We start from the raw sequence: 228160 nt of genomic DNA, 5'->3' as shown, positions 1-228160 counted from the left end.
AGTGCCCGTGAATAGGCTGGCGGATACCAGTGGCTCGCATCAGCGCTAACAGTTCGTGATGACGCGGGGCGCGTTTGCTCGACAAGGCCACCACATGCCACTCATCCACTTGCGCTGCCATGATTTCCAACACGCCGACAATATCCTTATCTGCAAGTATAGAAAAAATTGCGAATGTTTTGCCGTTTACTGGATTTTTTTTCAGCCATGCTGCCAATTGCGTGGCGGCATGGGGGTTGTGCGCCACATCAAGGATGACTTCTGGCGCGGCTAATATGCGCTGCATCCGCCCCATGAGGCGCACGCTGGCTAAGCCTTCGGCAATAACGGCGGGGGTAACGGGTAGTTTTTCTGCCAATTGTTGCAAAGCAGTGACCACAACGGCGGCATTTTGGCGTTGCACCTCGCCCACTAACGCGGGTTGCGGCACATTATCTGCGCTAAAATCCCGCCCGTATTGCCACAACTGCGCTCCGATGCGGGCGGCTTCGCTGGCAATGCTGGCGGGAGGTTGCGGGTCGCCGCAGATTACTGGCTTGCCTGCTCGCATAATCCCGGATTTTTCATAACCGATGGCTTCACGGTTGTCGCCCAGCCATTCCACATGATCAATGCCGATACTGGTAATCATCGCGACATCCGCGTCCCACAGATTGCACGCATCCAAACGCCCGCCTAAGCCGACTTCCAATACCATGACATCGACCTTGGCTCGCAAAAAACACCACACCGCCGCCAACGTCCCAAATTCAAAGTAAGTCAAATCAATGTCATCACGCGCCAGATCAATCGCGGCGAACGCGGCACAAATATCCGCATTGCGCACCGGCACGCCATTCAATGCAATGCGTTCATTATAACGCAACAAATGCGGGGAAGTGTAAGTGCCAACGCTATAACCTTGCAGTGACAAAATCCGGGTCAGCATCGCGCAAGTAGAGCCTTTGCCATTCGTACCGCCCACTGTCAACACCGGCACGGGCAAGTGCAGCAAGCCCATGCGCTCAGCCACGCAACGAATTCGTTCCAGCCCCAGCTTGATTTCGGTCAGAAATTGCGTTTCCTGCCAACGCAGCCAATCATCGAGTGTTTTTGTCTTCAAACCGCGTCCAACACCGTGGTATTAATCGGGCAAGGCTTGTGCTGCATAAGGGATACCAAATCAGCAACCGTGGCGCGCATATCCCGCCGGTGCACAATCATATCAATCGCGCCTTTTTCTTGCAGAAACTCGCTGCGCTGGAAACCTTCCGGCAGTTTTTCACGCACCGTCTGTTCGATCACGCGCGGCCCGGCAAATCCGATCAAGGCTTTCGGCTCACCAATGTGAATATCGCCCAACATCGCAAAACTTGCCGATACCCCGCCCATTGTCGGATCAGTCAGCACCGAAATAAATGGCACGCCTTTATCGCTCAAGCGTGTCAATACCGCACTGGTTTTGGACATTTGCATCAATGAAAACAACGCTTCCTGCATTCGCGCCCCGCCACTCGCCGCAAAGCAAATGTAGGGAATCTTGTGCGCCATTGCCGCTTCCGCGCCACGCACAAAACGTTCACCCACCACTGACCCCATTGACCCGCCCATGAAACGGAAATCAAATGCCGCAGCGATCAGCGGCACATTCAAAACAGTGCCTTTCATGACAATCAACGCGTCTTTTTCGCCGGTTTCTTTCTGCGCTGCCAGCAAACGGTCTTTGTACTTTTTGGTATCACGGAATTTCAACATGTCAATGGGCGCGACATTGATAGCAATTTCCTCACGCCCGTGCGGGTCGAGAAACACCTCTAAACGCCGCCGCCCTGAGAGGCGCATGTGGTGATTGCACTTGGGGCAAACGTCCAAGTTGCGTTCCAGTTCCGCCCGGTACAATACCGCTTGGCAGGATGGGCATTGATGCCACAGCCCTTCAGGAATGGACTTCTTTTCAGTATTGGTCGCATCGGTACGGATGCGTGATGGCAGCCGCAGTTTTTCAAACCAGCTCATGTATTCTGTTTACCCCTAGGTTCAAGCATCCAGCGCCGTGCGCATGGAAACCAGCAAATCACTGATATTGTCCATAATAGCAGCATGGTCATGCGGTGTCGCTTCGATCAATTTGATGACCGCACTGCCGACCACCACGGCGTCGGCGGTCTTTGCGACGGCGGCGGCGGTGGCAGCGTCTTTGATGCCAAAACCCACGCCCAGTGGCAAATCGGTGTGTTGACGGATTTTAGCGATGTGGGCGACGACTTGCCCCACATCCAACGTGCTGGCACCCGTCACACCTTTCAGCGACACGTAGTAAATGAAACCGCCACCGGCTTGCGCCACGGTTGCAATGCGGCGTTCTGGCGTGGTCGGCGACAATAGGAAAATCGGGTCAATGCCGTGTTCACGGAACAACGGCAATACGCCCATGCCCTCTTCCGGCGGTAAATCCACCGTCAGCGCACCGTCCACACCCGCTGCTTCGGCGGCTTTGGCAAATTCGGCGTAACCCATGATTTCAATCGGGTTCAAATAGCCCATTAGCACCACGGGCGTAGTTGAGTCAGTTTGGCGGAATTCTGCCACCATGCCGAGGATGTCGTGCAAACTGGTGTTGTGCAATAAAGCGCGTTCGTGCGCTTGCTGGATCGTGGGGCCATCCGCCATTGGGTCGGAAAACGGCACACCGAGTTCGATGATATTGGCACCGGCAGCCACCATGCGGTGCATCAACGGCACGGTGATCGACGGGTGCGGATCGCCTGCCGTCACGTAAGGAATCAATGCGGTTTTGCCCTGCGCTTTGAGGGCGGCGAAACAAGCGGCGATGCGACTCATAGCGTAATGCCCTCCAGCCGTGCAATGGTGTTGATGTCTTTGTCGCCACGCCCGGAGAGGTTGACGATAATGCTTTGATCTTTGGACATGGTAGGCGCCAGTTTCATCGCATAGGCCAGCGCGTGACTGGTTTCTAGCGCCGGAATAATGCCTTCGATGCGGGTTAAGGCGTGGAAACCTTGCATGGCTTCCGCATCCGTCACCGACACGTAGTTGGCACGACCGATGTCTTTCAACCAAGCGTGTTCGGGGCCGACACCGGGGTAGTCCAATCCGGCGGAAATCGAATGCGTTTCAATGATTTGCCCGTTGTTGTCTTCCATTAAATAGGTGCGGTTGCCGTGCAATACGCCCGGTTTGCCTGCGCATAATGGCGCGGCGTGCTTGCCGGTTTCGATGCCGTCACCGCCTGCTTCCACGCCGTAAATGGCGACGGATTCATCCGCGAGGAAGGGGTGGAACAAGCCGATGGCATTAGAACCGCCACCGACGCAGGCGAGTAACGCATCCGGCAAACGCCCTTCCTGTTCCAGAATCTGTTGACGCGCTTCACGCCCGATCACGGATTGGAAATCGCGTACCATTGCGGGGTATGGGTGCGGGCCTGCGACCGTGCCAATGATATAGAAGGTATCATCGACGTTCGTTACCCAATCGCGCATCGCTTCGTTGAGCGCGTCCTTGAGAGTTTTTGAGCCGGAGGTGACAGGGACGACGGTTGCGCCGAGCAATTTCATGCGGAATACGTTGGGGGCTTGGCGTTGCACGTCTTCTGCGCCCATGTAGACGATGCATTCCAACCCTAAACGTGCAGCAATGGTGGCGGAGGCTACGCCGTGCTGACCTGCGCCGGTTTCAGCGATAATGCGCGTCTTGCCCATGAATTTGGCGAGCAAGGCTTGACCGATGGTGTTGTTAATCTTGTGTGCGCCGGTATGGTTCAGATCTTCGCGCTTGAGGTAAATTTTTGCGCCGCCGAGTTCGCGTGACCAGCGTTCTGCCAAGTACAGCGGGCTAGGGCGACCGACATAATATTTGAGGTCGCGATCGAATTCGGCTTGAAAAGCGGGGTCGTTTTTGAGCTTTTCGTAGGCTTGTTCGAGTTCGTAGATGGGTTCCATCAACGTTTCTGCGACGAAACGTCCGCCGTATGCGCCAAAATGCCCGGCTTTATCCGGCATGGCGTTCCAGTTGTATTCGCTGAATTTCACGTTACCGCGCTCCTACGTAGAAGATCGTAAAAACGGGGTAAGTTAGCATAAGTGGTAAAACCTAGCTATGTTGCGGTTGGGTTATCAACGCACAATCGCTTTGGCAATCACTTGAATTGGCAGGAACATCGGCAATGGCTCAGGTCTGCTACCCAATTCACCGCCAACACAGGCTAATGGTTCAAACCCCAGTTTGGTATAGTTGCGCGGCACATTCGGCGATGTAGCTAGAACCAACGTAATGCCGGAACTGATTTTGCCCTGCGAACCGCTGGAAAAAACGATCCAATTCAATGTCGCCACTGCAAAAGTGGGAACGTTCATCGTGGCTTTCCAGCCGCCGAACTTGCACGACTAAGGCGTCTGGCATCTCACTCCCCAGCCATCAACGCACGTAACGCTGGGGTTGGTTCTTCAGCAGATTCCAGCCGATCTGCCAGTCGTAACATACTCGCTTCGGTGATGATGAGACGGGCGGGAATGATTACATCCTCCGGTATTTCACGCAGGGCTTGCAGAAAATGTTGCAGGGCGCTCTCAATCATGAACGCTTTGGTTACACCTCGGCGTTTGACGTAGGACTCGATTTGCCCTTTAGTCTCTTCGGAAATGTAGGCGGAAATTTGAGTGGTGGCTGTCGCTGTCATGGTTTCATCCTCTACAGATTTGTAGAAATCTCGTGAGGATTCTAGTCTTAAACGGGGGTTTCTACAATCTAACGGAGAAGATGTACAGCCTAAAGCCTGCAATCACGCGGCTTGTTTCACGGGCGTGATGTGCATATCAACGTGAATATCGGCAAAGGGGCATTGCAACGCGCCTTTATCGGTACGTTCCAGCAAACCTAGCTCTACCAAGGCTTGTGCATCTTCGTGTACCCGTTTCACATCGCGCCCCACGTAGCGGGCAAGTTCACGCACACCCATTGAGCCTGCTTGTTGCAAGGCGTTTACGATGTCCCAACGGCGTTCAGTCAGGCGGGAAAAGAATGCCGCAGGGGTTTGGAAATTGAGGGTTTCGCCCTGATAGCGGGTGTGTTGCGCGAGTTTTCCGGCGGCGCGTAAGGCAGCTTTCCAATCGGCTTGTAATGTGATGGTCAGTTTGCGCTTTTCCATTTTTCTACCTCTGCCAGAAAATCTTCGATCAATGGGTCGATGCCGGTAAATGTGTAGGGATATTCAGCGTCATTTAGATGGAAATGATCACCTTTGCCGCGTTCGTTATCGAAACCCACTACACGCTTGCCATCGACGATATAAACCAGACGATATTTGTAGCCGTGCGTGGTCGGAGGTACAGGTTCTGGCACACGCCAAACCACTAACTCAATGCCATCGCCGGTGGGCGATATGTCGCGGAAACGGGTAATTAACTCGGCTTTCATGTTGGCAATATAGCCAACAATCTAAATGGCTGTCAACAGATGACACTTGAACAGTGCAGGTCATCACACCTGATTCTTCACAATCCAACGAGCGAATAATTCCACTGCCAAGCGGTAACTGCCCTCTGTACCCTCCACAATTTCCTTGCGGATGAGGCTTTGGATAGCGGGCAGAAAAGCAGCATCTGCCAACACTGATTCCGTTTTGCCCGTCGCTAATGCCCGCATCACTTGCTGTTCTGTTGCGGAATTATCCTTGCGCCATGTATCCGAGAAGTAGGCGGAGGCTGAAACCAGCGTTTTTTCCAGTGCGGTGTTGAGGTCGTCCGGGGTGGCGGTGGTTTGTTGTTTGCTGTTGAGGTAGTTGACGAGTTCGGAGGCTACCGCTTGCAACAGGTAAGGCTGGCAATGGGTGATACGGATGATGTCATCCACCACGCCCGCTGCGTAGTGCAGTTCTGGCACGGGTTTGGTCAGGAGTTCGCGGGCAGATTCGGCATCCAAATAGCTGAGTTCGAGGGTGCGGGTATTGATCAGGTAATTCGCCCAGTTCAGGCGGGTTAGCTCTTCAAAACGGTGGCTACCAGACACGAGTACAACAATGGATTTGCTGTGCTGGATCAGGTTACGCAGCTTGCCCAGCACCTTTTCGGAAATATCGCCGTTGATGATGGAGTTTTCCAGCTCTTCGTATTCGTCGAAAGCCAGCAGAATGCGCTTGCCGCGCTGTTCAGCGATTTTCTGTGCTTGCGTTAAGAACTGGTCAAGTTGGGTGAAGGCGTTTTTATCAAACTGTTCGATTTGCGGTTGACGCAACCCGCGTACTGAATCACTTTGATACAGCACATTAAAAAGATCATGGGCGAGGTTGTAGCAAAAGGCTTGGTCGCTTTCGTGCCATTTCGCATCCTGACAGTCGATGTAGACAGGTTCGAAGCGGCTGCGCGGCAAATTTAGCAAGGTCGAGGATTTACCCGTGCGACGACGACCATACAACAATAATGACGGACTTTGCTCTGTATTCAAGATGTACTTTTCGATTGCCAATAGAATGTCACGCCGCCCAACAAACATGGTATTGTCGCGCTCCTGTAAAGGGCTTCCCGCCACATAAGGGTTTGATAATTCTTGAAGGGAGAATTGTTTATACAGACTTTCTTGCTCTGCTTTAATTATATTCAACCATTTTGTAGCCAATGTTTCAAAGGCTGTACCGACAGGTGCTGCTGTTAGCCTCATTATTGTTCGGAACTTAGTCATTTCTATAACTAGTTCATTTAACACATTCAACTGCCCAACATGGGTTTGACGGTTCTGATAGTCCATCGCTATATTAGCAATGTTATTAAGCTGTTTACGTGTATCCTGCAAGCCTGTTGGCAAGGCTTTATCATCACTTGGGAAAACAGCAAGTACATCATTAAGTATAGCCAATCTAGAAATTGAGTTAATTTCCTGTAAATCCCAGCCAACTACGACAACAAGTGCTTTGAATGCAGCTTTGCGTTGAAGTGGTCGCTCACGAATGATAAAGAAAATTTCATCCAAACCTTGCTGGTATTCTTTTTTTACTATACCTATTAACCACTCTTCAAGAAATGGCAATGGCATCCGAATCATTTTATCCCAATAAACTGGTGAGTTCTTGATAAGTACCAACGAACTACTTTCATAAGTATAATGCCAGTATTGCCACAAGTGTGGAATCAAATAAAAAGGTCTAAAGTATAAAAAAGAGAAGCCAAACAAAAACGCCAAAAAATAATAATTAATAGGCAACACATTAAAAGAATTTTCCAAACCCCAACCTAGTAATACCGCTATTAATGAAAATGGTATTTTTCCAGATAATCCTGATATTGCTCCAAAAAACAACCCAAGAAATAGCCATGAAGCTATTGAAACAAACAACCCTACAAACCCACCTAATAACAACCCAATAAACAAGCCAATCACAAACCCTGCATAGAACCCAAAAAATAAGCAAAATAATACACCTATACAAAGCCCTATAATTAAAAAAACTATAAATATCTTATAGCCACGAAAACTATCATTCAAAAAATTTATATTAAATAATAAATTAACACACTCTCCTCCCTCTATAGTTAAAAAAAATATTAATAAGGCAACCATAGTGGCTACTGAGTAAGTTTTCAAGAAAAAAATTATAGACTTTTTTTTAGGGAATTTTTTTGTTTCTTCATCTAATAGTAAAGGATCAAAGAAAGCCAAGTATAAATAACGAAACTCTTTATGGATAAATTTCAGCATGGTTATTGTCCTGTAGCCAGATCGCGGACGGCTTTGATGAGGGCTAACTTCTCACCAATACTTTCGACCGAAAAGAAGCTTTTCGTTCTGCTTAATTTACGCCAATCATGTTCACCGCCCAGAAACTGTTTGTACACTTTCGCGGTTTTATCCAGCATTTCGTCATTACTCCATGCAAACCCATTTTCACGCCATTGCAGCAACATATCGCAAAAGATTTGGACTTTGAGCGGGTGCGCCTCTACATACCGATTAATGAAATGCAACTCTTGGGGGGTAAATTGTGCAATGACTTGGTAATGTGCAATAAACTGCTCAACGTCTGGCGGCGTAAAATCCCCCAATTCAGCAATGGAAAAAATATTGAAAAACGGCGAAGTGAGCTTTTTTTCGAGTGAATAGACTTCCAACGGCAAGCGTGATGCCGTCACCACAGCCAAACGCTGATGATTGCACATGGTACGGAATTGATTGAAAAACTTATCTGAAAATTCTGATGGATTATCAAACAAACCCTCAAACTCATCCAGACACAGAACGACTTTCACGCCTTGGGCGACCAGCGTTTTAATGGCGTTATCAAAAGTGATTAAATTGCGGATGAGTGTGTTGTCATCCTTGATGCCATCAGTCGGCAAATCCAAGGCTTGCAATACAGTTTGCAGAAAATCGACCACCGTTTGCGCACAAGCATCGGTCAGTTCGATATACACAAAGCGGAAACGGCTGTCATCCAAGCGGTCATTGCCCGTCTGAAACAAATGGTACAGCAGGGATGACTTGCCAATACGCCGCTCACCCACCACCGAACAACTTTGCATCGTCTTGAGGCGCGTCACAATGTGCAGCAACTCCGCTTTGCGCCCGATAAAGTCACTGGGATTCTGGATTGTGCCACGCACAGTGAATGGATTTTCCAACACAAACCCTCCAATTTTTCAGCAAGTATAGGTGACAGGTAGAAAGGCAACAATGCCGATTTTGCCAAGCCCCCTGAAACGGTCTACTATCCCCAAAGACACACGACGGAGCATTAATTAACATGCCAGCACTCGCCGCAAAATGAAAATTACCCCAGAACAATACCTTGCCGCAGAAATGGACGCGCCCACCCGCAGCGAATACGTCCAAGGCGAAATCTACGCAATGGCAGGCGCAAGCGACGGGCATGTAACCGTAAACGCAAACTTGATCACCCTGATCAAACCCCACCTACGCGGCTCTGGCTGCAAGCCCTACATCAACGACATGAAAGTGCGCATCGGCACGGATGATGCCTACTACTACCCCGACCTGCTGGTTTCCTGCGACCCTGCCGACCACAAACGCAACTACATCAAACAGTCCCCACTGTTAATCGTCGAGATTCTGTCATCCAGCACCGAAGCCTACGACCGAGGCGGCAAGTTTGCCTTTTACCGCCAATTGACCAGCTTGCAAGAATACGTACTGATTGATCCGCGCACCTACGGCGTCGACGTATTCCGCCGCACCCCACAAAACCGCTGGGAACTGTTCAATTTTGAAGGTGCTGATGCTGAAGTCGAATTTGCCAGCATCAATTTCCACTGCCCAATGCAAGCCGTTTACGAAGACGTGGATTTTGAACTGGTTTAGCAAACATCACTTAAACGGATTTTGAATCACAAGCTGTTCAATCTCCCGCCCATCCTGCATGTCTTCGCTAAACAATATTTGGCAATTCGCCTGCAACGCCGCTTCCACAATTAGGCTATCCCAAAAGGAAAAGGCTTTGCTCTGATGACGTTTCATGGCAGACGCGATAATCATCTTATCCACTTGCACCAAAGGATATTCCGCAAAATCATTAACGATTTCTTCAACCTCTTCGGCTGGAAGTGCCTGCTTACCCATTTTGCTCAATGTGACATACAGCTCTTGTAGCACTTGGGTACTCACGATCAATTGCCCATCACCACCAAACTGACCGATCAAACGTTTGGCAATCGCTTGTTTTTCTGGCTCATTTTTATCGAACGCATACACCAACACATTCGTATCGAAGAATGCCTTAGCGCTCATAAAGCGCTTCCCGTGTCCACTTACGCCCTGCACTACTGAAAGTCGATGCTTCAGCTTTTTTCAAAATACGATCCGTGGTTTGCTGATAACGCTGGTTGCGGCTAATGAACTCCTTGATGAAATTGCGGATGATGGCATTCAACGACGTACCTTGTTGAACCGCTGCGATGCGTGCTTGCTTGAGATCTTCATCATCAAGCGTAATGGTAAAATTAGTCATAAAACAATACCCGTGAAGTCGTGTAACACGGGTTCAGTGTAACACGACATTTTAACACCGTCAGTACATCCATTTTACACAATCCCCGTTAACCTGCTAAAGTTCTACTTAAACGTAGCACTTGAGGATTTCCCTATGCAAACCATCGGTATCAAAGAGCTGAAAACCAACCCCGCTGTCTTAACCAAAGCAATGGAAGCCAAAGAACACCTGCTGATTTCCAAACGCGGCAAACCTTTTGCGCTCGCCACGGCGCTGGATGACCCTTTGTTTGATTTAGGCTTAAAAACATGGCTGCTCACCCGCGCCTATGCGGACGGCGGTTTATCCATGGGGCAACTGGCTCGCGCACTGGATAAATCCTATACCGACATCGCCAAGTTACTGAATCTGCTCAATATTCCGGTATTGGATTACGATCTCGCCGATGAACTGGACACGTTGGAAAGCCTCGGATGAGCCACGCCATTATCAGTGACAGCAGCAGCCTGATCATGGTAACGAAACTCGAACGGCTGGATTTGCTTACCAACCTATTCCTGCAAATCTACATTCCCCAACGGGTCGCCGAAGAAATCACGGCCAAGGAAGATCGTGTCGCCCGCGCCGTTTTAAATCACCCCGCCTTTACCGTCATCGCCAGCACTGACCATAGCCTGCTCGCCTTACTGGATGGCACGCTCGACTATGGCGAAGCCGAAGCCATCACTCTAGCGCAAGAAAAACAGTTACTACTGCTAATCGACGAGAAAAAAGGGCGAAAAATTGCCAAGAACATGGGGCTAAAAATCATCGGACTGCTCGGCGTATTGCTAATAAACCAACGACGCGGGCATCTCCTCGTTACGGAAGTATTGGACTTGCTGGCACAAATCAAGCGGATGAATTTCCGCCTGTCCGCCCAACTGGAAAGCGATTTTCTGCAACAACTGCAACGCTGAAAATATCAGCCCGTTTTAATGCCCCGCCTCATACGGCAACGACGAATGGTGCAAGAAAATCACCAGCCGCCCATCCCCCGCCCGCCGATACGCAAACGTAAACTCCACCTTGGTTTCCGCCCTCGTTTTTGCATCGGTAAAATAGTAATTGCCCATCGCCCCCGCCGAATCCACATCCAAAAACACACTGTTATTCTCAAAACGCACCGCCGCCCACGGATGCAGCGCAAACCCATGATCTTCGTGAGAATCACCGCCCACAAAATACGAAATCGCCTGCTCAAACGTTTCGCGGAACTGGTCATGCGCCGCTTTGGTCGGCTTGAACAACACCTTGCCCTCGCCGTAATTGTATAAACGCCGCACCAATGCTTCCGCCGCCGCTTTCGCCGCCGTTGGTTGCGCCGCCAATTTGCCAATCGCCACTAAACCATCCGCCCACGTTTGCTGCGCTTGCAACACTTCCGCCTCGGTAATCGCGGGGTGAATTGCCAGATAATTTGCCAGCCGCACCCCCGTCATAAACGCTTGCACCTTCGCCACATCCTTCACACCGGGCGCGGATTCCACCCCGCTGCTCACATCCACCGCATACACGCGGCTGGTGCGAATTGCTTCCGCCACATTCTCCGCCGTCAACCCGCCCGCCAAAATGATCGGCTTAGGATAATCTTGCGGCACTTGCGTCCAATCAAAGGTTTCGCCCGTGCCACCCGCCGCGCCCGGTGCATGGCTATCCACCAAAAAGCCTTGCGCATCGGGGAAACGCGCCGCATACGCCGCAAAGCCACCCGCCTCCTCCAGCCCTTTCATGCCCACTGCTTTCATATACGGGCGTGAAAATTGGCGGCAATACTCCGGCGTTTCCGAACCGTGGAATTGCAAAATATCCAACGGCACGGCTGCCAATACTTCGCGCACAAAATCCGCCTCCGCATCCAAAAACAAGCCCCCCACGGTCACGAAGGGCGGCATAGCGCGGCAAATCTCCACCGCTTGCGCGATGCTCAAGTTGCGCTTGCTCTTGGGGTAAAACACCAAACCCACTGCATCCACGCCGCTTGCGCCGACCATTGCCGCATCCGTGACTGACGTGATTCCGCAAACTTTTACCCGACAACGCATAGCCATGATTCCTGAGCAATAAAAACCGCAAAGTTACCACAGACAGCTTGTCAGCCAAACAGGAAAGCGCGATGGCATTGCTTTACGATAAGCGCATGTACGCAACATTACCCGACTACAACAGCGCCCTCCCCTTGCCCCGCATGGTCAACATTCCACCGGGACGTTTCCTCATGGGCGGGCTGGATGAACGCGACGACGTGGAAGGCGGTTGCACCCTCAACGAACGCCCGCCGCGTTACGTGTACATTGCCGCCTTTGCATTGGGGCGCTACCCCGTCACCTTTGAAGAATACGATGCGTTTTGCGAGGCAAACCGATTCCCACTCCCCGACGACCAAGGCTGGGGGCGCGGCAAGCATCCGGTGATTAATGTCAGTTGGGACGATGCGCAAGCCTATTGCCGCTGGCTCAGCGCCTTGAACGGCGGGCATTACCGCTTACCTTCCGAAGCCGAATGGGAATACGCCACCCGTGGCGGTACAAACGCCGCATACCCGTGGGGAATGCAGGCAACCGCGCAACACGCCAACCACGCGATGCAGCACGGCATGACCACGCCCGTCGGCACGTACCCCGCGAATGCGTTCGGCTTGCACGACGTGTGCGGCAATGTGTGGGAATGGGTGCAAGATTGCTGGCACGATTCCTACCAGGGCGCCCCCGTCAACGCACAAGCATGGGAAGAAGCAGGCAACCACCACGAGCGCGTGCTGCGTGGCGGTTCGTGGAACGATAGACCGCGCTATTTACGCGCCGCCTACCGGGTCAAGGATTATGCCAGTGGTCGCCAATGTTTTCGTGGCTTCCGCGTGGCGCGTTCGCTTTGATGCGAATTTGAGCTTATTTGAAGATTTCGTTGAAAAACGCCTGCATTCCTGCCCAAGAACGCTGATCCGCTTTTTCATCGTATTTCAGGTTTTCAATGCCGTACTTGCCTGCATTCGGATTGGTGAAACCGTGGCGTACACCGCTGCCATACGCGACAAACTGCCAATCCGCGCCGGTTTTTTCCATCTGTTCCGTAAACTTATTCACCGTCGCAGGCGGCACCATACCATCCGCATTGCCGTGGAACGCCAGCACTTTGGTTTTGATTTCCGTGCCATCCGGTGCAGACGGTAATGAACCGTGGAAACTCACTACGCCGTCAATGTCCGTACCGCTGTAAGCCATTTGCAGGATCGTACCGCCGCCGAAGCAGTAACCAATCGCCGCGAGTTTTGCCGCGTCTACTTTGGCGCTTTTCTTGAGCTGTTCCAAACCCGCGTTGGCGGTGGCACGCCATGCGTCAACGTCGGAGGTTACTTCCGTCATCCATTCCTTGGCTTGCTCTGGCTTATCGGTGGATTTGCCTTCGCCGTACATATCCGCCGCAAACGCGACGTAACCCAGTTTAGCTAAGGCTTCGGCACGGTTTTTGGCGTGATCGTTTAATCCCCACCATTCGTGGATGACTAATACGCCGGGGCGTTTTTCGGTGACGGCATCGTCGTAATACATCTGACCGACGAATTTTGTGCCGTCGTGTTCATATTGCACGGCTTCGCTTTTGACGGCTGCCATGACGTTGCTTGCCAGCAGGGATAAGCCAGCGATTGCCAGCATTGATAGTTTTTTCATGTAACGTTCTCCTTTGGGGTCATCCATACGTTTTTTGCACGTAAGTCTCGACCAATGCCTGAAACTCTTGTGCAATATTGTCGCCTTTCAGCGTAACGGTTTTGTGTCCGTCTTCATAAACGGGGGCAACGGGCACTTCGCCGCTGCCCGGTAAACTGATACCAATGTTAGCGTGTTTGCTTTCGCCCGGCCCATTAACCACACAGCCCATCACCGCGACCGACATGCTTTCCACGCCCGCGTATTGATCTTTCCACACCGGCATTTGCTCGCGCAGCCAGTTTTGAATGTCTTCGGCGAGGTGTTGGAAATAGTCGCTGGAGGTACGCCCACAACCGGGGCAAGCCACCACTTGCGGCGTGAACGAGCGCAAGCCGAGTGCCTGCAAAATTTCCTGTCCAACGATCACTTCTTTTTCACGTTTGGCGTGCGGTTCAGGTGTCAGGGAAATTCGGATGGTGTCGCCAATGCCTTCTTGCAACAAAATCGAAAGCGCGGCGGTGGAATACACAATGCCCTTGCTACCCATACCCGCTTCAGTCAAACCAAGGTGCAACGGGTAATCGCAACGGCTCGCCAAATCGCGGTAAGCCCTTACCAAACCCTGCACTTCGCTCAGTTTGCACGACAAAATAATGTGGTCGTGCGGCAAACCGTATTCTTCGGCTTTGGCAGCACTGGTGAGCGCAGATTCAATCAGCGCGGCGTGCATCACGTCATACAATTCCAGCGGTTGCGCCAGTTTGGAATTGTCATCCAGATTGCGTGCCAGCAATTCCTGATCGAGCGACCCCCAATTCACGCCAATGCGCACCGGCTTGTCGTAACGGCAGGCGAATTCGATCATTTGCGCAAATTGTTCGTCACGCTTTTTGCCACGCCCAACATTGCCGGGGTTAATGCGGTATTTGGCGAGGGCTTGCGCACATTCGGGAACGGCGGTGAGCAGCTTGTGCCCGTTGAAATGGAAATCGCCAATCAGTGGTACATCACAACCCATTTTATCGAGGCGTTCGCGCACTTCGGGGACGGCTTGCGCGGCTTCCAGCGAATTCACGGTAATGCGTACCAACTCCGAGCCAGCGCGGAATAATTCGGCACATTGCGCCGCTGTACGCACCGCATCCGCCGTATCGGTGTTGGTCATGGATTGCACCACGACGGGGAATTCGCCGCCGACGGTGACATTGCCCACCTTCACAGGAACAGTGCGGTGGCGTGGAATAAGGTGATTGTTTGCCATGTTGTTTTCAGTGTGTTGCAAGATTGCAGACATTATGCCCTATCGTGCGATAATTGGCAGTGACAGGATTATTTTGGCGGGACTATGCGAACACTTTTTTCTTTGATCGAATCACCGATGCACCCCAACTTCAGTGTGTTGTATCAGCAACTTGGCATCGCGGAACAACGTTTCACTGCCGCTCGCAAGCTGCACAAAGCGCTGCAACAACAGCCGCCGGATTTTCTGGTCGGCGAATTTATCTACGGCTTTGGCAACAACTACGCGGGCGCGAATGTGTGCAATTTGGATGTCACCCTACGCGCCTTGCAGCGTTTTTCACCGCATACCAACGTGATTGTTTTAGTCCCTCCGAATGAAGCGCCATACGTGGAGAAGTTGTTGGAATTATTTCCCATTCACGCTGTGCTTACCTACCCCGTCAACCCGCAAGCCATGCAGGATGCCTTACAAATCCTTTTGTAAATCCGCCACCAATGCCGCAATCACCTCACCCAACGCCTGATTCAAGGCTTCGACAATTTTGCCTGTGCTGACTGGCACAGCGTCTTTGCGGACAGCATAGCGGTGCTGACCCAGCAAATGCTGATCCGTCACCCGTACCAGAGAAGCGTCCATCACGACTTCCACCGCTGCATCGTCCTTAGCATCCTTGGGGTATTCCGCCTGAAAATCAGCAACCCGCAGCAGCAATTTGTAATTGCCCTCCTGACCCAACATTTGCTCGGAAACGGCTTGAAAACCGTCACTACGCGCCAAAGCGTCCAGTATCACCGCGTGCAAATAAACCGACAAATCATCCGGCCAACGGCTCTGCGCAATAAAATCCTGCTGCAAGGGCGATTTGATCAACACAATCCGCTCACTATCCAATGCAGGGCTGACCATCACTTTCGGCACATACAGATTAACGGCAAGCCGCTGCGATGCCGTAGCAACCGACGGCGCTAAACGGTAAGTTTGCTCAACCGGCAAATCACTTTTCAACGGCACAGAACACGCGGACAACAACACCAATAACAACACAAACACCCAATGATTCATCGTGGCAACTCCGTTCCCTGTGGCACAGGCTGATAAATAAGCTGCGAAGGATTTTGCTCCAACGCATCGCTCAACTGGCGCACCGACACCGCTGTCCGGCGTGATTCTTCCAGTAATTGCTTGAGGTTTTCACCCCCTTCGCCCAACAACTCATTCAAGCGTCCTTCGTTATTCACCACCACGCGATCGAGGTCTTTTGCCAAGGTATCCACCCGCTGCGAAGTTTGCGCAAGCGATGTCAGGGTGGTCTGCAACGCCTGCATATTGCCTGCCAAACCCTTTTCTGACTGCTTGACTGCACTCTCCACGCTCGTGACCAACGCACCAAGTTCGTGGCTGACTTGATTCAAGTTCGCGATCAGTTCGGGAATCTTGGTGGTGGCCGCATCCAAGTTGGTAAGTACGCCAGCAAAATGTTGACGGTTATCAGCACTTAAAACTTCATTCGCGGCACTCAGCAACACCGACAAATTCTTTTCCAAATCCGGCAATTTTTGCACCAAAGCATCCAGTTCCGTCGGTTTGGTCGGAATCACGGGGAATTCCTGCCCAGCATCCAACGTTAAGGTGTTGGCGGGCACAACATCATCCTGCGCCAGATTCACAAACGGCACCCCCGTCAAACCTTGTTGGCGCAAGGTGGCAACGGTTGCCGCATTCACTGGCGTGCGGGTTTCCAGCTTCACACGCACGGCCACACGCGCAGAATTATCAGGCAACAAAAACACGTCGGATACTTCGCCCATTTTTATTCCCATGTAACGCACTTCACTGCCACGCTGCAAACCTTCCACCGGCGTATCAAAATGAATGTCATACGTCACAGTCACCTCGGCAGGCTTATCGTAGAACAAGCCTGCGAAAAGAAACCCTGCAACGGCGATCACCAGCGTGAATAAGCCAACCAACAAATAATGCGCATCACGTTCCATCACGGTTTCCTCATCAGGGTTTGCGCACGCACGCCGCTGAAATATTGCTGTATCTGCGGGTGGGGATTAGCCAAAATTTCCGGCAAAGTTCCCACCACCACGTGTTTATCCACCAGCATAGCGATGCGCTCACAGGTTGAGAATAAACTGTTCAGATCATGCGTCACCATGACAACCGTCAGCTTGAGGTGCCGGTGCAAGGTGCTAATGAGCGCATCGAATTCATCGGCAGATACCGGGTCAAGCCCAGAAGTCGGCTCATCCAGAAACAGTACCACCGGGTCTAACACCAAGGCACGCGCCAAAGCCACGCGCTTCACCATACCACCGGATAATTCAGCGGGAAATTTGTGCACCACCGTCGCATCCAACCCCACCATTTGCAGCCGCACTAACATCAACGCATGGCACTCTTGCGCTGTCAAACTGGAAAATTCGCGCAACGGAAACTGGATATTATCCCCCACGCTTAATGATGAAAATAACGCACCCCGCTGAAACATCACCCCCCATTGCTGGTTCAAACGCACCAACTCATGGGGCGGCAAGCGAGTTAAATCCTGATCATTAAAATAAATTTCCCCGCTGTGAGGCGGGTTCAACCCTAGAATCGTGCGCAACAATACCGACTTGCCCGACCCTGAGCCACCGACAATCCCCAACACTTCGCCTTGGGCAATATCAAGGTTCAAATCGTCGTGCACGCGCTGCGTACCGAATTGATTGACGAGCTTGCGAATGCTAATTAACGTTTTCACGCCTAAAACCCCAAGCGATAAAACAATACCGAAAATAGTGCATCCAACAGTAATACCACAAAAATCGCATCCACCACCGCTTTAGTGGTGTGTTCCCCCAAACTAGCCGAGGAACCCGTGACGCGCATTCCCTGCCAACACGCAATCAAGGCAATCACCAACGCAAAAAACGGGGCTTTGATCAAACCTGCCGCCAAGGTACGAAAATCCACGTTTTCCGATACCCGCACAAAAAATTGCACAAACGAAATATCCAAGATCACCGATGAAATCAATGCCGCCGCCGCTAACGCCATGATATTTGCCAACACCGTCAACAAAGGCAAGGCAATCACCAACGCCACCAAGCGCGGCACGACCAGAATCACGAACGGGTCTTTGCCCATCACCTGCAAGGCATCCACCTCCTGATTGGTTTTCATCAAGCCAATTTCTGCCGCGAACGCACTGCCTGACCGCCCTGCCACCATGATCGCCGTCAGTAATACGCCGAGTTCGCGCAGCACGGAAATCGCTACCATATCCACCGTGTAGATTTCCGCCCCCAAATCGCGCAATTGCCCGCCGCCTTGGTAAGTGATCACAATGCTGATCAGGCAAGCAATCAACGCCACGATGGGAATCGCACTCACGCCGGTGGTAAAGACGTGATGGAACATTGAGCGGATGCGGAATAAGTGCGGGGAGAATAAACACGTGAAGAGCGCGACGAGGCTGTGCCCGAAGAAAGTGACAAAGGAACGCAGGGTAGTAAGCGTATGAGAAAGCGATAAAGAAGGCGAATGGTATACGCTCCCTTCCTTCCCTTTACTCTCAAAATACCCTAAATATTCGGAGGGGAAATGCTCGAAACGGACGCTGTAACCTTGCCGCATCCAGCGTTGCGCCTGCTGATAAACAAACCAAGCAGCGGTTACATCCAGCCGCGCCACCGCTAGTGCATCCACCACCAGCGGCGTACCCGCAACCGGCTGAACCTGTTGCAAGGTTATTTTAATCGCAGCAACTTGCGCAAACGTCCACTCACCCTGCAAATGCAGGTTTAACGCTCCCGCTTGTGTTTCCTGCTGTAGTTTAATCATTGTTATACTGAAATTCCTCGCGAGTGGTTAACCACTCTTGTCCACACAATAGCAGTGAGAAACCCGAATGGGAATGCGTAATAACAAATTGGATCAATGGCTACAAGCCGGACTCATCACCCCCGCGCAACACGCCAACATTCTCAACTTTGAAGCCAAGCAACGCCCACCTACCAACGGCTGGCTGTACAGCTTCATGGTGCTAGGTGCAGCAATTATCGGGCTGGGCATCCTCTCCCTGATCGCTGCAAATTGGACGCATATCCCCGATAGCTTCAAATTAGGGGTGGATTTCGCCCTGCTGGGTTTGTTAGCCATCGGTATTTACACGCAATACCCGCAGCGGCAACACGGCGTATGGTTCGAGGTCTTGCTGGCAGGTTTTCTGGTGCTGTGTTTAGCCAGTATCGGGCTGATTGCGGACATTTTTGAGGTCAGCGGCAAGTGGTATCACGCGCTGCTGTTCTGGGCATTCAGCACGTTTTTACTGATTTTGTTTGCGCGGCACTTATGGACTCGGCTGTTTTGGGTAACGTTATTTGTGCAAGGCATGTGCTGGAGTTTGGTGACTGCCAGCAGTGTGGAAAGCGGGCAATGGCTGGAAAAACTGCCAGCGGTGTTCTTACTCGCGCCCTTGCTAAGCGCGGTGCTGTATTACGCAGCCACGCACCTGAAAGCGTTGTATAGCTTGCGCAGTAGCCTGTTTTTTTGGTTTCAACTCAGTGCCATCTGTGCGTTAGCGTTTGCGGATATTGCGCGTTCGGGCGGGGAATTGGCGGATTATCCGCTGGCATGGTTTCTGCCCGCTTACGTGATGGCAGGGCTATTGGCACTCGGCATTGTGTTGCACACGGAATACCGTTGGCTCAATCGCGGGTTATTGCTGGGTGCATTGGGCTTGTTATTGCTGTATTACCACCCGGATTTAGTGTTCAGCGGGCAAAGCCGTTACACCTTATTTGGCTCTGAAGCACAGGAAGCGGTGAGTTTTTGGCAAGCCGATGATTTACGAGCGCCCTTGCTGACGCTGGCGATTCTGTTTTTGTATGCCCTGCACGCCGGGAATAGCGGGCATCAACGCACCTTTAATGTGGTGACATTTTTGATCGGGTTACGCTTTGTGATTCTGTATTTTCAGGCAATGGGCGGATTAGCGGCAACTGGCGTGGGACTGATTTTGTCGGGCAGTTTGATCATTGGCATTACGTGGTTGTGGTATCGCGGGCGCGACCGTCTGCACGCTTGGGCAAAGGGGTTACGCGCATGAAACGCCAACATTGGTTACTAATCGCTTTGCTGTTACCGATTTTAGCACTGGGGGTTTATGCTTATTGGGCTTCCCACGGTTCCCCGTCTGTGCCCATTTCCGGCACATCCAGCACCAAGTCGGTGGTGGGATAACCCACACAGAATAGACCCATGCCAGCCGCCGCGTCTTCTTCAAACAGCGCCAGCGGCTCGCCGTCGGGGTAATGCATTGCCCCTGACACGATTTTACCCAGACACACGCCACATACCCCGCCACCACACCCCCACGGCACGGGAATGTCTTGCCGTAAAGCGGCTTGCAATACCGTTTCCCCTGCCCTGACGTCGAATTGAAACGGGGTTTGCAAAATGGTGACGCGGTATTTCATGGGCGGCTTACTTGGGGAATTTGTAGTAGGTTTCGTTCAGGAAGGCGGTCACATTATCCAAATCTTCATCGAACAGTTTTGTGCCCAAGTTGGCATCACAGCGGCGCACTTGCCCTGCCAACATCGTCAAATCCGTCATCTTGCGGTCAGCACGGGTATAGACGCCGGAATCGTGGCAACCGATGCAATTAGCATCGTGAATCGCCTGACCGGGGTGTCCACCAGCGGCAACCACGGGTGCCGTTGCGGGAGCAGGTGCAGTCGATGCGCTTGCCTGCGTGGTTTGTGCGGCGGGTTTAGCGGCTTCGGTTGCGGGCGCACTCGCTTTTTCGCCGCAAGCACTGAGGGTAAAAACTAACGCTAATAGCGGTAACATGAGGATTTTTTTCATGGGAATTCTCCATTCCATTTATAATAAACGCCCTGTAGTATGCCGCAAATCTTGGTTGAAACGAAATCCTGTATCCGTGACACGTGTTTTCTACACTTTGGCTCTTTATCTGTTGGTGCCGGTAATGGTGCTGCGTTTGTTATGGCGTAGTCGCCAGCAATCTGCGTACCGGCAACGGCTGGCGGAACGTTTCGGCTACGTCGCCGCACGTACCGACATCACGCGACCGTGCATCTGGATACACAGCGTCTCGGTGGGTGAAACCATTGCGGCACGTCCGCTGGTCGAACACTTGCTACGCACCCACCCCACCCATCAGTTGTGGATCACCACCACCACTCCTACTGGCTCAGACACGGTGAAACGGCTGTATGGCACGCGGGTATTGCACAGTTATTTCCCCTACGATTTGCCCGGTGCGTTGCAACGCACGTTGCAACGGATACAGCCGCAACTGGTGCTGATCATGGAAACCGAAATCTGGCCGAATCTGTATCACGCTTGCCAGCGACAGCAGATTCCCTTGCTGCTGCTGAATGCGCGGTTGTCGCAACGCTCATTCCAACGTTACCGCAAACTTCAGGCGTTGACCCGCCCTACCCTTGGCACTATTCGCTGGATTGGCGCAAGAAGCACGCAAGATGCAGACTATTTCCAACAACTTGGGGCGGATGCGGCGCGGATAGGTGTCTGTGGCAATCTGAAGTTTGCCCTGCAAATTCCCGCCGATCTACGGAAAAACGCGCAAGCACTCAAACAAACCTGGGGAACACGCCCGGTAATCGTGGCAGGTAGCACCCATGCCGGTGAAGATGAACCACTGTTGCGCGTGTTTGCCCGCTTGTGTGAAGTAGTTATCCCGAATGCATTACTGGTGCTCGTGCCGCGTCACCCCGAACGGTTTGAGGCCGTGTATCAGCACTGTGTCGCGGCACAATTTAACACCGTGCGCCGCAGCGCCGGTACACCGCTCAGTAGCACTACCCAAATTTTGCTAGGTGATAGCATGGGCGAATTGCTGCTGTGGTATGCGCTGGCAGATATAGCCTTCATCGGCGGCAGTTTAATACCGCGTGGCGGGCATAATCCGCTGGAAGCCGCCGCGTTTGGCGTACCGCTGCTCAGTGGGCAATACACGCACAATTTCACCGACTTATTTCCCCCCTTGTACGCCAATGGCGGCGCAATCGAAGTAGCGGATGAAACCGCGCTATACACCCAATGCCTGAACTGGTTACAAGACAACGCCAGCCGCCAGCAAGCCGGAGCACAAGCCGCTAACTTTTTCGCCCAACACCAAGGCGTGGTGGAATGCCTCATGCAACACCTCAGTCCCTATTTGGCAGAGACACGCTAAAATGTCGACCCCGAAGCGCATTCTGGTCATTATTCGGCGTTCCAATGGCGATGTGCTGTTAGCCTCCCCACTGCTGCAACATCTGGCAGCGCATTATCCGGGTGCCAGCATCGAACTGTTGGTCAACGACGATACCCTCGGCATTGCCAAAGCCTTGCAGCCGGTGCAACGCATCCATGTGTATTCGTACCAATGGAAAAAGCTACCGCTTAGGCAACGTTTGCGCCAGCAAATCGCCTTGCTCCGCCAATTATGGCAACGCTACGATCTGGCAATTTCCCTAACCACCACCGATAGCAGCGTGTTGTATGCCCGCTTATTCGGGCGGCAAGCCATTAGTGCGGTAGATGCCAAACCGCGCAAAAGCGGGTGGAAAAAGCAACTACTGACCGGCTATTACACCCTAGACCCACACCAGCACGTCGTCCTCAATAATCTGCAAGCTTTACGCCCGTTAGGAATCCCCCTTAGCACAGTGGAATGCCAAGTGCATTATTCCCCGCAAGCCAAAGCAGCCATGCTGGAAAAACTCCGCGCACACGGCATTGAACGCTTTATTATTTTTCACCCTTCCGCCCAGTACGGTTACAAGATTTACCCGGAAAACCTGCGCCATCAATTGTTAGCGCACCTGCACCGCTTGGGCATTGCCATTGTGGTCACGGGCGCAAGCACCGCGCTGGATCAGCACATCAAAGCCGCGTTACCGACGCTAGAGCGTGTGTACGATTTCATCGGCGCAACCAGTCTGGATGAATACATCGCCCTCAGCGATCTCGCCCTCGCTTACGTCGGCGGTGACACCCTGAATATGCACATTGCGGCTGCCCAAAACAAACGCATTTTTGCGATTTTTGGCCCCACCTTGCTGCCGCTGTGGTCGCCTTGGAGCAATGCCTTGCAGCGTGCCGCGACAGTCAGCCAAGCGGCGCAAACTTACGGCAATATCACCGTATTTCAAGCCGCTCTCCCCTGCGTACCTTGCGGGCAAGCCGGTTGCAATAATCAACACGGTGTCAGCGAATGCCTGACACACATTGACCCCGGCAGGATTGCTGCCGCCGTGCGTGACTGGCTCACCCTAACCCAACCGGATCGCCCCCATGACCAAGATTAGCGGACTCGTGATTACGTATAACGAGGAACGGCATATTCGCGCCTGCCTCGAATCACTGTGGCCAGTTTGCGATGAAATCATCGTCGTCGATTCACTCAGCACCGATGCAACCGTAGCGATTGCCACCGAAATGGGCGCAACTGTCTACCCACAAGCATTTTTAGGTTACGGCCCCCAAAAAAACCACGGGCTAAGCCACTGCCATCATGCATGGGTATTGAGTTTGGATGCGGATGAACGCTTGGATACCGATGCCGTCAACCCCATCCAACAGCTTGACCTCGCCAAACACCCTGATGCAGCGTACAGCTTGCGCCGCAAAAACCTGTTTCATGGCAAATGGATACGCTGTACTTCATGGTATCCCGACCAAGTGGTGCGTTTATTTAACCGCGAACACGCCCAGTTTTCCGCCGCACAATGCCATGAAAAAGTCGAAACCAACCGCCACACCGCCTTGGATGCGCACATCATCCATTACTCCTACACCGACTACCACGACATGCTCCACAAGCTAAATAAATATTCCACTCAGTATGCGCTCGATCAGGCAGGCAAGAAAAAAGTCAGCGTGTTCGCGCCCCCCTTGCACGGGCTGTTTGCGTTTCTCAAAAATTACCTGCTGAAAGGCGGTATCGGCTGCGGCTTTGATGGCTTGACGATTTCATTACTGAATGCACTGGGGTCTTACCTCAAATACGCCAAACTGTTAGAACAACAACGTTACGGCGGGGGTAAACCGTGAAAGTCAGCGGGTGTACATTTATTCGCAACGGGCAAATTCTGGGGTACCCGTTTATCGCCTCCATCCAATCCGTGCTGCCGATTGTGGATGAATTCGTCATTGTGGTCGGGCAAAGCGAAGACGATACCTTGCAAATTCTCCGCGACCTCCACGAACCCAAAATCCGCATTATCGAAACGGTGTGGAATGACCACATGCGTGTCAAAGGTTACGTCTACGGGCAACAAAAAATGATCGCGCAATTTGCCTGCACTGGCGACTGGATTTTCTACCTGGAAGCGGATGAAGTGGTGCATGAAAACGACTTGCCGCGCATTCAAGCCAGTATGCAACAACACCTGCACGATGAGCGCGTCGAAGCCCTAACCTTTGATTACCTGCACTTTTACGGCAATGCCAACACCTATTTGTGGTCGCCGGGCTGGTATCGCCGCGCCCCAAGCATCATTAAAGCCTCGGTCAGAAGTTACGCCCCCGACGGTTTGTTTTGGCTGGTCTTAGCCTCCAACAAACACGGGCGTTACCCCAACGCCGCGCACACTGGCGCAACCATCTACCACTACGGCTGGATCAGAAGCGAAGCGCAAATGAACCTCAAAGCCAGTTGGGTGGAAAAATATTGGAACAAACGCAATGCCGCAATTGATTACCGCGAGATGGATGCCCGCATTTTGCGCGAATTCAACGGCACTCACCCGGCTGTGGTACAAGATTGGCTCCCCGCCGCCGCTGGTTTATTTCAAACCAACCCCGCGTATCGCCCCACTCGCAAACAACAAAAACACGGGTGGATGCTGCATCTGGAACGCTGGTTTGGGCTAGAACTCAGCAAAAAACACTACCGCCTCATTCATTCAGTAAAGCGGTAGCGATTGCCACATTGTCCCGCAGGTGCTTGGGATTCAACGTCCCCAGCACCACACTGGTGACACCTTGCTGGGCAAAAATAAACGCCAATGCTTGTTCCACTGGATTGCCGCTGCTTGCGCCGAGCTTATCCAAATGCCCGCTGGCAAAGGCTTTTTTCACCAGCACCGCTTTGTGTTGCGCCGCCGCTGCTTCCAGCACGGGCAATTCATCGGTATACACCGGATTGTAAGCCGCCATCACCACATCACAGCCGAGTTCATACGCCAGCAATGCGCCTTCCACCGTTTTGGAGGAAATGCCCACCGTGCGAATCCAGCCTTGCTGCTGCATGGCTAACAGCGTATCCAGCACCGCTTCCTCGCGCAAAATCCGCACATCATCACCGTCCGAATGAATCAGCACCATGTCGAGGTAATCGGTTTTCAGCAAACGTAGGCTGTTTTCCACGCTCTGGCGCGTCCCTGCGGCGCTGAAATCAAAGTGGGATTCGCCATCGGCAAACCGTTCCCCCACTTTGGTTTCGATCACCCATTCGTGACGGGCATTCGGCAATAACTTGCCAATACGTGCTTCACTCAAGCCGTAAGCAGGCGCGGTATCCAGCAAGTTAATCCCAAGATCGAACGCCAGCGCGAGCAATTCCCGCACCTCGCGATCCGTGGGCAATTCAAAGCCTTGCGGGTATTTCACCCCCTGATTGCGCCCGAACTTCACCGTTCCCAAGCCCAGAGGACTCACCGCAATGCCCGTATTCGCTACCAGACGCTTTTCCATCATCCAAAAATATCCTTGTAGCTGGCATACACCGCACCCATCATGACTGGAATCAGCACAATAAACCCTAACATGAGTGGAATCGCCGCTAAAAATGTCAAACCTAGATAAATCAACGCGAATATCACGAATGGTAAAGCGTTAGCCCATGCGCCTTGAAAGCTGGCTTTGACCGCAGCCACCGCCGTCATGCCTTCAAAAACAACCAGTGCAGGTGCGTAGGCAAATAACATCCCCGTGCCCAAACTAATCATCAGTAGGAAAATCAACTTGCTGCTATTGATATTCAACGTGGAAAACCCAGTAATGTCATCCATCATAATCATGTCGCCCACCAACAGCTTGCCCAGCAAGGTAGCAACAAAGCTCGCTCCAATCATGAGTACGCCCACTGTCAACAACTGATTACGGATAGGCTCATTTTTCAACACATTGAGTGCATCGTCTATTTTAACCGTTTTGCCGGTGTACGCTTGCTTGACCGCCAACAACATTCCACCAACCAATAGAGGCATAACCAAATTTATTAACAAACTACCGATGAAGGGTAACAAGCGTCCCAACACGATGATGCCGAACAACAAACCCATCAGCGCCCAAGTTGCCGGGTTTGACATAAACACCTGCCAACCCTGCTTAAACCATTGAATCGCTTGCAATGGGTCAACACTTCTGACTTTCAGCATCGGGAAACTCCCTTGAGGAATAATAAATTAAATAACGCTTAGCGCCACTTGCCGCGCTGTTCCAAAATCGGTTTTGCCACTGCCCAGTTTGGGAATCTCTGCCAGACTGCGAATCGTCGCCGGAATCATCAGCGGATTCATGCCGCCACCCAACAACTGCCGTTTCACCGCCGCCTCGTCATACGCGCCCGCCATCAGCAACACGATCTTTTCGCCTTTTTTATCATCGGGCAAATTGACCGCGACCAATTCCAGTTCCGCATCACCCAAAATTTGCCGCACTTGCTGTTCCACCGCCGTCAGGCTCACCATTTCCCCGCCCAATTTGGCGAAGCGCGAATAGCGGTCAACGATGGTGAGGAAGCCGTCTTCATCCATATGCCCTTTATCGCCGGTTTTATACCAGCGTTGCCCGTCAAGTTCGGCAATCGCTTGCGCGGTTTTTTCCGGCGCATTCAAATAGCCTTTCATGACTTGCGGACCACCGATGAGGATTAAGCCATCCGCACCCGTTGGTAAAGTTTCCAGCGTATTCGGATCGACAATGCGGAAACTCGTCCCCGGCAATGGCAAACCCACCGTGCCTTCGCGGTTCGCCGCCTGCACTTTCCAGTAACGGGTATCAAGCTGATCGGGCAAGTTGACGGCAGCAACGGGTGAGGTTTCGGTTGCGCCATAACCTTCCAGCAATTTCTTGCCGAATTTGTCAAGGAACAGGCGGCGCACTTCCGGTGCCAATTTTTCTGCCCCCGCCACCACGTAGCGCAACGATTGGAACATCAGCGGCTGTACGCGGGAATTTTTCGCATACAAACGCAGGAACGTCCCCGTCCCAAACAGCAAGGTCGCCTCGTAACGCGCCACGCCCTTGGCGATATTCACCGCATCGGTCGGGTCAGGGTGGCACACAATCGGAATGCCTTCCGACAACGGCATCAGGGTACTCGCCAGCAAACCAAAGGCGTGGAACGTCGGCAATGTCCCCATGATCACGTCGTTATCCAACGTATTCAGCGCATCCGCCACCTGCCGCGCATTCACCGCCAGATTGCGATGGGAAAGCTCGATGCCCTTGGGCGCACCTTCGCTGCCACTGGAAAACAGAATCGCCGCCGTCGCATCCAAATCAATTTTCGGAATATACAGCCACTGCAACAAGCGGGTCGGCAATAACATCACCATCAACAGCGTCGTCAGCAATTGGTGTTTGGGGATTTTCGCTTTCAAATCTTCCAAAAACGTCAGCGGGGTGTCGGGCAAAATCGCCGGAATATCAATCCCACGCTCTTTCAACTTATCCAGAAAACGTTTGGAGGTGTAAACCCGCTGCAAGCTTGCCTGTTGCACCGCGCTGTGGATCGACTCGCCACTGGCGGTGTAATTCAGATTCACAATGGTTTTGCCCAGCGTCAGCACCGCCATATTCGCAATTGCCCCGCCCGCACTGGTCGGTAATAACAAGCCAATATTTTGTTCCGGGCTAAGCTTTTTAATCAGCACCGCAAAGCGGAATACTGCCGTCATAAAACGGTGATGGCTCAAGGGTTCACCGATCACATCCGCCGCCGCCATGCGGAAACTCATGCGCTTTGCAGCCCTTAACCAATTCACCGGAATCGGGTCGATCAAGTGTGAATACGCTTCCCACGACGCAAACGATAAATCAAACACCTTCTGCTTCAATTCATGTGCGGGAATGCTTTCTGGCAAGGCTTTGCCAAACGACACCACAATGTCACGCTTGAAACCGGACTGGCGATTTTCGCGCAAAAACCCGCTGGAACGTGAAAACCGGCTGCCCCACAAACCGTGCAAGTAAAACGGCACGATCACCGCGCCCGTGCCTTTCACCGCTTTTTCATAACCGCGCTTGAATTCGGACAACTGCCCGGTGCGGCTAATCGTACCTTCCGGGAATAAACACACCACTTCACCTGCTTTGAGCATTTCCGTGACTTTTTCCAGCGAATCCGCACTCGCCCCGCTGCTGATTGGGATGACCCCGAACCCGTTGAGGAAACCTTTTAAATACCAACGTTCGTAATAGCCTTTTTCGATCACAAAGTGCAGTTGACGCGGGTTCGCCATTTGCACCAATGCCCAGTCGATGAAGCTGATGTGATTGCCCAGCAGCAACACGCCGCCGGATGCGGGCAAATGTTCAAACCCCAACACTTTCAAGCGGTAACGCGCCCGAAACAAACGGCTAAACACGAAACGCAACAACGATTGCGGCATGTGATACAGCGTATACAATGCCCCCGCTGCGGTGATCACGGTGAGGATGGTCATTAACAGCGCATCCCCCAAGCCTTGCCAAGCCAACAATGCCGCCACGCCGACGAAAGCCAGCATCACCACACTTTGCACCAGATGATCAATCACCGTCGCTTTCGGCTGTTGCGCCACCGGCACGTGATAACGCAGCAAAGCGTGCAAAGGTGCGACAAAAATTCCGCCCATCACCCCCAAAAACAGCAATAACGCGGCAAGCAAAGGCGGCGAGAGTTGCCACCCCAATACAATCATACTGCCCATAATCCCCAGCGCACCGACCGGAATCAGCCCGGTTTCAATGTGCGTTGCTGACAGATTCCGCGCAATTTGCACTCCGATCAACAATCCGATCACGGTTAACCCTAGCCACGCCCAATGCGCCGGATAAATTGCCAACAATGCCAGCAAAATCCCCCAGAACACCGCCTTGCCCATAAGCGTCAGCCACAAATCATCGTGGTAGCGCACCGCAACCCAATCCGCCCGCGTACAGCCCGCTCGTCGGAACGTCACCGCGCTCAACAGCACAAACGGCAACACCAACAAAAGCACGGCAACGGGTCGAGCGACCCAGTGTTGCAATACCGGGCTAAGCAATAAACTGACGATCACAACGATCAACCCGTAAAGGTGGGTGGTTGGCTGCATGGGTAGGCTCTCCTCTGTTCTCTATCGTTATTAATATGCCTGCACGTTACCGTTTAATGGCTTGATCATGCAAGCCGAATCAGATCTTTCCCCATGACAATCTGTTGTTGCTTATACAGCAAACCGATAGCCCGCTTGAAATGCGCCTTGCTCACCTGAAATTCACGGTAAATGTCTTCCGGCGAACTTTTATCGGTAAACGTCGAACTGCCGCCACGCGCCTGCAAATGATCGAGAATTTTCTGCGCCAAGGCATCCTGCACCACCGGGCTGGGCAATTGCAGGATCAAATCAATTTTCTGATCGGGGCGAATCGCTTTAATAAACCCCGACACCCGCTGCCCAATGTGCAAGGGCTGAAACACCTCATTCGCATACAATAAGCCGAGATGCGTGGCGTCAATCACCGCTTTGAAACCCAGTTCAGTGCGCTCATAAATCATTAATTCCACCGGCTGACGCGGTTGAAACGACCCACCGAATTCGTTGAGAAACAAATCCAACCGCGATGAGGCCACAATGGTTTCGGTTTTCTCATCGAGGTACACGCACACCACGTAAGCTTGCCCTTGCTGCATTAAATGCGCCTGTTCCTGACGCGGCACTAGCAAATCTTTGGGCAAGCCCCAATCCAAAAACGCCCCCACGCGATTCACATCCACCACGGTTAAGCACGCCACCTCGCCCACCGCCGCCAGCGGCTTATCGGTGGTGGCAATCAAACGGTCTTCCGAATCCAGATAAATGAACACGTCGAGCCAACTGTCCACTTCGCAATCTTGCGGCACATAACGCTTGGGCAAGAGGATTTCGCCGTAACTGCCGCCATCCAGATACACCCCAAAGCCGGTGAGTTTGGTAACGCGCAGTTGATTGTACTTACCGATTTTTAACATAAACATTGCTCCACAAAGACAGGAATAATCGAATCAGCCGTTTACAGGATGGGATAAACGCGCTCGACGATGATGCGTTCGCCATTGGTTAGAATCAGCCAAGCGCTCAACTTGGGTAACGCGGCAACCGTTGGCAACTGCCAATAGCCTTGCACTTGCGTCAAACCCTCTTGGCGCTTGGCTTCCCAGCCTTTGTCTTTGTCACCTTTTTTGCTGTATTTGAGTTCAATCAAATGTTGGTGGTTGACTTGGTAAGGGCTACGTTCCAACAGCAAAATATCAGGGTAACGCCGATTCATTTCCCGCTCGCTTTGGATAAAATACGCAGGCGATTGATACAGCAAGGTCAGCAGGATGGTTTTAATGTGTTCTTCGTCTAGCCACAGGGAATCACGGTTGGAGAGCAATGCCAACACCCGTGCTAATTCCGCCATCAAGGGCTGCATATCATTGCGCAACGCCAAGGTTTCTACCGCGACCCTAATCGCATGGTTGGGGATGCTGATCTGGTTGCGGCGTTCCAATTCCACCTTGAAATAGTGGAAGTACAGCTCCAGCATGACGTGGTTGGGAATGCTGAAGACTTCGCCCGTCAAGTTTTCCCCTTGCAAGGAAGCGAAACCCATGTAACCGAGCAGGCTGATGAAATCATCCCGATCAAAGCCTTTTTCAAAGTCGAATTTGCGGCGTTGTTGCGCGGTCACAGTGCCGGTGTTGATGAGTTCATCCAGTACCGCGAAGTTGTCGTCGCGGTTGCCAATGCTGAACATGCCCATGATTTTGCCGTAGTCGGAGGCAATATTTTCATCCAACATTTGTTTCGGGTAACTGCACCGCTTGACGTTAAAATTATCCAGAAAATACAGCACCATATTGGCGTTAAATACGGTTTCAGTCGCTTGGCTGTGGAAACGGTAGCCGTTGTACCAGCGGGTAACATCATTCATCAGCGCATCCGCATCCAACGAACACGCTTCCACCAACGGCTGGAGCAGGTGTTGTACTTCGGTTTTGGTGAAACCCATTGCGGTGTTGAAGTCTTCGTGCAAGGACAAGTTTTTGCCGATATTGAAGCCGCTGGTCATGCTATCGAGCATAATCGGGGTAACACCCGTGATGAATAAGCGGTCAAGTGTGCCGCGCTGGGTGGCGGTCTTGAGGGTTTCATAGAAGCTGCGCACAAAGCCGCCTTTGCCCACAATGCTTTGGAACAGCGGGATGTCTTCGGCAAGGATGGTGTTGGCAAAGTGATCGTATTCGTCGATCAAGAGCAGGATTTTTTGCCCATCCACTGCCTCAAAAAAGGCTTCCATTTTTTCATGCGGTGAGGCGCGACGGCTAATATCGGCTGTCGTTGCAGCGGGGTAGTGATAGCGTTCTAGGCAACGGCGCAGGGCTAATTCTATTTTGGTATTAAACGTGCGGTAAATGTCTTCGGACGTTTGTGTGCTAATGCCGCTGAATTCCATGAACAGCACTTGGTAGCTGCTTTTCAGCTCAGTGGGGTGCTGCCCGATGTAGAGATCGCCGAACAGCGTCTCGAAATCGTCTTTGTAGCCGATGTCGTAATAATATTCGAGTGCTGATAGCAGCAGGCTTTTTCCGAAACGGCGCGGGCGCAGCAGAATATGGTACTTGCCATTGTCTTCCAGCCGCTCGATGTACGCGGTTTTGTCCACGTAGAGGTAGCCTTGCGTGCGCACATCTTTGAAATTGCTTAGACCGTAGGGGATTTTTAAGCGCATGGTACTATTCCCAGTAAATCCAGAAAATTCGCAGGTTTGATGGCTTGGGTTACGCCATACGGTGAGTCTGGAAAATCCTGCATATTGCCAGTAATAAGGTAGTCCGCTTGTGTAGCCAGCGCCAAGTTGATATAGGGTTGATCTTTGGGATCTGGGGAAAGTACGCGGGATTCAGGTACATGCGCTACTAATGTACCGCCTGAGTAAACCGCAAGCAGGATTTTCTGCATATTTTCCTGTTGTGCTGCAAATTTTTTCCGTGCCAGCACATCCTGATATTCGCTCAAAATGGCGATACTGAACACGACCTGTGTTTCCCGTAGGGCGTAGCGTAACACTGCATTGCACACCCGACTTTTCAAACCGGCTGAGACTAAAATATTGCAATCAAGGATGACTTTCATCATTTGCTTTGCCGATGCGCATGGGTTTCGGCGATGGCTATTTGCATGATGTCATCTTCTTGTTGCGCGATCGTACCCGCTGATTCCTTGATCATGTTGTCAAAGAAAGCATCGCGCCCAGCGGCGGTTGCCAGTGTTGGGTAGGCGGTTTGCAGTTGTGCCATTTTTTGCAACACTTTTTCCGTTTCGGAAAGCTGCTGCTTTTCGAGTGCTTCACGGATTAGGGTGCGTACATAGTCGCTGGCGTTGGAAAAACCGCGCAACTCTACTTGATGTTGCACGAAATCCTTCAATGCGTCGGAAAGTGAAATGTGTAAGGTTGCCATGATTTGCCTCTGTTGTGCGTTTTCCTAATCATAGCTTGATGTAAATCTTTGTCAAAGTTTTACATCTTTCCGTTCAAACTTCCTTCCAACAACGCCACTTCCCCCGCATCCAACCCGAACAGCGCATAAACCTCCCGATTCAACGCCTGTTCTTGCACGGCAAGCTGGTAACTCAAATCCTGAAGCACCGCCTTATCTTTATCAAACCGAGCACTCCATTTGTCCACATCGTCAAAAGGAATGTCCTGCTTAAACAGCTTTTTCACCTCGTCACGGAAAGCGGCGAAATCGAGCAGCCACCAGGCTTGCAGCTTTTGCGAGAGCTTCGGGTCACGGTCTTTGGGGCAGAGGTCGGGGATACGGCGGCGGAAAGCGTTTTCGAGAACGTAGCGTTGTTCCGCGAGGGCTTGGCAGTTTTCCGCCAGCGTTGCAATTGCCGTTTTCTGCTCCGTTGTTGCATCAGGAATCGGCAATGTGTCAATAAAATAGGTTCTAACTTCGTAGAATCCACCGCGAACGGCTGGACACATTGCCGTTATCAAAAACCAATGAATAGGTGAGTTCAATAGCCCCAATAGGAAATAATCAGCATTGGGCAAAATGTAGGATTTATCGTTAGAGTAAATCCCCGTTTTGTCAAAACCAAACAAAGGAGTGGGTGAAAAATGCCCGTAATTGATCTTTGGTTTTTCAAATTCAGCAAAATAATCAACGCTATCTTGTATCTCGAACCATTTGTAACTTCCTGCTTTCCTGCCCTTCCAATCATCACCTAACCAGTCTTTTGGTTTTGGTTCTAAAATCTCACGGTATTGTTCAAGATGTTCTTTGATTGCTGGATATTTTTCAATGTCCACGCCCCGTCGAGTAAAAATCAAGTAAATATCCCGTGATTCTGCTCGCCATTGTTTCAAGTCCTTACCTTCCAAAAATGGTTTGATCAGCTCTAGCGATAACGGGTCGGCGGCAATCAACTTGTTACGGGTTGCATTATCAATCACAAAAGCTTCATTTCGTCCCGTGAGGATTCCGCGATAGGGCGAGCCGTAGGCTTCTTTGAGGGTGCGTTTGCCTTTGGTGAGTTTGGCGCGGAGGGCTTGCAAGCGTTCGTCTTCGAGCCGCCAGCCGTCGGTGCTCAGTTTGTTTTGCGGCATTTCAGCAAACGCGCCATCTTTGAGTTCCCCTGCCAATGCGTTGACATGACGCGCTTGCACTTTGAGAAAACGGAAGGCTTGTTCTGGCGGATTTTTGCGCGAACGGCTCGGCTTTTCCATGATCAAAATCGCGGGGTAGGTCGTCACGCCTTCAAATACCTGCAAGTCGCCAAAATCCACCACGCTTTTCAGATTCGCTTCGACCTGCAAAAACTGCCGCAGATTTTCGCCGCTGCCGGTGCGGAAAAACGTCGCCGAACTGATAAATCCCAACATCCCGCCCTTTTTCAGCAGCCGCAACCCCAACTCAAAAAAGTAGGTGTAAAGATCAGCCACGCCATGATACGCGCGGTAATTCGCCTCCAAATACGGCTTGATCGGGGTCAAACGTTCCTGCCGCACATACGGCGGATTGCCCAGAATCACGTCAAATTCCTTGAAACGCCCAAACCAGTTAAAAGCGCGTTTATCCACGGTTTTATCCTCCACCACGCTATTGCCTTGACGGATATTCTCGCGCAACGAAGTCAACGGCTTGCCCTTTTCCGCCGTCGCCAAATGCAGCGAAAGCCGCGCAATTTCCACCGATTCAGGGTTAATATCCACCCCAAACAGGTTGTTATTGAGGATGTCGTGATTCAATTCCCGCCCAAACAAATCGCCCTTGTCGCCCAATTCCAGCAAGCGTTGATTGACCAACGTGTATTCCAGCTTCAAATATTGCCAAGCCGCCACCAAAAACGCGCCACTCCCACACGCCGGATCAAGGATGCGCGTGGTTGCCAGCGTTTGCCGATACGCCGACCACCACGCCAGCGAATCCGCCTCCGCCGCAATCGCCAATTTGCACTTACTGAGGTACGCGCCCAGCGTGTGTTCCACGATCCACGCGGTAATGAAATCCGGCGTATACACCACGCCATCCTGCTTGCGCTTGCCGCTCGTGCCGTGCTTTTGCTGGGTCAATTCAAGGTCGGTTTGCTCATCCAGCGACTCGTAAATCTGGTCAAGATCAGCGATGGATTGCTCGAAAATATGCCCCAAAATCGTCACATTGACATCAGAATCAAAGTCATACACCCACAGCCGTTGCAACTCGTGCAGCAAACCATCGCTGATGTTTAACGCCTCCAACTCCGCATCGGGTTTAAACAAATCGCCGTTGTAACGCGGAATATCACGCCCGTTACCCTCGTTGACGTATTTGAACAGTAATTTCAGCCGTTCCCACCCGCTCATTAAACTGTCTTTTGCCAGAATATACGTCGCCAAGATATTCGCAGGCAGCAAGCCGCGATCTTCCGCAAACGCAATAAACAGCACCCGATCCAGCAGCGTTTGCGCCCGTGCCACCATGCTTTGACGGCTGAAACGCCCATTTTCACGCTTCATGCCATTGATCAGCTTCACGCGAATCTCGCGGTAATCGGCGTACAGCGCGTTGGTAATGTCCTTTTCCGCCTGCTGACTTTGCGTGAACAGTGCTTCGGTTGCGCCCGACAGCAAGTTTTTTGCACCCAACAACAACACGAACCGCGCATATTCTTCCTGCTGAATCAGGTCAGCAATCTGCCAGCTTTCGTAAATGTAGTTGGAGTGCGGGAATTTGTAGAGGCGGATTTCGAGGCAGTTAGACACCAAATACCAACGCGCTTCGCCCTTGCTGTTTTCGGCATATTGCGCGGCTTGGGCAACGGTGGAAAGCGTCCGCCCCATCGGAATATCCATGTTGCTGGTGCGCGGATCTTTCAATTCAAACGGCGCAAGCCGCTGTTTGCTTTTTTCCGAAAATGTCCCGAAGCAAAAATCCGCAAACCCTCTGCCACTGCTTTCCTCCGCCCCGAATGTCCACTGTCCGGTTTTCTTATCTTTCTGGCTGAAGCTTTTGTAGCCCAACACCACCCCGCATAAGTCACGAAAAAATTCCGGTTGGAGCTTTTTCTCGTTCTGTTTTTTGATCGAACCGTCGGTAATCATCGCGTGCCATTCTTCCAGCACTTTCCGCGCGGCGACAGGAATCTGCCCATCCTTCAGCGGGTTGTTGGCAGCCAGTGCTTTGCTGAGTGAGCGCGGGTGAAATAAGCGTTGCGTGTTCGACATGGGGAAGGATTAGCCTCTGATCAGGAGCGCTAATCCTAGCACCTCATACCCAAGAATACCCAGCTTGTGTGCTACAATCCGCGCATGAAAACGAAACTCCCCTACGGTCTGAGCAACTTCAAAGATGTCATCCTCGGTGGCTACACCTACGTGGATAAAACCGCGTATATTGCCCAATTAGAAGACAGCGGCAAATATAATATTCTGCTGCGCCCACGCCGTTTTGGAAAAAGCCTGCTGCTCTCGGCGATGGAATATTATTACGACAGCCAGTACGCGGCGGATTTCGACAGCCTGTTTGCCGACTTACACATTGGCAAACACCCCACCCCGATGAAAAGCGGCTACAGCGTGCTGTTCATGGAGTTCAGCGGCATTTCCACCGAAAGCTACGAAGCGGTTTATCGCGCCTTTAACACCAAAGTGCGTTTGGCTTTGGAGCGTTATTTGGAGCGCTACCAATATCCGCCAGCAATAGTGGCTGAAATTGCCCTAGAAACGTCGCCGCATGAAAAAATGGAAGCCTTTTTCAAAATTGTCGAAGGGCAAAAAATCCTTTTCCTGATCGACGAATACGACCATTTCGCCAACAGTATCCTTGCCGATGATTTGCAGCAGTTTCAACACATTGTCGGCAAAGGCGGCTTTGTGCGCAGTTTCTACGAAACCCTCAAAACCGCCACTCAACGCGGCATTGTTGACAGGCTCTTCATCACGGGTGTCACTCCGATCATGCTCGACAGCATGACCAGCGGTTTTAATATCGGTGAAAATGTTTCCCTGACGGAAGAATTTAATGAGGCAATGGGCTTTACCCGTGCCGAAGTGGTCAGCCTATTACAGCCTTTGGTGGAAAGCTGCGGTTTGGACAGTAATCAATTAATGGCAGATGTTACCGATTGGTACAACGGCTACCGCTTTCATATTAATGCGGCTGAAACCGTCTACAACGCCAATATGGTGCTGTATTTCATCAAGAATTTTGACTACAAACGCTGCGCCTATCCCCGCAAAATGTTGGATGCCAATATCGCTTCCGACTACGGAAAATTATTGGGCTTATTCAGTATCGGCAATCGCGATGAGAATTTCGCGGTGCTGGATGAGTTACTCACCACTGGTCAAGTGGTGGCGCAACAAGCAGAAAAATTTGATTTCGACAAAGGCTTTGGGCGGGATGATTTCATCAGCCTGCTGGCTTACATGGGCTTCGCTTCGCTGCACGGGGCAACGTTGTCAGGCGAGGTGTTTGTTATCCCTAACCACGTCATGCGTGAGCATTGTCGGCGTATTTCATCCAGAGTGAGCGGGAAATGAATCGGCGTTACCCCGACATTTTGCTACTGGAACGCAGCCCCTTTAAGGTCAATTACCAGCATTTGATCGAGCTGAAATACAGCAAAAAAGGCGACAAAGACAAAGGCTGGGAAGCCAAACGGCTGGAGGGCATTGAGCAAGTGCAAGGTTATTTGCGACTGCCCGCGATTGCCGCGCTCCCCAAGCTCAGTGCGTGGATGGTGTTGACGGATGGAGAGCGCATAGTAGTGGAAAGTGTTGTGTGATAAGCCTGAATGCAACCGTATTGTCATAATTTTCTGGCAACCTACCGCCTTCATACAAACGTAAAAATTTGAGGGTATGCATGGAAATTATTATCGGAATTGTACTGGGTTTGCTCGCGCTGAATCTGCTGAGTTATCGCGTTTTAAAACCACGCTTGATTAAGCAACAACAATGGGATTTGAATATTTGCTGCGGTAACACGTCTGTCGGACGCGTGAATGCCGATATTGTGGCGCAACCGGGCGTGGACAATTTCATGCTGACCCCCAATATTTACCAGTTACCGTTCCAAGACGGTGAATTTGAAACGGTATTGTGTTCCCACACCATCGAACATGTGGAAGACCCACAAGCGTTTTGGGACGAATTGAATCGCGTGGGCAAACGCGTCACGCTGATTCTACCGCCGTTGTGGGATGTCGCTGCGGTATTGAATATTTTTGAACACCGCTGGATATTTTTGACGTTTAGAAAAGCACACACCACACTGCCGCCTTATATCCGCTTTTCGTTTGCACATTATTATCAGGAACGTTTTGGGCATGTGGTCGCCAATAGCATTTGGCAACGCTTGCTGAAGTCGGGGAGTAACGCTTAGGTGTAACGAGATGGCTTGTCCGCGTCGTGGGTGTATTCGTGCACTTTGAAAGCGATGTTAGCTTTTTTGGCGAGGTTGATGGCTGCGATCATTGCACTTGTTCCCCAACCTTGATCACCACGCCATTCCCCGTGGTCAACGTAGCATTCTGCCCAAAATACGCGCCTGCTTGCGGAAAAGGATTCATTGCCGTCAAGGTGCGCAACGGTTCTTTCGGATTGGCAATCAGCCCGGTGCGCTGGTCTACCGTGGTAGTTTTGCAGCGCTGACACGGCTTACGCAGTGCGAAACGGTAGCTGGCATCGGCGGCGGTCAGCGTTTTACAGTCATTTTCCCCGAACGCGCTCATGCCGCTGACCACAATGTTGGGGCGGAAACGTGCCATCGGCACCGCCGCCGCGCCATTGGCAAGCAATTGCACATTCAGCGCCGCCAGCGAAGCCTCGGATACAATCAGAAACGGGTAGCCATCGGAAAATGCCGTATCCGCGCTATCGCCATCCAGATACGCGGGGTCAACCGGGCGCACGCCTTCCGGGGCAAAGCGCACCAAACGCAAGTCGCTGCCCTGCCACTGTCCCACCGCTTGTGTCAACCAGCGCGAAGCCACCTCACCCTCGTCGCAGCCGCTACAGGTATCGCGCCACACCGTTACCTCGCAGCGTTTTTCAGGAATCGGCGCTAACGGAATCGACAGTGGCGACAATCCGGCGTGTTCCAGCACCAAACTGTCGGCGGTCAAACGCACGCTGATGCTCGCCAGCAAGGGAATTTGCCGCTGGGTCACGAACTTCCCGGCGGCATCGACCAACATCCACTGACGGTCAAACGCCAATCCTTGCGTGGTCAAACGCGCTTCGATCAAATCAATGCCTTGTAGCGATTTGACTGGGTAAGTGTGCAGGCTGCTGATGGTAAGCATGGCAACTCCAAGGGTAAAATCACCATTTTCGCTGTTATTGCAGCGTTTGCAAGTGCTCTCCTTCCCCATCGCACTTTTGCTTGTAAATCGACTGGTACGGATGAATTTCGCCCTTCTCCAACGACAGCAAAATATTGGCAATATCAAAAAGTGTCTGGCGCGTACCGCTATACCCAATCCACTGCCGCTGATACCCACCCAGCAAATCGTATTGCGGAAAACCCGCCCGTAACAACGGAATACCCAGCCGCAACGCGGTTTCCTGCCCGTGCGAATTGCAAATCAGCACTTCGGCTTCATTCGCTTCCGCCGCTTTTTCCAAATCTTCCAAATCGCCGATATGTACCTTGTCGGCGGCGATGTGCTTGAGAATCGGTGCATTCGCCGGAGCAACCGCCGCCACCGTATACGCGCCGTTTTCCGCCAGCAATTGCGAAAAGGCATTGAGCAAATCCGGGTCAGCGGCGATGGCGAAGCGCGACAAACCGAGCATGAAGTGCGTATCCAGCATCGCATCCTGCAATTGCGCCCGCTGACGTTGCAACTTGGGCGGCACAGGTTCGGCGGAAAGCGTGTGCAGGGTGTGGACAAACTGGTCGTTCACCGCCAGCCCCATCAAATGGTCGAAACGGTAATCCGGCACACCCGTTTTCTGGTGCAAAGTATCCGCTGCCGCAGTCAGCGACGCACCAATCACCAGCGTTGCCAGCGAATCGCCCAGCGTTGCCATTTCCGACACCAGCGTACCGCCGATGGTCAACGGGCTGAAATCTTCGTCCGGCAAATGCCCATCGAGCGAATCCGACAAATCGGGGATCACCACCGGACGCAAACCGAACAGCTCGATGGTGTCTTTCAAGGCTTCCAAATCGCCGGGAGTCAGCGAGGCATTGACCAGCACATTGACCTGACGCGGACGTTTACCGGGTTGCGTGCCTGCGGTGGCAGCATCGGGAACCAGCGTGGCAATAATCGCTTCCACCGCTTTAGCAAAGCCGCTTTCCAGACAGCCACTGAAATCGGGGGTGGACAAAGCGACCACCGGAATGTGAGCGTATTCGGGGTGTTTTTTGCGGAATTCGCCCGCCGCCATCGTCACATCACTGCCTTGGGTTTCTGCCAAGCCGGTGGTAGGCACGCCGACCAATGACGGGCTGTTTTTGCTGCAAATCGCTTTCAAGCCTTCGACCACGTTGTCTTCTGAACCCATTACCGCCGAGATTTGATCCATCGCGCTGGTTTGCAGCGGAATCGGTTCGCGGAAATGGCGCACGAAAAACACTTTGCCGAAGGCTGTGCAACCTTGCGCCCCGTGCAACATCGGAATGGCACGGTGAAAGCCGAGGAAAGCGAGTGCCGCACCAAGGGTTTGACTGGCTTTCAAAGGGCTGACGGACAGGGCTTTATTGCGTTTGGTAATCTCAGCCATGAGCTACCTCCTTGGCTATTGCCCACGGCGCGGGCTTGCGCACGGCTTGCCAGATCGGGCTTTCGACGGTGAGGGCGAGTTGTTTGGCGAGTTCCAGCATCCCTTCGTAGCCTGCGTAACCGAATTCGCGCTCCTGATTGATGTCGAGGAACGGGATACGGGCTTTGAGCGCGGTGTACATATTGCGTCCACCCGCGATGAGGATGTCCACGTTGTATTCACGCACGATATTGATCAGGGAACGCGGGCTGCCGTCTTCGACCATTTTGGTGTCTGCACCCATGATTTCACGGATGCGGGCTTTGTCTTCTTCGGTGGATTTGTTCGTGCCCGTCGCCACCACGGTCATGCCCAAATCTTGCAGGGCGGAAACGATTGACCAGGATTTTACCCCGCCGGTATACAGCAACACGCGCTTGCCCTTGAGACGTTGCCGCCAGGGTTCTAAGGCTTTGTTAATGCGGGCTTCTTCGCTGGCAATCAGGGCTTCGGTGCGTTCAGTGAGGTAAGGGTCGTCGATCAGGCGGGCGAAATCGCGCAAGGCATTGTTCATGTCTTGCACCCCGTAGAAGCTGCCTTCAAACCATTTCGTGCCGAATGCGTCTTCGAGTTTACGCGCCACGTTGAGCATGGCTTTGGAACATACCATCATGTTCACTTTGGCGCGGTGCATGGTTTGGACCTCGTGGAAACGTGCATCGCCGGAAAGGGTGCAAAGGATGCGGATGCCGAGGTGGTCAAGCAGTGGCAAGACGTGCCAGAGTTCGCCTGCGATATTGTATTCGCCGACCAGATTCACATCGTGGACTTTGAAAGTGTCGCTTTCCGCGCCGCTGGGCAGTGCATCGGGTTCGCGTGTGCCGCAGACGTGTTTCACCATCGCGTCACCGGCAATGCGGTTGCCGAGGTTTTTCGTGCCGTAAAATCCAGCGCAATCAACCGGCACGACGGGCGTTCCCCAGCGTTCTTGCGCGGATTTGCAAATGGCTTCGATGTCGTCGCCGATCAGTGCGGGGATGCAGGTGTTGTAAACAAATACAGCGGCGGGGCTGTAGCTGTCAATCGCTTGTTTGATGGAATGGAACAGGCGTTTTTCGCCGCGCCCCATGATCACATCCTGCTCGGTCAGGTCGGTGGTCATGCCGATTTTGAACAGGCGCGAACCGCTGGAACGGGTTCCCCGGTTGTCCCACGAACTGCCTGCACAGGCAATGCTACCGTGGACAATGTGCGCCACGTCTGCAATCGGGAGCAGCGCGATTTGTGCGCCGTCGAACGCGCAACCACCCGCCGATGCGCCGGGTTTGGGGCGGGCGCAGCCGGACTTTTCCTTTTTGTTGTGGGTACAGGCTGGTTCGTCCAGCAAAGCAGCAATGTCTTTGGACTTCATCATGGGGCGTTACCTCGGTCAGTCGTTGGGTGGGACATTGCAAGGGGTGTGCCAGATAGCTAACTGATTGTTTAATAATGCCATCGGTGTATTTTTGCATTGTTAGGAATACGACAAGCCTAAGCGTTTCAGAGGCGTTTACGACAAACACCTGCCAGCACTTAATCCCTAACATGATGATAAATAAAAGGCTTACGAAGATGGCACGTTTCCTGCTCTACCACTGGCATTTGCTCATCTGACAGGAGATTCCCCCCATGTTGCTGGATACCTACAAAGCCAACGAACTCATTTGGCTCACCACCATCAACGGCAAAACCAAAAACGGCCTGAATGCGTTTCGTGGCGATTTGATCATCAAGATCGGTGACTTCAACGAAGTTGCCAACAAACGCAACCCACCCGAAGCCGCCATCAAAGAAGCCGTGATCCTCGCCGACGACACTAGCCTGTTAATGGTCGTTGGCAACTTCAGCAACATCCTCGAATTACCGGAATTCATCAGCCGTTTCACCGCCGATCTTGCCGCTGAGTGCAAACCGATTTTCTTCATCGACAACCTCACAGAAAGCGTTGTGGTGGATGTGGACGGGCGGCAATACACCCTCATCTCATTGCCTGCCGGGATGATTTGGAATGAATTGCTGGATCTGTGCTACCTCGACAAGCACGACCTCAAAGGGCAATCCACCGAAGACAAAGTTGTCACCGTTTATAACGCTCTGAAAAGCTATAAACCCAAATTCAAGGCTTCCACCCTCGATGAAGCCATCGCCAACCGTAACAGCATCAAACGTCAAGTTTGGGGCGCAGTTTAAGGAACACACCATGAGCAGCAACAAAACCCTCGACAAAATCCAGCAACAAATCACTGAAAACCCAGTGATGATCTACATGAAAGGCACGCCCGACGCGCCCGAATGCGGCTTTTCCGGCAAAGCGGTCGGCTACCTGAAAAAGACCGGCGTGGAATTTGCCTACGTCAACGTGCTGAAATCGCCCTTCATTTACGAATACCTGCCACGCTTTTCGCAATTCCCGACCTTCCCGCAAGTTTTCGTGGGCGGCGAATTGGTCGGTGGCAGCGACATCGTGGAGGAAATGTACAACAGCGGTGAACTGCAAACCCAGCTCGCGGCACTGGTAAAACAAGGGAAACTGCCAGAACCCAGCGTTTCCGCTACCATGAGCAGTGAACCGGCAATCGCCGACAATCTGGTACAACTCACCCTGTAATGGATACCACACAAACGGTACGTGCCTACCACGAACGCACCAAACACCGGCTGGACGCTTACGCCAAAGGCCCGGCGTTTCTGGACTGGGATCAGCAGCCGAACCCGTTCCGGCGATTTGCGGGTGCTGAGGTGGTGGAGCTGTCGTTGGAAGAAAACGAGGGAATTGCCGCCCTGCTGCAACTTTCCTTCGGCTTATCCGCGTGGAAACAATACGGCCCCGACCGCTGGGCATTGCGCTGCAACCCCTCCAGCGGCAACCTGCACCCTACCGAAGGCTACGTCATCGCCAACGGTATCGACGGCTTGAGCGATGGCGTTTACCACTACGCCCCCCACGAACACGCGCTGGAATTACGCGGCAAACTGGCTGACAGCGATTCCCCGCCACAACTCCTGCTCGGCCTGAGCAGCATCGCATGGCGCGAAGCATGGAAATACGGCGAACGCGCCTTCCGCTACGTACAACTCGATGCCGGTCACGCCCTCGGCGCAATCCGCTATGCCGCTGCCGCCCTCGGCTTGCAGGTAGAACTACTCCCCGTCACCGATACAGAAATTTCCACATTGTTAGGGTTAGATCGGGCAGACGATTTCACAGATGCCGAAGCCGAACACCCCGACATGCTACTCCGCATTCACACAGGTTCTGCCGCCCCCTTCCACCTCCCAAACGTCACACAATGGCACGGCAAAGCCAACCCATTAGGCGGTCTCCCCCAACACAACTGGTCAATCATCGAAGAAATAACCACCGCCACCCACAACACCCGTAGGGGCGTATTGCATACGCCCTCTTCAGGCGTTCATGAACCACAACCCGACCTCATCCCCCTAATCCGCCAACGCCGCAGCGCCCAAGCCTTCAGCGGCAAAACCAGCACAATGTCACGCGATACGTTCTACGCGATGCTGTCCGCCTTACTGCCTGCCAGCAATCCCATGCCGTGGGATGTGTGGATATTGCCCATTCGTCTGCATCCGGTCTTGTTCGTGCATCGCGTCGAAGGCTTACCCGCTGGTCTATACGCCCTACCCCGCCACGCCGCCGCCGAAACAGCTTTACGCTCTGCGATGAACCCCGATTTCGGCTGGCAAACACCGGAAGACTGCCCCGCACATCTACCGCTGTTTCACCTACTAGAAGCCGATGCCCGCAAAGCCGCACGCACGCTTTCTTGCCACCAAGACATCGCCTCCACCAGCAGTTTCAGCCTCGGCATGTTGGCGGAATTCGACGCAGGCTTGGCGGAAGGCGCACCCGTTTACCGCCACCTCTACTGGGAAGCCGGTTTAATCGGGCAAGTCCTCTACCTACAAGCGGAAGCCGCCGGAGTACGCGGCACAGGCATCGGCTGCTTCTTCGACGACAGCGTACACGAGGTATTAGGGTTGCAAGATACCCAATTCCAAAGCCTCTACCACTTTACCGTCGGCAACCCCGCCATCGACACCCGACTGGAAATGCTGCCCCCTTATTCCCACCTACCCAAAGAACGCCAGCCATGACCGCAGCCGAAGAACTCGCCGACCTGAAAGCCCGCATCGCCGCAGTATTCGCCCAACGCGAAAGCCTCAAACAAGCGCTGGGTGAAGGCAAAATGCCACCTCGCCAAGGCTTCCAAGCACTGGAAAGCGTGGATGCGGAACTTTCCGCGCTGGATTTACGCTTCAAACAATTGTGGGATGCACAACAACAGCGGTAACACACCATGAAAGTACTAGTCCTAGGCGGCGGCGTGATTGGGGTCAGCACAGCCTATTACCTTGCCAAGGCAGGGCATGAGGTGCAGCTTGTGGAACGCCAGTCCGGTGTGGCATTCGAGACTAGCCACGCCAATGCAGGGCAAATTTCCCCCGGTTATTCCGCGCCTTGGGCTGCTCCCGGCGTTACGCTCAAAGCCTTGCACTGGATGTTGATGGAACACAGCCCGCTGCATGTTTACCCACATCTGGATTGGGCGATGTGGCGTTGGTTAAGCGCTTTCTTAAGGAATTGCACCCTGCCCCGTTACCAGCTCAACAAAGCCCGCATGGTACGGCTGGCAGAATACAGCCGCGATTGCCTGCGCGAATTGCGGGCGGAAACCGGCATTCATTACGACGAACGCAGCCTCGGCACGCTTCAGTTATTCCGCACCCAGCAACAATTGGACGGTATCCACAACGATGCCGCCATCCTGCAAGCGCAAGGTGTGCCGTTCAGCATCCTCGACCGAGACGGCGTAATCCGCCACGAACCAGCACTGGCGCAGATGCAACACAAATATGTCGGTGGCCTGCATTTGCCGGATGATGAAACCGGCGATTGTTTCCGCTTCACCCAAACCTTAGCGGGGATGGCGGAACAGATGGGCGTGGTGTTCCACTGCAACACCACCGTTCAAGGCTTGGTCGCCAGCGGGCAAACCTTAAGCGGCGTACAAACCAGCAAGGGCTTGATGCAGGCTGATGCGTATGTGCTGGCGTTGGGCAGCCATTCCCCGTTGCTGCTCAAGCCTTTGGGTATCCACTTACCGATTTATCCGGTGAAAGGCTATTCCCTCACCGTACCGATTACCCACCCGGAACACGCCCCCGAATCCACCGTGATGGATGAAACCCACAAGGTTGCCATTACCCGTTTGGGGGAGCGCATCCGGCTGGGGGGAACGGCGGAACTGAACGGTTTTAACCTGAGCCTGCCTGCCAAACGCCTTGCCACGCTGCAATACGTGCTATCTGACCTGTTTCCCAACGGCAGCGACCCCGGCAAAGCCAGTTTCTGGGCAGGATTGCGCCCCATGACACCCGATGGCACACCCATCCTTGGCAAAACGCCGTATTCCGGCTTATTTCTCAACACCGGGCATGGCACGCTGGGCTGGACAATGGCAGCAGGCAGCGGGCGGATACTGGCAGCCATGCTCAGCGGTCAAGCAGCGGACATCGCACTGGAAGGGCTGGGTATGGAACGTTACGGGTAATGTCGGTTTCCACACAGTTCCCACCCGCCTGCGTGTGTCACAGACTCGACAAAACCAATGAAAAACCCACTATTATTTACATAAAAACAATAACTTAATAACGATGGCACAAGTCTTGCTGAGATCAAGCAAAGATCATCAGCAAGGCGAACACCATGCACCACAGCAACCGTTTCATCACCATCAACGACACCACCCTGCGTGACGGCGAACAATCCGCTGGCGTGGCGTTTTCCCTCACGGAAAAGCTGGCGATTGCACGCGGGCTGGATGCGCTGGGCGTACCCGAACTCGAAGTTGGCATCCCCGCGATGGGCGAGGAAGAACGTGACTCCATCCGCGCCGTTGCGAGCCTTGGTCTGAATGCACGGCTGATGGTGTGGAGCCGGATGCGCCGCGACGACATCCTGCTGTGCCGCGATTTGGGGGTGGACATGATCGACATTTCCATCTCGGTTTCCGACCAGCAAATTTTCCACAAGCTCAAACGTGACCGCGCATGGGTATTGCAACAAATCTGGGCGCATGTGCAAATCGCCAAAGACTTGGGTGTTGGCGTGTGCGTCGGCGGGGAAGACGCTTCCCGCGCTGACCGCGATTTCCTGCTGCAAGTGCTGGCAACGGCACAAGCGGCGGGCGCACAACGCTTCCGCTTCGCCGACACCGTGGGTATCCTCGAACCGTTTGCTACCCACGACTGGATGACCTCGCTGCGGGCGCATACCGACATGGAAATCGAAATGCACGCCCACGACGACCTCGGTCTTGCCACCGCCAATTCCCTCGCCGCCGCCCGCGCAGGCGCTACCCACGTCAATACCACCGTCCACGGCCTCGGCGAACGTGCTGGCAATGCGCCGCTGGAAGAAGTCGCCTTGGGACTGGGGCGTTTGTACGGGCTGGATTGTGGCGTTAACTTGAAACGCTTCCCCAAACTCTCCTTGCTGGTGGAAAAAGCCTCCGGTCGTCCGGTCGGCTGGCAAAAGAGTCTGGTCGGCGAAGGCGTGTTCACCCACGAATCCGGCATCCACGTCGATGGTCTGCTGAAAGATTCGCGCAATTACCAAGGCGTAGACCCGGCGGACATGGGGCGGCATCACCAACTGGTGCTGGGCAAACATTCCGGCAGCCACGGGGTGCAACGTGCCTACGCCCTGCTCGGCGTACCGCTGGAGCATGAACAGGCGGAAGCGATTCTCGCGTTGGTGCGGCGCTTTTCCACCCAATACAAACGCCCACCGACGGCGGACGATTTGCAGCAATTTTTGCAACAAACTTGTGTGGCGGAGGTAGCTGTATGTCATTAGAACTGGCACTGACAGCGGAAACATCCGATACCCCATCTCTTTGGCAATTAATCACCGAAGACATCACCTGCGTGTTCCAGCGTGACCCCGCCGCCCGTTCGCGCTGGGAAGTTGCCACGCTCTACCCCGGCATCCACGCGGTGATGTTGCAGCGCATCGCCCACAGCTTGTGGAAACGCGACTGGCGCTATTTCCCGCGTTTCATTTCGTACTTTGCCCGCTTCTGGACGAATATTGACATCCACCCCGGTGCGAAAATCGGGCGACGCTTTTTCATCGACCACGGGGCTTGCGTGGTGATAGGCGAAACCGCCGAGATCGGTGACGACGTAACCCTCTACCACGGCGTGACCCTCGGCGGCGTATCTTGGAACAAAGGCAAACGCCACCCTACTCTCGGCAATCGCGTAGTCGTCGGCGCAGGCGCAAAAATCCTCGGCCCGATTGAGCTGGGCAACGACGTGCGGGTTGGTTCCAATTCCGTGGTAGTCAAAAACATTCCGGCGGGCAAAACCGTGGTGGGCATCCCCGGCAAAATCGTGCAAAACAAAGTCGCCCGCAACGACAACCCCGAAGGCATCGACCTCAACCACCACCTGATTCCCGACCCGGTGGCAGGCGCGATCCAGTGCCTGCTCGACCGCATCCGTTTACTCGAAGAAGCCGCAGGCACACGCGGCTGCTTGCCTGAACAAGAAGACGACAGCGCGGAATGCAACCATTGCGATGCCCGCGATCTGTGCGACGACGAATTACCTAACACACCCATCACCGAACATCCGATTCACTTTAAAAAATCAGGGGACTAACATCATGGATTTGCAGGATTTTGAAGCCGAAGACCTTTATTTCAACGCCGCCATCGACCCGGAGGTTGCCGTGCTTCTGGAAGAAGCCGCCAGCCTTTACCCAGAACCAGAGGCCGAAACCCTGCTACTTCGCGCTTATTTCCTCGCCCCCGAAGATTTGAACGTGCTGGTCGCGCTGTACCGCTATTTCTACTACCAGCACCGCCTGCGGGATGCGCTGGTGGTGGCGCACAAAGCCATTGCCGTCAGCGGCAAACGTTTGCATCTGCCGGAAGATTGGCGGCATCTGACCCGCTTGCATCTGGGGCAAGGCGTACTGGTTTCCATGACTCTGACGCGCTTCTACCTGATGGCGCACAAGGGCGCGGGCTATCTGGAAATGCGGCTAGGGGAACTGGCGGATGCGGTCGGGCGGCTGCAAACGCTGGTGGACATCGACAGCAATGACCGGCTGGGCGCGAAGGCGTTGCTGCTGCTGGCGCAGGAGCATTTGTATGAGCAGCAAGGGGTGGCGGTGTTGCGCAGGGCGGCGGGATAGGGTTTGATAAAAGGCAGGTAAAATTCTGCTATAGTTGAGCCAGTCACCTAAGCATGAGGATACCTCCATGAATGCCGTCGCCCATGAATTTAAAATCAAAACACCGCCGTATTTCGCGCTGGCAGTTAGCCTGACGGATGCCGAACTGGAACAACAAATCTTGCTCATGGCTGCACTCAAAATGTTCGAGCTAGGCAAGATTTCCTCTGGCAAAGCAGCGGAACTGGCGGGTATGTCGCGCATCGACTTTTTGATGAAATGCGGGCAATACAAAGTCAGCATCTTCAACTACGACGCTGACGAACTGGCGCAAGAACTGGACGCTGACGTGGCGACACTGGAGAAGCTCGGTCTATGATCGTGATCAGCAATACCGGGCCGTTAGTTGCACTTGCCAAGCTCGACCGGCTAGATTTGTTGAACCAGCTTGTGCCTGATGGTGTATTCATCCCACCCATTATTCAGCGCGAATTATGGGCGAAAAGCAGCTTTGAATCGGCTGCACTGGAAGCGGCATTGGATGGTTTTATTCATGTGCGCAACAAACCAGACACAGTACCTGCCGCCGTTGAATTAGCCACCATGTATCTGGATGAGGGCGAAAAGCAGGTTGTTCGCTTGGCTGCTTCGTTGGATGAACCGTTGTTTGTCCTGCTGGATGACAATGCAGGGCGAAAGGCTGCCCAAAAATTGAATCTGGCAGTAACGGGTACTGCCGGATTACTCGTGAGTGCGAAAAAGCAAGGTTTGATTCCCGCCGTCATACCCTTGTTGGAAGCCTTACGCACGCACGGCTATTGGTTGTCGGATGAGCTAGTTGAGCATGTGCGGCGTTTAGTCAAAGAATAGGTCAGCCGGAACTAACGCAATTCCGCCAGAATCACCCGCTGTGTATCCAGCATGGAATCGGCGATGAAATCCAGAAACGGCTCAATATCACCCTTATCTGCCACTGCCAAGGCTTGCAGGTAAATCCGCCGTTTGGTGGTGCGCACAATCACGGGAGTATAGCCTTGTATCAGCAGGATCAGGTTCATCAATATCCGCGCCCCCCGCCCATTGCCGTCGTCGAAGGGGTGAATCCGCACCATGTTGTAATGGGCAATTCCTGCCACTGTGACCGCATGAAGCTGGTTCAGATTTGAGTTCACCCAGTCGCACAATTGCTGCATTTCCAGCGGGACTTGTAACGGCTCGATGTAATGGTGGATTGAACCGTCCTGTTGCAACACATGGTTCGGCTGCGATTTGTATTGCCCCGGCGTGGCGGGCTTTTGTACCCGTTGCCCTTGGGAGTTCAGTGCAGGGGTGGATTGCACGCCAGCCAGTAGTAAGGCGTTGAGTTCCTTGATCAGCCCTTCGCTGATGGCGCGTTTTTGCGCTACCACATCAAACAGCAGGTCGATGGCTTCGGCATGGTTGCGGGCATCGAGAAAGTCTTTGAACGGTTTACCCTCGACCGTCAGTCCTTCCTGCAAAAAGAAGATGGTTTCACCGAGCGTTAGGGTGCTGCCTTCGATGGCGTTGCTGTCATACGTCCATTCGGCGCGGAGTTTTTGCTGGATGGGCTGCCAGCGGTCAGGTTGTTGCGCACGCAAACGCTGGATGTCGGCTTGCGCGGCATCAATGGCGGCCAGTTTGCTGGTCAACTGGGCGGGGGTTTGGAACTGGTAGGAAGGGTTTTGCATACGTCATACTTTTAGCATATTTACCAACAACACCGTTAGTTTAGGAAAGCAAAGCCGCTGCCGCCGTCACTGCTGTCCCAATCGCCGCCTGATGTTCAACAACGAACCCGCCGACATCGGTCATGTCTTTGGCAACGTTGGTGAGTTCACGGATACCACCCCAGAGTTTGCCTAACACCGATTGGCTTTTCTCTGTTGGCTGCTTTTCGTCAGCCTTGACCGCTTTGCGCACATCGTAAACAGCTTCCAGCACATCGTCCGATAGGTTGGCTTTGTGGCGCAGCATTTCATCCAGCACGGAACTGATGATTTGGCGTTGGTCGGCTGTCACTGTGATGGTTGATTTATTAACGTTGGTCGTTTGGGTGAAGTTTTGACTTTTCGGCGCAAAATTAGAACCATCGCCTCCGTCCATATTGAATGTATCGCCGTGATGGTGATGTACTTCTTTGCCTGCCATTTTTCTTACCTCTTGGAAAAGTTGGTCGTAACTGTTGATCTGTGCCAGCACTTTAACCAAGCCCTCCCCGGAATGCACCGAAAATGATTGCTGGTTGAACAATACCGATGGGTGAATCTGTTCCGGTCGGATACCGTTCGGACTCACCAGCACCGCTTTCAGATGCGTGTAGAACTCGCGTAACAGTGCAGAAAATGCCTTCAAATCTCCGGTCAGCACCATTTCGATGACATTTTTTCGCAGTAGATAATGTACGACCGCCTGACTTGTTGTACCCGCCCGCAGAATGAAACCTTGCCGCCAAATATCTTGCGGGTCATGAATACCCACTTCGCTATGCGGTACAAACAGCTTATGCACCAGCCTCGCATGGAAACCCAGTGGCAGGTAAGGCACATCGAAACGCAGTGTTAGTTTGTTCTGTTGGTTCAGTAATTCGCTGACAGATAGCGGCTCATCCGCCCGTGTTGCATCGGGAAAGAAATACTTGCCGTTATCCTGTAAACGAATGCACAGAGAACGTTCATTGAGAAAGCTGACTAGATATTCCACATGGTCTTCATCTACCTTGCCTGCAAATACTTGTTCCAACTCGGTCAAGTTCAGAATGCCGTTGGCTTGGCGCAGTATGGGGGAATAAAGCAGTTGGTAGGCGTTGTCCACAGCCCATGCGGGTTTGAGGCAGTAGCGGCTATTGCCCTTTTCAACCCGAACCAAAAAACCAAGTTGTTGCAACTGATTTAGGGTGCTATCGGTATTTTTTGCATCTTGAATATTAGCCGCAATCAGTTCGCGCAATTTGCTTTCACGCACAAAAACCGTGTCGCCATCCTTGTATTGCTCATCTAATGCCCGCTGCACGTCTAGTGTTTCTTTCAACACCATTTTCTGGCTGTCGAGACTGGCTTTTACCAAGGATTGTACGAAGCGTTTGAAATCCGGCGCATCTTTGTCGATGCAGGAGAAGTAGAAGAAGCTATCCGCCGTCAACAAGTCCGGGAACTCGCGTAGCAAACGGGTTTTATTCTGGTAAGTTTCGCATTGTTCATACCAATTGGTGACAAGCAACACTTTAGCTTGTGAGCCTGCCAAATGGCGAATTTGTTGTAGCCATTCGTCCGGCGCTTGTTCGTGACGGCTATCCACTACCAACACGTAGACACAGTTTTCGTGGAGAAATGCGCTGTGAAGCCCGTAGAAAATAGTTTGTCCACCAAAGTCCCACAAGAATAAATCCAGATCTTTTCCATCAAGCTCAAACTTTGGGAAAGACTCTTGCAAGTTAAGTGCCCGATGTTGAAGATAATCAACACCAACCGTCACCCCTTTTGTTATTTCAACAGGATTTCCTTGTAAACGATCTTTCAATGAGCTTTTGCCTGCACCGCCCTCTCCCAATAACAATGCTCGCGCTGCATAAATTTTCTGGCTTGCTTGCGATGATAGTTCGTCAATCCTTGTGAGAATGCGATGAGAATCGAACTCAGTTCGAGAATACGCGGATATAACTCCACATGCAGATATAAGCGACTGCCAATCACGATGACCACTAAAATCTAATACCTGAATATGGCGTACCCACCGGGGCAGGCTTATCTTTTCTGCTAAAACAGGAATTACTGGAATCCCACTATCTTCAGCAAAATTAAATTCGGCATGTATCCATTCTGATGTGCGTGACCTCTCCGACAGCACCAAGACAACCAAATCGCTTGATTTTAACTCATACTTCAGCTTTTCTTGCCAACGATCACCGGGGCGTAACCCAATAATATCAATGAAAGTATCAAATCCATGCTCAAGTAGTCTCTGCTGAACTTCGACTGCTAGGTTTTCACCGTGACTACCATCACGAGCATAACTGATAAAAATTTTAGGCATGTAACCACTTTTTGACGGAAAGTGAAAATGTGGGCATTTTGGCACGGATAGGGAAAGAATTCAGCAACTTAAACACGCTGTCCGTTACGTCAGATTACGCAAATCCTCAAGGTCTTTCGGTCTGCCACTCGCCGCCTTATTTTTCTTGAAATCTTCAAGACTGATGACGTGAACAGTCAAACCACCATATTCAACATCCAAACGCTGGGAGTAGCTGCTGGAGAAATCCACGCCTTCCGGTTGGGTAAGCAGATCAATACGCAAAGGCGGATAACCAAGCTGGATGACATTACCCAATTTGGTGAAATCATCGGTACTCAAATCAAGTTCGCCGAAGCCAAACGCCTCCAACACTGCCATGACTTTTTCGGCGTTAACCTGCTCAGGTTTTACCCAAATATCCATGTCGCCGGTATAGCGCGGATAGCCGTGAATACCCAGTGCATAGCCGCCAACCAACAGGTATTCAACCCCGTGATTGTTCAGTAACTCGATAAACTCTTTGAAGTCGCGGTGGAACATCTTGACGGAAACTCAAATAAGATTGGCGGAGCATTTCAATGGCATCAATGCGTTCTGCAATCGGGCGCGTGACCCAATACTGGTAGTCAGACGGTTGGTCTTTATTGGTGGTGATGCATACCACTTTCCTAATCATGCGCGGAGCGGGTGCGGCTTGTTCCATACTGATCCCGGTTGCCTGTGAACTGAACGTTGATTATAGCATTGGCATTCCCCAGCAGTTTGCTATTAATGCGGCAATGTCCCCTTTCCCACAATCCCCCACCTCCCATCCCTGTACCAAACCCGACATACCCCACACCAATAACACCCAAGCTACTGAATAACAAACAATTACCCCACATGGCACGCCCTTTGCTTGATCTTCCTCATTTGGCACAAGGAGCACGACATGACCGATACCGACCTCACCCTCGACCTCGAAGAACTGGTCAGCGCGGAAGACTTCCTCAACTACTTCGACATCGCGTTTGACCAGACCGTGGTGCATGTCAACCGCCTGCACATCCTGCAACGCTTCCACAACTACCTGACGAAAGAGCCGCCCGCCAGCGACGACGACACCTTGCGCGAGCAATACACCCGCCTGCTAACCAAGGCATATACCGACTTCGTGGGTTCTGATGCCAAGACCGAAAAAGTGCTGAAAATCTACCGTATGAACGAGCCGCAAACCGCTTTCGTCCCGCTGGAAAGCCTGTTCGGGAAGGGGTAACGCCATGCCCCAATACGAATACGGCGCAAAAGTGCGCGTGATCCGCAACGTGCGTGACGACGGCACGTTTTACGGCGCAACCATCGGCAATATGCTGGTAAAGCGTGGCAGTGTCGGCTACGTGCGCGATGTCGGCACGTTCCTGCAAGACCAGATCATCTACTCGGTGCATTTCCTCGACGAACAAAAAACCGTCGGTTGCCGCGAAGAAGAACTGATCGACGGCGACGACCCGTGGGAACCCAGCCTCTACCAATTCCGCGACAAAGTGACCACCAAAGTCACCCTCGCCATTGAGGGCGAAGTCATCGCCAACCCCGGCGATGTCGGCGAAATCCTCAAAGTGATCAGTGGCTTACCCACGGGTTTCGCCTACCACGTACGCTTCCCCGGCAGGACACTGCAAGTCCCCGAAAAGCTGCTGGAGGAAGTCCCCGATGCCTAACTTAAGTTTCGCCATCATGGGCAAGCCGCCCGCCTACCGCTACCACCTGCTGCGCAATGCACTGGAAGCCTTCCAGAAAAACCTGCCGCATCTGGACGAAAAGGAATTCAACCGCGTCTGCCAACGCGCCGACCGCAGTTTTCACCTCGAATCGCTAGCCTTACAAAGCCCCGAAGCCAGCCAACTCCTCATCCAGCCCGAACGGGTCGATATGGCACTGCAAGAAATCGCCGACCGCTACCCCAACGACGAAGATTTCACCATCGACCTCAGCCAGAACGGGCTAACCCCCGACACCCTGCGCCAAGCCCTGCAACGCGAACTGCTGTTCGACGGCATCCTGCAAAAAATCGCTGCCCGCAGCATCACCGTCGGCGACATCGACGTGCAGCTCTACTACGAGATGAACCGCGAGCGTTTCATGCAGCCGGAAACACGGCTGGTGCGGCAAATCCTCATCACCGTCAATAACGACTACGCCGAAAACCAGTACGACACCGTGCTGCAACGCATCCGCAGCATCGCCGCACAAGCCACAGGCAACGCCAAACAATTCGGCAAGCTGGCACGCCAATATTCCGAATGCCCAACCGCAATGGAAGGCGGCAAACTCGGCAACCTGCCCTACGGCAAACTCTACCCGCAACTCGATGCCGCGCTGTTCGCCCTGAATGCGGGGCAAGTCAGCGCCCCCATCGAAACCGAACTCGGTTTCCACCTATTGCTGTGCGAACACATCTACCCCGCGCAACAAGTTTCCCTGACCAAAGCCAAAGCGCAAATCCGTACCCAGTTGCAAGAACGTGCCCAACGCAACTGCCAGAAAGAATGGTTAAAGCAATTGCAAGCCACCACCCCGGAGGTATCCTCATGAGCGATAAAACAGCCGCCTGTTCCTTCTGCGGACAAGAGCAAACCGCGCACATCCCGCTGATTGCCGGGATGAACGGACACATTTGCGAAGCCTGCGTGCGCCTTGCCCACCAAGTCATCAGCACCTGGAGCCGCAAGCGCAGCATGAGCGAACCGCTCAAAACCCCACCGAAACCGCTGCAAATCAAGGCGATCCTCGATGGCTACGTGATCGGGCAAGACACCGCCAAAGAAACCCTCGCCGTCGCGGTTTACAACCATTTCAAACGCCTGAATCTGGAAACCGACAAGCCGCGCATTTGCACCCGCACCGACAAATCGGTAGTGGAACTCGACAAATCCAACATCCTGTTGCTGGGGTCATCCGGCACGGGCAAAACCCTGCTGGCAAGCACCTTGGCGCGGATCGTCGGCGTACCGTTCGTGATTGCCGACGCCACCACCCTGACGCAAGCGGGTTACGTGGGTGAAGATGTGGAAAGCATCATTGCCCGCCTGCTCGACAGTGCCGACGGCAACAAGGAACTGGCGGAATGGGGCATCGTTTACATCGACGAAATCGACAAACTCGCCCGCAGCGGTGAAAACTCGCACGGCACACGCGACGTGGGCGGCGAAGGCGTGCAACAAGCCCTGCTCAAACTGGTCGAAGGCACCACCGTCAAAGTCCCCGCCAAAGGCCGCAAAGACCAAGCTCCGGTCATGCTCGACACGCGCAATATCCTGTTCATCGTCGGCGGCGCATTCTCCGGCTTGGAAAAGCTGCTGGAAAAACGCCTGAAACCGGGCGCAAAAGGCATCGGTTTCCACTCCACGCATACGCCGGATGACCCCAAAGCCGACAAGCTGCGCCTGTTCAGCGAAGTGCAACCGGAAGACTTGCGCCATTTTGGGCTGATCCCCGAATTCATCGGACGTTTCCCGGTCATCACCGCGCTGCACGAACTCGACGAAGACGCACTGGTACGCATCCTCACCGAACCGCAAAACGCCCTCACCAAGCAATATCAGCAACTGTTCGCGCTGGATAATGCGGAATTGGAATTCACCAACGATGCGTTGCGGGCGATTGCGCAAAAGGCGATTGCCCACGGCACGGGCGCACGGGGTTTGCGCGGGGTGTTGGAAACGCTGTTGCGCAAGCTGATGTTTACGCTGCCATCCGAGGAGAACGTGGCGCGGTGCGTGGTGACAGAAGATGTGGTGAATAATGAGGCAGATATTGTGCTGGAATACCATGAGCCTGAAGCAACCACCAGCGGGGGGACACAAAACCTTGCCTCTCTACAATCGACAGCATAGTGTGTGAAGTGTCATGCCATAAAAAAAGGGTTACATAATATGTAACCCTTTCCTAATTTGGTGCCGGCACCACGAATCGAACGCGGGACCTACTGATTACAAGTCAGCAGTATTTCAAATTTCAATGACTTACATTGGTCAACATTGAACAAGCAGAATCAAGCAAGAATGCGGGTTACAGAGGGTTTAGAGAAAAATCACTGTTCATTTTTGCTCAATATGCATCAGTCCTAGCCAGCAAATCACTGGACTCCGTGGTGGACTCCGAACTAACATCATTGGACAAATTCACCCGGAGTCCAGTGACGTGGCAAAACTGACAGTTAATTTCATCAAATCACTAAAAGCTACTGGTACGGCATACCGCAAGATGGATGATGGTTACGCGGGCTTTGGGGTGAAAGTCTCACCATCGGGAAAAATCAGCTTCATATTCCGTTACAAAGCCACAGACGGGCGCGACGTGCCAATGGTGCTAGGCTATCACCCTCAAACCACACTCGCGCAAGCAAGGGAACTATGGTCACACTGGCGGGCTATTTACGATTCAGGGCGTGACCCGAAAACAGTTCAAGCGGAACAATTAGAGCGAGAAGAGGAAAACCGCAAAGCAACCGCATTGCAACGCAAACATGAAGCCATGCAAGGCAGTGTCAGGCAATTGCTTGAAGCCTACACCAATGATCTAAAAACCAACGGTAAGCGCTCATGGTCTGAAACTGAACGGGTATTTGAAACGAACGTCTATCAACACATTCCGGCAACCACCAAAGCAAAAGACGTGCTACCCGATGACATCCGCGCAGTGTTAGCGGAAATCATTCAGCGTGATGCGCTAGTAATGGCAAACAGGGTACGTGCTTATTTATCGGCTGCTTTCGCGTTTGGCATTTCATGGGACAATGATTCTCGGCGGCATTTTGAGTCATTACGTTTCGGCATTAAGACAAACCCTGTTCGTGATGTGCCAAAACCTCTGAAATCAGAAAAACCCCGTGATCGGGCATTGTCAGAATTTGAGGTGAAGCAGGTATGGGAGGCATTAGGCGACTCAGATTTTCACCCGAAAACCATTGGGGCGATACGCTTGCTTTTCGCGCTCGGTGGTCAACGTGTCGAAGATGTATTGTTCCTCACCGAGGATGATGTGGATTTTGTGAATAGGCTAGTAACATTCCGTGATACGAAAAACGGTACTACCCATGTAATCCCATTTGGTGATGTGGCAGAACCCTTACTGAAAGAACGAATGCTCGATACCAATGCAGGCGGGGAACTGTTTGGTAAGATTAAAAGCAAACGTGAGGAACCTATCGACTCGACTACGCTTTCTCATGCAATCACCAAGCTATGTCGGCGAATCAACCTAGAACATTTCCAGCCTAAGGACATACGGCGCACTGCAAAAACGTTGATGGGCTTTGCAGGTATCAGCAAAGAAGCGCGTGACCGCTTCCAGAATCACGCATTAACCGACGTATCCAGCAAGCACTATGACCGCTACAACTACCTTGCCGAACACCGACAAACCAGCGCGGTATGGGATGCGTATTTGCAAAACATCCTTGCAGGTTCACCACAAGCAAACGTGGTGCAGTTGCGGGTAGTCGGTGAATGAGTAATACTTTCAAAACATGCCAAATTTTATATAATGGATTTGTCAATGAAAATACTTCAATGGATAGGCAGTAGCTACGGTGATTTATGCGACTTCCCAGAGGATGCGATGCACGAAGCGGGGTATCAGCTTCATAGGCTGCAAACAGGGCAAATGCCCTTAGATTGGAAGCCCATGCAAGCCATAGGACAGGGAGTGCAGGAAATTCGCATCAAGGAAGATTCTGATGCTTTCCGCGTGATCTACGTGGCGAAATTTGAAGAGGCTGTTTATGTGCTTCATGCCTTTCAGAAAAAGACACAGAAAACGGCGCAACATGATGTTGAACTGGCACGGGAACGTTTCAAAGAAATGATTAGGAGGCGTACACAATGAACGAAGGACACACTACCCCAGCAGGGCAAAGCGTTTTTTATGACCTATTTCCGGCTGCACAAGCGGCAAACCTGCTTATCCGTGCGCAATTGCTGGATGAACTGATTAAAGTTTTGCAGTCACGTTTCAGCACACAAACAGAGGCGGCGGCGGCTTTGGATGTGACACAAGCGCGAATCAGTGACCTATACCGTGGGAAAATCCAGCGGTTCACTGTGGATATGCTGATTAACCTACTGGCGCGTGTTGGGCGGTCTGTTGAAGTTAGCATGAAGGCGGCGGCATGACAGACGAAACGCGCTATGTGATGCAAAATAAAGATCGACCTATGACCAGCATCATGCTGAATGCAGCAGACTGGGAGGCATTCATAGGGGTGTTAGAGAATCCTCCTGAACCAAGTGCAGAACTGAAAAAGGCATGGTGTGCATACCATGCTGAAAAGGACGCTGACACGAAGTCATAAAGTTTCTTCCAGCATCTAGCTCGACGGGGCGAAAAGCGGATACCTTCAACCGCCGATGCTGGATTTCATTTGAAGGATGCACGGTGAAGGTGTGTAATGCTTGTTGGTGAGATCGAACGGCGCAAGCTGATATGGCGTAAAGTTGGCGATTGGATGGATACGGCTAATTCAGAGGATGCACTTCCAGAATTTTCCGACTTTGGCTATTCAACTTCGGAAAAGAAGCTGATTGCAGCGATATTACAGGCAACATCTGAAAAGCGACTAGCACTTATAAAACTTGAAATGCGTGTTATTGAATCATTCCATCCTGATTATCGGTGGAGTGACCTTATTGCATATCCAGATGTTCAAAAATCCATAAAAGAATCAGTCGGTTTTAGTGAAGAGACTTGGATAAGTGGTGTGTTGCCTCTGCTGTTAAGGCTGCGTCCTAGTAGCGTAGCAATCCGCTCACTTCAAAGCATGGAAATGATTAAGAAGTCTTCCAATGAAGGTTTTATAAAAATAGGGCTTGAAACAATGAAAATCTGCCGCGTTTCAGAGCAGCAGCCAAAAATTGAAGGCGGAAAAAAAGGAAGGTATGACGATATTAAGCCAGAAATACGCGAAAATTATTTGAAATGGAAAAAGATAAAAAAAGACGACCACCATGTATATGATTGGGCGCGAAAAATTCAACGTGATTATTTAAACGCGAACGGGGCGAAGCGATTTACCAGATTGCAAACACTTACTGATTGGGCTCGCGTATGGGATAAAGAGAAAGACCAACAGTAAGTAGTTGCTGTTGATGCGCGGCGTAAAAAAATGGGGATAATGCCTAGTCATGTTCAATTAAATCCAAATGGTGACACATGACAGCAAATCAATTACCTGATTATCGGCTCGATACCCGCGCATTAATGCAGGTGTACGGATACTTGTCCCGCACAACATTTATTAAGCATGAGCGTGACGGCAAAATCCCAAAGCGTCGCAAATATCCAGACGGGCAATTGGGCACGATGTGGAGCGAGGTAAAGGCGTGGATTGATTCCGCAGAGGTGGAGGGCGCAACTGATGGACAATAAGACAGCCGCTCCCGCCACAGGAGCGACCTTACAAAATACACACGCCGATAATAGCACAAATCAATACCACATAACATCAGCCAAAGAGCTAGATGTTATTGACGCGATTGCCAAACAAATGACACCGTATTTTTTTGCGGCGGATGATTTGCAGCGACTCAATATTACCGGGACTGACGCAATAAGGGACATGACACGTCAAAAAAACCCATTGCAGCGCGTATGCAGATTGCGCAAAGTCAATGGTATGGACTGCATTACTACGGTAAGCGTGCCTGATGCGCGTGACGGCACGTATGGCAATGCACCGGGCTATTACATGCTTGACGCTACGCAAATGCAGCGATGGGCGGCGGCAATAAGCCGCAAGGCGGGCAACTAATGGTTAGCTATCTCGCGCACGACAAGAGCAGCGGGATGACCCAAGATGGCGGGCTTAATGCCTGCCTGCAATGGGCATTTAACCGCATTGCAAAAAGTCCTGCATCAGTAATTGCCATCATCAAAGCTCGACCCGCAGAGGACGGGCGAATCATTGCGGAAGTCGATAAAGCTGGTGGTCGTTGGGTTTTCGGTGGTCGCCATGTGCCTAAGCGTGAGGTAACAAAACTCACAAAGAGGGCGGCACATGGCAGCTAAACAAGCATCTAAAGAGCATCACCTACGCTTGTATGACTCGCTTCTCGATAGTCCTGCATATCTTGACCTAAAGCCACCTGCACGGGCTTTGCTGATCGAATTTTTGAGGATATACCGACCATCCAGAAACGGGCGTTTGTCCATCTCAACCCGTGATGCAGTAACGCGCCTAAATGTGTCAGAACCAACGGCAATAAAAGCCTTTGAGGAATTGGCAACACATGGCTTTATCCGCTTGAAGAATCATGAAAACTGGATGGAACGTAAAGCGCGTGAATGGGAATTAACCATGCTGCAAGTCAACAACCACGAGCCGCGCAATGATTGGATGCAATGGGAACAGGGCGCGAATCTTTGCCCATTGCCGACGAAGCAAAAAAAATCCTCGACTAAAAAAACAGGGGCAGTGTTGCCCATGAATTTTGAGCAGAGGAGGGTTTCAGTAGGCTAATCACTGGATTCTCTGCTAAAAAAACAAGGGCAGAAAATAGCTAAGTGATTGATTCCATCCTATGCAGCGTATGTGCCTCTGCTAAAAAAACAGGGGTACATATAGTTACCAACGGATACGGCTATAAAATCCCAGTGTTAAAGCAATTATTTAAGGGTAAAACCGTAATCGCGCCAAAAAAAACACTTAACCCGTCAAGTCCGAAGTGAAAGCGAAGCGGAAAAAGCGTTAGCTTTTTTTCACGTAGCCGAAGGGAAGACTTGCTACCACGATAGTTCCCGCGAACGAAGGGAGCGCATGACGGTATTTAATACGGCTGCTGAAAAAGACAAGCTATCGGCATGGGTGCAGCTAAACGAAGTGGCTGCAACCCTTGCCATGTGGCGAACATCCGCGAAGCGTCGCCGAAGGCATTAAAACCTACTGTAAAACCGCAGGTTTTTAGCATTGGTTTTTTATGTTTTTTACGGAAACCTCACCCAAAACACCAAAGCACCTAATTTAATATTATGGAAATTGCTTAACAGGATTATTGGATATGACCGAAACACGAAAAGCAGGTAGACCATTGGGAGCTAAAAACAAGCATCCACAGTTTTTACGAATTGACATTAAATTACCAGACGCAAAAGGAACAAAACCCATGCAGCAAATGACTATCAACGAACTCGGAAAGCAGATTGAAAAATCACACAATGCACTTGTGAAGCTCGAAGGCTGTATTTCTGCACTGAAGCAAGTTGCAGAAATTAGCGATTCAATGCCGGATATTGTGCGTGTGGTTGATTCCCTGAAACACTCGAAACAAAGCTACCTTGACGAATATCAAAAGCGCATTGCTTTTAAAAAGAAATTTGAAAAGGTTTGCTTTGACGTGGCTATCAAATTTGCGTCTAAGCCGGAAAATATCGCGTTGATGCTAGAGCGCGGTAAGCAGGATGTTTTAGATCGTCGCATTAAATTCCAGCAAGCGGGAATGAGTGAGGCGGATTCAGTCGCATTTGTGCCTGATTTTGACGCTACCGAACGACTGGCAGAAATTGAGAAACGCCGCGCTATTCATGATGCGTGGCGCAAGTTTTCAGAAACCGGATTACCAGAGCATTTGCCAGAAAACGCGGTTGAAATGCTAGAGCTTTTTGGTAGCTATCAGGAATATGTTCCCCGTGGTTGTAGCGTAGTCGGTCGCCCGATTAGCGCGATGGAAGGGTGAGGGGTATATAGCGCAAGAGGTTGATTCTATGGCGATAACCAAGAATAAGAAGGCACGGCGCGAAAGTTTGCGGGAAGAATTAAAATCCCGCGAATATTTGCGGCGCATCCATGATTTATTGGAAAGCGAATGGTTGCCCGAAGATGTGACAGTGAACAATTCCAAGCTAAACGGTTTTTTCAAATTGTTGGCAAAGAGTTTGCCTGATGCGCGTGAATCACCAATAAGCCTGACCATTCCGAAAGATGAAACACGCCTACTAGAACGCGCCAGAATCGTTTGTGACGCGATGTTAGCGGGAGACATTACGGCAAGTCAGGCACAAGCCGCTATTGCCGTGCTGGAAAGCGTAGCGCGAATTTCAACGATAGGCGATTTAGAACAGCGCATAAGCGCGTTAGAGGCACAACCGCAAGGATACTTAACCAATGACGATTAAATCTATTACAGAGCGTTTAAACGCGATTGAACAGGCAAGACAGCCACCAGCACCACCATTTTATTCGGATTATGACGCGGGATGGCGGCGGCATAGACGATACGAGAAAATTTTCGACCTGCTTTTCAAAAATGAGGGTATCGAAGGCTTTGAACGTCGCCATGCCGAATCCTTGTCAGAAGGGAAGCATGTTCGTACTGGTAAACGGCGCGAAAATGGCGAACGACACACCGTCTATTCCGATTACCTAATCAAAATCACGATGGGCATTGAAGCTGAAAAAGTTGCTGAATCACTGCGAGGAAGAGGCGAACGGATTTGGCAGCAAATTTTAGACGAACGGGCGGCTAGGGGCGCGTTTCAGAAAACGACACCCTAGAATATTAGCGTTTGCTTATGCAATTCCTGGACTAAATGTGAGCCTCCCTCACAAATAGCAGTAGCGGCTAACCATAAATTCTCACCAAAGCGGGTAAAAAAGCGGGTAGGAAATCCCATAAATTCACACAAGCCTAGATGTGATGCGGCTTTCAGCGTATTTATCGAGTCCCTTAATAGAATCCTACTGGGAATCCCGCAAGGAATCCCACTGGGATAACAGTCAGGCAATGTCCCGTGGGACATCCGTAGGACATCCGCATCTTGTCACTGTGACAGGTGTGTGACTGGTGCGTAACAGGTAAGGCGACAACTTAGGCTTTGCGTCGCTGCATTGGGATGGAAAAACCCGTTTCGTGTTCTGGTGCATCTGGCACTAATCCCGCTTTGCTCAATTCATCCCGTATCAATTCCCGCATACGCGACTCGCTGAAACAACAAGAGGGCGAACCCTCTGCAAAGGTAATTTCCAGACGTGCGGTTATCTCTGCATTCAGCGTCCGATTGTTCGCTTTAGCAGCTTCATCAATTCGGGCTTTCAAATCGGGAGAAAGCCGGATTTTCATTTGAGGGTAATCATGTACTTTGACCATTTTCAGATTATGAACCATTGGGGTGTTTACAACAATGCACCCGTATGGTTCAATATGGTTAAACCCTTGGGGTTCATTATTTGAGGTGTAAATGAAAGACAACAAGCGTTTCAGTATCGGCTTATCTGCAAGCCTATACGCATGGTTGAAGAAGCAAGCAGACAAAAACCACCGTTCTATGAGCGGTCAAGTAAATGATTTATTGGAAAAAATGAAGGAGGTAGAGGAAAAGCAAAAGCCAGCATAAGCCAGAAAGTAAGAAGCCCCTAGGTGTACCACCACCCAGAGGCTTAGTGACTAATAGGTGTACCACCACCAATCAGTCGATTTACTGAAAACCGATACAATTCAATAACTCAGGAGTTCCAGTAATGGACGATATTAACACAAACCAAACTGTAGATTACAGTCAAGCCCGCGTCATTGAGTTGATGCGCTCAATGAACATCGAGAACAAGCGTATTTTGCTGAAATTCGTTGATACGATGATTGGCACACAGCCTGAAATCTCACCATACGCACAACTCACCGCGCAAGAGCGCATTCAAGAGCTTTTCGGCATCACAACCCGCATGAAAAGCCATGCCGCCATTTTGGGGCAATTCTTCGTTAGACCTACGACAAAGAAAACCGCACTCGAAGGCATGGATACAGAAATATCCAACATGCTGGTTCTTTGGGAATTGGTGAAAGCTGATTTAGAGGTGCAATCATGATGCACGTCGCCCAAACTAACCCCGCTTTCGCCAGCTTCAACCCCGCTTTCATCAAAGACATTGAAGCCGAATGGCAACACCACCATGCTGAATCCGCTACTGGTGAAAACTATTTGCACCAGCAACAAGCCATTGCCAGCCGTTCACCTGCCAGCGACAAAGACGAAGACGGCTTACGCTTTTCTGCGATGTTGGCAGCGTCAAAATGCAAACAGCTTGCCCCTGAAGGAACGCCACTAAAACGCGCATTCGACTACCTGAAAAGCCGTGGTATCGCCCCGCCAATCGTTTCTAAGCAGACAGTCAGACACGATGGTACAACGGGAGAGAAAGCCGTTACCGAAGGCATTAGAGCGCGTCTCTGTTCAGAAAAATGGTGGTTGCGTAAATTGCGCAATCAACAGGCGCAACAACAGGAACTACAGGCTATCCGCTTAGGCTTTGTGAATGCTGGAAAGCAAGTTTATATCAGCAATCACTCACTAAGCCGCGCTTTGATGCGTCAAGAGCGCAATCGTGAATGGCTAGAATCCTGCGATCTAATTGACGTGGATACCGGCGAAGTCATGCCCATGATGCAAGCCGTTGACGCTGGCATATCCGATCCTAACAACCGTCGCAATGAAATGATGTTACGCATCAGTGACGGCGAAAAGTTCTTTGCTGCACAAGGCAAAATCGCCCTATTCCTTACCCTGACTGCACCATCAAAGTTCCATCAATTCACCCGTAAAGCGGGTTACATCAAAACCGATTCAATGGGCGTTAAGCACAAGATCGGCGGTCAAATTGTCCAGAATCCGAAGTATCAAGAGGTGATTGAATGGCGGCGTGGTCGGGGCAAATCCGCCACCATTGAAAGCCGCATCAATACCCCGCGTTTGGGGCATGAATGGTTGTCGGTGAGTTGGGCAAGGTTACGCGCTGCACTCAAACACAAGGCGATTCAGTGCGATTTTATGCGCGTTACCGAACCTCACCATGATGGTGCTACACATTGGCATTGCATCGCCTTTGTCGCTGAATCCAACGTGCCAGCTTTCACCAAACTGCTATGGTCAAAATGGTTGCGTGAAGATGCAGACGAAGCGGGTGCAAAGAAATACCGTGTTGACATCGTGCGAATTGACCCGAAAAAAGGACGGGCGGCTTCTTACATTGCAAAATACATTTCAAAGAACATCGACGGCGCATCTGTTACCGAAGACTTTGAAAGTGGGCTTGATGCTGCTGAATCATCAGTGCGGGTTCATGCGTGGCGTACAACGCATATTATCCGTGCATTTCAATTCTCCCGTGGATTCGGTCAAGTGGGTATCTGGCGCGAACTACGGCGCATTAAAGACGGTCAAGACGGCATTGTGGAATTAGCGCGTGTTGCTGCTGACCATTCCGACTATCTGGCATTCCTCACAATCCAATCACAAAAGGCATTACAGCCACTTTCCACAATCAGGGTAGACAACCCTAAGCCTAACCTTTACGGAGAAATCACAAGCCGCGTAATCGGTTTGGAATACACACCTGATTCTATCGAAGTCATCACGCACAACCATAAATGGGAAGTTGTTAGACGTGTTGAAGAATCAGAGAGTGATGATGTTGACCGCTTTGAATTTCTGGCAATCGCTGAAAATTCGCCCCTTGGAGTTCTGGAAAATAATTGTAGATATGAGGTGGCAGCATGAGCACTCAATACACCATCGAAAGCCGCTTTGATCGGCTGGTAGTGATTCGTTCGACTCCCGGAGCAGGCTTATCCATCGTGGTGGGTGATTTGTTCAAGGCTCACCAGTTCAGCACCCTACAAAGCGCCAGACTTGCATTTAGTGCGTTGCAGTTTAAGCACAACAACCTGCATAGCGGTTTTAAAATTCATGAGGTGAAGTCATGAGCAAGCCACTACTGACACCCGCTGAGCAAACGCACCTCGACACCGGGCGCAACCATCAGCACTTCCCTGATGACTTTGACCGCACCCCGATCAACTGGGAACGCCTCCACGCACTCATTCCGTGGATGGCCTTTCTATTTGCCGTGGCTGTTTGGGCAATGTTCCTGCTGATTCCGACGGCATTCGGCCTGCATTACGCGGGCATGTTCCCCGCTGCAAACAATTGGCTATACGTGCTAATGGGCTTGACGCTCTGCATGGCCTGTTTCGTCGCTGCACAAGTCAAACACGGCGCACGGGCTATCCTGTTCGCATTTGCCGTTTTGTTGCTTAGTTACTGGTTTTAAGGAGATTTCAAATGAAAATGATAGGTACAGCCGCAATGCAACGTCTTGACGGCAAAAAAGAGCAAGTCGCAATTCTACAGCGGTACAAAAACGGCAGCATGATGATTGTGCGCAGGGATGGAAAACACGAAATCGTCGCAGGCTTTGTTTTATCTAACTTTCAATGGGTGGTCTAATCATGAAAAATGCTAACGAAAACTTTAACGCGGGTTTGGCTTACAGCGATTACAAAACCCGCAAACTGTTCTACATGCTGGCGGCCTTTGTCGCTTTTGCCATGAGTTCCTACTTTGTGGTCGGCTACCTTGCCGGGCATTTGCGCGTATTAGAATGGGATGGCTCGCAGTGGATGAATGGCTTAGTTGCTATCGGCATTACGGCGGTTATGACCGGCTACCAATTTATCCTTTACGGCGCGGGCAACGTCGCAGGCGGCAAAAAAGCGACCATTCTAGCTGTCGTGGTGGCGGTGTCCTTCTCAATGCTCTCTGAGGTCGGGCAAGGCATGGAACGTGACAACATTCGCATGGAAACCAAAAGCCAAGAATCCCCGACCTACAAGGCCATTGTGGGCGCGATTGGTGGCAGTGCCAGTGCATCGCCCTACTCTGCCGACCTGCAAAATGCAGAAATGAAGCTGGCAACATGCATTCAGAATCGGGATGCAGGTAAAGGCGGAATATGGGCAGATTGCACGAAATCCGCAGCGCGTGTGGAGGCCGTCAATAAGATGATAGCCAACCATGCAACGGCAAGCCAATCACAAGCCCTAGCCCTCGCTGCAACCGCAAAAACCATGGAAAAAGACGAAAGCAATTACCATCCCCTAGTGAACCTGTTACGCGAAACCTTCGGCGCATCCGGTACAGTTGGTTCGTTTCTGGTTTCCCTCACCCTGATAGCCTTTTTCGAGTACGCATTTCACTATCTGGGTGGGCAGTTCGCGGCGGCGCGTGAATACCTCATGGCACATGGCTATGACGTTACCCGCAACCTACGCCAACCACCGCGCAAATTTGATGGCAGCATCAGCACCTACTCCGATAAATCCGAATCCGCACCCATGGCAGCGCTTAACGGAGCCGCGAACTCTGCCAAACAAACCGTGGGCGAATACGCAGCGAAAATTGAGGAAGGTTTAAAGGCATCCCCTGAAATCATCGCAACGGAATATGCGCGTGCGCAACATGCCCGCGAACAATCAGCCGCAATGGTGGGCGACAAATTGCAGGCCGTTGGGAACAAGATAGACGAATCATTGGCTAAAAAACCTGAAGTTGCTGAGCGTCATCACCTGTATTGCACGCTGGCAAATGGGCGAAAAATGGATAAAGTTTTTAAAGCACACGAAGCCGATGCAGCGCTTAAAGAATGGCAGCGTTTAAATAAAACTGGCATTGGTGAAGATGGCAACCCCATCACCATGCTGGGATTGCATCAAACCTATTTTGAAACCGAAAAGGAGGCTGAAGCGTTTGAAAAAAAGATCGAAGCCGAGAATCTAAAATGGCAATCCGACGCGCCAGTGATTAAATCGGTAACAGGCTTTAAACAATCAGCCGATCAAGCCGCGAATGTCAGCCGATTGTATCAGGCAGAAACGGCAAAGCATGAAGCGGGCGAAGTGTTTAACCAATCCCCTACCCCGGCAATCAAGCGCCAATCCGTGGCGGAAACTATCCATGCGTTAGTGGATGCGGTTAAAAAGTCAGGCGCAACAACTGAGGCCGATATTCAGGCGGCGGTATTCGATGGTTATTCAAAGCTATTTAATCCGGCTGACTTGGATGATGGCGACTTGCTGAAAGTTGTTGGCAAAATTGCCAAGGCAACACCCGCAACCAATGAACGCGCTCATTCCGCGAATGAACAGATCATTGATGCACGCAATGAACGTGGTGCTAATCAACACGCTCATTCCCCTACGTTCATTCCAACCAATGAACGCGCTCATTCGGGCAATGAACGTACTGCAAGCAATGAACCTGTTCATTCAACCAATGAACGCGCTCATTCGTATGATGCGGAAAAAGAGCTACTGGAAGCCATGAAGGACGCACAAGGCAAGATCGAAGCCGACATTCTGAAAGAGGGCTACGGGTTGTATGAACAATGGAAAGCCGCGATTCTGTCAGGTGAAACAAAACTGACTACCAGAGACGGACGTTCATTCGTGAACGCTCATTTGTGCCAAGGCAAAAAACGCACGATTACACCCGAAGGAATGAACGCGCTCATTGTCATCTGGCAAGCGAGGGCAGCGAAAGAGGGCGTGTTGCTGCTGAATCCTCGATACACCGGCAAACCGCCATTTACTAAATACCTGTTAGCGTAACCCGCGATTCATTCACCAAGAGCCGGACTAGTTCCGGCTTTTTGCATTTGTGGCATGATGCACGGTTTCAATGCAAACGTAAGGTGATGCAATGTATCAAGACTGGAAGCAATGGGCGCGTGCAGGATTCGCACTGCTAACCATATTATTGGTGAGTTGGCTAATCGACGCAAAGCAGCTTGTTCAATTCGCCAACTGGCAATTCATGAACGATCTTCCTGAATGGCTGGGCTGGTTGCAAGTATCGCTCTTTGCCATTGCAGCGGGTTTGATATTCCCAAAAGCGAAACACTTTGAAGAATTGAGTAGTGACTGGCAGCAATTCATGATCGGTGGGTTCGTGTGGGGTATCGCCTTGTTTATGTCACTGTGGCGATAGGGGAAAGAGGGTTGTTCAATCCTAGCCATGCAATCACTGGACTCCCTAGTGGACTCCGAAACGGCAAAAAATAGCAGAAACAAAAAAGGGCTGCATCTTAATCGGTGCAACCCTTTGTTTTGTTTGGTGCCGGCACCACGAATCGAACGCGGGACCTACTGATTACAAGTCAGTTGCTCTACCAACTGAGCTACGCCGGCTTTGAAGACGCGAATAATACAGAACCGTTTCAGACGATGCAACTATTTTTTTGTGCACTTACTGCCCTAATCTATCGGCGTTCTCGTAACACCGACCAACGGTATTCTTACTGCACATTCACCTTAATCAACTCCTCGCCATCCGGGTCAGTCACATGCACCGCACACGCAATGCACGGGTCGAAACTGTGGATGGTACGCAAAATCTCCACCGGCTGTTTCGGGTCATGCAACACATGCCCCTTCAGCGACGCTTCATACGCCCCCGCCTGATTCTGCACATCACGCGGCCCCGCATTCCACGTACTCGGCACGACAGCCTGATAGTTGGCTATCTTCTGATCCTTGATTACGATCCAATGCGCCAGTGCGCCACGCGGGGCTTCCATGTAACCCACGCCTTGCGCTTTGGAAGGCCAGCTTGACGGCTCCCACAAAGTTTCGTTGAAGGTTTTGGTGTCACCCGCCTTAATATTGGCAATCAAATGATCGAACCAAGTCTGCATTTTGTCAGCAATGATCTTGGTTTCCAACGTGCGGGCAGCCGTGCGCCCCAAGGTGGAATACAAGGCTTCAATCGGCGCATCCAAGTATTTCAGGGTGTAATCGACTAGCGATTTGGTCTGTTCATGCCCGGTGGCATACAACATCAACACACGCGCCAATGGCCCCACTTCGACCGCCTGCCCTTTCCAGCGCGGTGATTTCATCCACGAATACGACTGATCGACTTCCAGTTGCTTGTACGGCGGTTTAGGGCCGGTGTAATTCAGCTCGGTTTCGCCTGCGTAAGGATGCAAACCTTTGTCCTTACCCTCGCTGTAGTCGTACCACGAGTGCGCCACGAATTCCTGAATCTGGTCTTCCGCATTCAAATCCACCGGATGGATTTTCGACAAATCGCGGTTAAGAATTACGCCGGAAGGAATCAGGAACGACGCTGGGTCATCCATGCCTTTTTCAGGAAAGTCGCCGTAGGTCATGAAATTGCCCAAGCCTTCGCCCTGCTTGAACCAATCCTTGTAGAAACTGGCAATCGCCAGCGTATCCGGCACGTAAACCTGATCGACGAATACCTGCATTTTCTTAATGATGTCCTGCACTTGCGACAGGCGTTTCATATTGAGCGCGGAATCGGAATTCAGGTCAATCGGGCAAGGCACACCACCAACGAGGAAGTTAGGGTGCGGATTCTTGCCGCCAAAAATAGCGTGCAGTTTCACCACATCGCGTTGCCATGCAAGGGCTTCAAGGTAATGCGATACTGCCATCAAGTTGGCTTCGGGCGGCAGTTTGTAAGCCGGATGTCCCCAATACGCCTTGGCGAAAATACCCAACTGCCCCGCTTCGACAAACTTTTTCAGCTTGGCTTGCTGGTCAGCGAAATAACCGGCAGAAGAATTCGGCCAGCTTGGGGAAATCTTTTGTGCCAACTCAGACGTGGCTTTCGGATCGGCACTAAGTGCAGATACCACATCCACCCAGTCGAGCGCGTGCAAATGGTAGAAGTGCATTACGTGGTCATGCACGTATTGCGCCGCGATCATCAGGTTGCGGATCAGTTGCGCATTCGGCGGAATGCTGTAATTCAGCGCGTTTTCCACCGAACGCACTGAGGCAATACCATGCACCAGCGTACACACGCCGCAGATGCGTTGCGCATACGCCCAAGCATCACGCGGATCGCGTCCGCGCAGGATGATTTCGATACCGCGTACCATTGTCCCGGCGGAATACGCCTGTTCGATGGTGTTGCCGTTCATTTGCGCTTCGATACGTAAGTGGCCTTCGATGCGGGTGATGGGGTCTACAACGACACGTTCAGTCATTTTAGTATCCTCAAATGTCGTTCAGGAATTGCTCAAGGAGACGATACTGTGCTTCGCTTTCCTCGTGCATGGATTCGTCGGAGGCATCAATGTGCCCACAAGTGCGTGCCATTCGCGCATTGACGGCGGCTTCCCACGCGGTGGCTTTAGCCTGCTTGTCGGGGGCAACTAACGCGGTAGCGGCGCGGGCGACGAAATAGCCTGCTTGTGCTTGCCAATCGCTGTCAGAACCGCAGCGGGTATGGCTGTCGAGTGCGGCAGCTTTGGCTTGCTTGAATGCCACAGCGAGTTCATCAGCCGTGGCATCTTCGTTGGCAGCAGCATCCACCACTTTGGTTACAGCGGGGTTGAGTGCCAACACATTGCGCACGAAAGCTGCACCAACACGGCGTTGCTGCGCCAGCCCCAACTTATCGAGTGCCTGTTTGAAATCGGTATCTTGGGTGATCATGCTGCACCTCCCTTACGTTCCACCAAGTGTTCGGCAATCATTTCGGTCAAGCCCAACACCGGGATGTCCATTTGGTTGACTTCCATGCCCTCTTCCAACTGGATGCGGCAGTTAGCGCACGCCGTTACCAGCGTATCCACATGCAATTCGTCCAGTTGCTTTTTCTTGCGCTGGAAGGCTTTCATTTTCACTTCTTCAGCATCTTCGTTGGCACTCACGCCACCGCCTGCGCCGCAACACCAGTTAAGCGTGCCATGATCCGCCATTTCCACGAAGTTTTTCGCCACCATATTGAGCAGATTGCGCGGCTGTTCGACCACACCGCCACGGCGTACCAATTGGCACGGGTCGTGGAAAGTGAGTTTGGATTCCTCGAAGCCTTCGGTTTGCAGCAAGCCTTCGGCACGTAATTCGTCCAGCACTTCGACGATGTGTTTGGCGGCAAAAGTGTAAGGTCGCCCAATCAGGTTAGGCCCTTCCCAACGCAATGCGGTGTAAGCGTGACCACATTCGGGGCTGATCACGGTTTTCACTTTGAGCTTTTCGGCAGCAGCGACGACACGGCTTACCAGTTCCCTCGCAATGTCGGATGAGCCGATTTGGATGCCGGAATTGGTGGCTTCAAAGCATTCGCTACTCAGCGTCCACGTTTTGCCTGCATTGGTGAGGATTTTGGCAACTGCCCCCAAGTATTCGGGGTAGTTCATGATTTCCATCGACGACAGCATCAGCAGGTATTCCGCACCTTCCTTGTCGAATGGCACTTCCAGACCGCTGGATTTTTCCAGATGGCGGACTTGGGCTTGCAAGGCAGGGAGTTTGACCCCCATCGGGCTGCCGATTTGCACCGCACGGGTGGATGCGCCAATCAAGCCTTCGGGTGCGTGACCCGAAGCCACCATGCCTTCGCGCATCCGGCGGATCATGTAGGTAATGTCATTGCCGACCGGACAAATCAGGGTACAACGTCCGCACAAGGAGCAGTTGTTGTAAACCAGTTCCTGCCATTCGGCGAGTTCCGCATCGGTGACAGGTTTGCTCAGACCCAGCTTGGCTTTGAGCTTGCCGATCAGGGTGTATTCCTGTTCCCACACGCGCCGCAACGGTTCGAGCTTGTAGATTGGCGTGAAGCGCGGCTCAGGGTTTTCGGTGTAGAACAGACAAGCATCGGCACACATCCCGCACGACACGCAGGAGCTGAAGAAACTGGCCATGGGCGCATCAATTTGCGCTTTGAAGGCATTAATGCCGCGTTCGAGTGTTAATGCGCTCATGATTTCACCCCCCGCAAGCCCATCGAAGCCCCGTTATACCAGCGCGACAGGAACACCGTGAACGTGTGCATCAGCTTGGTGAACGGGAACACGATCAGCAGAACTTCCACGCTCAAAATATGCAGCCCCAACATCATCTGTGGCGACAGCAACAAATGGTGGTAAGCCATATAACCGGTCAGTAACGGCACAAATGTCACTGCCCACGCCACATAATCGCCGGGGGTGGAGAGGAAGCGTTTCACCGGATGCTGCAAGCGATGAATCAACACCACCACCAACGCAATCATGGTGACAACCGCAAATGCATCCACCACGGGCGTGGACAAGTTAGGCCAACCAAAGCCGATCACGCTTTTGAACACTTCCACATGCGCTGCCAGCAAAAAGATCACCACGAACAAGCCGATGTGGAACACATAACCCGCGACAATGGTAATCATCGAACGCTGAAACGTTGCTTTGTCCGTCCCGAAGCGGCGGAAAATCTCACGCAACCCGCCTTGCATCGGGTCGCCTTTCGGCACGGCGTAATTCACTTTCCTGCCCAATGACAGGATTTCAAACAGGCGTAGCACTAGCCCCGCCACAAAGATAAACAGAGCAATGTTGAAGGCCGAGCCTTTGACCCATAGCAGGAAATCAACTTCGTTCATGATCCTGACTCCTGATTCAATTCCTCAACGGTGACGGTTTGGTGTGAACTTGCCGCCTCCGTCTTGGATTTTTTGTTCATCGCACCGATGGCAACCCCAGCAGCAATACCCGCTGCGGCGGCATACACCACGTTCTGCCCCGATACGCCCGTCGGAATGGACAGCGCCTTGTAAAAACCGCCGAAATCCCAGAAATTGGGTTCGGAACAGCCGATACAACCATGCCCCGATTCAATCGGGAAGCTCGTGCCATCGTTCCATTTGGTGGTGGCGCAAGCGTTGTAGGTCACAGGGCCTTTGCAACCGAGTTTGTACAAACACCAGCCTGCTTTCGCCCCTTCGTCGTCAAAGGTTTCAGCAAACAAACCGCGCTCGTAAAACGGACGGCGGTAGCAACGGTCGTGGATGCTTTGCCCGTAAAAAGCCTTCGGACGACCCAAGCTATCCAGTTCGGGAAGCCCGAAGGTTAGGAAATGGGCAATCACGCCGGTAATCACCACCGGAATCGGCGGGCAACCGGGGACGTTGATGATGGGTTTGTCTTTGATAATGTCGGATACGGACACCGCGCCCGTCGGGTTCGGATCAGCTTTTGGCAAACCACCGTAGGCAGCGCATGTGCCGACTGCCACAATCGCGGCTGCACCGGCAGCGGCTTCTTTGAGCATATCCAGATTGCTGATGCCTGCAATGGTGGAATAGCCAGGGTTATCCAGTGGAATCGAGCCATCCACCACCAACACATACTTGCCGTAATGCTCTTTCATCGCCTCTTCACGCGCGTGTTCAGCAGCGTCGCCCGAAGCGGCTTGCAGGGTATGGTGGTAATCCAGCGAAATCGCGTCAAAGATCAGCCCTTCGAGACTGGGGCTGTGCGAACGTGTCAGGGATTCGGTGCAACCCGTGCATTCTTGGAAAGAAAGCCAGATCACCGAGGGGCGTTTGGCTTGTTCCAACGCCTCGGCGATTTTCGGGATCATGCTAGGGGCAAGCGCCATGCTGGAAGCCAGCAGACCGCAAAACTTCAGGAAACTCCGCCGCGAAATGCCCTGCGAGCGCAGGTGTTCGCCTAGGGTTTGATCATAAGGACTAGGTGTTTGCATCCTCATTATTGTCTTCCTCCATCGCCAGAATTGTGGTCATTGCCGCCAAGCCTTCCTTAATGTCGTCGCATTGGGAACGCAGGATTTCCGGCACATGCCCTATTTCGATGAAATAACCGATACGTTTGTCGTTGCCGTCAAAGTGTTCAATGCGCCAGATGCCCGCGTAACCGCTTTCGCGTAGGCGGGTTTTGCCCAGCACATTCAGGGTAAGATCAACTTCGCCCTCCCCTAAAAATGCGTCGAGTTCTGTGTATTCCTGTGGGGAGAACGGCAAGCTATACAAGTCGATCATGCCGTGTGTGCCGTGCGCGATGAACTCGCCAAGCGCATGGCGAATTTCGTGCAATACAGGGCGCAGGTTTCCAGTCACAGGGCTGGTGGAACGAATAGGAATGCCGTTTAAATTCATGACGCGCTCCCCACAAGTGTAGCGAGCGGAAGGCCGCAGGGCGGATGGGCAGCGAACTCCCACTTCTGTAAAACATTGGCGGCAAGACGACCGGCCAGTGGAATATTGTGTTTGACTTTGGCGGTAGGTTGCTCGCCCCACCCGAACGTTTGGTATTGAATGCCAATCAAAGCGCGGTGGTGTGGCAGATGCTCGGTTAGGCGGGCAATATCCATCAAATCCAATAAACCGACCTCGTGCGCACTGCGTTTGCTTGTGCCTAGAAAATGATCCATCGCCTCATTTTCATAGCAACACAACGTACCGGGCTTGGCGTGTAGTTCTACCGCATCCAACACCAACAAGTGATCGTGCTCCTCAATCTCACTGGCTAAGGTAAAGCTTAACGTTCCACCATCCAGGTACGTGACATCCGGGAATGCCGAAAAATGCTTCTGCATAAAACGCAGCAGGTGAATTCCAATGCCTTCGTCTTGCAGCAGACTGTTGCCAATGCCTAATACCAACATAATTAACCACTTATTATTCCGTTGCCATCATCACTATTGTGCAGACTTTGAATAAACCAAGTTTGACATTAATCAATACAAATCAGTATCCGGCCAAGCAGCAGACCAAACCTTGACTTTAATTAGGAAAGTGACGATTTCCGGTAGCGAATCGCATGACCAAATAAATAAATACACACCGGCAAGCCCAAGATCAGCCCCCAAATGTGGAATAATTTACCGCCCACCGTAAGAATAATCAGCACAATCACCGGATTCACCCGCAACCGCGCCCCGTAAATCAACGGATTCAGCACGTACCCTTCAATCAAATGAATAATGGTGATCATCGCTACACTCAACAACATTAAGTTCACGCCCCCCATATTCAAAGCAATCAAACAGATGGGAACTGAACTAATGAATACACCCGCCACCGGCACAAAACTAAACAAGAACACCAACACCGACAAAAACGCCATGTGTTCGCCCATGCCCAACACGTACAAACCAATCGCCGTCAACACCGTATTCACGCACGCAATGTAAAACTGTGCCTGCATCGCGTGACCAAGCACCTTGCCAAATTGGTAGATATTGTCAGCAACCTCTACATAAATGAAACGCAGACGGGTATTTTCCAAATCGCGCACACTCGCCACCAAATGTGGCAGATCCAACACAATCAAAAACGCAAACAGCAAAGCCAGCAGAAACGTTGTCAAAATCGCCAAGGCTTGGCGGCTGATATTGGTCAACTGATCCAGCGCCACCTTCACCGCTTCGCGGCTATCCACTGACTTTTCCTTACCCGTCAGTAATCCCACTAGTAAACCTGTCGGTGAATCCACAAACGTCCGCTGGGCAAGCGGCGGCTCTAACGTACCAGTGGCTGCCACCCCATTTTGCAGCGGTGGCACTGGCGGTATTGGCGCAGCCCATTCGGGAGCGGCACTCGCACTCGGTTGCCCCAAAGCAGGTGGGCGACGCAGTTCCGGGATAGCCTCTTGCAATAGCGGGTAGCGGTCTGCCAGATTCAGCACTTCGGTGTCAATGCGCTCCATGTACACAAAAAAGCCTTGCGCGAAGCCAGTCGCTTGTTGGTAAACCTTCGGCGCCAAGAATAAACTAACGGTGATGATGGCTCCCAAAAACAGACCCCCCACCAACACCACCACCGGCACGCGCAGCCAACGCATTCGGCGGGTTAGCACGTCCACAATGCCCGATTGCAAGTACGCAAATACAAATGTCAGAAAAATCAGCGCAAAAAAAGAACTGAGCAAGGTCAGTAAACCGAGAATAATCCCCCACACCACCAAACGCGTCAGCAGCGGCAGCACATGTTCCCAGTGCACGGGCGCATGACGGGGCATCGGGCTAGGCAACAACCCTACATTACTGTTGTCATTATTGGGTAGCATCCATCGATTCTCGGTAAAGGTTAGAATAATGCAGTGTATCACTATCGTGCTAAAGTATCGTAATGTAACGCTACCAACTGCTTCAACCGATTATGCCAGAAACCACCCGCATGTTACCGATTGCCAGCGCTGATGAACCGATCTTGCATCAGCCCGCCCACGCCGTAGCCGAGGTAAGCGATCCCGCCATCCAACGCTTGCTGGATGACATGCTGGTAACGTTGCAAGCCGCTAATGGGGTAGGCATTGCAGCCCCGCAAGTATTCGCCCCCTTACGGATTATTATCGTGGCATCACGCCCGAACTCACGTTACCCCGATGCGCCATTGATGCCGCCCATCGCCATGCTCAACCCGGAAATCCTCTGGCAATCCGACACCACTTGCAGCGGCTGGGAAGGCTGTTTGAGCGTACCCGACACACGGGCGCAGGTAAAACGTGCCGAACGCTTACGCATCCGCTATCTAACACGCACGGGCGAACGGGTGGAAGCGGCATACAGCGGCTTCGTAGCACGCATTATTCAGCACGAATGCGATCATCTGGATGGCATTTTATTCCCAGAGCGTTTGGAAGATCCCAGTGAAACAATCAGCGAGACTGTGTTTCAAACGTTACAAAATGCTAAAACACACCCCTAAAATCGTACACACTGTATGAAAACACACCCCTAAAATCATAATCCGTGTGGATTTATGCTATAGTGAAAGCTCATTTGCTTGACTGGAAACGTTTTCATGCAACGCCAACAGCTATCCTTCCTAACACGCTGGTTACACAATCACCACCGCAAACCCCTGATCATTCGGGGAGCACGACAAGTCGGAAAATCCACCTTGGTGCAATTGTTCGCCGAACAGCATGGCATGACGCTATTAGCGACTAATCTGGAACGCTACCCAGCATTGGCAAACACCTTTGCCAGTAATGACCCCGAAAAAATCCTGCAACAAATCGAAGCCTTACCGCGTATGCCTGCTGTCGATGCCCAAGCATTGCTGTTTCTGGATGAACTTCAAGCAGTGCCGGAAGCCATTCCTGCCTTGCGTTACTTCTACGAAGACCGTCCGCAATTACCTGTCGTATGCGCGGGTTCGCTGCTGGAATTTGTGTTAGCGGCACACCAGTTTTCGATGCCAGTGGGCAGGGTGCAATACCTGCACATGGGGCCAATGACGTTTTCCGAATTCCTGCTGGCATTAGGCGAAGACAAGCTGTATCAAGTGGTGACGGAATACCAACCGGGTAACGAGATCGGTGAAATGGCGCACCAACGGCTATTGCAACTGTTGCGCAGCTATTATTTTGTGGGTGGGATGCCGGAAGCGGTCGCTGCATTTGCGGAAACGCGCAGCTACCAATCAGTGAGTGACGTTCATAACTCGATTATTGAAACCTACCGTGACGATTTCCCCAAGTACGGCAAAAGTCGTGACCAGAACCGGATGCTGGATGTTTTTAACTTCGCCGCTCGTAACGTGGGTGTAAAAGTTAAATACAGCAATATCTCGCGCGAGGATCAGAGTACCGTCCTCAAAAAAGATCTGGAATTGCTGTGCATGGCGCGGGTCATCAGCAAGGTCGTTCACAGCCATTGTTCAGGGTTGCCGCTACAAGCCAGCCTTGAAGAAAAGGTTTACAAACTGCTGTTTCTGGATGTTGGTTTGATGAATGCCATTTGCGGCCTCAATTGGCGCACGCTGTCCCAATTCGATGACCTCAAACTGGTCAACGAAGGGGCGATTGCCGAACAATTCGTCGGTCAACACTTGCAGGCATTGCTGGCAGAATCGCCCAATAGGGAATTGACTTACTGGCTACGGGAAGGTCGCTCTGCCAATGCCGAACTGGATTTTGTGGTGGCACTGGAGGGGCAAATTATCCCGGTTGAAGTCAAGGCGGGTGCGAATGGCAGCATGAAATCGCTGCACCAGTTCATGGCAGAGAAACAAGCACCGTTTGCCGTGCGGTTTGATGCGGGTTTGCCTGCGGTTAGTACCGTCAATGCGGTGGTGAACAGCGATAATCAGCGCAAGGACGTTAGTTACACACTGGTGTCGTTGCCGTTGTATTTGGTGGAGAGGTTGGGGGTGGTGGTTGCGGGACTAAGCTAATACTGCATACCATTCTTGTATTTACACTGTGAGGACATAGTGCCTATAATCAGGAAAATTCAGAGGCCACCCATCATGACAGTAGCAACCTTACCTGACAGCAAAGCGACCCCGCTTAACATCCGCATCCGACAGGAACAACGTAGCCTGATTGAGCGGGCAGCAGCAGCACTGGATAAAACGGTGTCAGATTTTGTGCGCGATGCCGCCTTGCGTGAAGCGACCAATGCCCTGCTGGACAAAACCGTTTTCTATCTCAACGCTGATGCTTGGGCAAAATTCAATGCAGCCCTTGATACACCCCCTGCCAGCAATCCACGCCTGCAAGACTTGATGTCACGCCAACCTGTATGGGCGAAATGAGCGTGATACGCCCGCCAGAACCGCTACGGGCGCAGCATGAAGTAGACAGCTTCTGCTGTGGTGAAGAGGTACTGGACGAATGGCTGCAACGGCGGGCGTTGAAAAATGAAACCTTGGGCGCATCCCGTACCTTTGTGGCTTGTGTCGAGCAGCGCGTGGTTGGGTATTATGCTTTGGCGGCTGGCTCTGTCACGCATTCAATGGTTTCCAGCAAAGTCAGGCGCAATATGCCTGAGCCGATACCAACGGTAGTGCTAGCACGGTTAGCCATTGATAAGGACTGGCAAGGACAAGGTTTGGGCTATTCGCTTTTGCAGGATGCATTGTTACGTTGCCATGCGGCGGCTGGTTACATTGGCGCACGGGTTTTGCTGGTTCATGCGCTGACTGATGATGCCAAACGGTTTTACGAGCATTTCGGGTTCAGGGCTTCACCGATTGATGAGCGGATGCTGATGTTGTTATTGAGCGAGATTGATAGTTCTTCTGCTTGTCACCTGATCGTATTTTGATCTAAAATAAATGGTTTTTATTATGCCAATATATTTTAGAGATTTATCATGGAAAAAGTAAAATTATCAACTTTATTAGAAGATAAAATATTTCGGATACCAGATTATCAAAGAGGATACTCTTGGGACGTAGAAAACTGGTCGGATTTTGTTCAAGACATTGATGCATTAATAGAAGAAGATATTAACAGTCATTATACAGGGACAATTGTTATATATAAATCAAAAGATAATCCAGTCGAAAGTTATGGGAACAAAAAATTAGAGCTTGTTGATGTAGTTGATGGGCAACAAAGATTGACCACTTGTAGTTTGTATCTATCTGTCATACTTAAAGAATTGATAATACAAGGTGAAGTTGAATTTTCCTCAGAAATATCAAGTTATTTATATAATGGCGCAAAAAGTAAATTACGTTTAAACAATGAGTCATCCGACTTTTACTATGATTTAATCTCACGTGGAACTCCAAATACCAAACCAAATAATATTCACCAACAGAAACTACATAACGCTTGTATATTCTTTAGAAGCCATATTCATAAAAAAGACAACTCAAGCCCAGAAAATTTAAAAGAATATTTAGGTAATTTATTTGATGCAATTATTAGGAAGTTGAACTTTTCTTTTTATACTATTGATGTAGAAAGCGAAATCGGCATGACATTTGAGTTAATGAACTCTCGCGGAAAGAAACTATCTACTCTTGAGTTGTTAAAAAATTACTTAATGCATTGGGTTTATCGAAATGTTAGCAATGAAAGTGAACGAGAAGACTTAACAAAAACCATTAATAAAGCATGGAAAGAAGTTTATGTCAATCTTTCAAACTGCAATGGCAACGAAGATCAATGCTTAAGGATTTCATGGATTTTATACCAAAATCATACACCAAAAAACTGGAAAGGCTATGATGGTTTCAAAGACAATGATGTTATTCCTCTAAGAGATTTTTCCAAAAAAAGTAAAAATGATACCAAAAAATATATTTATCGCTTTGTCAATGGGCTTGCAATAATATCCAAACATTATGCTGAAGCAATAAAACCTTCACCAAAAAATAGTATGGATGAATACATATGGTTAACGAAAATCAGACGCATAGGTAATATGGCGAACTTTTTGCCGTTAATAATTGCAGCAAGAATAAAACTAAATGATGGCAAAGCATCATCTTATGACTATATTAATTTATTAAAAGCATTAGAAAACTCAGCTTACAGAGTATTCTTGTGGGAAAGCAAGAGAAGTAATACTGGATTATCTGCATTTTACAGGTGGGGATTTGAGATATTTGCAGAATCCCATTCGATCGTTAATATCACAGAGTGGATATATGGACATACCAATTGGTATTCTAATGAAAATATTTTCAGGAATCGTATACGAGAAATATCAAATTGGTATTCATGCAGAAGATTACTAAAGTATTCACTATACGAATATGAATTATATTTATTGGAAAATGAAGGAAAAAATACATCTCCAGACTTAAAATGGGAAGATTTATCTGATGCAACAATAGAGCATATTTTACCTCAAAACCCAGACGAACACTCATTATGGCATACAACTTGGAATAAAAAAGATGCTGCTCATTATCTGCACGATATTTCAAATTTAGTTTTAACAAGAAATAATTCTAATTATCTAAACTTTGATTTTGAAAGAAAAAAAGGCCATGCCGGACAAGGATATTGTTATGCGAACTCAGATATTCGTCAAGAAAGAAAATTAGCAGGATTTTCAACATGGGATATTGAAAGTTGCAAAAAAAGACGGCAATCACTAGAAGATTGGATTATAAGTAGATGGGGAGTTGAAAAGCATTATATTCTGCCTGCCGAAATCAATGAAGAGGAAGATGATGATCTAGGGATAGAGGATATATAATTAACACCATTAATAACAAGAGCCAATAAAAAATTTATTAATTGAATTTCTTATTCGGCAAGCCAATCCTTTACTGTTTTACTATCGCTGCTGAAGTTTATTCCCAGCAGCACTTTCTGCCGTGAATCTGCCAGATATTTCTCAGCATACCCCTTATCCTTAATCTGCTGCAAAGCGACTTTAGCACTCTGATTCAGCTTGAACTCAATCACATAAATATGCTTATCAGTTTTCACAACACAATCCAGCCGCCCGTTATTAGTGTTAACTTCGCTTTCTGCATATTGCCCCAGATAGAAAAACACCAAGAAAATCAGGCTATGGTAATAAGCTTCGGCTTCTGCAATAAAGATGTGTGAAGGGATGTTTTTGAAAATGCTGTTGATTAGCCGAATCAGGCTTTCCATATCGTTCTGATAAAAGGCAGAACGGATTTGCAAAACCATTATTTTGCTCATGGATGACTCATCTTGAGCCACACTAGAAATCAAGTACATCAGCATAGATTCTTGCACTTCACGGTTTGGATAACCCATGCGATACAATCCAAATTCGTTTCTGCCTTTAATGGTTAAATAGCCCGTCTGGAACAGAATAGGATAAACTTGCAAATCCTCAACATCATAAGAGGAAAAAGCCAATTCGCTCAATTCAACGGCATTAATGTCGTAAATCCATTTTTTCCGCATCAGTTTAAGCAAAAAGGTAGGCGTACCCGTGGCAAACCAATAATTATTGAACTGCCCCGCATCCAAATAAGACATCAGTGAAAACGGATTATAAAGCGTAAGGTCTTGCCCCCAACTATAGCCATTATACCAGTCCCGAATCAGGGCAGTTTGTTCTTCAATGCTACGATTTGCCGTTGTAGCCAGTTCAGCAATACGTTCACCGAAATGCTGCCCAACTTCCTGCTGGGTATAACCTGTTAAGGTGACAAAATGCGGATGCAGGGTAATATCTTTCAAGTGATTGAGGTCAGAGAAAATCGACACTTGGCTAAATTTGGAAACACCCGTTATCAGCAAAAACTCAATGTATTTACCACTGTCTTTCAGGATGGAATAAAAGGCTTTCAATAGTTGCTGGTGTACTTTTGCCTTGTCTGGATTATCCAGATAGTCAATCAGCGGCTTGTCATACTCATCAATCAGCAGCACAACTTTGCCCTTGGCTTGGCACAGTTTTTCGATAAGCTCAGCAAACAGGTTTTTGATGCTATCGCTTTCTAGTGCGATACCATATTCTTGTGCCGCTTGTCGCAACATTTGTTTAATGGCCTCATCAAGACCATCTCCTTATACACAAGTCCCCAAACTGATGTAAGATAAGCAATTTTCACCCATGAACTGGTCATCTACCGAACTCACCGATCTTGATTTGGGAGACAAGCGTCTCGAAACACGCGCTGCCCATATCCTCAACGCCATGCTCAAAGCCCCCCAATCGAGCATCCCGAAAGCTTGCCAAAGTTGGTCAAGCACCTTGGCGACGTACCGTTTCTTCTGGAATGAAGCGGTGAGCCATGATGCTTTGATGGCATCCCACTTTGAAGCGACCGAGTGTCGAATCCGTCAGCAAGATTCGCGGATTATCCTGTGTATTCAAGACACCACCGAACTGGATTTCAATGGGCAGGAAACCGAGGGTTTGGGGCGTTTATCCTACGATAAGCAACGCGGGATGTACCTGCATCCGACCTTGTGTATCACCCCAGACCGTCTGCCATTGGGGATCACCGATACGTGGATGTGGTCACGGGGCTTGAGCAAAGCGGCGGATCTTGCCAACCCCGGCATCAAAGAAAGCCGTCGCTGGATTGAAGGGTATGAACGGGTAGCCGAACTGGCGGCACGCTGCCCTGAACACCGCCTCATCTATACGGGCGACCGTGAAAGCGACTTTTATGACTTACTCAAACGGGCGCAAGCCTTGGATTACCCGGCTGACCTGCTGATACGGGCGCAACATAACCGCGCCTTGGGGGATGACCTCAAACTGTGGGATGCCATTGATCAACAACAGGCGTTGACTCGTATCACCTTTACCAAACCGCGCAAGCAGGGTGAAAAGCCTCGCAAAGTGGTACAAGAAATCAAGGTGTTACGTTATACCCTGCGTCCCAAAAGTAAGCATCCAATGCTATTGACCTTGGTTCAAGCCAAAGAAATCAACCCACCCGCCGGAAAATCGCCCCTCATTTGGCGTTTAGTCACCAACCGTTGTGTAGAGACCGCCGATGCCGCCTGTGAACTCATCGACTGGTATCGGGCGCGTTGGGAAATCGAGATGTTTTTTGATGTCCTGAAAGTCGGCTGTCGCGTCGAAAAACTGCAACTGGACACTAAAGAGCGCATCGAAAAAGCCCTCGCGCTCTACATCATGGTGGCCTGGCGGATTATGTTTCTGATGCGGTTGGGGCGTACCTGCCCAGAACTTCCGGCTGATCTGGTGTTTGACCCGCTGGAATGGAAAGTATCTTTCCGGCTCGGCAAAAAAGCACTACCCGATGGCATACCTACCCTCAATCAAGTGATCCGCAATCTAGCGGAACTGGGGGGCTTTTTGGGCAGAAAATGCGATGGCGAACCGGGGGCTAAAAGTATCTGGCTTGGCTACTCAAGGGTGCTGGACTGTATTTATGGGATTCAGATGGCTAGTGAGTTGGGGGAGGACTGATTTGTGTATAAAGAGATGCATCAAGACCGCTCCCCTGATAGTCAATGTGGATAAAGGAAAAATGCAACACTGGCTGGGTCTTGTCCCAGTCCCACTGCGATTCAATCCACAAGTCCGCAAACAGCTCACGCCGCCCGCTGTAGAGGTACTTGATAACTGAAAGCGTCAGTGACTTACCAAAACGGCGCTGACGCGACAAAAAGTAATACTTGCCCGTAGGCTCTGTTGACATTTCATCGAGTCCAAATTAATACAGCGACAAACGCGAGGAAGCCCAGAAAATTTTGCGCTTTCTTTTCAAACCGTGAAAAGACGCGTCGATAGTGTTTCATCTTCCCGAAAAAGCACTCGATCAAGTGACGTTCTTTGTAAGCGACCCAATCACATTTCCGAGGCTCAAGCGCATTGGATTTTGAAGGAATCAGTGCTTCGATCCCTTGTTTTTCCAAATATTCCACGAAGGCTTTTGAATCATAACCTTTATCAGCCATGAGTCTTTTAAGGGGAATAGACGTGACCAGCGCCTCTGCTTGACCAATATCGGACGCTTGACCGGGGGTTAGAATAAATCGCAAGGGATAACCCAACGCATCCGTTAACGCATGGATTTTACAGCTAAATCCACCTTTGGAACGTCCGAGAGCCTCAGCTTCGGCATCACTTTTTTTGCGCCCGCTGCGCAGGCATGAGCACGCACAATCGTGCTGTCGATAAAACCTTCCTGTAAATCCGCATCAAGGCTGACCGCTGCGAACATCTCATCCCAAATACCCGCTGTTACCCAACGGTCATACCGCTTGAAAACACTGTTCCACTGACCGTATTCGGGCGGCAAACTACGCCATTGGCTGCCCGAACGGAGTATCCATAAAACACCATTAAGAAAGTGACGACAACGTTCAGAATCACCCACGTAAACACGGGGATGAACACGCAGAAATTCATGCAGCAATGACCATTGATCATCCGTCAAATAGTAGCGATTCATTGGAATACCTTGAAAAGCAGCATTTTAACCAATTCAACCCTCACAATGTCAACAGAACCTAGTCAGCAGATCAAAAATCGTCACTGTTTTATCCACATACCGATAGCCATCCTCACGGATGTCGGCGAAGTCCTGAATGCCAATCGGCAATTTAAGGGGTTTTAGGTGCTGGGTCATGATCTTGACTGTTGCTCACACTGATTCAGCCATAGAGTATAGCAACTCCCTTGACTGCGATATGATCCACAGCAACTTAAGCCATCATTATACACTGGGAGACTCATGGAAACCTTCGGCAAACGCTATCACCCACCCGGCACACCGCCCGGTACGCTGACCCGGCACAGCACCAGCGACACCACCCACATCCGCCTGTTTGAATACGGCGCTGAAAGTTTCAGCGAAACCCCTTCCCCCACACCGCAGCAATGCCAAGACGTACAACAAAACACCCTAGTCGATTGGCTGGATGTCACCGGCGTGAACGATCCCACGGCTATCCGCGAACTAGGGGAAACCTTTGGGCTACACCCCTTGGCGTTGGAAGATATTCTCAATAGCGGGCAACGCCCCAAAATCGACTTCCACGAACAACACGCTTTTCTGATCCTCAACCTGCCCCACCTGATTAATGATGACATTGTATTGGAACAAGTCAGCCTATTCGTTGGCAATGGGCATTTACTGAGTTTTTGCAGCGGCGACGGAGCGGCTTTTGAACCAGTACGCCAACGCCTGCGGCAAGGTTTTGGGCGCATTCGTACCCGTAGCGTAGAATATTTGTTATACACACTGGTAGACGTGGTGATCGACTCCGCGTTTCCACTGTTAGAAGACATCGGGGAACAAATTGAAGCACTCGAAGACCGGGTATTGGAAAACCCAGATAAAGCCATACTCAACAGCCTGCACCAACTCAAGCGTGACCTATTGCTATTACGCCGCGCCTTATGGCCGCAACGCGAAGTCCTTAGCCGCTTGATTCAACACGATGCAGAATTAGTGAATGCCACCCTGCGCCCGTATTTCAGCGACTGTTACGACCACGCGGTACAAATCATCGACCTGATCGAAACCTACCGCGAAATGCTCAGTGGCATGTTGGATATTTACCTGTCCAGCCTAAGTAACCGGATGAATGACATTATGCGCGTACTCACCGTGGTCGGGACTATTTTCATCCCACTAACCTTCATCGTCGGCGTTTACGGCATGAATTTTCGGGTGATGCCAGAGTTACAGTGGGAGTATGGCTACTTCGTCATCTGGGCAGTTATGCTGGCACTCGCTATCGGAATGCTCGCGGCATTCAAATGGCGCAACTGGCTGTAACGCTTATTGCGCCCCTTCAGTCAGCAAATCCAGATATTCCTGCAACGCCAACGCCCGTGTTTTAACCACATCGGCGCGTTTACCTGCCATCACCGCAATCCACATTGTGCCATCCATTTGCTGGTGGATCGCATTGATTAGCTCGAATTCCTTATCACGCTGCGCCATCCATGCCCGCTGAGCCTGTTTGAGGGCATCTTGCGCTGCTGGCTTGAGTTGACTTTGCAAGGCTTTGTAGACGCGGTTGAGTTCCGTATCCCACTCTTTTTCAGCACGGCTGAAACATTCCAACATCCCGGCGGTGGAATCGTTGGTGGTCAGACAACTTTCCGTGGTCAGCTCAATCGTATCCTGAGCCGTTTTCGCTTGCACCGGCAAGGCAACCATTACCGTAACTGCCACCGCTAACACGTATCGCATCGTATCTCTCCCACGCGCATTGCGCTTACATCGACAACACCAGTTTCGCATAAGCATAGACGCACCCCAGCAATGCTGCCAGCGGAATTCCCGCTGCACCCAACACTAACCACAATGCCAAACGCCCAAAAGAGGTTTCCTGAAACCAAAAGCGCGTTAAGGTGTAAATCGCAATCAGCAACAATTCCAGCAGCGCCGTCCCCATGATCAACACCAGTACCAAATCCACGGTTTGGTTATCACCGCTCAATACCAGCGAACCCACCAAAGTAAACCCGTAGCTAATGAAATAACCCGGTATCAGTAATGACAGCCACCCCAACCAAAACAAGGAACGTTGCCACGTAGCATATTGCGGCGTTTCCACTCTAAGCATCGCACACCCCACTCACGCAAAGGATTCAGAATTATCCAAAGCATTTATATAGGCCAAGTTTGCGCAGTGTGCGGGAACATCGTTACATCTGGTCGAATTTTACTGACAAAACCCGCCAGCAACGCCGGTTAGCGGCAAGCACGCGGGATGCGTTGCACTTCAGAGGTTAAATCGACGGCAACACTCCACGCCTGTACCGGGGCATTGCTGCCGAATGGCTCGTCATAATCCACCCAAAAAACGTCGAGAGAGGCTTGTTGTTCGGTGTATTGCGCGTCATACCCCAAATAACGGATGTATTCGGCGTGGCGTTTCGCTTTGTTTAAATTAGTGAAAGAGCCGAGGGAAATGGCATTCTGATACGGCCCTTGCGTGATAATTTGCACATCGCGTACATCATTTTTGGCAATATCTTGCGCAGTTTGTTCCGCTTGCGCGTAATCAGGTGATGGCGGAATGTACACGAAAAAATTCAGGGTCTGCATCCGACTCTTTTTGCGTATCGCCGCATCCAGCCCGAAAGCAAGCACTTTATCCGCCACCAACTTCGCCGCTTTTTCGCTGTTATACGGACCAATGCTGTAACAACTGCTTTGCGTGCCTGCGGTGGCGCTACTGTACACCACATCATCCACATCTTGACGCAATTCCAGCGCAGGGATGGTTGGCTCAATCAAGGCCGGGCGAACCTCCTGCGCATCCGGCGATAGCACCGCATTCCAAGTGAACACGGATGCGTTCATCAATAACAGCACAATTAACAACTGGTACATGCTTCCTGCTCCGTAATATAAGCCAAGCCCTGCATCAGCAAATCGGGTTGCAACACATAATCCCCGTGCAGCCATGAGCGTAAATATTCCGCATCACCACCCGTCAAAATCCGCACCACAGGAGTAGACAAGATTTGCTGCATCCGCGTACAAATGCCTTCAATCGCCCCGATTACCCCAAACAAACAACCGCTGCCAATCGCCCTGCCGGTACTGTCCGCCACAATCGTCGGTTGTTCAAACGACAACGACAGCCTGCCTTGCGCCCGCGCAATCAACGCCTCTGCTGACAAGCGCAAACCGGGCAAAATCAAACCGCCCAAATGCCGCCCGTCCTGTTCCAACGCATCCAGCGTGATCGCCGTCCCGCAATCAATCACAATACTAGCTTCACCTGCCGCTAAGTGTTGTGCTGCCACCAAACCGACAAAACGGTCTGCTCCCAATGCCGCCGCTTGCTGATAGCCATTGCGAATGCCATACGCACACGCCACCGAACGCACACTGTGCAGATGAATACCGCGCTGCGCACACGCTTCTTGCACACTCTCCGCAAACAAATGCGTCAATACATGCACCAAGGTAATATGCCCCACGGCGGGATAGGCATCCAGCAAATCCAAAAACGCTGCCAACGCAGGACGTTCGCCATAAGCCAGCGCTTGCTGCGCAGAAATGTTTCCACTCGCATCCAGCTCCGACCATTTCAGGCGTGAATTGCCTGCATCTACCAGCAACACCATGACCATTACATTCCCAATCGCACCGAGACATCCGCCGATGATAGATTTTTTATTAATCCATCATGTAAAGTGATACGCAATTGTCCGCGATTATCGACACCGGACGCAAGCCCTCGCAGGGTTTCCGTGCCGCTCTGCGCCAACACCTCGCGCCCTTGCAATAAATCACGTTGCTGCCAATCGTGCTGAAATTGCGCCATATCCAAGCGGGGAAAGGCTTTCAAGCGCGGAATCAAGCGCTGCAAGATAGCCACAATCAAGGCATGGCGCTCCACCGGCTCACCACGAATCTGCTGCAAGCTTGTCCAAGGCTGGTCGATAGCCGCACCGGATGCTGGCAACATATTCACATTCAAGCCAATGCCGATCACCACCTCTTCCAGCGAACCAACCGCTTCCAGCAAAATACCACCCAACTTTTTGCCATCATAGTACACATCGTTCGGCCATTTCAGGCCGTGTCCGTGAATTGCACAATCTTCGAGCGCATCGGCGACCGCCAACCCCGTGACCAGACTCAACAGCGGCAAATGTTCTGGCACGGGTTTAAAACACCAGCGCACCGATAGATACACATTCATCCCAGCGGGGGATTGCCATTCGCGCCCACGGCGACCACGCCCGGCGGTTTGCTGATCAGCCACACACACATCCCCACAAACACCCTGCTGCAATGCCCAAGCATTGGTGGATTCCAATTCAGAGAATACGTAAATCTCATCCATTGACCACAACACTCCGGTGCTGAGCCGACGGCGAATTTCACTGGCACGTAACGATTCAAAGGGATCAAGAGGTTCAAACTGCTCAAACGGTTCAAACGGTTCAGTGAGTGACATGGGCTTCCTCCCGCACATAAATCAATGCCAATAACCAACTGAGTGCCGCAATGCCTGCTGCGGCGTAAAACGTAGGTGCTGCGCCCCAATATTCCCACGCATAACCACTGAACAAACTGCCCATTGCGCCCCCTAATCCATAACTTAGCCCAGAATACAAGGCTTGCCCCCTGCCCTGTAATTTCCCCGGAAATTGATGATGCACCAAGTGGATAGCCGCCGCATGAAACAAGCCATAAGTTGCCGCATGAAACAACTGCGACACCATCAACACCGCCACATTATCCGCCCAAGTTCCCAACACCACCCAACGTAACGCCGTCAGCAGCAACGCCAGCACAAACAACCGGCTTGCCCCAAACTGCCCAATCAGCCGATGCATCACCACAAACAAGCCAACTTCGGCAAGCACCCCCAATGCCCACATCCAGCCGGTAAACTGGCGCGAATAGCCGTGATCTTCCAAATAAATGCTAAAAAACGTGTAATAAGCCCCATGACTCGCCTGTTGCAAGGCACACGCCAGCAACAATACCCACACCGCCGGATGCCGCAACACTTCCCGCAACCGACTGACTGGCAAGGTATGCGCCGCGTGTGGCTTATCCTGCACCAACCAAGTCGCCAACCAAATGCCCACGAACAACAGCAATAACGCATCCACCACCAACGCCACATTATGCCCCGCCAACACGGACGGCAAACTTGCCACCATCACAATGAAACCCACCGACCCCCACAAACGAATCCGGCTGTAACGCTGAATATCACTGCCCAAATGGTTCAGGGTCAACGCCTCGAATTGCGGCAATGACGCATTCCAGAAAAACCCAAAACTCGCCATGACCACTGCCATCCAACCAAAACTGTGCTGCCAATACACCCCCGTGAAACACACGACTGACAGGAAACTCGCCACACGAATAATTCGCAAGCGCTCCCCCGTATGATCCGCCAACCAGCCCCAAATGAACGGTGCAACAATCTTGGTTGCCATAAACACCGCCATTAATTCACCGATTTGCGCCGGTGAAAATCCGGCGATGTTTTTCAGATACACCGTCCAATACGGCACAAACACACCGAGTGCCGCAAAATAGGCGAAGTAGAAAGCCGAAAGCCGCCCATAAGGCGGCTTTACTCCGGGGGAGAGGTTCTTCATGCTGAAGCGGGAATATCCGGTAAATCCGTCGTCACATCCGCATTCTGCCCGCGATGCCGCAACGCATGATCCATCAAGGTGATCGCCAACATCGCCTCGCAAATCGGCGTCGCACGAATCCCCACACACGGGTCATGGCGGCCTTTGGTAATCACTTCCACCGCTTCGCCATCCAAATTCACGGTACGCCCCGGCAAACGCATACTGGACGTTGGTTTGAACGCCGTATGCACAATGATCTCCTGCCCCGACGAAATGCCGCCCAATACACCCCCGGAATGGTTACTGAGGAAACCATCCATCGTAATTTCATCGCGGTGTTCCGTGCCTTTTTGCGCCACACAGTCGAAACCTGCGCCGATTTCCACGCCCTTTGCGGCATTGATCGACATCATCGCGTGGGCAATATCCGCATCCAGCCGATCGAAAATCGGTTCACCCCAACCGGGTGGTACGTTGGAGGCGACCGTGGTGATTTTCGCCCCGACGGAATTGCCTTCTTTGCGCAAGGCATCCATGTACTCTTCCATCGGCTGCACTTTGCTGGCATCGGGGCAGAAAAATGGATTATTGGCGATTTCGTCCCAATCCAAGGTTTCTGCAACGATGGGGCCGAGTTGCGACAAATAGCCGCGAATCACCACGCCGTAACGTTCCAGCAACCACTTCTTGGCAATCGACCCGGCAGCGACACGCATCGCCGTTTCGCGGGCAGATGAACGTCCTCCCCCACGGTAATCGCGGAAGCCGTATTTTTTGTAATACGTGTAATCGGCATGACCGGGGCGGAAGCGATCCATAATGTCGCCGTAATCCTTCGAGCGCTGATCCGTGTTGTGGATGAGCAGCGCAATCGTCGTACCCGTGGTTTTACCCTCAAACACGCCCGATAGGATTTGCACCGCATCGGCTTCGCGCCGCTGGGTGGTGTGGCGACTTTGCCCTGGCTTGCGCCGATCAAGGTCAATTTGAATATCGCTTGCAGTGAGGGCGAGTCCGGGCGGGCAGCCATCCACGATGCAACCGATTGCGGGGCCGTGACTCTCACCGAAGGAGGTCACGGAAAACAGTTTTCCAAAAGTATTTCCTGACATGGGCGTGATTGTAGCAGCTATTCAAAAACCCTTGCAGCCCTTTTGTTATTGCGCATTTATCTCCCATTCAGCTTAGCTGTTATAAGATTCATCAAACACATCATAAAAATTATAGTGTCAAACCGACGCAAAAGCCCGAATGGGGGGAGCCGATGTCCCCCCTCTTTTTTAAAATGACTGGAACTTCTACAACCTAATCTTTCTAAGCATACAGACCGTTTCATTCCATGGGGATGACGTGAAACATCGGGCAAACATCAACAATTCGAATAATACGGGGCAATAGTATGGCTGATAACGGCACACACCATTTAGCAGCAATAGCAACCGGCATAGGTGCCGCCGCAACGTCTTCCATCATTGCACCACACCTAGGCTGGGAAGTTATCGGCATTATCGCACTCAGTGGTTACGTCGGTGGTTTGTTGGCAGATATTGACGACGCTGAATCCAACAATTTCAAAACAGTGCAACGCTTGAGTTGGTTAGCCGCAATCATCGTGCCGCTGATTCAATTTGTTTACCGTCCGACTGACATGCTGTTAGCAATACCCATCGCGCTATTCATGGTGTCACGGTTTTGGGAAGTGTTGAGCCAAATAATGAAACGTGGTGGGCACACGCATTCTGCCATTGCAGCCGTGTGCCTCTCCTTAGGCGTGGCTTGGGTTGCTTACCTGACGGTCGGAACCGCTGCGGCACTGCCAGCTTTTCTAGCCTCTAGCACCAGTTACTTGCTGCATTTATTGTTGGATGATCTCGACAATGCGCGCTTTGTGGAAACCCAAACAGGAATACGTTCAGCGCTAACGCCTATCGGTCGGGGTCATGCGGTTGAATTTTACAGTATCTTGGCGATTGGGTTTGTTAGCTTTTTCGCACTGTGGGGATTTTAGTAGAGACGCAAGATTTTACGTCTCTACGTGATGATGCTTATTCTGCCGCTGACACTTGTTGAGCGGCAATATCTGCCTGAACTTTCGCCATATCCAGCTCGCGTACCTTGGCAATCACTTGCTCCAGTTGCGGTTCGCTCAACATCCCCGCTTCTGCAAACAAGATCACCTGTTCACGGAAAATCATAAGCGTCGGGATGGAACGAATCTGGAAATGCCCCGCCAACTCCTGTTCTTCCTCAGTATTCACTTTCGCAAACACAATGTCAGTGTGGTTATCAGACACTTTTTCAAAAATCGGGGCGAAAGACCGGCACGGCCCACACCAAGGTGCCCAGAAATCAATGACCACGATGTCATTGGTGGTGATGGTTTCTTCAAAATCCTGCGCGGTCATTTCCATAGTTGCCATCGCATCGCTCCTGTATGTAACAATAAAAAGTGTTAGGGCTACTCCACCGGCGCATCGCCCCAACGGGGTAACAACGCATGGGAAATACCCAAATGATCCAGTACCCGCGCCACCATGAAATCAACCAATTCCTGCACGGATGTCGGGCGTTGATAAAAGCCCGGATTGGCGGGCATGATAATAACCCCCATCCGCGCCAGTTTCAGCATGTTTTCCAGATGAATCTCAGAAAATGGGGTCTCGCGCACCACTAAAATCAGCTTTTTGCGCTCTTTCAAACACACATCCGCCGCACGTTCAATCAAATTGCGGCTGCTGCCACACGCAATTGCTGACAATGTACCCGTGGTACACGGGCAAACCACCGTGGCATCCGCTACCCCGCTGCCACTGGCAATCGGCGCAGCCCATTGTTCGCGCTCAAACACCTGCAACTGCCCTGGCGCTGCGCCGTACAATTCGCTGAAATAAATTTGAATCTCGCTGGCTCGCCCCGGCAAACGGTGCCCGGTTTCCATGTTCACCACCACCTGCGCAGGGCGTGACAACAGCAAATACACCCGATGCCCGTGTTGCAGCAAAAATTCCAGCAACCGCAAGCCGTATTGCGCACCCGATGCGCCTGTCATAATCAACGTAATGGTCAAAAGCGTTCTCTTAACTTGCCAACAAGGTTAATAGCTTGTCATGAATCCCACCGAAACCGCCATTACTCATAACCAGAACATGGTCTCCCGCTTGTGCCAATTGCGCCACGCTTGCTGCCAAAGCATCAATATCATTCCATTCCGGCAACTGATAAATAAACGCATAATCCGCCACTTGCAAAGCGGCAGCTACCGCCGCCCCGTGCGTCCCCATGCGCATGGTGTTGGAACGCGGTTCCAGCAACGCAATAATCCGTGCATTGCCCACTTTCGCCCGCAAACCTGCCAACGTCGTGGTAATCGCCGTCGGATGGTGCGCGAAATCGTCATAAACCGTCACGCCACGCACCGTACCGCGCACTTGCATCCGCCGTTTCACCCCTTGGAATTCCGCCAAACCCGCAATCGCATGTTCCGCTGGAACGCCCGCATGACGCGCCGCCGCAATCGCCGCCAACGCATTATTCACATTGTGTTCGCCCAACAAATCCCAACGCACCACGCCTTGTTCCACCCCTTGGCAAAACACGCGGAATTCGCTGCCATCGGCTTGCAAATAGTCCGCCCGCCAATCGCCATCCGCAAACGTTTCCACCGGCGTCCAGCACCCCATCGCCAGCGTGTCGCTCAGATTCGCATCCTGCGCATTCACCACCGCCAAACCACTGCCCGGCACGGTACGCATTAAATGGTGAAATTGGGTTTTAATCGCCTGCACATCGGGAAAAATATCGGCGTGATCGTATTCCAGATTATTCAGAATCACGGTACGCGGGTGGTAATGCACAAACTTAGAACGCTTGTCGAAAAACGCCGTGTCGTATTCATCAGCTTCCACCACAAAAAATGGCGAATCCCCCAAGCGAGCCGACACGCCGAAATTTTGCGGCACACCACCGATGAGAAACCCCGGTTTCAAGCCCGCGTATTCCAGAATCCATGCCAGCATACTCGCCGTGGTGGTTTTGCCGTGCGTCCCCGCCACCGCCAACACCCAACGTTCCCGCAGGATATTTTCACCCAACCATTGCGGGCCAGACGTGTACGGCAGATTGTGATCCAGCAGATGCTCCACCACCTCCAAACCGCGCCGCATCACATTACCCACCACAATGGCATCGGCATCGGCGGGGAAATCCTGCGCTTGATAACCTTGCAGAATATCAACGCCCTGCTCTGCCAGCATCGTGCTCATCGGCGGGTAAACATTGGTATCAGCCCCCGTCACCTCATGCCCTTGTGCGCGTGCCAACAGCGCGATGCCGCCCATAAATGTCCCGCAAATGCCCAAAATGTGAATTTTCATGCGTATTTGTTAACCTTAACTCATGTGATTGCGCACAGCTTCTTCCAAAGGAATCGGTTTGGAAATGCCGTAACCTTGCCCGTAGTCTACACCAATCTCACGCAATATCTGAATGACGCGCTCATTTTCGACGTACTCCGCAATCACCTGCAAACCCATCAAATGCCCGACCTGATTCACCGACTGCACCATGGCGTGCGCCACGTCATCGTGGGCAATGTCTTTAATAAAACTGCCATCAATTTTCAAATAATCCACCGGCAAGGACTTTAAATACCCGAACGAACTTACCCCAGTACCGAAATCATCCAACGAAAAACTGCACCCTAAATTTTTCAAGGTTTGAATAAAATGTTGCGCCAATTCAAGGTTATGAATAGCCACCCGCTCGGTAATTTCAAAGCACAACATCGCCGGGCTAATCTCTGCTGCTTGAATCTCTTCTAGCACAAACTTGAGAAAATCCGGCTCATCCAAACTCTGCCCGGATAAATTCACCGCGAATACCGGACGCGGCACTTTCTGGGTCACTTCACGCAAGGTTTGCAATAATTTGCGCACCACCCAGCGATCCAAACGCGGCATCATCGAATAATATTCAGCCGCAGGAATGAATTCATCCGGTGATACCGGCTGATTGCTTTCGTCATACAAACGAATCAGCACTTCATAATGGCAAAATGGCTTTTTAAAACCCACCGGATTTAACGGGTGAATCGGCTGCGCCACCAGCTTGAAATTACTGGCATCAATGGCTTTCTTCAGCCGCCCCAGCCACACCATATTGCCACGGTGTTTGGTCACTTCCTGATCGTTGGGTTTAAAAATATGAATACGGTTGCCACCTTTGGCTTTAGCGACACGGCACGCCGCATCCGCTTCCGCCAAAATACGATTGGGGGTTTTCAAACCTTTATAAAGCGGTACAAATGCAATACTCGCCGTAACTTTCTGGCGCATCTTGTTCCAATCAAAATCGTATTGTTCCAATTTAATACGAATCTGCTCCGCCGCCCGAATCGCCACAGAAGGCTCGATTTCCTGAAACAAAATCCCGAACTCATCGCCGCCCAAACGCGCCAAGACATCACGCCGCGCATCAATTTCTTCTTTTAACATTCGCGAAATGCGCTCAATCAACGCATCTCCCGCTGTGTGTCCCATTGCATCATTGACCAATTTAAATTGATCCATTGAAATCAAGCAGAATGAATGTTTCACCCCGTGTTGCCGCACTTGATCAATCGCCACTTTCAGACGCAATTCAAAGCTTTTGCGATTCAATAACAAGGTTTGTTGGTCGTGCGTTTCCACGTGATCCAGACGCAATTGCATTGCGTGCAGCTCAGTCTGGTCACGAATTAGCAACATGTAACAAGGTTTGTCATTGCCCTCAAACAACACAGGCTGCACTGTATAGGTGACTTGTATATCATTTAAGCTAGTGGTATTTAGCAATGCATAACGCAATAAAGGGCGATCATTTGATTTCGCCCTATCCAACCAACTGACCGGATTGCGCGTCAAGGGATCAACCAACGTAAACAATTCACCGTAATGTTTGCCACGCGCACTACGGAGTTTATAATTTAGAATTCTTTCAGCCGCCGGATTAACGAAATCCACCACGCCATTGCTATCCACCAATACGGCGGATTCTTGCACGTCAGACAAAGATGACACCAGCATATTTTGCTGAGCCAAATGCAATTGAGTGTTGGACTGACGCCGCACAACAAACCACCACGCCAAAGCAGCCGCTATACCACAGGTAAGCAACCCGCCCAAAATGACAGTGTGAGATGCAAAATCAACAAAATCGGCCACAAAAGCCCCCACCTACTATAGCGTATTTATTTTATAACAATTATTCACAGTCGATAGTAGGCGCAAACCATGCTTATGTACAGTGTTCAGCGACGAAGCGTAGACGCAACAAAGCCGACAGACTGATTCAGTACTGTCGGCTTTGTAATCGGCATACGCCACGTATGCTTAGAGCTTTTCTTTGATACGCGCAGATTTGCCAGTCAGACCACGCAAGTAGTACAACTTCGCACGGCGTACATCGCCTTTACGCTTCACCACGATACCGGCAATGCCATTGCTGTATGTTTGGAATACGCGCTCGACGCCTTCACCGTAAGACATTTTACGCACCGTGAAAGCAGAGTTCAGACCACGATTTTTCTTCGCAATCACCACACCTTCATAAGCCTGTAGGCGTTCTTTGTCGCCGTCCTTAACACGCACACTGACAATAACGGTATCGCCGGGGTTAAAATCCGGGATTACCTTCGTCATCTGCTCTTGTTCAAGTTGTTGAATAATCGTATTCATGATAATCCTCTAATGCAGCTCTTCACTGCTTTCAAACTCGTTTATATACTCGTTCAGCAACACACGCTCACTGTCGGTCAACTGTCGTGCCTGCAACAATTCCGGCCTGCGTCGCCATGTTTTTCCCAGCGCTTGTTTTTTGCGCCAACGGGCAATCTGGGCATGATTACCGCTTTTCAATACGGCGGGTAATGCCAGTCCTTCCAATTCTTCCGGGCGGGTATAGTGTGGGCAATCCAGTAATCCATCAAAAAAGGAATCCTGAGCTGCCGACTCGTTATGCCCCAATGTACCCGGCAATAAGCGAGTCACTGCATCAATCAGCACCATGGCTCCCAGCTCACCGCCGCTCAGCACATAGTCACCAATTGAACATTCCATATCCACTTCCAAGCGAATAACACGCTCATCAATGCCTTCGTAGCGTCCGCATAACAGAATTAAACCCTGTTCTGCTGCCAGCGCGTTAACCACCGTTTGGTTGAGCGTAACACCCTGAGGACTCAGATAAATCACTTTACCCGGATTGACTTGACGCGCATCACGAATCGCCTGTAACAGACAATCGCCCTTCATCACCATGCCAGGGCCGCCGCCGTAAGGACGGTCATCCACCGTGCGGTGTACATCCGTTGCGTAATCACGCGGGTTCCACTGTGTCAGTGAAATAATCCCACGTTCCGCTGCCCGACCTGTCACACCGCTGCTCGTCACCGCTTCAACCAATTCAGGAAACAACGTAATGACATCAAACCGCATAGGCATTAAAAGTCTGGATCCCAATCCACCACAATACGTTTTTCATCCAAGGAAACCGCTTGAATAAATGTACCCAGCACCCAAGGCAATAAACGTTCCCGCTCACCTTGAACCACCAACACATCATTCGCGCCGGTTTCAAACAAATGATCCACGGTTCCCAGCAACACGCCATTTACCGTGACAACTTCCATGCCGATTAAATCAGCCCAGTAGTATTCATCGGCATCCAATGGCAGCAAGCGGCTACGCGGCACACCAATCTCGCAACCCACTAGCTTTTCAGCTTGATTACGGTCGCTCACCCCTTCCAATTGCGCGACAATGCCTTTGCCTTGAATCTGCCCATTAAGCAATTTGCAAGGCTGCCACTCACCGGCTACTTTCAAAGACCAAGGGGCGTACCCTAAAATCCCGTCCAGTTGATGGGTATGCGAATAAACTTTGACCCAACCTTTAATGCCAAACGCGGCAGAAATTTTGCCGAGTGTCACCATATCCGGCTGGGACATAATGCCTTACGCCGCCACAGTTTCTGCGGATTCTTTCAGCAGCTTAGTCACCCGTTCAGTAGGCTGTGCACCACACGCCACCCAGTAAGCAACCCGATCCTGCTCAATGTGCAGACGGACTTCTTGACCACGCGCAACCGGGTTGAAATAACCGATGCGTTCAATGTAACCACTGTCGCGCGGCTTGCGCTTGTCGCTAACGACGATGTGGTAAAATGGATGCTTTTTCGCACCACCTCTTGCCAGACGAATATTGACCATATAAAGACCTTACCAAATTCAGTTAATACGCAGCAATCGAGGCTGCTCGAAGTAAACGCGCAATTCTACGTTAATTTCAGAAAAAGTGAAGCATTGATTAAGGGCTTACCCACAAAAAAGCCCCCAATGCAGGGGGCTTGCTGACAAAACGGCTAGTAAGGTGAACCCGCTTACTGCGCAGACACGTACTTCAGATTAGAATTGCCGGGAAAATAACGGTAATGACCCGTAATTGGCATCGCAAACAACACATCTTCTATCTTTTCACCTTCAGCAATATTGTGCACCACCAAATTGCGCCGCGAGTCAGCGGGTGACTTGCGATTGACGACAATGCCAATGTGCTCTTGATCGCCACCCAAACTCCAAGTTACCAAGTCACCGGGGCGATAATCCACCGGATTACCTGTCGCAGGCACGCTTGCGCCGTGGCGTTGAAAAAAAGCTTTCAGATTATGTACACGTCGATGGTCAATATTGGGGTCAGGCTGATTTAGTCCCCACTTTGACAAATTCGGATAATTGTAAAAATTACGCGACATATCCTCATGCACCAAACGCTGAAGATCAATCCCCAACTTGCGGTAAGAACGGATCACCGTATCCGTGCATACCCCGACGTTGGCTGGCACATCGCCATTAGGATAACTGATTGGAATATAACGCCCATCGTACACCACGCGATGCCGCAAACGATCCAATGCAGCATAAGATAAACGCTCTGGCGTTGCCACATTGCTACGCGCAGATACCGAGCGCTTGACCTCGACTGACTTTGGCTTAGCAGCCTGCTGCGTCGAACAACCAGTCAACCCACTAAAAAGTACAATTACCCCCGTCAAAACGACACACAAACCCCATTTTGACGAGCGCGGTATAACAAAAAAATTACTCATCGACCCCACCCTTAAATGCTAACATCCCCAATAAACAGACTCACTGAAACAACCCATCATCATTATTTTTATAACATAAACAGACCAAACACTAGCTTAGCCCGACGAAAGAACACCCAACATTAATAAGTGGGGCAATCTGCACGGTACGGCTCTTTTACAATACCCCAACGGAACGGCAATGGCGCGTGTGGATCAGACACCAAAGTTCCCGCCTCCACATTCTGACGCAATTCACGCAACGTCATGTAGTATTCTTCACCCAACGTCATCTGCACCATGCAAAAATCGTTAAGGCTCTTCAACTCTTGCGGTGGTGGTTGATCATTAGAAAACACTGCTTTTGCCCAACGCGCAGGCTGCGAACGCGGATCAAAGCGCCCTACCCGATCCAAATGGCTGCGAATGGAGCTGAAAAATAAACCCAAACGCTTATCACGACCCGGCGTTGAATGGTCATCGTATTCGCGTGCATTCATGCAACGACGCCCTTCACCCCGGATTTTTTGCAAGTACCACAATGCATCATAAACATAAACCGCACGGTCATTCGCGTACATGCACAATGCCAATAACAAACGCTGCGATTTCTCATCCGACGTTTCCGGGCGCTTTGCCAGCTTGCCAGCGATAACATCGGTGTATTTTACGTAATCGTAAGCCACTTCATTCGCCAGGTTGAACTGCTCTTCGCTGTAACCCGGCTGTTGCATGGCTGACTTCATAATATTTTGCGGTTGCTTGAAACGCCGATAGCCATCACCGAACTGCTTGTCTTCCGGCACGTAAAACGGAAAAGACGGCGTCCGCAACAAGTAACGCGCTTGTTTCGGCGTGGTAGAAGCCATTACTTCAGCAATACCCGCATCGGTAACATCCACGATTTGGTAAGAATGTACGCCGGGTGCCACGTAAATATCACCGGGCTTAATATCATGCAGCGCGATCGGATACGTGTCATTGCGCAATGACACGGTGCTAGTCATGTCAGCAACGTAATCCAAGAAATTGCGAACCCGTAGATCAGGTGGCAAATTATCCCACGTCGACATGTCATTACTGACGGTACGTCCGGCTTTGTCACGATTACCGATGACAAACGGCAAACGGTGCTCGAACGCGAAAATGAGGCGCATCGCGTATACAGCATCCGCGCAATCGTTTTCAAACTTGTAGTAAATCGGCTTAGCAGGATCCATGAAAATATCGTCTTTCCACTGAGTGCGCACCCACTGGTGATAACGCTCTTCCCACACATCATCCCACACATTTTCACTAGGCCAGACAGCAGCAACCGCAAACGAAGGCATGAATGAAATCACTGCCAGTAACCATGCCAGAATAAACGCTTTTTTCATGAAATTTACAACTTGATATGGTTCATCAAAAGAACACTAAAGTAAACAGACGCCCAACGGGTTATGCCTATGCCTGAATTAGGATAGGAAAATGCCCATAAGTTCCCAAAGATTGCTAGGGTAGTTCAGCTTATCAAGGATTTCAATAAAAACGGCTCGATTATCAAATAATCAAGCCGTTTTAGATCGCTTTAAGCGGCTAATGATTGCGCATCAGCCACTCCCGCACTCATCATTACTTCTGGTATTGCTGCATAACAGACTTAGAAGACTGATCCATGGAAACCGCGCCTTTGTAATCACCTTTGGCTTTAACCTTTGGCATCATTGGGCGTTTGCCTTGGCCTGCAACGCAACCGTAAACATGCTTATGGCCAGGCACAGCACCAGGGTGGCTGTGGCATTTATTAGCACAAGAAGGCGCTTCGTCGTGGCAATGTTCGCCAGCGGCTGGCGCAGTAGCTGTTGTAGCTGGCGCTTCCGTTGTCGCAGCAGGCGCTGTTTCCGCAGTCTGTTGACTCATTTGTTGGCAACCAGTTGCAAACATTGCCGCAACGATCAACGTTGCCAGTGTCAGTTGGGATTTGATTTTCATCGTCTTAGTCTCTTTCATTGTTTAAAGAAGGCACACACTGTGCAGCAAACAAAGGCTCAAGGGCTTATTTACCACACGCAGAAATGAATTTAGCACGAATTACCACAAAAAACCTTTAGAAACGCTCGATTGTCGACGGGATGGATTCATGCAGGCCATTATCAAAGCCCGACAAATAGGTTGCATTAAATACAAAAAAGGTTCAAACCAATAAATAATTATGAATTCATAATAAATTTTTATTGCAATAAACGTTTTCCAAAAAAAAGCCTCCTGTCAAAACAAGAGGCTTTTTGGAATACATCTACTGAAACGGTACCGTATTTTTAATGCGAAATACTAACAGCGTGGAATTAACGCTGTTGATATTGCTGCATTGCACCTTGAGAAGCTGGATCCATTGCGACTGGACCTTTGTAGTTGCCTTTAGCTTTAACTTTAGGAACCATTGGAGCCGGTGCTGGACGAACAGGAGCTGGAGCAGCAATAGGTGCTGGAGCAGCAGGAGCAACAACAGCAGGCGCTTCAGTTGCTTGCTGTGAAGTTTGTTGACCCATTTGTTGGCAACCAGTTGTCAGTAAACCAGCGAACAACAGACCAGCGATAGCCACTTGAGATTTGATTTTCATAGTAGTAAAACTCTCTAAATAATTAATTTGTAAAGGAAAACTAGGCTGCGCCAAAATCAACAACAGCATAATTCGTAATCCAGGCCATGAATTTTCTGGATGATGCGCATGATACAACTAGACAATTCAGTAGGCAAACCCATCTTAGCGTAAATTTCCTTAATGGTCGTCAGAAATATTGAAAAAAGCTAATATACCTACCCGGAAAAGCCACCCATGGGTGGGAAACCACCGCCCATCGGCAACTTGCCTTTCATGCCAGTCATCAGTTTGCGCAAACCACCCTTAGAAAACTGCTTCATCATTTTGCTCATCTGCAAATGCTGTTTCATTAAGCGATTTACATCCTGAACCTGTAGCCCGCAACCCGCAGCAATCCTACGCTTGCGCGATGCTTTAATAATATCCGGGTTACGGCGCTCTTCCAGCGTCATAGAATTAATGATGGCAATCATGCGACGCACTTCTTTATCGTTGCCCTGCTCTTTGACATTAGCGGGTAAATTCCCCATGCCCGGCAACTTGTCCATCAAGCCAGCCACACCGCCCATCTTTTCCATTTGTAACATTTGGTCACGCAAATCTTCAAAATCGAACGATTTGCCCTTATTAAGCTTTTTGGCGAGTTCTGCGGCTTTTTTATGATCAACCTGACGCTGCGCATCTTCAATCAAGCTCAGCACATCACCCATGCCCAAAATGCGCGAGGCCATGCGTTCGGGGTGGAACGGCTCTAACGCATCCAGCTTTTCGCCCATCCCCACAAACTTAATCGGTTTGCCCGTGATATAGCGCACCGACAAAGCCGCACCACCGCGTGCGTCGCCATCCGCTTTGGTCAACACCACGCCCGTCAGCGGCAATGCATCACCAAACGCTTTAGCAGTATTGGCAGCATCCTGCCCGGTCATGCTATCCACCACAAACAGCGTTTCTACCGGATTCACAGCGGAATGGATAGCTTGGATTTCCGCCATCATCTCCGCGTCGACGTGCAAGCGTCCGGCAGTATCAATGATCAGCACATCCATGTATTTGAGTTTTGCCTGCGCTACAGCGGCTTTAGCGATGTCCACCGGCTTCTGAGCATTTTCACTGGGAAAGAAAATTCCGCCCGTCTGCCCCGCAATGGTTTCAAGCTGTTTGATCGCCGCTGGGCGGTAAACGTCACAACTCGCCACCATCACCGATTTGTTCTGGCGTTCTTTCAAGAAACGGGTCAATTTGCCGACGGTGGTGGTTTTACCCGCACCCTGCAAACCTGCCATTAAAATAACAGCAGGTGGTTGCGCATTCAGCGACAGCGTTTCGTTGGCTTTGCCCATGAGTGCAACCAACTCATCGTTGACCACCTTGATCAAAGCTTGACCGGGGCTAAGGCTTTCCAATACCTCTTGCCCAATCGCCCGTTCACGCACCCGATTGGTGAATTCACGCACCACCGGCAGCGCCACGTCAGCTTCTAAGAGTGCCATCCGCACATCACGCAGGGCATCTTTAATATTGTCGTCGGTCAGACGTGCCTGACCGCGTAGTTTTTTTACCGTCTGCGAAAGACGTTCACTTAAATTCTCGAACATGATTTTGACTTCTTGCTAGTCCCATTCAGGCACAAGTTGCTATCATAGCATTAAAGCAATAACGAATGCGTTCCCGAACCACCTAACCCACGAAATCCGTTTGAGTAATGACAATAACACTTAACTTGTTCGCTACACTGGCATGGCTGGCAACATGGCTGCTGATTGGGCTGCGCCTGCGGGATCGCTTGCAAACCCGCACACCTAACTACCGCCGCTTGCTGGTGATAGTGTGGTTGCTGTCACTGGGTCTGCACGGTTGGAGTATTGTAAATCATATTTGGCAAGTGAATGGCGTATCCATCAGTTTTGCTGCCGCCAGCTCAATTGTTATGTGGCTGTGCAATCTCCTGTTGTTTATGACCATGCTGAAGCGCCCACTGGAAACCTTGGGGATTTTCGTCGTGCCATTCACCGCAAGCGCCATGCTGTTACCGTTGTTCGGTTCTAATCAAAGCGTCACCATCAGTTTAAACAATGGCTTAGGCGTGCATATTTTCACATCATTATTGGCTTACAGCATGTTGACGCTGGCAGCGTTACAAGCCCTGCTGCTGGCACTGCAAAATAAGCATTTGCACAACCATCAGCCGGGTGGACTGATTCGCACCTTGCCACCGCTATTGGATATGGAAGTATTGCTGTTCAAATTGATCTCGCTGGGGGTCATGCTGTTGTCGCTGGGATTACTGAGCGGCGCTTTATACGTCGACAACTTGTTTGCGCAACATTTGGTGCATAAAACCATTCTCTCCATCGTGGCATGGGTTATGTTCACCGCATTGCTGGTGGGTCATTGGCGCTATGGCTGGCGCGGGCGCATCGCCATCCGCTGGACACTCAGTGGCTTTTTCATCCTCATGCTGGCGTTTTTTGGCAGCAAATTTGTATTAGAGTTTTTGGTAAACCGATCGTGAACATCACTCTCACCCCCATCGGTGTGGTATTGCTTAACTTGCTGATAGCGGTCATGTTAGCCCCCGTTTTCTGCCTACTGCTAGGGCGGCGCAAACCTATCAAGAAATTGCAACCGGCTGAATCATTGAATCATAAAGAATTACGGACAGTTGTCAGCGCTGCTGGCGCTCATATTCCCCAAACGCACCTCGACATGCTATTACGCGTCATGGACATGGAAAGCACCACGGTGGAAGACATTATGATTCCCCGTAACCAACTGGTCGGCTTGGATCTGGATGACGATTGGAACGAACTCGAAGAACAAATCACCAATAGCAATTTCACCCGCCTATTGGTGTATCGCGAAAGTCTCGATAACGTTATTGGCTTTGTGCACCTACGCAAACTTTTGCCACTGTTCCGTGACGGGCATTTGGACAAAGAACGCTTTGAAGCCAGCATTCGCCCCGCGTACTTCATCCCAGAAAGCACCCCATTAACCCAACAATTAATCAACTTCAAAACCGAAAATCGCCGCATTGCCTTGGTCGTAGACGAATACGGCGAAATCCTGGGCTTGGTTGCCCTTGAAGACATTTTAGAAGAAATTGTCGGTGAATTTTCAAGCGCTCCCAGCAATCAATCGCACGAAATTCGCCGCTTGGCAGACAGCAGTTATTGGATGGATGGCAGCATTCCCATCCGCGACATCAACCGCGAAGTGGGCAGCAATTTCACCTCGGCAGAAGCCAATACCATCAACGGTTTAATTCTGGAATACCTCGAATCCATTCCCGTCCCCGGCATGACCATGCTGATTGACGATTACCCCTTGGAAATTCGCAAAACCCGCAACAATGCGGTCAAAACGCTGATCATTCACCCCAAAATTCAGCGCAAAGCAGCCGATAACGATGAGTAAGGTTAAGCTTCAATACCACTGCACCGCCTGCGGCAGCCTGCACCCCAAATGGAGCGGGCAATGCGGCGAGTGCGGCGCATGGAACACCTTGGAAGAAAGCATAAGCCTACCGACAGGCAAACCAGCAATTAATCAACGGGCGGGGGGCTACGCGGGTGAAACCGCCGTGATCCGCTCCCTCAATGAAGTGAGCTTGAGTGAAGCACCCCGCATTCTAACCCACCAACCCGAACTCGATCGGGTACTCGGCGGCGGACTGGTATCCGGCTCGGTGGTACTGATCGGAGGCGACCCCGGCATTGGCAAATCCACCATTTTGCTGCAAACGCTTGCCACTTTAACCGAAATGAAAACCCTGTACGTGACCGGCGAAGAATCGCTGCAACAAGTGGGCTTACGTGCAAAACGCTTAGGGCTACCCAGCGACCACTTGCGCCTGCTCACCGAAACCTGTGTGGAAACCATCCTCAGTTTGGTGGTGCAAGAAAAACCGCAGTTGATGGTGATTGACTCTATCCAAACCGTGTTTACCGACAGTTTGCAAGCCGCCCCCGGCTCGGTCAGCCAAATCCGTGAATCAGCGGCTAAACTGGTGCGTTTCGCCAAGCAAACCAATACCGCCATGTTTCTGGTCGGTCATGTCACCAAAGAAGGCACATTGGCAGGGCCGCGTGTCCTCGAACACATGGTCGATACCGTACTGTATTTTGAAGGCGACCCCGGCGGACGTTACCGCATTATTCGCGCCGTCAAAAACCGTTTCGGCGCGGTCAACGAACTTGGCGTGTTCGCCATGACCGAACAAGGCTTGAAAGGCGTCAGCAATCCGTCTGCCATTTTTCTGTCACGTCACGAAGAACCTGTTTCCGGCAGCGTCATTATGGTAACACGCGAAGGCACACGCCCGCTCATGGTGGAAGTGCAAGCGCTGGTCGATCAAAGTCACGGTGCAGTACCGCGCCGCGTGACCTTGGGACTGGAACAAAATCGCCTCGCCATGTTGCTGGCAGTGCTGCATCGTCATGCCGGAATTTCAATGTTTGACCAAGACGTATTCATAAATGTCGTCGGTGGTGTTAAGATTTCGGAAACCGCTGCTGATTTATCATTGTTGTTAGCGGCACTCTCAAGTTTTCGCAACCGTCCTCTGCCTGCTGATCTGGTGGTTTTCGGAGAAGTTGGGCTGGCAGGCGAAATTCGCCCGGTTCCAAACGGTGAGGAGCGTTTGCGTGAGGCTGCCAAACACGGTTTTAAACAGGCTATCGTAGCGAAAGGCAACAAGCCACGTCACCCGATTGAGGGCATGAAAGTGGTTGCCATTGCCAGATTGGAGAAAGCGATAGAAATTGTGATGTAAATTCGCAACAATAACGTGCATAATTTGTTGACTCCCAACAACAGATATAATAATTTTATTATTCGGTTCGGGTCATAAGAACGTTACAGACACGGGTACGGGCAATCGCTAGAAATATTTTATCGTTAACGTTACCTCTCCAGCTTGATAGTATTTATTAATTACTCTCACCCACATTCATAGACGGGGAGTATCCATCTTGTCTTTTTCAGAATTAGGCTTAAATCCAGAGTTTGCGGCTAAAATTGAAGCTGCCGGTTATGAGAATCCGACTGACTTACAGAAGCAGTTGATTCCTCTCATCGCCCACAATAAAAGTGTCATTGTGTGGACACAATCGGCTTCCGGCAAGACCGGCGCATTCCTGATTCCCGCCATCAACTACGTGTTGACCCACCCGATTGAAGAGCAGCGCCACACCCGCGTGTTAATTCTGACCTCGCGGCGCGACCGGGTGAACCAGATCAACTACACCATCAAACGCTTGATGGGTGATGAACAGCAAATTCGTTCCGGTTTCATTGTCAGTGGTCGCCCTTATCAGCCGCAGATGCGCTTATTGCGCCGCCCACTGGACTTAATGATTGCCACCCCTGGACGTTTGAATGATCTGGTCGACAATAACAAAGCGGATTTTTCCAAGCTGGAAATGCTGATCATTGATGACCTTAGCGCGATTTATCACAAAGGTCTGCATGGCTTGGTAAACAAAATTCTCTCGGAACGTACCACCGCCTGCCCCGTCATTGCGTTTGTACGCCCCGAAAATGACATTACTGGCTATGCGCGTGCCGTGTTAGCGGGCGCCGAAGAAATAGAAGTCGATGATGACCGCAACCCGCTGTTGCTGATTCCACAAGTGGTGCATCTGGCAGACGATTACACGCATAAAATTGCCTTGATGGATCACTTGCTGGATGAGTTTTCCGGCGAACCTACCGTTATTTTCACGATAACCACCAAAGTTGCCAAAGCACTCGCCGAAAGCCTTGCGAATCACGGGCATACCGCTGAGGTTGCATCCGACCTTCCCGAATCCGAACGCAATGGCACTTCCGCCCCGATTCTGATTTATGCCGATCAAGACGGCTTGCACCCTAACCTGCAAGGCGCTGAACACATTATCAACTTCGAGCTACCGCACAAGGTAGAAGATTACGAAACGCGTCTGCAAGGGCTTAGCCCAGAACGCGAAGAAGCCGTGATTGCCGTGGTATTACCCCGTGAACGCGATAATCTGAAACTGATTGAAACCTTCTTGGGTGATTCGATCGAACAATGCACCTTGCCGGGTCTGGCACCGCTGGAACACACCTCTGGTTTCACACCATCCGTGCGTGCCCCGCGCAGCAACCGCAGCAACAATAACAGCGGCGGACAACGCCAACACAATGGCACTGGCGGCAATCAAGGCGAACGAGGACGTTCACCACAAAACCGCCCCGCTCACCAAGGGCAAGGCGGACGCAGTAATAATCCCCATCAGCAACAAAATGCACCACGGCGTGACAATCGCCCGGCTGCGGGTCAAGAACAATCGCCTGCCAATGCAGCCGATCGCCAGCAACGCAAGGGCGCTTACGGTCGCCTAAACGGTGGTGCGCAACGCAAGCGCGAAGGCGGTGGCCCTCCGTACACAGGTAGCAGCAACCCAGTACCACGCCGTGAACAAGGGGGATCTTACGAAATCGGCGGCTGGGAAAAACCTAACTACGCCCCGCAAGACGACAAACCCAAAACCGATAAGCAAGTCGTTATCCGTTACAAGGAAAAACGCCGTATTTTGACGAAATAAAGGTGAGTCATTATGTTGCAAAACACGGAAGAACTGCATCGCAAATTAGCAGAACTCACCCAAGAACACCGCGAATTGGATGAGATGATTGCAGCATCACTGCAAGAACCGAACACCGATCAACTCAAAGTTTCGCGCTTGAAAAAGCGCAAATTGCTGCTGAAAGACATGATTGCGCGGCTCAACAGTCAGTTGATTCCCGATTTAAACGCCTGACCACAAACTGCGGATAGCAGCGATGCCTTGTCCGCCATGCTGCCGGGCAATTATTGCGTAATCGGGGGTCATGCCACCGAGTGCGTACACCGGCAGATTCACCGGCTCTAACAGCGTAGCAAACGCTTCCCAGCCCAAATGCGCATCCCCGGGATGTGAAAGTGTCGGCAATACTGGCGAGAGAAACGCAAAATCCGCCCCTAACGCCGCCGCCTGCTGCAACTCTGCCGCACTGTGACAAGACGCCGACAACCATTGTCCCGGCGATAATGTGTCACGCAAACCGGCTTTTACTGCCAGCAATTGCCGACTGGTCAAATGCAAACCATCTGCCTCCGCCAACATAACAGGCGGGGAATTCAACACAATCTTGGCACCAAACGCATGACCCAACCGGATAACCTCATGCGCCAAAGCCACGTATTCTGAAGCCGCCAATGTCTTTGCCCGCAATACCACCAAACGCACCCCAGCCTGCAAACATTGCTGCAACTGCTGCAAAAATTCGGTGGAATCGTGTGGTTCGGGGGTGATCAAACACTGTGCGGGCAAACGTGCCGCAGTAACAATCGGCGCATTCGCAGGCGGACATTCCAATGCAGGCAATTGTTCTGCATCAAACCACGCCACGGGTTGACCTTCGCGCCCGTGAGCAGTGCCGCTAAAGGCTGTCACTTCCCACACATCCAACAACACCGCCAGTTCAGGATACACATGGCGAATCTTAATGAGCGGCTGTGCGTATTGAAGCTGAATACCGAGTTCTTCCTCAAGCTCACGGCTTAAGGCGTGTAACGGAATTTCACCGGATTCGACTTTACCGCCGGGAAACTCCCACTTGCCGCCCTGATGTTTGTGGGCAGGGCGTTGCGCTAATAAAATCTTGCCCGCCGCGTCACGGATAACCGCTGCGACGACGTGCAAATACTTAACTGCGGTATTCGGCATTGATCTTGACGTAATCGTAGGAAAAATCACACGTCCACGTGGTTGCCGCCGCTTCACCACGCCCTAAATGAATGCGAATAGGAATTTCATCACGCTTGGTTTCTGCTGCGCCCAATTCCTCGTAGTAAGTGGGAGCCGGTTCGCCGTTTTCGATCAGCAAGGTTTCCCCCAACCAAATGCTGATGCGGCTCACATCCAAAGCGTCAACTTGGCTACGCCCGACAGCCGCGAGAATACGCCCCCAGTTCGGGTCACTGGCAAACAAAGCCGTTTTAACCAGTGGTGACAACGCGACCGTGTTACCCACCACCCGCGCTTCGGCACGGGTTGCCGCCCCTTGCACGTCAATGCTGATGAATTTGGTAGCACCTTCGCCATCACGCACAATCGCTTGCGCCAAATACAGACAAATTTCCAGCAATGCTTGACGGAACGCGGGCAAGCCATCGCCCCCCACGTACACTCCCGAACTGCCGGTTGCCATCACAATCAGGGAATCATTGGTGGAGGTATCACCATCAACCGTGATGCAGTTGAAGGTTTCTTCCACCACTTCATTCAGCAAGTCCTGCAAAATGTTCTTTTCAACCAATGCATCGGTGGCCACATACGCCAACATGGTCGCCATATTGGGGTGAATCATGCCCGCGCCTTTGGCAATCCCGGTAATGGTGATGGTTTCGCCGAAGATTTGCACCTGACGGCTGATGGCTTTCGCCACCGTATCCGTCGTCATAATGGTGCGCGAGGCTTCCATCCAGCCCGCCGCATCCAGCTTAGCAAAGGCTTCCGGCAAGGCAGCAGTGATTTTATCCACCGGCAATTGCTGACCAATCACGCCGGTCGAAAACGGCAACACCTGCTCCGCCCAACACGCGCCCTGTTGCGCCACTTGCTCGCACGTCGCACGCGCCGCGTCCATTCCCTGCGCACCCGTTCCGGCATTCGCATTCCCGGCATTGATCAGCAAGTAACGCGGATTAGAATGCAGCAAATTGTAACGGCACACGTGCACCGGGGCGGCACAAAACGCATTGCGTGTGAAGACCGCCGCCGTATGGCTACCCGGCTCCAACTCAATCAGCAGCACATCGTTACGGTTTTTGTAACGAATGCCTGCATTAACCGATGCCAAGCGCACCCCAGCAACCGGCAATAAGGTATCAGGTGCCTGTAAATTAACTGCCATCTGAACGCCTCCCGAATAAACTTAAACTAATTGACCGTGGCAATTCTTATACTTTTTGCCAGAACCGCACGGGCAAGGATCATTACGCCCCACTTTCACGCCATCGCGTTCGTAAGCGGGCTTACCGCCTACTACCGCATCCACCACCTCGTCGTCTTCCAAGGCATTGCCCGCATCAGGGTGCGAAAATGCCATCGGCTGTGGTTCATGCTCTTCCAACGCTGCGAGGGCTTGCTGCGGTTCTTGCAATTGAATGCGCATCAGGAACGCCACCACATCGTGCTTGACACGATCCAGCAATTGTTCAAACATTTCAAAGGCTTCGCGCTTGTATTCCTGCTTGGGATCTTTTTGTGCGTAGCCACGCAAACCCACGCTTTGACGTAAATAATCCATGGCCGCTAAATGTTCTTTCCACTCACCGTCCAACACGTGCAACATCACATCACGTTCCAACCGGCGCATATTGGGTTCGCCGATCATGGCTTCTTTTTGCTGAAGCACTGCCGCAACTTGTTCTTGAATCCGGTCACGCAAACCGTCTTCGTGCAAGTTTTTCTCAGTCGCGAGCCATTCCTTGAGTGGCAAATCCACGCCGAAATCGGTGTAAAGTTGCTTGTAAAGCCCCTCCACATCCCATTGCTCATCAATGCTGCCGGGTGGAATGTGCGCCGCCATCATCGCAGCGACCACATCTTCGCGCAGCGCGGCGATGGTATCTTTAATGTCATCCACTTCCAGCAAATCGTTGCGCTGGGAATAAATCACCTTGCGTTGATCGTTAGCAACGTCATCGTATTCCAGCAAATGTTTGCGGATGTCGTAGTTGTGCGCTTCCACTTTACGCTGCGCATTTTCAATGGATTTAGACACCAAACCGGCTTCAATCGCCTGACCTTTCTCCATGCCCAAGCGTTGCATCATGCTTTTCACCCGCTCAGAGGCGAAAATACGCATAAGGTTATCTTCCAATGACAGGAAGAAGCGGGAAGAGCCAGGGTCGCCTTGCCGACCGGAACGCCCGCGCAACTGGTTATCAATGCGGCGGGATTCGTGACGTTCGGTACCGAGGATGTGCAAACCGCCCGATGCGACTACCGTATCATGGCGTTTTTGCCACAATTCACGGAGTTTGCGCAATGCTTCGGGGTCAGGATTTTCACCCAATTGCTTAACTTCTTCGTCCATGCTGCCGCCGAGCACGATGTCGGTACCACGACCGGCCATATTGGTCGCAATCGTGACCGCACCGGGGCGACCCGCATTCGCGACAATGTGTGCTTCACGCTCATGCTGCTTGGCGTTCAAAACTTCGTGCGGAATACGCAGTTCTTTCAGCTTATTGGAAACCAATTCCGAGGTCTCGATCGAAGCTGTACCGACCAATACCGGGCGGCCTTTAGCCACTTCGGTTTCAATTTCCTTAATGATGGCGTCGTATTTTTCTTCAGCCGTCAAGTAAATCAAATCGTTGGAATCAATGCGCACCATCGGGCGATGCGTGGGAATCACCACCACTTCCAAACCGTAAATTTGCTGTAACTCAAACGCCTCGGTATCGGCGGTTCCCGTCATCCCCGACAGCTTTTCATACAAACGGAAATAATTCTGGAAGGTAATGGATGCCAGCGTCTGATTTTCAGCCTGAATTTCGACTTTTTCTTTGGCTTCAATCGCCTGATGCAAGCCTTCCGACCAACGTCTGCCCGGCATGGTACGCCCGGTGAACTCATCGACAATGACGATTTTGCCGTCACGCACAATGTAATCCACGTTACGCTGGAACAACGCGTGCGCACGCAACGCCGCTCCCACATGGTGCAACACACTGATGCTGATCGTATCGTACAGCCCCTGACCTTCCGGCAAAACACCGGCTTGCCACAGCAATTGCTCGGTACGTTCTTGCCCTGCTTCGGTCAAATACACTTGGCGAGCTTTTTCGTCGACCGAATAATCGCCCGCACCTTCCTCTTCCAATTGCTTGGTCAACGTCGGAATAATCTGATCAATCGCCAAGTAAAGCTGCGAAGCATCATGACTGGGGCCGGAAATAATCAACGGGGTACGCGCTTCATCAATCAGGATAGAGTCAACCTCATCCACAATCGCGTAATACAAATCGCGCTGCACCCGGTCTTCCTTGCGGAACGCCATATTGTCACGCAAGTAATCGAAACCGAATTCGTTATTCGTGCCGTAAGTAATGTCTGCCGCATACGCTTCACGGCGTTGCTCAGAACTCAAACCATTGATAATGACACCCGTGGTCAGCCCCAAGAAACCGTACAACTGCGCCATCTGCGCCGCGTCACGTTGCGCCAAGTAATCGTTAACGGTGATGACATGCATCCCATTACCCGGCAACGCATTCAAGTAAGCCGCCAGTGTTGCCACCAAAGTTTTACCTTCGCCGGTTTTCATTTCGGCGATTTTGCCGTCATTCAACACCATGCCACCGATCATTTGCACGTCGTAATGGCGCATTCCCAAGACGCGATGCCCCGCTTCACGCACCAAGGCAAACGCTTCCGGCAACAAGCTTTCCAGCGTTGCATCTTGTTGCAGGCGTTCGCGGAACTCAATGGTTTTTGCCGCTAATTGGGCATCAGACAGCGCTTTGTACTGTTCTTCCAGCGCATTGATTTTCTTGATGGCTTTGGAATAAGACTTGACCAGACGGTCATTGCGGCTGCCAAAAATCTTTTTGGCTACAGAACCCAGCATACGTTTACTCTCTTGTATCCTTTCCAAACAGAAAGTCCGGTGAACGCCATGCAAACACAGCATTACACCGGACGGTTTGTTTCGTATTATATACGGTTTAACCGGCTGTACGGTGAATTATTCTTCGTGTCCCAAGTATTCACGCGGGTCAACCTGCTCACCGTGCTTCAAAACTTCCAGATGCAGGTGCGAACCCGTGGAACGCCCAGTGCTACCCATCCAAGCCACATTGTCGCCTTTTTTCACCACTTGGCCTTCGGCAACTTTGGGGGTGCTTAAGTGCGCATAGCGACTGATCAAACCGTCACCGTGATCAATTTCGACCACATTGCCGTAGCCGTCATTGCGATTGCCTGCGAAGGACACCACACCGCCGCCGACCGCGTAAATTTCGGTTCCAAGCGGCCCCGCATAATCCACGCCTTTGTGCATTTTCTGACGGCCATTGAACGGGTCACGCCGAAACCCGAATTCCGAGGAGATATACCCACTGCGCACGGGCCTGCCTGTCGGTGAAATTTCGGATTGCACACTAATGCCTTCAAGAATCTGGTCCAAGGTAGCTAACATGCCTTTTTGACGGTCAAGGTTGTTTTCGACCAACTCAAACGATGCCAAAAATTCATTTGAGGATAATTTGGGGGCAACCACTTCTTCACTCGCCAAACCACCACGGGCAGGCTTGGCATCCAGCGAGAATTCTTGCGGATCAAGTTTAGCTTTATCAGCCACCCGTTTAGCTAAAGCGTTCAAACGCGCAATTTCGGCTTCGAGTGTGCCCAAACGGGCGGAAAGCGTATCCACATCCACGGTGTAATTGGCGTATGCCTTCTTGATTTGCTCGACGGTGGAGATTTGTTGCTCTAATGCCGTCAGCAGCTTACCTGCATCATTTTCAGACACTTCCGCATTCGGTGGCGTTGCATCAAGCCGGTAAAGCCCCAACATTTGGTTGACCGAAAGCCCTACCAATAACAAAGCAACGATCCCGGCGGGAATAATTAGATGTTTCCACGGGTGGAGCATGAACGATGAACGGCGCGTACCGTCATCACTAAGACAGATTACCTGCATAATAGTAAATCTCTTGGATTCCTCACTGACTCAAAAAATGCGACCATAGCGTTTATAATAGAATATTGTGGGCTCAGGAATTCACCAAACATGATGAAAAGAATTGATAAGTTGATTAGCAAGGGGTTTGATGGAAGATTGCATCAACTGGATCGACTCACGGTAGAAATCGCGCGTTTCTTCGCCGTTCCGACAGAAAACCGTTTTTGGCCTTTGTTGAAAAACCAACGCATAACACTCCTGACCGATGACCCTCATTTTGCTACGCAAGCCCGCTTTCAGCAGCACTTGTTGTGCAAATATTTAAGCAAATGCTTAAACACTAACATTCGCGGAATGGATATTAAGGTGATCGGCTTACACCTTGCAAGCATTGAGCAAAAAACGGGCGATTTCAGGGCGTCCAGCAACGCGGCTGACATTATGCAAAGTATCGCGCAAAGCATTGATGATAAAGAACTTAGGGAAGCTGTCGTGCAACTGGCAAAGACTGCCAGCCGCCCGGTGCAAGGGGTCAATTAGATACCGGCAAATGCGTAACTGTCGGCGAAAATGGCTTGTTCTTTTTGTTTATCGGCCAGCGTCACCATTTCCCACGCATCTTGGCGCTGAAGCAATTCTCGCGCCAGTAAGTTATTGATAGCATGACCCGATTTATGCCCTTGATAAGCGCCGATAATGCCATGCCCTAAGGTATACAAATCGCCGATTGCATCCAGAATTTTATGGCGAATAAACTCATCACGATAACGTAACCCGTCTTGATTCAACACGCGGAATTCATCCAACACAATCGCGTTTTCCAGACTGCCACCCAACCCCAAATTGCGAGAACGCAGCATTTCCACATCGCGCATGAAACCAAAGGTTCGCGCCCGCGCAATTTCGCTGGCATACGCTTGGCGCGAAAAGTCGATTTCCAAGGATTGTGCCGTGGCGCTGACTGCTGGGTGATCAAATTCAATTTCAAAGCTGGCTTTAAAACCGGCATAAGGCAGTAATTTTGCCCAACCGTTGCCACGACTCGCTTCAATCGGCTTTTTAATGCGAATAAAATGCTTGGGTGCTTTGAGTTCCTCAATGCCCGTGGAGAGCAGCAAATACAGGAATGGTGCGGCACTGCCATCCATGATAGGAATTTCGGCAGCATCCAAATCCACGTAAAGGTTATCTATCCCCAAACCCGCTAACGCTGACAGCAAGTGCTCAATCGTTGCCACTTTAGCATCGTGATGAATGAGCGCCGTGCACAACATCGTTTCCCCCACCAATTCGGGGTGAAGCTCAATCAATGCGGGGGGAGTCATATCAACCCGGCGAAACACAATGCCGGTGTTAGACGGTGCAGGGCGTAATGTCATCGAGACTTTCGTGCCGGAGTGTAAACCGATACCGACAGTCGATACGGTTGTTTTGAGTGTGCGTTGCCTTAACAAGGTAAACTCCCTTTCGTTGTTGGCGCGTTATTTTTTAGATTACGTGAAGTCTAGTCGATTTGAGTTATTAGAGCCTGAACAAGTTTCCATGAACTTTTACAAATCGTTGTATAGAATCATTACTTCTATCAATAGCGTGGCATTGGCACCCCGGTTGGCGTTGAAGCAGTAGCCTCAACGCCTCGACGGGCATGTCGATTAATCAACGAAATTCAGAACTGCACACTTAATCCGCTTGCTTGCGCAGAAAAGCCGGAATATCCAAGCTGCTTTCAGTGCCATTGCGGATATACGTGGGGGTATCACGCACCGCCCCGTAAGAACCTCTGACACCAGGCACATCTTGCGCCAATACCACCGGCGGCAGATCGCGCACACGGTTGCGTTGCTCATTGACCACTGCTTGCTGTTGCGCGTGACGATCCATGCCTCTGGCAGGCTGCTGCTGACCCACAACCGACAACGCTGGGCGTGCTGCCGCCGTCACCCCGCCCTCTTCCAAACCCGTCGCCACGATGGTGACACGGATTCTGTCGCCGAGATCTTGATTCAAGGTGGTGCCAATGATCACATTCGCATCATCCGCTGCGAATTGACTCACCACCGCACCTACTTCCTCGAACTCGTGCATGGTCATATCCAAACCACCGCTAATGCTGACCAGAATGCCATGCGAGCCATCCAAGCGAATGTCTTCCAATAACGGGCTGGAAATCGCCATTTGTGCGGCCTTAGAAGCACGGTCTTCACCTTGCGCCTCACCCGACCCCATCATGGTGACACCACCGTTCATCATGACCGCACGCACGTCCGCAAAGTCAACGTTGATCAGGCCGGGGTTAGTGATCAATTCAGCAATGCCCTGCACCGCTTTCAGCAATACATCATTGGCGGCTTCAAACGCTGACAGCAATGACACATTCTTGCCCAACGACGTCAGCAATTTCTGGTTAGGGATGGTAATCAAAGAATCCACATGCTTGTGCAATTCCGTAATCCCCGCATCCGCCGATTTCTTGCGGCGTGAACCTTCCATCAAGAACGGGCGGGTAACGACCGCTACCGTCAGAATCCCCATATCACGCGCAATTTCAGCGATGACGGGAGCTGCACCCGTACCCGTACCACCGCCCATCCCGGCAGTAATAAACAGCATATCGGTACCACTCACCAATTCCTTAATGCGCTCACGGTCTTCAATCGCGGCTTCACGCCCGATTTCAGGGTTAGCACCCGCGCCCAACCCTTTGGTCAGCGAAGTGCCCAGTTGCAACACGCTCTTCACGCCGATGCCAGCCAAGGCTTGGGAATCGGTATTCGCACAAATGTATTCAACGCCTTCAATGCCAGATGCCAACATGTGCTTGACCGCATTGCCGCCGCCGCCACCGACACCGATGACTTTGATTGCAGCGCCTTTGGCTGCACTGTCCATTAATTCAAACATGCCCGTATCTCCGACTGTTAAAAATTACCGTTAAACCAGCTTTTCAAGCGATCCCACCAGCCATCTTGCGTCGACATAACGCCGGGAGTGGGGTAAGTGCGCTTGGTGCCATATGCCTGCTGTGCCATCCCGTACAGCAGTAAGCCTACCCCAGTGGAATGGATAGGGTTTTCAACTTCACCACGCAGGCCGCCCATATTGCGCGGCATACCGATACGTACCGGCATGTGGAACACTTCTTCGGCTAACTCACGCACTCCCCGCATTTTGGAAGAGCCGCCCGTCAACACAATGCCTGCGCCAATGCGTTCCTCATAACCGCTGCGCCGCAGCTCCTGAAGCACCAGTGAAAATAATTCTTCGTAACGCGGTTCAATCACCGACGCTAAGGTCTGTACCGACAAACTGCGCGGTTCACGCTCCCCAACGCCCGGTACTTCAATCAACTCGTCTTCATCGACAAGTTGGCGTAATGCCCGACCGTGCTTGATCTTAATCTCTTCGGCGTGTTGCGTTGGCGTTCTAACTGCGACCGCAATGTCATTGGTGACTTGATCACCTGCAATCGGAATCACCGCCGTGTGGTGAATCGAACCGTTCATAAACACCGCAATATCGCTAGTTCCGCCGCCAATATCCACCAGACAAACGCCCAGTTCTTTCTCATCCTCTTCCAACACGGCATAGCTAGAAGCGACCTGTTCCAGAATAATGTCTTCCACGTGTAAACCGCAACGCTCCACGCACTTAACCAGATTCTGTGCCGCACTGTGCGCCGCCGTCACCAAATGCACCCGCGCTTCCAGACGCACGCCCGACATGCCAATCGGCTCACGAATACCTTCCTGCTGGTCAATGATGTACTCTTGGGGCAATACATGCAAAATACGCTGATCAGCAGGCACTGCCACCGCCCGTGCCGCATCCATCACGCGATCGACATCGCTGAGCGTGACTTCCTTATCCTTAATCGCCACGATCCCGTGAGAATTCAGGCTACGCACATGGCTACCGGCGATCCCGACGTATACCGAGCGAATTTGGATGCCCGCCATCAATTCAGCTTCTTCCACTGCACGTTGAATCGACTGAATGGTGGATTCAATGTTCACCACCACGCCTTTTTTCATGCCCCGTGAAGGGTAAGAACCAAGACCGATAATCTCCAAACGTCCCGCGTCATTGACTTCACCGACCAAGGCCACCACTTTGGAAGTGCCCAGATCCAGCGCTACAATCACGTTATGTTCTTTCTTTGACATCACTCACTCCTGCGAATCGGCGCGTTGACTCCCGCGATCCGACTGGGGATTTCTTCCATTCCACTGCAAAACCATTGGTATAACGCAAGTCCACTCGCCGTATATTGCCTAGTTTTTTGGCTAATTCCTGCTGAAAACCAACGCGAAAGCGTTGTATCCGGCGTTCCTGATCTTCACTGCCGATCATGACTTCCGGGCCATCTTTAATTTTTAAACGCCACGAACCGCTGACATCTTCGGTCAATTCCGAAATTTCCAGGGGTAAACCTTTTAGCCATTCCTTAACTTGCAGGTAGCGTTCAGCGATTTCACGCCCTTTATCTTCCGGGCTGTATAAGGTCGGTAACAGCCCACGTATAGAGGATAAGTCGGCGCTAAATAATTCACCGTACTTATTCATTAAGCGTTCCCGCCCCCAAAACGCGACCGGATGCTGCTCTTCGATGCCCACAATCAAGCGGTCAGGCCAAGCTTTACGTAAACTAACCCCACGTACCCACGGCAACGCTTTGAGTTCAGTTTCTAGTGCATCCGCATCCAACAAATATAAATTGGTTTGCTGATACTTATCCGTAACTGCTTGTAACTCTGTATCTTTGATGAACTTGCGGTCGCCTTGTAGATCAATCCGACTAATGGATAGGTTTTCGGGGTTATTGAGCATTGCTCTCACCCCTAAGCTGCCAGCCAATAAGATAACACCCACCACCAACACCGCAATCAGCCTCCATAAAACCGGCGAAACCTCAGCCAAACTGAAGCCTGCACGATGGGGTTTAGCATTTTTACGGCGTGGTGTTGCCATTACAGCGTCGTCTCCAAAATGCGCACAACCAGCGCGTTAAAATCCATTCCAATCGCGCGAGCGCCCATTGGTATCAAACTGTGATCTGTCATGCCGGGATTCGTATTCACTTCGATCAACCACGCTTTGCCTTGGCGGTCACGCATCAGGTCAACCCGACCCCAGCCACGCCCGCCAACCGCAGAGAAGGCTTGCTGCGCCAGCACTTGCATGGCCTGCTCTTCCGCTGCGTCTAAACCACAGGGGCAAAAATAATGCGTGTCGTTCGAGAGGTATTTGGCTTCGTAATCGTAAAATTCACCCGGCACTTCCAAGCGAATCAGGGGCAATGACTCGCCTGCAACGATTCCGGCGGTATATTCCGCACCCGTGATCCACTGCTCAGCAATCACCACTGCGCTGCATTGTGCCGCTTTCTGGTAAGCACCCGCCAAATCCGCCGCCGCTTTCACTTTGCTCATGCCAATGCTGGAACCTTCCGTAGCCGGTTTCACCATCAGCGGCAAACCCAGCTCGGCAACCACGGCATCAAAATCGGTAGCTGCCGTCAGCACCCGATACGCCGGTGTTGGCAAGCCCGCGCCCGCCCAGACCCGCTTGGTCATGAGCTTATCCATGCTAATCGCGGCAGCCATTACCCCACAGCCGGTGTAGGGCAAACCGAGAATTTCCAGCGCACCTTGCAATACGCCATCTTCACCGCCAGCACCGTGCAGGATATTAAATACCCGATCAAAGCATCCGTCTTGAAGTGTCTTAATAATGTTACGGTCAACATCAATGCCGTGCGCATCCACACCACTGGCTTGCAAGCCTGCCAACACTGCCGCACCACTTTTCAGCGAAATCGGACGTTCGGCTGCCCAACCGCCGTACAACACCGCGACTTTGCCAAATTTAGCGGCTAGGTTCTGACTCATGCGCCACCCTCCGGCTTCAGCATCAGCTTTTCGGGCAAGCTCGCGGCTAATGCACCCACGCTGCCCGCACCTTGGGTCAAAATCACATCACCATCCTGCAACACATGCTTCAAGACCCCGGGTACGTCTTCCACATCAGTCACAAAAATCGGGTCAACCTTGCCACGGATACGAATCGCTCGCGCCAACGCCCGCCCATCCGCGCCCGGAATCGGCTGTTCACTGGCGGGGTACACATCCATCAACACCAGTACATCGGTTTCCGACAACACTTGCGCGAAATCTTCAAACAAATCGCGGGTACGGGTGTAACGGTGCGGCTGAAATACCTGCACCAAACGGCGCGTCGGCCAGGCATTGCGCACCGCTTCCAGCGTCGCTTTCATTTCACGCGGGTGATGCCCGTAATCATCGACCAAGGTTGCGTGCTTACCCGGCGCAAAGGTAATGTCACCGTATTGCTGGAAACGTCGCCCCACCCCGTCAAATTTGCGCAAGCCATCCATAATGGCTTGATCCGACACATCCAATTCCGCCGCAATCGCAATCGCCGCCAATGCATTCAAAACGTTGTGACGCCCCGGCAAATTCAGCACGATCTCCAAGGTGCGATTGCCCTTGATGCAATGCACCGTAAAATGGCTTTCCGTCCCCACAAAACGCAGATTCGTCGCCCGCACGTCCGCTTCCTGATCAATGCCATACGTGACAATAGGTCGCCCAACCTCCGGCATGATCTCGCGCACGAATTCGTCATCCACACATAACACCGCCAACCCGTAGAATGGCAAGTGATGCAAAAATTCCACAAATGTTTGTTTCAACTTATTGAAATCGTTGCCATAGGTTGACATGTGGTCTTCGTCGATATTCGTGACCACCGCAATCATCGGTTGCAAGTGCAGGAATGACGCATCGCTTTCATCCGCCTCTGCCACCAGATATTCACCCGTGCCGAGTTTGGAATTGCTGGCGGAACTGTTCAGCTTGCCACCGATCACGTAAGTCGGATCCATCCCGCCTTCCACCAGCAAACTCGTGGTCAAACTGGTCGTCGTGGTTTTACCGTGCGTACCCGCCACCGCAATGCCCTGCCGGAAACGCATCAGCTCCGCCAACATTTCCGCACGGCGCACAATCGGCAAGCGCTTTTCACGCGCCGCCACGATTTCAGGGTTAGTAGCATCAATCGCGGTCGACACCACGATCACGTCCGCACCTTCCACGTTTTCCGCTGCGTGACCTTTATAAACCGTGATACCCAGCGATTCCAAGCGGCGGGTCATTGCGCCCTCTGCCACGTCCGAACCGGATACCTGATAGCCCAAATTGGCGACCACCTCAGCAATACCGCCCATCCCCGCACCACCGATACCGATGAAATGCAGCCGATTAATGCGTTTGCGAGCCAGATCGTCCTTGCCTATTTTCATTGTTGTTTTCCTGCTGAATTATCGAAATCATAACCGGCGTAAGCGGCACAAATCGCCGCCACCTGTGCCGTTGCATGAGGCTTCGCCAACGTGCGCGACGCGATGCTCATTTGCCGCAAACGAGCGCGATCCGTACACAACTCTTTTAATACGCTCGCGAGTTTTTCTGGGGTTAAATCGCGCTGCTGAATTAATAACGCCGCGCCGTTTTCCGCTAAGTAATTGCCGTTTGCCGTTTGGTGGTCATCCACCGCGTGTGGATAAGGCACTAACACTGCCGCCACGCCTGCCGCTGCCAACTCAGCAATGGTGAGCGCACCGGCACGGCAAATCACTAAATCCGCCCATGCATACGCTTCCGCCATGTCCTCAATAAACGGCATCACGTCAGCATCAACACCGGCTGCGGCGTATTGGCTGCGGGCATCGTCAATGTTTTTCACCCCAGCTTGGTGACGCACTACCGGGCGAATTGCCGTATCCAATTGCGCCAACGCTTGCGGAACCCTCTGATTCAAAGCTTGCGCCCCCAAACTGCCGCCGACCACCAATACGTGTACCGGCTCATCGTCACGGTCAACCAAACGCTCCAGCGGAGCGGGCAAACTGGCAATATCCAAACGCACCGGATTGCCTGTTGCCATCACCTTTTGACTGGCAGCAAATGTGCCGGGAAAACCTTCCAACACCCGCCGACTGACGCGGGATAACAGCTTATTGGTCAAACCTGCGACGGCATTTTGCTCATGAATCACCACCGGCTTGCCCAGCAATGCCGCCATTAACCCACCGGGGCCTGCCACAAATCCACCCATGCCCAATACGGCAGCGGGCTGATGTTTGCGCACGATTTGCAGCGCTTGCCACAACGCCCGCACCAAATTCACTGGCGCTAATAACAATGCCCGCAAGCCTTTGCCACGCAAGGCACTGACATCCAACCACGCCATTTCAATACCGGCTTCGGGAATCACCCGCGCCTCCAAGCCTTTGCGCGTCCCCATCCACACCACGGGAATCCCCTGTGCAATCAAGGCACGCGCCACCGCCAGACCGGGGTAAACGTGCCCACCCGTGCCGCCTGCGGTAATCATAATCGGACGCTGCTGTTTATTCGCCACGGGTAGTCCTCCGAATCGCTCGCGCTTTGGTTGGTTTGGGCGCACGCACTTCCGGCAAACCAAACTGCACCAATTGGGTTTCACGGTGTACCCGCATTAACAAAGCCATTGCCATCAACGTAATCAACAAACTGCTCCCGCCATAACTCATCAACGGCAAGGTCAAGCCTTTCGGGGGCAATACCGCCAAGTTCACCCCAATGTGCAGAATGACCTGAAACCCCATCCAGAACCCAATCCCATACGCCACATACGCACCAAAATGTTTACCCGCCTTATCTGCCTGAAAGCCAATGACAAACGCACGTAGCACCAGCCAGCCGTACAAACTCAGCACCACCAACATACCGATAAAGCCGAACTCTTCCGCCAATATCGAGAAAATAAAATCGTTGTGTGCTTCCGGCAAGTAAAACAATTTCTGGATACCGCCACCCAAGCCATTGCCAAACCAACCGCCGTCACCAATCGCCATCAGCGCATGAACCGTCTGATAACCCTTATCGGCTTCGTGCGCCCAAGGATTCATCAACGCATCCCAACGATCGCCGCGATAACCCATCATCGACACCGGAATCATTACCAAAATCGCGCCACCAATCAGGATACCCAGCCGTTGCAACGGCACACCGCCCAAAAACAGCAACGACAAGCCCGTGACGAAAATAACAATCGTCGATCCAAAATCCGGCTCCAACAATAACAAACCACCCGTGACCCCCAACACCACCAAAGGAATCAATAAAGGCTGATAAGATGGCGACGTTGCCAAGCTTTTCCCATGGCGAATCAAGTAACCCGAAAGATACAATAACATAATCAGTTTCGCCAGCTCCGACACCTGCACCGCCATAAAGCCCAGATTCAACCAACGTCGACTGCCATTCACTTCCTTGCCAATACCGGGAATCAGCACCAACACCAACAACACCAGCACCAGCGGCAATAAACGCACGCCCAATTGCTGCCAGAAATCCACCCGAATCTGGTACATCCCCAGCGCCAACACCACCCCAATCGCCAGATAGAATGTCTGACGTTGCAGGTAAAAATACGGGTCGTTGTACTGCTTTTCTGCCACCCATAACGACGCCGATGCCAACATTACAATGCCAATTCCAATGATGGCCAGCAATGCAATCAGCAAATCACGATCCACATAGCGTGACCAAAAATTGTTATCCGGGGCATCCAACGTCAAGGTAGGCAGTTTAATCATGGCAGGCTCCTGACTTCCGCAGTAAACACGTCACCGCGATGCACATAGCTTTTGAACATATCAAAACTCGCACAAGCCGGTGACAGAAGCACGTTATCGCCCGCTTGTGCCAGTTCTGCCGCGATAGCCACAGCATCCGTCATATCGTGGGCAAACACATACGGCGCGTAACCTTCCACCACATCCGCAATTTTATTGCGGTCTTCGCCGATCAACACTAACGCTCGTGCTTTTGCCATTGCCACTGCACGTAAGGGCGAAAAATCTGCCCCTTTGCCCTGCCCGCCCGCAATCAACACCGTTTTGCCGGGCAAACCAGCCAAAGCCGCCAGCGTCGCTCCAACATTCGTACCTTTGGAATCGTTATACCAATTCACCCCAGCGCGTTCGCGTACCCACTGGGTGCGATGCGCCAAGCCGGTGAATTCACGCAAAGCCGCCAACATGCCTTCCAGCGGAATACCTGCGGCTTCGCCCAATGCCAGCGCCGCCAACGCATTCGCGTAGTTATGCTCACCCGGCAATTTCATGTCATCCACCGCCAGCAACAGGGTTTCACCCTTGGCTAACCAGCGCTTACCCGCGTGTTCACGTAGACCGTATTGACCGTCCGTCGGAATGTCTAAGCCAAAACTGACGCTTCGACTGCGCTCAGCGTCCGTCAAGTCTGCCAGCATCGCCATTACCACCGCATCGTCACGGTTTACTACCGCGCATCCACAATGTTGGTACGCAACTTGCTTGGCGGCGGCATAATCAGCAAAGCTGGAATATCTGTCCATGTGGTCTTCGCTGACATTTAATACCACGGCTGAGACGGCGCGTAGCGACTGCGTGGTTTCCAATTGAAAGCTGGAAAGCTCCATCACATACAGCTCTGGCGTCGGCTGTGTGAGCAAATCCAGCGCGGCATAGCCCAGATTGCCACCCGCGTGAGACTTCATCCCAGCTTTTTGCGCCATCAAATCCACCAGCGTGGTGACACTGCTTTTGCCGTTAGAGCCGGTAATCGCAATCACCGGCGCTGGCGCTTCACGCACAAATAACTCAATGTCGCCAATGATTGCCGCACCGCGTTCACCTGCCGCATGGATTTCCGGGGTCGCAATCGCAATGCCGGGGCTGACCACCAAGGTAGCTGCACTGGCAAACCAAGCCGCAGCTTCAGCAAATGCCCCGAAGTGGTAAGGCGTTTGCAGAAATTCTGCCAGCAACTCAGCCTTACCCGGCGGATTAGTACGGCTATCCACCACCGCAAACGCCACCCCACGCGCCTGCAAATGCCGCGCAACCGATAACCCGGTCTGACCTAAGCCAACCACCAGCGTATCCCAATTGTGCATTTGCATTGTCATACCAGCGTCACTCATTGCCTTAACGAATCTTCAAGGTTGCCAAACCGATCATCACCAGAATCACCGTGACAATCCAAAAACGAACAATAACCCGTGGTTCGGGCCAGCCTTTTTTCTCATAATGGTGGTGCAAGGGCGCCATGCGGAAAATTCGCTTGCCTCCCGTGGCTTTAAAGTAGCCGACTTGCATAATGACCGAGAGTGTTTCTAACACAAAAATCCCGCCCATAATCGCCAGCACGATTTCCTGACGCACGATTATCGCGACGATACCCAGTGCAGCACCCAGTGCCAATGCGCCCACGTCACCCATGAACACTTGCGCGGGGTAGGTATTAAACCATAAAAACCCCAAACCAGCACCGAATATTGCCGCACAAAATACCACTAACTCGCCCGCACCTGGAATTCTTGGCACACCCAAATACTGTGAAATCGTGGCATGTCCGCTCACATACGCAAAAATGGCCAAACCGCCCGCGACCATAATCGTCGGCATAATCGCCAAGCCATCCAAGCCATCGGTCAGGTTTACGGCATTGCTCGACCCCACCACGACCAAATAAGCCCACGGAATAAACAACCACCCCAATTGCCAATGCGCATCTTTAAAGATCGGCAAGAAAAACGTGGTTTCAATCGGACTTGCTGCTGTAAAAAACAAGTAAAACGCACCAGCAAAACCGACCAAACTCAAACCCAGATATTTCTGGCGGGCAGTCAGCCCCATATTGCGGCGTTTTTTAAGCTTAATGTAATCGTCTAAACCACCCACCAAGCCAAATCCCAAGGTGATAAACAACACCACCCACACATAGCGATTCGACAAATCCGCCCACAACAACGTCGCGATTGAAATCGCCAAAATAATCATCACCCCACCCATCGTGGGCGTACCGGCTTTCATTTGATGTTGCGGGCCATCCTCACGAATGTATTGCCCAATCTTCAAACGGGTCAAGGCGCGAATCATGCCGGGGCCTGTCCATAATGCGATAAACAATGCCGTCAACAGTCCCAAAATAGAGCGCAAGGTCAAATATTGGAACACCCCAAAGCCACTGTAAAAATCGCTCAGGAAATCAAACAACCACACCAACATTACGCAACCTCCCGGACAGCCGCGACTGTCAATGCATCCACCACCCGTTCCATCCGCATTGCCCGCGAACCTTTCACCAGCACCTGAGCACCGGGTTGTAAGCTGTCTTCCAACGCTGGCAGGAGGGTTGCTAATTCACTGTGCGCTTGCGCTACCTGACCAAAAGTAACGCTGGCATGAGCGCTTAGCGTCCCCAGGGTAAACAACGCATCAATACCGGCTTGCACCGCCTGCTGACCAATTGCTGCGTGCAATTGTTCGCCTGTCTGTCCTAATTCACCCATATCACCCAACACCAATATTTTTTTGCCCGCCAAACCCGCCAATACCTCAACCGCTGCCGCCGTCGAGGTTGGATTAGCGTTGTAAGTATCATCAATCACCCGACAGCCCTGTTTACCCGGTTTAGGGCTTAAGCGCCCTTTGACGGGTTGCAAGGACTCCAAGCCCCGCCGAATCGTCTCCAATGGCACACCCAATGCTAATGCAGCAGCAGTGGCTGCCAACGCATTCATCTGGTTATGCCGTCCTAATAATTTGAGATCAACCGCGACCGTTTGCCCTTGGGCTTGCACATAAAACGGCACGTCAGCCGTACTGCCGCCCTGCACATCCGCCCCATTATTCATGCCAAACCGCAGCACCTTGCGCTGTTGATTCAAGCTTTGCCAATAATCGGCATAGGTATCGTCGGCATTGATAATGGCAATCCCCGCATCACTCAAGCCGTTGAAAATTTCACCTTTAGCGCGTGATACCCCGGCAATATCCCCGAAACCTTCCAAATGCGCAGCACCGGCATTATTAATCACTGCCACATCGGGGCAAGCAATTCGCGTCAGGTAATCAATTTCACCGAAATGGTTAGCACCCATTTCAATCACCGCAAACGCATCCGTGTCACGCAAACCCAATAAGGTAAGCGGCATTCCAATGTCATTATTCAAATTGCCAGCGGTTGCCAGCGTCTGCCCTTGCAAGGACAAAATCGCCGTCAACATTTCCTTTAAGGTGGTTTTGCCATTGCTGCCGGTCAAACCGATCAACGGTTGCTGGAAACGTTGCCGCCAAGCCGCCGCTAAACGCCCCAACGCTAAACGCACATCATCGACCACCACTTGTGGAATCGGCGCATCAACAACCCGCGATACCAAGGCGGCGCTGGCTTTACCCGCCACTTGCAGCACAAAATCGTGGGCATCAAAACGCTCACCGCGCAAGGCAAGAAACAAATCGCCGTCCTTTGCTTGGCGGGAATCACGTTCCACGCGCTCGATGGCAATGTTTCGGCTACGCTCAACATCCGGGGCATGAAGCGTGCCGCCTGTCATTTGCGCAATCTCGCCCAACGTCAGCCACGTCATGCGCCACACTCCTGCAACGCCAACGCTGCCTGGATGCGGTCATCAAACGGCACCGTACCATGCGCCAGAATTTGCACAGTTTCATGACCCTTGCCTGCGATCAACACGGTATCGCCGGGTTGCGCTTGCCCAATGGCGAGACGAATGGCTTTAGTACGGTCGTGTTCAAACGTGACACCCGTTTTATTGTGAAAGCCTTGCATAATGTCCTCAAATATTTGCTGTGGGTTTTCAGAGCGCGGATTATCGTCGGTTACGATCACCACGTCAGCATCTGATTCAGCAATTGTTGCCATTAACGGGCGTTTTCCCCGATCACGGTCGCCGCCACAGCCAAACACACACAGCAAGCGCCCACGGGTATGCACGCGCACCGCTTTCAATACTTGTTGCAATGCGCCGGGCGTATGCGCGTAATCCACCACCACCAGCCGGTCACTGAGCGAAGTCGAAGTGACACGTTCCATGCGCCCCGGCACGACCTGCACCTGTTGCAACCCTTGCAACGCCGCTGACAGTGTTACGCCTTTCGCCAACAATATGCCCAAAGCCGCCAGCAAATTATGCAAATTAAATTGCCCCAACACCGGCGCTTGCAACAGCGCTTCATCCTGTCCAGCGCCTACCGTTGCCCGAATGCCACTGTGATCAAACACCGGCTTGCTTGCCACCAAGGTGCCAGCCGGATAATCCGCTGCATTGCCAACACCGTAGCCGATCACTCGAATCGCACTGCCGGTTAATTCCGCCGCTAAACGTTGCCCAAAGGCATCATCCAGATTCAGCACCACAGCTTGCAAATCAGGCCAGTGAAACAACTTGCGCTTCGCCTCGGCATACGCTTCAACCGTGCCGTGGTAATCCAAATGGTCACGGGTAAGATTCGTCAATGCTGCCACCTTAAAGCGCACCCCATTGACCCGACCCTGATCCAGCGCGTGCGAGGAAACTTCCATTGCCACGGTAGTAAATTCATCCTGCCGCAAACGCCGCAATAAAGCGTGCAAGGTCAGCGCGTCCGGCGTGGTATGCGTGGCAGGCTGTAACGCCCCGGGTACACCAATACCCAAGGTTCCCAGCACTGCGGCTTGTTGTGGGTGAATGGCATTCAGCGCTTCGGCGACGAAATGACTCACCGAGGTTTTGCCGTCAGTGCCCGTCACGCCCACCATGAACAATTCGGCACTGGGGCTGGCATTAAAACGGTCGGCGAGCGTGCCTAAGTGCTCCCGTAAGGAAGGCACCGGCACTAACTCGACCGACAAGGGTGGCTGTTGTAACCCAGCTTCTGGCTCGTAAAGCACGACCGCTGCACCGGCTTGCACGGCGGCGGTAGCATAACTCAAACCGTGCTGGCGAGTACCACGCAATGCGATAAACGCCATGCCGGGTTGAATAGAACGGTTATCCAAGGTCAAACCACTGATCTGGACATCGGGAACAGCATCGGCAATACCGCTCAACAATTCACGCAAAGAAACTGTTTTCATGTTGCCCCTCCCGCCGGAATTGCTGGCGCTGGCGTTGGTGATTGCTGCACAGCTTGCTTAGGGTCTGGTAAATTATCCGGCGGAACATCCAATAAACGCAGCGCTTCTGCCATGACTTTCGAAAAAACCGGCGCTGCCGCACGACCGCCACTGTCATCAATTTTTGGTTCGTCAATTTGCACCGCCACCACCAAACGCGGGCGACTGGCTGGTGCAACGCCGATAAAACTCGTTAAATAACGGTCATTTTGGTATTTACCGTCAATGTATTTATAAGCCGTCCCGGTTTTACCCGCGATACGGTAGCCATCGACCATGGCTTTTTCACCCGTACCGCCTTTTTGCACCACTGCTTCCATCATCCGTAATACCGCATGGGCGGTTTCCGGGGTCATCACTTGCTGACCCGGAGCCAATTTATTCAATTTGTTGATAGAGGCTGGCATCAATACCCCGTTAGCAGCAAACGGGGCGTAAGCATGAGTCAATTGCAATAAACTGGAGGATAAACCGTAGCCATAACCGTGCGAAGCACGGTCAACCTTGCCCCATTGGGTATAATTGGTCAGCAATCCTGCCGTTTCACCGGAGAAACCTGCATTCGGCATTTGTCCAAAACCTAAACGACTAAGAAACATCCACTGGTCACGCGCATTCATGAGCAGGGCTACGCGGCTGGCACCGACGTTACTGGATTTGGCTAACAAGGTTGGCAGGGTAATAGCACCGTAATCTTTCGGATCTTTGACGCTGTATTTACCAAAATTGATTTCACCCGGTGACGTATTAATTTGAACAGTTTCACCCAATACGCGTGCTTCCAATGCCGCTGCAATGGTCAACGGTTTCAAGGTTGAACCGGGTTCGGATTTATCTGTCACGGCACGGTTGCGATAAAGATAAGGTTCCAACTCTTTACGGTTATTCGGGTTAAACGAAGGCACATTCGCCATCGCCAGAATTTCGCCGGTGTGCGCATCCAACACCACCACCGAACCCGCTTTTGCATTGAGCAGCGATACTTGTGTTTTCAATTCTTTGTAGGCAAGGTATTGGATGCGGCGATCAATACTGAGCTGAATATCCTGCCCGGGCTGCATCTCCTCCATGCTAATAACGCTTTCGACCAGCTTGCCTTTAGCATCACGCACGACCCGCGTTTGACCGTTTTTGCCTGCCAATACATCATTACGTGCTTTCTCAATGCCTTCGATACCGTTACCGTCAACATTGGTCATGCCGACCACATGCCCCGCTGTTTCAGCCAAAGGGTAATACCGACGGTATTCACGCGTTGCCGCCACGCCGGGTAAATCCAAGGCCAGAATACTGTCTGCCACTTCCAGCGGTAATTGACGCCCAAGGTAATAAAATTGCTTGCTACTGGCGTCTTTTAATTTAGCGGGCAAGCCGCCCTCTTCCAAACCCAACTCTTTTTCAATCTGCCGAAATCCTAATTCCAACTGCGCAAAACGGGTGGTCGCCAATTGTTGAGCCTCGCGCTCTTCCGCCGCATTATCGCCAACCGTGGCATCGGCTAACTGCCGAGACAACTCGTATTCGCGCCGTAATTCCTCGCGGGCTTGCAGCAACTCCTGCGGGTTACACCACAAAGAAGACACCGGGGAACTGATCGCCATTGGGTCGCCGTTACGATCAGTAATCATGCCCCGGTAAGCGGGCACAGTCACCACACGCATCTGACGTTTATCGGCTTGTTGCTGCAACCATTCTTGCTGATAAATCTCCAACCACGCAGCACGCAACATGAGAGCGCCAATGACGACCAGCAACGTCAGCATCAAAAACAAGCGCCTCCCTTGAAATACCGGGGACTTGAGTGTTTTACGCCTCACTCGCGAATTACCTTAATATTATCAGCACTGGGTTTCTGCATTTTTAATACCTGTTTAGAACGGTTTTCCACGTGTACCTGATTCAGCAAGGTACTCTGTTCCAATTTCAAACGACTCCAAGCTGCACTCAATTCATCGCGCTCTTTTTCCAACTTTTGCAACTCAGCAAATAATTGACGTGAATGATGACGATTCACCACAATCATCAATGCCAAGCCAATCACAAGAAAATAAAGCAGCGCCAATTTCAATAAGCCACCACGGTTCATGCCGAACGCTCCCCAATGCGCATAATTGCACTACGCGAGCGAACATTACCCTCCACCTCTGCGGCGGATGCACGCACGGCCTTGCCGATAATGGTCATGGGCGGCTGAATAAACGTCGGCATTACCGGCAAACCTTTGGGCAAATTAGGCACGCTGGAAACATCACGCAAAAAATGTTTAACAATACGGTCTTCAAGAGAATGAAAACTAATGACGACTAAGCGTCCGGCTAATGCCAACCATTCCACAGCTTGCTGCAAACAGGCGTCAACATCATCCAACTCCTGATTAACCTTAATCCGAATTGCTTGAAAACTGCGGGTAGCGGGGTTTTTACCCGGCTCACGCTTGCGCACCACACTGGCGATCAAATCAGCCAATTGCGTCGTGGTTTCCAAGGGCGTATTCACCCGAACACGTGCGATTTCTTTGGCAATTTGACGTGAAAAACGCTCTTCACCATAACGCCACAGTATATCAGCAATTTGCGCCTCGTCTGCGTGATTCAACCACTGCGCGGCGCTTTCACCGCTGGAAATGTCCATGCGCATGTCCAGTTGTCCTTCCCGCATAAAGCTGAAACCACGCTCCGCATCATCCAATTGTGGCGACGAAACCCCCAGATCCAGCAAAATGCCTTGAATTTTACCCGTCACTCCCGCTGCCAACAGTGCCTGCGGGAAATCCCGGAACGAACCGTGCCACACAAATACCCGCGCGTCCGCTGCGTAGCGCTGCCGGGCGTGTTCGATAGCCACAGGATCTTTATCAATCACAATCAGGCGCCCATTATCGCCCAAGCTTTCCAGAATCAATGCCGAATGACCGCCACGACCATACGTGCCATCAACATAAGTGCCGGACTCTTGGATATTCAAGCCGTACACGGCTTCTTGCAACAGCACTGTGTCGTGTTTCAACACTGAATCAACCACCTTTTATCAGCATTACAGGGAAACTTGATCGAGAACGTCCGCAGCCTCGGCATCGTCTTGGGCTTCCAACAACCACGATTCACGCGCGGCTTCCCACGTATCCGCGTCCCACAATTCCAGTTTATTTGCTTGACCGACTAGCACGGCACGCTTATCAAGATTGGCGTATTCACGCAGCGGTGCTGGCAATAACACCCGTCCTTGCGCGTCCAACTCCAATTCAGCGGCATGACCCAAAATCAAACGTTGCATATTGCGTACCCGGCGATTCATGTTTGGCAAAGACATGAGAGTTTTCTCGACCTTTAGCCACTGATCCATTGGGTAAACAAGTAAGCACTTATCGGTGTGATCCACCGTGATAACGATCTGTCCCGCCGCATTCTCCACAATGTCTTCACGATACTTAGCGGGCATAGCCAGCCTGCCCTTAGGATCAATCGATATATTGGAAATACCACGAAACATGCCACTCGATTCCATTTAAAATGGGAGCAAACCCCACTTTTTTCCACATTATTCCACTTGAGAAGGAATATAGGCAGACAGCCTGTATGTGTCAATAAAATCAGACCAAAATTGCTTTAAATAAAATAATGAAGAACAAAAACAAAACAAATCCATCGGAATTATTCCAACAAACTGTTTTACTATCAAGCGTTTAGAAAATATTCTTAAGAAAGCAGGTGAAGAATGAGCGGGTTATTATTGGGGATTAACGGACTGAATAAATAATAATAAAAAGATAGAGCTGATCTGTAAGCCGGGTTCTGTCATGGACAATCATTCATCTGGGATATACGTCACCGTATACCTCTAGCAACCTACCCGAATGCAGTGCGGGTCACACCAGTGCATTCCTATTTGGTCTTGCTCCGAACGGGGTTTGCCGTGCCATCGACTGTTACCAGCGACGCGGTGCGCTCTTACCGCACCCTTTCACCCTTACCGATGAGCAAGCTCACAGGCGGTTTACTTTCTGTTGCACTTTCCGTCAGCTCACGCTGCCCAGACGTTATCTGGCGTTCTACCCTATGGAGCCCGGACTTTCCTCCATTTCTCACTTGCGTAAGAAACCGCGATTGCCCGATCAGCTCTGGAGCGCAACATAACAGATACGCGCTAATGTTGCACCTGTGTGACGGCGGAAACTTGCTGAACGGTCGCTGCCGACACAGCGGGCACTGTATTAGGCGTGACACCCGCCCAATACTGAACAAACCGCTGCGGGAACAGCTCAGGGTAATTTACCGAACCAACAAACAACAACAGTGTCGCCAAGCCAAACGCAATCAGCAAATCAGTCACACTGTTAATGAGCCACTTGGTCACGAGCACTCCTTTGACACCTGACACAAAAATATAAATGTAGCTCAAATTCCCTGACATTGCTTTGCGCAAAATCGATGCGACAACTAGATAAGGCTCAAAATAGCATCCTGCAATTGCACGGCTGCCACGATGGAAATCGTCCCAACCAGTAAAACCAAGCTAGGTCTGCGGAGGATGGACAACCAATGCGATGCCAGAACAGCACCCACCAAAAAAAAGCCAATCACACCGATGATTAATACAGCAGGCACGTTGACCCCCATCAAACGTGCAATGCTGAGGAAAATCACCCCGGCAATCCCCGCCACCAAGAGCGCTTTGAGCACTTCCGACGGCACGGCACAGTGGGGACGTACAACTAAATCGTTCATGCAGAAGCTCCTGCTTAATACCCTAAAGCAACAGCATAATATAAGACTTTGCTTAAATACAAATTTAGAAAACGCAAAGGACCGATCAAGTGCGCTATTGCTGCGACAATTTGTCGGGTTATACCAGATGAGCCGCGAAATCTGTTAGAGTCAGCAATGAAACGAGCTAGGGGTGCCCGCATGTGTGGGCTGAGATTAGACCCTTGGAACCTGATACGGATGATACCGGCGCAGGGAATGCTCCATTGGAGTGCTATTCCCCGCCACAATGGAGCAAATAATATGAGTGCAATACCTGCCGCCTTTCTACAAAAAACCGCTGAATTATCCAGCGAAGTGACCCAACCTTTCCCCAACTCACGTAAGGTTTATGTGCAAGGTTCACGCGCTGACATCCGCGTGGGAATGCGTGAAATCGACCAAGACCCAACATCCGCCAGCTTTGGCGTAGAGGAAAATCCGCCCATTCCGGTATACGACACCTCCGGTCCTTTTACCGACCCCGCTGTCAGCATCAACCTGATGGAAGGCATTCCCGATGTGCGCCTGAACTGGATTTTAGAGCGCAATGACACCGAGCAACTCGACGGCCCCACCTCCGAATACGGTTTAGCCCGCCAAAACGACCCGAAGCTGGCGCACTTGCGTTTTGCACACATTCGCGCTCCACGTCGCGCCAAAGCAGGCAAAAACGTCTCGCAAATGCACTACGCCCGCCAAGGCATGATCACGCCGGAAATGGAATACGTCGCCATCCGTGAAAACCTGCGCTTGCAAGAATTGCGCAATGACCCGCGTTACAGCAAACTGTTACGCCAACACGGTGGACAAGCATGGGGCGCAAACTTGCCTGCGGAAGTCACCCCCGAATTCGTGCGCAAAGAAGTGGCGGAAGGTCGGGCGATTATCCCCGCCAATATCAACCACCCCGAACTGGAACCGATGATTATCGGGCGCAATTTCCGCGTTAAGATCAATACCAATATTGGCAATTCAGCGGTTTCCTCCTCCATCGAAGAAGAAGTCGAAAAAATGGCGTGGTCAGCGCGTTGGGGTGGCGACACCCTGATGGATTTATCCACCGGCAAAAACATCCACGAAACCCGCGAATGGATTTTGCGCAATGCGCCGATGCCCATCGGCACAGTGCCGATCTATCAAGCACTGGAAAAAGTGAATGGCAAAGCCGAAGACCTAACGTGGGAAATCTTCCGCGACACCCTGATCGAACAGGCGGAACAAGGTGTGGATTACTTCACCATCCACGCAGGCGTGCGCTTAGCCTACGTGCCAATGACCGCCGAACGCTTGACGGGCATCGTGTCACGCGGCGGCTCGATCATGGCGAAATGGTGCTTGGCACATCATCAAGAAAACTTCCTGTACACGCATTTTGAAGACATCTGCGACATCATGAAGGCTTACGACGTGAGCTTCTCGTTGGGTGACGGTTTGCGCCCCGGTTCTGCTGCGGATGCCAACGATGAGGCGCAATTTGCTGAACTGGAAACCTTGGGTGAATTGACCAAAATTGCATGGCAACACGACGTACAAGTAATGATCGAAGGCCCCGGACACGTCCCCTTGCACATGGTCAAAGAAAACATGGACAAGGAATTGCAGGATTGCTTTGAAGCGCCCTTCTACACCTTGGGGCCTTTGGTCACGGACATTGCACCCGGTTACGACCACATTACTTCCAGCATTGGTGCGGCCAATATTGGCTGGTACGGTTGCGCGATGTTGTGCTACGTCACCCCGAAAGAGCATTTGGGCTTGCCGAACAAAGAAGATGTGCGCGTCGGCATTATTACCTACAAAATTGCGGCACACGCGGCAGATTTGGCGAAAGGCTGGCCGGGCGCACAGATCCGCGACAATGCCATGTCGAAAGCGCGGTTCGAGTTCCGTTGGGAAGACCAGTTCAATTTGGGGCTAGACCCGGAGCGGGCGCGTGAATACCATGATGAAACCTTGCCGAAAGATTCCGCGAAAGTGGCACATTTCTGCTCGATGTGTGGCCCGCATTTCTGTTCGATGAAAATTACCCAAGACGTGCGTGATTACGCCGCACAGCAAAAGGGTATGCAGGAAAAAGCGGTGGAATTCGTGAAATTGGGTAGCAAACTTTACCACGAAGCCTAACGAAAAACGCCCATCGAAACAGGGGAATCGATGGGCGTAAAATGCTGAAAGCTTCTCAACCAAGTCACTAGATAAGGAGATTCAGTGACTTGAATTCTAGCGCTTGTAATAATAAATTGGTCATGATTTATTTTTATGCACACGAATCAAACTTAATGATAACTGAATGACTTAACACTTAACCCCTTGCACAGCAGTTTATCGTATGGCTAACACAACGAGGCGATATGCTTCTACAATAGCCTTTAAATGAAATTGTGCGAGGAGAACGTCTATTTCTGCCCCAAATCCTTATAACACCATCAAGGCATACACCCTGTTTGCGCTGGCACTCTCGGCGGCGTTAGTTGGCTTGTTTGCTTGGTGGTTTCAAGCCCCGTGGTGGCTGCTGGGTATTTATACCGTAGCGGCGGTTTTAATCGCGCTCAGCGTGCCGTTGCTGTACCGCCTGCTCGGTTACAAAATGCAGGACGAAGCTTTGTGGCTAAACGAACGCAACCTGCGCGAACACGCCACCCTAATACAACGCTTGGACAATGCCCGTGCATCTTTAACCGAATTAAACATTACTGCCGGTGTGAAACAAGCCAATACCCTCACCGACATTCTCGACGATTACCGTGCGGTGGTGGAAACCCGTTTTATCGGCAAACAATTCGCGCCGATTACCTACTTGAATGCGGCGCGTAGTGTGCAAGAACACGTCGTGCAAAACCTCACCGACATGGTGGCGGTCGGGCATAGCCTTGCCGGATTAAACCGCCAAGCCGCGCAATCGGATTTGCATCAGGAACAACAACAACGCATCACCACGTTACTCGCCGAAAACGATAAATTCTTCACTGCCTTAAACGAAACCGCCGTGGAAGTCGCCAATATTCGCTCAGTCAGCGAATTTGCGCAGCTCGACACCTTGGCGCGTTTAGTCAGTTTGGCGCAAACCGCCAGCCACACAGGAACTCAGTCATGAATATGCGCAACACACTCACTTTCACCGCCCTCGCTTGCTTAATCGCCACCGCATTAAGCGGTTGCGGCGAAACCCTCGACACCAAAGAAAAAGCCGAAGCCAAAGTCGCCGAACTGGTACAAACCGAGATTCAGCCCACCCAGCGCGAAAACCAGTACCGCGCTAATATCCAATTGACCCGCACCAATTTGCTGGCAATGTTGCCGGATTTAGCCGAATACCCGCTGTTGCTGGACGTAACCGACAGCAACGACATCGAAGTCGCAGAAATTTTCACCTCTGCCGACAAAGCAGGCAAAGGCTTGGATGGCGTGTACCTAGAGTTAGCGGAAAATTTCAACCAACAACGCCAAACCTTGAGCAACGGCAAAAAAGCCGCGATTACCATCCGCAAGCTCGATTCCGGGTTAGGGGCGCAATTCATTATGACCGGGCAATACATTGCCGAAGCCTATTCCCCCGCGAATGCCTTGTGGGGCAGTTTGGTGAATAGCAGCAGCAATAAACTCACCACGATTGCCGACGTAACTGCGTCCAGCGTTGGCGGGGTGATTGCACGGAAAACCAAACTCGACCTGATTACCACCGATGGCAAGCTTGACGTTGCCAAATTGCTCACCAACGTCAGCAGCGGCGAATTTGCAATGGGTTACACCAACCCTTACCAATCCGCCACCGGGTTAAACTTCTTAATCACGGTGCTGGATGCGTTTGCCAAAGGCGATCACAGCCAAATGTTATCGCCGGATGTTGCCAGCGCGTTTGAAGCCTTCCAGCTTGGTGTACCGTTTGTGGCGCAAAACACCCTGCAAATGCGTGACGCCGCCATGGGTAGCGGCGTATTGGATGGCTTTGTCGGCAGCGAACAAACCTGGTTAAGTGCCACCGGCATGGATGATTACCAATTCGTGCCGTTCGGGGTGCGCCACGACAACCCGCTGTACGCCACCAGCGAAGCTGACCCGGCGGAGTTGGAAACCTTGAGGCTGTTTGCTAACTACATTGCTACCCAAAAAGCAGTGCTAACCAAGTACGGCTTTGAAACCAGCCCCGATTTCCGCGATGCCTACAAAATTCCCGATGGCAACACAATCGCCCAAGCGCAAAAACTTTGGAAACAGAAAAAGTCCGGCGGCAAACCCGTTGCGGCAGTGTTTGTTACCGATATTTCCGGCTCAATGGAAGGCGAGCGCATTAAAAATCTGAAAAAAGCCCTGATCGAATCCTCCGACCTGATCAGTGCCAATAATGCGATTGGTTTGGTGTCGTACAACGATACCGTGAACGTGGATTTGCCGATTAACCCGTTCAACGTGCAACAAAAATCCTTGTTTAACGGCGCGGTGGAACAGCTTTCGGTGGGCGGCAAAACCGCAACTTACAGTGCCACTTTAGTGGCGGCGAATTTGCTGAGTGAATTCAAAAAGACCCACCCGGATTACAAAACCGTGATCTTCGTCTTATCCGACGGTGAAACCAATATGGGCGTGGATTTCGAGCAAACCAAAACCTTGCTGGAACTGGTCGGCATCCCGATTCACACCATTGCTTACGAACTGAGTTCGCCCGAACTCAAGGAAATGGCGAGTCTGGCAGAAGGCGCGTATACCGAATCGAGTGCGGGTTCCGCCTCCTTCCGCATCGGTAATTTGCTGAATTCGGAAATATAAGCCAGAGGAGGCAGCGCGTGAAAGGCTTAAAAATCTTTGGTTTGTTTTTAGTGCTACACGCCGCAGCTTGGGCGGGTACGCACGTTTACCTGAGCCAACACCAGCCAGATGTGCTGATCGTGGTCGATACCTCGTATGCCTTGAAATCGCAATTCGCGGCGATGGAACGCTGGATTGCAGCGCGAGAAGCGAATACTCGTTACAAAAAGATTGTGGTGGGAACGGATAAAGCCTTGCTGGGGGAGCTTGCCTCCCTGAAATCCAGAGAGGCCATTTTCCGCACTGCATTTGGGCGGATGAGCGAAGAAAATTTGCAGCGTTATGCCTCAACGCCTGCTGTGGAGAAAATCCTGCTATCCGATGGCAGCATCAAGCCAGAGGGGTGGACCGTGGTGACGTTTCCTTGAGCGGCGTGGTAGCTTGCATCTGCCCCGAAAACAGGCTGGAGGCAAGAATCATGACCGCCCCGCCCCATTCGTTCCAATCCATGCGCTCTTGGGTTAACCAATAGGCAGCAATAGCCGCCACCACCAGTTCAAACAGGAAAATGACATTGGATTGGCTGGCTGGCACTCGCGCAATGCCGTATTGCACTGCGTAGGTGACACTCCCCACCAACACCGCCAAACCCACTAACAAAACCATCGCTGATGTTGAAAATACTTGCCAGCCACCGCTATGCGGCATGAGCAGCAAACCCAATCCCGTCAAGACGCTCACCCCCAGCCATACGCTTAAGGTTTTCACGCCTTCGCTGACGTCTACGCCCAGATAACGCCCCGCGACAATGCTCAATGCAAAGGTGACTCCAGCGGATAAGCCCAACCATTCTGCCTGATTACTCGGCAGCGGCAAACGCCCATCGGGTTGCCACAACATAATGACTGCCCCGCACAACGACAGCACAATGACTGACCACCCCACGCGGTTCAAACGTTCATGCAGAAAAACGCGGGCGAATACTACTGTCCATAGCGGTGACAAGTAAAACAGCAGCAAGACGCGCATGATTTCGCCGTCTAATGCGCCCAATACGTAACCGACGTTGCTCCAACCAGAAGTGATCGCCAAGATCAACAGCCAAAACCACTGGCTACGCACTTGCCATAGCCCTTTGGCGTAATACCAGCCGATGACCAAGGTGGGCAACGCATACGCAATACAGGTGGCGAGTAATCCGCCCACTCCCAAGTCATCCAACAAGCGGAATGGATACCAAAACAAGCCCCACAAGGTGGCGGAATAAAATAACGTAAGCAATGCAATATTGTGTTGCCAGCGCGGTGACATGCATAAAACCTTTCTGTAATCGACAGTCTGTCCAGTTTACTGGAAAGTCTGAGAGGTTTTAGCGTTATAATCATTCTTGTTGTTAAATCAATATTTCTTTCATCCACTGATAACAAGCGAGTGTTATGACCCCAACGAGTGACGAACTCAACCAGTTATTACAGCGCTCCACATTACTGGATACTGCGTTGACACGTTTTGTGCCTAACAGTTTTGAGGGCGTATCTGACCGCATAGCATCCAGCCGCATTATGTGCGCGGTAGGCTTTGAACACGCCGAAAGCGTCAAAATACTGATTGCAAATGATAATTTCACGTCAGCCATTAGCCTGTTACGGCTTCAGTACGAAGCACTGGTACGTGCGGTATGGTTGCAATACGCCGCCAGTGACAAAGTGACTGCGCAACTCATGGGAGAATTCACCCATGAAAAAGCCAAGAAAGCTGATAGATTGTCGATGATGACCCAAATGCTACAAGAATTAGAGGGCAAAGCACCCACCGACATAATGAACTTGCTATTGCAATTTAAAGAGCATTCATGGAAACCATTAAGCTCTTATGTACACGGGGGCATTCACGTTTTGAATCGTCACAGCAAAGGCTATCCGCCTGTTTTGATTCACCAAGCAGTACGAGCGTCCAACAGTGTTTCAATTATCTTGGCGATGCACTTGGCGCAAATTTCTGGCGAACGGAAGCAAATGTTACTGGTATCAACATTCCAAATTACCTTTGCCGATTGTTTACTGGAGTCTCATGCTCAAAAAGTGGCGAAACACATCACCATCCACCCGATGAAGAACACAACGCAGAAGTAGCATAGCTTGTTACCAAGTAGTAAGATCTCGCCATGTTACAACTTGATAAAGCCTTGATTCACGCTCGCAAAGCCGAGTTAGAATCCACCAAACACGCCCTGAAACAGCATTTCGTGGGGATCGACCCGATCATCGACGAGCTGATGGACTGCATCCAAGTCTGGTATCTAATGCCGGAATTGCTCAAGCGTCCCGTCATTGTGAACCTGTGGGGAATGACAGGGGTCGGCAAAACCGACTTAGTGCGCCAACTGGTCAAACACCTGCATTTTCAAGATCGCTTTGCGGAAGTGGAACTCTCCAATATTGGGCAAACCTCGTGGAGTTCGTCCGTTTCCAGCGTGTTAGACGATTACGGGTTTCATAACGGCAAACCGTGCATTGTGTTATTTGATGAAATTCAGCGCTTTAACACCATTGACTCCAAAGGCGAACAGTTACCGCAAACCAAATTCATGGATTTTTGGGAACTGTTATCCGACGGGCATTTGTCCAAAAAGCAAAAAGATGACCTCGACAGTTTTCTGCACGAATATTATCAGCGCGAACGCAATGCCCAACGCCGCCGCAGCAAAGGCGAAAAAGAGGACGAAGACGACAGCCCCGGTTACATCAGCACGTGGGATGCGGTCAATCTGAAAAAAGCGCTGAATCTGGACATGGAAGTGGTGGATATGCTTGACATTACCGAAGAGGAAATGGTCAGCATGATTCTCACCGCCAAGCGCAAAAAAGTAATTTACGAACCGATTAATCACACCCAGACGCTGATTCTGATTTCGGGCAATTTGGATGATGCGTTCCACATGTCGCATCAAGCGGCGGAAGCGGATGTGGATGCGGATATTTTTCACGCTTTCACCACCAAAGTAACGCTGATGAATATCAAAGACGCGCTGCTGCGCAAATTTCGCCCGGAACAAGTGGCACGGTTTGGCAATATCCACCTCGTTTACCCCAGTTTGCGCAAACAAGATTTTCACACGCTGATTGCGCGGGAAATCCAGCGGGTACAAACCGACACGTTCGAGCGCACCGGCATCCGTTTGGTGACGGATGTGAGCATGAACCAGTTGATTTACCGCAATGGCGTGTTCCCGGTGCAAGGGGTGCGTCCGTTATTTTCCAGCGTGACCGATATTCTGGAAGTCAATTTGTCGCGCTTATTACTGCAAGCCCTCAGCGACGGTATTGACACCATTCACCTGCGCTATTCCGAAGAACGCCAAGCGATTGTGGCGCGTTTGGGCGAAGTCACCACGGTGGAACACCCGTATGTGGGGCGCATCGACAAAATCCGGCAGGACAATACCCAAGCTTCAGTGGCGAATATCAGCGTGCATGAATCCGGTCATGCGGTGGCCTACATGGTGCTGTTCGGTTTGGTGCCGCTGCAATTGCAAAGCAAAGTTGCCAGCAGCTACGCAAGCGGTTTCACCTTCCCGCATCAATTGCACCGCACCCGCCGCACCTTGCTGGATATGATCAAAGTGTATCTGGCAGGCGGTATTGCGGAAGAATTGCTGTTTGGGCATTTGGAAGCCTCGACCGGGCGTGAAAATGACCGCGAACGCGCCACCGAATTGGCGATGGATTATGTGCGCCGTTACGGTTTCGACGATGAATTTCAAGCCACGTACACCATTGAAGATTATCCGCACCGCATGAATACCGTGGTGACGGATATGGATGTGGAAAAAATGATGATGCGTCTGGTCAGCGAAACCAAGGAGTTACTGGGGCAATACGTGCATTGCTTACACGCTCTGTCCAAAGCACTAACCGAAGCGGGTAAGCTGGAAACAGATCAAGTGGCGGCGATTGCGCAACAGTATGATGTTGCTGCTGAGATTAAGCCGGAAGGTCATTTGCACATTGCGGATTATGCGGCGCGGTTGCGTGAACCGTTGGTGTGGCGCGGGCGGCATTGAGGGCGTGCGTTTTCGGAAAAACTGCAAACATACGTCAGTTAATTTATTCAAATTATTGATACCGCTTGTGCTACGGTCATAATTTGTATGCCGCCAATCTGTTTCAACACCAGCAAGTCAGCATCGCCCGTTATTAGACAGTCCGCTTTGCCCGCTAACGCCACATCCAGAAACGGGTTGTCTTTTTGGTGTCGCAAACACAGCGTTCAAGGCTTGTCATTCAGGATCGCTTCCAGCACGGATTCGGTAAGACCGCTTTGTTCCGCTTCAGTCCGCAAAGCTTCCAATGAAGCCAACAACTGCTGGCGTTCCTGCTGCATGGCTTCTGCCCGCCTACGGAGCAGGAATGCTTCCCCACCCAGCATTTCAAAATCCCGCATGGACAGGATAACGGCAGTGTCGCGTTTGTTGCGGGTAATTTTGAACGGTTCACCCTGCCAAACTTTATCAAGCACCGTACCGAGTTGGTTACTGGCCTGACGTGCGCCGATGGATTGCATGATTATTTCTCACTGAGTTGTATTGATAGTAGCTATTGTAGCTACAATAGAGCTTTCAAGCAAATTTGCCAGAGGATGTGCACAAAATATAGTTGACATTTTTATTTCATAAGCTACCCTTCCCATTAAGATGATTCTTATTTCTTACGGGCTAAATTATTATGAATAATCAGGTTAGATTCTGGTTGTTATTGCTGGCTTTTCCACTCTCTGCATGTGTTGACAAAGATTGCTGTGTTACGACTCAAACACAGAACTCCATTATCAACCCTACTCCTACCGGCAGACTTAATGATACGGGTATAACGTCGTGCGCTGATTACGCTTTCGGTGACACTCGCAGTGGCAAACATAACAACGATGTGCATTGCTCCCTATTAACGGATGTTGATGGTGATCCTGTGCCATTAGGTCAGGATGCGGTGTATGGGCGTGATTTTACGCATAATGATGATAGCGACGGTCACGCTGGTTTTAGTTTCACCAAAATTGGCGCAAGCGGTGAGGCATTACCAGCGGATGCTCCCCAGTGGCGTTGTGTTAAAGATAATGTCACTGGTTTGATCTGGGAAATCAAGCAGGGTCAAACTAACCAGATAATAGGCGATGCAGGGCTGCATGATCCTGATGACCGCTATACTTGGTATAACAGCAATGCCTCAGTGAAGGGTGGACATGAAGGCAGCGCAGACGGCGGAGAAGCTAACTGCTCTGGTTATTCTGCGGCAGATACTGTTTCTTACTGTAATACAGAGGCTTATGTCAAACGTGTAAACAAAGCGGGATTATGCGGTGCGAGTGACTGGCGAATGCCCAGTGTAAAAGAACTGACTTCACTGGCTGACTTGTCCCTTACCGTTATTGCCATAGATCAGCGCTATTTTCCGCAAACACAAGCTACGGCTTATTGGTCAAATACAGTTTTGACACATGTTTACAACTTAGGCGATGCGCGTGTATTAGCCGTTTCCTTTGGTAGATGGGTAATCCCTTGGGGGAGTGACGGCGCGCTAAAAGCGGGTGTTTATGATGACCAACCATCACCCACTTCCGCTTACCACCCAATACGTTTAGTGCGTTCGGGTCTGCAAACTGCCAATACTCAGACCACTCCCCTTTCGGCGTTTTGTAACAACCCTTCATTGCCAGAAAGTACACCCACTCGTGATTTCACCATTCATAACGACAGAACAGTTACACACACAACAACCGGCTTAATGTGGAAACGCGATACGGAATATGAGCTTATGAGCTGGAAAGACGCCTTGGATCATGTTCAAACACTGAATCGCCAAGGCGGTTACGCCGGTTATACCGATTGGCGATTGCCCAATTTCAAGGAAATACAAAGTATTGTCGAATATTGTCGAATATTGTCGAATATTGTCGAATATTGTCGAATATTGTCGAGCGTATCATGGCTCTTGGTGGGCATTGAACCCAGAAGTTTTTTCTACGCCCAGTTTGAATATGTCTTCTTTTAATATCAGTTCAACGCCGTTGGTTCATCCTACTATCGCTACCAGCATCAGAAGTATTTTTATGTATCCAGCAGATGATTTCCCCATAGATAAAGACTCGAAATATTTTGTACGCTTAGTGCGTGATGTGCAGTAATCATCGCTTGCATGGCAAGCGCCTACACCCCGTCGCCACTTTCCGCTATCATACCCTCCTTGATGAACTGCCCATTGGTTTACCCCCATGCTGATCTTCCCCGGTAGCGTTGCCCTCTCCGATTTCCGCCGCAACAAGCTGTTGAGCGCCTTGCAAGCCATCGTCCCCACGATCACCGCTGTGCAAGCCGAATACGTCCATTTCGTGCGCAACAGCCGCGAACTGCACCCCGACGAACACGCCCAGTTGCAAGCGTTGCTGACCTACGAAGAAGTGCAAGGCAGCCACGCTTTCAGCGGTACATTGCTGCTCGTCACCCCGCGCAAAGGCACGATTTCGCCGTGGTCAAGCAAAGCCAGCGACATCGCCCACAACTGCGGCTTGACGATGGTGGAACGCATCGAACGCGGCATCGCCTACGACGTGCAAACCACTGCCGCGCTGTCGGAAGCCGAACGCCTCGCCATCGCCGCGCTGTTGCACGACCGCATGACCGAAATGGTACTGACCGACCTGCAAGATGCCGTCGTCCTGTTCAGCGAAGCCGAACCCGCCGCCTTGCGCTACGTTGACATCAGCAATGACCCCAAAGCCGCGCTTGCCAAAGCCAACACCGATTGGGGCTTGGCACTGTCAGCGGATGAAATCGACTACCTCGCCGAAAATTACGCCGAACTCCAGCGCAACCCCACCGACGTGGAATTGATGATGTTCGCGCAAGCCAATTCCGAACATTGCCGCCACAAAATCTTCAACGCCGACTGGATTATCGACGGCAAAGAACAGCCCAAATCGCTGTTTGCCATGATCCGCAACACCCACGCGCACGCGCCCGAAGGCATCCTTTCCGCCTACCATGACAACGCCTCCGTCATCGAAGGCCCGTTGGCAACGCGCTTTTTGACCGACGTAAAAACCGGCGAATACCACTACACCAACGAACCCGTCCACATCCTGATGAAGGTGGAAACCCACAACCACCCCACCGCGATTTCCCCGTTTGCGGGCGCGGCGACGGGTTCGGGCGGCGAAATCCGCGACGAAGGCGCAACCGGCAATGGCTCGAAACCCAAAGCTGGCTTGAGCGGTTTCTCCGTATCCAACCTGCGCATCCCCGGCTACGCTCAACCGTGGGAACACGATTTTGGCAAACCCGACCGCATTTAATAACCTTTATGGTCAGGCGGAATAGGTTCTTTTGCTGCGGTCAAATAGCGTTTTGGCATTAGTCGAGCAGGCAGCATTTCCATTAAGTCAAGGTAATCTCGATAGGGGTCAAAGCCACAATCTAACAAAGCATTAATTAAAATATTATATTGACGTTCTATTTCTTTGCTTTCATCTGATTCATCTATTTCTCTCCATCTCTCTGCTAATATGCCTAGTGCATTTGCAATTTTTGATGCAACTTCCTCATTTAACATCGCCATCACCACCTCATTTGGTTATTTTGATTGCGCCTTTGTCTATCATGGCTGGTATATAATCCCGCAAATTTCCATTTTTTAATGGTAAATCCAGTCCGCAAGTTCCAAAGAATGTCGCGCAATTCTCAACGCCATCTCTTCCGGTTTTCGGGAAACCGTATCGTATATCGGGAGTATCTCCCTGCTGAATAGCATTGCCTATCTTTTTTCTTACAGCAGCGGTAGTCGGTATGTCTAACGTGTATAGATCAATTGGGGCATGGTCAGCAGGGTCATATTTTCCCTTCATTATATCGCTGAATAAAACAGTATCATCATGGATCACGCCAGGATAAGTACTTTTCTTTTTGGATAACCCATCAATCACGTCTCTTTTTGTTTCAGAGCCTGATACCTTGGGCCCAAACCCATAGATTGATTTTCCACCATCTAATGATACGCCAACATGTCCTGTGTATGCCTCTGCTCTTACGTTGGGATCAGGATTATCGAGTACTTTCGCTTTTGTTTCACCACGACCACCTCGGAAAGCCCACATCTGTACGACCTCATCTTTTCTCAATGTGGCGGCAATATTGTCAATAGCAGCACCGACTTGAATCCCACCACCTGCCATAATAACGTCAAATGCTTGCAAGGCTTCAAGCCCCGCCTCGACCTGTTCGGCTTGGATGCCTGCAATAATTCTTGAATCCTTGGCTACTTCGACACCTTGTAGGGTGGCTTGTCGGAGTGCGTAAAGTTCGCCAAGTGTTGAGTGAAAATCACGAGCCAGTTTCTCATCATTGGGGTGTGCATCACGTTCACCATAGAGTGTTTGCAGTTTCAACACTTGGTCGTAAGTTTCGATACGTAACTGATCTAAAACCTGTTTCTGCACCTCTTTTGGCTCACCAGCTAAATCCTTCGTGCCAAAGTCAAATATTTTGGCAGCGAGATTACCCTGTTGCGAATTAGTGACAAGCCCCATGATTTGGGTGGTCGAAAGACCCGCTGTCGAGAAAATATCTTTATTGGGTAAGACAAACTCACCATTTCTAGCATGGTTTTTAAAGGTGTTCTGGTCTTGCTCCAAAAACAGATTACTTTTCCGACCAAACGTATCGTTGAACGCGGCATTGCCACCGGATATTGTGTTGAGAAATACCCTTGCTCCGGCATTGTCAGGAATACGTTGATTTGCAGAACTATCAACTTGGTGCAAGGCTTGTAGCAAAAGAATTTTAGTAGCTTCAGTCTTTGATATGCCTTTTTGAGTAGCAAATGCCTCTGCTTTTTCATTGATCAGGTCAATTTCCGTTTGGTGCAACTGCCGATTAAAGCGATCCGCCGTACCCGCGACGTTTGCGGCAAGCAACGGATCTTTACCTAGCAGTGCAGCGGATGCCGCCGATGCCAACACCGCCGCATTTTCCGACTGAAAGTATTCCCCCGCCACACTGCCTGCCAAGCCACCCACTGCACCACTGATACCATCGCCATTAGCCACAGTCCCTGCTGCAAAACCCAACGCGGTATGTGCGAGTTTGTGGGTGACATTATTCAGCTTGCCCTCGCTGTACAAATCCCCAATCTTATTTGCCCCGATTTGGCTGACGATATTCGCAGCCGAGGCTTTGAGGCTAGATTTAAGCTGATCATCAAAATCCCCGCCTTCAACCACAGTACTGACAGTGGCACGAGTCATGCCATCCAGTGCGTGTTTTTGAAGTTGTTGCGCCACACTGATTTTGGTCGCATCACCTGCAAGGTTGAGGCTGTTACTGAGTTTACTCGATAGCCCCGCACTGATAACTGTACTGGCAAGGGATTTGATATTGCCCTCATCCACCGCCTTGACAACATCACGGGCGGTGATGACCGTGTTCACAACAGCGGCAACAGGTGCAAGCGGTGTGAACTGAGCAATTTGTGCAACAGTACGGACAATGGGATTATCCAGCACTTTATCGGTAAATTTATCAATGACCTTGCCCAAACCATGTCGATCTCTGGACGGATCAAACGCGCCATTTTTATTATTGTCTGCGCCTGCTGTATGACCAGAATGGGTATTTTCTTCAATCGCCTCCAGCAAATCAGTGCCAGAAACGTTATAGGTTTTGCTTTGTGTCACCTTGAAATCTTGGCGGACGGCTTTTTGAAAATCGGCATGAGTGGTTTCAAAAAGCTCATTCGGTAAGGGTTTCAGGATAGTCAGCGTGCTCTTCTCAGTTTGCGCAACGACTTCTCCCTTAGGATTGTAAGCCTCACGATAGGGCTGCAATGCCTGATTGATTTGGTCGAGACGCGCTTTGACCATAGGAATGTGATGCTGCGGTTGTAACTGGGCGTATTCGTCGAATAATGCCTGCATATCGGCAGTTTTGAGCTTCCCCGTATCAGGATTAGGCTGTTGGCGTGACTGGGTTGGTGCTATTGCGGCATTGAATAGCGTTACCGCTACTTGGTTCGCCGTCGTAGATCCCCTGAATCCACCGACATTGGTAGGCATGGTACGGGTGGTTATGGTATTTATCACGGCAAGTTCACTCCCTGAACGCAAAAGGCTTAGGAGACCGTAGCCCGCTCATTACCCACCGTGACAAGGCAGGGGACAAACGGAAGCCTTTTCGGTGTAAGCGGTCGCCACTTTCCGCTATCATACCCTCCTTGATGAACTGCCCATTGGTTTACCCCCATGCTGATCTTCCCCGGTAGCGTTGCCCTCTCCGATTTCCGCCGCAACAAGCTGTTGAGCGCCTTGCAAGCCATCGTCCCCACGATCACCGCTGTGCAAGCCGAATACGTCCATTTCGTGCGCAACAGCCGCGAACTGCACCCCGACGAACACGCCCAGTTGCAAGCGTTGCTGACCTACGAAGAAGTGCAAGGCAGCCACGCTTTCAGCGGTACATTGCTGCTCGTCACCCCGCGCAAAGGCACGATTTCGCCGTGGTCAAGCAAAGCCAGCGACATCGCCCACAACTGCGGCTTGACGATGGTGGAACGCATCGAACGCGGCATCGCCTACGACGTGCAAACCACTGCCGCGCTGTCGGAAGCCGAACGCCTCGCCATCGCCGCGCTGTTGCACGACCGCATGACCGAAATGGTACTGACCGACCTGCAAGATGCCGTCGTCCTGTTCAGCGAAGCCGAACCCGCCGCCTTGCGCTACGTTGACATCAGCAATGACCCCAAAGCCGCGCTTGCCAAAGCCAACACCGATTGGGGCTTGGCACTGTCAGCGGATGAAATCGACTACCTCGCCGAAAATTACGCCGAACTCCAGCGCAACCCCACCGACGTGGAATTGATGATGTTCGCGCAAGCCAATTCCGAACATTGCCGCCACAAAATCTTCAACGCCGACTGGATTATCGACGGCAAAGAACAGCCCAAATCGCTGTTTGCCATGATCCGCAACACCCACGCGCACGCGCCCGAAGGCATCCTTTCCGCCTACCATGACAACGCCTCCGTCATCGAAGGCCCGTTGGCAACGCGCTTTTTGACCGACGTAAAAACCGGCGAATACCACTACACCAACGAACCCGTCCACATCCTGATGAAGGTGGAAACCCACAACCACCCCACCGCGATTTCCCCGTTTGCGGGCGCGGCGACGGGTTCGGGCGGCGAAATCCGCGACGAAGGTGCAACCGGCAACGGCTCGAAACCCAAAGCGGGCTTGAGCGGTTTCTCGGTATCCAACCTGCGCATCCCCGGCTACGCCCAACCGTGGGAACACGATTTCGGCAAACCCGATCGCATCGTTTCCGCCCTCGACATTATGCTCGAAGGGCCTATCGGTGCTGCCGCCTTCAACAACGAATTCGGTCGCCCCAATATCACTGGCTATTTCCGCACCTTTGAAATGCAAGCCCCCGGCGCAAAAGGCATCGAACTGCGCGGCTACCATAAGCCGATCATGATTGCAGGCGGCATGGGCAATATCCGCGAAAACAACATTAACAAAAACCCGTTGCCCGAAGGCACGCCGATCATCGTCCTCGGTGGCCCCGCGATGTTGATCGGTTTGGGCGGTGGCGCTGCCTCCTCAATGGCAAGCGGCACGAGCGCGGAAAACCTCGACTTCGCCTCCGTGCAGCGCGGCAACCCCGAAATGCAACGCCGTTGCCAAGAAGTCATCGACCGCTGCGTGGCTTTGGGCGCAGAAAATCCGATCCTCTCCATCCACGACGTGGGTGCTGGCGGCATTTCCAACGCCATCCCCGAAATCGTCAACGATGCCGGACGCGGCGGACGCTTTGAACTCCGCGCCGTCCCCAACGCTGAACTCGGTATGGCTCCGATGGAAATCTGGAGCAACGAAGCGCAAGAACGCTACGTCCTCGCCATCGCCGAAGACCGCCTCGACACCTTCCGCGCCCTGTGCGAACGCGAACGCGCCGTCTACGCTGTGGTCGGTAATGCCACCGTCGAACAACAATTGCTGGTCGGCGATTCCCTGTTTGACAACAATCCGGTGAATTTGCCGATGAACGTGCTGCTCGGCAAACCGCCGAAAATGCTGCGTGACGTGCATCACCAAACCTTCCACAAGCCAGAAATCGACCTCAGCGGCATTGAGTTGTCGGAAGCAATTGAGCGTGTATTGCGCTTGCCAACCGTTGCTTCCAAGTCCTTCCTGATCACCATCGGCGACCGCACGGTAACGGGCATGGTGACACGCGACCAGATGGTGGGCGCATGGCAAGTGCCGGTGGCGGATGTGGCAGTCACGTCCAGCGATTACACCACCAACTTCGGCGAAGCGATGGCGATGGGCGAACGCACCCCGATTGCGCTGGTGAATCCGGCAGCGTCAGGGCGCATGGCGATTGGCGAAGCCCTCACCAATATTGCGGCGGCGGACATTGCCAATATCCGCAACATCCGTCTGTCGGCGAACTGGATGGCGGCGGCGGGTTATCACGGCGAAGATGCGGCATTATTTGACACCGTGAAAGCGGTCGGTGAAGAGCTTTGCCCGCGTTTGGGCTTGGCAATTCCGGTCGGCAAGGATTCCTTGTCGATGAAAACCGTGTGGCAGCAAGACGGCGAAAACCGCGAAATGATTGCGCCGCTTTCCCTGATCGTCACCGCGTTTTCGCCCGTGCAGGACATCCGCAAAACCCTGACTCCGGCATTGTGCAGTGACGTAGGCGATACCGACCTGATTCTGGTGGATCTCGGCAAAGGGCGTAACCGCTTGGCGGCTTCCGCTTTGGCGCAAGTTTACGAACAAGTCGGGCATCACGCGCCGGACGTGGATAACCCTGACGCGCTCAAAGCCTTCTTCGACACCGTGCAAGATTTGCGCGGCGAAAATTTGATTCTGGCATACCACGATCGTGCCGACGGCGGTTTGCTGGCAACGTTGGTAGAAATGAGCTTTGCGGGGCATGTGGGTGTAACAGCTTGCATCGGACAAGTGAGTGAGCAATTGCTGCCTGCGCTGTTCAGCGAAGAACTCGGCGCGGTGCTGCAAATCCGCCACTGCGATACCGATGCGGTGTTGGAAGCGTTCCGCGAGGCAGGTTTGGCGCATTGCACCCACGTCATTGGCGAGTTGAACGACAGCGACGAACTGGTACTAACCTTTGCGAACAAGGAAGTGTACCGTGCGCCACGTGCCACTTTGCAGAAAATCTGGGCAGAAACCAGCTACCGGATGCAGGCGTTGCGCGACAATGCCGATTGCGCCGCGCAAGAGTTCGAGCGGCTGGATGATGTGCAAGACCCCGGTTTGCCGTTCGCGCCAACCTTTGAGTTGGATGAGGATGTGGCAGCACCGTACATTCGCACAGGAGTACGTCCGGCAGTTGCGGTATTGCGCGAACAGGGCGTGAACGGGCAGGTGGAAATGGCGGCGGCGTTTGACCGTGCCGGTTTCAAGGCTGTTGACGTACACATGACCGACATTATCAGCGGGCGCGTGAAGTTGAAAGATTTCAAAGGCTTGGTGGCGTGCGGCGGCTTCTCTTACGGCGACGTATTGGGCGCAGGCGGCGGCTGGGCGAAAACGATTCTGATGAATCCGCGTGCCAGTGATGAATTTGCAGCGTTTTTTGCGCGGCAAGATTCCTTCGGGCTGGGCGTGTGCAATGGCTGCCAGATGTTCTCTCAATTGCGCGACATGATCCCCTGTGCGGCGCATTGGCCACGTTTTTACCGCAACCGTTCTGAACAGTTTGAGGCGCGTTATTCAGCGGTGGAAGTGCTGGAATCGCCGTCGCTGTTCCTGCAAGGCATGGCTGGGTCGAAGCTGCCGATTGCGATTGCGCATGGCGAAGGGCGGGCGGTGTTCGATACCGCTACGGCTGAAGGGATGCTGGCGGAAGGGCTGGTTGGCTTGCGTTATGTGGATAATCGCGGCAATGCTACTGAGCATTATCCTGAAAACCCGAACGGTTCACCGTTGGGGATTACGGGCGTGACCACGGCGGATGGGCGTTTTACCATCATGATGCCGCACCCAGAACGTTTGTTCCGGGCAGTGCAGCATTCGTGGAAGCCGGATGATACGGGTGAAGATGGCGCGTGGTTGCGGATGTTCCGCAATGCGCGGGTTTGGGTGGGGTAATCTGCTTAAACTGGTGCTTATGGCATGGTGCATATCTATGTACCATGTCTTGCGAAAATAAAATAAAATAATTTCATTGACATTATTTAAAATTTCTATATAATTAGTATTATCGATAAAAATAAATTTCGAAAGAAAATAATGAATAATGTAAATAGTTTACTTCAGATAATTCCATTAATTGATAAGATTTGGCTTCCTTTATTAAATTTGATTGGCCAAAAAAATGAATTTAGAGTGATTGTAACATCACCACTATATGTAGAGATAAAGATATTGTACGGCCTTGTTACTATTGAACAAGGTGAGAAAAAAGAGTTTCTTTTGAAAGGAACTGATATTTATATCAATTCAATTGTCAAAACGATTTCTAATACTGGATTAGATGTTAAATCTTTTTTGAAAAAATAATAAATATAAACACTAAGATACATGAGATAATTCCATGAAAAAACCATTTCCTTATTTTGTTTTTGATATAATCAAGAGTCGATTTCTGATTTATATTATTTTTGTGATGCTTTCAATATCGCTCCTTTTGATTATAAGAGTTAATGAGTTTGGTTGTTTTGTTCCTATTTTTTATATTTTGATTCTAACAGTAGTATTGTTCAAGAAAATTTTGTTCTTGCGTGAAAAAATTAACACAATAATGTGCAGGGCTGTTTTTAACCAAGGAACTGTTCCTTTTAATATATGTAGTCACAGAATAACGAAATGGTTGTTCTCATTTATCCTGAGTATTATTTTTTCCTCAAGTATTATGATTTTTTTCTATCTATCTGATACAACTGAAAGATTAGTTATAGTCATTGATGCTTTTTTTTATTATTTGGTATTCAATCTTCTTAAAGTTGATTCTGCAACAAGTGAAGCTAAAGAGATTGTTAAGTTGTGGGTTACTATTTTAATAAATTGTATTTTACTTTCTGTCGCATTCTTTGTAATTAAGTTGGAGGGTAAAGCATATGTAATATTCGATCCAGCACTAGTTGAAGAGGTTATTAGCACTGTAACTCATAATTGCATTTATTTCCAACATATTGCAAGAACAGCATTTTATATTGACTTAAACATGTTGACCTTTAAAAGCATACCAGGGCATGGGGCTTATATATATGCATTCATATACTTATTTAGTATCTCTTTTGTGCCTTTCATAGGTATTTCTTTGATATTTAACTCATGTTTGCTGGTCGCTGAAAAACATTTAACGAGGAGGTAGTGATTATCATGAAAATAATAATGTGGATTTTTGTTGGCTTGGTGGTACTTTTTGGTTTTAAAGGCTGTGTTTTGAGTGAGGCTAAAGAAATGGCCAAAGAAATGGCCAAAGAAATGGCAGCAGAGTCAATGAAATTGGCAGAGGATTATAAGATGAAGTATGAAAAAGAGGTGGCATTGGTAGAGGAGTATAAAGTGAAGTATGAAAAAGAGGTGACTGAAGCTAATCAACTTAAGAATCAGTTGGCTCAATATGCCAATGCTTCAGCAAGAATGTATCAAAAATAAATTAAAAGCCTATTTGAGTATGTTCACCTGAACATAAGTACATGAGCCTAAGTTTTCGTGCATTCGTATCATTGTAAATCAATGGGTTACGCCGCACGAATACGCGAAAACTTCAACCTAGTTACTTATGATATTCACCCGACGTTGACACCTGCATAAACAGTTTGCAGGTTCAGGGTGATGTCCAAACACGGCAGGCTGATTTCATCCTCCAGCCTGTCGAACTGTTGTAAATCCCAGCCACCTTCGGCATTACGAAGGAGCATATCTACCAGCGGCTTGTCCTGCGCGATAATCAGGTAGACTTGCAATGTGGGGATGGTTTGGTAAACCAGTGCTTTTTCCAAATAATCCTTACGAATGGTGGAGTCCGAAGATACTTCAATGATTAAGCAAGGTTTTTCCAGATAATAATCATCGTCGGTATCATCTTCCTCACAACCCACTACAACATCGGGGTAGTAATAGGTTTTGTGCTTCGGGGCGCGAACTTTCAAATCACCCATGAAAGCCTCACAGTTGCTACCACCGATGTCCATAAATGCGCGGTAGCAATTGCCTGCGATACGGTTATGCCGTTTGCTTGCACCTGCCATCAAGTATATCTGACCATCCACGTACTCATGGCGCTCGTTGGCTAACTTTTCGCTTGCTAGATAATCTTGTTCGCTGATGTAGCGGTTTTGTAACTGATGTGCTGTGGACATGGCAATAACTCCCGTCTTTTAATACAGCATAGCATTTGTCAGTTAAAGGCGTGAACCTTCCTAACTTTTCCCAAACGCTGCTATCAACATCTCCACCATCGCTTTGCGTGATTTGTAACGGTTACAAAAATCCTTGACCAAATTATGCGCCATGTTTGCGCCATCGGGCATTTTGGCAAGCACGTTCAATTCGTCAATGACCCGCTCGTAGACCGCTCTCCCAGTGTTGTCACGTAGATAATCACAAATCTGGCTGGCGTAAGTTGCTTTAACTTCGTGTGGAAACGCTGTCGCTAACAAAGGTGCGTAGCGTTTGAAAAGGGATGCGCTTTGACCGGGGATCGAGGGCTGTTTGATGAGTTCATAGAGCGCGGGAATATCATTTTCTTCCTGCAATAGCATGGCTCTGGCGGAGTCGTAGCCGCGTGGAACAGGAATCATCCCATACAGCCGTTGCTGTGCACTTGCCCATTCTTCCGCTGGATAAGTCGCTTTGAGTTTGCGGTAATGCTCCAGCGAATACTGGGATGTTTGATACAAATGTTCCAGTTCGGTGCGAATGGCGGGTATATCTTCCTGCAAATAGGCGATTTCCAATAAACGCTTGCGCCAACGGCTTATTGTCCCTGCATTTTTTTGTTGTTCTGCCAAGCGGATACCGTCTTGCAATAGGCTGCGGGCTTTGTCGTAGTCTTTAGCGTCGATAGCTTTCTGTACGAAGGTGTCGCGGAAGTCAGGAATTTCCATGTGTGTGGTCGCAAACGCTTCCATGTCGTCCAGTCTGTTCCACGTTTTGAGTAACGCCATTTTTTGACGCAGCAAGGCATCGCGTCGCCAATCATTGGGGCTGGACTGTACGTGTTTGTCTAACGCTTGCAGATAAATGTTCTGATCGGTTTCACTGTGTTGCGCCCATTCTTCCAGCAGTTTGGTAAAAGTATCTTCTAGCCCGTATTCGCTGTAGCGGGAGTCAAATTGGGTGGCGAGTACGCGTTTGAACAAGGCGGCTTGTTCAGAGGTGGGAAGTTGTGGATAGGCGGTGGCGAGTTCATCCTTGATGCTGTACATCAGGCTGTTGAGTTCGCCGTTGGAATCGTCAACGTCGTTTGCAATACCTGCGATGCCTTGGGCAATGGTGAAGCAGATTTCTACTTTGGCAGCAGAAGCAAGGTTAGAGGCTGATAAGGTGTCCAGCAGTTCCTGCACTTCATCCGCGAACGCGCTGGCATCGTCTTCGTCGATATAATCATAGCTGGAATATTGACGGGCGATTTTATCAAACAATTGCTGGTATTGTTTGCTGGGTGCTTCTGTAGTGGGGGTAACGGTTTGGAAACGCAGCAAGAATTTATCCAGCAGTTTGCGATCATCGTGCAGCAGTTGGCGGATATAGGTGGCTAAGTCTTCCCGTTTAAGCGTGTTCAGTAACTGATCGAGTTGTTGGCGTTTGGTTGGTTGCGCTGGGGAAGTTGGTTTTACCCGCAGTTGTTGGCGGATATTGAGCAAGCTGGCGGCGACGTGCTTGCAGATGTCGCCATCATAAGGGCAGGTGCATGACCACTCGCTGATTTCCTTGCCATCCAATTGGATTTCTACGTCGTAGGTGCGCGTCCCGTTCACCTCAGCTTGCCAGAATTCGGGTTCGGTTTCTTCCAGATTATGGACGCGTTGCGTGTAGCCTCTGCCGCGCTGCATGATGACGGCATTAATGTGTTGCTCGAAATTATCCAGATTCATCATTTTTGGCTAAAAGAAGTAGAGTATACCTACTTGGATTTTTGGAGTCAGCCCTATGCAACACCAACCGCCAGCCGGAAATGGCTGAAACCTTCTTTGACGCTTTTCACGATACGGTTGAGTTTTGTGACTGGAATGAGAGCCATATTCGGGAGTTCGCCGCCCGTAGTATTAGCGGTTATTTTGCAGGGAAGCGTGGTGTACCACATCCGGCTTCTGTGATGGCATTGGCTCAGGATGGCGGCATTATTGGGTTGGCGTTATTGCTGACAGACGAGGCGGGGGAGGTGTGCTTGGATTTGTTGTGTGTTGTGCCTGCTTATCAACGTCAGAAAATTGCCACCAGTATGGTTGCGACTGCGGTCAATCAATTGTCTGTGCTGGGTGTCGAGACATTAGGCAGTGCTTACCACATTTGCAATGAAAGTAGTTGATGGGTTGGATGTGCTGAAAGCGGAGCGGGATTTTTGGCGGGCACAACTGGATGAGAGAAAACGCTAATGAAAAATCGGGGACGTGCCCCGATTTTTCATTTTCCTCAATCTTCTTGTAGCGTTGTCGATTCGTAACGACCGTCACCATTTGTATCGAGGTCTAGCCATTCGCGCCCACCTTCTATACGGAAACGCATTTTACTGTTGCTTGCCCCTGTCAATATAACCTGACCGCTACTACCAGTTAGGCTAATTTTCAGAGGAGTGCTGATGTTGGCACAACCGTGGTTGCTTTCACATAACTGCCCACCGAGGGTGATGCCACTGCTATCAGCCGCCAAGGTGATATTGTTATCTAGAATTTGTTGCCCTGCTACGGAACGGTTGATGTTGGAAACTACATTGACACGCCCCGCATACGGGTCACTATTGACCTGCATCACGCCGGTTTCGCTGTAAGTTTGACCTGCGTAGCTGATGCTCATTCGGCTGGTTAATGCATAGTCAGTGATTTTTTGCAGGTTAAAGTCAACCTTATTGACCTTGATAGTTCCTGAGCCTGCCAGCAAGATTTCATCTTCACGGCACTGGTTGGCATTTAATGTCAGATCACCTTGACCCGTCTGATCATTCAAATCACCACTAACACTGATTGAGCCACCGTTGCTGCAATCGACACTACTATTGAAAGCACGCGCTTGGTAGTTGCGCCCTGCCATGTATTCATCCATAGCGCGGCTGACCACGTTATGCCGTTGCCCAAGGGGAGAAAGATTCGCATCGGTTGGTGTGTCTGGGCGAGCTGCCATTCCAATACCAGAACCAATATCCAACACGGAAAGCTCAATGGCATCGGCAAATATTTGCTGGTTGCCAGTGTTAAGTGGCGCTAAGTCACGTTTACCGCTGTAGGCTGCGCTGGTGTCATTGGCGGTAACATTCGCGCTGCCGCCACCCCCGCCGCCGCAAGCCGCAAGAGTGGTTGCCAACAGAAGGGTTGGATAAAGTTTGTGTTGCATGGTTGAAGCCCTGATGTGATAAAAATATGCTCGTCATGCTATGCGCTATGCGCTATGCGCGTCAATATTTTTTATGCAAGTCAATCATTTTATATTTTATTTGTCATATGTAAATGAATCACACCTTTAACAGGTTGCCATTGCAGGAAGCTGGGGACTTCTCGGCAAACCCTGACCTACATCAAACTTATCCACAACCCCACCTTGAATTCCCCCACTTCCTACCCCAGATTTGTCCCATCCGACGCACTCGCGTCCAACCCAAATCAATAGGTAGCCCACATGAGAATGGACAAACTCACCAGCAAGTTCCAACTCGCCCTGCAAGACGCGCAATCGCTTGCGTTAGGGCGTGATCACCAATTCATCGAACCCGCCCACTTAATGATCGCGCTGCTCGATCAGGAAGGCGGTTCCACACGCGGTTTGCTCACCAAAGCCGATGTCAACGCCAACCAATTGCGCTCCAAGCTGGGCGAAGCCCTCGACCGGATGCCTTCCGTGTCCGGTGGCGATGCAGGCAGCGTCCACGTGTCCAACGACCTCAGCAAACTGCTGAACGTTACCGACAAAATCGCCCAGCAACGCAAAGACCAGTACATTTCCTCCGAACTCTTCATCCTCGCCGGACTGGAAGACAAAGGCACGCTCGGCAACTTGCTGCGTGAAACGGGGGCGACCAAAGGCGCGGTAGAAAAAGCCATCGAAGGGATGCGCGGCGGGCAAACCGTCAACGACCCCAACGCCGAAGACCAACGCCAAGCCCTCGACAAATACACCATCGACCTCACCGAACGCGCCGAACAGGGCAAAATTGACCCCATCATCGGACGTGACGAAGAAATCCGCCGCATGGTGCAAATCCTGCAACGCCGCACCAAAAACAACCCCGTCCTCATTGGCGAACCCGGTGTAGGCAAAACCGCGCTGGTCGAAGGTTTGGCACAACGCATCGTCAACGGCGAAGTGTCCGAAGGCATGAAAGGCAAACGCCTGCTCTCGCTCGACCTCGGCGCACTGCTCGCAGGCACAAAATACCGGGGCGACTTTGAAGAACGCCTCAAAGCCGTGCTCAACGACATCGCCAAAGCCGAAGGCAATATCATCCTGTTCATCGACGAATTGCACACGATGGTCGGCGCAGGCAAAGCCGACGGCGCAATGGACGCTGGCAACATGCTCAAGCCCGCCCTTGCTCGCGGCGAATTGCACTGCCTGGGCGCAACCACGCTCGACGAATACCGCCAATACATCGAAAAGGATGCCGCGCTCGAACGCCGCTTCCAGAAAGTGCTGGTCGATGAACCGACGGTGGAAGACACCATCGCCATCCTGCGCGGCTTGCAGGAAAAATACGAAGTGCATCACGGTGTGGAAATCACCGACCCCGCGCTGGTCGCTGCCGCCACGCTATCGCACCGCTACATCACCGACCGCCAGTTGCCCGACAAAGCCATCGACCTGATCGACGAAGCCGCGTCGCGCATCCGCGTTGAAATCGACTCCAAACCGGAGGTGATCGATAAACTTGATCGCCGCCTCATCCAACTCAAGATCGAACGCGCGGCGCTTATCAAAGAAACCGACGAGGCATCTAAAAAGCGCCTCACCGACTTGCAGGCTGAAGTTGACCGCTTAGAAAAAGAGTCCGCTGATCTGGAAGAAATTTGGAAAAGTGAAAAAGCCGACGTGCAGAGTGTGGCTCATATAAAAGATGAATTAGAAAAGGCGCGTAAGGAATTGGAGGTCGCTTATCGTGCGGGTAATTTAAATTATCTCGCAGAACTGCAACACGGCAAAATCCCCACATTAGAGAAACAGTTAGCAAGCATTTCATCGGGAGAAATTAAACCAACCAAGCTATTGAAAAACAAAGTTACGGAAGATGAAATTGCCGATGTAGTATCACGCTGGACGGGAATCCCTGTGTCCAAAATGCTGGAGTCTGAACGGGATAAACTGTTGCAGATGGAATCCGCTCTGCGTGAACGTGTCGTGGAACAAGAAGAGGCATTGGAAGCTGTTTCAAATGCTGTGCGTCGTTCTCGTGCTGGTTTATCAGACCCTAATCGACCGACTGGTTCATTCCTATTTTTAGGACCAACAGGGGTTGGTAAAACTGAACTCACTAAGGCATTAACAAAATTTTTGTTTGACAGTGAAGACTCCTTAATTCGCATCGATATGTCAGAATTCATGGAAAAGCATTCTGTCGCCCGCCTAATCGGTGCACCTCCCGGTTACGTTGGCTACGAAGAAGGCGGCTACTTAACAGAAGCGGTGCGCCGCCGACCTTACTCCGTTGTATTATTAGATGAGCTGGAAAAAGCGCATCCAGATGTTTTCAATGTTTTATTGCAAGTGTTGGATGACGGGCGTTTAACAGATGGTCAAGGGCGTACTGTCGACTTCCGCAATACGGTCATTATTATGACTTCCAATCTCGGTAGCCATCGCATCCATGAATTGACCTACGATGATAGTGAAGATGCTAATTATGCAAAAATGAAATCAGCAGTGATGGAGGTTGTTCACGCCAGCCTGCGCCCCGAATTCATCAATCGCATTGATGAAATTGTAGTATTCCGCCCCTTGCACCGTGAGAGCATTTTGCAAATTGCCAATATTCAATTGGAATATTTGCGCAAACGTTTAACAGCACGGGGAATGGCTATCGACTTCTCATTACCTGCAATGGAATGGCTGGCTGATGCGGGATTTGATCCTGTGTACGGCGCACGCCCGTTGAAGCGGGCAATTCAGCAGCAGGTCGAAAATCCGCTGGCGCAGCAAATCCTCGGCGGCAAGTTTATGCCGGGGGATACGATTATGGTTGATGTGGATGAGGGTCGGCTGACGTTTACGGCGTTGGTCGAGGCTACCGAAGTCTAATAGTGCAATCGTAGGGTGGGTGAAGTGATGAGTTTCACCCACCCTCAAAATAATCCGTATCCACCTTCTTCACCTCGTAATGTTCAACCACCGAGACACCCACATTGTATTCCACCATCAATGCCGCGAACTTTTCCCCGTCAATCAGGATAATGCGTGAATCAATCGAGCGGGCATATTCCTTAGCCTCACGGGAAAAGTTAGAGGTTGTCATGAAAATCCCTTTCTTCGCCCGCTGCCCCTGCAACGCGCCCGCAAATTTCTGGATTTCAGGGCGACCCACTGTCGCTTCCCAACGTTTCGCCTGCATGTACAGCACATCCACGCCCAAACGGTCTTCGTTGATGATGCCGTCAATGCCGCCGTCGCCGCTTTTGCCGATGGCGCGACCTGCATCCTGACGGTTGCCGCCGTAGCCCATTTTGATCAGCAAATCGACCACCAGTTTTTCAAAGAAGGTTGGCGAGGCTTCTTTAACGGTTTCCAGCACCTCCTGCTCAAGGTTGCGGCATAACAAACGGTGCGCGGAGGCGAGGATGTCTTCCGGGGTATCGTCGAAAATGATGTCCGAATTCATATCCAGCATTTGTCCACTTTCGGCTTTGGTGGCGTGACGGCGGTTTTTAAACTCTTGGAATTCGGGAAAGGCTGCCAGCGTAGCAATGCGGATGCTGTGCGGATTAGCCGCCAGCAATTGCTGCCCACGCTGAGTAATCACGAAACAACCACGGCGCGGCGAATACAGCGCCCCCGCTTGCTTGAGGTAGGAACGCGCCCACCCCACGCGATTGCCAAACACCGATTGCGTGCCACTGGGCAAAATGGCGGTGCGTTCGGCTTCGCTCAGTTGAAATTGTTCGGCAAGGGTGAGCGTCACATCGCGTAATTTGTGTTCTTGCCCGTCGGCTGCCAGTTGCAACAAAGGGCGCATCAAGGTTTGGTAATCGGGTATCGGCATGGGATTCACCAACAAAAACGCCGCTTGAAATAAGCGGCGTTCGAGTATGACAAAACGTGTCGGGAAAGGCTATGCGCGTTTCACCAAGCCGATAATGAACAACAGAATAACTGCGCCAATCACTGCCCAAATAAAGGTTCCTAACAATGGATCAACGCCAAGATTAATTGATAATAAACCGCCAACAAACGTACCAATTACCGAGCCGACAATCCCGACAATGATATTGCCAATCAAACCAAAACCTGCACCTTTCATAATGACGCCTGCTAACCAGCCTGCGACCGCACCAATGCCCAACATAATTAGAATTTGAGTAATTTCCGCACTCATCAGTACACTCCTTTTTAAACCGTGGTAAATTTATTTTTTGGCAACTGCCGTAAAACAGTATAGGTGTTAATTTAAAAAACCGTTATCTGATTGTATTTATTAGCACTATTAGCGGTAGTATTCGCAAGATCAACGACAGGTTTACAGCACAAAGTCCACCCATTAAGATGCGACCTACATTGCATTTGCCTGCCAAGGAATAGGAGCCGGTTTGAAACGTGTTGGATTAGTTACAGGGCTGTTAGCGTGGGCAACATTCGCCGCTGCCAGTGTCATCGCCGCCCCCGTATTGGAAGTGCAAAACAGTCTGGTGCTTCCCCCGCATACGGTCAATGGTGTCAAAATCAGCGAGCTATCCGGTCTAGCGTGGGATCAGGATGAGCAATTGCTCTACGCCATTTCCGACAAAGGCGCGATTTTTCACTTCACACTCGACATCCGAGGCAATCGCCTAAAAGCGGTTGAAGCTGTATATGCCGCCAACCTGATGGATAAAGAGGGTGAGCGTATCAAAAAAGGTCGCCGTGATTCCGAAGGATTAACCTTGCTGAATGCCAATAACGGCAAAGCTGGCGACTCGCAACTGGTGATTGCATTTGAAGGCATTCCACGCCTCATTCGGTTTACGCCACAAGGCAAAGCCATCAAAAACATTAGCTTACCGGCGGTATTAGACAATAAACACGCTTATCAACACGGTAATGATTCGTTGGAATCCGTCACATTTCACCCCCGTTACGGCTTCATGACTGCCCCCGAAATGCCGCTCAAAGGTGAACCGCGCACTTTGCACACTCTGTATTCCACCAAAGGGCAGCACTGGTCGTTTACGGCATACCCTGCCAAAAATAGCGGCATCAGTGCGCTGGAAGCTTTGCCAGATGGCAATTTATTGGTCATGGAACGGGCATGGTCAGGGCTGTTCAACCCACTCGTGGTGAGCTTGCGCTATTTGGATTTCCAACAATGTGCGCAAGATCAGGCGTGTACGTTGCAAGATTTGCAGGTGTTATCGAGTCATTTGCTGGTTGATAATTACGAAGGGCTGACCCATATTCAAGGCAATCAGTATTTAATGGTCGGCGATGATGGCAATGAAGATTTCTTGCCCACTACGCTAACCCTCTTTACCCTTGACTTAGGGAAGTAAGCACATGAGTGGAAACCGTTCACTGGCGTTGTTTTTGTGGGTGTTGCTGGCAGTGCTATTGCTGTGGGTGGCGCAGCCGGTCTGGGTTTCGTGGTTGCAAGCCACGTCGGGAAATCAGCCGCGTGCAATTACCGCACGGGGTAATTTGGCAGCGGATGAGCAAGCCACGATTGCCGTTTTCGAGCGTAACAGCCCTTCCGTGGTGTACATCACTACCGTCGAGCGGGTATTAAACCTGTGGAATCGCAATATTCGTGAAATTCCGCAAGGCACGGGAACCGGCTTCGTCTGGGATAACGCTGGGCATATTGTCACCAATTACCACGTAGTCGAAGGCCATGACACCGCTAAGATTCGGTTTGCCGATCAACGTGTCTTTGAAGCCGATGTGGTTGGTGCCAGCCCCGAACACGATTTAGCCGTCTTGCGTTTGCGCGATATGGCGGATGCCCCACCGCCGGTACAAATTGGCAGCAGCAGTGACTTGCGCGTTGGTCAGAATGTGTTAGCGATTGGCAACCCTTTTGGCCTTGACCACACCCTGACATCGGGCATTATTTCGGCATTACGCCGCAGTATTGATGCAGAAGAAGGCGGTAGCATGGATGGGTTGATTCAAACCGATGCCGCCATTAACCCCGGCAACTCCGGCGGCCCCTTGCTGGACAGTGCTGGGCGCTTGATTGGCGTCAATGTCGCCATTTACAGCCCATCCGGTGCTTCTGCGGGGATTGGTTTTGCCATCCCCGTGGATGTGGTGAATCGGGTAGTACCGCGCTTAGTGAAAGACGGGCGTTACACCCGCCCCGTGTTGGGGGTAGTGATGGATGACAATATCAGTGAACGCATTACCGCCAAATTAAACACCCACGGGGTATTAGCGCTGCGCGTGCAGCCGAACACCCCGGCGGCACTCGCAGGCATTCGTGAAACCCAACTCACCGCGCAAGATGACTTGATTTTAGGTGACATCATCCAAGCGCTGGACGGGCAACCCGTTAATAATATCAATGAATTAAACAAAATTCTGGATAACTATCCGCGCCACAGCAAGGTAAAAGTCAGCTTATTGCGTGAAGGTCGCCAATCACTGGAAGTCGAAGTGGTACTCTCATTGTTCCGTTGATTCAACATCCCAAATGCTGGACGCAACCGGCGGTGTTGGCAACTGACCAGCGTCGGATACAGGAGAAGCATTCACTGCTGCTGCCATTACTCCCAGCTCCTTGCGCAACCGTGCTGCTAACATCGGCGCAAACGCCAACTTGGTAGGCCATGCCACGGTCACATTCGCAAAGCCTTGCACCATCGGCTGATCGGGGCGGCTACCATCCGGCTGGCAACCTTCCGCACGGTCAACATGCCAAGTTGACCATTCCATACCTGTGAAATCGACCCACGGTAACAGTTCCGCCAGTTCATGCTGCGTGGCGGCAATTACTTCAGCAGCAGGCTTGCCCACACCCTGCTCTGCTGGTTGCCCACCGATATACCACACCGTATTGCCGTGTTTATCCCGATGTGACGTAATCGTAGCACGAGGCTTGTCACTCATCCCCAGCGCATGAGCATAAAGCATCGGCAAATTGCCGCGCACCAACACCATTTGCAACGGGCGGCGTTGCATAACGGGTGAAGTCTGCCCCTGATCCCTTCGGCTACGCTCAGGGAACGGCACTACCCGCTGGCTGAGCGTAGCCGAAGCCAACAACGCCTCATTCCCCGCCCCCGCCGTTAAAATAATTTGCTCAGCCTCCACCAACCGCTCACGACCATCCGGCAACACCGCACGGTAGCAATAGGCATCCCCCACCTGTTGCAAACCGGAACGCTGCACATCCACCTGCACCAACGCATCCGCCAATTGTTCGCGCAACGTTTCCAGCAACGATGGCACGTCCAACACCGGCTCATCCAACCGATACAAACCGCCGTGAAACTCAGAATGCCGAAACAAGTCGGGGTAAGCGTCGCGAGGCACAGCCTCCATCCGGCTTTGCATCGCTTTGCTGGCAAAAAAGCCCGTCATGCGTGAGCCGAGTCCGCCCGATGTCCACAACAGTTGCGACTCCGCCAATACCTTAACCTTGCGCAAATCGACCGCACCTTCGCCATTGAGAGCAGCCCGCCACAAGCGCGGCATATCGCCAATCGCCAAGGTTGCGCCCGTCACTTTGCCCGTCAGCGCGTATTTTGTGCCACCGTGAATAATGCCTTGCGATGCAATCGTTTGTCCCTTGCCCAATTCATCCGTGGCTAACAACGCATTAACGCCTTGCGCCCGCAATTCCGCCAGCAACCACAACCCGGCAATGCCGCCACCAACGATCAGAACATCAACCTGCATTACGCTTCTTTCTCCATCGCCTGAATCCGTGCAATCGTGCTAGTCGTCGACACCCCATCCACAAAACTCAGCACCACCACGTCGCCGCCGTTATCCCACACGCAACGATTGCCGGGGATTTTCTGCGGATCGTTATCGCCGCCTTTCACCAACAAATCCGGTTTGAGCGTGCAAATCAAACGTTCGGGCGTGTCTTCGCTGAAATCCACCACCCAATCGACACACGCCAACGCCGCCAACATCCGCATTCGGTTTGCCATTGTATTCACCGGGCGTGTCGGGCCTTTCAGCGCTCGCACCGATTCATCCGTATTCACCGCCACAATCAAACGGTCGCCGAGTTTGCGAGCCTCTTCCAAATACGTCACATGCCCAACGTGCAAAATGTCGAAACAACCGTTGGTCATCACAATGCGTTCGCCGTGGATACGCGCCTCTTGCACCGCCGCCAGCAATTGCGCCTCACTGACCACGCCTTTCACCTGCGCATGGTGTTGCTGCAAGGCTTTGTGCAATTCAGGAACACTCACCGTTGCCGTCCCCACCTTGCCAACCACAATTCCCGCTGCAAGATTTGCCAACCCCATCGCCTGTTCCAGCGGCAACCCCGCCGCCATACTCGCCGCCAACACCGCCACCACGGTATCCCCTGCCCCGGTCACATCAAACACTTCACGCGCACGGGTCGGCAAGTTGTACGGCGCACATTCATGGCGCAATAACGTCATGCCCTGTTCACTGCGAGTGAGCAACAGATTGCCCAGTTCACATCGCGTCAGCAATGCCTGCCCACGTTGCACCAAATCCGCCTCATCCGCCCACTCGCCCACGGCTTCACGGAATTCTGCCAGATTCGGCGTAATCACCGTTGCCCCCTGATACGTGGCAAAATCTTGCGCTTTCGGGTCAACCACCACCGGCTTACCGGCTGCTTGCGCCAACGCAATCAATTCCCGCGCCCGCTCCAGCGTCCCTTTGCGGTAATCGGACAGCACCACCACATCAGCCGCTGCCAACAACGCACTGAATTGGCTGAAGAGTTGCGCATGATCTTGCCCCGCAAACCCCTCCTCAAAATCCAAGCGAATCAATTGCTGATGCCGACTCAGCACCCGTAACTTGGTAATCGTCGGCGTAGTATCCAACGCCACGAAATGGGTTTGCACCCCACGCGCTTGCAAGGTATTCGCCAGCGACCTGCCCGCCTCGTCATTGCCCACATAGCCCAGCAACACCGCCTGCCCGCCAAGGCTGGCAATGTTTAACGCCACGTTTGCCGCACCACCGGGGCGCTCTTCATTGACTTTGACATGCACCACTGGCACGGGGGCTTCGGGAGAAATGCGCGAGGTTTGACCCGACCAATAGCGATCCAGCATCACATCGCCGACCACCAATACCCGCGCCCGTTCAAAAGGAGGAATTTGTAAGCTCATCGTTAATTTTTTACATAAAACAAGAAAAAACAAGTTGGAAAGTTTACCATAAGGCGCTGATTCAGGTCTTGGACATCGTGTGGAAAGAATTTCAGGCAAACAGTTTTTACACCCGCGCTACTGGCTCACATGGCTAGGGCTGGGTTGCTTGTGGCTAGTGGTGCAATTACCGTGGGGAATGCAAATGTGGCTAGGCAAGCAGCTCGGCTTGCTGATGTTCTTCGCTCTACCCAAACGCCGCCAGATTTGCTGCATCAATCTGGAACTTGCGTTTCCCGAACTCACCCCAGCCACACGCTTCCAACTCAACCGCGAACACTTTATTTCATTAGGACGCGGCTTATTGGAAACGGCACTCAGTTGGTGGGGGGATGATACCAAACTTGCCCAGCAAACCCAGATCGAAGGGCTGGAACACCTGCAAACCGCCATGCAACACGGTGGCGTGGTGTTACTCAGCGCCCATTTCACCAGCCTCGAACTCGGCGGACGCATTCTCGCACAGTACGCCCCCTTACACGTCATCTACCGCCCGCACCAAAATCCGCTGATCGAATGGCGCGTGGCTCGCCTGCGTTCCAAACGTTACGGCAAAGCCATTTCACGTGACAATATCCGCGACATGATCCGCAGCCTGCAACAAGGCCAGGTGGTCTGGTACGCGCAAGACCAAAATTTCGGGCACAAAAATGCCGTGTTTGCCCCGTTTTTTGGGGTAGCAGCCGCCACCAACACCGCTACCAGCCGCCTTGCCACATTAGGCAAAGCACAGGTTGTACCGTTCTTTACGCTGCGAACCGCTACCGGCTATCGGCTACGTTTCCTGCCTGCACTTGAAAATTTTCCCAGCCAAGCCATACTTGACGACACAACACGGATAAATCAACGCATTGAGCAACAGGTACGCGAGTTCCCCGCCCAATATTTATGGACACACCGCCGCTACAAGGACGACCCAACCGGCGGCAACCGATATTCTCTCTACTCTAAGGAAAACCGATGCAAATCGCACAACACACCGTGGTCACCATGACCTACACCCTGACTGACGATCAAGGCCAAGTGCTCGATCAAGCGGATGCTGACCAACCATTCGCCTACCTGCACGGTGCTGACAATATTATTCCGGGGCTGGAAAAACAGTTAGTCGGCAAACAAGCCAACGACAGCCTGACTGTCACTGTGCCACCCGCCGAAGCCTACGGCGAATACGACGAACGCATGACCCAACAAGTCCCGCGCAGCATGTTTGAAGGCGTTCCGGCTGAACAAATCGTTGCCGGTGCCGAATTTCACGCCCAAACGGGTGCTGGCAATCAAACCATTCGCATCGCCGCCGTCGATGACAACAGCGTTACCATTGACGCGAATCACCCACTCGCAGGCGTAGCCCTGACGTTTGAGGTTACGATTCTGGATGTCCGTGCCGCGTCTGAAGAAGAAGTTGCCCACGGTCACGCCCACGGTGAAGGTGGTCATCACCACCACTAAGCCTGTTCAGCGATAAGCATCCGGCAGCAACCCCACCGCAACCCGGTGTTGCCACAAGGTTTGGATGCTGTTCGCATGTTGCTGATCGGCTTTACTGGAAAAAAATTGCACGCTGCCCTGCCCTGTTTGCGGGCGGCGCAAATTCTCTTGTTCCAACACCCGCATCAACTGGTGAGTCACCGGCGTACTGGTTTCCAAAATAGTCATTCGGCCGTGCGTCACATCCGCAAGCGCCTCTGCCAAAAACGGGTAGTGCGTACACCCCAGCACCAAAGTATCCACCCCCGCATCCAGCAAAGGCAAGGTATAAGCTTTAAGCAATTGACGTACCGCCGTGCTACTAAAATCCCCCGCCTCCACATGCTCCACCAAACCGGGGCAAGCTTGCGTCATCACCTGCACTCCCGCTGCATGATCGCGAATCAACTGCTGCAAACGCGGGCTATTCACCGTTTGTTGCGTGGCTAACACCCCAATCACCCCTGTTTGCGTCAAGCGAGCAGCAGGTTTCACAGCAGGCTCAATCCCCACCACCGGAATCGGCAAGGTTTCGCGCAAATACGCCACTGCATGAACCGTCGCGGTATTACACGCCACCACCAACACTTTAACGTCCTGTTCCAACAAGAAATCCGCCACCCGCTTGCTACGTGCCCGAATATAATCCGAGGTTTTTGCCCCGTAAGGCGCATGAGCCGAATCCGCCACGTAAATCAGGTGTTCCGCAGGCAACAAGCGGTGAATTTCACGCAAGACCGAAATGCCCCCCAAACCCGAATCGAATACCCCAATGGGTTGTGTGTGCCGTGCCGCGTTCACTGTTGCGCCTGCAAATAACCCAACCACGCCGCAAACAACACCGGATCCGGGGAGATCACCACCGAACGCGGCGCTAACGCTGCCACAAACACCGGCTCACCCTGCAAAGTCGCGGCATAGCCCCCCGCTTCCGCCAAAATCAGCGACCCTGCCGCCAAATCCCACAACTTCATGCCACCGTGCAAATACAAATTGCCCCGATTCGCCGCCATCCACGCCCATTCCAGCACGCAACTGCCCAAATTACGCTGCGAACCGTAGGGCGGATTCGTCATCAATGCTTGCTTCAAGGCAGGCGCTAAGCGTTTGAAATCCACAATTGCCACCGCATTGCGCAACTGAAACTCACTGGGCTGACAACGCAAAGGCTGACCATTCAACCAGGCTCCCCGCCCCCGCTGTGCGGTAAACATTTCATCACGCACCGGGTCGTAAGTCAGCGCCAGTACCACTTCACCGCGCTGAAACAACGCCAACGACACCGCAAACAACGGGATACCCGCCGCAAAATTGCTCGTACCATCCAAGGGATCCAAACACCACAGCGCATCGGCTTCGCGCAATAAACGTTCTTGTTCCTCGCGCTCCATCTCCTCACTCAGAAACGCAATTTCAGGCCACTCTTGCAGCAAAAACGCCGCAATGCGCTGATTTGTCGCCAAATCCGCCTCGGTCAGCAAACTGCCGTCTTGTTTTACCGCAAAGCCAATGTGCTCGAAACGCGGTAGAATTTCGGCGCGTGCAATTTGACGTATTTCCCGCATCAATACTTGCAAATCAGGCTGCATCATTTAACCTACCCAGCGTTACCAAAACGCTAACAATACAAGGATACCCACACATGGACAAACCGAACATTTCTGCCAGCCAGAAATTGTTGCACGGGCTTGAATACTTATTGCTCGGTGTCATCACCGTCGCCACCGTCATTGCTGTGGGGCAAGAGATTTACAATATTTTCATCCATCTCAAAGTCCAGATTGCCGACCTACTGCTGCTGTTTATTTATTTAGAAATCATTACCATGGTGGTGGTTTACATCCAATCCGGGGAAGTGCCGGTACGAATGCCACTCTACATCGGCATGGTGGCACTCGCCCGTTACCTCATTCTTGACATGAAAGCCATGAATGAATGGCAGATGTTAGCGATTTCCAGCTCTATCCTACTGATTTCACTGGCTGTACTCATTGTACGCTTTGGTCATGTGAAATACCCTTATGAAAAGAACCGCAGAGGAACTCCCCACCCATGAGCCGCTTTATCAATGAACAGGATTATTTCCACGGCAAATCAGAATGCACTGGCATTTTAATAACCAATCTAGGCACGCCCGACAGCCCTGACGCGACTGGCTTGCGACGCTATTTGAAAGAATTTCTCTCTGACCCGCGCGTCGTGGAAATTCCACGCATTATCTGGAATATCATCCTGCACGGCATTATCCTCAACACGCGCCCTGCCAAAAGTGCCGAAAAATACAAAACCGTGTGGACAGAAGACGGCTCACCGCTGATGAGCATTTCCCTGCAACAACAAAAAGCGCTGCAAAAAGAAATGGAAATCCGCTTCAACGGCCCGGTGAAAATTGCGCTAGCGATGCGCTACGGCAACCCCTCCATCCCCGCCACCTTGCTAAAGCTCAAGGAAGCCGGAGCGCGGCGTATACTCGTGTTGCCGCTTTACCCCCAATATTGCGCTGCGACCAACGCCACTACCTTCGACAAAGTATTCGACGAACTCAAGCGCTGGCGCTGGATGCCCGAACTGCGCCTGGTGAATCACTACCACGATCACCCCGGCTACATCAAAGCACTTGCCAACAGCGTGTTGACCCACTGGGAAAAACACCCGCGCGGACAACTGCTGCTCATGTCTTTCCACGGCATTCCCAAGCGCAACCTCATGCTCGGCGATCCCTACCACTGCGAATGCCACAAAACCGCGCGGTTATTAGCGGCAGAACTCAACCTGCGCCCCAACGAATGGCGCGTCACCTTCCAATCGCGCTTCGGCAAAGCGGAATGGCTGCAACCTTACACCGACAAAACCATGCAAGCCCTGCCCGCTGAAGGCATCAAACACGTTGACGTGATTTGCCCCGGTTTTGCCGCCGACTGCCTTGAAACACTGGAAGAAATTCGCGAAGAAAACCGCGAGTATTTTGAACATGCGGGCGGGGAAAGCTACCACTACATCCCCGCGCTAAACGCCAACCCTGATCACATTAAAGCACTTGCCGACATTATTCAGCAACATACCGTCGGCTGGGCAGAAACCTCACCCAACTGGTCAGCAGCAGGACAACAAAAACAAGCCGAGCAAACCTTGCAACACGCGATCGACAAAGGGGCAAAAAAATGAAAGTTGGGCTAATCCTCATCGGCGACGAATTGCTCAGCGGTTTGCGCCAAGACAAACACCTGCCACAAGTCATGAGTTTCCTCAAAGCACGCGGCTTGGCGCTGGCGTGGGTGCGCATGATCGGCGACGATTGGGATTTATTGCTGCAAACCTTGCGCGAAACCTTGCAAAGTGAAGAAATTGTATTCAGTTTCGGTGGCATCGGCGCAACCCCTGATGATTTGACCCGCCAAGCAGCGGCGGCGGCGGCAGGTGTCAAACTCTGGCGCCACCCACAAGCAGTTGCCTTGATCGAAGGGCGCTTCGGTACAGAGGCTTACCCTAATCGCATTCGCATGAGTGAACTGCCCGACGGTGCCAGTTTGATTCCCAACCCCATTAACCAAATTCCGGGTTTCAAATTGCAACATCACCACTTTGTCCCCGGTTTCCCTAATATGGCATGGCCGATGGTCGAATGGGCGCTGGACACGTATTACGCACAGTATTTCGACACAACCCCACCGATTGAACAACGTTGGACATTGCAAGCGGTGCAAGAAAGCGAGCTGATTCCGATGATGGAAGAACTGCTCAGAACCTTTCCCGCCGTGCGCATTTCCAGCCTGCCGAGCACAGTTGAACGCCGCAAAATCGACTTTGGTATCAAGGGCCGCGCCGCTGACGTAGCCCCCGCCGCTGCGTGGTTTGCGGCACGAATGCAGGCCGAGAACGTCGATTGCACACCACAAGTGTGACCACATTCACCCGCGCTTTGCTTGCCCCGCAACACTGGCTCACTTGGGCGGGTGTCGGAGTATTCGCCGGAATCGCTTGGCTGCCTTGGCAAGCACGCCGCTGGCTTGGCAAACACTTAGGCAATTGGATTTACCGCCACAATCGCAAACGCCGCGCAGTCGTATTGAGCAATTTGCGCTTATGTTTCCCCGCACTGAGTGACACCGAACATGAGCACATGGCGCAAAGCCATTTACAAGAATATGCCAGCGCCATGCTGGATTACAGCATCTTGTTTTTTCGCGCTCGCCGCCACGTTTACCAACGTACCCGCATTAGCGGGCGTGAACATGTGGAGCAAGCCATTGCTGCCGGACAGAATGTCATCCTCATGTTGGGGCATTCGGTATGGTTAGAATTCGCGCCGGTTGCTATCGGGCAATATTACCGCGCCTATGGCTCGTACAAACCGTTCCGCAATCCTGTGATCAATTGGCTGATTGCACGCAGTCGTCTGCAAGATGTGGAATTCGTGGTGGCGCGTGAAGAAGGCATGATGAAACTGGTGAAAGCGCTGGAACCGGGACGCTTCATGTTCTTTTTGCCGGATGAAGATCATGGCAGCAAACATTCGGTGTTCGCGCCGTTTTTTGGTGTACCCAAAGCCACGCTCACCACACCGGCACGGCTGACGAAATTGGGCAAGGCGGTTGCCCTGCCGATCATGGCATTCTTTAATCCAACACATGGCGGTTATGAGATTGTCATTGGCAGTGCCTTAGCCGATTTTCCCGGTAAAGATGAAGCTCAGAATGCCGAAATCCTGAACACAGGGCTACAAACACTGATCACAGAACACCCTGAGCAATACATGTGGGTACTCAAATTGTTCCGCACTCGCCCAGCAGACGAACCGCCAAGCTACTAATTCGTCGCCGAAAACTGTGCCGGAACCATCACCACCGATACTTTATCGTAAGTCAGACCCTCAATACTTTTCTCAACGATCAACTTAATGTCTGATTTCATGTCTTCCAAACGGTAAGCAGGATTGTATTTGATGAAGACCGAAGCGGAGGATGGCTTGATTTCTTTATCAAGCGGATTGTTTTCAGGCAATACCACGTGTACCCGTGCGACTAACACGCCGTCAATTTGCGATAGGGTTTCTTGCACACTTTGCGATAAGGCGAAAATGAAACGGGTACGTTCTTCCAGTGGAGATGAAATCAACCCTTCTTTTTTGAATAATTCGCCGACTGTCGCAATTTTTTCCTTGGGATAGCCGTGCTGTTTAAGAAGCTGTACTGCTTGGGGAATTTGTGATTCTTCCACATGCAGAAAATAAGTACCTGCTTTCTTATCAAAAGTTTTTTCTGCCGTCACCTTGTTGTTTAACAGAATTGAGAGCATAGAGTTGACGTCACTCTCGATCAAGTTGCTATATAACTCTGTTTTGCAACCAGTAAGTAACAACAAAGTAATTGATGCGATAAAAACTTTGATTTTTTTAGTTATCATGTTATTCACCAATTTTTAGAAAAATTAGCCAGCAGCTCTAAACAAAGTTTTAAACCCTTCAGAAACTTGTTTAACAGCAGATGATATAATTTTCATGTTGGACAACCACATTTGTGATTTAATATTTCTAAGGGTAATCACATCCGCATAATTAATGGCAGCTTCGTTATACTGCTGATTTTTTTTAGATAAATCCATGTACTTCGCTGCTACATCCTTAGTATCACCAACATAAGGATAAGTTCGCATATCATTTTGACTAGCATTAATTTTATCCGGCAAAAAATCTTTAAACTGTGGTTTGTTAAAGAAATCGCTCATCAGTTTTTGGTAAGAATCATCTATATCAACAACTTTACTCATTAATGAATCAGTCGAACTGAGTTCGCTATCATCATTTTTTAACTGTAAAATGCTAGTATTTACTGGAGCAACATCTTCAACACTTTTTCTTTGGCTAAAAACACTATCAAACCGCATCACATTTTGGGAAAGCGGAGCAGGTAAAATCTGCGGCTGAACCAAGGCATTGTCAACAAACGAACTTGCTAAATTACTAACATCAAACATAGTACATTATCTCTTTAAGTTAAGTATGCAGACGCCAAATCACGTTCATCTTTACTACCTTTAATCACCACCTCTTCTAATATTTCTTTTGAAGCAGCTTTTTCTCCAACTTGTTTAAGTGCCATTCCTAAGAAACATTTTGCAGTCATGTGATTAGGATCTTCTAACAAAATTTGGTCACGTATAATATTAATCGCTTGCCGATAGTCACCTGCATAGACTTTAATGATAGCCAATCCCATCTTAATTGGTATTTGTTCTCTACCAACAGCATTTACGCCATCCATGATAAGTTGAGAACGCTTAAGCTCTCCACGAAAACAAGCCATATAAGCTGCTTGAGATAATAATTGGAGTAATTCACTACTCACTTGCATAATTTATACACCTACTTAACATAAGAGCTGCGGCAAAGCCGCAGACTCTATTTATTAAACAACGTCAATAAAATGACTTTTATTGTGTCTGTTGTGATACCAAGTCAGCTACGCCTTTGGCTGCATTGTATTCGCCAGTATCGGCCGCAACTGATAACTCACGCTCCATATTGCTTTGCGTCATAGCAGCTGATGCCTCAATAGCAGCAGTATTGTTTGTAGCAACAGAGCTTGCTAACATAGCAGTATCCATAAAATATCTCCTAAATTTATCCGTAAAAATAAAATTCCCGATGACTTAATCATCAAACGCAGGGAATCTGTAACTTCCTGTTAAAACATTGCGTTCCATGCTCTCATGTTTGGCACAAACTTATTGATGGGTTTGCGACCAAAACTCTTCCACCACTTCGCAACTGGCATCCAATGCCTGCAAAAATCTATTTAATTTATCGTATTCATCAGGGGAAACCCCTTGGTTCAACTCGGAGCGAACTTCGGATGCTGCTTGATTAAACTTATCCAGAAGCTCATTTTTATACATACCAGAACTGTCATTTTTGAGATTCTGTTCGACTGTTAGCATCGTTACTCCCCTTGTCTATACCGTAATAAAAAGGAATTTCCATTCCATTGTTAGTCAATACCACATGATCAGACTTAATGGACTTTACGAAATATTTTTCGCCAAGTGCCGAGCCTTCCATGTATTTCTTACCATCTTTCGCAACCAGAAACGGTATTTTGCCGACGCTGACACTGCGTATCGCCAAGGTAATGCGGTCGCGTATATCCGTGACATTGAGCACAATTGCCGGGCCATCGCCCTGTATCCCAATGAACTCCTGCCGCAAACCTGTTAATTTTTGAATTTCCGACTGCGTTAGCTCGCCATTGACTATAACGCTCTTGCCGTCAGTTGTAGCGGTGATGCGGCTAGACAGTCCTTTTTTCTCGATGAACTGCACAAAAGACGCCAGATAACCGTCCAGCGATTGAAAATCAGCCTCACCAACGGTACGGATACCCCCAATATCATTGAGGATAGTGGTTTTGACGCGCTCCCAATCGGCATTTTTAGTGACAAAACCTTGCGCAACCAAAATCCCCTCGGTCGCGCCCGGCTTGAAGCTAATGCCCGGCTGACCCATGGCGCGGGCAATCATATTGGCACTGTTCGCCATTTCATCTTGCGCCCAGACGTACACATTGGCTTTGATGCCCGCATCCTGAATCTTGCCCATAATGGCATTGCGTTCTTCAACCGTATCGGTGTAGCCACGCAAACTGACCGAACCATCGGCCTCATTCACCAAGTTGAAATCCTGTTCCCCCAGTGTTTTCAGCAAACCGGCGGCCTGTTGTTCGCCGGAATCACGTAAGCCCAGCGTTTCCAGAAAACGGTTGAACTGCGGTGCCCAATAAATGAGGTTAGCCAGCAACAACAAGCCCATCCCCAAAAGCAACCAAGTCTTACCGCTCATGCCTTTGTTAGCGGATGCTTTAGCGGCTGACGATTTTTTCGCTGGGGGCGGAACATTATTACTCTTAGTACCCGCAACAGTGGCACGCTTAGCATTAGTCTCAGGTGATTTTTGTGCTTGAGTACGCGGGGCGGACACCCGACTGTCGGCTACTAAAAACTCGATATTGCCTAATTTCACCATCTGATACGGTGCCAACTCAAGGCTTTCGGCAGCAATCTCTTGAGCCTCAACGAATACCGGGCGAGCCAAGGGTTGCAGCGTAATCGAACCCGGAGTGATCAATAATTGAATGTGCTGATCCGCAATATTGTCATCATGCAAAATAATGTCGCTGGTCATCGAACGTCCAATGACCACACTCCCGGTTCTCAAGCGAACCGACGCACCACTGTTAATGCCACTGAGAACTTTGAGAATAAACGAAGTGTGTTGACTTGCCATTTATTCGGCCTGTTGCTTGTTTTTAACGACATCCACCACATCAAAGCCCGGAAATTTTTCATCCGTCTTGACATCAAACTCAGCCCCCAGCCCACCTACAGGGTCTTCTGAACTGTAATTCATCACACCGGCTTTATCTTTCCAGCGGTACACTTGCCGCCGTGCCAGATCCTGCGTGTCCATTACCTTCGCCATGTCCAGCACTGCGCTGACAAAACGCTCAGGGCCAGTCAGGTAAATAATGTTATCCACTTCAGAAACTTGCCACTGAAAGCGCTCTTCCAGCACTTCCAACCGTTTTAGGGCATTGGTAAATTCTTGTGGCGACATTTTTTTCATGCTCACACTCGCTGATTGCACCTCTTCTTCTTTGTAAACAAACAGCGCTTCTTTGTCGTAGTACCAAATCAAACCGTAATTTTTGACCAGTTCATTGAAAATCTCCTGGGGCTTACGATTCTGGAGATGCAAACTCACTACGTCTTTGACTTTCGGACTGACTACAATCGGCAAATCTTGTAATGACGCCAAAGTTTTCAACAATTCTGGCAAGGGCTCCTGATCAGAAAAGTGCGAATAGTTATCCGACTTCCAGGGCACGGGAGCCGCAACCGCCGTGCTGCCTGCTAACAGCAAGGATAAAATAGCCCATCGAAACGTCAACAATGTGTCATGCATAGCCAAGTCATCCCCCGGCAAATAGAAACAAACACGAATCTATGCCTTCGCTCGCCAATATTCACGCTGAAGAAGATAAACCGTACCAGAAACCCTACTCAGTGGAACAACGCTCCTGACAGCAAACCGTTCAAGCTGAGATTAAGACCGTATGGCTAGAGAATGTTGAAGTTTGCAAACCGCAGCGGCAGACTATTGTGAATATTGCACGTTTTCAGTAATACATTACGCCTTGCTGCATTTGCGAGCAGCAATCAGGACTACAACCATAATGAGAAACCGGCAGATTCTGTTTACCCCGATTAAATTTCCGAGCCAAGCGCCGCTTGCCGTGCGCCTGAACAATATGCTGTTGAACAAATCAACGGGGATGCATTTCCTGTTGGGCGATAATCGTGTGGTTCACGTTCGGATACAGCCGGGGGAATCAGACACGCAACACCTTTGCCCCATCAGCATGACGCTGGAATTGGGCGGCACGACGGCGGGTTTATGGTTGTCAGCGTGGCCATTGGCGGAGCGCATTAAGCAGTTTCTGCCGGACGGCTTGCTGCGTGAATTGCCGGAAAATCTCGCTATCAGCATTATTGAAAATGCGCTTGCACCCTTGTTGCATCAAGCGGAAACAGGCTTAGGGTTGCAATTAACCTTGCAATCCATGTTAGCAGACCCGCTCAGCACTCAATACACCATGCCATTAGGCTTTAGCATTCAGATACTTGAAGCAGAAAATCAGCAGATGCTGCAAGAAGTATTTGGGGTATTGATGCTCGACCCGCACCTTTATTTGCACCTACAAGAGCGCCTGCGCCACTGGCCTTCTGACACCAACTTGGATTGGGAAGAACATGACACCCCGCTATGGCTTGAAATCAGCCACATCGTGTTTTCCATGCAAGAGATCAACGAACTGCAACCGTCTGACCTGATTTTACTGGAAGACACCCACTTTGAAGACCAAGGTTTACTGCGTTTGTGTCTCGATTCCGGTTATTGCTGCGAAGCGACGCTCAGTGAAACAACTCCCGCAACCCTGACCATTATTACCGAGTGGATGCCCATGTCCGATAATGAACAAAAACAAAACATAGAACACATTAGCCAGATACCCGTGCAACTCTCATTTGATGTCGGGGAAAAAACGCTGTCATTCAACGAAGTGCGGCAATTACGCCCCGGCTATATTCTCGAATTGGGAAAATCCTTGCCGGAAATCATCCAAATACGTTCACAGCATCGGCTAATTGGCACCGGGGAATTGGTCGAAATCAACGGGCGCATTGCGGTGCGTATCATTAACCTGTTTAACAAAAAAGCGAAGAGCGCTTAAGCATGGAAAGCTTTCCTAATCCGATCATATTGCTGGCGGCGCTCACGATCTTAGGGTTAGCGCCGTTTATTGCCATTATGGTTAGCTCTTTTATTAAGCTGGTCATTGTGATGCACATTGTGCGTACTGCGTTGGGCTTGCAGCAAGAGCCGCCGAATATTGCGGTCAGTGGTATCGCGATTATTTTGTCGCTTTACATTATGGCGCCCGTTGCCATGGAAACTTACGAACAATTCAACCGCTACGGGGTGTCGATTGAAGACATTCGCAACCCACAACTGTTTGATGCACTGAGTAACAGCACTGAACCCTTGCGGCAATTTCTGACCAAGCATTCCGATGCCAGTGAGCGCGAATTTTTCGTGCAAACCACCGCGAAGCTCTGGCCTGAAAAATACTCACAAAACATGACGGCTGAGCATTTGTTGGTATTAACCCCTGCCTTTATGGTGAGCGAATTAACCAAAGCGTTCCAAATTGGCTTTTTAATTTTCCTACCTTTCATCGTGATTGACTTGGTGATTTCCAATCTATTGATGTCAATGGGAATGATGATGTTGTCACCGATGACCATTTCGCTACCATTTAAGCTGCTGCTGTTCGTGCTGGTGGACGGTTGGTCACGCCTGATTCACGGCCTGATTTTGAGTTATTGACGCCATGAATGAAACCGATATTATCCATAAAACCTCGCTGGCAATGGAACTTATTTTATACCTGTCATTGCCCGCCATTATTGCCGCAACGGTAGTGGGATTGTTGATTGGTTTATTGCAAGCGTTGACCTCTATTCAAGAACAAACACTGCCACACGGTTTTAAATTGGTTGTCACCATGCTGGCATTGGCTGCGACGGTGCGCTGGTTGGGGCCTGAATTGCTGACCTTTACGCAAAATGCTTTTGATCAAATTCCGCTGATACGGTAGCCATAATGGAGATTGAACCTTACTCGTGGTTATTGGCTTGGGCATTTACCGCCCCGCGCATACTGATCGCGTTTGCGCTGCTGCCAATATTAACGGAACCCTTATTACCAAGCACCCTGCGCAATGGGATCATTATGATTTTATCGTTATTTATCCTGCCCTTAACACATGAACAGTTGCTGGATGTGAAAATGGATGTGATGACGATGCTAACCCTCATGGTTAAAGAAGGAATATTAGGTTTATTGCTCGGTTACGTGCTTAGTGTTCCGTTTTGGGCATTGAAAGCCGCTGGATTCCTGATTGATATGCAGCGTGGGGTAATGAGTGCTCTATTTTTCTCGCCCATGACAAATAACATGGTATCGCCGCTGGGCAATTTATTTAATATTTTTTTAACCACCTTATTATTGGTTTCCGGTGGTTTTCTGTTTTTATTACAGACTTTATTTCTGAGTTATCAAACGTGGCCAATAGATCGGTTTTTCCCGCAATTTACATTGGAAGTTGCTTCATTTTTTCTGCAACAACTGGATGTGTTATTGTATACCAGCGTACTGATCGCCGGACCTTTTCTTGGCATGATGTTTTTAGTTGATTTTGGGCTGGGAATGGTAGGAAGGTTTCTACCGCAACTCAACGTGTTCCTCGCTGCCATGCCAATTAAAAGTGGCCTGACTTTCTTTATGCTAACGCTGTATATCGGGTTCTTAGCAGAATACCTCAAAGATGGTTTTTTTCGGATCGGCAATAATCTTACGCTATTGGATGCGTTGCTGCGATGAGCGAGGATAGCAGCCAAGAAAAAACCGAAGAACCCAGTTCGCGAAAACTGGAAAAGGCTCGCGAAAAAGGCCAGGTAGCGCGTAGTAATGACGTTGCATCCGCATTGATTATGTTGTTTACCGTGGTGTATTTCATGGTGGCATGGAACTGGATTTTGGATCAGTTCAAAGAAATGTTCGACATTGTACCCCGTTTATATGTCATGCCATTCGCACAAGCGGTAGAAGTTGGTTTTAAAACCATGTTAGAAAATGCCTTGTATGGCATTGCGTTACCGTTTGCAATGATGACGGTGGTTGCCGGTATTCTGGGCAATATTGTGCAGTTCGGTTTTGTGTTTTCCTTTGAGTCGGTGATTCCAAACCTGGAAAAAATCAGCTTATCCAGCGGGTTCAAACGCATCTTTTCCGCGAAGCAATTTGTCACGACGCTATTGTCACTGCTAAAAACCATCATTATCGGCGCGATTCTGCTCATGGTATTGCGCACCGGACTCAGTGAGTTGTTGCACGCCATTAAGCAGTGCAACGTTGAATGCCAACAAACCGTTATTGAAGATTTAACCAGCCAACTCATGCTGTACATTTTACCGATGCTATTGTTCATGGCGATCATGGACTTTTTGTTTCAAAGCCAGCAATTCATTAAAGATCAGCGCATGACCAAAGAAGAAGTCAAAAAGGAAATGAAAGACATCTTTGGGGATCCGCATGTGCGTTCGGCACGTCAAGGCATTCGGCGCGAACTCTCCGAACAGGACATCAAGAAGCGTATTAGTACCGCTCGGCTGGTGATTCTCGACATGGGGGTTGCGGTTGCGTTGCAATACGAAGCGGGTAAGACCCCATTACCCATTATCGTGGCCATTGGTAAAAATAATATGTCACGTAAAATGGCAGAAATTGCCACCCTTGAAAATGTACCCGTCGTCAGTGACCCTGGGTTGGTGCAAGATTTGCTTAGCGAGGGCAAATTAGACCAATACATACCCGAAAAAACCATTGATAGAGTCGCTAATTTATTGCGCCAAACCCAAGGGAAGGTCAAAAAATAAATGGATGTATTATGGAATCAGAAAAACAGCCAATGACCTTGGCACAGCGCTTACAAAAAAGCTGGGCAGATTTAAGGCAAACCAATGTGCGGGCGCAAGCTCACTACACGGTTTTTCGCACCACTCAGCACCTCAAAAACAAAAATGGCTTGGTAAAACAATACCAACAACGTTTTGCCGCTGGGTGGGAAAAATGGCTGGGTGTCGGCGCGGGCATCACCGGCTTATTCATGCTACTCAACCCTGACGGGCTGTGGCGCTGGCAGTTTGTGTTAGTCCTCATTGGCGTGTTAAGCGCACCGCTGTTAGCCGACTTGTGGCATTCCTTGAAAAAAGTGTTCACCGAATACCCCGGCAAACAGCTTATCGGGCAAGTGATTACGTTAGAACAAGGAATTGTGGAGGGCGCAGGCAGTATCCGTTTAGATAATCTCGAATGGCAACTGGCGGGAGACGATTGCCCTGCGGGAACGCAAGCCAAGATTATTGCCATTAACGACCGGACTTTATACATAACGCCCCTCAGCCAAACCGCATAAGCCATTACAAGGATCAGGAGCACCGTTTTCATGCAGTCGAGCGCCTCACAAGAGTTTCTCACCAACCTAACCCGGCGCAGTGACATAGCGCTGGCGTTATTGCTGGTCGCGATCATTGCCATGATGATTTTGCCCATGCCCACCTTGGTCATGGACATGCTGATTGCCCTGAACATGAGCATTGCTATCTTATTGATGATGTTGGGTATTTATATTTCACACCCGCTGGCAATTTCATCGTTTCCTTCGATTTTATTATTGACAACGTTGTTTCGCTTATCCCTTGGCATTGCCACTACCCGTTTGATTTTATTGGAAGGCGATGCCGGTCATATCGTTCAAACCTTCGGTGAGTTTGTGGTTGGCGGGAACTTGATCGTGGGTTTGGTTGTGTTTTTGATCATTACAATTGTGCAATTCATCGTTATCACCAAAGGTTCAGAACGTATTGCCGAAGTCAGCGCTCGCTTTTCCTTGGACGCGATGCCCGGTAAGCAGATGAGTATCGACAGCGACATGCGGGCGGGTCTCATCACCTTGGCGGATGCGCGTCATCGCCGTTCTAACCTTGAAAAAGAAAGTCAATTGTATGGCGCACTCGATGGCGCAATGAAATTCGTCAAAGGGGATGCGATTGCGGGGCTGATTATTATCTTAGTCAACATCCTAGGGGGCATTACCATTGGCACCATGCAGCGCGGCATGGCAATGGGCGAAGCCGTGGAGCTTTACTCCATACTCACCATTGGAGATGGGTTGGTATCGCAAATCCCCGCGCTGTTTATTTCGATTACCGCCGGTATCATCGTCACACGGGTGCGCGGTGAAGATGACAATAACCTTGGCAGCGACATTGGTGGGCAAATTTTGGCGCAACCCAGTGCTTTGCTGGCGGCCTCAGGCATTGTTGGCGCGATGGGTTTAGTGCCCGGCTTCCCCACTGTCGTATTCTTTTTCCTTGCTATTTTACTGGGCTTCACAGGTATGGCCTTGCGCAAAGTGCAAAACCAAATGGAATTTGCCGATGCTGAAATCACTACGGTCATCGGTCAACAAGATGGCAGTAAAATGGCACTTGCAAACGGCGACACCCCTGCCGCGTTGGAAGACATGCAGCCACTGTCTCCGGCTCTAATCGAATTGCCTGCACAAGCCAAAAACTTGTTCTCACTGGATGCGTTGAACCAAGATTTCGCACGCATCCGCCGCGAGTTTTACCAAGACATGGGCGTGCCATTGCCCGGCATTAGCCTGCGCATTGCTTCGCAATTGAATGATGACACCTACCGGATTTCGATTCGCGGCGTCCCCGTCGCGCAAGGCAATCTCAAACCCACCAGCGCAACCGCACTGCCCACACCACCTAGCGACAAAATGGCAGCGGATTTGGTAGCCAGTGGCACGCGTCCCACACCCGACAATATTCAGGCCATCAGCTTCCATCTGGCGTATGTATTGCGCAAACACGCGTCGGAATTCATCGGCATTCAAGAAATGCACACCCTTTATAACAAGTTGGAACAAGCCAGTTACACCGAACTGGTGCGCGAGGTGCAACGTGCGGTCAACACCCCGAAAACCGTGGATGTATTCCGGCGTTTGCTGAATGAAGGCATATCCATCCGCGATCTTCGCCAAATTCTCGGCACGCTGGTCGAATTTGGCGAAATGGAAAAAGATACCAGCATGTTGGCCGAACGGGTACGCATCAGCCTCAAACGCCAATTGTCTTACACCTTTACCAATGGCACGGGCGTATTGCCGGTCTACATGTTCGCCCCCGAAACCGAGAAATTGCTGCAAAACAGCCTGCGCCAAACCCCCAATGGCGTATTTTTCGCACTTAACCCTGAAGCGACGGAGCAATTCACCAGCGCCTTACGGGAGCTCGAAACCGAACACGCCAAAGATAAAGTGCGCCCGGTTATTCTCACCAATTTGGAATTGCGCCGCCATATTCGCCGCCACCTCGAAACCAGCTTCCCCGACTTGCCGGTCATCTCAGTGCAGGAACTCACCACCAGCATTTCCCTCAATCCGATTGGCGAGATCAGGCTGACATGAGACCGCGTACCCCCCTGAGCCACGTCACCGAACGTTTACGCAATAACCTCGAAAAATGCACACCACTGGTATTGCACGGGCGCATTGTGCAAGTCACCGGCACGGTGGTTCGTGCCATTGTGCCGCGCGTCAAACTCGGCGAATTATGCTTGTTAAAAAACAGCGGTGATCCACGCGAAATTCCGGCGGAAGTGATCGGTTTTGAGCAAAATATTGCACTACTTGCCCCGATCGGCGATATGCAAGGCGTATCCGCGCATACCCAAGTGATTACCACTGGCAAAATGCTCGAAGTCGGCGTTGGTGAACACCTGCGCGGCTGCGTACTCGATGGCATTGGGCGCGTGCAAGAAAATCCAAACAGAGCGATGCCGACTTTCACCGAATATTACCCGATTTATGCTAATCCGCCCGACCCACTATCGCGTGACCGGGTGGGTACTCCGCTCTCCTTAGGGATTCGCTCGATGGATGCACTGATTACTTGCGGTATCGGGCAGCGCATCGGTGTATTCGCGGGTGCCGGTGTCGGCAAAAGCTCATTGCTCAGCATGTTGGTGCAACACGCGGCGGTGGACGTTTACGTCGTCGCCCTCATCGGCGAACGTGGACGGGAAGTGCGCGAATTCATGGAAGAAGCCTTGGGCGAGGCGGGGATGCAAAAAACCGTTCTCATCGTTGCCACCTCTGACCGCCCGGCGATTGAGCGTCTCAAAGCCGCTTATGTTGCCACCGCAGTTGCCGAATACTTCCGCGACAAAGGCAATAATGTGTTATTGCTAATGGACTCGCTGACCCGTTTTGCGCGGGCGCAACGCGAAATCGGCTTAGCCGCTGGGGAAGCCCCCGCCCGACGCGGCTTTCCACCGTCGGTATTTTCGGAATTGCCCAAACTGGTGGAACGCGCAGGCAATTCAGACAAAGGTTCAATCACCGCGTTTTACACCGTGCTGGTGGAAGGCGATGACATGAGCGACCCGATTGCGGATGAAGTACGTTCCTTGCTGGATGGACACATTATGCTGTCACGCGACCTAGCGGCGGGCAATCATTATCCAGCGGTCGACATCCTCGCCAGTCTGAGCCGGATTATGCCGCAACTGGTTAGCCCTCAACACCGTGCCGCTGCCGCACACTTGCGTACTTTGATGGCGAAACACAAAGAAATCGAATTTTTGCTGCGCGTCGGTGAATACAAACACGGCTCCGACCCGCTCGCAGACGAAGCCATTCGTAAAATGGATGAAATTTTGCGCTTTCTTAAACAGCCTTCCCACGAATATTCCAGTTTTGATGACACCATCAACTGGCTAATCCAACTGGCAGGATAATCGCCATGAGCTTAGAACAATTAAAAACCATTCGCGCCCGCCGCATGGAACAACGTTTCATCGAATTGCAAGAACAACGCCGCATCTTGCAAACGCACGAACAACAACTGCATGAAAAGGAACAACAACTGGTCAGTTTCGGACAATGGCGACTGGAGCATCAGGAAGCGCTATTTGCCAACCTGAAAAACCAACCGTTCGCCCCGCAAATGCTGTTTGAATACCAAAAAAATTTGGACGACTTGCGCGTGGAAGAAGAACGCCTACGCGCTGAACTCGCCGCCGCCCAACAAGGCTTGCAAACGGCAGTCACGCACGTCCAAACCGCACAGCAGCATTCCAGCGAGGCTAACCTGAAACTGGAAAAGCTCAAGGAAATGATTAAAATACAGGACGGTAAAAAGTCCCACGAAGAGCTTGCTCAATAATCTGAATTTGTTGTTCCAGACTCGCATTCACGATGCCCAAATCCGACTCCAGAACGCAGCCATCGACGGCTACTTGGTCATCGCCGACCACTTCCAAGCTGCTAAAACGGTGCGGAATGGCATCCAATTGCTCCGAAATCGTTGCCTGCATCTGCGGGTGAACCCGAACCAACAATTTATGGCTGCCGCGCACCAATTCCAAACCACCCAACACCGCTTGCCGAACCCGTTCATCTTGGTCAAAGCTGTGAATCACTTTGCGCACCGCACCGGCGACCAATTCCACTAACTCGCCTTCCAGCGCCATTAGCGTGTCATTGACCCGCCCGGTAAATAGCACCATTTTTTCGGCGGCTTCCTGATCGGCACGTTCGCGCCCTTGTTCCAAACCGCGTTTAATCGAACGCCCCAGCGCCACCGACATGATTTCTTCACGCTGGCGGTGACGCGTTTCCAGATCGGACGCTAAACGTTCATACGCGACCAATTCCTCATAATCCGCCGCTTTCAGGACTTTTTGACCGGCGCGTAATTGTGCTGCTACCGGCTTAATTGAAAAGAATTTTGCCATCGCGACTGACCCCCATTTTAATTTCTATTGCTACTTTTTGTACTAACACTGCGCATTCAGCGGCTTGTGCATCCAAGGCTTGCCCAGATTTTGCGTAACGCTTCCACAGCACATAATATTCGCGCTCCAACTTATAGACCAAACGCTTCCAGAAAGACGGTGGATAACCGGCAAATGCCGCCCGCAAACACAGCATTCCCGCCAACACAAAACGCTTTTTCAAACCGATGGGCGAGGGAAACGCAATGTCCGCACTGATATTGTGAGTCAGCAACGGTGCACGCTGTTGCGCGAAACGGTACAAGTCATCGCCCAAGACTTGCTGGGTTTTAATGAGGTCTTCGCGGGTTACAATGCGGCGCAATAACTGAAAATGGAACATCGCTCCCAAGTACAACACCAATTGCCCCAGCTCTTGCCCACGCCATAAGGCCAGGCGCGTCAAGGGCTTGCTGAAATCAAAAAATACGCTGTCGTGCAAGCCCAAGCGCTGCATCATGTGCTTCAGTAAGCGGCTTTCCCCGCGTTCTTGCCCCAACAACGACTGCATCACTTTGCCATCGGGCATGGTTGCCAACCAACTGGGATGAATGTACGAATCTGGGCGAAAATTAAAGCGCCACACCGCTTGCGAAAATTCGTCAGTAATATCGAAGTGATTAGAAATGCTCATAATGCCAACGTTATAGTATTCAATATCTCGGCATTATTGCCTGCTCACACCACAGTAAGCAGGTATTTCCTGACAAAACTACTCGCCAGACTGAATCAGCGGTAGCCTAAGCCCGTGACTTGTTTGTGCAGCTTGGCGTTTTCATCGCTCAAATGGCGTACCAGAAAATCGAGGCTGCGCACCACAAACTCCAGCAAATTGGTGGCAATGTACGGCTCTTCGATACGGATGCGGTTGTACATCTGGCGGTTAATTTCCAGCAAACGCACCCCGCTGCGCCGTGCTTTCAAACGCACGGTGCGTGGCTGGCGGTCAAAGAAAGACATTTCGCCCACCAAACTGCCGGGGTCTAATTGCCCGACTTCAAATTCGCGCTCCCCATCCACTTGCAGTAATTTGACTGCGCCGCCAATGACCAAATAAAAACGGTCGCTAATTTCGCCAATGTCGGCCACGATTTCTTGCGAACCTAACTCACGCAGGCGGGTATAACGCAAAAATCGCACAACTTCATCATCCGTCAAGGCGGCACAAAACTCCGCACAGGTATCTTTAATTTGCTGTAATAATTGAGAATTTACGTGGTTCATGGTGCGTGATCCGGCAATCAGTTAAATTGCCTGCATTATACGCGCAGAAGTACGCGTTGTCGGCAAGCACGGCGTATAATCTCTTTCATTTTAACCCAAACAGGAGCACGCCTTATGAGCATTAGTAACGAAGCAGTCGCGGCCATGATTCAGGCACATTTACCTGATGCCCAAGTCACCATCAACGGTGATGGCTACAAATACGAAGCCGACGTGATTAGCGACGCCTTTGCGGGATTAAACACCCTCAAACGCCATCAACTGGTATACGCCGCCGTCAATGACGCCATTACCGCCGGTCAACTTCATGCGTTGACGATTCGCGCCAAAACCCCAGCGGAAACCGCGTAATGGATGAAAAAACCCGCACGCAACACCCCGTGCTGCAACCGATCAGTGATCAAGAACTCACGCGCGAAAGCTGGAAAATCTTCCAAATCATGGGCGAATTTGTGGACGGTTTTGAACGCCTTGCCCACTTACGCCCGTCCGTCAGCATCTTTGGTTCCGCACGCACCTCGACCGATGATCCGCTGTATCAATTGACCGAAACGATTGCCCACAAACTCTCGGATGCGGGCTTTGCGGTGGTCAGTGGCGGCGGCCCCGGCATTATGGAAGCGGCGAATAAAGGCGCTCAGCGTGGCAAATCCCCCAGTATCGGTTTAAACATTCAGCTCGCGCACGAGCAACATTCCAACCAATATCAGGATATTTCGCTGTATTTCCGGCATTTTTTCTCGCGCAAAGTCATGTTCGTGAAACACGCTTCCGCCTACGTGGTCATGCCCGGTGGCTTTGGCACACTGGATGAATTGGCGGAAATCCTAACCCTAGTGCAAACCGCCAAAACCCGCAAAATTCCCATCGTGCTGGTGCACACCCCGTTCTGGGAAGGCTTGGTCGGATGGTTCAAGCACACCCTGATAAAACAAGGTACAATCTCAGCAGGCGATTTGGATCTGTTTGTCCTGTTGGATGACGCCGATGCAATCGTCGAGCACATTTTTGGTTACTACGAACGCGCAGTGTCGGGGCCATCCGCTGAAGAACGCGCGAAATTCATGGAGTTATAACAACAATGAACACACAACAATGGCTAACACTGGCATTCATCGCGCTGTTTAGCACCACGATTCATGCCGAAGAAACCACTACCGATGCTGATATTGCCAGCAAAATAAAGGTGGAAACGATCCGTGTCACCGACGATTTCGGCACGATTGAAGAAGAGCGCGTACCCGCCATGCGCAGCGAAATTCGCTACGTACCGGCTAATGGCGAAGGCGGTTATAATTTGGTCGATTCAGTCAGCTCCCAAGGCAAAAGTCAAAATGCTCACCAAAACCGTGACATGATGATTCCAAGCTGGAACGTCCTCTCCTGGTAAATGCATGTCAGTTTATACCCCCGTCAGCGCCACCGAACTCGAAACCTTTCTGCATGAATACTCTGTCGGAGCGCTGACGGATTATGCCGGTATTAATGCGGGTGTCGAAAACAGCAATTTTTTCGTCACCACCACGCACGGGGCATATGTCCTGACCCTGTTTGAGCACCATACCCCGGCGGAATTGGGTTATTTTCTCGATCTTATGCAACATTGGGCGGATGCCGGTATTCCCGTGGCTCGCCCCATTCCCAACCGTGCGGGGCAATTACTGGGTACGCTCAAGCACAAACCCGCTGCGTTAGTGCTGCGTTTAGCAGGGCAACACATCGAGCACCCTACCCCCGAACAATGCGCCGCACTCGGCACGGCACTCGCGCACCTGCATCTTGCCGGGCAAACCTTCCCGCCACAACGCGCCCCTGATCGGGGGCATGATTGGCGAATGCACACGGCTTCACGCTTGCTGCCACACCTGAACCCAGCCGATGCCGCCTTGCTGCAAACCGAAATGGCATTCCAGCAAAGCATTCCGTTTGCGCAACTTCCCAGCGGTACGATTCACGCGGATTTGTTTCGGGATAATGTGCTGTTCCAGGATGGTCATCTGAGCGGTGTTTTGGATGTGTATTTTGCCTGCTACGATAACTGGTTGTATGACCTAGCAATCGTGGTCAATGACTGGTGCTGCAACGCGGATGGCGCTTTGGATGCCGCGCGGATGCAGGCTTGCGTCGAAGCTTATCAGCAAGTACGCCCTTGGCAAGCGATTGAGCAACGTTATTGGCAGGCACTGCTACGCGCGGCAGCATTGCGCTTCTGGCTTTCACGCTTGGATGCAGCCTTGAATCCACCGGCTGGCGAGATGATTTTGCAAAAAGACCCCGCAGAATTCCGTAACAAGCTGTTACAACGCATCAACGAAACCAATGTAACGGTCGACGCGAGGCGCTTATTGTGCCCTCTGCCGGTCATTCGGGTGCAAACAGCGGTCGAAAATTTGCCTGCGGGCGTTAAGATGACGGCTATCTGCACCGACCCCGGCGCACTGCACGATATTCCGGCATGGGCACGCATTCACGGGCACACGGTATTGGAAACGCGCAGTGAAGGGCGTGAACATGTCATCGTTTTACAAACAGGTGGGACACAATGAACGGACACACGCACGGCGTCGCCGATACTCGCAACGAGGATAAAAGTCGCAAAGCCGTTACCAGTCGCGTCGCCTTCGTTGGCATGAGTGTGAATATTTTTCTAGTGATTGCGCAAATCATCGGCGGTATTCTCACCCATTCGCAAGCACTGATTGCGGATGCCATGCACACGTTGTCGGATTTAGTTGGCGATATCGTGGTGTTATTTGCGGCTCATCATGCCAGCAAAGCCGCTGATGCAAACCACCCTTACGGGCATGGGCGCATTGAAACCCTCGCCACCGTGATTCTCGGCTTATTATTAGGCGGTGTCGCTGCGGCAATTTTCTTGCAAGCTTGGGACAGACTCGCAGGCGACGCTCCGCTTGTGACCCCTGAACCGGGCGCGATGGCGATTGCGGCGTTGGCGATTATTGGCAAAGAAGGGCTATACCACTACACCGTACACGTTGCTAAGCGCATCAGCTCCCCGATGCTCAAAGCCAGTGCTTGGCACCACCGTTCGGATGCAATTTCCTCGGTACTGGTGTTGCTGGCGATTGGTGGGGCGCAATTGGGTTTTCCATGGCTGGATTCGGTAGCCGCTATTTTGGTCGCCATAATGATTTTTTACATGGCAATCCAGCTCATTTTGGAAAGCACCAGTGAATTGGTGGATACCGGGTTGGATGCGCAGGAAGTCCAAGACATGCGTGACTTTATTTGTGCTATCGACGGCGTGGAGAGCGTGCATTTATTACGCACGCGGCGCATGGGCGGACGCGTGTTAGCCGATGCGCATTTGCAAGTCGACGGGCGCATCAGCGTTTCCGAAGGCCATCACATCAGCGATACGGTGATGTATCGCTTGCGGCGGCAATTTCCGGCTATCAGTGACGTTGTTATCCACATTGATCCTGAAGACGATGAAATCGTGCATCCCAGCAAAAATCTGCCCTCGCGAGTTGAATTATTAGCCACACTGCAAGCGCTACCGGAAACAGCAGCGTTATGGGATAACATCGACGATCTCACTTTGCATTACCAAGGCGGCAAACTTCATCTTGACGTTATTCTACGGGAAGCGTCTACCGCAACAGCACTCGCAGCCTTTCAACAGGCTTGCAGCAGCATTCCCAGCATAGAGTGCATTAATTTTTTCACCAGAATAGTGCATTAGCAACTTTTCAAGCCTTGTTTTGGTGATTGCAAAGCCCTTCCTTCTGGTCTGACTTGATCAGGGAAGGTATTTCTTAAAAATGGCATAAAAATTGCATTTAACCTCATTATTTCAGATTCAATGCATTGAAAGAGGTTAACAGATGAGTAGCAATTTCGCGCGTACCCAAGCAATCCAAACCATTAGCCAACGTTCCCCGCTGGATCTCGGCAAGACCGAGCCATTGAGCAAAATCTGGGCTTGTGACGTTTTCAATCTGGCACGCATGGAAGAATGCCTCTCCAAATCTGCCTTTAAAGCCATGAAGAAAACTTTCCAGACCGGCGCACCGCTCGACCCAGCGGCGGCGGATGTGGTGGCTGCTGCGATGAAAGAATGGGCGATGTCCAAAGGCGCGAAATTCTTTTCACACATTTTTTACCCGATGACCAATGCCACGGCTGAAAAGCACGACGGCTTCATCATCAGCAACCCGGAAGGCAATGCCATCACCGATTTCAGCGGCAGCCTGCTGATCAAAGGTGAACCAGACGGCTCGTCTTTCCCGAACGGCAGTATCCGTGCCACCAACTCCGCACGCGGTTACACCGCATGGGATCCGACTAGCCCTGCGTACATTATGCACACGGATAATGGCGCAACCCTGATGATTCCGTGCGTATTCTTATCATGGACGGGCGAATCACTCGACAAAAAAATCCCCTTGCTGCGCTCCAACGCCGCCATGAACACCGCTGCCCAGCGCGTGTTGAAGCTGATGGGAGAAACCGACATTGCCACCTTGAATTCAAGCTGCGGTGCCGAGCAAGAATACTTCCTGATCGACGAAGCCTTCGCCAATGCACGCCCTGATATTTTACTCTCTGGGCGCACCTTATTCGGTGCAGCCCCGGCGAAAGGTCAGCAATTCGATGACCATTATTTCGGTGCAATCCCAGAGCGTGTGCAAGTCTACATGCAAGACATTGAAGACAAGCTCTACCGCCTCGGCATCCCTGCCAAAACGCACCACAACGAAGTCGCACCGGGTCAGTTTGAAATTGCCCCTTATTTTGAAGCAGCAAACGTGGCAGCCGATCACCAGCAATTGCTGATGACTGTCATGAAAACCACCGCCAAAGCCCACGGTTTCCTGTGCATGTTGCACGAAAAACCGTTTGCGGGCGTCAACGGCTCAGGCAAACACGTCAACTGGTCGGTTGGTAACAGCACTCAAGGTAACTTGCTTGACCCCGGCAGCACGCCTGAAGAGAACCTGCACTTCTTGGCCTTCTGTGGTGCAGTTATCCGTGGCGTGCACTTGTTTGGACCATTGTTGCGGGCGGTTATCGCCTCCGCCTCTAACGACCACCGCTTGGGCGCCAACGAAGCCCCCCCAGCGATTTTATCCGTTTACTTGGGCGATCAGCTCGAACAAGTCTTTAACGACATCAAAGCCGGTAAAATCCTCAAAACCGAAAAAGGCGGTCAAATGGATTTGGGTCTGTCGCAGATTCTGAAATTTGAACGCGACCCCGGCGACCGCAATCGCACATCGCCTTTCGCATTCACCGGCAACCGTTTTGAATTCCGCGCGGTCGGCTCGTCACAATCCGTGTCTGGTCCCTTGGTTGCGATGAACACCATTTTGGCAGACTCCCTGAACTGGATGGCTGACAAACTGGAAGTCGAATTAAACAGCGGCAAAGACGTTGCCAGTGCTACGCTGGCAGTGCTGAAAGTCGTGATGGAACAACACGGGAATGTGGTGTTCGGCGGCAACGGCTATTCCCCAGAATGGCACAAAGCAGCGGTTGTCGAACGCGGTTTGAAAAACCTGCCAACCTCGGCGGATGCGCTGCCGGAATTGTTGAGCCAAGAAATTTCCAGCTTATTTGAGCGCACCGGCGTGTTGACCCTCACCGAGCTGCACAGCCGCTTTGAAGTTTACGCTGAGCAATACATCAACAGCATCGACGTCGAAGCCAAGCTGATGATTAATATGGCAACCACCATGGTTTATCCGGCGGCGGTCACTTACTTATCCGAATTGGCAGCAACCGCTGGCAATCTGCAAGACTTGGGCATTATGCTGGATAACGGTATCGCGAACAGCGTCGCCACTGAAGCCAATGCCATGATGGTTGCCGTTGGCAAACTGAGCGAAGCCCGCGCCAAACACGACTTCGACAGTGTGCAAGATCACATGACCTTCTTAGCGAGCACGGTACGCGGCTTAATGACCGAAGTCCGTACTCACGCCGACACACTCGAAACCCTGATTGCGGATGAGATGTGGCCATTACCCAAATACAGCGAAATGCTGTTCATCAAGTAAGGCATAATACCCGTTAGAAAGGCGCGATTTATCGCGCCTTTCTTTTGCCCGTTATTTACAGCCCCCCTTAGTCTGAGTAACATCCCTGTTTATCAGAAAAACCATCCGTTACCCATTCATTAGGAGACACATCATGTCTGCACAAGACGTTCTAAACATGATCAAAGACAACGACGCCAAATACGTCGATTTCCGCTTCACCGACACCAGTGGCAAGGAGCATCACGTCACGGTTCCGGCGCACACGGTCGAAGAAGACACCTTCACTGAAGGCAAAATGTTCGATGGTTCTTCTATTTCTGGTTGGAAAGGCATCAACGAATCCGACATGATCCTCATGCCCGATCCGGCAACGGCTTTCGTCGACCCGTTCTTCCAAGACGTTACTGTCAACGTTACTTGCGGCATCGTTGACCCAACCACCATGGAAGGCTACGAGCGTGACCCGCGTTCCATCGCGATGCGTGCCGAAGCTTACCTGAAATCCACCGGCATTGCGGATACCGCCTTCTTTGGCCCCGAACCTGAATTTTTCATCTTTGATGACGTGCGCTGGGGTTCGGACATGAGCGGCACTTTCGTCAAAATTGACTCACAAGAAGCGGGTTGGAACTCTGACAAAGTGTACCCTGATGGCAATATGGGGCACCGTCCGGGTGTTAAAGGCGGCTATTTCCCGGTTCCGCCGGTTGATTCCCTGCACGACATTCGTTCCACCATGTGTAACATTCTGGAAGAAGTCGGCGTCCCTGTCGAAGTGCACCATCATGAAGTCGCTACCGCTGGTCAGTGCGAAATCGGTACGCGTTTCGCCACCCTAACCACTCGCGCTGACTGGACACAACGTCAAAAATACGTCATTCACAACGTTGCTCACCAATACGGCAAAACCGCCACCTTTATGCCTAAACCCATCGTTGGCGACAACGGCTCTGGGATGCACGTGCACATGTCATTGGCAAAAGACGGCGTGAACACCTTTGCAGGTGACGGCTATGCCGGTTTGTCTGAAACCGCGCTGTACTACATCGGCGGTGTCATCAAGCACGCCAAAGCGCTGAATGCGATCACTAACCCTGGCACAAACTCTTACAAGCGGTTGGTTCCGGGCTTTGAAGCGCCGGTTATGCTGGCGTATTCCGCACGCAACCGTTCCGCGTCTATCCGCATCCCATTCGTGGCCAGCCCGAAAGGTCGCCGTATCGAAGTGCGCTTCCCTGACCCTTCTGCCAACCCTTACCTCGCGTTTGCCGCACTAATGATGGCAGGCTTGGACGGTATCAAGAATAAAATCCACCCCGGCGAAGCGATGGACAAAGACCTGTACGACCTGCCACCGGAAGAAGACAAGCTCATCCCACGCGTTTGCCATTCACTGGACATGGCTTTGGACGCACTGGATAAAGACCGCGAATTCCTGACCGCAGGCGGCGTATTCAGCAATGACATGATCGACGCTTTCATCGAGTTGAAAATGCAAGAAGTGACGCGCTTCCGCATGACCACTCACCCGGTTGAATTTGATATGTACTACTCGCTCTAAGCGGTTTTACGCACTCACGCAATAAAAAACGCCCCTTAATCGGGGCGTTTTTCTATCCAGCGCCTCACTGCAAGCACTGCTCGTATGGCACTCCCGTCAACTTGCCCACAATTTCAACGGCTGCCAGCTCTACCAACGAACGCACCGCTTGCGCTTGTCCCTCGTTACGGCTTAAATTTATATCGAAATAAACCCCGAACTTATTAATACTGGCATCCGCATCCAATGAATCACCGCGCTGGAAAATTGCTACGGAATTCTTCGAGGAAACGCCGGGTACCACACTCATGTCTTCAGTGCTCACCACATTCAAATCCAAAGCCACAACACTGAGAGAAGACCCACGCGCTGCACCCAAACCACCATCGCGTCGTGCAAATAAACCGATACTTGCGTCAACACTGGTGACACCTTTATCAAATTGACTAATAGAACCTTGAATGTCGTACAAGGGCATTGCCTCATAAACTTTATTATTGTTAGCCGCTTTCAAAAAAGAAATAAGATTGCCCGAATCCTTACCGTATAAAATAAGTTTGATACCGTGGCTTCTGTAAGTCATTTCAGAAATGGCTGAAACCAGCATATCCCGAACGCCGGTTTTAACTGCTTCTGTTTTATCGTCAATGTCTTCGACCATCACGGGAATGTCTCGAATATTTCTCGACAACATTAGGCGATCCATACAGCTTAATGAATCTGAAAAGTTAGTCACATTCTTATAAGGCGCACCGTTTGGCCCTTGTTTTATTTCGGCAAACTCACTTTCTAATTTATCATCTAAACGTGAATCAATATTTGCACAGCCACACAATATTGTGGCACAAATCATTACTAATGAATTTTTTATATTTTTCATAAGTATATTTTTAACACTCCAGAATTATTATTTTTATATTAGTTGTATTTAGTACTTATACTTTCCCAAACAGAAAGAATGGTAATGCCGAAAAGCGTAACGCCGTTAGCGGCAATTATTGGCCTGCATAATATCACCTTGCACGAAAACGATAATATCGTTTGGCACACCCGCCGTATCATCCAGCACAACGTTCCCCACATTAATATCGCAACCTGCCGTATCCAACGTACCTGTTGCAAAGGTATCAACGTCCGTGCCCGTATCGCGGGCATCCACACCGTAAGCACGCAACTGCGCCCGTGTTTTGGCAAACGTGGCCGACATATCCATCATAGAAGGCGGTGCACTGCCTTCCGGCAAAGCCAAAACTGCGGTGGCACTCACGGTTAAAGCAGTAAACAATAAATACTGCACTGGTAAACATTTCATGGGTAATCTCCCTGATAAACAGCCCCCGCTCTTTAAAATAAGGGCGGGGACATTTTCACTTATTTAGACTGGGTAGTGTCTTCATAAATAGTCGCAATAGTAGCCGACTGAGAGCCTTTCTGCCCGGTTTGTTTTTGATAGATCTTTGAATTATGGACATAGATTTTTGCCCGACCATCAAACTTATCGTTAACATGAGAAATGATCGCACGTTGCGTCAAATCAGTACCGTCTTGTGCTTGGTAAATTTCAACATCGTGAATCAACATATCAACATCGACATCGGTCGCAAATGCGGAAGCGCTTGACAACAACAACGCGGCAGAAAGTGCTGCAATCCCTTTCATAACTTTAATACTCCATAATATTTCACTAATCTACACTCATCCCCTCGCTGGGGACTAAATAAGCATAAGCCATATTCTGTAATATTCAAGCAACAATCGTGCTTTTTTAAACAAAATTTTTTAACTGGTCATTGCTTATTCTTTATATAGTTTATTAAAAATAAACATTAATAAAGTTGATCTTATATTTTATTTCAAAGATCTAACTAAAAAATAAACAATATGCTATTTTTTCCATAAATTTTTTTTGTTCAAAAGATTAAAAATAACTCTAAATCCCAAAGAATATTTGCTTATAATTAAGTTATGTAACGGAGAATAATGATGAACTCGATACAGTTCTGCGGCATCAGGTTTCGCGGCTTAGAACAGGCGGAATTATTCAAGGAAGATAGCGCGACGCACTTTGTTGTTACCGTCAATGCAGAGTTCATTGTCAAAGCCAGCCGTAACAAACTGTTCCGTGACATTATCAATGCTAATTGCGCCACTTTCGATGGTCAGATTCCCTACTTTTTTGCACGCTTATTAAACCCCACCAAACACTTTAGTAAAATCAGTGGCTCAGACTTCATTTATGATGCTTGTGAGCACGCCCAACAACACGGTAAAAGCTTGTTTTTATTGGGTGGAACTGCCACAGCAAACGCCGTGGCAGTGCAACGCATACGGGCGACCTACGCCCTAAACATTGCAGGCTACTCACCGCCTTACGCCACCTACCCTTTCAGCCCTGCCCACAATGACGCCATCAGAGCGCAAATCAGCCAATTCAAACCCGATTTTTTGTTCGTCGCGTTTGGTTCGGTGAAACAAGAGTATTGGATTAACGACAACCTCGGCTTCCTGCAACAGCAACAGGTGCGTTTAGCCGTGGGCTGCGGTGGAACGTTCGATTTCGTCGCAGGGCAAGTAAAACGTGCGCCGCGCCTGTTGCAACAAGCGGGTCTGGAAGGTCTTTGGCGCTTGGTCACGGAACCGCGTCTGTTCCGGCTCAAGCGCCTGCTGGAAAGCACGCTATTTTTCAGCGTGCTGTACAATCACCATTTATCATGGCGTAAGCATTCGGTTTAAACATCTTCGACTTCCAATTCCTTAAGTTTGCGGGTGAGCGTATTGCGCCCCCACCCCAGCAAATCCGCCGCTTCAATCTTGCGCCCGCCGGTTTTCTTGAGTGCCGCCTGCAACAGAATGCGTTCAAAGATCGGGTTGAGTTCAGTCAGCAGATTAACGTCACCCTTATTGAGTTTGTAATCGGCAAAATGCGCCAAGGCTTTTTCCCAATTATCCGGCACTTCGGTTTTACCCGGATCGACTTCAAGCAATTCTGCTGGAAGATCATCCATGACAATTTCACGCCCGGATGCCATCACCGTCAACCAGCGGCAAGTGTTTTCCAATTGGCGCACATTGCCCTGCCAAGGCAGGGTTTGCAGGTGCTCTGTCACCCGTGTGGACAAAGATTTAACCTCCACCTGTAACTCTTCCGCCGCACGGTGCAAAAAGTGATTCAACAATAACGGAATGTCTTCGCGGCGCTCACGCAACGGTGGATTATGAATGCGGATAACATTCAAGCGGTGGAACAAATCCTCACGGAATTGCCCCTTGTGTACCAACTCTTCCAAATGCTGGTGCGTTGCTGCAATGATGCGCACATCGACTTTCACCGGGGTATGCCCACCGACGCGGTAAAAGGTGCCTTCCGCCAACACGCGCAGCAAACGGGTTTGCAATTCGGCAGGCATATCGCCAATTTCGTCCAAAAACAGTGCGCCGCCGTCGGCTTGTTCAAAGCGTCCTTTGCGTTGTGCATAAGCGCCCGTGAATGCACCTTTTTCGTGCCCAAACAGTTCGGACTCTAGCAACTCGCGCGGAATCGCGGCGGTATTCAGCGCAATAAACGGCTTGGTAGAACGCGGGCTGTGGGTGTGCAAGGCTTTGGCAACCAATTCCTTGCCGGTGCCGGATTCGCCGGTAATCAGCGCGGTAATGCTGGATTTGGATAAGCGCCCAATCGCCCGAAACACTTCCTGCATGGCGGGTGCGTGCCCAATAATATCGCGCCCCCCCAGCAACTCCAGCACCGGATCGGCCGCTTTTTCGCCTTCACGCTCGCGGCGCATTTTGCAGGCGCGGCGCACCAATTCCAGCGCGTCATTCACATCGAACGGCTTGGGCAGGTATTCAAATGCGCCGCCTTGGTAGGCCGATACTGCGCTTTCAAGATCGGAATGCGCGGTCATAATGATCACCGGAATCATCGGGTGTTCGCGCTGCATCCGTTCCAATAAAATCAGTCCATCCGTACCCGGCATCCGAATATCGGTAATCAGCGCATCGGGTTGTTCCGTGCGCAACGCGGTAATGACTTGATCGGCAGTCTCGAAACTGCGCACGTCAATGCCTGCTTTTTGCAGAGTACGTTCCAATACCCAGCGGATCGAGCGATCATCATCCGCAACCCAGACGTTTTCAACAGGCAGCATGGTCTTCCTCCAATGGAATCAGAATCGAAAAACACGTATTTCCGGGAACCGATTCGCAATGAATCAAGCCCTTATGACGGCGTACCAAGGTTTGTGCGATTGCCAAACCCAGACCACTACCTTCGGAGTGTCCGCTAACCATGGGCAAGAATAATTTATCCTGCAAATGTTCTGGCACGCCGGGGCCATTGTCGCAAATATCAACTTTCAGCACGTGGCGGTAGCGAATTTGTTGGATGGTGAATTGCCGTAAAATGCGCGTGCGCAATAAAATTAACCCACTGCCCGCCAACGCGCGGGTGGCGTTATTAACAATATTGAGCACCACTTGCACCAATTGATTACGATCGCCTTGAAATTCCGGCAAACTGGGATCGTAATCGCGGATAAACTGCACATCAGCCGCTACTTCTGCGCTGACGAGATGCCGTACATGCTCCAATACTTCATGGATATTCACGCTCTCGGTATGCGGCAAGCGGCTAGGGCCTAACATGCCATCAACCAAATGCTTGAGGCGGTCAGCTTCGGAAATAATGATTTGGGTATACTCTTTGAGTTCGGGGCTGTCTAACTCGCCCTCTAACAATTGAGCAGCACCGCGCAAACCGCCCAGCGGGTTTTTGATTTCGTGTGCAATCCCGCGCACCAACTCATGCACGGCTTGTTGTTGGTGAATGACCTGATCTTCGCGCACAATGCGCAATTTGCGGTCAATGCGATGCACCTCCAGCAATAAGTGATTATGCCAGTCGCGCAAGGTAATCGGAGTAATCACGCAATCAATGGTAATGGCTTCGCTACTGGCCAGTTCAATCGGGCATTCGCGAATGGATTGCGGGTCGCTCAAACGCAACGCCAGTTCCAAATGCTCCAGCACTTCCCGGCTGCGTAATAACGACGAAACAGGCATTCCCATCGCCCGCTGCTGACTCTGCCCAAACAGTATTTCAGCCGATTGATTCATGTAAACAACCGCAAGCCCTGTATCTAGCACCACAATGGCGCAAGTCAGGGTATCCAGTAGGTCACTTTTTTTCAGGCTAGTATTATTCATTACAAAAACAATGCAAGTTCAGTGCCATAAAAATTTACTCATGCTTTTCAGTGTTTTAGGATTAGAACATACGCAAGCGTTCGGTATGCCCCCCTATAAAGCACCAAAACAGTGCAATTCATTTTATGCACCAAATGAGGGTAAATTACATCCCTAGGCATAAACGCGACACCGCACTGTCAACTTTTTGTCACTGGCAAAATTGCAGATTGTCGACAATTTTCACGAGTATACCCGGTAAACACGCCTTTTATCTGCCCAAACACCGCTTAAGAATCTACAAAATGTCGTGCAATCCCTGAAAATGTTTGTTTTGGTGATTGCTTGATGATTTGTATTCAGGCTAAACTCATGGGGTTTATACAACAACGGAGGAGTCTTATTATGTTAGATAGGTCTGCAAAGGCGTACTGGGCAGCGAACGTTCGCTTGCTCTCTATTTGCTTGGTTATTTGGTTCGTCGTGTCGTTCGGTTTTGGTATTTTGTTGCTTGATCAACTGAATACCATCCAAATCGGCGGTTACAAACTTGGTTTCTGGTTCGCCCAGCAAGGTTCAATTTACGTGTTCGTGGCTTTGATTTTCTTCTATGCATGGCGCATGGGACAAATCGACCGCCAATTTGACGTTCACGAATAAGGAGAGAGACATGACAGAACTTGAAATTTGGACGTATTTAATTGTCGGCGCGAGCTTCGTGCTGTACTTTGCGATTGCATGGTGGGCGCGTGCTGGCTCTACCAGTGACTTTTACGTTGCAGGCGGCGGTGTTACCTCCATCCAAAACGGTATGGCAACAGCAGCGGACTGGATGTCAGCGGCTTCCTTCATCTCGATGGCGGGTATCATTGCTTTCAAAGGCTATGACGCTTCGGCTTACCTGATGGGTTGGACAGGTGGTTACGTACTGATGGCAATGCTATTAGCACCGTACCTGCGTAAATTCGGTAAATTTACCGTGCCTGAGTTCGTTGGCGACCGTTACTACTCCAGAACAGCGCGTATCGTGGCTGTGGCTTGCTTGATCGTTATTTCTTTGACTTATGTAATCGGTCAGATGAAAGGTGTAGGCGTTACCTTCTCACGTTTCTTGGGCGTTTCCATGGAAATGGGTCTGGTTGTGGGTATGGTCATCGTGTTCTTCTATGCGGCTTTCGGCGGCATGAAAGGCATTACCTACACGCAAATCGCGCAATACGTGGTGTTGATCTTGGCTTACACCATTCCGGCTATGTTCATCTCCTTCAACCTGACTGGCAACCCCATCCCACAATTGGGCTTAGGTTCTACCATGGGTGACGGCAGCGGTGTTTTCATGCTGGATAAACTGGATCAAGTCATCACCGAACTGGGCTTCAAGGCATACACTGTGCCAAGCGATTCCATGATTAACACTTTCATGTTAACCATGACGCTGATGATCGGTACAGCGGGTTTACCACACGTTATTATCCGTTTCTTCACCGTAGCTTCTGTTAAGGATGCACGTTCTTCTGCGGGTTGGGCATTGATCTTCATCGCTATCCTTTACACCACTGCACCAGCAGTTGGCGCAATGGCGCGTTTGAACTTGGTGAACACCATCCAAACCGGCGAAGTCGGTGCGGCTGATGGCAACTTGGCAATGGATGCACGTCCAGCATGGATGGCGAACTGGGAAAAAACCGGCTTGATCTCCTTCAAAGACAAGAACGGCGATGGCAAAATCCAGTACTACAACGACGGTGCTCTGAGCAAAGCGCAAGCTGACTTGGGCGCTGCTGAAAAAGCACTGAAAGAAGCGCAGGACAAAGCCGGTGATACCGCAGCCGCTCAAGCTAAGGTTGACACCGCTAAGACTGCGGCTGATGAAGCCATGACCAAGTACATGACTGACGAGAAGACCAAAAAGTTTGCTGATTTTGGTTGGAAAGGTAACGAAGTCACTAAAGTCGACAACGACATCATGGTACTGGCTAACCCAGAAATCGCAGGCTTGCCGAACTGGGTTATCGCACTGGTAGCCGCCGGTGGTATCGCAGCGGCACTGTCTACAGCAGCAGGCTTGTTGTTGGCGATCGCCTCTTCCGTTTCGCATGACTTGATGAAAGGTATCTTCACACCCAACATCTCTGAAAAGAACGAGTTGATGGCTTCCCGTATCGCAATCACCATCGCTATCATTCTGGCAGGCTACATGGGTATGAACCCACCGGGCTTTGCGGCAGAAGTCGTGGCGCTGGCGTTTGGTTTGGCGGCATCCTCCATCTTCCCTGTGCTGATGATGGGTATCTTCTCCAAGCGCATGAACACTGCGGGTGCTATCTCCGGGATGTTGGCGGGTATCGGCTTGACACTGGTATACATTTTCTGGTTCAAAGGCTGGTTCTTCATCAAGGGCACAGAAATGGCGCCTAACATTCCCGCGAACTGGTTCTTGGGTATCTCCCCTGAAGCGTTTGGTACAATCGGTGCGATTGCGAACTTCGTGGTTGCATTTATCGTTTCCCGCTTTACCGCTCCGCCACCAGAACATATTCAACACTTGGTTGAAGACGTTCGTATCCCACGTGGTGCGGGTGCTGCTACTCACTAAATCGACTCTCCACTCGATTTGAAAAAAGACTCCTTCGGGGGTCTTTTTTTTGGCATAATCGGGCTGTTATGCAGCAGCAAAAGGTGTGATGAATGAAATCGACGTTCCCGTTAGCCTGTTTTACCGGACTTCTTACGTTACTACTGCCCGCTCTCAGTTTTGCCAGTAACGGCGGCGGTGGTACTGAAGTGGTTAATCTGACCGCCACCGCGTTGGGTTTAACGGCGTTAATTCTCTTCATTTTTGCGTATGGCTTGGTGATTGCGGAAGAACACCTGCACATGCGCAAATCCAAACCCGTGATTGTTGCGGCGGGCATTATCTGGGTACTGGTTGCGATTGCGTATACCAGCGCAGGCAGACAGGAACAGATGACTGAAATCCTCAATCACAACCTGCTGGAATACGGGCAGTTGTTCCTATTCCTGCTCGCCGCGATGACCTTCATCAATACTTTGGAAGAGCGCAATATGTTTGCGGCGTTACGCTCTTGGTTGGTATCCAGAGGCTTTTCGCTGTATTGGATTTTCTGGATCACCGGGTTGATGGCATTTTTCATCTCCCCTGTCGCCGACAATTTAACGACGGCGCTGTTGATGGCAGCCGTGTTGATGGCGGTTGCTGCCGACAAACCCGCCTTTGTCGCGATGGGCTGTATCAACTTAGTCGTGGCGGCGAATGCAGGCGGCGCATGGAGTCCGTTTGGTGACATTACCACGCTGATGGTTTGGCAAGCGGGCTTAGTGAAATTTGGCGAATTTTTCGCATTATTTATTCCCTCGCTGCTCAATTGGTTTATCCCTGCACTGATCATGTCGTTCTTCGTTGAAAAAGGGAAACCGGCGGCGGTCAACGACAACGTGGCAGTCAAACGCGGGGGCTTTGTGGTGCTGGCGCTGTTCATTGCGACCATAGCCACCGCTGTCATCTTCCACAACTCACTGCACCTGCCGCCGGTGTTGGGGATGATGACCGGGCTTGGGGTGCTGCAAGTGTTTGGCTGGTATTTGAAAATCTCAGATAATGATGCCAGCAACGACAACGAAGAAGGTATCGGGCGGTTCGACATTTACAACCAATTGCAACGTTCCGAGTGGGACACGCTGATGTTCTTCTACGGCGTTATTTTGTGTGTCGGCGGCTTGGGGGCATTTGGCTACCTCGCACTGGTTTCCGAAGTACTTTATACCGACATGGGCGCGACTTGGGCAAACGTGATGATCGGCTTGCTGTCAGCGGTCGTGGATAATATTCCGGTGATGTTTGCGGTCATTACCATGCATCCCGATATGTCGCACGGGCAATGGTTATTGGTCACGTTGACGGCGGGTGTGGGTGGTTCGTTGCTGTCGATTGGCTCAGCAGCAGGGGTGGCATTGATGGGGCAAGCACGCGGTGTTTACACGTTTATGTCGCATTTGAAATGGACGTGGGCGGTAGCGCTCGGTTATATCGTCAGTATTTACGCGCACTTGTGGATTAATTCAGCATTATTGTAAAGTGACTTTTTAGCAACATTTGATGCATTTACGACACTAGTCAGCGTGTCATTTGTGTTACTCTTGCGCTTCTTAGTAACCAAAGACACTGGTCACACAATGAAAAAAAAATTGCTTATCATCGCTTTAGCAGGCTTCATGCTGAATGGCTGTAGCCTGTTGCGCGTTGAAGAACGCCAAACGATTGCCATCTATGACCGCGCCAATCCAGCGGTGGTGTGTATTCATGCCGAAGAGCAAGAGCCGGATGCATTCGGGGAAATTGCCACGGGTACGGGTTTCCTGTGGGACGCGAAGGGGCATATTGTCACCACGCAGCACTTGGTTTCTGGCTACAAGACCCTGACTGTGAGCTTTGAAGACCAAAGCGCACGCGAAGCCGACGTGGTTAATTCTGACAACGAATACGATTTAGCCGTCTTAAAACTGCGCGATATTACCAATCTACCCGCCCCCGCACACACCCACAGCAGCAAGGATTTGAAAGTCGGGCAGCACGTTTACAGCATTAGCAATGCGTTCGACTTAGGCCGCAGTTTCACGTCGGGTATTATTTCCGCGTTAGGGCGCAATTTCGGCGATCCGCAAACCGGCGGTATCAGCAACTTGATTCAAACCGATGCGGCGATTAACCCCGGCAGTTCCGGCGCACCCTTGCTGGACAGCAGCGGGCGCGTGATTGGGGTGAATGTTGCGATTTACAGCTTATCCGGTGGGTCAGACGGGATTGGTTTTGCTGTGCCGATGGATGTGGTGCGCCAGATTGTGCCGCGTTTGATCAGCGCACCTAAAGTATTGTGAACGACAACACCCAGCCGCGTTGCACCGCTGTCATCAACAACGCGGGCAATTGCGCCTGAAAACGTTCCGCCAATTCCGGCAGCTTCTGGGCTTGCTGAATGGCACTGAGAAATTCCCACGTTGCCTCATCCAACAACACTTGGTGCAAACGCCGCCCAGCTCGCCACACCAAAACGTGCTGGGTTTGCTGTAACTCAAGCTGTTCCAACGCCACTTTTTCGGGGGCATCTTCCGGCTGATGCGCCAGCCACACCTGATGAATCGCGTAAGCCGACGTCAATAATTGTGCGGAAGCAGGTAATGCCAACACCAAACGCGCTTGTTGCGCCGCATCCAGCGTAGCGAGTTGGGAAAAATCCCCCGCCGGTTGGTTAACCGCATTCCATGCCTGATGCCGCGCCCATTCCAGTCTTGCCACATCCGCAACCCACTGCATCGGTTGCAAAGCGGGGTGGGCAGCGAGGAAATCCGCAAATCCTGCCCCGTATTCCGCCAGAAACGGGCGCGTCGGTGGCTGTTGATCAACGTAACGGTCACTCGCCGCTTCAAAAAACTCCGCCCCCAGCAATTGCTGACACACCGGGTATAACGATTCGAGGTATTGCCACAAAATGCCGTGAACGCTGTTGCGGTAAATACCCACCCGTTGCGCCGCATCGAGTTTGCCATGCGATTTAACCAGCAACGCCGCCGCGTCACGCTGATCGCGGTTAAAAATAGCGGCAATAAAATGCTGTTGCAGTTCAGGCAAGGACACGCGCTTGCACCTCCGCTGCTTTGGTGGCTTCTGCCAACAAAACGGGCAATTCTGGCACGTTATTGTCCCACTCAATCAGGGTAGGAACCGCTCCAAAGCGCTGAATGGCTTGCGCATACAATGCCCAAACCGCAGCGCTGACCGGATAGCCGTGGGTATCGAGCAAATGCGTCCCCCGATCTTCGTAGCCCGCAAGGTGAATTTCGCGCACCCGCTGCACCGGAATGGCGTTTAAATAAGCCAGTGGGTCAAAATCGTGGTTGCAAGCACTGACGTAAATATTGTTCACGTCCAGTAAAATATCGCAATCCGCCGCTTCCGCCACCGCGCACAGAAAATCCCATTCGCTCATGACTGATTGCTGGTATTGCAGGTAACTGGAAACGTTTTCTATCACCAGCCTGCGTCCTAATATGTCTTGCGCTTGGCGAATACGGCGGGCAGCATGACGGACAGTTTCATCAGTGTAAGGCAGCGGGATCAAGTCGTGAGTGACCAGCCCGTGAACCGATGTCCAGCACAAATGGTCGGAAACCCACGCGGGATTCACGCGCTCCACCAAAGCTTTGACACGGCTAAAATATTCGGTATCCAGCGGGTCAGTCGAGCCTAGCGACATGCCAACACCGTGGAAAGTGAGCGGATAATGTTCCGCAATTTCAAACAAATAATCCTGCTGCACACTACCGGGCAGCAGGTAGTTGTCAGTCAGAATTTCCAGCCAAGGGATGGGCGGCTTGCTATCCGCAATCGTGTCGATGTGCTGGAAACGCAAACCGATACCACAACCCTTGACTGGATGGCTCATGGCTTAACCTTTCTTGTCTTCGACGACGACACCGCCCATGATTTTTTCACACGTACCTTTGGGAAGTTTGATCCATTCAGCCGCGTCTTTGTCTGCCTTGGCTTGGCCTGCGCACGCATGACCGTTTGCGCCGCAATCATTCATGCCAGCTTTGACGATACCGGAACATTTTTCCATTTCGACCTTGGCATCTTTGGCATCATCAGCGGCGTACAATGCACCAGAGGTTGCAGCCATGCCCAGTGCCATCAGTGCCGCAGCCATTACTTGTTTGTTCATGTTCATTGTCTTAACTCCTTAAATACATTAAAAATAATTTTCTGTCGTTTACCTGTCAGTCTTGTGTCAGGTATAGGGTTATACGGGGCTTACAGCGGTTTGGATGCAAGCCATCCGTATTTTTTCGGCATTCCTGCCTTTCATCACATCGGAATACACATTAGATCCTCCGCAACGACAACCTTGCCAGAATAGCGCTTCCCGATGATTGTTAGGCTCTCATCAAGTGGCTCGATGCTACGTGCCATCAGGTGCGACAGCACAAGCTTTTTCGCCTTAATCGCCGTAGCGAAATCGGCGATCTGGGAGGGCGTGGCATGGAGTCGTTTTGCAACCGCGTCCGTCGTCTCTTCGGATATGGCAAGGTTAGCCACCAGCAAGTCGGCATCCTGGGCGATCTTTGCCAAGCGTGTATCCAGCGTGGTTTGGTCAGCGCTGAATACAATCTTGTATGCGCCAATCTCGATGACATAACCGACAGAAGGCACAGGTCCGTGAGGTACTCCTACTGCACTGACACGCACATCGCCAGCAGAAAACACCGGCGTTGCTGTTTCTTTACTGGCATCTACCTCTACAGGCTGGAGTGAAAAAGATCCTGCCTCACCATCAAGGGGTCGCGAAAGATGGAGGAATCCCGAAAGATAACGGTATGCTCCGGTATCTTTACCAAACATCGCGTTCAGAAAATCCTTCATCCCCGGAAAAAAGTGGTTGCCGGAAGGCCCAGAGATCGGCAGATTTCGAGTCCTATCGGTGAAGAAACCGCTTTTCATGAGTGCTGGCAGATCCGCCGAGTGATCGGTATGAAAATGGGTGAGTGCGATTAGATCGAGGTCTTCGATCTTTGCCTTGGCCTCCCCAAAGCGCAAAAAAACACCGCCGCCTGTGTCAATCAGCATGATGGATTTACCATCACGCCAGATCAAATTTCCAGAACTCGCCCGCCCATCATCGGCAATGGGTCCGCCTGAACCTAATACCTGCACGCCGATGACGTCTGGCTGAGCACAGGCGTTGCTGCCCGCATGGACGGCAGCCGAGCTGGCAATCAGGTATGTGATTGCTGTAATCAAGAATATTTTCATTTGTAGAATCCATAGATGGGTTCGACCGTAACCCTGAAGGCTTAGCGTATGCGGCGGATATTCACCAGTGCTACTGGGTTTTGCCAGTCATACTTGGCAGCGTTCAGATCTCCCTGCCCATGAATGCCGTTATGGACATGAATAAAGCCTTCCGCCGCGTCTGTCGCCCGCAAATTGGCAGACCCAGGGCACGCAGGGCCGGGTACGTGGGTGCATAACTCATTGTTGGCTTCGCTACCCGCGTCATAGGCAATGGCTACGTGACTGCCTTGCGGTGAAATCGCATTCAGGGATACAAAAGCATCATTAGTATTGACCAGCATGGAAGCAAGGCTTAGACGGCTAAGCTTATTACCACCAGACAGTTCATAAGTGGCCGTTTTGCCGGGGGGAATGGGGGCTGTACCCGTAGTTACTTGCGCATTGCTAAACAGACTGGTGATTTCCTCTTTCAATAAGTCAGTGCCAGCAGTTTCTGCCAATGTTGCCAGCCCAGGAGAAGCGGCTTGCCCAGGTGAAAACAGTTGTTGCCGAGATGAGTGTAATACCAGCAAAGGCGGGCTAAACACCTGATCTTGCGTTATATTCGTAATTTCCACCTGATAAGTAATTGATTTATCAGCCATAGCGTAAGGTGTCAAGCTCAACAAAATACCAGCGCTTAACCATGTTGTGACAGTTTTAGACATGAACATACAAACACTCCATAACTTCGATTGTAAAAAGGCTTGTTACAGGCTATTAGGAAAAACAATGCCTGAGCCTAATCACTTACGTTTCCGAGCAAGTCATGGATGCATGGAATTTGCCTGTGAATAAAATTGGTTCATATAAAAATATAATCAGAGGGAAATCATATCACCACTGAATATTATTTCTCCTGAAGGTTTATTGGTCTGGCTGGAATTCAAAGGCTCCATGCTAATCGCAAATGTACTGGTATTATCCAGTTGTTTCCATAAAGCCTTATTAATAGGCATTCGGTATTTCCCACCACGTACCAATGCACCCACTCGAATCGGTAGATCATCGTTTTTAGGTATAATCCAAAAAGTCGGGGTCATGTTTTCGTCTGGTGGCAGTGTTTTATGTGGCATATCAAATGTTATTTCCATCGGTGTCTGTTTAATGACTGCCACGACCATTTTATTGGTATGTTCAGCGGATGTCATCAAGGACATATAGGCAGACGGCTGATGGTCAACGTTTAAAAAAAGCACTGTCAGAATGAATGCCGTTAGCGAGGAAAGCGTAGCAATTGACCAAGGCAGATAGTTTTCAAAACGCAATAGCCACGTTGTTGAGCGTTGACCTTCTTGGTTTTTGATCTCTTTGTAGATATTTTTCCAAATACGTGCCGACGGTTGTTCTGGAGGTAACAAACCTAATAATGGTGCTAACTTTTGTTGGTAAGCAAGCGTTACTTCACGTAGGTATAGGTGTTTTTCCATTAGTTTATCGAAGCGTAGCCGTGCTTTACCTTTTAAGGTTCCTAAGGCATAAGACATCGCAAGAGGTTCAAAAACATCTGGGTTTCTATAGCGTTTCATTGAAGGCATCCTCTCAATTGTTCCAAGCCTCGGCGTATCCATGCTTTTACTGTTCCTAATGGTTTATTTAGGGTATTGGCAAGTTCTTCATGCGTTTGCCCATGATAAAATGCACGTAAAACGCACTCCCGCTGATCGGGTTTAAGGTGTTCTAGACATTTTAATAGATTACGTACATCGTTTCCTTGTTGATACAAGGTATCTGGTTCGGGTTCTTTAGAAAGAAATTCAAGGGTTTCATACTCCACATCCGCAAACTGCGGGCGACTTTTTGCCGCCCGCAGCTTGTTTAGCGCTTGGTTGCGCACGATGACCGCCATCCATGTCATGGCATCAGCTTTACTGGCAGTGAATTGTGATGCATGTTTCCAGATATTAATAAAACCTTCTTGCAACACATCTTCCGCCAAGCTGGTATCACGTAATATATACTTGCAGATAGCCAGTAAATTAGGCGAGGATTTTTTGTATAATTGTTGAAATGCCTTGATTTCACCTCGTCCACTGCGGACAAGTAATTCATTCAATAACGTCATCGTTTTCCTTAAATCCTGTGGTAAATGGAAAGTTATTTACCACTTAGGCGTTTTCCAAAGGATACGGCGTAACCGGGTGAGCGGAACAGGAGAACAGGGTCATCGCTTGGCTTAATGCCATCCGCCATGATCAGCGGGTCAAAGTTGATTTTTTCGCATTCAGCTCCCTTTTGTGGCATTGCTGAGGTAATGCTTAACGTGCCGACTTTTATTTCTTTACGTTCCTTTGGCCATAATAAGGTTGGGTTGTTATCGGGATCACCGGGTTCGCCAAGGGTTAGCATCATGTCCCAACGAACCGGGCTTTCTTTAGCGCGATCAATCAGTTTCTGTTCAAGGAAATTGGCGGGTGAAGACTTGAGTTCGCTGTCAGATAGTGATTTTTCGCCATCCTGTGGGACAAAACGCCAGCGTACTGGAGTGGTTTTCTCGTCCTTATTGATAAATTTGAAGGTGTGAATGCCAAAATAACTACTGTTTGCCCAGCTAATGGGTGGGTTGTTTTTTTCCAGAAATTCGGCTTGTGGAAGGCTGTCAGGGTGGCTTGCCTTGAAAGCTTTGAGTTTTTCGGGATCCGGCTTGCCTGTAGCAGGGTCAGGCGTTTTAGCCACAATATCATCAAGGAAGGTTTGTGGGGTAGCCGCTCCAAATACGGGCGTATTGAGCATGGTTATGTGATGAAGGTTGTTGTCCGGTAACTTGAACTCCAACGCCATGCCCCGTGGATTTTTGGCGGTGTCCGGTATAGTAGGATTACCACTAGGGATGGAGAAGCGGGCAATCACCGGGATGGTTTTGCCTGAAAAGAGCACTGAGCGTGTGTAAGCAGCGGCTTCCGGCAAACCGATAAATTCACCGGCTGCACACGTTCCTTTAGTATGGTTGCGGCGTTCACCGATATGAACACCATACGTTTTTTCCAAGGCAGATACGACTTCATCGGCAGTGACTACTTTTTCCTCTGCCCAAAGTGGTGTTGTGAAAACTAGCGATCCGCTGAGTAAGCAGAGTGAAAGCTTTTGTGTTTTGGTGTGCATGATATGTCTGGTTCCTGTTGTGTGAATTCAGGACATATACACACCCGTTCGCTTGTTGGATGCAAAAAAATCAGTAGCACAAGGCAAAATCTAACCATAAGCGTTAATTTCGATCATCTCGCATCCACAACACAACAATCGGCGTACAGGTTTTAAGACTACTGCGAGACGCAAGGAAAGGGATCGTTAGTGCAAGGAAGCGGTGTCCGGTGGTGGCTCTTTTCGTTTTTTATTCAAGGAGTGCTTTAGTCATGCTGTCTATCTACGCAAAACAACGTTTTTCTCAGGGCTTGTTACTGATGCTGGCAACTTTCGCCTTTGCCGGAAATGCATTCGCGGCGGAAGTGCCATTTGATCGCGCCCAGTTTGTCGCAGCACAAGCCACTGGCAAGCCCGTGCTGGTACGTTTTCACGCGACGTGGTGTTCCACTTGCCGCGCCCAAGCCCCTGTCATTGCCGAACTATTGGCAGCGCCGGAAAATAAGGATGTCACCGCTTTTCTGGTCGATTTCGACGCGCAAAAAGATGTAGTGAAAAACTTTAAAGTGCCGATGCAAAGCACCCTGGTAGTGGTCAAAGGCGAAAACGAAGTCAGCCGCACCATCGGTGAAACCGACAAAACAGCTCTTGCGGCTGAAATCGCCAAAGCCCGTTAATCACCAACGCTAACGCTAAAAGGAAACCACGCATGGATATTGGTTTAGGGTCTTATGGGCTTGCCTTCGGAGCAGGCATCCTCTCGATTTTATCGCCTTGTGTTTTGCCACTCGTGCCGATTTTGGTTGGCACGGCTGCCAGCAGCCACCGCTACGGGCCGCTGGCATTGGCGGCGGGATTGATGGTGTCATTTACGGCGGCAGGCATCCTGATCCTGAGCATTGGCGGCTCATTGGGACTAGACCAATCCAGCCTGCGCTATGCGGGCGCAATCATCTTATTGGTGTTTGGCTTGATCCTGCTTTCCAGCGGCTTGCAGGCAAAGCTGGCATCCGCTACCAGTGGGCTGTCGGGGGCAGGCAATCAGTTGCTTTCCCATGTATCGCTGGATGGTTTGGGTGGACAATTTGTCATCGGTTTATTGCTGGGGATTGTCTGGAGTCCGTGTGTCGGCCCCACGCTGGGTGCGGCGATTGCGCTGGCAAGCCAAGGTCAGCAATTGGCAGAAGTCACCTTGGTGATGGCACTGTTCAGCCTCGGCGCGGGTATCCCCTTGATTGTGCTGGGAACGCTTTCCCGTGAAGCCATGCTGCGCATCCGTGGCAAGCTGATGAACGCGGGCAAACACGGCAAGCAAATCCTTGGTGTGTTATTGCTGGTGCTGGGGTTGTTCATCCTGACCGGGGTGGATAAACAACTGGAAACATGGGTGCTTGACCATGCTCCGGCGTGGCTGACCCAACTGGGAACAAGCATTTAACATCACGATTTCTAAAAGAGCGGTCTGTCTGGGGACAGTTTTAAGCTGCCCCCAGCAGTACTTGCTGCGAATGCAGTTGTTGCACGATCTGTACCGCAAATGCCAGTAGTTGGGTGGGTTCAGGATGCTGCATTTCCTGCGCGAGTTGCGCAACCGCCGCGTGAGTATCCAAGCCTTCCTGCAATAGCTGCAACAGGCGGGCAGTGACCGCATTGACCTCCACAAAATCCACTTTGCCTTGGGTATTGCGTAACAAAACAAGGTGGGTGGATTCCGGTTCATCAGGCTGAAAATCCGGGCTGATACGGTGAACCGGGTACTGGTAGCTTTGCAGCAACATGACGGGGTTCACGTTCCAGATTTTACGCGCTAATTCAGCACTGTCGGTCTCCAATGGTCGCCAGTCAACGTCAGCTTCATCCAGCATCAACGGTATTTCGACCCATTCGTAATGCGCCAACTCCAGTAAAAACGGCGGGCGGTCACTGAGCGCAGTCGAAGTGAGCCATTGCACAAATTCAGCCGGTATTTCCCGGAAATACGGCGTTTGGCAAGCATGATCGGCGTAAAACTGTCGCACCAAACCGTTCCACTGCCCGTCATCCAAAATGCTGCGCATAACAGGGAAACAGCTACTGAGAAAATCTTCCACATTATTGAATAACAGTTCCACGTAAACATCCATGCGCTGCGGGTTCACTCCGGCAGGGGCAGGGTTGGCTTGTGGGTTGCGCAAATGGGCGGCAAAGGTGCGTTGGTATTGTTCAGTGGCGTTCATGCGGCGTATTTCCTTTGCAAGTGAGCAATCTGTTCCACTTCAGGAAGGAGTTCTTCCAATGGCGGGATATTGTAATCGCGTTCCAGCAAGGTGGGGTGTACCCCAAACTGTGCATAGGTGAAATCCAGCAAGTCCCACACCGGGTCAATGATGGCTGCGCCGTGAGTATCGATCAGCAAGTTCGGTTCTTGTTGGTAATGCCCTGCCATGTGCAGGTAAACCACTCGCTCCTTGGGCAATTGACGTAAAAATGCGTAAGGGTCATACGCATGGTTGACGCTGTTGACGTACACATTGTTGACATCCAGATGCAGCAGGCAATCGGCTTCTTCCAATACCGCATTGATGAAGGTGGCCTCATCCATTTCACTGATGGGGGCTTGCAGGTAAAACGAAGCGTTTTCGATCCCGATACGCTCACCCAGTACATCCTGTGCCTGACGGATGCGGGCGACGGTATGTTTAATGGCATCCTCGGTAAACGGGATGGGGAGCAAGTCGTATAACTGCCCATGATCCGAACACCATGATAAATGCTCGGTATACAGTGGAATTTGATGGTCGCGCATGAACTGCTTGAGCTTGCCCAGCAAGTCTAGATTCAGCGGGGTTAAGCCACCCAGCGATAAGGAAAGCCCGTGGCACACAAACGGGAAACGCTCCGTGAAAGCCCGCAGACGTTGGCTGCTGACCTTGTCCGTTCCAATCCAATTTTCAGGTGCTATTTCAAAAAAACGGATGCAGTCAGGAACATGGTTTTCCAAGGTTGCCAAGTGGTCTCGGCGCAAGCCAAGCCCAGCACCTTGGAAACGAGGGAAACCGTTCGGATTAAGGAGGATTGTTTGCATGATCATTCCTGTTTCGGATTATGGTTATCGTCCATGCCTGTTACGTATCGACATGATGGTTGGATGCACTTTAAAAACTTTTTACAGAAATTGCATCTAAGTCTAAATACGCCGCGTATATGGCAACGAACCACAACAAAAGGAGCGTTCACGATGAAATCCAACAAACTTTCCATCGCCCTGTCTTTGGGTACGATCATTCTGGCGGGTAGCGCACTCACTGCGTGCAGTAACAACGGCACTTCCCCTTTTTCTGCCAAAAGTGCTGACACCACAACGCACGCAAAATCAGCGGACGGTTCTTGCGGCGCAAAAAAAGACGGTAGCTGCGGAGCCAAGCAAGACGGTTCTTGCGGTGCGAAAAAGGACGGTAGCTGCGGCGCAAAGAAAGACGGTTCTTGTGGTGCAAACAAGGACGGTAGCTGCGGCGCAAAAAAATAACGATTTGACATGTACTTGGTGACAGAAAGGGCTGCAATTAGCAGCCCTTTCCATGAAGCGAAACGTTAGGCGCGACTCAAGCGGTGACTCAGCGGGAAATCCAACGAGAATTTACCGGGGCCAAACACGAACACCGTCCAAATCATTGCGCCCCAGAACACGTGTTGCCAAAAACCACCCGCCCCTTCAATCGTAAACAGATACGGGTAGGCAATGACGGCCACAATATTAAACACAAACAATGCTAACGCCGCCGGGCGAGTCAATAACCCAATTGCCAACAATACCGGCAAGACCAATTCAGCCGCTGTCCCCAGATACGCGGCTAATTCGGGCGACAGCAACGGCACTGCATACTCGTCTTCAAACAGATAAAGTGTGCTTGACCAACTCTGGATTTTGGTCAAACCGGATGCAAAAAACACCCAAGCAACATAGACACGGAAACCCAGCAAGGTCAGCGGTTTCACAAATCCGTTTAAAGGCCAGCATTCCCCCATCAGGAAGCCGGATAACGTAATAGCTGTAATAGCTTGTTTCATCGAGAACTCCTTCGTCCTATTGTGTTAATGATGTCGATATACGCCCCCGTTCGGATAGCAGATGCAGGAAACGTTAAATCTGTCTACAATCAGTTTTTTCTGTGTGGCGTGCATCCAACAGCAGCCAGCCAACGTATAAGAATGCATAAGGAACATCATGGAACCACTGAACGAACTGCTGCAACGTAGCGGGCAAGGCGATGCAGCCGCCTTCCGGCAACTGTATGACGCAACGTCCCCGCGTTTGTTTGCGCTGTGCAAACGGCTATTGCGTGACGCGGCACTCGCGGAAGACGTGTTGCAGGAAGGCTTTATCAAAGTGTGGCATCACGCCGCACAATTCAGCGCCAGCAAAGCCAGTGCCATGACGTGGATGACCACGATCATACGCAACCAAGCACTCGACAAACTGCGCCAAGCCCAAAGCCGCCCGGTTGTGGTTGATGATGTGGAATACGAATCCCTGGAATTTGCCTCGTTAGAACCGGAGCCGGATGCGTTGCAACAAATGGGCGAAGATGCCCAGCGGCTGCTGTACTGCTTAGACCAGTTAAAACCGGAACAGCGCGACTGTATCCTGCAAGCCTTTTACCACGGGCAAACCCATGATGAGCTGGCGCAAGCGTTGGCAAAACCCTTAGGCACGGTGAAAGCATGGATACGGCGTGGATTGGAACAATTACGGGGGTGCTTACAATGAAGCGTTACCAAAATCCAGACATTTTTGAACATCTCGCGATGTCCTACGCGCTTGGCACCTTGCAGGGCAAAGCACGCCTGCGCTTTGAAAAATTGATGCGCAAACACCTCTATTTGCGGGCAATCACCAACGCTTACCAGCAACAATTTGCGCCATTGGCAGCCCTGATTCCCAGTGAAACGCCACCGGCGCGGGTATGGAATGCGATCAGCAAAGAATTGCAGTTAGGCAAATCTGCCAAGCCGCAAAAAAGCTGGTTCGCGAGTGTGTGGAGCCATATACCCGTAGCTGCATTTGCCGCCGTCGTTGCATCGGTTGGCACGGTGTTGCTCTTGAACCTTAGCACCCAGCCCGATATTTACATGGCGAATATGAAAACCCCGGTAAAACAAGACAAAATGGTCGTGGTTATGGTCTACCATGAAACGATGGAAATCGCCTTCGATATGCCTGCCGGTGCATTACCAGTCAAAGACAACATGATGCCAACCGTGTGGTGTATTCACAAAGACAGCAGCAAAAAGCCCATGCGGATAGGCACACTCACCGCCAATGCTGAAAATCGAATGCCCATTGATAAAGCAACTTGGAAGGAAATGGCGAATGTTAGCCAGTTTGCCATCAGCCTCGAACCGATGGATAAACCACCTAGCGACACCCCGCAAGGCAAAGTGATTTTTAGTGGCGAGCTGGCAGCGCTGTAACGGCTATGGCGCTAGGTTTCAAGCCATAGCCCATGCCGCTAATCCCTGTGCCGCTAACCCCTGTTTTTCCCGCGTTAAATTTAACACCCGTGTCTGTCCTATTTGATGGGTTTGCTCCCCGTTATACAGCACGATCCCGTTAGGCAAACAATCTGGGGAAACCGCCCGGAATGTGTCGATTCCTTTGAGAAACGCCGGGGAAAATGTGGCAGAGGATTTGATTTCCACCGGCAACAAGCCCTGACGCTGCCGAATCAGCAAATCCACCTCATTGCCCTGCGAATCCCGGTAAAAGTACAAATCCGGGCGCAATCCACGGTTCAAATGTGCCTTAAGGATTTCCAGAATCATCAGGTTTTCATACAAATTGCCACGTAACGGGTCACGCGCCACTTGTTCCGCTGATTGGATGCCCAGCAAAAATGCTGCCAGCCCGGTATCGGTAAAATATAACTTGGGCGACTTAATCACGCGCTTGCGGATATTGGCGAAAAACGGCGGCAATTCAAACAAAATATACGACGCCTTTAACACGCTTACCCAGTGTTGAATAGTGGTCGATGACACCCCTACATCATTGCCGAGTGATGAATAATTTACCACCTGCCCTACTCGCCCTGCCAACAAGACTAAAAACTGCTGAAAGCGGCTCAAATCTTTGATGTTTAAAATGGCTCGCACATCGCGTTCCACATAAGTCTGCAAATAGCCATTAAAGAAACGGTTAGGCTGCAATTGCTGGCTGTGCAAGCGCGGAAATGCGCCTTGGTAAATCAGCTCAAAAACATCCAATTCTGGCTGCACTTGGCGAATTTCCTCCAGCGTCAGTGGCAACAAAGTGAGCAAAGCCGTGCGCCCCGCTAGGGACTGACTAACCGCTGTATGCAAATCCGGCTGGTGACTGCCCGTCAGGATAAACATACCCGGCTGCTGCGCCTTATCCACAATGCCTTGCAAATAAGACAGCAAGATCGGCAAGCGCTGAATTTCATCCAGAATCGCGCCATTAGGCATCTGCGATAAAAAGCCACGCGGGTCGGTTTCGGCAGCAAGACGGGTATCCGGGTCTTCCAGCAAAAAGTAAGGCTTGTCAGGAAAGCATTGCTGAGCCAATACCGTCTTCCCAGACTGACGCGGCCCAAAGAGGGTAACAACGGGGTATTCCCGGCTGCTTTCCAGTAATTCTGGCGCAATATCACGCTTAATCATGGGTATGTTTCAATGCATAAAGGCTATAAAGACAACAGCTTAACTCTCGTCTTTGCAAATCTCAAGTTCAACTTGAAATCTGCAACATTGATCACAACAGCACTTGCCGGGTTTCCCGCAAAAACTGCCATACTTGCTGCTCAACTGTTGGAGCAAGCAATGCATCAGGTTTTCTACCCCTAGGGCAAGCCAAGCGCAGCGTTGTTCCGAACACGCGGCAAATCAGCGGGCGTTCCGCATACACTGTGCAACCCTGTTCCCCCAAATAGGGGCAACGCCAATCAGCCAATGCCTCGGCATGTTCCGCTTCGCTTTTAACGGGTAGCTCTGCAATTTCCTCACTGGATGCCGTGACCGGCCCGCAACAATCATGGCAACCCGGCTCGCAGGCAAATGCAGGAATATTGCGGCGTAAAAAACGTATGATCTGGTAATTTTGGGTCATGTTAGCCTTCGGGTGCAATCTTGCTGCGCACAGACAACAAAGACAAAGCATTCTAGGGAATTCAATCCGCAAAATACAGCGATACCGTGATGACTCGTGTATGCTAACTGCTGTGTTTTAACTGGAGATTGCTTGATGTTACGCTGGTTCTTTGCCCAACCTTTACACATGCGCATTGCCATTATGATTGCGCCAATACTCGCCATCGGCGGCTGGGGCATGATGGATCTGTGGGTCACAAAAGACCAACCCAAGCCGACAGTAGAGCAGCAAGTTGCGATGCTGCCGCTGCAATTGCAGGGCGAATGCTTTCTCGCCACCAACCAGTGTCTGCTACAACACGATAAAATGAAGGTTGCGATGCTGCTTAAAGATTCCGGAAAACAGGGCATTGTGCGGATGGAAATTATCCCCGACACCAATATTCGCGGCATCCAAATGTCCTTGGTGCAATTGGAAAATGAACACCAAATCGTGGTGGAATCCACCCCGGATGGCAATCTGTGGTTTGCCGAATTCCCCGATAAATTGCTTACACCCTCACCGTCAGCATTGCGGATTGCGCTGGCAAAGTTTGGCTCGGTATCCTTTGCCGAAATTCAGCCGCACTTCTGAACACAAAAGGCTCTGCGGAGCCTTTTCTTGCCTTAAATCATTGCCTGTCTACGCTGCTGTCCTTATCCTAGCCACTAATAAAACAAATACTTTCACCCGCTAGTGAGAAAATACATGTCTGGACTCGTTTTTTATTACCAAAACCGTTTGCCATGCGCCGCATTCAGGGTGCTGGAATCTGCTATTAAATTACATGGTAAGCACCGCATTATTACGCAGTTTGATGAATTCGCCATCGACGCTTACGTGCTGGCGGACTCCCCGACCTCGCGCATTGTCGCCATTGATTTTGACAACACCATCACGGCAGACGTGGATTTCTATCTCGATTTAATCGACGCTTACCGCAGTCGTGATTGGGAACCTGTCGTTTGCACCCTGCGTGATGATGACCATGAGAATTTGGTGGAAATTCACGACAAATTGCATGATGCAGGCATTCGGGTCTACACCACCGATGGTAAGAAAAAACGTGCCTTTATGCTCCACGAAGGCATCAGTGTTGGGATGTGGATAGATGATTATTTTCCCGCCATTACCCAATTCGGTACGCCTTTGCTTATCAGAAACGGAATAGAGTACTGATTTATGGATACCGTAGCACCACTCGACTCTAGCAAAGAAATCCTCGACTGCTTCCTCAGCGGCAAGTTCAAACGCATGGACTGCCCACAGTGCGAGAACACCTTCCTCACCAAAGTCTACGAAATGAAATGCTTCGATGGCGGCAATAAACTCAGCGTGAAATGCGCGGAATGCAAACGGCTATTCACCGCTGACACCGGGAGTGATGCTTGGCAAAACTACGTTATTCTGGAAAAACAGTCGTTAGGGCTGGAATATTTTCTGGATGCTATCGAAAAGCACCAGCTCACCCGTGTGCCATTTGCCCGCCGCGTGGGGGTGTTGGATGAAGAGGGGCAACCGCTTGACCCCGCCTGTATCCACTTATTCACGTTTGAAGAACCCGATTACCGCATCATCTACGTGATGGAACGCTTGGAGCATTTGGATGAAGCCGATTCTGCTTTTTTCACCGAACACGTCCACGAAATCGACTGGATGGAAGAGGCCGAACGTATCAAAGTCTGGGGCTACGTCGCCGCGCACTATGGCGATGAGTTAGCGAGTGACATGCGCAAGCTCTGCAAATATTACCGCGAACACCCAAAATACCTTAACTGGGATTTGCACGGCGATAACCTAATGCGCCAAGTGAAAGATGGCAAGATTGTGATTATGGATCCGTTCGCGCCGAAGATGGGCGATTACATGGAAGAGTGGCTATACACATGCTGGTAAACCACATGACCTTTCAGCGCTAATTCCGCATCAGGGTAGGCGGCGGCAGGCAACCATTGCAGGCGTTCATCAATCAGCGTGCGGACTTGGGCAGTCACTTGAACGCTTTCCCGCCAACGCGCTATTTTCAGTTGTTCGGCTTTCAAGGTTGCCAAGGTTTCTGTTGCCACCTGTTTAACCTGCTGGCGTTCTGCGAGATTAAGTTCTGGTTTTTTCAACAGATCGAAAATCGCCAGCGTTTCCTCATCCAAACATTCACGCATGGCTCGCTCGGTTTCTGGGCTGAGGATGTTTTTTACAAAATCACTCAATTTATCAAAGGCTTGTTGCACCGCCTGCTGATCTTTGCCTGCGTTGTAGGCTTTAATAATCGCTTGGTACTTCATGTAAAACGCTAAGCGGGTCGGATTCGCTTGCAGCATTTGCGTAAGCCGTTGCTCAATGGCTTGCTGGAGATCAAATACCACGGTGTTCTTTTGGATGGATTTAGCAAACGCTGCCCGCAATTTGTCAAAATCGAGTGTACTCAAATCCACGTAAGTGTCTTCAAAGCGATCGTCTTCTTTAGCACCGTCCAACGTACTCACGCTGATGTTCACTTCTTGCTGAAGCTGGCGAATAACAGCGGTAATATCCGCCGTTTTGGTTTTCTGGTTAAGCTGGGCGTAAATGGCTTCAATCGCATTAAAAGCAGGCGTGTAGGGCTTCACCAATGGCTCAAGACACAAGGCATTGTATTTGCGAAACACCTGCCGCGCCGCGAATTCGTATTGGGTGCGCGTGGTTTCATTTAAGGATACTGCTTCGCGGGCTTGCCGCAATGCCGCCAATTTTTTTACGGCACTGACCGCCTGAATCAAATTATCCAGTTCAAAACCGACCGCCAGCAAGTAATCGCGCACCGTCACAATGGCGGCACTGAGTTCGGATTCCATTGCCTCCAACAGCTCAACGGGATGATCGTCCCCTGGCTTTTTCTTGCCTTTGCCGCCCTCGCCATACACGGCATAGGCTTTTTCGAGCTGTTGGTAGACATTGCCGTAGTCGATAATCAACCCGTTTTCTTTTTCATCGTCATACACACGATTGGCGCGGGCAATGGTTTGCATCAAAGTATGCCCTTGAATCGGTTTATCCAAATACACCGTCGACACACAGGGCGCATCAAAGCCGGTAATCCACATCGCGCACACAATCGCCAAACGAAACGGGTTAGCGTCGTCTTTGAATTCGGTTTCCAGATCACGCTCCACCATTTTCTGGCGGTGCGGTTTAATCTCCAGCCCCAAGTCAGCAAACGTCTTTAACTCGTTTTGTTCAGGGCTGACCACCACACACACTTCGGTGGTTTGGACTCGCTGTAATTGACGCTTGAGTTTTTGCGCTTGCTGCTCATCCTCAGCGGTATTGATACGCTGTTCCAACTCACTGACGTATTCCGACCAATAGCCCATGATAAAATCATACATCCGCACAGCGGTGGGTTTGTCTAACGCCACGAACATGGCTTTGCCTTGATAACCACGCCCGTTGAAATGCCACACCAAATCCCGCGCAATGGCTTTTAAGCGGTGTTCTGCCGTCAAAACCGGATAATCGCGGGCAAAGGCACGTTTGAGTTTGGCGAGTTGCGCCGCATCCAACTCCTCTTCGTTGATAATCGCCGCCATGCGCTCATCGAGTTGGGGGTTTTCAATATGCAGCTTCTCGCCTCTGTTTTGGTAACGCAAGGGCAAGGTGGCATTGTCAGCAATCGCCTTTTTAAAATCATACACCGACACGTAATCACCGAAAATATTCTTGGTAATTTCATCCTCTTCATCAATCAGCGGTGTGCCGGTGAAACCCAGATACGACGCATTCGGAATAGCACTAAAGCGCATATTACGAGCAAATGTACCACCCTGCGTGCGGTGGGCTTCATCGGAAATCACGATAATATTGGCACGCTCTGTAATCAGCGGATAAACGCTTTCCTGTTTCGGATCAAACGAAAATTTGTGAATCAAGGTAAACACATAGCGGTGATTGTCTGCCAACAACTCGCGCAAATGTTCGCGGCTTTTGGCACGCACGCCCCGTTTCGGTAATTGGCTCGGCAATGCCCCACAACCCGAAAACGTATCGTACAACTGGTTTTCCAATTCGCTGCGGTCAGTGACCAGCAAAAAAGTGTAACTACCGCCAAACTTGCGCAGTAATTTCTGGCACATAAACACCATCGAATACGACTTGCCCGACCCTTGCGTATGCCAAAACACGCCGAGTTTTCCCTTTAAATCGTCAAGCGTGCGGGCTTGAGTCAGCACCTTATTCACGCCGAGAAACTGGTGGTTTTTCGCCATGATTTTCGCGAGATCATCGCCCTGCCCGTCGAATAACAGAAAATTTTCGAGCAAATCCAGCAAACGGTTTTTTTCGCACGTACCGCGTAGCAAAGTATCAAGACTAACTTCGCCTGCATCATCTTCTTCGTAACGTTTCCATTCTTGAAAGAATTTGAATGCGCTGGTCAGCGTGCCGACCCGTGCATCCGTGCCATTACTGAGGATGATAAACGCATTGCAATGGAATAACGCGGGAATTGTGCCTTCGTGATTTTTGCCACCTTTATAGTCGGTCAAATTCTCGGTGTAGCCATTGTGTAAATCGGTGTGATGGGCTTTCAGCTCGAAAAACACCAAGGGAATGCCGTTCACAAAGCCAATAATATCGGGGCGCTTTTCGTAGAGTTCGCCCTTGATGACGAGCTGGCGCACGGCGAGGAAGTGGTTTTTCTCTGGTTCTTGGAAGTTAAACACCCTGAGCTTTTTCTTGTGCAACACGCCTTTCGCATCTTGATAACTCACCTCCACCCCTTGCGTCAGTAAAGCGTGCTTGGCTTTGTTAATGTCCGCCAGTTTTTTTCCCACGTCGGCTTGTTTGAGTTGTTCGATGGCACTGTGATAAGCGGCAGTGGGAAGATCGGGGTTGAGTTGTTTAAGGGCTGCCATGAGATAGCGTTGCAAGATCACTTCGGTGCGGTTAGCGCGACCGAGTAAACCGTCGCTGCGGTCGGGCATTCTAGCAAACGTTTCCTTGTGCCATGCGGTGACGACTTGCCAGTTTAAATCCAACAGGATTTCTTCGGCGGCAGCCTCCACCAGTGCATCTTCGGAATATTCGTAGCTCATCATCGCCCCCACAGGAATGTGCAGCCTTGCCCAAGGCTGCTGAATACGGCGATTTTATCGACATACCGCGCTGAATGATAGCGGCTTAACATTGCAAATGGGCTGACACCACACCACAATCTATTTATTACTGTTATACGGAGGCTGCGTAATGAATATTACCTTTTCCATAGATGACAAAGTGGTTAACGATGCCCGCAAAATTGCGCAGGATATGGGCAAAAGCCTCAACCAAATGGTTCGGGAATACTTGGAGCAATTGACTCGCCAACAGCAAGCCAATGCCAGTTTCAATGAGTTTTTATGCCTTTCAGGGCAAGGTGACTCCAACGGTTGGAAATTCAATCGGGATGAACTGCATGAAAGAGTGTAGTTTCTTCGACACCAACTTATTGGCAGTGTCAAAATCGTCAATCCGTTATTGTAATCAATGAGCTGGCATCACTATGATCACAGGCAGCAAGCGCATCCTCTAATTCACGTTCGAGTTCTTCGGGTGGGTAGTCCACCGCATCAATGCCGCTTGCGCCTAGCAGTTCGATGAAAGATGACAAATCCATGTTGGCGAATTTTGCAGCTTTGGCTAGGGTCAACTGGCGGGATTGCACCATGTTCAAAATGACACGTTTGACATTGTGTGCTTCCATTTCATCAATCAAACCGAGTAATTCCTGATGCTCTGCGACGCTTAATGTTTCTGCTTGTCGTTTGTGATCTAGCTCTGAGAAACGTTGCTGTTGTATCTCGGATAATCCGCTATTAGTAGTACCGAGCAGCGTTGCTTCTTGGTCTATTTGAACCGTCGGCATGACCTGTTACCTATGGTAATTCGATAGTAAAAGTGTAGCATGAGGCGAATTCACCGCGTTACGTATCGGTTTGCTTTTCCTGCTCTTGTCACTACAATGAAACTACACTGTTTTTTTCTAGGGTGAAGTTTATGTCCCGCTCAGTTTCCTATCAAATACGGCTTTCACACGATGAGAAAGCCGCCGCTTTTTCCGTGTTTCGTGAGTTGGGGATTACCCCCGCGCAAGCCGTCCGCCTATTTCTTCAGCAAGTGGTTGAAACCCGGTCTATTCCCTTCCCGATCAAAAAAACCGACCGCTGCCCCGTTGGTGATGGACACATCCCAAACGACCAACTAGCACGGGATTTACTCAAGCCTGACAGCGAAAAAGGCTACACCCCCTTTTCTTTCGCTGAGTAACGACTCTAAGCCCTATGCGAGAAATAACGCAATCAAACCGCTTCAAGCGGGAATACAAGCTGATGAAAAAACGGGGAAAGGATTTGCAGAAAATAAACGCTGTCATCCTGATGTTAGCCAATGACGAAGACTTACCCCCGGCACTGTGTGACCATCCGTTAAGCGGGAATTTCGTTGGTTTTCGTGATTGCCATGTAGAACCCGACTGGGTACTGATCTACAAGAAAACAGATGATCAGCTTTTGGAGCTTCAAGAGCTACGGCTAGAGGCAACAGGCACACACTCGGACTTGTTCAAGAAATAGCTTCAGCGAGTGTTACGCCACCCGCGCCAACAACGCCTCCGGCACTTCCACCTGATCCACGTCCATCACGCCCGTCATCAAACGCGGCAACAAAATTTCCCGCGCCTCCCGCAATAACTCGTTCTGCTTTTTCAAATTAAAAACAGTTATAAAAGTGGGTTTAACTTTTTCTTCAAAGCGGTCGATTAACTCAGAAATCGGCGATATTATTTTCATGGCATACGCCGCATTTCTATTTAGCCCAGGCACGGCAGCATCATTATTAATAAACTCTACACTTTTGAGCGCGAAATAAGCGAAATAAAGCGATTCTTTGGATTCAACGTAGTAAGTCGTATCCATCGGGAAAAAAGGCTCTTGACTCCAAAATACTGAGCCAACATTGCCTTTCCTTCCGACAATAATACCGGGCGCATCAACCAAGCTAACATCATGATAACCAAAAATACCAGCAGAACTGTAAATAGGTACTTTGCCTTCTCTTTTCTCATGGCTTCTTAAGCCTTTGCCATAATGAAAGATCATCATATTACCTAGTGGTATTTTCGCCCACCCATCCGGCAATCCGGTTTCCTTATCCCACTGCGCGGTTTCATGCCCCGGAAACTTCATCCGCACAAACCATTCTTCGTAGGTGATTTGTGCCATTTCTTCCAAGAGCTTGATACGTTGCAGATTATTCTCGATAAGGTCGTCGTAAGCCGAAAGAATCGCCGCGATTTTCTGCTGTATTTGCAACGGTGGCAGGTAAATCTCAAATCTTGGGACATTGGTTAACGGAATACGATCAACCGTTGAACCACTTAAAATATTTCCCTCTACTTCAGATTTCCATAATGGACTAAGAAAGTAGTGAAAAAGAAAATCGACGTTTACCTTCTTCTTATTCGGTCGAATAAGCGCCATTCTTCGTCCCAAACAACCACGAAAATTAGCAGGAATTTTAGCATAACGATGAAGTGTCGCTTCGTATGAAAAAACAATATCGTCTTTTTGTGGAGTAACACGCCTAGTCCATG

General features: G+C 50.9%; 245 protein-coding genes, 1 tRNA gene, 1 other RNA gene, 4 pseudogenes and 1 riboswitch (2 of these 252 running past the window's edge). Of the genes and pseudogenes, 114 read left to right on the top strand and 137 right to left on the bottom strand.

What is annotated here, in order from left to right:
- From folC to L3K52_08310, 10 genes are all read right to left on the bottom strand, one after another.
- On the bottom strand, positions 1-1102 hold the 5' portion of the coding sequence (gene folC, locus L3K52_08355; protein UOG93723.1) for a bifunctional tetrahydrofolate synthase/dihydrofolate synthase. Its footprint begins 116 nt before the window's first position; 1102 of the gene's 1218 nt are visible here — the first part of the coding sequence; the start codon lies at positions 1100-1102; its stop codon lies off the left edge, out of view.
- Complete coding sequence (gene accD / locus L3K52_08350) at positions 1099-1995, bottom strand: acetyl-CoA carboxylase, carboxyltransferase subunit beta (protein UOG93722.1); 897 nt, start codon at positions 1993-1995, stop codon at positions 1099-1101. The genes folC and accD overlap by 4 nt, the downstream gene beginning before the upstream one ends.
- Before the next feature lie 21 nt (positions 1996-2016).
- The gene (trpA, locus tag L3K52_08345) at positions 2017-2820 is read right to left on the bottom strand and encodes a tryptophan synthase subunit alpha (protein UOG93721.1); all 804 of its coding nucleotides are present in this window, start codon (positions 2818-2820) and stop codon (positions 2017-2019) included.
- Positions 2817-4001 (bottom strand): tryptophan synthase subunit beta, encoded by a 1185-nt coding sequence (trpB, locus tag L3K52_08340; protein ID UOG93983.1) that lies wholly within the window; start codon positions 3999-4001, stop codon positions 2817-2819. Before trpB ends, trpA begins: the two co-directional genes overlap by 4 nt.
- Positions 4002-4115: 114 nt before the next feature.
- Entirely contained in the window at positions 4116-4355 is a 240-nt protein-coding gene (locus L3K52_08335; protein ID UOG93720.1) for a hypothetical protein, read from the bottom strand.
- Positions 4356-4402: 47 nt separating this feature from the next.
- Positions 4403-4678, bottom strand: coding sequence for a hypothetical protein (locus L3K52_08330; GenBank protein ID UOG93719.1), 276 nt, complete (start codon positions 4676-4678; stop codon positions 4403-4405).
- A gap of 102 nt (positions 4679-4780) precedes the next feature.
- The gene (locus L3K52_08325) at positions 4781-5146 is read right to left on the bottom strand and encodes a hypothetical protein (protein ID UOG93718.1); all 366 of its coding nucleotides are present in this window, start codon (positions 5144-5146) and stop codon (positions 4781-4783) included.
- Entirely contained in the window at positions 5128-5415 is a 288-nt protein-coding gene (locus tag L3K52_08320; protein ID UOG93717.1) for a DUF6516 family protein, read from the bottom strand. The genes L3K52_08325 and L3K52_08320 overlap by 19 nt, the downstream gene beginning before the upstream one ends.
- A 63-nt stretch (positions 5416-5478) precedes the next feature.
- Positions 5479-7689 carry a hypothetical protein gene (locus L3K52_08315; protein ID UOG93716.1) on the bottom strand — a complete coding sequence of 737 codons (2211 nt, stop codon included), beginning with the start codon at positions 7687-7689 and terminating at the stop codon, positions 5479-5481.
- A gap of 2 nt (positions 7690-7691) precedes the next feature.
- Positions 7692-8612: an ATP-binding protein gene (locus L3K52_08310; GenBank protein UOG93715.1), complete on the bottom strand. Its 921-nt coding sequence runs from the start codon at positions 8610-8612 to the stop codon at positions 7692-7694.
- 139 nt (positions 8613-8751) lie between these two features.
- Between L3K52_08310 and L3K52_08305 the strand changes: the two genes are divergently transcribed.
- Positions 8752-9306 (top strand): Uma2 family endonuclease, encoded by a 555-nt coding sequence (locus L3K52_08305; protein ID UOG93714.1) that lies wholly within the window; start codon positions 8752-8754, stop codon positions 9304-9306.
- Between the two features lie 6 nt (positions 9307-9312).
- Here L3K52_08305 and L3K52_08300 read toward each other — a convergent pair whose 3' ends face one another.
- Both L3K52_08300 and L3K52_08295 read right to left on the bottom strand, forming a co-directional pair.
- Positions 9313-9732 carry a PIN domain-containing protein gene (locus L3K52_08300; protein ID UOG93713.1) on the bottom strand — a complete coding sequence of 140 codons (420 nt, stop codon included), beginning with the start codon at positions 9730-9732 and terminating at the stop codon, positions 9313-9315.
- Positions 9722-9952, bottom strand: a complete 231-nt coding sequence (locus tag L3K52_08295) for a hypothetical protein (protein ID UOG93712.1) — start codon at positions 9950-9952, stop codon at positions 9722-9724. Before L3K52_08295 ends, L3K52_08300 begins: the two co-directional genes overlap by 11 nt.
- Positions 9953-10087: 135 nt before the next feature.
- On the opposite strand from L3K52_08295, the gene L3K52_08290 reads away from it, so the two are divergent.
- Together L3K52_08290 and L3K52_08285 are read left to right on the top strand one after the other, a co-directional pair.
- Positions 10088-10411 carry a type II toxin-antitoxin system Phd/YefM family antitoxin gene (locus L3K52_08290; GenBank protein ID UOG93711.1) on the top strand — a complete coding sequence of 108 codons (324 nt, stop codon included), beginning with the start codon at positions 10088-10090 and terminating at the stop codon, positions 10409-10411.
- On the top strand, positions 10408-10893 hold the full coding sequence (locus L3K52_08285) for a hypothetical protein (GenBank protein UOG93710.1): 486 nt from the start codon (positions 10408-10410) through the stop codon (positions 10891-10893). Before L3K52_08290 ends, L3K52_08285 begins: the two co-directional genes overlap by 4 nt.
- Positions 10894-11412: 519 nt before the next feature.
- Here the strand turns inward: L3K52_08285 and L3K52_08280 are convergent.
- Positions 11413-12018, bottom strand: a pseudogene (locus L3K52_08280) (phosphoribosylanthranilate isomerase).
- Between the two features lie 71 nt (positions 12019-12089).
- Between L3K52_08280 and L3K52_08275 the strand changes: the two are divergent.
- Positions 12090-12848: a formylglycine-generating enzyme family protein gene (locus L3K52_08275; protein UOG93709.1), complete on the top strand. Its 759-nt coding sequence runs from the start codon at positions 12090-12092 to the stop codon at positions 12846-12848.
- A gap of 13 nt (positions 12849-12861) precedes the next feature.
- Here the strand turns inward: L3K52_08275 and L3K52_08270 are convergent, their stop codons facing one another.
- Positions 12862-13641: a dienelactone hydrolase family protein gene (locus L3K52_08270; protein ID UOG93708.1), complete on the bottom strand. Its 780-nt coding sequence runs from the start codon at positions 13639-13641 to the stop codon at positions 12862-12864.
- Positions 13642-13660: 19 nt separating this feature from the next.
- A complete protein-coding gene (gene ispG, locus L3K52_08265) occupies positions 13661-14884 on the bottom strand; it encodes a flavodoxin-dependent (E)-4-hydroxy-3-methylbut-2-enyl-diphosphate synthase (GenBank protein UOG93982.1) in 1224 nt (407 codons plus the stop codon).
- A gap of 84 nt (positions 14885-14968) precedes the next feature.
- On the opposite strand from ispG, the gene L3K52_08260 reads away from it, so the two are divergent.
- Positions 14969-15349, top strand: a complete 381-nt coding sequence (locus L3K52_08260) for a hypothetical protein (GenBank protein UOG93707.1) — start codon at positions 14969-14971, stop codon at positions 15347-15349.
- Here the strand turns inward: L3K52_08260 and L3K52_08255 are convergent.
- Genes L3K52_08255 through L3K52_08240 form a run of 4 tightly spaced genes read right to left on the bottom strand, consistent with a single transcriptional unit; the run spans position 15332 to position 18700 of the window.
- Complete coding sequence (locus L3K52_08255; protein ID UOG93706.1) at positions 15332-15928, bottom strand: ABC-type transport auxiliary lipoprotein family protein; 597 nt, start codon at positions 15926-15928, stop codon at positions 15332-15334. The two genes, L3K52_08260 and L3K52_08255, sit on opposite strands and share 18 nt — an antisense overlap.
- On the bottom strand, positions 15925-16860 hold the full coding sequence (locus L3K52_08250; GenBank protein ID UOG93705.1) for an MlaD family protein: 936 nt from the start codon (positions 16858-16860) through the stop codon (positions 15925-15927). Before L3K52_08250 ends, L3K52_08255 begins: the two co-directional genes overlap by 4 nt.
- Complete coding sequence (locus tag L3K52_08245; protein UOG93704.1) at positions 16860-17618, bottom strand: ABC transporter ATP-binding protein; 759 nt, start codon at positions 17616-17618, stop codon at positions 16860-16862. Before L3K52_08245 ends, L3K52_08250 begins: the two co-directional genes overlap by 1 nt.
- A gap of 2 nt (positions 17619-17620) precedes the next feature.
- Positions 17621-18700, bottom strand: coding sequence for an MlaE family lipid ABC transporter permease subunit (locus L3K52_08240; GenBank protein UOG93703.1), 1080 nt, complete (start codon positions 18698-18700; stop codon positions 17621-17623).
- A 73-nt stretch (positions 18701-18773) separates the two neighbouring features.
- Between L3K52_08240 and L3K52_08235 the strand changes: the two genes are divergently transcribed.
- Positions 18774-19967, top strand: coding sequence for a DUF2157 domain-containing protein (locus L3K52_08235; GenBank protein ID UOG93702.1), 1194 nt, complete (start codon positions 18774-18776; stop codon positions 19965-19967).
- A 61-nt stretch (positions 19968-20028) separates the two neighbouring features.
- Here L3K52_08235 and L3K52_08230 read toward each other — a convergent pair whose 3' ends face one another.
- Complete coding sequence (locus tag L3K52_08230; GenBank protein ID UOG93701.1) at positions 20029-20337, bottom strand: 2Fe-2S iron-sulfur cluster-binding protein; 309 nt, start codon at positions 20335-20337, stop codon at positions 20029-20031.
- A gap of 7 nt (positions 20338-20344) precedes the next feature.
- The gene (locus L3K52_08225) at positions 20345-20728 is read right to left on the bottom strand and encodes a hypothetical protein (protein UOG93700.1); all 384 of its coding nucleotides are present in this window, start codon (positions 20726-20728) and stop codon (positions 20345-20347) included.
- Positions 20729-20804: 76 nt separating this feature from the next.
- Between L3K52_08225 and waaA the strand changes: the two genes are divergently transcribed.
- The 4 genes and pseudogenes from waaA (at position 20805) to L3K52_08205 (ending at position 24816) form a co-directional block, all read left to right on the top strand.
- Positions 20805-22085: a lipid IV(A) 3-deoxy-D-manno-octulosonic acid transferase gene (waaA, locus tag L3K52_08220; protein UOG93699.1), complete on the top strand. Its 1281-nt coding sequence runs from the start codon at positions 20805-20807 to the stop codon at positions 22083-22085.
- A 1-nt stretch (position 22086) separates the two neighbouring features.
- On the top strand, positions 22087-23202 hold the full coding sequence (locus L3K52_08215; GenBank protein ID UOG93698.1) for a lipopolysaccharide heptosyltransferase: 1116 nt from the start codon (positions 22087-22089) through the stop codon (positions 23200-23202).
- A 7-nt stretch (positions 23203-23209) separates the two neighbouring features.
- Positions 23210-23947 (top strand): annotated as a pseudogene (locus tag L3K52_08210) (glycosyltransferase family 2 protein).
- Positions 23944-24816 (top strand): glycosyltransferase family 2 protein, encoded by an 873-nt coding sequence (locus L3K52_08205; protein ID UOG93697.1) that lies wholly within the window; start codon positions 23944-23946, stop codon positions 24814-24816. The pseudogene L3K52_08210 and the gene L3K52_08205 overlap by 4 nt, the downstream one beginning before the upstream one ends.
- Here the strand turns inward: L3K52_08205 and L3K52_08200 are convergent.
- From L3K52_08200 to L3K52_08165, 8 genes are all read right to left on the bottom strand, one after another.
- Positions 24794-25591 carry an aldo/keto reductase gene (locus L3K52_08200; protein UOG93981.1) on the bottom strand — a complete coding sequence of 266 codons (798 nt, stop codon included), beginning with the start codon at positions 25589-25591 and terminating at the stop codon, positions 24794-24796. The genes L3K52_08205 and L3K52_08200 overlap by 23 nt on opposite strands.
- Positions 25591-26277, bottom strand: a complete 687-nt coding sequence (locus tag L3K52_08195) for a hypothetical protein (GenBank protein ID UOG93696.1) — start codon at positions 26275-26277, stop codon at positions 25591-25593. The genes L3K52_08200 and L3K52_08195 overlap by 1 nt, the downstream gene beginning before the upstream one ends.
- A gap of 27 nt (positions 26278-26304) precedes the next feature.
- Positions 26305-29202: an AMP-binding protein gene (locus tag L3K52_08190; protein ID UOG93695.1), complete on the bottom strand. Its 2898-nt coding sequence runs from the start codon at positions 29200-29202 to the stop codon at positions 26305-26307.
- 65 nt (positions 29203-29267) lie between these two features.
- Positions 29268-30098, bottom strand: a complete 831-nt coding sequence (locus L3K52_08185) for a S1-like domain-containing RNA-binding protein (protein UOG93694.1) — start codon at positions 30096-30098, stop codon at positions 29268-29270.
- 41 nt (positions 30099-30139) lie between these two features.
- A complete protein-coding gene (locus L3K52_08180) occupies positions 30140-31843 on the bottom strand; it encodes an ATP-binding protein (protein UOG93693.1) in 1704 nt (567 codons plus the stop codon).
- Complete coding sequence (locus L3K52_08175; protein ID UOG93692.1) at positions 31834-32250, bottom strand: putative toxin-antitoxin system toxin component, PIN family; 417 nt, start codon at positions 32248-32250, stop codon at positions 31834-31836. Before L3K52_08175 ends, L3K52_08180 begins: the two co-directional genes overlap by 10 nt.
- A complete protein-coding gene (locus tag L3K52_08170; GenBank protein ID UOG93691.1) occupies positions 32247-32573 on the bottom strand; it encodes a hypothetical protein in 327 nt (108 codons plus the stop codon). Before L3K52_08170 ends, L3K52_08175 begins: the two co-directional genes overlap by 4 nt.
- A 59-nt stretch (positions 32574-32632) precedes the next feature.
- Complete coding sequence (locus tag L3K52_08165) at positions 32633-35827, bottom strand: Eco57I restriction-modification methylase domain-containing protein (GenBank protein ID UOG93690.1); 3195 nt, start codon at positions 35825-35827, stop codon at positions 32633-32635.
- Positions 35828-35911: 84 nt separating this feature from the next.
- On the opposite strand from L3K52_08165, the pseudogene L3K52_08160 reads away from it, so the two are divergent.
- Both L3K52_08160 and L3K52_08155 read left to right on the top strand, forming a co-directional pair.
- A pseudogene (locus L3K52_08160) lies at positions 35912-37389 on the top strand (ATP-binding protein).
- 80 nt (positions 37390-37469) lie between these two features.
- Complete coding sequence (locus tag L3K52_08155; protein ID UOG93689.1) at positions 37470-37988, top strand: class I SAM-dependent methyltransferase; 519 nt, start codon at positions 37470-37472, stop codon at positions 37986-37988.
- Between the two features lie 88 nt (positions 37989-38076).
- Here the strand turns inward: L3K52_08155 and L3K52_08150 are convergent, their stop codons facing one another.
- Genes L3K52_08150 through nifE form a run of 3 tightly spaced genes read right to left on the bottom strand, consistent with a single transcriptional unit; the run spans position 38077 to position 41732 of the window.
- On the bottom strand, positions 38077-38910 hold the full coding sequence (locus L3K52_08150) for an MOSC N-terminal beta barrel domain-containing protein (GenBank protein UOG93688.1): 834 nt from the start codon (positions 38908-38910) through the stop codon (positions 38077-38079).
- A gap of 34 nt (positions 38911-38944) precedes the next feature.
- Positions 38945-40339, bottom strand: coding sequence for a nitrogenase iron-molybdenum cofactor biosynthesis protein NifN (gene nifN / locus L3K52_08145; protein ID UOG93687.1), 1395 nt, complete (start codon positions 40337-40339; stop codon positions 38945-38947).
- A complete protein-coding gene (nifE, locus tag L3K52_08140; GenBank protein ID UOG93686.1) occupies positions 40332-41732 on the bottom strand; it encodes a nitrogenase iron-molybdenum cofactor biosynthesis protein NifE in 1401 nt (466 codons plus the stop codon). Before nifE ends, nifN begins: the two co-directional genes overlap by 8 nt.
- Positions 41733-41986: 254 nt before the next feature.
- Between nifE and L3K52_08135 the strand changes: the two genes are divergently transcribed.
- From L3K52_08135 to L3K52_08090, 10 genes are all read left to right on the top strand, one after another.
- Complete coding sequence (locus L3K52_08135; GenBank protein ID UOG93685.1) at positions 41987-42547, top strand: hypothetical protein; 561 nt, start codon at positions 41987-41989, stop codon at positions 42545-42547.
- Positions 42548-42557: 10 nt separating this feature from the next.
- Positions 42558-42965: a Grx4 family monothiol glutaredoxin gene (grxD, locus tag L3K52_08130; protein ID UOG93684.1), complete on the top strand. Its 408-nt coding sequence runs from the start codon at positions 42558-42560 to the stop codon at positions 42963-42965.
- Positions 42965-44473, top strand: coding sequence for a SagB/ThcOx family dehydrogenase (locus tag L3K52_08125; protein UOG93683.1), 1509 nt, complete (start codon positions 42965-42967; stop codon positions 44471-44473). Before grxD ends, L3K52_08125 begins: the two co-directional genes overlap by 1 nt.
- A complete protein-coding gene (locus L3K52_08120; GenBank protein UOG93682.1) occupies positions 44470-44670 on the top strand; it encodes a hypothetical protein in 201 nt (66 codons plus the stop codon). The genes L3K52_08125 and L3K52_08120 overlap by 4 nt, the downstream gene beginning before the upstream one ends.
- Positions 44671-44676: 6 nt before the next feature.
- A complete protein-coding gene (locus L3K52_08115; GenBank protein ID UOG93681.1) occupies positions 44677-45930 on the top strand; it encodes a D-amino acid dehydrogenase in 1254 nt (417 codons plus the stop codon).
- Positions 45931-46085: 155 nt separating this feature from the next.
- The gene (nifV, locus tag L3K52_08110) at positions 46086-47237 is read left to right on the top strand and encodes a homocitrate synthase (protein UOG93680.1); all 1152 of its coding nucleotides are present in this window, start codon (positions 46086-46088) and stop codon (positions 47235-47237) included.
- A complete protein-coding gene (gene cysE, locus L3K52_08105; protein ID UOG93679.1) occupies positions 47228-48046 on the top strand; it encodes a serine O-acetyltransferase in 819 nt (272 codons plus the stop codon). The genes nifV and cysE overlap by 10 nt, the downstream gene beginning before the upstream one ends.
- Positions 48047-48050: 4 nt before the next feature.
- Positions 48051-48584 carry a hypothetical protein gene (locus L3K52_08100; GenBank protein UOG93678.1) on the top strand — a complete coding sequence of 178 codons (534 nt, stop codon included), beginning with the start codon at positions 48051-48053 and terminating at the stop codon, positions 48582-48584.
- A gap of 67 nt (positions 48585-48651) precedes the next feature.
- Positions 48652-48942: a UPF0175 family protein gene (locus L3K52_08095; protein UOG93677.1), complete on the top strand. Its 291-nt coding sequence runs from the start codon at positions 48652-48654 to the stop codon at positions 48940-48942.
- Positions 48939-49433, top strand: coding sequence for a DUF3368 domain-containing protein (locus L3K52_08090; protein ID UOG93676.1), 495 nt, complete (start codon positions 48939-48941; stop codon positions 49431-49433). Before L3K52_08095 ends, L3K52_08090 begins: the two co-directional genes overlap by 4 nt.
- An 11-nt stretch (positions 49434-49444) precedes the next feature.
- On the opposite strand, the gene L3K52_08085 is transcribed toward L3K52_08090, so the two are convergent.
- From L3K52_08085 to L3K52_08075, 3 genes are all read right to left on the bottom strand, one after another.
- Positions 49445-50272: a Fic family protein gene (locus tag L3K52_08085; protein ID UOG93675.1), complete on the bottom strand. Its 828-nt coding sequence runs from the start codon at positions 50270-50272 to the stop codon at positions 49445-49447.
- A 40-nt stretch (positions 50273-50312) separates the two neighbouring features.
- A complete protein-coding gene (locus L3K52_08080; GenBank protein ID UOG93674.1) occupies positions 50313-52613 on the bottom strand; it encodes a TIR domain-containing protein in 2301 nt (766 codons plus the stop codon).
- An 84-nt stretch (positions 52614-52697) separates the two neighbouring features.
- Entirely contained in the window at positions 52698-53135 is a 438-nt protein-coding gene (locus L3K52_08075; protein UOG93673.1) for a nucleotidyltransferase family protein, read from the bottom strand.
- 391 nt (positions 53136-53526) lie between these two features.
- Here L3K52_08075 and L3K52_08070 point away from each other — a divergent pair, with 391 nt between their 5' ends.
- The 16 genes from L3K52_08070 (at position 53527) to L3K52_07995 (ending at position 63123) form a co-directional block, all read left to right on the top strand.
- Positions 53527-53850, top strand: a complete 324-nt coding sequence (locus L3K52_08070) for a nitrogenase-stabilizing/protective protein NifW (protein ID UOG93672.1) — start codon at positions 53527-53529, stop codon at positions 53848-53850.
- Positions 53851-53854: 4 nt separating this feature from the next.
- The gene (locus L3K52_08065) at positions 53855-54295 is read left to right on the top strand and encodes a nitrogen fixation protein NifZ (protein UOG93671.1); all 441 of its coding nucleotides are present in this window, start codon (positions 53855-53857) and stop codon (positions 54293-54295) included.
- The gene (gene nifM / locus L3K52_08060; GenBank protein UOG93670.1) at positions 54288-55169 is read left to right on the top strand and encodes a nitrogen fixation protein NifM; all 882 of its coding nucleotides are present in this window, start codon (positions 54288-54290) and stop codon (positions 55167-55169) included. The genes L3K52_08065 and nifM overlap by 8 nt, the downstream gene beginning before the upstream one ends.
- Complete coding sequence (gene clpX / locus L3K52_08055) at positions 55166-56470, top strand: ATP-dependent Clp protease ATP-binding subunit ClpX (GenBank protein UOG93669.1); 1305 nt, start codon at positions 55166-55168, stop codon at positions 56468-56470. Before nifM ends, clpX begins: the two co-directional genes overlap by 4 nt.
- Before the next feature lie 307 nt (positions 56471-56777).
- The gene (locus L3K52_08050; protein UOG93668.1) at positions 56778-58088 is read left to right on the top strand and encodes a site-specific integrase; all 1311 of its coding nucleotides are present in this window, start codon (positions 56778-56780) and stop codon (positions 58086-58088) included.
- 45 nt (positions 58089-58133) lie between these two features.
- Positions 58134-58463, top strand: coding sequence for a type II toxin-antitoxin system RelE/ParE family toxin (locus L3K52_08045; GenBank protein UOG93667.1), 330 nt, complete (start codon positions 58134-58136; stop codon positions 58461-58463).
- Positions 58460-58750 (top strand): helix-turn-helix domain-containing protein, encoded by a 291-nt coding sequence (locus L3K52_08040; GenBank protein UOG93666.1) that lies wholly within the window; start codon positions 58460-58462, stop codon positions 58748-58750. The genes L3K52_08045 and L3K52_08040 overlap by 4 nt, the downstream gene beginning before the upstream one ends.
- Entirely contained in the window at positions 58747-58929 is a 183-nt protein-coding gene (locus tag L3K52_08035) for a DUF1778 domain-containing protein (GenBank protein UOG93665.1), read from the top strand. The genes L3K52_08040 and L3K52_08035 overlap by 4 nt, the downstream gene beginning before the upstream one ends.
- Positions 58930-59025: 96 nt before the next feature.
- Positions 59026-59709: a hypothetical protein gene (locus tag L3K52_08030; GenBank protein ID UOG93664.1), complete on the top strand. Its 684-nt coding sequence runs from the start codon at positions 59026-59028 to the stop codon at positions 59707-59709.
- Positions 59710-59786: 77 nt separating this feature from the next.
- On the top strand, positions 59787-60002 hold the full coding sequence (locus L3K52_08025) for a hypothetical protein (protein ID UOG93663.1): 216 nt from the start codon (positions 59787-59789) through the stop codon (positions 60000-60002).
- Positions 59992-60384, top strand: coding sequence for a hypothetical protein (locus L3K52_08020; protein ID UOG93662.1), 393 nt, complete (start codon positions 59992-59994; stop codon positions 60382-60384). Before L3K52_08025 ends, L3K52_08020 begins: the two co-directional genes overlap by 11 nt.
- The gene (locus L3K52_08015) at positions 60384-60641 is read left to right on the top strand and encodes a hypothetical protein (GenBank protein ID UOG93661.1); all 258 of its coding nucleotides are present in this window, start codon (positions 60384-60386) and stop codon (positions 60639-60641) included. Before L3K52_08020 ends, L3K52_08015 begins: the two co-directional genes overlap by 1 nt.
- Positions 60631-61092 carry a hypothetical protein gene (locus tag L3K52_08010; GenBank protein UOG93660.1) on the top strand — a complete coding sequence of 154 codons (462 nt, stop codon included), beginning with the start codon at positions 60631-60633 and terminating at the stop codon, positions 61090-61092. Before L3K52_08015 ends, L3K52_08010 begins: the two co-directional genes overlap by 11 nt.
- 538 nt (positions 61093-61630) lie before the next feature.
- Positions 61631-62305 carry a hypothetical protein gene (locus L3K52_08005; GenBank protein UOG93659.1) on the top strand — a complete coding sequence of 225 codons (675 nt, stop codon included), beginning with the start codon at positions 61631-61633 and terminating at the stop codon, positions 62303-62305.
- Between the two features lie 28 nt (positions 62306-62333).
- Positions 62334-62744 (top strand): hypothetical protein, encoded by a 411-nt coding sequence (locus L3K52_08000; GenBank protein ID UOG93658.1) that lies wholly within the window; start codon positions 62334-62336, stop codon positions 62742-62744.
- The gene (locus L3K52_07995; protein UOG93657.1) at positions 62734-63123 is read left to right on the top strand and encodes a hypothetical protein; all 390 of its coding nucleotides are present in this window, start codon (positions 62734-62736) and stop codon (positions 63121-63123) included. Before L3K52_08000 ends, L3K52_07995 begins: the two co-directional genes overlap by 11 nt.
- 313 nt (positions 63124-63436) lie before the next feature.
- On the opposite strand, the gene L3K52_07990 is transcribed toward L3K52_07995, so the two are convergent.
- Positions 63437-63688: a hypothetical protein gene (locus L3K52_07990; protein ID UOG93656.1), complete on the bottom strand. Its 252-nt coding sequence runs from the start codon at positions 63686-63688 to the stop codon at positions 63437-63439.
- 118 nt (positions 63689-63806) lie between these two features.
- Here L3K52_07990 and L3K52_07985 point away from each other — a divergent pair, with 118 nt between their 5' ends.
- The 8 genes from L3K52_07985 to L3K52_07950 all read left to right on the top strand — a co-directional run bounded on the left by L3K52_07985 (position 63807) and on the right by L3K52_07950 (position 69386).
- Positions 63807-63962: a hypothetical protein gene (locus tag L3K52_07985; GenBank protein UOG93655.1), complete on the top strand. Its 156-nt coding sequence runs from the start codon at positions 63807-63809 to the stop codon at positions 63960-63962.
- Between the two features lie 124 nt (positions 63963-64086).
- A complete protein-coding gene (locus L3K52_07980; protein UOG93654.1) occupies positions 64087-64431 on the top strand; it encodes a hypothetical protein in 345 nt (114 codons plus the stop codon).
- On the top strand, positions 64428-66119 hold the full coding sequence (locus L3K52_07975) for a replication endonuclease (protein ID UOG93653.1): 1692 nt from the start codon (positions 64428-64430) through the stop codon (positions 66117-66119). The genes L3K52_07980 and L3K52_07975 overlap by 4 nt, the downstream gene beginning before the upstream one ends.
- On the top strand, positions 66116-66325 hold the full coding sequence (locus tag L3K52_07970) for a hypothetical protein (protein UOG93652.1): 210 nt from the start codon (positions 66116-66118) through the stop codon (positions 66323-66325). Before L3K52_07975 ends, L3K52_07970 begins: the two co-directional genes overlap by 4 nt.
- Positions 66322-66672 (top strand): hypothetical protein, encoded by a 351-nt coding sequence (locus tag L3K52_07965; GenBank protein UOG93651.1) that lies wholly within the window; start codon positions 66322-66324, stop codon positions 66670-66672. Before L3K52_07970 ends, L3K52_07965 begins: the two co-directional genes overlap by 4 nt.
- Positions 66673-66683: 11 nt before the next feature.
- The gene (locus L3K52_07960) at positions 66684-66848 is read left to right on the top strand and encodes a hypothetical protein (protein ID UOG93650.1); all 165 of its coding nucleotides are present in this window, start codon (positions 66684-66686) and stop codon (positions 66846-66848) included.
- A 2-nt stretch (positions 66849-66850) separates the two neighbouring features.
- Positions 66851-69007, top strand: a complete 2157-nt coding sequence (locus L3K52_07955) for a hypothetical protein (GenBank protein UOG93649.1) — start codon at positions 66851-66853, stop codon at positions 69005-69007.
- Between the two features lie 91 nt (positions 69008-69098).
- The gene (locus L3K52_07950) at positions 69099-69386 is read left to right on the top strand and encodes a hypothetical protein (GenBank protein ID UOG93648.1); all 288 of its coding nucleotides are present in this window, start codon (positions 69099-69101) and stop codon (positions 69384-69386) included.
- 124 nt (positions 69387-69510) lie between these two features.
- On the opposite strand, the gene L3K52_07945 is transcribed toward L3K52_07950, so the two are convergent.
- From L3K52_07945 to L3K52_07905, 9 genes are all read right to left on the bottom strand, one after another.
- Positions 69511-69586 (bottom strand) — tRNA-Thr (locus L3K52_07945).
- 107 nt (positions 69587-69693) lie between these two features.
- Entirely contained in the window at positions 69694-71415 is a 1722-nt protein-coding gene (locus L3K52_07940; GenBank protein ID UOG93647.1) for a nickel-dependent hydrogenase large subunit, read from the bottom strand.
- Between the two features lie 10 nt (positions 71416-71425).
- Positions 71426-71866, bottom strand: coding sequence for a hypothetical protein (locus tag L3K52_07935; GenBank protein UOG93646.1), 441 nt, complete (start codon positions 71864-71866; stop codon positions 71426-71428).
- Positions 71863-73140, bottom strand: a complete 1278-nt coding sequence (locus L3K52_07930; GenBank protein UOG93645.1) for a (Fe-S)-binding protein — start codon at positions 73138-73140, stop codon at positions 71863-71865. Before L3K52_07930 ends, L3K52_07935 begins: the two co-directional genes overlap by 4 nt.
- On the bottom strand, positions 73137-73796 hold the full coding sequence (locus L3K52_07925) for a hypothetical protein (protein UOG93644.1): 660 nt from the start codon (positions 73794-73796) through the stop codon (positions 73137-73139). The genes L3K52_07930 and L3K52_07925 overlap by 4 nt, the downstream gene beginning before the upstream one ends.
- The gene (locus tag L3K52_07920) at positions 73793-74905 is read right to left on the bottom strand and encodes a hydrogenase small subunit (protein UOG93643.1); all 1113 of its coding nucleotides are present in this window, start codon (positions 74903-74905) and stop codon (positions 73793-73795) included. The genes L3K52_07925 and L3K52_07920 overlap by 4 nt, the downstream gene beginning before the upstream one ends.
- Complete coding sequence (locus L3K52_07915; GenBank protein ID UOG93642.1) at positions 74886-75311, bottom strand: hydrogenase expression/formation protein; 426 nt, start codon at positions 75309-75311, stop codon at positions 74886-74888. The genes L3K52_07920 and L3K52_07915 overlap by 20 nt, the downstream gene beginning before the upstream one ends.
- Positions 75308-75820, bottom strand: a complete 513-nt coding sequence (locus L3K52_07910; protein ID UOG93641.1) for a HyaD/HybD family hydrogenase maturation endopeptidase — start codon at positions 75818-75820, stop codon at positions 75308-75310. Before L3K52_07910 ends, L3K52_07915 begins: the two co-directional genes overlap by 4 nt.
- A 122-nt stretch (positions 75821-75942) precedes the next feature.
- Positions 75943-77223 (bottom strand): AI-2E family transporter, encoded by a 1281-nt coding sequence (locus L3K52_07905; GenBank protein UOG93640.1) that lies wholly within the window; start codon positions 77221-77223, stop codon positions 75943-75945.
- 92 nt (positions 77224-77315) lie between these two features.
- Between L3K52_07905 and def the strand changes: the two genes are divergently transcribed.
- The 5 genes from def to L3K52_07880 all read left to right on the top strand — a co-directional run bounded on the left by def (position 77316) and on the right by L3K52_07880 (position 82105).
- Positions 77316-77864 (top strand): peptide deformylase, encoded by a 549-nt coding sequence (gene def / locus L3K52_07900; GenBank protein ID UOG93639.1) that lies wholly within the window; start codon positions 77316-77318, stop codon positions 77862-77864.
- Between the two features lie 96 nt (positions 77865-77960).
- Positions 77961-79337 (top strand): ATP-binding protein, encoded by a 1377-nt coding sequence (locus L3K52_07895; protein UOG93638.1) that lies wholly within the window; start codon positions 77961-77963, stop codon positions 79335-79337.
- Between the two features lie 75 nt (positions 79338-79412).
- The gene (locus L3K52_07890; GenBank protein ID UOG93637.1) at positions 79413-79700 is read left to right on the top strand and encodes a DUF1778 domain-containing protein; all 288 of its coding nucleotides are present in this window, start codon (positions 79413-79415) and stop codon (positions 79698-79700) included.
- Positions 79697-80212, top strand: a complete 516-nt coding sequence (locus L3K52_07885; protein ID UOG93636.1) for a GNAT family N-acetyltransferase — start codon at positions 79697-79699, stop codon at positions 80210-80212. Before L3K52_07890 ends, L3K52_07885 begins: the two co-directional genes overlap by 4 nt.
- Before the next feature lie 48 nt (positions 80213-80260).
- Positions 80261-82105, top strand: coding sequence for a DUF262 domain-containing HNH endonuclease family protein (locus tag L3K52_07880; protein ID UOG93635.1), 1845 nt, complete (start codon positions 80261-80263; stop codon positions 82103-82105).
- A 50-nt stretch (positions 82106-82155) separates the two neighbouring features.
- Here L3K52_07880 and L3K52_07875 read toward each other — a convergent pair whose 3' ends face one another.
- Positions 82156-83373, bottom strand: a complete 1218-nt coding sequence (locus L3K52_07875; GenBank protein UOG93634.1) for an ATP-binding protein — start codon at positions 83371-83373, stop codon at positions 82156-82158.
- 76 nt (positions 83374-83449) lie between these two features.
- Here L3K52_07875 and L3K52_07870 point away from each other — a divergent pair, with 76 nt between their 5' ends.
- Positions 83450-84784, top strand: a complete 1335-nt coding sequence (locus tag L3K52_07870) for an IS4 family transposase (GenBank protein UOG93633.1) — start codon at positions 83450-83452, stop codon at positions 84782-84784.
- Here the strand turns inward: L3K52_07870 and L3K52_07865 are convergent.
- The 3 genes and pseudogenes from L3K52_07865 to L3K52_07855 form a co-directional block, all read right to left on the bottom strand.
- Positions 84762-85016, bottom strand: a complete 255-nt coding sequence (locus L3K52_07865) for an AAA family ATPase (GenBank protein ID UOG93632.1) — start codon at positions 85014-85016, stop codon at positions 84762-84764. The two genes, L3K52_07870 and L3K52_07865, sit on opposite strands and share 23 nt — an antisense overlap.
- A gap of 1 nt (position 85017) precedes the next feature.
- Positions 85018-85772: pseudogene (locus L3K52_07860) on the bottom strand (IS5 family transposase).
- Between the two features lie 48 nt (positions 85773-85820).
- Positions 85821-85949 (bottom strand): AAA family ATPase, encoded by a 129-nt coding sequence (locus L3K52_07855; protein UOG93631.1) that lies wholly within the window; start codon positions 85947-85949, stop codon positions 85821-85823.
- Between the two features lie 105 nt (positions 85950-86054).
- On the opposite strand from L3K52_07855, the gene corA reads away from it, so the two are divergent.
- Positions 86055-87104 carry a magnesium/cobalt transporter CorA gene (gene corA, locus L3K52_07850; GenBank protein UOG93630.1) on the top strand — a complete coding sequence of 350 codons (1050 nt, stop codon included), beginning with the start codon at positions 86055-86057 and terminating at the stop codon, positions 87102-87104.
- Positions 87105-87107: 3 nt separating this feature from the next.
- Here corA and L3K52_07845 read toward each other — a convergent pair whose 3' ends face one another.
- From L3K52_07845 to aroC, 7 genes are all read right to left on the bottom strand, one after another.
- Positions 87108-87524, bottom strand: a complete 417-nt coding sequence (locus L3K52_07845) for a DUF1311 domain-containing protein (GenBank protein ID UOG93629.1) — start codon at positions 87522-87524, stop codon at positions 87108-87110.
- A gap of 25 nt (positions 87525-87549) precedes the next feature.
- Positions 87550-87900, bottom strand: a complete 351-nt coding sequence (locus L3K52_07840) for a hypothetical protein (protein UOG93628.1) — start codon at positions 87898-87900, stop codon at positions 87550-87552.
- Positions 87901-88028: 128 nt separating this feature from the next.
- Positions 88029-88673, bottom strand: a complete 645-nt coding sequence (locus L3K52_07835; protein UOG93627.1) for an SPOR domain-containing protein — start codon at positions 88671-88673, stop codon at positions 88029-88031.
- Positions 88658-89416 carry a type III pantothenate kinase gene (locus L3K52_07830; GenBank protein UOG93626.1) on the bottom strand — a complete coding sequence of 253 codons (759 nt, stop codon included), beginning with the start codon at positions 89414-89416 and terminating at the stop codon, positions 88658-88660. Before L3K52_07830 ends, L3K52_07835 begins: the two co-directional genes overlap by 16 nt.
- 5 nt (positions 89417-89421) lie before the next feature.
- The gene (locus L3K52_07825) at positions 89422-90255 is read right to left on the bottom strand and encodes a biotin--[acetyl-CoA-carboxylase] ligase (GenBank protein UOG93625.1); all 834 of its coding nucleotides are present in this window, start codon (positions 90253-90255) and stop codon (positions 89422-89424) included.
- A complete protein-coding gene (locus L3K52_07820; GenBank protein ID UOG93624.1) occupies positions 90242-91417 on the bottom strand; it encodes an MFS transporter in 1176 nt (391 codons plus the stop codon). Before L3K52_07820 ends, L3K52_07825 begins: the two co-directional genes overlap by 14 nt.
- Positions 91414-92511, bottom strand: coding sequence for a chorismate synthase (gene aroC / locus L3K52_07815; GenBank protein ID UOG93623.1), 1098 nt, complete (start codon positions 92509-92511; stop codon positions 91414-91416). Before aroC ends, L3K52_07820 begins: the two co-directional genes overlap by 4 nt.
- A 287-nt stretch (positions 92512-92798) precedes the next feature.
- Between aroC and L3K52_07810 the strand changes: the two genes are divergently transcribed.
- Positions 92799-93407 (top strand): metal-dependent hydrolase, encoded by a 609-nt coding sequence (locus tag L3K52_07810; GenBank protein ID UOG93622.1) that lies wholly within the window; start codon positions 92799-92801, stop codon positions 93405-93407.
- Positions 93408-93444: 37 nt separating this feature from the next.
- Here the strand turns inward: L3K52_07810 and trxA are convergent, their stop codons facing one another.
- The 13 genes from trxA to ffh form a co-directional block, all read right to left on the bottom strand.
- Positions 93445-93819: a thioredoxin gene (gene trxA / locus L3K52_07805; GenBank protein ID UOG93621.1), complete on the bottom strand. Its 375-nt coding sequence runs from the start codon at positions 93817-93819 to the stop codon at positions 93445-93447.
- Positions 93820-93857: 38 nt separating this feature from the next.
- Positions 93858-94448, bottom strand: a complete 591-nt coding sequence (locus L3K52_07800) for a UbiX family flavin prenyltransferase (GenBank protein ID UOG93980.1) — start codon at positions 94446-94448, stop codon at positions 93858-93860.
- A gap of 28 nt (positions 94449-94476) precedes the next feature.
- Positions 94477-95772, bottom strand: coding sequence for a UDP-N-acetylmuramate:L-alanyl-gamma-D-glutamyl-meso-diaminopimelate ligase (gene mpl, locus L3K52_07795; GenBank protein UOG93620.1), 1296 nt, complete (start codon positions 95770-95772; stop codon positions 94477-94479).
- A gap of 15 nt (positions 95773-95787) precedes the next feature.
- Positions 95788-97599 carry an EAL domain-containing protein gene (locus L3K52_07790; GenBank protein UOG93619.1) on the bottom strand — a complete coding sequence of 604 codons (1812 nt, stop codon included), beginning with the start codon at positions 97597-97599 and terminating at the stop codon, positions 95788-95790.
- Between the two features lie 168 nt (positions 97600-97767).
- Positions 97768-98115, bottom strand: coding sequence for a 50S ribosomal protein L19 (gene rplS / locus L3K52_07785; protein ID UOG93979.1), 348 nt, complete (start codon positions 98113-98115; stop codon positions 97768-97770).
- A gap of 6 nt (positions 98116-98121) precedes the next feature.
- Positions 98122-98871, bottom strand: coding sequence for a tRNA (guanosine(37)-N1)-methyltransferase TrmD (gene trmD / locus L3K52_07780; GenBank protein ID UOG93978.1), 750 nt, complete (start codon positions 98869-98871; stop codon positions 98122-98124).
- 5 nt (positions 98872-98876) lie between these two features.
- On the bottom strand, positions 98877-99383 hold the full coding sequence (rimM, locus tag L3K52_07775) for a ribosome maturation factor RimM (GenBank protein ID UOG93618.1): 507 nt from the start codon (positions 99381-99383) through the stop codon (positions 98877-98879).
- Between the two features lie 6 nt (positions 99384-99389).
- Entirely contained in the window at positions 99390-99644 is a 255-nt protein-coding gene (rpsP, locus tag L3K52_07770; GenBank protein UOG93617.1) for a 30S ribosomal protein S16, read from the bottom strand.
- 170 nt (positions 99645-99814) lie between these two features.
- Positions 99815-100540: a DUF1287 domain-containing protein gene (locus L3K52_07765; GenBank protein UOG93616.1), complete on the bottom strand. Its 726-nt coding sequence runs from the start codon at positions 100538-100540 to the stop codon at positions 99815-99817.
- A 122-nt stretch (positions 100541-100662) separates the two neighbouring features.
- Positions 100663-101898, bottom strand: a complete 1236-nt coding sequence (locus tag L3K52_07760; GenBank protein UOG93615.1) for a hypothetical protein — start codon at positions 101896-101898, stop codon at positions 100663-100665.
- Positions 101899-102133: 235 nt separating this feature from the next.
- Complete coding sequence (locus L3K52_07755) at positions 102134-102493, bottom strand: hypothetical protein (GenBank protein ID UOG93614.1); 360 nt, start codon at positions 102491-102493, stop codon at positions 102134-102136.
- Positions 102494-102846: 353 nt separating this feature from the next.
- Positions 102847-103191 carry a hypothetical protein gene (locus L3K52_07750; protein ID UOG93613.1) on the bottom strand — a complete coding sequence of 115 codons (345 nt, stop codon included), beginning with the start codon at positions 103189-103191 and terminating at the stop codon, positions 102847-102849.
- Between the two features lie 128 nt (positions 103192-103319).
- The gene (gene ffh / locus L3K52_07745) at positions 103320-104702 is read right to left on the bottom strand and encodes a signal recognition particle protein (GenBank protein UOG93612.1); all 1383 of its coding nucleotides are present in this window, start codon (positions 104700-104702) and stop codon (positions 103320-103322) included.
- Between the two features lie 107 nt (positions 104703-104809).
- Here ffh and ccsA point away from each other — a divergent pair, with 107 nt between their 5' ends.
- The 5 genes from ccsA (at position 104810) to L3K52_07720 (ending at position 109892) form a co-directional block, all read left to right on the top strand.
- Positions 104810-105619: a cytochrome c biogenesis protein CcsA gene (ccsA, locus tag L3K52_07740; GenBank protein UOG93611.1), complete on the top strand. Its 810-nt coding sequence runs from the start codon at positions 104810-104812 to the stop codon at positions 105617-105619.
- The gene (locus L3K52_07735) at positions 105616-106524 is read left to right on the top strand and encodes a CBS domain-containing protein (GenBank protein ID UOG93610.1); all 909 of its coding nucleotides are present in this window, start codon (positions 105616-105618) and stop codon (positions 106522-106524) included. The genes ccsA and L3K52_07735 overlap by 4 nt, the downstream gene beginning before the upstream one ends.
- Entirely contained in the window at positions 106517-107881 is a 1365-nt protein-coding gene (gene radA, locus L3K52_07730) for a DNA repair protein RadA (protein ID UOG93609.1), read from the top strand. Before L3K52_07735 ends, radA begins: the two co-directional genes overlap by 8 nt.
- Positions 107882-108080: 199 nt before the next feature.
- A complete protein-coding gene (locus tag L3K52_07725) occupies positions 108081-109676 on the top strand; it encodes a DEAD/DEAH box helicase (protein ID UOG93608.1) in 1596 nt (531 codons plus the stop codon).
- Positions 109677-109688: 12 nt separating this feature from the next.
- Positions 109689-109892, top strand: coding sequence for a DUF465 domain-containing protein (locus L3K52_07720; GenBank protein ID UOG93607.1), 204 nt, complete (start codon positions 109689-109691; stop codon positions 109890-109892).
- On the opposite strand, the gene L3K52_07715 is transcribed toward L3K52_07720, so the two are convergent.
- The 4 genes from L3K52_07715 to L3K52_07700 all read right to left on the bottom strand — a co-directional run bounded on the left by L3K52_07715 (position 109881) and on the right by L3K52_07700 (position 115830).
- Positions 109881-110840 carry a Nudix family hydrolase gene (locus tag L3K52_07715; protein UOG93606.1) on the bottom strand — a complete coding sequence of 320 codons (960 nt, stop codon included), beginning with the start codon at positions 110838-110840 and terminating at the stop codon, positions 109881-109883. The genes L3K52_07720 and L3K52_07715 overlap by 12 nt on opposite strands.
- Positions 110821-112029, bottom strand: coding sequence for a bifunctional glutamate N-acetyltransferase/amino-acid acetyltransferase ArgJ (gene argJ, locus L3K52_07710; GenBank protein UOG93605.1), 1209 nt, complete (start codon positions 112027-112029; stop codon positions 110821-110823). The genes L3K52_07715 and argJ overlap by 20 nt, the downstream gene beginning before the upstream one ends.
- A gap of 21 nt (positions 112030-112050) precedes the next feature.
- Positions 112051-114756 (bottom strand): preprotein translocase subunit SecA, encoded by a 2706-nt coding sequence (gene secA / locus L3K52_07705; protein UOG93604.1) that lies wholly within the window; start codon positions 114754-114756, stop codon positions 112051-112053.
- 117 nt (positions 114757-114873) lie between these two features.
- Complete coding sequence (locus tag L3K52_07700; protein ID UOG93603.1) at positions 114874-115830, bottom strand: M23 family metallopeptidase; 957 nt, start codon at positions 115828-115830, stop codon at positions 114874-114876.
- A gap of 90 nt (positions 115831-115920) precedes the next feature.
- Between L3K52_07700 and L3K52_07695 the strand changes: the two genes are divergently transcribed.
- Positions 115921-116352, top strand: a complete 432-nt coding sequence (locus tag L3K52_07695) for a hypothetical protein (protein ID UOG93602.1) — start codon at positions 115921-115923, stop codon at positions 116350-116352.
- On the opposite strand, the gene lpxC is transcribed toward L3K52_07695, so the two are convergent.
- The 19 genes from lpxC to L3K52_07600 all read right to left on the bottom strand — a co-directional run bounded on the left by lpxC (position 116349) and on the right by L3K52_07600 (position 135547).
- On the bottom strand, positions 116349-117266 hold the full coding sequence (gene lpxC / locus L3K52_07690; protein ID UOG93601.1) for a UDP-3-O-acyl-N-acetylglucosamine deacetylase: 918 nt from the start codon (positions 117264-117266) through the stop codon (positions 116349-116351). The two genes, L3K52_07695 and lpxC, sit on opposite strands and share 4 nt — an antisense overlap.
- Before the next feature lie 226 nt (positions 117267-117492).
- Entirely contained in the window at positions 117493-118713 is a 1221-nt protein-coding gene (gene ftsZ / locus L3K52_07685) for a cell division protein FtsZ (GenBank protein UOG93600.1), read from the bottom strand.
- Between the two features lie 17 nt (positions 118714-118730).
- Positions 118731-119975 (bottom strand): cell division protein FtsA, encoded by a 1245-nt coding sequence (gene ftsA / locus L3K52_07680; protein UOG93599.1) that lies wholly within the window; start codon positions 119973-119975, stop codon positions 118731-118733.
- Positions 119956-120780, bottom strand: coding sequence for a cell division protein FtsQ/DivIB (locus L3K52_07675; protein ID UOG93598.1), 825 nt, complete (start codon positions 120778-120780; stop codon positions 119956-119958). The genes ftsA and L3K52_07675 overlap by 20 nt, the downstream gene beginning before the upstream one ends.
- Positions 120780-121700 carry a D-alanine--D-alanine ligase gene (locus L3K52_07670; GenBank protein ID UOG93597.1) on the bottom strand — a complete coding sequence of 307 codons (921 nt, stop codon included), beginning with the start codon at positions 121698-121700 and terminating at the stop codon, positions 120780-120782. The genes L3K52_07675 and L3K52_07670 overlap by 1 nt, the downstream gene beginning before the upstream one ends.
- Positions 121697-123133 (bottom strand): UDP-N-acetylmuramate--L-alanine ligase, encoded by a 1437-nt coding sequence (gene murC, locus L3K52_07665; GenBank protein ID UOG93596.1) that lies wholly within the window; start codon positions 123131-123133, stop codon positions 121697-121699. The genes L3K52_07670 and murC overlap by 4 nt, the downstream gene beginning before the upstream one ends.
- The gene (gene murG / locus L3K52_07660) at positions 123130-124254 is read right to left on the bottom strand and encodes an undecaprenyldiphospho-muramoylpentapeptide beta-N-acetylglucosaminyltransferase (protein UOG93595.1); all 1125 of its coding nucleotides are present in this window, start codon (positions 124252-124254) and stop codon (positions 123130-123132) included. Before murG ends, murC begins: the two co-directional genes overlap by 4 nt.
- A complete protein-coding gene (gene ftsW / locus L3K52_07655; GenBank protein ID UOG93594.1) occupies positions 124244-125473 on the bottom strand; it encodes a putative lipid II flippase FtsW in 1230 nt (409 codons plus the stop codon). Before ftsW ends, murG begins: the two co-directional genes overlap by 11 nt.
- Positions 125470-126828 carry a UDP-N-acetylmuramoyl-L-alanine--D-glutamate ligase gene (gene murD / locus L3K52_07650; GenBank protein ID UOG93593.1) on the bottom strand — a complete coding sequence of 453 codons (1359 nt, stop codon included), beginning with the start codon at positions 126826-126828 and terminating at the stop codon, positions 125470-125472. Before murD ends, ftsW begins: the two co-directional genes overlap by 4 nt.
- A 19-nt stretch (positions 126829-126847) precedes the next feature.
- The gene (mraY, locus tag L3K52_07645) at positions 126848-127930 is read right to left on the bottom strand and encodes a phospho-N-acetylmuramoyl-pentapeptide-transferase (GenBank protein UOG93592.1); all 1083 of its coding nucleotides are present in this window, start codon (positions 127928-127930) and stop codon (positions 126848-126850) included.
- The gene (locus tag L3K52_07640) at positions 127930-129294 is read right to left on the bottom strand and encodes a UDP-N-acetylmuramoyl-tripeptide--D-alanyl-D-alanine ligase (GenBank protein UOG93591.1); all 1365 of its coding nucleotides are present in this window, start codon (positions 129292-129294) and stop codon (positions 127930-127932) included. Before L3K52_07640 ends, mraY begins: the two co-directional genes overlap by 1 nt.
- Positions 129291-130784 carry a UDP-N-acetylmuramoyl-L-alanyl-D-glutamate--2,6-diaminopimelate ligase gene (locus L3K52_07635; protein UOG93590.1) on the bottom strand — a complete coding sequence of 498 codons (1494 nt, stop codon included), beginning with the start codon at positions 130782-130784 and terminating at the stop codon, positions 129291-129293. The genes L3K52_07640 and L3K52_07635 overlap by 4 nt, the downstream gene beginning before the upstream one ends.
- Positions 130781-132640, bottom strand: a complete 1860-nt coding sequence (locus L3K52_07630; protein UOG93589.1) for a penicillin-binding protein 2 — start codon at positions 132638-132640, stop codon at positions 130781-130783. The genes L3K52_07635 and L3K52_07630 overlap by 4 nt, the downstream gene beginning before the upstream one ends.
- The gene (gene ftsL / locus L3K52_07625; GenBank protein ID UOG93588.1) at positions 132637-132909 is read right to left on the bottom strand and encodes a cell division protein FtsL; all 273 of its coding nucleotides are present in this window, start codon (positions 132907-132909) and stop codon (positions 132637-132639) included. Before ftsL ends, L3K52_07630 begins: the two co-directional genes overlap by 4 nt.
- Positions 132906-133832 carry a 16S rRNA (cytosine(1402)-N(4))-methyltransferase RsmH gene (gene rsmH, locus L3K52_07620; protein UOG93587.1) on the bottom strand — a complete coding sequence of 309 codons (927 nt, stop codon included), beginning with the start codon at positions 133830-133832 and terminating at the stop codon, positions 132906-132908. Before rsmH ends, ftsL begins: the two co-directional genes overlap by 4 nt.
- A 24-nt stretch (positions 133833-133856) precedes the next feature.
- A complete protein-coding gene (mraZ, locus tag L3K52_07615) occupies positions 133857-134261 on the bottom strand; it encodes a division/cell wall cluster transcriptional repressor MraZ (GenBank protein ID UOG93586.1) in 405 nt (134 codons plus the stop codon).
- A gap of 326 nt (positions 134262-134587) precedes the next feature.
- Positions 134588-134942: RNase P RNA component class A (gene rnpB, locus L3K52_07610), an RNA gene on the bottom strand.
- Between the two features lie 24 nt (positions 134943-134966).
- Complete coding sequence (locus tag L3K52_07605) at positions 134967-135176, bottom strand: hypothetical protein (GenBank protein ID UOG93585.1); 210 nt, start codon at positions 135174-135176, stop codon at positions 134967-134969.
- 83 nt (positions 135177-135259) lie between these two features.
- Positions 135260-135547: a hypothetical protein gene (locus L3K52_07600; protein UOG93584.1), complete on the bottom strand. Its 288-nt coding sequence runs from the start codon at positions 135545-135547 to the stop codon at positions 135260-135262.
- Between the two features lie 158 nt (positions 135548-135705).
- Positions 135706-135802, top strand: a riboswitch (TPP riboswitch).
- Positions 135803-135829: 27 nt separating this feature from the next.
- Here L3K52_07600 and thiC point away from each other — a divergent pair.
- The 4 genes from thiC (at position 135830) to L3K52_07580 (ending at position 140739) form a co-directional block, all read left to right on the top strand.
- A complete protein-coding gene (thiC, locus tag L3K52_07595; GenBank protein ID UOG93583.1) occupies positions 135830-137692 on the top strand; it encodes a phosphomethylpyrimidine synthase ThiC in 1863 nt (620 codons plus the stop codon).
- Positions 137693-138044: 352 nt separating this feature from the next.
- Entirely contained in the window at positions 138045-138662 is a 618-nt protein-coding gene (locus tag L3K52_07590) for a hypothetical protein (protein ID UOG93582.1), read from the top strand.
- Positions 138659-140332: a VWA domain-containing protein gene (locus L3K52_07585; protein ID UOG93581.1), complete on the top strand. Its 1674-nt coding sequence runs from the start codon at positions 138659-138661 to the stop codon at positions 140330-140332. Before L3K52_07590 ends, L3K52_07585 begins: the two co-directional genes overlap by 4 nt.
- 17 nt (positions 140333-140349) lie before the next feature.
- Positions 140350-140739 carry a hypothetical protein gene (locus L3K52_07580; GenBank protein ID UOG93580.1) on the top strand — a complete coding sequence of 130 codons (390 nt, stop codon included), beginning with the start codon at positions 140350-140352 and terminating at the stop codon, positions 140737-140739.
- Here L3K52_07580 and L3K52_07575 read toward each other — a convergent pair.
- Positions 140702-141622 (bottom strand): DMT family transporter, encoded by a 921-nt coding sequence (locus L3K52_07575; protein ID UOG93579.1) that lies wholly within the window; start codon positions 141620-141622, stop codon positions 140702-140704. The two genes, L3K52_07580 and L3K52_07575, sit on opposite strands and share 38 nt — an antisense overlap.
- A gap of 125 nt (positions 141623-141747) precedes the next feature.
- On the opposite strand from L3K52_07575, the gene L3K52_07570 reads away from it, so the two are divergent.
- Positions 141748-142443, top strand: coding sequence for a hypothetical protein (locus tag L3K52_07570; protein ID UOG93578.1), 696 nt, complete (start codon positions 141748-141750; stop codon positions 142441-142443).
- Positions 142444-142475: 32 nt separating this feature from the next.
- Complete coding sequence (locus L3K52_07565) at positions 142476-144374, top strand: AAA family ATPase (protein ID UOG93577.1); 1899 nt, start codon at positions 142476-142478, stop codon at positions 144372-144374.
- 47 nt (positions 144375-144421) lie between these two features.
- On the opposite strand, the gene L3K52_07560 is transcribed toward L3K52_07565, so the two are convergent.
- Both L3K52_07560 and L3K52_07555 read right to left on the bottom strand, forming a co-directional pair.
- Positions 144422-144571, bottom strand: a complete 150-nt coding sequence (locus tag L3K52_07560; GenBank protein UOG93576.1) for a putative toxin-antitoxin system toxin component, PIN family — start codon at positions 144569-144571, stop codon at positions 144422-144424.
- Between the two features lie 9 nt (positions 144572-144580).
- The gene (locus L3K52_07555; GenBank protein ID UOG93575.1) at positions 144581-144874 is read right to left on the bottom strand and encodes a type II toxin-antitoxin system prevent-host-death family antitoxin; all 294 of its coding nucleotides are present in this window, start codon (positions 144872-144874) and stop codon (positions 144581-144583) included.
- A gap of 161 nt (positions 144875-145035) precedes the next feature.
- On the opposite strand from L3K52_07555, the gene L3K52_07550 reads away from it, so the two are divergent.
- Entirely contained in the window at positions 145036-146358 is a 1323-nt protein-coding gene (locus L3K52_07550) for a DUF1566 domain-containing protein (GenBank protein ID UOG93574.1), read from the top strand.
- Between the two features lie 220 nt (positions 146359-146578).
- On the top strand, positions 146579-147658 hold the full coding sequence (locus tag L3K52_07545) for a hypothetical protein (protein ID UOG93573.1): 1080 nt from the start codon (positions 146579-146581) through the stop codon (positions 147656-147658).
- Here L3K52_07545 and L3K52_07540 read toward each other — a convergent pair.
- Positions 147655-147921, bottom strand: a complete 267-nt coding sequence (locus L3K52_07540) for a hypothetical protein (protein ID UOG93572.1) — start codon at positions 147919-147921, stop codon at positions 147655-147657. The genes L3K52_07545 and L3K52_07540 overlap by 4 nt on opposite strands.
- A 7-nt stretch (positions 147922-147928) precedes the next feature.
- Positions 147929-150439, bottom strand: coding sequence for a DUF637 domain-containing protein (locus L3K52_07535; protein ID UOG93571.1), 2511 nt, complete (start codon positions 150437-150439; stop codon positions 147929-147931).
- Positions 150440-150598: 159 nt separating this feature from the next.
- On the opposite strand from L3K52_07535, the gene purL reads away from it, so the two are divergent.
- From purL to L3K52_07515, 4 genes are all read left to right on the top strand, one after another.
- On the top strand, positions 150599-154489 hold the full coding sequence (purL, locus tag L3K52_07530; GenBank protein UOG93570.1) for a phosphoribosylformylglycinamidine synthase: 3891 nt from the start codon (positions 150599-150601) through the stop codon (positions 154487-154489).
- A 141-nt stretch (positions 154490-154630) separates the two neighbouring features.
- Positions 154631-154900 carry a hypothetical protein gene (locus tag L3K52_07525; GenBank protein ID UOG93569.1) on the top strand — a complete coding sequence of 90 codons (270 nt, stop codon included), beginning with the start codon at positions 154631-154633 and terminating at the stop codon, positions 154898-154900.
- Positions 154901-154934: 34 nt separating this feature from the next.
- Positions 154935-155714 carry a hypothetical protein gene (locus tag L3K52_07520; protein UOG93568.1) on the top strand — a complete coding sequence of 260 codons (780 nt, stop codon included), beginning with the start codon at positions 154935-154937 and terminating at the stop codon, positions 155712-155714.
- A gap of 8 nt (positions 155715-155722) precedes the next feature.
- Positions 155723-156001, top strand: coding sequence for a hypothetical protein (locus tag L3K52_07515; protein UOG93567.1), 279 nt, complete (start codon positions 155723-155725; stop codon positions 155999-156001).
- Between the two features lie 134 nt (positions 156002-156135).
- Here L3K52_07515 and L3K52_07510 read toward each other — a convergent pair whose 3' ends face one another.
- The gene (locus L3K52_07510) at positions 156136-156708 is read right to left on the bottom strand and encodes a Uma2 family endonuclease (protein ID UOG93566.1); all 573 of its coding nucleotides are present in this window, start codon (positions 156706-156708) and stop codon (positions 156136-156138) included.
- Between the two features lie 60 nt (positions 156709-156768).
- Positions 156769-158448, bottom strand: a complete 1680-nt coding sequence (locus L3K52_07505; protein UOG93565.1) for an SWIM zinc finger family protein — start codon at positions 158446-158448, stop codon at positions 156769-156771.
- 77 nt (positions 158449-158525) lie between these two features.
- On the opposite strand from L3K52_07505, the gene L3K52_07500 reads away from it, so the two are divergent.
- Complete coding sequence (locus L3K52_07500; GenBank protein UOG93564.1) at positions 158526-158879, top strand: GNAT family N-acetyltransferase; 354 nt, start codon at positions 158526-158528, stop codon at positions 158877-158879.
- A gap of 104 nt (positions 158880-158983) precedes the next feature.
- Here L3K52_07500 and L3K52_07495 read toward each other — a convergent pair whose 3' ends face one another.
- On the bottom strand, positions 158984-159898 hold the full coding sequence (locus L3K52_07495) for a hypothetical protein (GenBank protein UOG93563.1): 915 nt from the start codon (positions 159896-159898) through the stop codon (positions 158984-158986).
- Between the two features lie 282 nt (positions 159899-160180).
- On the opposite strand from L3K52_07495, the gene clpB reads away from it, so the two are divergent.
- On the top strand, positions 160181-162790 hold the full coding sequence (gene clpB, locus L3K52_07490) for an ATP-dependent chaperone ClpB (protein ID UOG93562.1): 2610 nt from the start codon (positions 160181-160183) through the stop codon (positions 162788-162790).
- Between the two features lie 34 nt (positions 162791-162824).
- Here clpB and L3K52_07485 read toward each other — a convergent pair whose 3' ends face one another.
- Both L3K52_07485 and L3K52_07480 read right to left on the bottom strand, forming a co-directional pair.
- A complete protein-coding gene (locus tag L3K52_07485) occupies positions 162825-163748 on the bottom strand; it encodes a restriction endonuclease (protein UOG93561.1) in 924 nt (307 codons plus the stop codon).
- A gap of 69 nt (positions 163749-163817) precedes the next feature.
- Positions 163818-164081, bottom strand: a complete 264-nt coding sequence (locus L3K52_07480; GenBank protein ID UOG93560.1) for a GlsB/YeaQ/YmgE family stress response membrane protein — start codon at positions 164079-164081, stop codon at positions 163818-163820.
- Between the two features lie 211 nt (positions 164082-164292).
- Between L3K52_07480 and L3K52_07475 the strand changes: the two genes are divergently transcribed.
- Both L3K52_07475 and L3K52_07470 read left to right on the top strand, forming a co-directional pair.
- Positions 164293-165231 carry an esterase-like activity of phytase family protein gene (locus L3K52_07475; GenBank protein UOG93559.1) on the top strand — a complete coding sequence of 313 codons (939 nt, stop codon included), beginning with the start codon at positions 164293-164295 and terminating at the stop codon, positions 165229-165231.
- Positions 165232-165235: 4 nt separating this feature from the next.
- Positions 165236-166357 carry a trypsin-like peptidase domain-containing protein gene (locus tag L3K52_07470; protein UOG93558.1) on the top strand — a complete coding sequence of 374 codons (1122 nt, stop codon included), beginning with the start codon at positions 165236-165238 and terminating at the stop codon, positions 166355-166357.
- Here the strand turns inward: L3K52_07470 and L3K52_07465 are convergent.
- Together L3K52_07465 and hldE are read right to left on the bottom strand one after the other, a co-directional pair.
- Positions 166343-167578 (bottom strand): FAD-dependent oxidoreductase, encoded by a 1236-nt coding sequence (locus tag L3K52_07465; GenBank protein ID UOG93557.1) that lies wholly within the window; start codon positions 167576-167578, stop codon positions 166343-166345. The two genes, L3K52_07470 and L3K52_07465, sit on opposite strands and share 15 nt — an antisense overlap.
- Entirely contained in the window at positions 167578-169014 is a 1437-nt protein-coding gene (gene hldE, locus L3K52_07460) for a bifunctional D-glycero-beta-D-manno-heptose-7-phosphate kinase/D-glycero-beta-D-manno-heptose 1-phosphate adenylyltransferase HldE (protein ID UOG93556.1), read from the bottom strand. The genes L3K52_07465 and hldE overlap by 1 nt, the downstream gene beginning before the upstream one ends.
- 79 nt (positions 169015-169093) lie before the next feature.
- Here hldE and lpxL point away from each other — a divergent pair, with 79 nt between their 5' ends.
- The gene (gene lpxL, locus L3K52_07455; protein UOG93555.1) at positions 169094-170047 is read left to right on the top strand and encodes an LpxL/LpxP family Kdo(2)-lipid IV(A) lauroyl/palmitoleoyl acyltransferase; all 954 of its coding nucleotides are present in this window, start codon (positions 169094-169096) and stop codon (positions 170045-170047) included.
- Positions 170014-170505 (top strand): peptidylprolyl isomerase, encoded by a 492-nt coding sequence (locus L3K52_07450; protein ID UOG93554.1) that lies wholly within the window; start codon positions 170014-170016, stop codon positions 170503-170505. The genes lpxL and L3K52_07450 overlap by 34 nt, the downstream gene beginning before the upstream one ends.
- Before the next feature lie 6 nt (positions 170506-170511).
- Here L3K52_07450 and murI read toward each other — a convergent pair whose 3' ends face one another.
- The gene (gene murI / locus L3K52_07445; GenBank protein UOG93553.1) at positions 170512-171351 is read right to left on the bottom strand and encodes a glutamate racemase; all 840 of its coding nucleotides are present in this window, start codon (positions 171349-171351) and stop codon (positions 170512-170514) included.
- Positions 171321-172115 (bottom strand): inositol monophosphatase family protein, encoded by a 795-nt coding sequence (locus L3K52_07440; GenBank protein UOG93552.1) that lies wholly within the window; start codon positions 172113-172115, stop codon positions 171321-171323. The genes murI and L3K52_07440 overlap by 31 nt, the downstream gene beginning before the upstream one ends.
- Before the next feature lie 50 nt (positions 172116-172165).
- Between L3K52_07440 and L3K52_07435 the strand changes: the two genes are divergently transcribed.
- The 4 genes from L3K52_07435 to L3K52_07420 are packed head-to-tail and all read left to right on the top strand — an operon-like array spanning position 172166 to position 175333.
- A complete protein-coding gene (locus L3K52_07435) occupies positions 172166-172579 on the top strand; it encodes a phosphate-starvation-inducible PsiE family protein (protein ID UOG93551.1) in 414 nt (137 codons plus the stop codon).
- The gene (hemH, locus tag L3K52_07430) at positions 172576-173688 is read left to right on the top strand and encodes a ferrochelatase (protein ID UOG93550.1); all 1113 of its coding nucleotides are present in this window, start codon (positions 172576-172578) and stop codon (positions 173686-173688) included. The genes L3K52_07435 and hemH overlap by 4 nt, the downstream gene beginning before the upstream one ends.
- A complete protein-coding gene (locus L3K52_07425) occupies positions 173685-174425 on the top strand; it encodes a molybdopterin-binding protein (GenBank protein ID UOG93549.1) in 741 nt (246 codons plus the stop codon). Before hemH ends, L3K52_07425 begins: the two co-directional genes overlap by 4 nt.
- Positions 174422-175333 (top strand): lipid A biosynthesis acyltransferase, encoded by a 912-nt coding sequence (locus L3K52_07420; protein UOG93548.1) that lies wholly within the window; start codon positions 174422-174424, stop codon positions 175331-175333. The genes L3K52_07425 and L3K52_07420 overlap by 4 nt, the downstream gene beginning before the upstream one ends.
- On the opposite strand, the gene sctJ is transcribed toward L3K52_07420, so the two are convergent.
- From sctJ to L3K52_07385, 7 genes are all read right to left on the bottom strand, one after another.
- Positions 175330-175926 (bottom strand): type III secretion inner membrane ring lipoprotein SctJ, encoded by a 597-nt coding sequence (gene sctJ, locus L3K52_07415; GenBank protein ID UOG93547.1) that lies wholly within the window; start codon positions 175924-175926, stop codon positions 175330-175332. The two genes, L3K52_07420 and sctJ, sit on opposite strands and share 4 nt — an antisense overlap.
- A 24-nt stretch (positions 175927-175950) precedes the next feature.
- Positions 175951-176496 carry a hypothetical protein gene (locus L3K52_07410; GenBank protein ID UOG93546.1) on the bottom strand — a complete coding sequence of 182 codons (546 nt, stop codon included), beginning with the start codon at positions 176494-176496 and terminating at the stop codon, positions 175951-175953.
- 14 nt (positions 176497-176510) lie between these two features.
- On the bottom strand, positions 176511-176873 hold the full coding sequence (locus tag L3K52_07405) for a tetratricopeptide repeat protein (GenBank protein UOG93545.1): 363 nt from the start codon (positions 176871-176873) through the stop codon (positions 176511-176513).
- Between the two features lie 79 nt (positions 176874-176952).
- Positions 176953-177126, bottom strand: coding sequence for a hypothetical protein (locus L3K52_07400; protein ID UOG93544.1), 174 nt, complete (start codon positions 177124-177126; stop codon positions 176953-176955).
- A gap of 120 nt (positions 177127-177246) precedes the next feature.
- Positions 177247-177459: an EscE/YscE/SsaE family type III secretion system needle protein co-chaperone gene (locus L3K52_07395; protein UOG93543.1), complete on the bottom strand. Its 213-nt coding sequence runs from the start codon at positions 177457-177459 to the stop codon at positions 177247-177249.
- Positions 177428-178801 (bottom strand): hypothetical protein, encoded by a 1374-nt coding sequence (locus L3K52_07390; GenBank protein UOG93542.1) that lies wholly within the window; start codon positions 178799-178801, stop codon positions 177428-177430. Before L3K52_07390 ends, L3K52_07395 begins: the two co-directional genes overlap by 32 nt.
- Entirely contained in the window at positions 178802-179479 is a 678-nt protein-coding gene (locus L3K52_07385; protein UOG93541.1) for a hypothetical protein, read from the bottom strand.
- A gap of 271 nt (positions 179480-179750) precedes the next feature.
- On the opposite strand from L3K52_07385, the gene sctQ reads away from it, so the two are divergent.
- The 9 genes from sctQ to L3K52_07340 are packed head-to-tail and all read left to right on the top strand — an operon-like array spanning position 179751 to position 187938.
- A complete protein-coding gene (gene sctQ / locus L3K52_07380) occupies positions 179751-180809 on the top strand; it encodes a type III secretion system cytoplasmic ring protein SctQ (protein UOG93540.1) in 1059 nt (352 codons plus the stop codon).
- 2 nt (positions 180810-180811) lie between these two features.
- On the top strand, positions 180812-181465 hold the full coding sequence (gene sctR, locus L3K52_07375) for a type III secretion system export apparatus subunit SctR (GenBank protein ID UOG93539.1): 654 nt from the start codon (positions 180812-180814) through the stop codon (positions 181463-181465).
- A 4-nt stretch (positions 181466-181469) separates the two neighbouring features.
- Positions 181470-181736, top strand: coding sequence for a type III secretion system export apparatus subunit SctS (gene sctS / locus L3K52_07370; protein ID UOG93538.1), 267 nt, complete (start codon positions 181470-181472; stop codon positions 181734-181736).
- Positions 181737-181741: 5 nt separating this feature from the next.
- Positions 181742-182521, top strand: coding sequence for a type III secretion system export apparatus subunit SctT (gene sctT, locus L3K52_07365; protein ID UOG93537.1), 780 nt, complete (start codon positions 181742-181744; stop codon positions 182519-182521).
- Entirely contained in the window at positions 182518-183576 is a 1059-nt protein-coding gene (locus tag L3K52_07360) for an EscU/YscU/HrcU family type III secretion system export apparatus switch protein (GenBank protein ID UOG93536.1), read from the top strand. Before sctT ends, L3K52_07360 begins: the two co-directional genes overlap by 4 nt.
- A gap of 11 nt (positions 183577-183587) precedes the next feature.
- The gene (locus tag L3K52_07355) at positions 183588-184115 is read left to right on the top strand and encodes an NfeD family protein (GenBank protein ID UOG93535.1); all 528 of its coding nucleotides are present in this window, start codon (positions 183588-183590) and stop codon (positions 184113-184115) included.
- Positions 184116-184145: 30 nt separating this feature from the next.
- Complete coding sequence (locus tag L3K52_07350) at positions 184146-186179, top strand: flagellar biosynthesis protein FlhA (GenBank protein ID UOG93534.1); 2034 nt, start codon at positions 184146-184148, stop codon at positions 186177-186179.
- Positions 186176-187510, top strand: coding sequence for a type III secretion system ATPase SctN (gene sctN, locus L3K52_07345; protein ID UOG93533.1), 1335 nt, complete (start codon positions 186176-186178; stop codon positions 187508-187510). The genes L3K52_07350 and sctN overlap by 4 nt, the downstream gene beginning before the upstream one ends.
- Before the next feature lie 5 nt (positions 187511-187515).
- Entirely contained in the window at positions 187516-187938 is a 423-nt protein-coding gene (locus L3K52_07340) for a YscO family type III secretion system apparatus protein (GenBank protein UOG93532.1), read from the top strand.
- Here the strand turns inward: L3K52_07340 and sctL are convergent.
- The 3 genes from sctL to L3K52_07325 form a co-directional block, all read right to left on the bottom strand.
- The gene (gene sctL / locus L3K52_07335) at positions 187892-188509 is read right to left on the bottom strand and encodes a type III secretion system stator protein SctL (GenBank protein ID UOG93531.1); all 618 of its coding nucleotides are present in this window, start codon (positions 188507-188509) and stop codon (positions 187892-187894) included. The two genes, L3K52_07340 and sctL, sit on opposite strands and share 47 nt — an antisense overlap.
- On the bottom strand, positions 188487-189182 hold the full coding sequence (locus tag L3K52_07330; protein ID UOG93530.1) for a Yop proteins translocation protein K: 696 nt from the start codon (positions 189180-189182) through the stop codon (positions 188487-188489). The genes sctL and L3K52_07330 overlap by 23 nt, the downstream gene beginning before the upstream one ends.
- 95 nt (positions 189183-189277) lie before the next feature.
- Complete coding sequence (locus L3K52_07325; GenBank protein UOG93529.1) at positions 189278-189772, bottom strand: cyclic nucleotide-binding domain-containing protein; 495 nt, start codon at positions 189770-189772, stop codon at positions 189278-189280.
- 114 nt (positions 189773-189886) lie between these two features.
- Here L3K52_07325 and L3K52_07320 point away from each other — a divergent pair, with 114 nt between their 5' ends.
- The 7 genes from L3K52_07320 to glnA all read left to right on the top strand — a co-directional run bounded on the left by L3K52_07320 (position 189887) and on the right by glnA (position 197338).
- Positions 189887-190123: a BolA/IbaG family iron-sulfur metabolism protein gene (locus L3K52_07320; protein ID UOG93528.1), complete on the top strand. Its 237-nt coding sequence runs from the start codon at positions 189887-189889 to the stop codon at positions 190121-190123.
- Positions 190123-190848, top strand: a complete 726-nt coding sequence (locus tag L3K52_07315; protein ID UOG93527.1) for a TIGR00730 family Rossman fold protein — start codon at positions 190123-190125, stop codon at positions 190846-190848. The genes L3K52_07320 and L3K52_07315 overlap by 1 nt, the downstream gene beginning before the upstream one ends.
- A 5-nt stretch (positions 190849-190853) precedes the next feature.
- Positions 190854-191162 (top strand): DUF2782 domain-containing protein, encoded by a 309-nt coding sequence (locus L3K52_07310; GenBank protein UOG93526.1) that lies wholly within the window; start codon positions 190854-190856, stop codon positions 191160-191162.
- Between the two features lie 4 nt (positions 191163-191166).
- The gene (locus L3K52_07305) at positions 191167-192318 is read left to right on the top strand and encodes a homoserine kinase (GenBank protein ID UOG93525.1); all 1152 of its coding nucleotides are present in this window, start codon (positions 191167-191169) and stop codon (positions 192316-192318) included.
- Entirely contained in the window at positions 192315-193478 is a 1164-nt protein-coding gene (locus tag L3K52_07300) for a cation diffusion facilitator family transporter (protein ID UOG93524.1), read from the top strand. Before L3K52_07305 ends, L3K52_07300 begins: the two co-directional genes overlap by 4 nt.
- Positions 193479-193620: 142 nt before the next feature.
- Complete coding sequence (locus L3K52_07295; GenBank protein ID UOG93523.1) at positions 193621-195795, top strand: glutamine synthetase III; 2175 nt, start codon at positions 193621-193623, stop codon at positions 195793-195795.
- 133 nt (positions 195796-195928) lie between these two features.
- Positions 195929-197338 carry a glutamate--ammonia ligase gene (gene glnA, locus L3K52_07290; GenBank protein ID UOG93522.1) on the top strand — a complete coding sequence of 470 codons (1410 nt, stop codon included), beginning with the start codon at positions 195929-195931 and terminating at the stop codon, positions 197336-197338.
- A 64-nt stretch (positions 197339-197402) separates the two neighbouring features.
- On the opposite strand, the gene L3K52_07285 is transcribed toward glnA, so the two are convergent.
- The 3 genes from L3K52_07285 to L3K52_07275 all read right to left on the bottom strand — a co-directional run bounded on the left by L3K52_07285 (position 197403) and on the right by L3K52_07275 (position 198976).
- Positions 197403-198197, bottom strand: coding sequence for a hypothetical protein (locus L3K52_07285; GenBank protein UOG93521.1), 795 nt, complete (start codon positions 198195-198197; stop codon positions 197403-197405).
- A gap of 105 nt (positions 198198-198302) precedes the next feature.
- On the bottom strand, positions 198303-198629 hold the full coding sequence (locus L3K52_07280; GenBank protein UOG93520.1) for a hypothetical protein: 327 nt from the start codon (positions 198627-198629) through the stop codon (positions 198303-198305).
- 59 nt (positions 198630-198688) lie between these two features.
- Positions 198689-198976, bottom strand: coding sequence for a hypothetical protein (locus L3K52_07275; GenBank protein ID UOG93519.1), 288 nt, complete (start codon positions 198974-198976; stop codon positions 198689-198691).
- A 321-nt stretch (positions 198977-199297) separates the two neighbouring features.
- On the opposite strand from L3K52_07275, the gene L3K52_07270 reads away from it, so the two are divergent.
- Entirely contained in the window at positions 199298-200050 is a 753-nt protein-coding gene (locus tag L3K52_07270; GenBank protein ID UOG93518.1) for a WecB/TagA/CpsF family glycosyltransferase, read from the top strand.
- Here the strand turns inward: L3K52_07270 and ntrC are convergent.
- Positions 200047-201465 carry a nitrogen regulation protein NR(I) gene (gene ntrC / locus L3K52_07265; GenBank protein UOG93517.1) on the bottom strand — a complete coding sequence of 473 codons (1419 nt, stop codon included), beginning with the start codon at positions 201463-201465 and terminating at the stop codon, positions 200047-200049. The genes L3K52_07270 and ntrC overlap by 4 nt on opposite strands.
- A complete protein-coding gene (locus tag L3K52_07260; protein UOG93516.1) occupies positions 201452-202522 on the bottom strand; it encodes an ATP-binding protein in 1071 nt (356 codons plus the stop codon). Before L3K52_07260 ends, ntrC begins: the two co-directional genes overlap by 14 nt.
- A gap of 384 nt (positions 202523-202906) precedes the next feature.
- Here L3K52_07260 and L3K52_07255 point away from each other — a divergent pair, with 384 nt between their 5' ends.
- The 4 genes from L3K52_07255 to L3K52_07240 all read left to right on the top strand — a co-directional run bounded on the left by L3K52_07255 (position 202907) and on the right by L3K52_07240 (position 207397).
- Positions 202907-203161 (top strand): DUF4212 domain-containing protein, encoded by a 255-nt coding sequence (locus tag L3K52_07255; protein UOG93515.1) that lies wholly within the window; start codon positions 202907-202909, stop codon positions 203159-203161.
- A gap of 10 nt (positions 203162-203171) precedes the next feature.
- Positions 203172-205097, top strand: a complete 1926-nt coding sequence (locus tag L3K52_07250) for a VC_2705 family sodium/solute symporter (protein ID UOG93514.1) — start codon at positions 203172-203174, stop codon at positions 205095-205097.
- Positions 205098-205189: 92 nt separating this feature from the next.
- Positions 205190-206596 carry a sodium:proton antiporter NhaD gene (nhaD, locus tag L3K52_07245; GenBank protein UOG93513.1) on the top strand — a complete coding sequence of 469 codons (1407 nt, stop codon included), beginning with the start codon at positions 205190-205192 and terminating at the stop codon, positions 206594-206596.
- A 99-nt stretch (positions 206597-206695) separates the two neighbouring features.
- Positions 206696-207397 (top strand): trypsin-like peptidase domain-containing protein, encoded by a 702-nt coding sequence (locus L3K52_07240; GenBank protein ID UOG93512.1) that lies wholly within the window; start codon positions 206696-206698, stop codon positions 207395-207397.
- Here L3K52_07240 and L3K52_07235 read toward each other — a convergent pair.
- The 8 genes from L3K52_07235 to L3K52_07200 all read right to left on the bottom strand — a co-directional run bounded on the left by L3K52_07235 (position 207384) and on the right by L3K52_07200 (position 213452).
- Positions 207384-208154 carry a putative DNA-binding domain-containing protein gene (locus tag L3K52_07235; GenBank protein UOG93511.1) on the bottom strand — a complete coding sequence of 257 codons (771 nt, stop codon included), beginning with the start codon at positions 208152-208154 and terminating at the stop codon, positions 207384-207386. The genes L3K52_07240 and L3K52_07235 overlap by 14 nt on opposite strands.
- The gene (locus tag L3K52_07230; protein ID UOG93510.1) at positions 208141-208962 is read right to left on the bottom strand and encodes a DUF692 domain-containing protein; all 822 of its coding nucleotides are present in this window, start codon (positions 208960-208962) and stop codon (positions 208141-208143) included. Before L3K52_07230 ends, L3K52_07235 begins: the two co-directional genes overlap by 14 nt.
- A 3-nt stretch (positions 208963-208965) precedes the next feature.
- Positions 208966-209247 carry a DUF2282 domain-containing protein gene (locus L3K52_07225; GenBank protein UOG93509.1) on the bottom strand — a complete coding sequence of 94 codons (282 nt, stop codon included), beginning with the start codon at positions 209245-209247 and terminating at the stop codon, positions 208966-208968.
- 137 nt (positions 209248-209384) lie between these two features.
- Positions 209385-210329 (bottom strand): MBL fold metallo-hydrolase, encoded by a 945-nt coding sequence (locus L3K52_07220; protein UOG93508.1) that lies wholly within the window; start codon positions 210327-210329, stop codon positions 209385-209387.
- Positions 210330-210370: 41 nt separating this feature from the next.
- Entirely contained in the window at positions 210371-211024 is a 654-nt protein-coding gene (locus L3K52_07215; protein UOG93507.1) for a spondin domain-containing protein, read from the bottom strand.
- Positions 211025-211171: 147 nt separating this feature from the next.
- Entirely contained in the window at positions 211172-211879 is a 708-nt protein-coding gene (locus L3K52_07210; protein UOG93506.1) for an anti-sigma factor, read from the bottom strand.
- Complete coding sequence (locus L3K52_07205) at positions 211876-212415, bottom strand: sigma-70 family RNA polymerase sigma factor (GenBank protein ID UOG93505.1); 540 nt, start codon at positions 212413-212415, stop codon at positions 211876-211878. The genes L3K52_07210 and L3K52_07205 overlap by 4 nt, the downstream gene beginning before the upstream one ends.
- 32 nt (positions 212416-212447) lie before the next feature.
- On the bottom strand, positions 212448-213452 hold the full coding sequence (locus tag L3K52_07200) for a catalase family peroxidase (GenBank protein ID UOG93504.1): 1005 nt from the start codon (positions 213450-213452) through the stop codon (positions 212448-212450).
- Positions 213453-213703: 251 nt separating this feature from the next.
- Between L3K52_07200 and L3K52_07195 the strand changes: the two genes are divergently transcribed.
- Together L3K52_07195 and L3K52_07190 are read left to right on the top strand one after the other, a co-directional pair.
- Entirely contained in the window at positions 213704-214108 is a 405-nt protein-coding gene (locus L3K52_07195) for a thioredoxin family protein (protein UOG93503.1), read from the top strand.
- A 32-nt stretch (positions 214109-214140) separates the two neighbouring features.
- Positions 214141-214869: a cytochrome c biogenesis CcdA family protein gene (locus L3K52_07190; protein UOG93502.1), complete on the top strand. Its 729-nt coding sequence runs from the start codon at positions 214141-214143 to the stop codon at positions 214867-214869.
- Positions 214870-214909: 40 nt separating this feature from the next.
- Here the strand turns inward: L3K52_07190 and L3K52_07185 are convergent, their stop codons facing one another.
- Together L3K52_07185 and L3K52_07180 are read right to left on the bottom strand one after the other, a co-directional pair.
- Entirely contained in the window at positions 214910-215647 is a 738-nt protein-coding gene (locus L3K52_07185) for a putative DNA-binding domain-containing protein (GenBank protein UOG93501.1), read from the bottom strand.
- On the bottom strand, positions 215644-216495 hold the full coding sequence (locus L3K52_07180; protein ID UOG93500.1) for a DUF692 domain-containing protein: 852 nt from the start codon (positions 216493-216495) through the stop codon (positions 215644-215646). The genes L3K52_07185 and L3K52_07180 overlap by 4 nt, the downstream gene beginning before the upstream one ends.
- A gap of 153 nt (positions 216496-216648) precedes the next feature.
- On the opposite strand from L3K52_07180, the gene L3K52_07175 reads away from it, so the two are divergent.
- Positions 216649-216936, top strand: a complete 288-nt coding sequence (locus L3K52_07175; GenBank protein ID UOG93499.1) for a hypothetical protein — start codon at positions 216649-216651, stop codon at positions 216934-216936.
- A 65-nt stretch (positions 216937-217001) separates the two neighbouring features.
- On the opposite strand, the gene L3K52_07170 is transcribed toward L3K52_07175, so the two are convergent.
- Entirely contained in the window at positions 217002-217478 is a 477-nt protein-coding gene (locus L3K52_07170; GenBank protein ID UOG93498.1) for a DoxX family protein, read from the bottom strand.
- 157 nt (positions 217479-217635) lie between these two features.
- On the opposite strand from L3K52_07170, the gene L3K52_07165 reads away from it, so the two are divergent.
- Together L3K52_07165 and L3K52_07160 are read left to right on the top strand one after the other, a co-directional pair.
- On the top strand, positions 217636-218178 hold the full coding sequence (locus L3K52_07165) for a sigma-70 family RNA polymerase sigma factor (GenBank protein ID UOG93497.1): 543 nt from the start codon (positions 217636-217638) through the stop codon (positions 218176-218178).
- The gene (locus L3K52_07160) at positions 218175-218882 is read left to right on the top strand and encodes an anti-sigma factor (protein UOG93496.1); all 708 of its coding nucleotides are present in this window, start codon (positions 218175-218177) and stop codon (positions 218880-218882) included. Before L3K52_07165 ends, L3K52_07160 begins: the two co-directional genes overlap by 4 nt.
- Before the next feature lie 18 nt (positions 218883-218900).
- On the opposite strand, the gene L3K52_07155 is transcribed toward L3K52_07160, so the two are convergent.
- Together L3K52_07155 and L3K52_07150 are read right to left on the bottom strand one after the other, a co-directional pair.
- Positions 218901-220091, bottom strand: coding sequence for an ATP-binding protein (locus L3K52_07155; protein ID UOG93495.1), 1191 nt, complete (start codon positions 220089-220091; stop codon positions 218901-218903).
- A 91-nt stretch (positions 220092-220182) separates the two neighbouring features.
- Positions 220183-220536: a YkgJ family cysteine cluster protein gene (locus L3K52_07150; GenBank protein ID UOG93494.1), complete on the bottom strand. Its 354-nt coding sequence runs from the start codon at positions 220534-220536 to the stop codon at positions 220183-220185.
- A gap of 135 nt (positions 220537-220671) precedes the next feature.
- Here L3K52_07150 and L3K52_07145 point away from each other — a divergent pair, with 135 nt between their 5' ends.
- The 3 genes from L3K52_07145 (at position 220672) to L3K52_07135 (ending at position 222453) form a co-directional block, all read left to right on the top strand.
- Positions 220672-221151 (top strand): hypothetical protein, encoded by a 480-nt coding sequence (locus tag L3K52_07145; GenBank protein UOG93493.1) that lies wholly within the window; start codon positions 220672-220674, stop codon positions 221149-221151.
- Between the two features lie 114 nt (positions 221152-221265).
- Positions 221266-221736 carry a hypothetical protein gene (locus tag L3K52_07140; protein UOG93492.1) on the top strand — a complete coding sequence of 157 codons (471 nt, stop codon included), beginning with the start codon at positions 221266-221268 and terminating at the stop codon, positions 221734-221736.
- A gap of 3 nt (positions 221737-221739) precedes the next feature.
- Positions 221740-222453 carry a hypothetical protein gene (locus tag L3K52_07135; protein ID UOG93491.1) on the top strand — a complete coding sequence of 238 codons (714 nt, stop codon included), beginning with the start codon at positions 221740-221742 and terminating at the stop codon, positions 222451-222453.
- On the opposite strand, the gene L3K52_07130 is transcribed toward L3K52_07135, so the two are convergent.
- Positions 222420-225629: an HsdR family type I site-specific deoxyribonuclease gene (locus tag L3K52_07130; protein ID UOG93490.1), complete on the bottom strand. Its 3210-nt coding sequence runs from the start codon at positions 225627-225629 to the stop codon at positions 222420-222422. The two genes, L3K52_07135 and L3K52_07130, sit on opposite strands and share 34 nt — an antisense overlap.
- A gap of 148 nt (positions 225630-225777) precedes the next feature.
- Between L3K52_07130 and L3K52_07125 the strand changes: the two genes are divergently transcribed.
- Positions 225778-225999, top strand: coding sequence for a DUF6364 family protein (locus L3K52_07125; protein ID UOG93489.1), 222 nt, complete (start codon positions 225778-225780; stop codon positions 225997-225999).
- A gap of 37 nt (positions 226000-226036) precedes the next feature.
- Here L3K52_07125 and L3K52_07120 read toward each other — a convergent pair whose 3' ends face one another.
- On the bottom strand, positions 226037-226435 hold the full coding sequence (locus L3K52_07120) for a UPF0175 family protein (protein UOG93488.1): 399 nt from the start codon (positions 226433-226435) through the stop codon (positions 226037-226039).
- Positions 226436-226566: 131 nt separating this feature from the next.
- Between L3K52_07120 and L3K52_07115 the strand changes: the two genes are divergently transcribed.
- Positions 226567-226836 (top strand): type II toxin-antitoxin system RelB/DinJ family antitoxin, encoded by a 270-nt coding sequence (locus L3K52_07115; GenBank protein UOG93487.1) that lies wholly within the window; start codon positions 226567-226569, stop codon positions 226834-226836.
- 62 nt (positions 226837-226898) lie between these two features.
- Complete coding sequence (locus tag L3K52_07110) at positions 226899-227141, top strand: type II toxin-antitoxin system YafQ family toxin (protein UOG93486.1); 243 nt, start codon at positions 226899-226901, stop codon at positions 227139-227141.
- Positions 227142-227153: 12 nt separating this feature from the next.
- On the opposite strand, the gene L3K52_07105 is transcribed toward L3K52_07110, so the two are convergent.
- Positions 227154-228160: the 3' portion of a restriction endonuclease subunit S gene (locus tag L3K52_07105; GenBank protein UOG93485.1), read on the bottom strand. The gene runs 181 nt beyond the window's last position; the window shows 1007 of its 1188 coding nt (coding positions 182-1188); its start codon lies off the right edge, out of view; the stop codon is at positions 227154-227156.

Origin of the sequence: Candidatus Thiothrix sulfatifontis, assembly GCA_022828425.1 — a bacterium.
Classification (GTDB): Bacteria; Pseudomonadota; Gammaproteobacteria; order Thiotrichales; family Thiotrichaceae; genus Thiothrix; species Thiothrix sulfatifontis.
This window is presented reverse-complemented; position numbering and strand designations above follow the sequence as displayed.

Excerpts from the sequence above, each read along its gene's own strand:
- secA (UOG93604.1), bottom strand. The coding sequence starts at position 114,756 with ATGCTGGGTTCTGTAGCCAAAAAGATTTTTGGCAGCCGCAATGACCGT.
- L3K52_07285 (UOG93521.1), bottom strand. The coding sequence starts at position 198,197 with ATGAAAAATATAAAAAATTCATTAGTAATGATTTGTGCCACAATATTG.
- L3K52_07960 (UOG93650.1), top strand. The coding sequence starts at position 66,684 with ATGAAAATGATAGGTACAGCCGCAATGCAACGTCTTGACGGCAAAAAA.
- L3K52_07575 (UOG93579.1), bottom strand. The coding sequence starts at position 141,622 with ATGTCACCGCGCTGGCAACACAATATTGCATTGCTTACGTTATTTTAT.
- L3K52_07980 (UOG93654.1), top strand. The coding sequence starts at position 64,087 with ATGGACGATATTAACACAAACCAAACTGTAGATTACAGTCAAGCCCGC.
- L3K52_07950 (UOG93648.1), top strand. The coding sequence starts at position 69,099 with ATGTATCAAGACTGGAAGCAATGGGCGCGTGCAGGATTCGCACTGCTA.
- ftsW (UOG93594.1), bottom strand. The coding sequence starts at position 125,473 with ATGATTAAACTGCCTACCTTGACGTTGGATGCCCCGGATAACAATTTT.
- L3K52_07135 (UOG93491.1), top strand. The coding sequence starts at position 221,740 with ATGGATACCGTAGCACCACTCGACTCTAGCAAAGAAATCCTCGACTGC.
- L3K52_07865 (UOG93632.1), bottom strand. The coding sequence starts at position 85,016 with ATGTCAACAGAGCCTACGGGCAAGTATTACTTTTTGTCGCGTCAGCGC.
- L3K52_07225 (UOG93509.1), bottom strand. The coding sequence starts at position 209,247 with ATGAACATGAACAAACAAGTAATGGCTGCGGCACTGATGGCACTGGGC.
- L3K52_08250 (UOG93705.1), bottom strand. The coding sequence starts at position 16,860 with ATGGAACGTGATGCGCATTATTTGTTGGTTGGCTTATTCACGCTGGTG.
- L3K52_07515 (UOG93567.1), top strand. The coding sequence starts at position 155,723 with ATGAAAATAATAATGTGGATTTTTGTTGGCTTGGTGGTACTTTTTGGT.
- mraY (UOG93592.1), bottom strand. The coding sequence starts at position 127,930 with ATGTTGGTGTGGTTGTTTGATTTCCTGAGCGATTTTTACAGTGGCTTT.
- L3K52_07470 (UOG93558.1), top strand. The coding sequence starts at position 165,236 with ATGAGTGGAAACCGTTCACTGGCGTTGTTTTTGTGGGTGTTGCTGGCA.
- trxA (UOG93621.1), bottom strand. The coding sequence starts at position 93,819 with ATGGCAACTATGGAAATGACCGCGCAGGATTTTGAAGAAACCATCACC.
- L3K52_08330 (UOG93719.1), bottom strand. The coding sequence starts at position 4,678 with ATGACAGCGACAGCCACCACTCAAATTTCCGCCTACATTTCCGAAGAG.
- hldE (UOG93556.1), bottom strand. The coding sequence starts at position 169,014 with ATGAGCTTACAAATTCCTCCTTTTGAACGGGCGCGGGTATTGGTGGTC.
- L3K52_08100 (UOG93678.1), top strand. The coding sequence starts at position 48,051 with ATGGATTTGCAGGATTTTGAAGCCGAAGACCTTTATTTCAACGCCGCC.
- L3K52_07715 (UOG93606.1), bottom strand. The coding sequence starts at position 110,840 with ATGCCGAATACCGCAGTTAAGTATTTGCACGTCGTCGCAGCGGTTATC.
- L3K52_07325 (UOG93529.1), bottom strand. The coding sequence starts at position 189,772 with ATGAACCACGTAAATTCTCAATTATTACAGCAAATTAAAGATACCTGT.
- L3K52_07280 (UOG93520.1), bottom strand. The coding sequence starts at position 198,629 with ATGAAATGTTTACCAGTGCAGTATTTATTGTTTACTGCTTTAACCGTG.
- L3K52_07205 (UOG93505.1), bottom strand. The coding sequence starts at position 212,415 with ATGACGTTATTGAATGAATTACTTGTCCGCAGTGGACGAGGTGAAATC.
- L3K52_07315 (UOG93527.1), top strand. The coding sequence starts at position 190,123 with ATGGATGAAAAAACCCGCACGCAACACCCCGTGCTGCAACCGATCAGT.
- L3K52_07975 (UOG93653.1), top strand. The coding sequence starts at position 64,428 with ATGATGCACGTCGCCCAAACTAACCCCGCTTTCGCCAGCTTCAACCCC.
- L3K52_07990 (UOG93656.1), bottom strand. The coding sequence starts at position 63,688 with ATGAAAATCCGGCTTTCTCCCGATTTGAAAGCCCGAATTGATGAAGCT.
- L3K52_07830 (UOG93626.1), bottom strand. The coding sequence starts at position 89,416 with ATGGTGTTGCTGGTAGATGCAGGCAATTCACGCCTGAAATGGTCGGAG.
- L3K52_08315 (UOG93716.1), bottom strand. The coding sequence starts at position 7,689 with ATGCTGAAATTTATCCATAAAGAGTTTCGTTATTTATACTTGGCTTTC.
- L3K52_07940 (UOG93647.1), bottom strand. The coding sequence starts at position 71,415 with ATGACTGAACGTGTCGTTGTAGACCCCATCACCCGCATCGAAGGCCAC.
- L3K52_07555 (UOG93575.1), bottom strand. The coding sequence starts at position 144,874 with ATGCAATCCATCGGCGCACGTCAGGCCAGTAACCAACTCGGTACGGTG.
- L3K52_08025 (UOG93663.1), top strand. The coding sequence starts at position 59,787 with ATGACAGCAAATCAATTACCTGATTATCGGCTCGATACCCGCGCATTA.
- nifM (UOG93670.1), top strand. The coding sequence starts at position 54,288 with ATGCCTAACTTAAGTTTCGCCATCATGGGCAAGCCGCCCGCCTACCGC.
- L3K52_07755 (UOG93614.1), bottom strand. The coding sequence starts at position 102,493 with ATGAAAATCAAATCCCAACTGACACTGGCAACGTTGATCGTTGCGGCA.
- L3K52_08045 (UOG93667.1), top strand. The coding sequence starts at position 58,134 with ATGAAAATACTTCAATGGATAGGCAGTAGCTACGGTGATTTATGCGAC.
- L3K52_08260 (UOG93707.1), top strand. The coding sequence starts at position 14,969 with ATGCGAACACTTTTTTCTTTGATCGAATCACCGATGCACCCCAACTTC.
- L3K52_07750 (UOG93613.1), bottom strand. The coding sequence starts at position 103,191 with ATGCTGTTGTTGATTTTGGCGCAGCCTAGTTTTCCTTTACAAATTAAT.
- L3K52_07295 (UOG93523.1), top strand. The coding sequence starts at position 193,621 with ATGAGTAGCAATTTCGCGCGTACCCAAGCAATCCAAACCATTAGCCAA.
- L3K52_08070 (UOG93672.1), top strand. The coding sequence starts at position 53,527 with ATGACCGATACCGACCTCACCCTCGACCTCGAAGAACTGGTCAGCGCG.
- hemH (UOG93550.1), top strand. The coding sequence starts at position 172,576 with ATGAGCCGCTTTATCAATGAACAGGATTATTTCCACGGCAAATCAGAA.
- L3K52_08185 (UOG93694.1), bottom strand. The coding sequence starts at position 30,098 with ATGTTAAAAATCGGTAAGTACAATCAACTGCGCGTTACCAAACTCACC.
- L3K52_07810 (UOG93622.1), top strand. The coding sequence starts at position 92,799 with ATGGCTGATAACGGCACACACCATTTAGCAGCAATAGCAACCGGCATA.
- L3K52_08015 (UOG93661.1), top strand. The coding sequence starts at position 60,384 with ATGGTTAGCTATCTCGCGCACGACAAGAGCAGCGGGATGACCCAAGAT.
- L3K52_07390 (UOG93542.1), bottom strand. The coding sequence starts at position 178,801 with ATGGCAAGTCAACACACTTCGTTTATTCTCAAAGTTCTCAGTGGCATT.
- L3K52_08195 (UOG93696.1), bottom strand. The coding sequence starts at position 26,277 with ATGCTGAAAGTCAGAAGTGTTGACCCATTGCAAGCGATTCAATGGTTT.
- L3K52_08155 (UOG93689.1), top strand. The coding sequence starts at position 37,470 with ATGGAAATTATTATCGGAATTGTACTGGGTTTGCTCGCGCTGAATCTG.
- L3K52_07220 (UOG93508.1), bottom strand. The coding sequence starts at position 210,329 with ATGAAAATATTCTTGATTACAGCAATCACATACCTGATTGCCAGCTCG.
- L3K52_07330 (UOG93530.1), bottom strand. The coding sequence starts at position 189,182 with ATGAGCATTTCTAATCACTTCGATATTACTGACGAATTTTCGCAAGCG.
- L3K52_08065 (UOG93671.1), top strand. The coding sequence starts at position 53,855 with ATGCCCCAATACGAATACGGCGCAAAAGTGCGCGTGATCCGCAACGTG.
- L3K52_08230 (UOG93701.1), bottom strand. The coding sequence starts at position 20,337 with ATGAAATACCGCGTCACCATTTTGCAAACCCCGTTTCAATTCGACGTC.
- L3K52_08030 (UOG93664.1), top strand. The coding sequence starts at position 59,026 with ATGCTTGTTGGTGAGATCGAACGGCGCAAGCTGATATGGCGTAAAGTT.
- L3K52_08170 (UOG93691.1), bottom strand. The coding sequence starts at position 32,573 with ATGGCAACCTTACACATTTCACTTTCCGACGCATTGAAGGATTTCGTG.
- trpA (UOG93721.1), bottom strand. The coding sequence starts at position 2,820 with ATGAGTCGCATCGCCGCTTGTTTCGCCGCCCTCAAAGCGCAGGGCAAA.
- nifV (UOG93680.1), top strand. The coding sequence starts at position 46,086 with ATGCACCACAGCAACCGTTTCATCACCATCAACGACACCACCCTGCGT.
- L3K52_07765 (UOG93616.1), bottom strand. The coding sequence starts at position 100,540 with ATGAGTAATTTTTTTGTTATACCGCGCTCGTCAAAATGGGGTTTGTGT.
- L3K52_07180 (UOG93500.1), bottom strand. The coding sequence starts at position 216,495 with ATGCAAACAATCCTCCTTAATCCGAACGGTTTCCCTCGTTTCCAAGGT.
- L3K52_07520 (UOG93568.1), top strand. The coding sequence starts at position 154,935 with ATGAAAAAACCATTTCCTTATTTTGTTTTTGATATAATCAAGAGTCGA.
- sctN (UOG93533.1), top strand. The coding sequence starts at position 186,176 with ATGAGACCGCGTACCCCCCTGAGCCACGTCACCGAACGTTTACGCAAT.
- corA (UOG93630.1), top strand. The coding sequence starts at position 86,055 with ATGGAAACCTTCGGCAAACGCTATCACCCACCCGGCACACCGCCCGGT.
- L3K52_07465 (UOG93557.1), bottom strand. The coding sequence starts at position 167,578 with ATGCAGGTTGATGTTCTGATCGTTGGTGGCGGCATTGCCGGGTTGTGG.
- sctR (UOG93539.1), top strand. The coding sequence starts at position 180,812 with ATGGAAAGCTTTCCTAATCCGATCATATTGCTGGCGGCGCTCACGATC.
- L3K52_08085 (UOG93675.1), bottom strand. The coding sequence starts at position 50,272 with ATGCAAAACCCTTCCTACCAGTTCCAAACCCCCGCCCAGTTGACCAGC.
- L3K52_07210 (UOG93506.1), bottom strand. The coding sequence starts at position 211,879 with ATGAAACGCTATAGAAACCCAGATGTTTTTGAACCTCTTGCGATGTCT.
- L3K52_07190 (UOG93502.1), top strand. The coding sequence starts at position 214,141 with ATGGATATTGGTTTAGGGTCTTATGGGCTTGCCTTCGGAGCAGGCATC.
- L3K52_07510 (UOG93566.1), bottom strand. The coding sequence starts at position 156,708 with ATGTCCACAGCACATCAGTTACAAAACCGCTACATCAGCGAACAAGAT.
- L3K52_08200 (UOG93981.1), bottom strand. The coding sequence starts at position 25,591 with ATGGAAAAGCGTCTGGTAGCGAATACGGGCATTGCGGTGAGTCCTCTG.
- L3K52_08120 (UOG93682.1), top strand. The coding sequence starts at position 44,470 with ATGACCGCAGCCGAAGAACTCGCCGACCTGAAAGCCCGCATCGCCGCA.
- sctQ (UOG93540.1), top strand. The coding sequence starts at position 179,751 with ATGAGAAACCGGCAGATTCTGTTTACCCCGATTAAATTTCCGAGCCAA.
- L3K52_08285 (UOG93710.1), top strand. The coding sequence starts at position 10,408 with ATGAGCCACGCCATTATCAGTGACAGCAGCAGCCTGATCATGGTAACG.
- ccsA (UOG93611.1), top strand. The coding sequence starts at position 104,810 with ATGACAATAACACTTAACTTGTTCGCTACACTGGCATGGCTGGCAACA.
- L3K52_07675 (UOG93598.1), bottom strand. The coding sequence starts at position 120,780 with ATGGCAACACCACGCCGTAAAAATGCTAAACCCCATCGTGCAGGCTTC.
- L3K52_07925 (UOG93644.1), bottom strand. The coding sequence starts at position 73,796 with ATGAACGAAGTTGATTTCCTGCTATGGGTCAAAGGCTCGGCCTTCAAC.
- mpl (UOG93620.1), bottom strand. The coding sequence starts at position 95,772 with ATGAAAATTCACATTTTGGGCATTTGCGGGACATTTATGGGCGGCATC.
- L3K52_07140 (UOG93492.1), top strand. The coding sequence starts at position 221,266 with ATGTCTGGACTCGTTTTTTATTACCAAAACCGTTTGCCATGCGCCGCA.
- L3K52_07930 (UOG93645.1), bottom strand. The coding sequence starts at position 73,140 with ATGAGCGCATTAACACTCGAACGCGGCATTAATGCCTTCAAAGCGCAA.
- L3K52_08290 (UOG93711.1), top strand. The coding sequence starts at position 10,088 with ATGCAAACCATCGGTATCAAAGAGCTGAAAACCAACCCCGCTGTCTTA.
- L3K52_07405 (UOG93545.1), bottom strand. The coding sequence starts at position 176,873 with ATGCAAGTGAGTAGTGAATTACTCCAATTATTATCTCAAGCAGCTTAT.
- L3K52_08010 (UOG93660.1), top strand. The coding sequence starts at position 60,631 with ATGGCAGCTAAACAAGCATCTAAAGAGCATCACCTACGCTTGTATGAC.
- L3K52_08125 (UOG93683.1), top strand. The coding sequence starts at position 42,965 with ATGGATACCACACAAACGGTACGTGCCTACCACGAACGCACCAAACAC.
- L3K52_07955 (UOG93649.1), top strand. The coding sequence starts at position 66,851 with ATGAAAAATGCTAACGAAAACTTTAACGCGGGTTTGGCTTACAGCGAT.
- L3K52_07820 (UOG93624.1), bottom strand. The coding sequence starts at position 91,417 with ATGAAGAACCTCTCCCCCGGAGTAAAGCCGCCTTATGGGCGGCTTTCG.
- L3K52_08190 (UOG93695.1), bottom strand. The coding sequence starts at position 29,202 with ATGCAGCCAACCACCCACCTTTACGGGTTGATCGTTGTGATCGTCAGT.
- L3K52_07695 (UOG93602.1), top strand. The coding sequence starts at position 115,921 with ATGATGAAAAGAATTGATAAGTTGATTAGCAAGGGGTTTGATGGAAGA.
- rimM (UOG93618.1), bottom strand. The coding sequence starts at position 99,383 with ATGTCCCAGCCGGATATGGTGACACTCGGCAAAATTTCTGCCGCGTTT.
- L3K52_07195 (UOG93503.1), top strand. The coding sequence starts at position 213,704 with ATGCTGTCTATCTACGCAAAACAACGTTTTTCTCAGGGCTTGTTACTG.
- L3K52_08335 (UOG93720.1), bottom strand. The coding sequence starts at position 4,355 with ATGAACGTTCCCACTTTTGCAGTGGCGACATTGAATTGGATCGTTTTT.
- L3K52_08035 (UOG93665.1), top strand. The coding sequence starts at position 58,747 with ATGACAGACGAAACGCGCTATGTGATGCAAAATAAAGATCGACCTATG.
- L3K52_08020 (UOG93662.1), top strand. The coding sequence starts at position 59,992 with ATGGACAATAAGACAGCCGCTCCCGCCACAGGAGCGACCTTACAAAAT.
- L3K52_07170 (UOG93498.1), bottom strand. The coding sequence starts at position 217,478 with ATGAAACAAGCTATTACAGCTATTACGTTATCCGGCTTCCTGATGGGG.
- L3K52_07915 (UOG93642.1), bottom strand. The coding sequence starts at position 75,311 with ATGAATTTAAACGGCATTCCTATTCGTTCCACCAGCCCTGTGACTGGA.
- L3K52_07250 (UOG93514.1), top strand. The coding sequence starts at position 203,172 with ATGACAGAACTTGAAATTTGGACGTATTTAATTGTCGGCGCGAGCTTC.
- L3K52_07200 (UOG93504.1), bottom strand. The coding sequence starts at position 213,452 with ATGCACACCAAAACACAAAAGCTTTCACTCTGCTTACTCAGCGGATCG.
- L3K52_07110 (UOG93486.1), top strand. The coding sequence starts at position 226,899 with ATGAAAAAACGGGGAAAGGATTTGCAGAAAATAAACGCTGTCATCCTG.
- L3K52_07845 (UOG93629.1), bottom strand. The coding sequence starts at position 87,524 with ATGCGATACGTGTTAGCGGTGGCAGTTACGGTAATGGTTGCCTTGCCG.
- L3K52_07760 (UOG93615.1), bottom strand. The coding sequence starts at position 101,898 with ATGAAAAAAGCGTTTATTCTGGCATGGTTACTGGCAGTGATTTCATTC.
- clpB (UOG93562.1), top strand. The coding sequence starts at position 160,181 with ATGAGAATGGACAAACTCACCAGCAAGTTCCAACTCGCCCTGCAAGAC.
- L3K52_07120 (UOG93488.1), bottom strand. The coding sequence starts at position 226,435 with ATGCCGACGGTTCAAATAGACCAAGAAGCAACGCTGCTCGGTACTACT.
- ffh (UOG93612.1), bottom strand. The coding sequence starts at position 104,702 with ATGTTCGAGAATTTAAGTGAACGTCTTTCGCAGACGGTAAAAAAACTA.
- L3K52_07155 (UOG93495.1), bottom strand. The coding sequence starts at position 220,091 with ATGATTAAGCGTGATATTGCGCCAGAATTACTGGAAAGCAGCCGGGAA.
- aroC (UOG93623.1), bottom strand. The coding sequence starts at position 92,511 with ATGTCAGGAAATACTTTTGGAAAACTGTTTTCCGTGACCTCCTTCGGT.
- grxD (UOG93684.1), top strand. The coding sequence starts at position 42,558 with ATGAGCAGCAACAAAACCCTCGACAAAATCCAGCAACAAATCACTGAA.
- L3K52_07450 (UOG93554.1), top strand. The coding sequence starts at position 170,014 with ATGCAAATCGCACAACACACCGTGGTCACCATGACCTACACCCTGACT.
- L3K52_07585 (UOG93581.1), top strand. The coding sequence starts at position 138,659 with ATGAATATGCGCAACACACTCACTTTCACCGCCCTCGCTTGCTTAATC.
- murD (UOG93593.1), bottom strand. The coding sequence starts at position 126,828 with ATGACAATGCAAATGCACAATTGGGATACGCTGGTGGTTGGCTTAGGT.
- L3K52_08325 (UOG93718.1), bottom strand. The coding sequence starts at position 5,146 with ATGGAAAAGCGCAAACTGACCATCACATTACAAGCCGATTGGAAAGCT.
- L3K52_07720 (UOG93607.1), top strand. The coding sequence starts at position 109,689 with ATGTTGCAAAACACGGAAGAACTGCATCGCAAATTAGCAGAACTCACC.
- L3K52_08215 (UOG93698.1), top strand. The coding sequence starts at position 22,087 with ATGTCGACCCCGAAGCGCATTCTGGTCATTATTCGGCGTTCCAATGGC.
- L3K52_07890 (UOG93637.1), top strand. The coding sequence starts at position 79,413 with ATGACAGTAGCAACCTTACCTGACAGCAAAGCGACCCCGCTTAACATC.
- L3K52_08165 (UOG93690.1), bottom strand. The coding sequence starts at position 35,827 with ATGTCGAACACGCAACGCTTATTTCACCCGCGCTCACTCAGCAAAGCA.
- L3K52_07525 (UOG93569.1), top strand. The coding sequence starts at position 154,631 with ATGAATAATGTAAATAGTTTACTTCAGATAATTCCATTAATTGATAAG.
- L3K52_07545 (UOG93573.1), top strand. The coding sequence starts at position 146,579 with ATGCTGATCTTCCCCGGTAGCGTTGCCCTCTCCGATTTCCGCCGCAAC.
- cysE (UOG93679.1), top strand. The coding sequence starts at position 47,228 with ATGTCATTAGAACTGGCACTGACAGCGGAAACATCCGATACCCCATCT.
- L3K52_07320 (UOG93528.1), top strand. The coding sequence starts at position 189,887 with ATGAGCATTAGTAACGAAGCAGTCGCGGCCATGATTCAGGCACATTTA.
- rpsP (UOG93617.1), bottom strand. The coding sequence starts at position 99,644 with ATGGTCAATATTCGTCTGGCAAGAGGTGGTGCGAAAAAGCATCCATTT.
- L3K52_07985 (UOG93655.1), top strand. The coding sequence starts at position 63,807 with ATGAAAGACAACAAGCGTTTCAGTATCGGCTTATCTGCAAGCCTATAC.
- L3K52_07495 (UOG93563.1), bottom strand. The coding sequence starts at position 159,898 with ATGCAACACAAACTTTATCCAACCCTTCTGTTGGCAACCACTCTTGCG.
- L3K52_07300 (UOG93524.1), top strand. The coding sequence starts at position 192,315 with ATGAACGGACACACGCACGGCGTCGCCGATACTCGCAACGAGGATAAA.
- L3K52_08225 (UOG93700.1), bottom strand. The coding sequence starts at position 20,728 with ATGAAAAAAATCCTCATGTTACCGCTATTAGCGTTAGTTTTTACCCTC.
- L3K52_08270 (UOG93708.1), bottom strand. The coding sequence starts at position 13,641 with ATGAAAAAACTATCAATGCTGGCAATCGCTGGCTTATCCCTGCTGGCA.
- glnA (UOG93522.1), top strand. The coding sequence starts at position 195,929 with ATGTCTGCACAAGACGTTCTAAACATGATCAAAGACAACGACGCCAAA.
- thiC (UOG93583.1), top strand. The coding sequence starts at position 135,830 with ATGAGTGCAATACCTGCCGCCTTTCTACAAAAAACCGCTGAATTATCC.
- L3K52_07150 (UOG93494.1), bottom strand. The coding sequence starts at position 220,536 with ATGACCCAAAATTACCAGATCATACGTTTTTTACGCCGCAATATTCCT.
- L3K52_07880 (UOG93635.1), top strand. The coding sequence starts at position 80,261 with ATGGAAAAAGTAAAATTATCAACTTTATTAGAAGATAAAATATTTCGG.
- L3K52_07910 (UOG93641.1), bottom strand. The coding sequence starts at position 75,820 with ATGTTGGTATTAGGCATTGGCAACAGTCTGCTGCAAGACGAAGGCATT.
- sctS (UOG93538.1), top strand. The coding sequence starts at position 181,470 with ATGAATGAAACCGATATTATCCATAAAACCTCGCTGGCAATGGAACTT.
- ispG (UOG93982.1), bottom strand. The coding sequence starts at position 14,884 with ATGGCAAACAATCACCTTATTCCACGCCACCGCACTGTTCCTGTGAAG.
- L3K52_07385 (UOG93541.1), bottom strand. The coding sequence starts at position 179,479 with ATGCATGACACATTGTTGACGTTTCGATGGGCTATTTTATCCTTGCTG.
- L3K52_07540 (UOG93572.1), bottom strand. The coding sequence starts at position 147,921 with ATGGCGATGTTAAATGAGGAAGTTGCATCAAAAATTGCAAATGCACTA.
- L3K52_08040 (UOG93666.1), top strand. The coding sequence starts at position 58,460 with ATGAACGAAGGACACACTACCCCAGCAGGGCAAAGCGTTTTTTATGAC.
- L3K52_07565 (UOG93577.1), top strand. The coding sequence starts at position 142,476 with ATGTTACAACTTGATAAAGCCTTGATTCACGCTCGCAAAGCCGAGTTA.
- L3K52_08240 (UOG93703.1), bottom strand. The coding sequence starts at position 18,700 with ATGATTAAACTACAGCAGGAAACACAAGCGGGAGCGTTAAACCTGCAT.
- L3K52_07160 (UOG93496.1), top strand. The coding sequence starts at position 218,175 with ATGAAGCGTTACCAAAATCCAGACATTTTTGAACATCTCGCGATGTCC.
- L3K52_07640 (UOG93591.1), bottom strand. The coding sequence starts at position 129,294 with ATGACGTGGCTGACGTTGGGCGAGATTGCGCAAATGACAGGCGGCACG.
- L3K52_07570 (UOG93578.1), top strand. The coding sequence starts at position 141,748 with ATGACCCCAACGAGTGACGAACTCAACCAGTTATTACAGCGCTCCACA.
- L3K52_07840 (UOG93628.1), bottom strand. The coding sequence starts at position 87,900 with ATGCTTAGAGTGGAAACGCCGCAATATGCTACGTGGCAACGTTCCTTG.
- L3K52_08295 (UOG93712.1), bottom strand. The coding sequence starts at position 9,952 with ATGACTAATTTTACCATTACGCTTGATGATGAAGATCTCAAGCAAGCA.
- def (UOG93639.1), top strand. The coding sequence starts at position 77,316 with ATGCCAGAAACCACCCGCATGTTACCGATTGCCAGCGCTGATGAACCG.
- L3K52_07400 (UOG93544.1), bottom strand. The coding sequence starts at position 177,126 with ATGGATACTGCTATGTTAGCAAGCTCTGTTGCTACAAACAATACTGCT.
- L3K52_07485 (UOG93561.1), bottom strand. The coding sequence starts at position 163,748 with ATGCCGATACCCGATTACCAAACCTTGATGCGCCCTTTGTTGCAACTG.
- argJ (UOG93605.1), bottom strand. The coding sequence starts at position 112,029 with ATGGCAGTTAATTTACAGGCACCTGATACCTTATTGCCGGTTGCTGGG.
- L3K52_08090 (UOG93676.1), top strand. The coding sequence starts at position 48,939 with ATGATCGTGATCAGCAATACCGGGCCGTTAGTTGCACTTGCCAAGCTC.
- L3K52_08135 (UOG93685.1), top strand. The coding sequence starts at position 41,987 with ATGTTGCTGGATACCTACAAAGCCAACGAACTCATTTGGCTCACCACC.
- L3K52_08300 (UOG93713.1), bottom strand. The coding sequence starts at position 9,732 with ATGAGCGCTAAGGCATTCTTCGATACGAATGTGTTGGTGTATGCGTTC.
- L3K52_08000 (UOG93658.1), top strand. The coding sequence starts at position 62,334 with ATGGCGATAACCAAGAATAAGAAGGCACGGCGCGAAAGTTTGCGGGAA.
- L3K52_08180 (UOG93693.1), bottom strand. The coding sequence starts at position 31,843 with ATGCGCTTAAAAATCCCCTACGGTCTAAGCAATTTCAAAGATGTGCGC.
- L3K52_07550 (UOG93574.1), top strand. The coding sequence starts at position 145,036 with ATGAATAATCAGGTTAGATTCTGGTTGTTATTGCTGGCTTTTCCACTC.
- L3K52_07505 (UOG93565.1), bottom strand. The coding sequence starts at position 158,448 with ATGATGAATCTGGATAATTTCGAGCAACACATTAATGCCGTCATCATG.
- L3K52_07875 (UOG93634.1), bottom strand. The coding sequence starts at position 83,373 with ATGTTGCGACAAGCGGCACAAGAATATGGTATCGCACTAGAAAGCGAT.
- L3K52_07340 (UOG93532.1), top strand. The coding sequence starts at position 187,516 with ATGAGCTTAGAACAATTAAAAACCATTCGCGCCCGCCGCATGGAACAA.
- L3K52_07825 (UOG93625.1), bottom strand. The coding sequence starts at position 90,255 with ATGTCACTCACTGAACCGTTTGAACCGTTTGAGCAGTTTGAACCTCTT.
- L3K52_07360 (UOG93536.1), top strand. The coding sequence starts at position 182,518 with ATGAGCGAGGATAGCAGCCAAGAAAAAACCGAAGAACCCAGTTCGCGA.
- mraZ (UOG93586.1), bottom strand. The coding sequence starts at position 134,261 with ATGCCCGCTAAGTATCGTGAAGACATTGTGGAGAATGCGGCGGGACAG.
- L3K52_07500 (UOG93564.1), top strand. The coding sequence starts at position 158,526 with ATGGCTGAAACCTTCTTTGACGCTTTTCACGATACGGTTGAGTTTTGT.
- L3K52_07800 (UOG93980.1), bottom strand. The coding sequence starts at position 94,448 with ATGACAGGCGCATCGGGTGCGCAATACGGCTTGCGGTTGCTGGAATTT.
- L3K52_07885 (UOG93636.1), top strand. The coding sequence starts at position 79,697 with ATGAGCGTGATACGCCCGCCAGAACCGCTACGGGCGCAGCATGAAGTA.
- L3K52_07995 (UOG93657.1), top strand. The coding sequence starts at position 62,734 with ATGACGATTAAATCTATTACAGAGCGTTTAAACGCGATTGAACAGGCA.
- L3K52_08175 (UOG93692.1), bottom strand. The coding sequence starts at position 32,250 with ATGATGAAAGTCATCCTTGATTGCAATATTTTAGTCTCAGCCGGTTTG.
- L3K52_07240 (UOG93512.1), top strand. The coding sequence starts at position 206,696 with ATGAAAAAAAAATTGCTTATCATCGCTTTAGCAGGCTTCATGCTGAAT.
- L3K52_07305 (UOG93525.1), top strand. The coding sequence starts at position 191,167 with ATGTCAGTTTATACCCCCGTCAGCGCCACCGAACTCGAAACCTTTCTG.
- L3K52_07185 (UOG93501.1), bottom strand. The coding sequence starts at position 215,647 with ATGAACGCCACTGAACAATACCAACGCACCTTTGCCGCCCATTTGCGC.
- L3K52_08275 (UOG93709.1), top strand. The coding sequence starts at position 12,090 with ATGGCATTGCTTTACGATAAGCGCATGTACGCAACATTACCCGACTAC.
- L3K52_07920 (UOG93643.1), bottom strand. The coding sequence starts at position 74,905 with ATGAGGATGCAAACACCTAGTCCTTATGATCAAACCCTAGGCGAACAC.
- L3K52_07270 (UOG93518.1), top strand. The coding sequence starts at position 199,298 with ATGATGAACTCGATACAGTTCTGCGGCATCAGGTTTCGCGGCTTAGAA.
- sctJ (UOG93547.1), bottom strand. The coding sequence starts at position 175,926 with ATGATAACTAAAAAAATCAAAGTTTTTATCGCATCAATTACTTTGTTG.
- L3K52_07355 (UOG93535.1), top strand. The coding sequence starts at position 183,588 with ATGGAATCAGAAAAACAGCCAATGACCTTGGCACAGCGCTTACAAAAA.
- L3K52_07230 (UOG93510.1), bottom strand. The coding sequence starts at position 208,962 with ATGAGCCATCCAGTCAAGGGTTGTGGTATCGGTTTGCGTTTCCAGCAC.
- L3K52_07700 (UOG93603.1), bottom strand. The coding sequence starts at position 115,830 with ATGCAGGTAATCTGTCTTAGTGATGACGGTACGCGCCGTTCATCGTTC.
- L3K52_07145 (UOG93493.1), top strand. The coding sequence starts at position 220,672 with ATGTTACGCTGGTTCTTTGCCCAACCTTTACACATGCGCATTGCCATT.
- murC (UOG93596.1), bottom strand. The coding sequence starts at position 123,133 with ATGAAAATAGGCAAGGACGATCTGGCTCGCAAACGCATTAATCGGCTG.
- nhaD (UOG93513.1), top strand. The coding sequence starts at position 205,190 with ATGAAATCGACGTTCCCGTTAGCCTGTTTTACCGGACTTCTTACGTTA.
- L3K52_07165 (UOG93497.1), top strand. The coding sequence starts at position 217,636 with ATGGAACCACTGAACGAACTGCTGCAACGTAGCGGGCAAGGCGATGCA.
- L3K52_07125 (UOG93489.1), top strand. The coding sequence starts at position 225,778 with ATGAATATTACCTTTTCCATAGATGACAAAGTGGTTAACGATGCCCGC.
- L3K52_07870 (UOG93633.1), top strand. The coding sequence starts at position 83,450 with ATGAACTGGTCATCTACCGAACTCACCGATCTTGATTTGGGAGACAAG.
- L3K52_07635 (UOG93590.1), bottom strand. The coding sequence starts at position 130,784 with ATGAAAACAGTTTCTTTGCGTGAATTGTTGAGCGGTATTGCCGATGCT.
- nifE (UOG93686.1), bottom strand. The coding sequence starts at position 41,732 with ATGATGAAGTCCAAAGACATTGCTGCTTTGCTGGACGAACCAGCCTGT.
- L3K52_08150 (UOG93688.1), bottom strand. The coding sequence starts at position 38,910 with ATGCTTACCATCAGCAGCCTGCACACTTACCCAGTCAAATCGCTACAA.
- L3K52_08255 (UOG93706.1), bottom strand. The coding sequence starts at position 15,928 with ATGAATCATTGGGTGTTTGTGTTGTTATTGGTGTTGTTGTCCGCGTGT.
- sctT (UOG93537.1), top strand. The coding sequence starts at position 181,742 with ATGGAGATTGAACCTTACTCGTGGTTATTGGCTTGGGCATTTACCGCC.
- trpB (UOG93983.1), bottom strand. The coding sequence starts at position 4,001 with ATGCCGGATAAAGCCGGGCATTTTGGCGCATACGGCGGACGTTTCGTC.
- L3K52_08095 (UOG93677.1), top strand. The coding sequence starts at position 48,652 with ATGAATGCCGTCGCCCATGAATTTAAAATCAAAACACCGCCGTATTTC.
- L3K52_08320 (UOG93717.1), bottom strand. The coding sequence starts at position 5,415 with ATGAAAGCCGAGTTAATTACCCGTTTCCGCGACATATCGCCCACCGGC.
- sctL (UOG93531.1), bottom strand. The coding sequence starts at position 188,509 with ATGGCAAAATTCTTTTCAATTAAGCCGGTAGCAGCACAATTACGCGCC.
- nifN (UOG93687.1), bottom strand. The coding sequence starts at position 40,339 with ATGGCTGAGATTACCAAACGCAATAAAGCCCTGTCCGTCAGCCCTTTG.
- trmD (UOG93978.1), bottom strand. The coding sequence starts at position 98,871 with ATGCGGTTTGATGTCATTACGTTGTTTCCTGAATTGGTTGAAGCGGTG.
- clpX (UOG93669.1), top strand. The coding sequence starts at position 55,166 with ATGAGCGATAAAACAGCCGCCTGTTCCTTCTGCGGACAAGAGCAAACC.
- purL (UOG93570.1), top strand. The coding sequence starts at position 150,599 with ATGCTGATCTTCCCCGGTAGCGTTGCCCTCTCCGATTTCCGCCGCAAC.
- accD (UOG93722.1), bottom strand. The coding sequence starts at position 1,995 with ATGAGCTGGTTTGAAAAACTGCGGCTGCCATCACGCATCCGTACCGAT.
- L3K52_07115 (UOG93487.1), top strand. The coding sequence starts at position 226,567 with ATGTCCCGCTCAGTTTCCTATCAAATACGGCTTTCACACGATGAGAAA.
- L3K52_07310 (UOG93526.1), top strand. The coding sequence starts at position 190,854 with ATGAACACACAACAATGGCTAACACTGGCATTCATCGCGCTGTTTAGC.
- L3K52_07935 (UOG93646.1), bottom strand. The coding sequence starts at position 71,866 with ATGATCACCCAAGATACCGATTTCAAACAGGCACTCGATAAGTTGGGG.
- L3K52_08235 (UOG93702.1), top strand. The coding sequence starts at position 18,774 with ATGCGTAATAACAAATTGGATCAATGGCTACAAGCCGGACTCATCACC.
- L3K52_07425 (UOG93549.1), top strand. The coding sequence starts at position 173,685 with ATGAAAGTTGGGCTAATCCTCATCGGCGACGAATTGCTCAGCGGTTTG.
- L3K52_07905 (UOG93640.1), bottom strand. The coding sequence starts at position 77,223 with ATGCTACCCAATAATGACAACAGTAATGTAGGGTTGTTGCCTAGCCCG.
- L3K52_07435 (UOG93551.1), top strand. The coding sequence starts at position 172,166 with ATGGACAAACCGAACATTTCTGCCAGCCAGAAATTGTTGCACGGGCTT.
- ftsZ (UOG93600.1), bottom strand. The coding sequence starts at position 118,713 with ATGTTTGAATTAATGGACAGTGCAGCCAAAGGCGCTGCAATCAAAGTC.
- L3K52_07670 (UOG93597.1), bottom strand. The coding sequence starts at position 121,700 with ATGAGTCAGAACCTAGCCGCTAAATTTGGCAAAGTCGCGGTGTTGTAC.
- L3K52_08080 (UOG93674.1), bottom strand. The coding sequence starts at position 52,613 with ATGCCTAAAATTTTTATCAGTTATGCTCGTGATGGTAGTCACGGTGAA.
- ntrC (UOG93517.1), bottom strand. The coding sequence starts at position 201,465 with ATGCTGCCTGTTGAAAACGTCTGGGTTGCGGATGATGATCGCTCGATC.
- L3K52_07350 (UOG93534.1), top strand. The coding sequence starts at position 184,146 with ATGCAGTCGAGCGCCTCACAAGAGTTTCTCACCAACCTAACCCGGCGC.
- L3K52_07600 (UOG93584.1), bottom strand. The coding sequence starts at position 135,547 with ATGAACGATTTAGTTGTACGTCCCCACTGTGCCGTGCCGTCGGAAGTG.
- L3K52_07440 (UOG93552.1), bottom strand. The coding sequence starts at position 172,115 with ATGATGCAGCCTGATTTGCAAGTATTGATGCGGGAAATACGTCAAATT.
- L3K52_07895 (UOG93638.1), top strand. The coding sequence starts at position 77,961 with ATGCAACGCCAACAGCTATCCTTCCTAACACGCTGGTTACACAATCAC.
- L3K52_08305 (UOG93714.1), top strand. The coding sequence starts at position 8,752 with ATGAAAATTACCCCAGAACAATACCTTGCCGCAGAAATGGACGCGCCC.
- L3K52_07835 (UOG93627.1), bottom strand. The coding sequence starts at position 88,673 with ATGTACCAGTTGTTAATTGTGCTGTTATTGATGAACGCATCCGTGTTC.
- L3K52_07970 (UOG93652.1), top strand. The coding sequence starts at position 66,116 with ATGAGCACTCAATACACCATCGAAAGCCGCTTTGATCGGCTGGTAGTG.
- L3K52_07410 (UOG93546.1), bottom strand. The coding sequence starts at position 176,496 with ATGTTTGATGTTAGTAATTTAGCAAGTTCGTTTGTTGACAATGCCTTG.
- L3K52_07480 (UOG93560.1), bottom strand. The coding sequence starts at position 164,081 with ATGAGTGCGGAAATTACTCAAATTCTAATTATGTTGGGCATTGGTGCG.
- L3K52_08115 (UOG93681.1), top strand. The coding sequence starts at position 44,677 with ATGAAAGTACTAGTCCTAGGCGGCGGCGTGATTGGGGTCAGCACAGCC.
- L3K52_07260 (UOG93516.1), bottom strand. The coding sequence starts at position 202,522 with ATGAATAATACTAGCCTGAAAAAAAGTGACCTACTGGATACCCTGACT.
- ftsA (UOG93599.1), bottom strand. The coding sequence starts at position 119,975 with ATGTCAAAGAAAGAACATAACGTGATTGTAGCGCTGGATCTGGGCACT.
- L3K52_07395 (UOG93543.1), bottom strand. The coding sequence starts at position 177,459 with ATGCTAACAGTCGAACAGAATCTCAAAAATGACAGTTCTGGTATGTAT.
- L3K52_07965 (UOG93651.1), top strand. The coding sequence starts at position 66,322 with ATGAGCAAGCCACTACTGACACCCGCTGAGCAAACGCACCTCGACACC.
- L3K52_07275 (UOG93519.1), bottom strand. The coding sequence starts at position 198,976 with ATGAAAGGGATTGCAGCACTTTCTGCCGCGTTGTTGTTGTCAAGCGCT.
- L3K52_08075 (UOG93673.1), bottom strand. The coding sequence starts at position 53,135 with ATGTTCCACCGCGACTTCAAAGAGTTTATCGAGTTACTGAACAATCAC.
- L3K52_08005 (UOG93659.1), top strand. The coding sequence starts at position 61,631 with ATGACCGAAACACGAAAAGCAGGTAGACCATTGGGAGCTAAAAACAAG.
- ftsL (UOG93588.1), bottom strand. The coding sequence starts at position 132,909 with ATGAACCGTGGTGGCTTATTGAAATTGGCGCTGCTTTATTTTCTTGTG.
- L3K52_07175 (UOG93499.1), top strand. The coding sequence starts at position 216,649 with ATGAAATCCAACAAACTTTCCATCGCCCTGTCTTTGGGTACGATCATT.
- L3K52_07855 (UOG93631.1), bottom strand. The coding sequence starts at position 85,949 with ATGACCCAGCACCTAAAACCCCTTAAATTGCCGATTGGCATTCAGGAC.
- radA (UOG93609.1), top strand. The coding sequence starts at position 106,517 with ATGAGTAAGGTTAAGCTTCAATACCACTGCACCGCCTGCGGCAGCCTG.
- L3K52_07215 (UOG93507.1), bottom strand. The coding sequence starts at position 211,024 with ATGTTCATGTCTAAAACTGTCACAACATGGTTAAGCGCTGGTATTTTG.
- L3K52_07130 (UOG93490.1), bottom strand. The coding sequence starts at position 225,629 with ATGATGAGCTACGAATATTCCGAAGATGCACTGGTGGAGGCTGCCGCC.
- L3K52_07255 (UOG93515.1), top strand. The coding sequence starts at position 202,907 with ATGTTAGATAGGTCTGCAAAGGCGTACTGGGCAGCGAACGTTCGCTTG.